This window comes from Aeromonas sp. R10-1 (genome assembly GCF_040908465.1).
Lineage (GTDB): Bacteria > Pseudomonadota > Gammaproteobacteria > Enterobacterales > Aeromonadaceae > Aeromonas > Aeromonas caviae.
Map to the genome: position 1 here is coordinate 1 of NZ_JBFODT010000039.1, position 224,892 is coordinate 224,892.

Here is a 224,892-nt window from a genome sequence, read left to right on the forward strand (position 1 = left end):
ATGACCAAGAACCAGATGCTGATGCAGGCTGGCATGTCCGTGCTGTCCAACTCCAACCAGATGACCGGCATGGTGACTTCCCTGCTGCGTTGATGGTTTGTCGGGCCGCCCCGAGAGGGGCGGCTCTTGTTTGACAACCGCTTGCCGGTTGGAAAGGGCCGAGCCGGTCTTTTCCAACGGGCATGCCACCGAATAAGGGGAGAAAGATGCAAATAGATCCGGCCAGCACGGCGATGCAACTGGTTGCCGTCGAGCGCCAGAACATGGACAAGCTGCTGAAGAAGCAACTGGACAGCGTCAAGGCGCAGCAGAGCGCCATCAGCAGCCTCACCACCAAGCTGTCGAGTTTCCAGACCCTGCTCAAGGATCTGAACAAGGCGAGCAGCCTGCAGGCTCAGAAGGCCACCCTGTCCCAGGAAGGACTCATGACGGTGACGAGCAACGGCAAGGCCAGCTCGGGTCAGTACAGCTTCTTCGTGGAGCAGCTTGCCCAGTCCCATCAGGTCGGCTTGCAGCTTGACAGTGACACGGCACCGCTGCCGGCAGACGGCGTCTTCTCCCTGACGGTCAAGGGCAAGACCCTGGACATCGACCTAGCCTCCCTCCCGACTGGCGCCACCGTCAAGGATCTGGTCTCCCAGATCAACAATGCCAAGGACAACCCGGGGGTGAAGGCGACCCTGGTACGCACCGACGGCAAGGTCAGCATGGTACTGACCAGCAAGGAGAGCGGCGTGGAGAACGCCATCACCCTGGGGTACAGCGGGGATGGTGCCAATGCCCTCGGAGTGGCGATGGCCGGCAAGACGGACATCACCCAGGCGCAAGACGCCAAGCTGCGCATGGGGGGGGATAACCCTCTCACCATCACCTCTGCCAGCAACAAGATAGAGAACGTGGTGGATGGCCTGACGTTCCAGCTGACCAAGGCGCAAAAGGCGGATGACGCTCCGCTGCTGGTCACGGTGGATCAGGACAAGGAGGCGGTTACCGGCTCCCTCAAGAAGTTTGTCGACAGTTACAACGAGCTGGTGGACGAGCTGGCCAAGATGACCTCCAGCGATCCCAAGGCGCCGGGAGCCCTCTCCTCCGACAGCGGGGTACGCAGCCTCAAGAGCGTGATTGCCCGCAGCGTGCGGGAGTTGCCCGATGATCTGACCCTGGGGAGCCTGGGGATCAAGACCGACAAGGCGGGCAAGCTCTCCTTCAACGAGACCGACTTCAACAAGGCGCTGGAGAAGGATCCCGAGCTGCTCGGGAAGGCACTCATGGGCGACGATGGTCTGCTCAAACGGATGAGTAATGCCCTGGACCCCTATACCAAGCGGGACGGTGCACTCAAGGGACGCAAGACAGGTCTTGAAGCGAACGAGAAGCGGGTGAATGAGCGGATGGAGGCGCTGGATCGGCGCATGGATTCCGCGTATAAGCGCTACCTCAATCAGTTCACCACCATGAACCAGATGTTGCAGACCATGGGCGGCTTGTGAGACGGCTAGCCCGTAACACTTTGAATAAGCGAGTTTTTCATGTTTGAACCCCAAGAAGGCTATGACGCCTACCAGTTCGCCGCCACCCAGGCCAAGGCAGCGAGCGCCGATCCGCACCAGCTGGTGCTGATGTTGATGGATGGCCTGCTCGACGAAATAGCCAGGGCCGAGGGCCACATTCTGGCCAGGCAGTACGAGCGCAAGGGGCAGTCCATCAACAAGTGTCTGCAGATCCTGGGAGGGCTCGACAGTGCCCTCGACATGGACAAGGGCGGGGAGCTGGCCAGCAACCTGCACCGTCTGTACGACTACTGCGGCCAGCGGCTGTTCGAGATCAGTGTGGCCAACGATGTCGCGGGCTTTGCAGAGGTGCGTCGCATCCTGCTGGAGCTGAAAGAGGGTTGGGAAGCGATGGCCCGCCATCCCCGTTGATGCGGAAATCCACCTTCCTCATGGGGCAAAGGTCGGAACTAACGTATTGAAATATAATGTTTATATATTTGGCCTGCTCCTTGCTTGCCCGCAAGGTCGTCCTATTTTGAGGCCATCATCATGTCCATGACAGGAGCCGTGCCCCCCGGTGCGGAACGCGAGACCCGTCAGCGCCAGCTCCTGGGGCTCGGGCGTCTTATCTTGCAGCAGGCCCGCGCCGGACAGTGGGATGCGGTGCGGCTGGCGGATCAGCGTCTGGCCCAGCTGGTGGCGCATCTGAACAGCCAGCCTGCATTGTGGCAATCCCTGATGCCGGCCCGGGATCAGGTGCGCCACTGGCATCGGGAAGCCTTCGCGCTCTGTGAGCAGGAAACGGCGCTGCGCAAGCAGGAGTGGGACAGCCTCTCCCGCAAGCGGGAAGGATTGCAGGCCTACGACGAGGCGCAGACATGGGCATGATCCCTCTCCCCGTGGCAGAGACACTGCCCGCTTCTCCATCCGGTGGTTTTACCCGCCTCTCCCGCCAGCCTGACGGGCAGGGGGAAGAGTACCAGCCTCTGGATCTTCCGCAGGAGGCGATGCTTCCTCCGTCCACCGCCCCTTCCGCCCCCGTCGACGAGACGGAGCAGGAGGAGAGCGTCGAAGTGGCTGCGGATGTCGCCGAGCAACTCGCCGCCTTCAACCAGATGCCACCACCTTTTGTCCGACAGGAGGAGGGACGCCTTCCTCCTGTCCGTTTGTCATCGAGTGCCGGCCTTGCTCCCGTCGGTGAGATGCAACCCGCCTCCTCGCCTGTGCTGCGCGCCCTCAGCGGGTTCGAGCGAATGGAAGGGGAGCGGATGCCGGTGCCGCCGGTTTCCGTTGGCAAGGAGAGCCTCCCTCAACCCGCCGGGGATCTGGCCATGCGAATGCTCCAGCCGACTACCCAGGGCGAGCGGCCTGCGACCCGGAGTGCGGCAGTGGTGTTGCCTCTTCCCGGGGAGCCCGCCCCGGAGCGGGAGGCCAGCGTCACCGGATTCAAGGCAATGGCGGGGTTGTCGCCCGCGCTCTCTGCCGCCAGGCCTGCGGAATACCAGTGGGCGCCGGCGCGTCTTGCCGCAAGCGAGGCCCAGTGGGGCCAGCAACTGGTCGATGTGCTCAAAGACAGGGTCGAGCTGCAGGTGAACCATAGCATCAAGCAGGCCCATATCCGCCTCGATCCCCCCGAGCTGGGTCGCCTCGAACTGACCGTGAGGATGGAAGGGGATCGGCTCAACGTGCAGCTCAACGTGACCAACCCGGCGGTGCGTGAAGCCCTGATCCAGTCGATGGAGCGGCTTCGCATGAGTTTGGCTCCCCATCATGCTGGTGGTGTCGAGGTGAACGTGGGCCAGGGGGGAGAGCAGGAGCGGGGGGATCGCTGGCAGCAGGAGAAGATCCTGGCAGGTCGACGACAGTGGCAGGAAGAACAGGACGCATCGGGCAGTGCTGGCCAGGATTGGCTCAACACCCTGGTGTGACATTTCAAGATCTGGCAATAGCGAGAGTGATTTCAAATTATGCGGCGTGTCATGAAGTGGTTGATGGTGATAATGATGGCGCTGTGCCTGCTGGCGGCGCTGGCCTATGGCGCTTATCTCAAGCGGGATACGGTTGCCGTCTGGCTGGGCCTGGCAGAGGCCAAGCCCGAGCTGAGCAAGACGCCGCTGTTCAAACCGATGGAGCGTTTCGTCATCAGCCTGGAGGGGGACAGAGAGCCCCACTATCTGGTGCTGGAGCTGGCGCTGGTCACCCACAATCCCCAGCAACTGGAGACGCTCAACGAGCTGACCCCCCTGATCCGCAATGCCATGGTGCAATATTTCAGCCATCGCTCCCATGAGGCGGTGAAGCAGGAGCTGCAGAACATCTCGGCCCTTCAGACCTCTCTGCTCGGCAAACTGGTGGGAACCCTGGAGGGGTATGGCTACAAGCCCTATCTGGATGAAGTGCTGGTCACCAAGGTCCTGGTGCAGTAGCGAACATGATGGACGCTGGTTGGGATACTCCCTGCGAACTGACCGCCTCCGCTCCCCGCACCGGTGAGCAGGTGATCCTGAGCCGTTATCTGCCTCTGGTGAAGCGGGCAGCCACTCACCTGCGCAGTCAGGTGAGCGCCAGCTTCGATCAGGAGGACATGGAGCAGGTCGGCATGATGGGGCTGCTGGAAGCCTGGCGTCGCTATGGGGGTGAACCGGATGCCCAGTTCGAGAGCTATGCCTTCAAGCGGGTGCGGGGAGCCATGCTGGACGAGCTGCGGCGCCTCGACTGGCGCCCCCGTCAGCTGCGCCAGCAGGTGCACGGTCACAATCAGGTACAGCGGGAGCTGTTCAACCGTCTGGGGCGCAACCCGACCGAGCAGGAACTGGCACAGGCGCTTTCCTGCACCGTCGAGGAGGTGCGCCAGCTCGCCTATGCGAGCCAGGCCGAGGCGTTGCAGAGTCTGGAGGAGTGGCTGGAGAACGGAGGCAGGGCGCCCGCATCCGAGTCTGACGATCAGGATCTGGCCATGACCCTTGGCAAGGTGCTCGGCACCCTGGACAAGCGTGAACAGCTGCTGCTTTCCCTCTATTACCAGCAGGAATTGAACATGAAGGAGATTGCACTGGTGCTCGGGTTGACCGAGTCGCGGGTGTGCCAGCTCCACAAGCAGTGCGTCCTTCAGCTCAAGCAGCGATTGGTCGACTCCATATAGTTATGCCTCTCCCCGCGGGGGGAGTCTTGTTGATTTCTGCGGGAGCATCCATGCAAAAACAGATTGGTCTTGGTGTCATTTTCGTGTGTGTGATCGGCGGCTTCATGATGGCCGGGGGGCGCCCCATCGCCCTGTGGCAGCCTGCCGAACTCATCATCATCATAGGGGCGGCGGTCGGCTCCATGTTCCTTGGCAATTCCAAGGAGGTGATGCATGAAATGTGGCGCCAGATGAAGCTTTGCTTCAAGTCCAACAAGGACGAGAAGGAGATCTATCGCGAACTGCTGACTCTGATGCACCAACTGCTGGAAGAGACCCGCAACAAGGGGATGAAGGCGCTGGACGAGCACGTGGAGAATCCGCAGCAGAGCTCCGTCTTCCTCATGTATCCCCAGGTATCGGAAGATCCGCAACTGCTGGGCTTCATCATCGACAACCTGCGTCTGCTGGGTATGGGCAAGATCACGCCTCATGAGCTCGACACCATACTGGAGCAGGAGATCATGGCCATCGAGGAGGACATGCTCAAGCCCGCCCATGCGCTGCACAAGACCGGGGAGGCCTGCCCCGGCTTCGGGATCCTGGCGGCGGTGATGGGGATCATCATCACCATGCAGCAGCTCGACGGCCCCCTCAGCAACATAGGCGTGCACGTGGCGGCCGCCCTGGTGGGCACCTTCATCGGCATCTTCCTCTGTTATTGCCTGCTGGAGCCCATCAGCAATGCCATGGAGGAGATGGTCAAGCGCCGCATCGGCATGCTGATGTGCATCAAGTCGATCCTGATCGCCCAGCTGCGGGGCAAGACGCCGCTGCTCTCCGTCGATTCCGGCCGCAAGATGCTGGAGCCTGACGTGAAACCCAGCTTCCTCGAACTGGAAGACTGGGTGACCAACAGGGCCATGTGATGCGCAACCACGAGCAGATCGTCATCAAGCGCCAGCAGCGGCGCAGCAGCGCTCCCAAGGGGGGTGGTGCATGGAAGGTGGCCTTCGCCGACTTCACCCTGGCCATGATGGCCTTCTTCATGGTGCTCTGGATCCTGGCCGTCTCCAGCCAGGAGGAGCGTGATGTGGTGGCCAGCCGTCTACGCGACTACAGCATCATGGACAGCGAGGCCAATCCCTTCGATATCCGCAACAGTCCCTATCCGGTGGATCTTGGCGGCAACCCCTCGGTACTGGAGGAGTTGAGTCCCCAGTTCGTGGAGGAGGGGCAGCGTATGCCCAGACACATGGAGCGTGACCGCAGCATCTTTACCGATGGCGCCAAGGGAGGCTATGAGAGCCTGCTGGCGGGCAAGATTGAGGGAGAGAAGCAGATGGCGCAGTTGGCCGGTTTCATCGGGTCCATGGCGGATCAGATGCAGGCCAGAAACAACCTGGAGCTGCAATTGGTGCCCCAGGGTCTGCGGATCCTGATCCGCGACGATGACGAGCGCGAGATGTACAGCCGTGGCAGCGCCCGCATCAGCCCCTATTTCCGCCATCTGCTGATGGCACTGGCTCCTGTCTTTCAGCGAGTGGAGAACCGGGTCATGATCTCGGGCCACACCGACAGCACCCCCTTTGCCGGTGACAACTACAGCAACTGGGAGCTCTCCTCCGATCGCGCCATGATGGCGAGGCGTGTCCTGCTTGCTGGCGGCATGCCCCCCGAGCGGGTGGGTCAGGTGGTCGCCATGTCGGATACCATGCTGGACAACACCGCCGATCCCAAAGGCAGCCAGAACCGCCGCATCGAGTTGCTGGTGATGACGACCCAGGCGGAAAAGAGCCTGGAGCAGCTGTTCAGTGCCCAAACCCAAGCCGCCACCCGGACAGCCAAGGACGCCGTTGCCCATGGAAACCCCTGACGCCGATCTGCCCCCCGTGACACCGTTCAAGGATCCCAGGCGCAAACTGCCGCGCTGGTATCTCCATGACGGGACCACGCCCCTGGAATCCCAGAGTTGCGGCATCGCTGCCCGGCTCATGCTTTCCGGCCTGCTGTTCGACAAGCGCATCGGACGGGCGGTGATCAAGGATATCGGACCGGGTGGGGTCGGTTTCCTCGCCCCCGCCCGTTTTACCTTGCCCGATAACGTCAGTCTGTCGTTGTCACCGCGGATCGTGCTGGCGTGTCATATCACCCATCGCAGGGCCATAGGCCAGTACCTCAGCTTCTACGGCGCGCGATGGGTCGATCCTGACTCGGTGGATCTCGCGCCTGTTCTGAGCCACTGGCGCCACTGTTTCATGGCGCCAGCAGAGGGCGAGCCTGCTCCAATCCCAGTGGATCCGGCAACCGCTCAAGAGTGAGGCCTCCCCGCCCCATGTCCAGTCCCCGTGCAGGCATCAACAGCAGGGGATCGTGCAGGCTTTCCAGGGACACGGCCCGCACCAGCTGCGGGCGTGTCTCTTGATGGCGCGGGGCAGGAGGGGCCTTGCCTCCGCCATAAACGATGGGGCAGTCACTCACCTCCCGGGGATCAGGCAATCGCCAGGCGGGATTCCACCGGCTTGCCTCGTTCATGGCAACCCCCCGTTCCATGGCCCACTCCAGCAATGAGCAGCCCCCCGGCTGCCGCCATACCCGGATATTTTCTCCCGCCTGCCAGGGCGGCAGGACAAACCCGTGCTGCGCCGCTCTGTCCAGCAATTGGGAGAGCGCGAGGAAGCGCGCCACATAGAGGCGCGTTTCGGTAGGCAATTGCAACTCCCACACATTGCGTGTCCCGCCGTTGAGCACTGCCTTCAGTACTCTTCCCTCTCCCGCGTTGTAGGCCGCCAGTGCCAGCAACCAGTCCTGCCCGAAGAATTGATGCAGCCAGCCGAGGTAGGAGAGCGCCGCCTCCGTCGCCAATGGCAGGGAGTAGCGGCCATCGAAGCCGTTTGTCATGGGGACGGAGAAGCGGGCTGCGGTATCCGGCATCAACTGCCAGGGCCCGGCGGCGCCCGCCGAGGAGATCACGTCAAGCCGGTAGCTGCTCTCGATCAGGGGCAGCAGAGCCAGCATGGGTGGGAGTTTTCGCGTCTGAACCTGCTCCGTGACCCAGCGGATCATGGGCTGGGACTCGGCGAGCCTCGTCTGCAGGTGGCTGCGCTGGCGCAGCAGAAAGCGGGTCTGCTCGTTGACCAGCTCGGCACCCGGGCCGACAACGGGGGTAGGAAAACCCGCCTGCCAGTGATAATGATCATAGGAGTAACAAACGGCACTGCTCAGTAGCGAGAGCCCGGGGAGAAGGCGCAGGGATATTTTGGCAACAGCGGACAGAGCCTGGCGGGAAAATGATAAAAACACGATGTATCTCAACAGTTTTTGACAATATCTGTCGACTGTTCATGTGGTATCCAGGACGTGATAAGCATGATAACACGAGTAAAAAAGACCCCAAAGGCGGGCAGGGCGATTCAGAAATTTCTGCTTTATCTGATCCTCGTTAATTTTGGTTTGATGTGGCTCTATATCATGTATGCCGACGAGCTGACATTGGGCGCCAATCTACTGCTGACTTTTCTTCTCATCGTCTATAACCTGCTGCTCTGCCAGCTGGTGGTGCTGCGAGCCCGTCGGATAGGGGATGGCTATATCATCTATCCCGTGGTGGGCGTCAGCATTATCCTGTGCGCCGTCGTGCTGTTCCGTTTCATCATTTCCCCGTGAAATCGATTAATTACGAGGCGCAGTTCGCCGGGATGATTTAATTCCCCCATGAATAACTTGTGGAAAATCAATTCATTTAATCGGTAGTCCCATCACGCTGCGTCAATATGTTCCCCATGCTCGAGATCCTTGCTTGAAAAGCCCCCTGCTCGTCCTTAAACTTCATGGTGGAGAAAAGTGGATCAAAGTGGTTTTATTGGGCATCTAGCCCCCATAACTCACCTTCGGGGACTGCAATTTGTTGCGTGGCGCTCACGCCATCAGCCTGGACAGCAAGGGGCGGTTGGCGATTCCGACCAAATTTCGTGATTGGCTGCGCGACGAATGCGACGGCCAGCTGGTCTGCACCATCGACATCGCCCATCCCTGTCTGCTGCTTTATCCCCTGAATGAATGGGAAGAGGTAGAGCGCAAGCTGAAGACCCTTTCCAGCACCAACCCGGCGGAACGCCGCCTGCAGCGTCTGCTGCTCGGCCACGCGGCCGAATGCGAACTGGATGGCAACGGCCGTCTGCTGCTCAGCCAGCCGCTGCGCAGCCATGCCGGGCTGGACAAGAAAGTCATGCTGGTGGGCCAGCTCAACAAATTCGAGCTGTGGGATGAAGCCCGCTGGCAACAACAGATCAACGACGACATCCTGGGCCTGCCCGAGGACGACTGGGCAAGTTCACCACGACTACAGGATTTTTCTTTATAAATGACCCAAGCCGCTGAACACATCACAGTGCTGTTGCACGAAGCCGTCGAAGGGCTGGCCATCAAGCCGGACGGTATCTACGTCGACGGTACCTTTGGCCGGGGTGGTCACTCTCGTCTCATTCTCCAGCATCTGGGCCCGAACGGCCGTCTGATCGCCATCGACCGGGATCCCCAGGCCATTGCCGAGGCGGCCAAGATCCAGGATCCCCGTTTCGAGATCGTGCACGGTCCCTTCTCCGGCATCACCCGTTATCTGACCGAGCGCGGCCTGCTGGGCAAGGTCGATGGCTTCCTGCTGGATCTCGGTGTCTCCTCCCCCCAGCTTGACGATGCCGAACGTGGCTTCAGCTTCATGAAGGACGGCCCGCTCGACATGAGGATGGATCCCACCTCCGGTCAGAGCGCCGCCGAGTGGCTGGCCCGTGCCGATGTGGACGACATCGCCTGGGTGCTTAAAACCTTCGGTGAGGAGCGCTTCGCCAAGAAGATTGCTCGCGCCATCGTACACGATCGGGTGACCGAGCCCTATGTGCGCACCCGCCAACTGGCGGAGATGATTGCCCGGGTCAACCCGAGCAAGGAGAAGGGCAAGCACGCGGCGACCCGCAGCTTCCAGGCCATCCGCATCTATATCAACAGCGAGCTGGACGAGATCGAAACCGCCCTCAACGGCGCGCTGGACGTGCTGGCTCCTCACGGCCGTCTCTCCGTCATCAGCTTCCACTCTCTGGAAGATCGGCTGGTGAAACATTTCATTCGCAAGCACGAGAAAGGTCCTGAAGTACCCCACGGCATCCCCCTGACTGAAGCCCAGCTTGCCGGTGGTCGCAAGCTGAAATCGATCGGCAAGGCGCTCAAGCCTTCCGACCACGAGGTCAATGAAAACACCCGGTCCCGCAGCTCGGTGCTGCGGGTCGCAGAGCGTCTTGCGGAGTAAACGATGAGCGACGTGCGCGTTCACCTCGCCAGGGAGATCGTTGCGGATCTCTGGCGCCACAAGTTGCAGGTCCTGTTGACCGTCGCCGTGCTGGTCACCGCCTTTGCGGTGATCCTGGTGACCAACATGACCCGGGGTCTGACGGCCAAGCAGAACGATCTGATGGCGGAGGAGGACAGGCTCAACATCGAGTGGCGCCACCTCTTGCTGGAACAGGGCACATTGGCTGAGCACTCCCGGGTGGCGAGTCTGGCCATGGACAAATTGCAGATGGCTCGTCCCCTGGTGACCACTGAAAAGGTAATTACACAACCATGACACGCAAGGCGGCCACCAAGGCTCCGGCAAAGGACAAAGCCAAGGCGAAAGCACCCTCACTCTACCCGTGGCGCTTTCGTACCCTGGTTTTCTTCATCGGCATCGCATTTGCGGGGCTGATCCTGCGGCTGGCCTGGATCCAGGTGATCGATCCGGACAGACTGCGCCAGGAGGGGGACATGCGCTCCCTGCGCACCACCTCCACCCAGGCGGTGCGCGGCATGATCACGGACCGCAATGGCGAACAGTTGGCGGTATCCGTGCCGGTCGAAGCGGTCTGGGCCGATCCCAAGACGGTGCATGAGTCCGGTGCCATCCACAACGAGCGTGCCTGGCTGGCACTCTCCGCCGTGCTCAAGCTCGACATCAACACCCTCAAGCATCGCATCGCCAACCCGAGCAAGCGCTTCGTCTATCTGCAGCGGCAGGTGACGCCTGCGGTGGCCGAGTACATCAAGGGGTTGAAGCTGGGGGGCATCTATCTGCGTCCCGAGGCGCGCCGTTTCTACCCGACCGGCGAGATAAGCTCCCACCTGGTGGGGGTGACCAACATTGATGGCAGCGGCATCGAGGGGATTGAGCGCAGCTACAACGAGTGGCTGACCGCGACCCCTGGCGAGATGCGGGTGCGCAAGGACAGGCAGGGCCGCGTCATCGAGCGACTTGGCCTGGTGAAAGAGGGCAAACACGCCAACGATCTGCAACTGAGCATCGATCAGCGGGTGCAGGCGCTGGCCTATCGCGCCCTCAAACGGGCTACCGACGAGAACAAGGCCACCTCCGGCTCCATGGTGATGCTGGATGTGAAGACCGGCGAGGTGCTCGCCATGGTCAACACCCCCTCCTACAACCCGAACAACCGCGGCCAGTACCAGAGTTTCCGGGTGCGAAACCGGGTGGTGACCGATACCTATGAGCCGGGTTCCACGGTCAAGCCATTGATTTTGCTTAGTGCCTTGCAAGCCGGTGTCACCAGCTGGAAGGACTTCATCCCGGGCGGCCCCCTCTTCATCGGGGCCAAGCAGATCCGTGACGTGAGTATCCACAAGGCGACCAACCTGTACGACATCCTGCGCTACTCCTCCAACATCGGCATGTCGCGCATCGCGCTGCGGATGCCGGCCCAGGAGATGATCAACACCCTGAGCATGGTGGGATTCGGCATGGACACCGGCAGCGGCCTGATGGGGGAGAGCAGCGGCATGCTGCCCCAGCGTCGCCGCTGGTCCGACATCGAGCGAGCTACCCTGTCGTTTGGTTATGGTCTGCGAGTGACCCCGCTGCAGCTGGCCTCCGCCTACGCCACCCTGGCCAACAAGGGCAAGCGGGTTCCGCTCTCCATCATCAAGGTGGCCAAGCCGCCCAAGGGTGAGCAGGTCATCGATCACAACAACGCCGCTGCTATGTTGCAGGCGCTGGAGTACGTGGTCAGCAATGCCATTCCCAAGGCCCAGATCCCCGGTTATCGGGTCGGTGGCAAGAGTGGTACCGCCAAGGTGGCCGTGGCTGGGGGCTATGGCAAGGACTACATGGCCTGGTTTGCCGGTTTCGCGCCGGCCAGCAATCCCCGTTTCGTCATGGTGGTGGTGATCAACGAACCCAAGGGGGATGCCTACTACGGCGGTGCCGTGGCGACCCCGCCCTTTGCGGAGGCCATGGGAGGCGTGTTGCAGCTCTTCAACATCCGTCCCGATGCGATCCCGCCCGAGGTACCCGCCAAGCTTGCCCGCACGGAGGCCAACAATGGCGCACCGCGTACTTGACGGGCATCCGGTTTTTTCCATCGGCCCCGCTGCTGTCGGGGCGTTTTCCATGGCGTGTACGAGCGCCCGCATTCCCGCATTTTCGGAGGCTTCCCATGCCGCCCCGCACACTTGATCAACTGATGAGCCGCTTCGGCATCGATGCACCGGCGCTTTCCCTCACCGATCTCCAGCTCGACAGCCGGCGGGTCGGTCCCGGCTCGCTCTTCGTGGCGATTCGTGGCCATCAGGTGGATGGCAGGCGCTTCATCGAACAGGCGGTGGCTCAGGGAGCGACCGCCGTGCTGTTTGAGGAGGACGGAGAATTCGTCCCTCCGGCGACCCAGATCCCCTGCATCGGCATGAGGGATCTTCCCGCTCGTCTCTCCGAGCTGGCCGGTCATTTCTACGGTCACCCTGCGCAAAAGCTGCAACTGGTGGGCATCACGGGCACCAACGGCAAAAGCACCACGGCCCTGCTGGTGGCCAACTGGCGCACCCTGCTGGGGGGCAAGGCCGGGGTCATGGGCACCATAGGCAACGGTCTGTTCGGCGAGCTCATCGAAGCAGAGAACACCACGGGCAGCGCGGTCCAGGTGCAGGCCAATCTGGCCGCCTTGCAGCAGCAGGGGGCTGATCTGGTGGCGATGGAGGTCTCCAGCCACGGTCTGGTGCAGCATCGCGTGGCGGCCCTGCCGTTTGCCTCGGCAGTCTTCACCAACCTGAGTCGGGATCATCTGGACTATCACGGCACCATGGAGGCCTATGCCGCCGCCAAGGAGGAGCTGCTGAAGCTGGTGGATGAGCCTTGCGCCGTCATCAACGCCGATGACCATCTGGGACGGCAATGGCTGGCGACCTATCCCGGTGCGGTGGCCTTCGGGGTTCATGGTCCGATTGAAAACCATGCCGGACGACAACTGACGGCGCAGGATCCCCATTTCCACCAACAAGGTTTCGATACGCGCATTAACTCCAGCTGGGGGAATGGTGTATTATCCGCCCCCTTGCTCGGCCGCTTCAACGTCAGCAACGTGCTGGGCGCCATGGGCGCCATGCTGGTGCTCGGCTACGACTTCGATGACCTGCTGGCGACGGCCCCCAGACTGCAACCGGTGACCGGTCGCATGGAGTGCTTCGGCGGTGGCGATGCGCCGCTCGCCGTGGTCGATTACGCCCACACCCCGGATGCGCTGGAGAAGGCATTGCAGGCCCTGCGGGTGCACTGTCACGGCCGGCTTTGGTGCCTGGTGGGATGCGGCGGCGACAGGGATCGCGGCAAGCGTCCCATGATGGCTGCCATGGCGGAGCAGCATGCGGACTGCGTGATCCTGACCGACGACAATCCCCGTACCGAGGAGCCGGCCCGGATCATGGCCGACATGGTGGCGGGCCTTCGCGATCCTGGCGCCGTGCAGATCGAGCACGACAGGACCAAGGCAATCCAGTTGGCACTGAGTCAAGCGAGCAAAGAGGACATCATCCTGGTGGCCGGCAAAGGCCACGAGGATTATCAGATCATTGGAACCGACAAGCGGCACTACAGCGATCGGGAAACCGTCGCAGCCGCCTTGCACACATTAATGGAGTCATTCAAATGATGACCCTCAGGCTTGCCGACCTGGCGCAGGTTCTCGATGCCCGTCTGATCGGGGGCGACCATGAGATCACGGCGGTCAGCACCGACACCCGTACCCTGGGCGCGGGGGCGCTGTTCGTGGCCCTGCGCGGCGAGCGTTTCGACGCCCACGATTTCTGCGACCAGGCAGTTGCCGCCGGCGCCAGTGCCCTGCTGGTAGAGCGCGAATTGCCGCTGGCCATTCCACAACTGGTGGTGGGCGACACCCTCAAGGGGCTTGGGCGTCTGGGCAGGCTGGTGCGCGAGCGCATCAATCCGAAAGTGCTCGCCATCACCGGCAGCTGTGGCAAAACCACGGTGAAGGAGATGGCGACGGCCATCCTGCGCTGTGAAGGGGAGGTGCTGGCCACCGCCGGCAACTTCAACAACGAGGTGGGGGTGCCGCTGACCCTGCTGCGCCTCGAGCCGCAACACCAGTTCGCGGTGATGGAGCTGGGAGCCAACCACCCGGGCGAGATCGCCTGGACCACGTCGCTCGCCAGACCCGACGCCGCCATCATCAACAACGTCGCTGCCGCGCACCTGGAAGGCTTTGGCTCCCTGGAAGGGGTGTTCCATGCCAAGAGCGAAATCTTCGAAGGGTTAGGCGAGGGCGGCACCGCCATCGTCAATGCCGACAACGAGTTCTGGCCGAAGTGGCGTGAAAAGGGCATCCAGTGCGCCTTCTCCCTCGAGGATCAGCGTCAGCCGTTCCACGCCCGCGACATCGTGCTCAACGAGCAGGGTTGTGCCGGGTTCGTGATGGTGACGCCCCAGGGAGAGGTGAACCTGACTCTGGCCATTCCGGGTCGCCACAACGTGGCCAACGCCCTGGCTGCTGCCGCCGGGACTCTGGCGCTGGGCGCATCGCTTGCGTCCGTCAAGGCGGGGCTGGAGCAGATGGCGCCGGTCAAGGGCCGTTTCTGCGTACAACGCTGGGGTGGCCTCACCCTGGTGGATGACACCTACAACGCCAGCGTGGAGTCCGTGCTGGCGGGTATCGATGCCCTGACCGCCATGAACGGCTACAAGGTGCTGGTATTCGGTGACATGAAAGAGTTGGGTGAGGAGTCCGCCGCGCAGCATGCCCGGGTCGGACACCACGCCCGTGAGCAGGGCCTCGATGCCGTGCTGACCGTAGGGGAACAGAGTCGCCACACCGCAGATGCCGCGGCTGGCCGACATTTCGCTAACAAGGCGTCGTTGTTTGAAGTGCTTGCGCAAATGATAAAGACACATCAGGAAATTTCGATTCTGGTCAAGGGCGCCCGTGGCTCCCGCATGGAAGATATCGTCGAGATGGTCAAGGGCCATCAGGAGTCAGCCACATGCTAGTCTGGCTGGCGGAACTGCTCACCCCGCACTTCACCTTCTTCAACGTCTTCTCCTACCTGACGTTTCGCGCCATCCTGTCGATCATCACCGGTCTGGTGGTGGCGCTCTGGATGGGGCCGCGCCTCATCCGTCGGCTGCAGATCATGAAGTTCGGCCAGGTGATCCGCAACGACGGTCCCGAATCCCACCTCAGCAAGAAGGGCACCCCGACCATGGGCGGCCTGATGATCATTGCCGCCATCTTCACTTCTGTGCTGCTCTGGTGCCGCCTCGACAACCCCTATGTCTGGCTGGTGCTGTTCGTGCTGGGGGCCTATGGTGCCATCGGCTTTGCCGATGACTATCTCAAGGTGGTGCGCAAGAACACCGATGGCCTCATCGCCCGCTGGAAGTACTTCTGGCAGTCCGCCGTCGCGCTGGGTGTGGCAGTCTTCCTCTACGCCACGGCCACCCACGATGGTCAGACCCAGCTGGTGGTCCCCTTCCTCAAGGATGTGATGCCCCAGCTCGGCCTGATGTTCATCCTGCTGACCTACTTCGTCATCGTCGGTACCTCCAACGCGGTCAACCTGACCGATGGCCTGGATGGCCTCGCCATCATGCCCACCGTGATGGTGGCGGGGGGCTTCGCCCTGATCGCCTGGGCGACCGGCAACGTCAACTTCGCGAACTACCTGCACATTCCCTACGTGCCCTACACTTCCGAGCTGGTGATCGTCTGTACCGCCATCGTGGGCGCGGGCCTGGGTTTCCTCTGGTTCAACACCTACCCGGCCCAGGTCTTCATGGGGGACGTGGGTTCCCTGGCCCTGGGCGGCGCGCTCGGTACCATAGCCGTGCTGGTGCGCCAGGAGTTCCTGCTGGTGATCATGGGGGGCGTCTTCGTGATGGAGACCGTCTCGGTGATCCTGCAGGTCGGATCCTACAAACTGCGCGGCGTGCGGATCTTCCGCATGGCCCCCATCCATCACCACTATGAGAAGAAGGGCTGGCCGGAGCCGCGCGTCATCGTGCGCTTCTGGATCATCACCCTCATGCTGGTGCTGCTTGGCCTCGCCACCCTGAAGGTGAGGTAAGCCATGGTCATCATCATCGGACTCGGCAAAACCGGACTCTCCTGCGTCGATTACTTCCTCGACCGCGGCGTCACGCCGCTGGTGATGGACACCCGTGCCAATCCGCCGGGCAAGGACGAGCTTCCCCCCGAGGTGGAGCTCATCCACGGGCTGGACGCGGAGCGGCTCAAGCAGGCGCACATGATAGTGGCGAGCCCGGGCATCGCCCTGGCGACTCCGGAGTTGAAGGCCGCCGCCGAGTTCGGGGTGCGCATCGTCGGTGACATCGAACTGTTCGTGCGTGAAACCCAGACGCCCGTCATCGCCATCACCGGCTCCAACGGCAAGAGCACGGTCACCACCCTGGTGGGTGAGATGATCGCCGAGGCGGGACTCAAGGTCGGTGTGGGGGGCAATATCGGCACCCCGGCGCTGTCGCTCCTCAAGCAGCCCATGGATCTCTGCGTGCTGGAACTCTCCAGCTTCCAGCTCGAGACCACCTACAGCCTGCGGGCCGCAGCCTCCGTGGTCCTGAACCTCAGTGAAGATCATATGGATCGCTATGCCGGCATGGCGGATTACCGCGCCGCCAAGATGGAGATCCATCAGCACTCCCAGCACATCCTGATCAATCGCGACGATCCCCAGACCCTGCCCGATGTGGGTCAGGTGTGGCAGAGTTTCGGCCTCGACTGCAACGGCTACGGTCGCTGCGAGCTGGAGGGCCGTCACTGGCTGACTTTGCACGGCGAGCCGCTCCTTGCGGTGGACGAGATGAAGATAGTGGGTGCCCACAACCAGGCCAATGCCCTGGCGGCCATGGCCCTGTGCGATGCGGTGGGCATTCCCCGCGAGGCACAACTTGCCGTGCTGCGCCGCTTTGAAGGCCTGCCTCACCGTGCCCGCTTCGTGCGGGAGGTAAATGGGGTGCGCTGGATCAACGACTCCAAGGCCACTAACGTGGGGGCGACCCTGGCCGCCGTGGCCGGGGTGCGTGAAGCGGTCAAGGGCCGCCTGCTGCTGCTGGCCGGTGGCCAGGGCAAGGGGCAGGACTTCGGCCCGGTGCAGGCGCTGCTCGGCAGCCAGATCGATCACATGTACTGCTTTGGTCAGGATGCCGAGGTGCTGCTGGCCCTGGGCGAACAGACCGAGCGGGTTGCCGATCTTGACGCTGCTGTCGCCAAGGCGGCGGTCGATGCCAGGCCCGGTGACTGGGTGCTGCTGGCGCCGGCCTGTGCGAGCCTGGATCAGTTCAAATCCTTTGAAGCGCGCGGCGATCGCTTCACCGAACTGGTGATGGGCTTATGAACGCCCTGCGCGTGGTTGCGGGATTCTTGCAGCGCTGGTTGCTACCGGCGCGCCCCGCCGGTCTCTACGATCGGCAGCTGGTGGTACTGGCTCTCGCCCTGATGGGCGTCGGGCTGGTGATAGTGGCGTCAGCTTCCATTCCTGAGGGGATCGCCATCAACAACGATCCCTTCATGTTCGTGAAGCGCCACGGCATGTTCCTGGTGATGGCGCTGGGTATCTCCTGGTTCGTGTTGCAGGTACCCATGGCACGCTGGCAGCACTACAACGGCCCCATGTTGTTGCTGGCCATCGTGCTGCTGGTGATGGTGTTGTTGGTGGGCCGCAGCGTCAACGGTTCGGTACGCTGGCTGCCGCTTGGCCCCTTCAACTTGCAGCCGGCTGAGTTCGGCAAGCTGGCGCTGTTCGTCTATCTGGCGGGCTATCTGGTGCGCCGCCAGAGCGAGGTGCGCGAACGCTTCATCGGTTTCATGAAACCCATGGCGGTGCTGTTCGTGGTGGCCATCCTGCTGCTGGCCCAGCCGGATCTCGGGTCAGTGGTGGTGATGTTCGTCACCTCCCTCGGGATGCTGTTCCTGGCCGGTGCCCGGCTGGTGCAGTTCATCGGTCTCATCCTGGTGGGGGTGAGCGCCGTGGTGACCCTGATCATCGCGGAGCCCTACCGGATGCGGCGGGTGACCTCCTTCCTCGACCCTTGGGCCGATCCCTTTGGCAGCGGCTATCAGCTGACCCAGTCCCTGATGGCCTTTGGTCGGGGGAGCTGGTTTGGCGAGGGGCTCGGCAACTCCATCCAGAAGATGGAGTACCTGCCGGAGGCCCACACCGACTTCGTGTTCGCCATTCTGGGCGAAGAGCTGGGCTACGTGGGGGTGCTGGGCGCGCTCTTCCTGATTTTTGCGCTGGCGGTGAAGGCGCTCAAGCTGGGTCACCAGGCGCTGGTGGCCGAGCGGCTCTATGAAGGTTATCTGGCCATCGGCATCGGCATCTGGTTCAGCTTCCAGACTTTCGTCAACGTCGGTGCCGCCAGCGGCATGATGCCTACCAAGGGGCTGACCCTGCCGCTGGTCAGTTATGGCGGCTCCAGTCTCATCATCATGATGGTGGCGGTGAGCATGTTGATTCGTATCGATTTCGAGTTGCGCCAGGCGAGTGCCCAGGCGCGCGTGCGGGAGGTTGCGTGAGCAAGACGTTACTGGTGATGGCGGGTGGTACCGGGGGCCATGTGTTCCCCGGCCTGGCCGTCGCCGATCGCCTCAAGGCCCAGGGCTGGATCATCCACTGGCTCGGCACTGCCGACCGGATGGAGGCGGAGCTGGTGCCTGCCCATGGTTATCCCATCTCCTTCATCGACATCCAGGGGGTGCGTGGCAACGGCATCAAGCGTCTGCTCGCGGCGCCCTACCGTGTCATCAAATCCGTGCTGCAGGCCCGCCAGGTGCTCAAGACCATCCAGCCCGATGTGGTGCTGGGCATGGGGGGCTTTGCCTCCGGCCCGGGTGGCGTGGCCGCCTGGCTGTCCGGCATTCCGCTACTGCTTCACGAGCAGAATGCCGCCGCCGGCCTGACCAACAAGCTGCTGGCCCGTATCGCCAGGCGGGTACTGATGGCCTTCCCCGGTGCCTTCGCCCCCAATGCCCGCACCGCCGTGGTGGGCAACCCGGTGCGCCCCGAGGTGGTGGCGCTGCCGGATCCCCAACTGCGTAGCAGCAGCAATCCTCTGCGCCTGCTTGTGGTTGGTGGCAGCCTGGGGGCGCGGGTCCTCAACGAGCAGGTGCCTCCTGCGGTTGCAGCTGCCGGTGTGCCCATCGAGGTGCGTCACCAGTGCGGTAAGGGCAACGGGGAGGCCGTGGCTGCCTCCTATGCCGGACTGGGGGTCGAGGCCGAGGTGAGTGAATTTATCAAGGACATGGCGGATGCCTATGCCTGGGCGGACCTGGTGGTGTGCCGCGCCGGCGCATTGACCGTCTCCGAAGTGGCCGCTGCCGGTGTGGCCGCCATCTTCGTGCCCCTGCCCCATGCGGTGGACGATCACCAGACCCGCAACGCCCTGACCCTGGTCGACGGCGGTGCGGCCGAGTTCCTGCCCCAGTCCGAGCTGACGCCGGCGGCGCTGGCGTCGCGCCTATCCTGGCTCGCCGGGCGCAGGGAAACTCTGTTGAACATGGCCCAGGCCGCGCGCCGGGTCGCCATCATCGATGCTGCCGAACGGGTTGCCGATGAGTGCAAACGGCTCGCCATCGGCTGAGCCAAACGAGATGGAAGGCCAAGATGTGCCGCCAAGGCCCCGCTTCTGTCTTCGAACTGATGAATGTCGCCGAATGAAAATGGCCTGTGGCCGCGAATTGAGAAAGAACTATGACCAAGGTTGAACTGGCAAAACTGCGTACCGTTATCCCCGAAATGCGCCGCGTGCGTCGCATCCACTTCATCGGCATCGGTGGCGCCGGTATGGGCGGTATTGCGGAAGTGCTTGCCAATGAAGGGTATCAGGTGACCGGCTCTGATCTGGCCCGCAACGGGGTGACCGAACGCCTGGCCTCTTTGGGCGCACACATTTTTGTCGGTCACAGTGCCGAGCATGTGGACGGTGCCAGCGTGGTGGTGGTTTCCACCGCCATCAAGCAGGACAACCCCGAGCTGCTGGCTGCCCGCGAGCTGCGTATTCCCGTGGTGCGCCGCGCCGAAATGCTGGCTGAGCTGATGCGCTTCCGTCATGGCATCGCCATCGCCGGGACCCACGGCAAGACCACCACCACCAGTCTGGTGGCGAGCATCTATGCCGAGGCGGATCGCGACCCCACCTTCGTCATCGGCGGTCTGCTCAACAGCGCCGGCACCAATGCCCGCCTGGGCAGCAGCCGTTATCTGATTGCCGAGGCGGACGAGAGCGACGCCTCCTTCCTGCATCTGCAACCCATGGTCTCCATCGTGACCAATATCGAAGCGGATCACATGGACACCTATGGTGGCGATTTCTCCAGGTTGAAGGCCACCTTCATCGATTTCCTGCACAATCTGCCGTTCTACGGCCTGGCCGTGGTGTGCGTGGATGACCCCGTGATCCGCGGCATGCTGCCGGAGATCGCCCGTCCTACCCTCACCTACGGTCTGAGCGATGATGCCGATGTGCAGGTGCTGGACTTCGTGCAGACCAGCAATCGCAGCCGCTTCCGGGTGCGCCGTGCAGGGGCGGGTGAGCTGGAGGTGACCCTGAATCTGCCGGGCATCCACAACGCCCTCAACGCCGCCGCCGCCATCGCGGTGGCAACCGAAGACGGCATCGGCGACGAGGCCATCATCCAGGCACTTTCCAAGTTTGAAGGGGTGGGGCGCCGCTTCCAGCAATATGGCGAGTTTGAAACCGGCCGTGGCAAGGCCATGCTGGTGGACGATTACGGTCATCACCCGAGCGAAGTGAAGGTGACCATCAACGCCGCTCGCGCCGGCTGGCCCGAGAAGCGGCTGGTGATGGTGTTCCAGCCGCACCGCTACAGCCGGACCCGGGATCTCTACGAAGATTTCGCGGATGTGCTTTCCAAGGTGGACGTGCTGGTGATGCTGGAGGTCTATGCCGCCGGTGAGGAGCCCATTCCCGGTGCCGATGGCCGTGCCCTGTGCCGTTCCATCCGCTCCCGCGGCACCCTAGAGCCCATCTTTGTCGCAACGCCGGACGATGTGCCCGCGGTGCTGGCCGACCTGATTGGCGAGGGAGATCTGGTATTGACCCAGGGGGCGGGTAACGTCGGTGCACTGGCCCGTCGTCTCGGCGAGATGAAATTGAGCGTGGATAGCATGAAATCCGGTGCCTGAGGGCCCAATGAGTATTTTGACCGCCAAGCCGAGGCCTATATAATGGCGAACCGGTCTGCAAGTGGCCGGCATGGCGCGTTTTACGGGGATCGATCGGGTGGAGGCAAGGGCACAAGGGCGCACCAAGGGGGGCTTCATCGCCGGGGTGGCATTTTTCATCTTGGTCATGTGGGGGCTCTACCAGACTGCGCTGGATGTTAAAGACTGGCTGACGGATGCCAGTCGGTTGCCCATGAGCGAGCTGTTGCTGCAGGGGCAACACGAATATTTGAAGGCCGATGAATTGCGTGCTGCCGTGCTGGATGGTGCCGAACTTCGCAACTTCTTCGAGCTGGATGTGAACGAATTGCAGGCGCGTCTGAACGCTCTGCCCTGGGTGGCCCAGGTCTCGGTACGAAAGAAGTGGCCGAACAAGATCAAGGTCTATCTCACGGAACAGGATGTGGCTGCTCGCTGGAACGGTAACCGCTTCGTCAACACCAAGGGTGAGGTATTCAGTGCCCCGGACAGGGTGAAGAAGCCCCTGATGCAGTTGTCCGGGCCCGATGATCAGGCCGCCAAGGTGCTGGAAGCCAGCCATCAGTACGAAACGCTGCTGGCGGCCAAGGGATACAAGTTGCTGGGGGTGAATCTGACCCCCCGCCATGCCTGGGAACTGACCCTGGATGGCAACATTCAGCTGTTTGTGGGGCGCTCGGATATCGCGCTTCGTCTGCAGCGGTTTATCGATGCCTTTCCGGTCATCGAGCCCCGTGAGCGGGTTGCTTACGTGGATCTTCGATACGACACCGGGATGGCAGTTGGCTGGAAGAAAAGCGAAGAGAAAGTGAATGACCAACACCGCAGATAGAAATTTGATTGTCGGACTGGATATCGGCACGACCAAGGTGGCGGTACTGGTTGGCGAAGTATTGCCTGATGGCGAACTCAATGTCATCGGCATGGGCAGCCACGCTTCTCGCGGGATGGAGAAGGGCGGGGTCAATGACCTCGACTCCGTGGTCAAGTCCCTGCGCCGCGCGGTGGAAGAGGCCGAGATGATGGCAGACTGCCAGATCAGTTCCGTCTATCTGGGGCTGTCCGGCAAGCACATCGATTGCCGCAACGAGACCGGCATGGTGCCCATCTCCGACGAAGAGGTGACCCAGGAGGATGTGGACAACGTCATCCACACCGCCAAGTCGGTGCGGTTGTCTGACGAGCTCCGGGTGCTGCACGTGCTGCCCCAGGAGTTCGCCATCGACTATCAGGAAGGGATCAAGAACCCGGTCGGCCTCTCCGGCGTGCGGATGGCAGCCAAGGTGCATCTCATCACCTGCCACAACGACATGGCGCGCAACATCGAGAAGTGTGTGGAGAAGGTGGGTCTGCGGGTGGATCAGCTGATCTTCTCCGCCCTGGCCTCCAGCTACGCCGTGCTGACCGAAGACGAGAAGGAGCTGGGTGTCTGCGTGGTGGACATCGGTGGTGGCACCATGGACATGTCGCTCTTTACCGGCGGCGCCCTGCGTCACACCAAGGTGATTCCCTATGCGGGCAGCACGGTGACCAGCGACATCGCCTATGCCTTCGGCACGCCGCCGCTGGATGCGGAGGCGATCAAGGTGCGCTACGGCTGCGCCCTCGGCCGCCTGGTCAGCAAGGAAGACAATATCGAAGTGCCCAGTGTCGGCGGTCGCCCGGCGCGCAGCCTGCAACGGCAGACACTGGCGGAAGTGATTGAACCCCGTTACACCGAGTTGCTCTCCATGGTGAATGACGAGCTGGTGCGGGTGCAGAGCGAATTGAAGGCACAGGGGGTCAAGCATCAGCTGGCCGCCGGTGTGGTCTTGACCGGTGGCGCGGCCCAGATCGAAGGCATTGTGGAGTGCGCAGAGCAGATCTTCCAGAGCCAGGTCCGGGTGGGCGAGCCCATGAATATCCGGGGATTGAGTGACTACGTACAGGCACCGGTGTACTCGACTGCGGTCGGGTTGTTGCAGTACGGCCGCACCAACCAATCCACCGGCAGTAACAAGGAATATGCCGCCAAGGCAAGCGTAGGTGGGCTGGTCAAACGGGTCAGCAACTGGTTGCGTGGCGAGTTCTAAAGATTTTGCTGAGTCAGGCAAATAAAGCGGAGAGACAACATGTTTGAATTTATGGATAGCCACACTGACGAAGCCGTCATCAAGGTGATAGGTGTGGGTGGCGGCGGCGGCAACGCAGTCGAGCACATGGTTCGTCAAAACATTGAGGGTGTCGAGTTCATCACCGTGAACACCGACGCCCAGGCACTGCGCAACTCCAGTGCCAATACCACCTTGCAGATCGGTGGTGGCATCACCAAGGGTCTGGGTGCCGGGGCCAACCCGGAAGTGGGTCGTGACGCCGCCATGGAAGACAGGGAAGCGCTGCGCGAGCTGCTGACCGGTTCCGACATGGTGTTCATCGCTGCCGGCATGGGGGGTGGTACTGGTACAGGTGCTGCCCCGATCGTGGCCGAAGTGGCCCGCGAGATGGGTATCCTGACCGTTGCCGTCGTGACCAAGCCGTTCTCCTTCGAAGGGAAGAAGCGGATGGGCTTCGCCGCTCACGGCATCGAAGAGCTCTCCAAGAACGTCGACTCCCTGATCACCATCCCCAACGATAAGTTGCTGAAGGTGCTGGGTCGCGGCATCTCCCTGCTGGACGCCTTCAAGGCGGCCAACGACGTGCTGCTGGGTGCAGTACAGGGCATCGCCGAGCTGATCACCCGCCCGGGCCTCATCAACGTCGACTTCGCGGACGTGCGTACCGTGATGCGCGAGATGGGTACCGCCATGATGGGTACCGGCTCAGCCTCCGGTGACGACCGTGCCGAAGAAGCGGCCGAGAAGGCCATCTCCAGCCCGCTGCTGGAAGACGTGGATCTGGCCGGTGCCCGTGGCATCCTGGTCAACATCACGGCCGGCATGGACATGACCATCGAAGAGTTCGAGACCGTGGGTAACGCGGTCAAGGCCTTCGCGTCCGAGAACGCCACCGTAGTGGTGGGTACCGTAATCGATCCGGAAATGCACGACGAACTGCGTGTTACCGTAGTAGCGACCGGTATCGGTGCCGAGCGCAAGCCCGACATCACCCTGGTCAAGAACAACATGGTTCAAGAGCGTCCGGCCCGTCAGCCCCTGATCAGCGAAGCCCTGCAGTCTCGCGTGATGGAAGAGGCCCCGGCCAAGGTGGTGAACGCCGAGCCGCAAGCTCGTCGCGAACCGGATTATCTCGATATTCCTGCGTTCCTGCGCAAGCAGGCAGACTAAGCCTCTGATGGCTCTGGTTTGTTTGTTGCTTAAGGATTGTGCTAAGATGGCCCGGCAACGACCATCTGGTCAGGAATTTGAGCTGTTAAAGCGGATACGCCCATGATTAGACAAAGAACCTTGAAAACGAGTGTCCAGGCCACCGGTGTGGGCCTGCATTCGGGCCGGAAAGTCACTATGACGTTCCGTCCGGCGCCTGTTAACACAGGGATCGTTTACTTGCGTACCGATCTGAATCCTGTGGTCGCGCTGCCAGCCAACGCCGATCAGGTGCGTGATACTGTGCTTTGTACCGCTCTGGTGAACGAAGCCGGTGTTCGCGTGTCGACCATCGAACATCTGTCTGCCGCTCTGGCCGGGATGGGGATCGACAACCTCTATGTCGAGGTTGATGCCCCCGAGATCCCGGTAATGGACGGCAGTGCGCATCCGTTCATCTATCTGCTGCAGGAAGTGGGTATTCGTGAACAGAACGCGCCCAAGCAGTTCGTGCGGATCAAGCAGAGCATCCGGGTTGAAGACGGCGACAAGTGGGCGGAATTCCACCCCTATCGCAACGGCTTCAAGATGGATCTCGAGATCGATTTCCAGCATCCGGTGTTTGAAGGCCGCAACCAGCGTTGCGTGCTGGACTTCTCCGGCAGCTCCTTCGTGAAAGAGATCAGCCGTGCCCGTACCTTCGGCTTCATGCGTGACATCGAGTACCTGCGTTCCCAGAACCTGGCACTGGGCGGCAGCCTGGAAAACGCCGTGGTGCTGGATGACTACCGGGTGCTGAACGAAGATGGTCTGCGCTACGAAGACGAGTTCGTGAAGCACAAGATGCTGGATGCCATCGGCGATCTGTACATGTGCAATCGCAGTATCATCGGTGAATTCCGTGCCTACAAGACGGGCCATGCCCTGAACAACAAGCTGCTGCGTGCCCTGCTGGCCCAGCAGGAGGCCTGGGAACTGGTGACCTTCGAGGGTGAGGGCGACAAAGCGCCTATCGCTTACTACGACAACGGTCTGGTTCTGGCCTGATAGCTGTGCAACAGGACGTCGGTCATCTCTCCGCACCGACGTCCTGTCATTTGTTTATTCCATCCTTTAATACCGATTATCTCCCGGTTTTATTGCCCGTGCAGGCCCTTAGCCTCACCTGACCGAGAAGACAGATTTCTATGAGCATTACCCTGATCCTCCACGGTAAGCAGCGCCGCAGGTTGCACTTACCCAAACAACGTCTGGCCTGGGTCGGCGGTATTCTCTTCACTGTATTGGCCTTGGGGGGCGGCTGGCTCTGGCAGAGCTGGCAGCAGAAAATGGAGGCGCTGGAAGTGGCGCTGACCCTGGCGCAGCAGCAAAAATCCACGCAAGGGGCCGATGAAGCCCGCGAACAGCTTGCCATGCTGGCCGCCCAGGTGGGCACCATGCAGGGACAACTTGGTCGCCTCAACGCCCTCGGCGAGCGCCTGACCGAGAAGGCGGACCTCGATCCCGAGGAGTTCAACTTCAAGGAGCTGCCCCCGATGGGCGGCCCTTCCTACGATGCAGACCTGGAAGTCAGCCTGGGTGAACTGCAAGATTCCATGGAACACCTCAGCCGTCAACTCAGCAGCCGCGAAGAACAGCTGTCGGTACTTGAATCCTTCATCATGAACCACCATATCACCGATGCGGGTTTCATCCCCGGCTCACCGGTCAAGCAGGAGCGTGTCTGGATCTCCTCCGGTTTCGGTGGGCGGGTCGATCCGTTCAACGGTCGCGCCAAGATGCACAAAGGGGTGGATTTCCGCGGCAGGCCCGGCACCCCCATCCTGGCGACAGGCAAGGGGATTGTCAGCTGGGCGGGGCGCCATCCGGAGTTTGGCAACATGGTGGAGATTGACCATGGCAATGGTCTGGTCACCCGCTATGCCCACAATTCCAAGTTGCTGGTGGATGTGGGCACCCTGGTCGATGAGGGCCAGAAGATTGCCCTGATGGGGCGAACCGGTCGTGCAACCGGAGTTCATTTGCATTACGAAGTGTTGAAAGATGGTCGTCAGGTCAACCCCGCGCGCTTTCTGAATGCCAGACGGGGTTAGGTTTTTTCTTCAGGTTCCAGTGACGGAACGCTTATATAACCAAAACAGTTGGTACCCATGATTAGCACACTGCTCACCAAGATTATCGGCAGCCGGAACGACAGAACGCTCAAGGCTTTGCGCAAAATTGTAAAACAAATCAATGCGATGGAACCTCAATTCGAGGCACTGTCCGATCAGGAACTGCAGGCGAAGACCGCCGAGTACCGTCAACGTCTGGAGCAGGGCGAAACACTGGAGCAGTTGCTGCCGGAAGCGTTTGCCACCGTCCGTGAAGCCTCCCGCCGTGTGTTCGGCATGCGTCACTTCGACGTCCAGCTGATCGGCGGCATGGTATTGAACTCCAACCGCATTGCCGAAATGAAGACAGGTGAAGGTAAAACCCTGACGGCCACGCTGCCAGCCTACCTGAACGCCCTGACCGGCCGCGGTGTGCACGTCGTGACGGTGAACGACTATCTGGCCAAGCGTGATGCGGAAGCCAACCGCCCGCTGTTCGCCTTCCTCGGCATGACGGTGGACTGCAACGTGCCCGGCATGGATGCGTCCCAGAAGCGCGATGCCTACGCTGCCGACATCACCTACGGTACCAACAACGAATTCGGTTTCGACTACCTGCGCGACAACATGGCATTCTCGCCGGAGCAGCGCGTACAGCGTCCGCTCAACTACGCGCTGGTGGATGAGGTGGATTCGGTGCTCATCGATGAAGCCCGCACCCCGCTCATCATCTCCGGTCCGGCGGAAGACAGCTCCGCCATGTACACCCAGATCAACAAGTTGATCCCGCTGCTGGTCAAGCAGGACAAGGAAGACTCCGAGGAGTACACCGGCGACGGCCACTACACGGTGGACGAGAAGAACCGCCAGGCGCTGCTGACCGAAAACGGCCAGATCTTCGTGGAAGAGCTGCTCAAGAAAGAGGGACTGCTGGCTGAGGATGACTCCCTGTTCTCCGCCACCAATATCAGCCTGCTGCATCACGTCAATGCCGGCCTGCGCGCACACACCCTGTTCGAGCGCAACGTCGACTATATCGTCCAGAAAGACGAGATCGTCATCGTCGACGAGCACACCGGCCGCACCATGCCGGGTCGTCGCTGGTCAGACGGTCTGCACCAGGCGGTCGAGGCGAAGGAAGGGGTCAAGATCCAGAACGAGAACCAGACCCTAGCCTCCATCACCTTCCAGAACTACTTCCGTCTGTACGACAAGCTGGCAGGCATGACCGGTACTGCGGATACCGAAGCCTTTGAATTCCAGCAGATCTATGGCCTGGATACCGTGGTCATTCCGACCAACAAGCCGATGGTGCGCAAAGACATGGGCGATCTCGTCTACCTGACCGCCCAGGAGAAATACGCGGCCATCGTGCAGGACATCCGCGAGTGCGTGAAGCGCGGCCAGCCCGTGCTGGTCGGTACCGTCTCCATCGAGAACTCCGAGCTGCTCTCCGGCATCCTGACCAAGGAAAATATCCCGCACAAGGTACTGAACGCCAAGTTCCATGCCATGGAAGCGGAGATCGTCGCCCAGGCCGGCCAGACCGGCGCCGTCACCATCGCCACCAACATGGCCGGTCGTGGTACCGACATCGTGCTGGGCGGCAACTGGCAGGCGGAGATCGCCCAGCTGGAAAACCCGTCAAGTGAGCAGATTGCCGAGCTGAAAGCGGCCTGGCAGGTGCGTCATGACGAAGTACTGGCGGCCGGTGGCCTGCACATCATCGGTACCGAGCGTCACGAATCCCGCCGTATCGACAACCAGCTGCGCGGCCGTTCCGGTCGTCAGGGTGATCCGGGTTCCTCCCGCTTCTACCTCTCCATGGAAGATACCCTGATGCGGATCTTCGCCTCCGACCGCGTGACCGGCATGATGAAGAAGCTGGGTATGGAAGAGGGCGAGGCCATCGAGCATCCCTGGGTGACCAAGGCCATCGAGAATGCCCAGCGCAAGGTGGAAGGTCGCAACTTCGACATCCGTAAAAACCTGCTCGAGTTCGACGATGTGGCCAACGATCAGCGCAAGGTGGTCTACGAGCAGCGCAACGAACTGCTGGACACAAACGACATCTCCGAGACCATTCACGTCATCCGTGACGACGTCTACGGCGCCATCATCGACGAATACATCCCGCCCCAGTCCCTGGAAGAAATGTGGGACGTGCCGGGTCTGGAAGCGCGTCTGAAGTCCGATTTCGCCCTGGATCTGCCGCTGCAGCAGTGGCTGGCGGAAGACGACAAGCTGTATGAAGAGAAGCTGCGCGAACGCATCCTGGATGAAGCCACCAAGCTCTATGCCCACAAGGAAGAGCTGGTCGGCAAGGAGGTGCTGCGCAACTTCGAGAAGGCGGTGATGCTGCAAACGCTGGATGGTCTGTGGAAGGAGCACCTGGCGGCCATGGATCACCTGCGCCAGGGCATCCATCTGCGCGGCTACGCCCAGAAGAACCCCAAGCAGGAGTACAAGCGCGAATCCTTCGATCTGTTCACCCAGATGCTGGAGACCCTCAAGCGCGACGTGGTCAGCATCCTGAGCCGGGTACAGGTGCAGGAGCGGGATGTGGAGGCGATGGAAGAGCAGCAGCGCCAGCAGGCCGAAGCAGCTCCCCGTACCTATACCCATGCCACGGCCGAAAACCAGCTGGCTGACGAGGATACGGGTGGGGCCGAGGGCCATACCACCTTCGTGCGCGACGAGCAGAAGATCGGGCGCAACGATCCCTGCCCCTGTGGTTCGGGTAAAAAATACAAGCACTGTCACGGTCAGCTGACCTGACACCCTGCCATGATGAATACACCGCCTCCGGGCGGTGTATTCATTTTCGGACCAAGGAGGGGACAATGAGCAGATTGCCGGCGGGATGGGATGGGGAGGCACATGGGCACTGGCTGCAGGAGAGACGCCAGGAGGCGATCCGTTGTGTGCTGAGCAGGCTGAACGCAGAGACGAACAAATCCGTTCCCCTGCAACTGCAGTTTGCCTATTACCTCTTTTTGTCCGGCGATCCCGCCTCGGCGGCACAGGTGCTGACGCTGGCGTACCGGTCCGCGCCCGATAACACTGAGGTGCTGCGCAATCTCTGTGTCTGCCTCTCGCGCTCCGATCAGCATGAGCGGGCCGTGACGCACCTGGCCGAACTGGTGCGGCGCGAGCCGGATGATTATCTGGTCCATGACGGGCTTTGCACTTCCCTTGCCAAGCTAGGACGCCATGAAGAAGCGGCACAAGCGGGAACCCGTGCCCTGACTCTCAAGGATGAGGCCGTCTCGCAGCCTGTCGCGGGGTGGGTGCTGCCGGCAGAGGGGCCGGATGTCTGGCTCGCGGAGCAGGGGGACAAGCAGGCAGTCATCGCCTTCTCCTTGTGGGGAGTACAGCCCCGCTATTTGCGGGGAGCGCTCGACAATGTGCTGGCCGCAGCCTACCTCTATCCCGGTTGGCGGGTGCGCTTCTATGTGGATGGCAGTGTCCCTCAGGGGGTTCTGGCCTGCCTGCAAGAACATGGCGCCGAGATAAAGGTGCAGCCCGATGGCCAATCCCAGCGTCAGCGCCTCTGCTGGCGCTTCCAGGTCGCCAATGATCCCGGCGTGGGGCGCTTTCTTGTGCGCGATGCGGACTCCGTGCTGAATCTGAGGGAGCGGCTGGCGGTCGATGACTGGCTTGCATCGGGGCGCTGGTTCCATATCATGCGTGACTGGTGGAGCCACACCGATCTGGTGCTGGCCGGCATGTGGGGCGGTGTGGCCGGTGTGCTGCCTCCCCTTGCGCCGCTGATGGCGAGCTATCAGCCCAGTACCATGGAAACACCGAACATCGACCAGTGGTTCTTGCGAGACTGTTTATGGCGCTATCTGCGCCAGAGTGCGCGGGTACACGATCGTTGTTTCACTCCGCCCGGTGTGGTGCCCTGGCCGCAGGTTGCGCCGCCGGGCAATGAGCATGTCGGGCAGGATCTCTTCAGGGCCCGGGGGGATCAGCAGGCCATTCGGCTTGCCCCCTGGATCGCCCGTTTGCCGTGTTTACGCTGAGGACAATGATGGAACAGAAGAAACGGATCTGGGTGGCGGTGGGCGTCATCGAGAACGAACGGGGCGATATCTTCATCGCCAAACGCTCAGTCGATCGCCATCAGGGGGATCGCTGGGAGTTTCCCGGTGGCAAGGTGGAGTCGGGGGAGGATCTACTCACCGCGCTGGACAGGGAATTATGGGAAGAGATCGGGATCCGGGTGCAGGATTGCGCCCCCTTCATGGAGCTGCACCACGACTACCCCGACAAGCAGGTCTTGCTGGATATCTGGAAGGTGACCCGCTTCCACGGCGAGCCCTTTGGCAAGGAGGGGCAGGAGTGTCGCTGGGTGCCACTGGCCTCGCTGCACGAATACCGCTTCCCGGATGCCAACGGCCCCATCGTCGCGCGGTTGCAGGCCTCGCTTGCCTGAAAGGGAATCGATACCAACGAAAAAGGGCCTGAGGGCCCTTTTTTGATCGTGAAGTGTTTATTGCCAGGGATCGCCCTGTTCCGGGTCGGGCAGCAGATCCGGGTTGATCTCGCCCGGGATGCGCTTCTGTTCATCCGCCCACTCGCCGAGGTCGATCAGCTGGCAGCGCTTGCTGCAGAAGGGGCGAAACGGGCTCTGCGGACCCCATTCGATCTCGCTCTGACAGGTCGGACACTTTACCTTGGTCACCATGGGGCGCTCCTCAACAACAGGCGAGCTGGAAGGAGACGTCGCCTATCTGCTGTTCCGTCGTCGGCAGGAAGCGCAGGGCGAAGCGGTTCTTGTGGCCGCTCAGGGTCGGATAGCAGGGCTGGGTGCCCGCCAGACGGATACGGATCAGTTCAGCCCCTTCGGCAGTATCCTGGAAGAAGCCGTTGGTGGCCACCTGGTCGCTGAAGTTGCCCGACTCGCGCCACAGGCGCAGCAACAGGGAGATGGCGTTCATCAGCAGGGTGATGTCACTCAGCCATTGCTGCATCTGCTGGTGGCGGGTGACGGCCGGGGTCGCCAGCCAGTGGTGTAGTTGCGGCACATCGAAGGCGCACAGACCACCCGGAATGGAGAAGCGCTGACGAATGGAGCCGAGCAGGCGATCCTCTTTCAGACGGGCGCCGGGGCGCGGGGAGTTCAGCAGGTTGCGGGAGAGCTGGGTACTCTCCTGCTGCATCCGCTGGATCTGCTCGAGATCGACGTCAGGCAGACTGGCCCAGTGGCTCAGGCGTTGGCCGAGGCGCTCCAGATCCTTGATGAGATCGGCACGCAGGTCACCACGCTCCAGCAACTCCTGCAAATCGAACAACCCCTTGAAGAAGGCGATATGTGCCCAGGACTGGTCACTCTCCAGATTGTCGCGGATCTGGGAAAACAGGGACTCCAGACGAAGATAGGTCCGGCTTTTTTCATTGAGGGGAAAATCGTAAATCATGCCTAATCCTGGCCAGCCATAAACCGGCCTAGTGTACTCACAGTTGGTGGGCTTGTTGAGAGGCAAATGCCAGATATGTCTGGTGCAGGGCGAAAATTCGCTGCCAGATGGTCTCACTCGTACCACTCTGGTTGTCCAGGACGTCGTCGGCCATCGCCAGGCGCTCGCTGCGGCTCGCCTGGGACGCCAGTATCGCCTGGGCCTGTTCCCGAGTGACGCCATCGCGGCGGCAGGTACGCTCGATTTGCGTCGCTTCGTCCACATCGATCACCAGTACCCGATCGGCGAGGGAAGTGAGCCTGTTTTCCACCAGCAAGGGGACGACCAGCAGGCAGTAGGGGGAGCGGGTTGCCGCACACTGGCGCAGCATCTCGGTGCGGATGAGGGGATGGAGCAGGGCATTGAGCCACTCCTTGGCCTGCGAATCGGTGAAGATCCGCTCTCGCAGCCGGCGGCGATCGAGCTGGCCATCGGGGGCAACGACATCCGGGCCAAAATGGGCGGCGATGGCAGCCAGAGCAGGGGTGCCGGGCTCCACTACCTCGCGGGCGATGATGTCCGCATCCACCACCTCGATGCCCAGCTCGGCAAAGCGGTTGGCAACCGTGGTCTTGCCGCTGCCGATTCCCCCAGTGATTGCGACTACATACATGGGTCAGAGATCCTTTTGCTAGAGCACGACATCAAGATACCAGCGGGTGATGCTATCGCCCCACAGCAGCGTTATCCAGCCCGCGATGGTGAGATAGGGGCCAAAGGGAATGGGTTTGCCCTGGTGGTGGTTGCGCAGCAGGATGAGACCGATGCCGATGATGGCGCCCGCCAGCGAAGAGAGCAGCAGCACGATGGGCAAGGCTTGCCAGCCCAGCCAGGCGCCCAGCGCCGCCAGCAGTTTGAAATCCCCGTACCCCATCCCTTCCTTGCCGGTCAGCAGCTTGAAGGCCCAGTAGAGGCTCCAGAGCACCAGATAACCCGCCATGGCGCCGACCACCCCATCGGCCAGGGGCACGAAACCGCCCGCCAGATTGAACAGCAGGCCACCCCAGAGCAGGGGCAGGGTGAGCTGATCCGGCAAGAGCATCTTGTCCAGGTCGATGAAGGTCAGTGCGACCAATGTCCAGGTGAGCAGCAGAGCGGCAAGGGTGCCCCAGCCAGGGGCAAGCGCGGCTGCCACCGAGACCGACAGCAGGGCGGTGAGCAGCTCGACCAGGGGATAGCGAGCCGAAATGGGAGCGTGGCAGTTGCGGCAGCGCCCTCTGAGGCATAGCCAGCTCAGCAGGGGAATGTTCTCCAGCGCCCCTATGGGGTGGTCGCAGTGGGGGCAGCGGGAGCGAGGCACCATGAGGTTGTATCGTCCGGTTGCAGGAGGAGTCTCTTCACCGTCACCGAAATAGTCGCTGTATTCGGCATGCCAGGCCCGCTCCATCATGATGGGCAGACGATGGATCACCACGTTCAGGAAGCTGCCCACCATCAGGGAGAAAAGGAAAATCAAGGAGAGATAGAGCCAGGGCAAGCCCTGGGCCAGTTCGATCAAAGGCACCATAGATCAATCGCTTGTGTCGGGAACGGGGATGACAGATGGCCGGGGGAAATGCACCGCCCGGCCCTCCGTCGAGGGGGTCAGTGTATCACAGAGCCCAGCTTGAAGATGGGGAGGTACATGGCCACGACCATGCCGCCGACCAGCACCCCGAGCACCACCATGATGATGGGTTCGAGCAGGCTGGTGAGGCCGTCGACCATGTCGTCCACCTCCTGTTCGAAAATGGCGGCGACCTTGGAGAGCATGTCGTCGATGGCGCCGGATTCCTCACCGATCATCACCATCTGGGTCACCATGTCGGGGAAAAGATCCACGGTGCGCATGGCGACGTTGATCTGCATGCCGGCCACCACCTCGTTGCGAATGGCCATGGTCGCAGTGCGATAGACATAGTTGCCCGATGCTCCGGCCGCCGAGACCAGGGCATCCACCAGCGGGATACCGGCGGAGAAGGTGGTGGAGAGGGTGCGGGCAAAACGGGCCATGGCCGCCTTGTGCAGTATGTTGCCCACCACGGGAATGGTGAGGATGAACTTGTCCGTGTTGTCCCTGACCTTCTGGGATTTTCGCCAGGCCCGCACATAGAGGAAGACGGCGAGAGCAGCGCCGCCAAAGATGGCGTACCACCACTCCTGCATGAAGCGGGAGATGGCGATGACGAACCGGGTAAAGGCGGGCAGCTCGGCACCGAAGCTCTTGAAGATATCCTCGAACTGGGGAATGACGAAGAGCAGCAGGATGGAGGTGACGACGATGGCCACCAGAATGACCATGGACGGATAGAACATGGCCTTCTTGATCTTGGATTTGAGGGCTTCGTTCTTCTCGCGGTAGATGGCGATACGGTCGTAGATGGTCTCCAGGGCACCGGATTGCTCCCCGGCCTCGACCAGGTCGCAATAGAGGTCGTCGAAGTGGCGGGGATGGCGGCGCAACGCCTCCGAGAGCGGGGTGCCCGTTTCCACATCGGCGGCGATCTGGCCGATGAGTTCGCGCACCGCCGCTTTCTCGTGGCCGCGAGCAATGATCTGAAGACTCTGCACCAGAGGCACGCCGGCGGAGAGCATGGTAGTGATCTGGCGGGAGATGACGGCGATGTCCATCGGCTTGATCTTGGCGCCGCCCTTGGAGAAGAGCCCCTGGCTCTGCTTGCTGACCCTGGTGACGTTGACGCCCTGCTTGCGCAGCTCGGCCTTGACGGTGGTGATGCTGTCGGCTTGCAGCTCGCCGGAGACCTTCTGTCCCTTGCGGTTGACGCCGTGCCAGCGGTAGGAGAAGACTTTTTTCGGTGCGTTGCGTTTTTGAGCTAATGTGGCCATCACTGCATCCTGCAATTGGGCGACGGTGGCCGGATGCTGCTGCCTGTCCGGCTCATCTTGGCTTGAAGAAGGTCATCGGGGTGATGGCAGCGGCTTCACCCGGCGAGATGACTCGAGCACTGCGAACTCAGTTGGTGGTGATCCTGTTGATTTCGGCCAGGCTGGTGACGCCAAGACGCGCTTTCTCGAGGCCGGATGTACGCAGGGTGCGCATCCCTTCTTTTTGGGCTATCGCGGCAATCTGCAGCGAGTTGGCTCCCTGCATGATGAGTTTGGCGATGTTGTCGGACATCAGCATGATCTCATAGATGCCGACCCGGCCTCTGTAGCCTCCCGAGCACTCCTTGCATCCCACGGGTTTGAACAGCCGCAAACCGGCGGCCAGTTGCTGCTGGGTGAAGCCCAGCTCCAGCAACTCGGCTTCCGGCACCACTTCCGGCGCCTTGCAGTGATCGCAGAGTTTGCGGGCAAGGCGCTGGGCCATGATGAGGGTGACCGAAGAGGCGATGTTGAAGGCCGGCACCCCCATGTTCATCATCCGGGTGAGCGTTTCTGCCGCTGAGTTGGTGTGCAGGGTGGAGAGCACCAGGTGACCGGTCTGGGCGGCCTTGATAGCAATCTCGGCGGTTTCCAAATCCCGTATCTCCCCCACCATGACGATGTCGGGATCCTGGCGCAGGAAGGAGCGCAGGGCGCTGGCGAAGGTGAGCCCCGCCTTGGGATTGATCTGCACCTGGTTGACGCCGGGCAGGTTTATCTCAACCGGATCTTCGGCGGTGGAGATATTGACCTCGCTGGTATTGAGGATGTTGAGGCCGGTATAGAGTGAGACCGTCTTGCCTGACCCCGTAGGGCCGGTCACCAGGATCATGCCCTGAGGTTTGGAGAGGGCGTGCAGGTATTGCGTCTTCTGCCGGTCGTCAAAGCCGAGTTGATCGATATTGAGTCGGGCGGCCGAGGAGTCCAGCAACCGGATCACGATCTTTTCGCCCCACATGGTGGGCAGGGTGTTGACCCGCATGTCCATGGATCTGTTGCGTGAGATCTTGAGCTTGATGCGGCCATCCTGGGGCAGGCGCCGTTCGGCAATGTCGAGCCGCGCCATCACCTTGAGGCGAGCCGCGAAGCGGTTGGCCAGGTTGACCGGCGGCGTGGCGACTTCGTGCAGTATGCCGTCTACCCGAAAGCGGATCCGGTACTTGGTCTCGTAGGGTTCGAAATGTAGGTCGGAGGCCCCGCGCTTGATGGCATCCATCATGATCTTGTGGATGTATTTGACGATGGGGGCGTCATCGTCCGCGGTGTTGACGCTCTCGTCGAGGCGGGAACTCTCGTCGGAGACCTCGAGTTCGGAGATCTCGGCCTCGTCGATATGATCCATGCCCAGGGTATCCTGCTCGCTCTCCATCAGCTTGCCGATGGCGGCGGTCAGCTTGCTCTCTTCGACCAGCAGGGCTTCCGTATGCAGGCCGAAGCTGAAGCCAAAATCCTCCAGAGCCGACACATTGGTCGGATCGGACATGGCGATATAGAGGGTATGCCCCTGGGTGTAGATGGGCAGGACATGGTGCTTTTCAATCAGCTTTTGATTGAGGTATTTCTGCGGGATCTCGGCGAGATCAAAGGCCGCCAGATCCAGTAGAGGTACCCCATATTCCAGCTCGCAGAAATCGGCGAGGGCTTTGCTGTCGAGGATGTCGTTTTCAATCAGGAAGGTGACAAAGGGCTTGTGCTGCGCCTTGGCCTGGCTCAGATAGCGCTGTGAGTCCGGCTCACTGAGGAGGGAAGAAGCGGCCAGGCTGGTGGCCAGGCCGCTATTGAGGCTAGAGGTCATGTATTAACACATACCTGCTTGTGCACAAGTGCCTTCTGTTCTTGTCCAATTCACCTGCTTGGAGTCTTCAATCGTGCCAGATAGAACAAAGGTTGGGTTAGCAGGATTGAGTCCATCGAAGTCTGTACCACTTTTAACTTGAATATTCACACCTCTGGCGCCACTTGCTGCAGCCAGCGTATCGCCTGCTCCTGAGGAAGTATTAATTCTGTCTGGATTCGAATTGGCAATGGCAGATTCCAAGGCACTGTTTGCCGCATCTATGCACTCAGCGCCAGCCCCTGCTGTGCCTGTGTCAATATCTGCCGGAGCAACATCTAGCCCTTGAGCGCATACCTCGAAGGCAGTTTTGGCTGGCCCTGCGGCAGCGATAACCTCCGAAAACTTCGCTCGAAGTGTATAGGTCTGATACGCCGGCAAGGCGATGGCGGCGAGGATGGCGACGATCGCAACGACGATCATCAATTCGATTAGCGTAAACCCTGACTGTCTTTTCATGTGAAATATCCTTTTTTCCATGTTTCCTGATAAGCACCGGTGGAATGCTATCCACGCTGGTATCTTATCCGAGCGCTTCGGGTTGGCAACAGAGGCGGGGACCTTGTTAGCCACTTTTATGTCATTTAGTGAAATGTGTAGAAAAATCAATGATTAAATGGCTTCCATTGGCACTTGTCATGAGGCGGGAGGGCCCATCTTCACACTCCTTATGTCGTGGGATCCTGCATAAAGAAAAGGCGCCGATGGCGCCTTTTGCAAGTTTCGAGCCCTGTAATATTTTTGGGCACGAGCAACGGATGGGGCTTGCTCAAGCCTCGACAAAGCGCATGGAGAGATCCAGTGCCCGCACATGCTTGGTCAGCGCTCCCACCGAGATGAAGTCGATCCCGGTCGCGGCGTATCCGGCAAGGGTATCGAGGGTGACGTTGCCGGAGACTTCCAGCTTGGCTCTGCCCTGATTGAGGAGAACGGCTTCCTGCATCATGGGGATGTCGAAGTTGTCCAGCATCACGATGTCGGCCCGTGCGGCCAGGGCCTGCTCCAGCTCGGCCAGGGATTCGACCTCGACTTCCACCGGTTTGTCCGGATTGAGACGGCGCGCTTCGCTGATTGCTTCCGCGATGCCACCGCAGGCGAGAATGTGGTTCTCCTTGATGAGGTAGGCATCAAACAGACCGATACGGTGGTTTTTGCCGCCGCCGCAAGTGACCGCATACTTCTGGGCGCTGCGCAGGCCGGGCAGGGTCTTGCGGGTATCGAGGAGGCGGCAGTCAGTGCCTTCCAGCTCGGCCACATAACGGGCGGTCAGGGTGGCGACCCCGGAAAGGGTCTGCACGAAGTTCAGCGCGTTGCGCTCGCCGGTCAGCAGCACGCGGGCGGGGCCATGGAGGCGGAACAGCTCCTGATTGGGGGCAAGGCGTTCACCATCTTGCACTTTCCACTCGACCTTCACTTCGCCACCGAGCTGGGCAAACACCTCGTCGACCCAGGGCTGGCCGCAAAATACGCCCGCCTCGCGGGTGATGACTCGCGCGGTCGAGATGCGATCGGCCGGGATCAGCTGGGCCGTGATGTCGGCGCTGGCATCCGGTTGATCCAGCGCGGTGAGGGCATCGCCCAAGTCTTCGAGAAGTGCGGCGCGCACGGCGCGGCGGATGTCCTGTTGTAACATGCCTTATTCCTGCAAGGGTCTGAGAAGCAATTGCCTGTCTTTCTGGCGCAATTCCAGCCTGCCCAGGGCATTCATGCCCACCAGGATCTCCTCCCCGTCGGCAGCCGGATTGATAAAGACGGACAAATCGTACAGGGTCAGCGGACCCATCGCCAGACTTTCGATCCGGCCGGTTTCGACCTGGATCTCTCCGGCTGCCGTGTTGACACGGCTGCGGCCCGTGGCGACGAGGCCGAGCCGGGCGGCCACCTGGCTCGGTATGGTCACCCGGGTTGCTCCTGTGTCCAGCAGCAGTTGCACCGGTTGGTCGTTGATGGCACCCTCCAGACGATAATGGCCGCTGGCATCGGCCCTGAGCAGCAGATCGCCGCTGGCGGTCACCGACGGTTGTTCACGGCCATGAAAGTAGAGGGTCAGCAGACCCAGCAGCGAGAGCCAGGCGAGCAGCCAGAGACGGCGTGCCATTGGGTGCATAGTGTGTCCCATATCGCGCGAGTGAATGGCTCAGCCTAACATAGCGTTATCCATGAATTCAGAGACTTGTTCCCAGTTTTCCCATCCCGCCAGAGGCACATCGCTTCCATTTGTGAGTCGAGCAGACGATGACACAACCCACAACCCTGTTTTCCATCGATCGAGAAGGATGGTGCGAGCAGGCCCGCAAGGTGCCTTCCCCCCATCACAATGAGAGGCTCAGCCCGGAGGATGTCTCCTTGCTGGTGATACACGGCATCAGCCTGCCCCCCGGGCAGTTTGGTGGCCCCTTTATCGACGATCTGTTTCTGGGGCGGCTCGATCCTGGTGCTCACCCCTATTTCGCCGGTATTCATCAACTGAGGGTCTCGGCCCACTGCCTGATCCGCCGCGATGGGGAACTGGTACAGTACGTGCCTTTTGGCGCCAGGGCATGGCATGCGGGAGTCTCGATCTGGGAGGGGAGGGAGGCGTGCAACGATTTTTCCATCGGGATCGAACTGGAAGGGACCGACGAGCTTCCCTACAGCGACAAGCAATACGAGGTGCTGTCGGACCTCAGCCGGGCGATTGTTCACCGTTATCCCGCCATCACGGCGGACCGTATTGTCGGCCACTGCGACATCGCGCCGGGCCGCAAGACGGATCCGGGTGACAGTTTCGAATGGCCTCGCTATCGGGAAAAGCTTCACTTTGAGTGAAAAATCTAAAAATTATTTTGTGTTTTTAGAATCAATGGCTTGCCTTGTCTGGCAAGCCATTTTTCATGCTGTTGGCCAAATGTTATCGGTGAGCAAGCTCACAAATATTGGTCAGACCATTTTCTATGAGCTATATCATGATTCCGCGTTTTTACCCCCAAAGTGGCAACCGAGCTTCTTGATTCAGATCATCTTTTGGGTGGACTTTTTTCAAGCCCTCTGCTAATTTTCGCCCCAACCATAAAATTGGTAATACCAATTTAACAAAGTAGCCTCATGCCCTATATCAAGATAACTCAGCCCAAGCTGGCCGACGCCATTGTCGCCGAGCTGGAAAGCATGATTCTGGAAGGCAGCCTGCAGCCGGGCCAGAAGTTGCCGCCCGAGCGGGAACTTGCCATCCAGTTTCAGGTGTCGCGCCCTTCCTTGCGCGAAGCCATCCAGCGCCTGGAAGCGAGAGGACTCTTGTATCGTCGTCAGGGCGGTGGCACTTACGTACAAAATGCCCTGAGCAAGGGGATCGCCGACCCTCTGTTCGAACTGCTCAGCACTCACCCGGAAGCCCAGTACGACCTGCTGGAGTTTCGTCACGCGCTGGAAGGCATCTGTGCCTACTATGCGGCGCTGCGGGGCACCGAGGCTGATTTCGAACGGATTCGCCTGGCGCAAGCCGCCATCGAAGAAGCCGGTCAGCAAGGGTCGCTGGTGGTCGAATCGGCCGCCGTGACCCAGTTCTATCTGGCCGTGGCCGAGGCCTCCCACAACGTGGTGCTGCTGCACCTGTTGCGGGCCATGGGCCCCATGCTCGAGCAGAACATTTTACGCAATAACGAAATTTTGAATCGCCGTCCGGGAGTGGTCGCCAAGATCCGTCGCCATCGTGCGAGCCTGATCGAGGCTATCCTGTCGGGGGCTCCGGAGCGGGCCAGGGCTGCTTGTCATGAGCACCTGGCCTTTATCGAGGACACCTTGTTGGATATGCAGAGGGAAGACAGCCGGATCCAGCGATCCATGCGTCGGATCCGTCAGCAGGAAAACTAATCCCACAAGGCTTTCTTAATTGTCGAATGCTTGCGCCCTTCGCCGTGCAATGCCGTGCAATCACAACAACATAGGAACCAGCCATGTCTGATATCCTGAAGAACGATGTGGACCCGATAGAAACGCTGGAGTGGCTTGCCTCTCTGGAATCCCTGCTGCGTGAAGAGGGTCCGCAACGCGCTCAGTTCATCCTTGAACAGTTGGCCGAGAAAGCCCGCGCAAGCGGTGTGGACGTGGCTGCCAAGGCAAACCGCGACTACATCAACACCATCCCGTCCAGCGACGAGCCGGCCTACCCGGGCGACCTGGAAATGGAACGCCGCATTCGCGCCATCATCCGCTGGAACGCCATGATGATCGTGCTGCGCGCCTCCAAGAAAGACCTGGACCTGGGTGGTCACATGTCTTCCTTCGCTTCTTCCGCGACCATCTACGAAGTCTGCTACAACCACTTCTTCCGTGCCCGCAACGAGAAGGACGGTGGCGATCTGGTCTACTTCCAGGGTCACATCTCCCCGGGCATCTACGCCCGTGCATTCGCCGAAGGTCGCCTGACCGAAGAGCAGCTGGACAACTTCCGTCAGGAAGTGGATGGCAAGGGTATCCCTTCCTACCCGCACCCGAAACTGATGCCGGAATTCTGGCAGTTCCCGACCGTTTCCATGGGTCTTGGCCCCATCGCCGCCATCTATCAGGCGCGTTTCCTGAAGTACCTGACCGACCGTGGCATCAAGGATTGCTCCGAGCAGACCGTTTACGCCTTCCTGGGTGACGGCGAGATGGACGAGCCGGAAGCCAAGGGTGCCCTGACTGTTGCCGTGCGTGAAAAGCTCGACAACCTGGTGTTCGTGGTCAACTGCAACCTGCAGCGTCTGGATGGTCCGGTTGTCGGCAACGGCAAGGTCATCAACGAGCTGGAAGGCCTGTTCGCCGGCGCTGGCTGGGACGTGACCAAGGTCATCTGGGGTCGCAAGTGGGATGAGCTGCTGAAGAAAGACACTTCCGGCAAGCTGATCCAGCTGATGAACGAGACCGTGGACGGTGACTACCAGACCATGAAGTCCCGCGACGGTGCCTACGTGCGCGAGCACTTCTTCAACCGTTACCCGGAAACCGCCGCGCTGGTCAAAGACATGACCGACGAGGAGATCTTCGCCCTGAACCGCGGTGGTCACGACCCCCGCAAACTGTTCGCTGCCTTCTCCAAGGCTGCACAGACCAAGGGCAAGCCGACCGTGATCCTGGCCAAGACCATCAAGGGCTATGGCATGGGCGAAGCGGCCGAAGGCAAGAACATCGCTCACCAGGTCAAGAAGATGGATCTGGGCTCCGTGCGTCACCTGCGTGATCGTTTCAACCTGCCGGTCACCGACGAGCAGCTGGAAAACCTGCCGTACCTGAAGATCGAAGAGGGTACCGAAGAGCACAAGTACCTGCACGCCCGCCGTGCCGCACTGAAGGGCTATGTACCGACCCGTCTGCGCGAGAGCACCACCAAGCTGGAAATCCCGGCGCTGGATGCCTTCGGTCCGCTGCTGGGTGAACAGGCGCGCGAAATCTCCACCACCATGGCGTTCGTGCGTTCCCTGAACGTGATGCTGAAAGACAAGTCCATCGGCAAGCGCATCGTCCCGATCCTGGCTGACGAAGCCCGTACCTTCGGTATGGAAGGCCTGTTCCGCCAGATCGGTATCTACAGCCCGCACGGTCAGCAGTACACCCCGCAAGACCGCGACATCGTCTCCTACTACAAGGAAGACAAGCAGGGTCAGGTTCTGCAAGACGGTATCAACGAGCTGGGCGCCATGTCCTCCTGGCTGGCTGCTGCCACCTCTTACAGCACCAACGACTGCCCGATGATCCCGTTCTACATCTACTACTCCATGTTCGGCTTCCAGCGGATCGGCGACATGGCGTGGGCAGCCGGTGACCAGCAAGCCCGTGGCTTCCTGCTGGGCGCGACCTCCGGTCGTACCACTCTTAACGGAGAAGGCTTGCAGCACGAAGATGGTCACAGCCACATCCTGGCCAACACCATCCCGAACTGCATCTCCTACGACCCGTCCTACGCCTATGAAGTGGCGGTGATCGTACAGGACGGCCTGCGCCGCATGTACGGTGAGAACCCGGAAAATGTGTTCTACTACATCACTACCCTGAACGAGAACTATGCCATGCCGGCTATGCCGGAAGGCGCCGAGGAAGGCATCCGCAAGGGTATCTACAAGCTGGAAACCGTGGCCGGCACCAAGGCCAAGGTACAGCTGCTGGGTTGTGGTTCCATCCTGGGTCACGTGCGCACTGCCGCCCAGATCCTGGCAAGCGAATATGGCGTGGGTTCCGACGTGTTCAGCGTCACCTCCTTCAACGAACTGGCTCGTGACGGTCAGGACGCTGATCGCTGGAACATGCTGCACCCGACCGCCGAAGCGCGTGTGCCCTACATCGCTCAGGTACTGGGTTCCGAAGCCACCATCGCCGCGACCGACTACATGAAGTCCTTCGCCGATCAGGTGCGTGCCTTCGTTCCGACCGAGAACTACCGTGTACTGGGTACCGACGGTTACGGCCGCTCCGACAGTCGTGCCAACCTGCGTCGTCACTTCGAAGTGAACGAGTTCTACGTAGTGGTTGCTGCCCTGACCGAACTGGCCAAGCGCGGCGAGGTAGACAAGCAGGTTGTGGCCGAAGCCATCGCCAAGTACGGCATCGATGCCGACAAGGTCAACCCGCTGTACGCGTAAGAGGATTGAGTGTCGCGCCGGGTATCCGGCGCGACCTTGCCTGGGTTTAAACGGATAACGCGGGATGCGCGTGGTGATGCTCAGGCAGCCACGCGGATGCACGCAAGAGGATAAAGCGCAATGTCCAAACAGATTATGGTGCCGGATATCGGTGCCGATGAAGTTGAAGTCACCGAGATCATGGTGGCCGTGGGTGACAAGGTCGAGCTGGACCAGTCCCTGATCGCCGTGGAAGGTGACAAGGCCTCCATGGAAGTCCCGGCCCCCGCCGCCGGTATCGTCAAAGAGATCCTGATCAAGGTGGGCGACAAGGTTGCCACTGGTTCCCAGATCATGGTCTTCGAAGCCGAGGGTGCTGCCGCACCGGCTCCGGTCCAGGCTGCTGCCCCGGTTGCTGCCGCGCCGGCCGCCGCTCCTGCTGCTGCCGCTCGCCAGGACGTCAACGTGCCGGACATCGGTGGTGACGAAGTCGAAGTGACTGAGATCATGGTTGCCGTGGGCGACATGGTTGAAGCCGACCAGTCCATCATCGCCGTGGAAGGTGACAAGGCCTCCATGGAAGTGCCTGCACCGTTCGCCGGTCGCGTGGTCGAGATCAAGGTTGCCGCCGGCGCCAAGGTTTCTACCGGCTCCCTGGTGATGGTCTTCGAAGTGGCGGGCGCAGCCCCGGCCGCTGTTGCCGCGCCGGCTCCTGCTGCTGCCCCCGTGGCTGCCGCTGCTCCGGTTGCCGCCGGTGCCAAGGACGTCAACGTGCCGGACATCGGCGGTGACGAAGTGGAAGTGACCGAAATCATGGTCGCCGTGGGTGACAAGGTTGAAGCCGACCAGTCCCTGATCACCGTGGAAGGCGACAAGGCCTCCATGGAAGTGCCTGCGCCGTTCGCCGGTGTGGTCAAGGAGATCAAGGTGAAGGCGGGTGACAAGGTCTCCACCGGTTCCCTGATCATGGTATTCGAAGTGGCGGGTGCCGCTCCGGCTGCCGTGGCTGCTCCGGCTCCTGCCGCAGCGCCTGTTGCTGCCGCTCCGGCTGCCGCCGCTCCTGCGCCGGTTGCCCAGGCTGCTGCCGCCTCCGATTTCGTCGCCAACGACGCCTATGTCCACGCCTCCCCGGCAGTACGCCGTCTGGCGCGCGAGTTCGGTGTCAACCTGGCCAAGGTGAAAGCCTCCGGTCGCAAGGGTCGCATCGTCAAAGAAGACGTGCAGGCTTACGTGAAGGATGCGGTCAAGCGCGCCGAGTCCGCTCCGGCTGCCGGCACCGGCACTGGCAACGGCATGAGCGTCGTGGCCTGGCCGAAGGTTGATTTCAGCAAGTTCGGCCCTGTCGAAGAGCTGGAACTGACCCGTATCCAGAAGATCTCCGGTCCTGCCCTGCACCGCAACTGGGCCATGATCCCCCACGTCACCCAGTTCGACGAAGCCGATACCACGGAGCTGGAAGCGTTCCGCAAAGAGCAGAACATCCTGGCCGAGAAGCAGAAGCTGGACGTGAAGATCACCCCGCTGGTGTTCATCCTGAAGGCGGCCGCCAAGGCCCTGGAAGCCCATCCGCGCTTCTGCAGCGCCCTGTCCGAAGACGGCAGCAAGCTGATCATGAAGAAGTACATCCACATCGGTGTGGCGGTGGATACCCCCAACGGTCTGGTGGTTCCGGTGGTTCGCGACGTCAACAAGAAGGGCATCCACGAGCTGTCCCGCGATCTGGCCGAGATCTCCAAGAAGGCCCGTGCCGGTAAGCTGACCGCTGCCGACATGCAGGGCGGTTGCTTCACCATCTCCAGCCTGGGTGGCATCGGCGGTACCAGCTTTACCCCGATCGTCAACGCGCCGGAAGTGGCCATCCTGGGCGTCTCCAAGTCCGAGATGAAGCCGAAGTGGAACGGTAAAGAGTTCGTGCCGCGCCTGATGCTGCCGCTGGCTCTGAGCTACGACCACCGCGTCATCGATGGCGCCGACGGTGCCCGCTTCATCACCACCCTGAGTGGTGTGTTGTCCGACATTCGTCGACTGGTCCTGTAAGTGAGAGGGCGGGCCCAGAGCCCGCCCTTTTTGCTTCTCATTTCGTTAACAGGATTGTAAACTTGCCCCGTTTTTTTCACGGCTGCAGCGGCCTTGTTTGGCATAAGACTGTGCTGTCCGGGGATATAAGAACGACAAAGAGGTCATGATGAGTAAAGAAATCAAAACCCAGGTCGTAGTACTGGGTGCTGGCCCTGCCGGTTATTCCGCTGCCTTCCGTGCGGCTGACTTGGGTCTGGATACCATTATCGTCGAGCGTTACTCCACCCTGGGTGGCGTCTGCCTGAACGTGGGTTGCATCCCGTCCAAGGCACTGCTGCACGTCGCCAAAGTCATTGAAGAAGCCAAGGCGCTGGCCGAGCACGGCATCGTCTTCGGTGCCCCGCAGACCGACATCGACAAGGTGCGTCTGTGGAAAGAGAAGGTCATCAACCAGCTGACCGGCGGTCTGGCTGGCATGGCCAAGATGCGTAAAGTCCAGGTCGTGAACGGCTTCGGCAAGTTCACCGGTCCGAACACCCTGGAAGTGGACGGTGCCGACGGCAAAACCACCGTTACCTTCGACAACGCCATCATCGCTGCCGGTTCCCGTCCGGTGAAGCTGCCGTTCATTCCGCATGACGACCCGCGCGTATGGGACTCTACCGATGCGCTGGAGCTGACGACCGTTCCTGGCAAGCTGCTGGTTATCGGTGGCGGCATCATCGGCCTGGAGATGGGTACCGTGTACTCCTCCTTGGGTTCCGAGATCGACGTGGTGGAATTTGCCGACCAGCTGGTACCGGCTGCCGACAAAGACATCGTCAAGATCTACACCAAGCGCGTGGCCAAGAAATTCAACATCATGCTGGAGACCAAGGTCACCGCAGTTGAAGCCCGTGAAGATGGTCTGTACGTCTCCTATGAAGGCAAGCACGCCCCGGCCGAGCCGGTTCGCTACGACAACGTGCTGGTTGCCGTAGGCCGTGTGCCGAACGGCAAGATGCTGGATGCCGAGAAGGCCGGTGTTGCCGTCAACGAGCGCGGTTTCATCGAGGTGGACAAGCAGCTGCGTACCAACGTGGCCCACATCCACGCCATCGGCGACATCGTCGGTCAGCCCATGCTGGCCCACAAGGGTGTACACGAAGGCCACGTGGCGGCCGAAGTCATCGCTGGCAAGAAGCACTACTTCGACCCGAAAGTGATTCCGTCCATCGCCTATACCGAGCCTGAGATGGCCTGGGTGGGTCTGACCGAGAAGGAAGCCAAGCAACAGGGTCTGAACTTCGAAGTCGCCACCTTCCCGTGGGCTGCTTCCGGTCGCGCCATCGCGTCCGACTGCTCCGACGGCATGACCAAGCTGATCTTCGACAAGGAGAGCGGCCGCGTCATCGGTGGTGCCATCGTGGGTACCAACGGCGGTGAACTGCTGGGTGAAATCGGTCTGGCCATCGAGATGGGTGCCGACGCCGAAGACATCGCGCTGACGATCCACGCTCACCCGACTCTGCACGAGTCCGTGGGTCTGGCTGCCGAAGTGTTCGAAGGCTCCATCACCGACCTGCCGAACGCCAAGGCCAAGAAGAAAAAATAATCTTCTGCCCGTTTCATAAGAAAAGCCGCTCCATGGAGCGGCTTTTTGTTGTCTGTCTTTCGGCACCCTGCGGTCAGCAGCGCCCCTTCTTGGCCTGTCCCGGTGGGCAGAAGGTGCCGTAGCCTCCGCGATCCCCATCACTGACCCGGATCCGGGTATCGTCCACGCTCACATCGGCCCCGTGCACCCGCACGGGCCCGCTGCTGCAGGCACTGAGCAGCCCCCCCAGCACTATCATCACGACCAGCTTGCCCATCATACCTCCTCGCGTTTTCCTGATTATGAGGCATGTGGCAGGGCGGTGGGAGACGGTGTATCCCCCGTGCGTCACGGCTTGCCGTGGTCATGAAGAAGGGCGCCGAAGCGCCCTGGTGTGGGTCAGGAAGAGGTGCCGGACGCTCAGAGGCGGAAGTTGCCGACCAGCTTGTCGAGCTCGCCGGAGAGGTGCTGCAGGTTGCGGCTCGACTCGGTCAGGTGATGGGCGATATCGGCGGTCTCCATGGTGAGCTGGTTGATGTCCTCCACGTTGCGGTTGAGTTCGCCCACCACGCTCGACTGCTCTTCGGTGGCGGTGGCGACCTGGATGTTCATGTCGCTGATCTGGGTGATGTGTCCGGTGATCTGGTCGAGGGCGCCGTTGGCCTCGTCGGCCTGGGTCACCACCCGCAGGCTCTGGTTGCGGCCCTGGGCCATGGCGCTGACGGCGCGGGCGCTCTGCTCCTGGAGGCTGTTGATCATACCCTGGATCTCGGCGGTGGAGGCGGCGGAGCGGCTGGCGAGGTTGCGCACCTCGTCGGCCACCACGGCGAAGCCGCGGCCCTGCTCGCCGGCGCGGGCGGCCTCGATGGCGGCGTTGAGGGCCAGCAGGTTGGTCTGCTCCGAGATGCTGCGGATGGTGTCGAGGATGCTGCCGATGGAGTCGGTCTGGCTCGCCAGGGACTCGATGACCCCGGCGACCTGTTCGATTTCACTGGAGAGGCCGACGATGCCGTGACGGGCCTGGGCGACGACCTGGGCCCCCGCATCGGCCTGCTCGTTGGCCTGCTTGGCGACGTCGGCGGCGAGAGACGCATTGCCGGCGATCTCGGTGACGGTGGCCCCCATTTCGTGGATGGCGGTGGCGACCTGGACGGTGCGATCCCGTTGGGCGGTGCAGTTGTGCTGGGTGAGCTGGGCCTTGGCAGCCACCTCGCTGGCGGTGGCGGCTACCTGGCGGGAGTTGCTCGCCACCTGCACGATGGCCCCGTGGATCCGGGTCACGAACTGGTTGAAGCTGTGGGCAATCTCGGCCAGCTCGTCCTTGCCGGTGAGACTGGCGCGGCTGTCGAGGGCGAGGTGGCGGGCCACCTCGCCAATATGGGATTGCAGGAAGGAGACCCGGCGGCGCAGCCCGATGAGGATGAGGGTCGAGACGAGCAGCGAGATGGCGATGGCGATGACGATGATGGCGATCATCTGGGTACGACCGCTGTCATAGCTGTTTTCGCTCAGGTCGTTGCGATGCTGGGCCTGACCTATCAACCCGTCGAGCAGCTCATTGGCGCCCTTGCGCATGACCCCGTAGCTCTGGCTGTAGCGATCCCGGTAGATGGCGCGTGCCTCGTCCATCTTGTTGTCAGAGAGCGCCTGCAACATGGGGGTCAGCTCCTCCCGCTCCACCCGGGTGAATTGATCGAGCAGGGTCTGGGCCTTGGCCCGGGCGTCGGGATCGACCTGGGCCTTGACGGCCTGCTCCATGGCCTGGCGCATCTCGGGAATGTCTTCCTCGCGGGTCTCCTTGACCCGGGTCAGCACCCCCTTTTCGTCGCGCAGGGAGGTGTCCTGCAATAGCATCATGTCGATGCCGACGCGCATGCGCGGGATGCGGGAGGCCACTTCCGCCATGGCCCGCATGGGGGTGGCGGTATTCTGGAACAGCTCTTCGGCCTGCTGCCTGATGTTGTCCATGCTGCGCAGACTGGCGGCGCCAACCAGCAGCAGGGCGAGACAGGGCACGGTGACGGCCAGGATCAGTTGGGTTTTGATGGTGAGGTTGCCTGCCAGCATGTTGACTCCTTGGTGTGTTGCTGTGTTGCTACTGTAGCGGCTTGTCATGACGGTTCGCCGTCATGGGGGTCGGTATTCCCTGTCGACCCGGGGAAAAAAGGGCGCCGCAGCGCCCTTTCATCTTATAACCGGAAGTTGCCGACCAGCTTGTCGAGCTCGCCGGAGAGCTGTTGCAGGCTGCGGCTGGACTCGGTCAACTGGTGGGCGATATCGGCGGTCTCCATGGTGAGCTGGTTGATGTCCTCCACGTTGCGGTTGATCTCCCCGACCACGCTGGACTGCTCTTCGGTGGCGGTGGCGACCTGGATGTTCATGTCGCTGATCTGGGTGATGTGCCCGGTGATCTGGTCGAGGGCGCCGTTGGCCTCGTCGGCCTGGGTCACCACCCGCAGGCTCTGGTTGCGCCCCTGGGCCATGGCGCTGACGGCGCGGGCGCTCTGCTCCTGGAGGCTGTTGATCATGCCCTGGATCTCGGCGGTGGAGGCGGCGGAGCGGCTGGCGAGGTTGCGCACCTCGTCGGCCACCACGGCGAAGCCACGGCCCTGCTCGCCGGCGCGGGCAGCCTCGATGGCGGCGTTGAGGGCCAGCAGGTTGGTCTGCTCCGAGATGCTGCGGATGGTGTCGAGGATGCTGCCGATGGAGTCGGTCTGGCTCGCCAGGGACTCGATGACCCCGGCGACCTGTTCGATTTCACCGGAGAGGCCGACGATGCCGTGACGAGCCTGGGCGACGACCTGGGCCCCCGCATCGGCCTGCTCGTTGGCCTGCTTGGCGACGTCGGCGGCGAGAGACGCATTGCCGGCGATCTCGCTGACGGTGGCTCCCATCTCGTGGATGGCGGTAGCGACCTGGACGGTGCGATCCCGCTGGGCGGTGCAGTTGTGCTGGGTGAGCTGGGCCTTGGCGGCCACCTCGTTGGCGGTGGCGGCGAGCTGGCGGGAGTTGCTCGCCACCTGTTCGATGGAGCCGTGGATCTTGGCGACAAAGTTGTTGAAGCCGGTCGCCACCTGGGCCAGTTCGTCACGGCCATCGACCTTGAGGCGATGGGTGAGGTCGCCATCACCGCTGCCGAGTTCGCGGAACAGGCGGGCCAGTTCGTTGAGGGGGCGGCTCACGGAGCCCGCCAGGAGAACGCCGAGCAGCCCCATGCCGACGGCGATGGCCAGGCTGACCAGCACCATGTGCAGGCGCGCTCTGTCCAGTTCGGCATAAATTTCGGCCTCCGGCACCTGGGCCACCAGATACCAGTCGAGCATGGGGATGTAGCTGCTGGCCAGGATCACGGGCTGGCCGTCCACCTCGGCATGGGTGGCGGCAAAGGGCTGCTTGTTGAGCAGGTTGGTGCTGCTGCCGCTGGCCAGCTGGGTCAAGTTGTCCCGATCGATGCGGGCGGCGTCGGGGTGCAGCTTCACCTTGCCGCTGCCGTCTGTCATGAAGACGAAGCCGCTGTCGCCGATGCGGAAGTTGGCGAGCATGCTGACCATGCTGTCGAGGGATTTGGCGAGGCCAGCGAGGCCGCGTCCGTCGAGTTGCTGGAAGTTGACGAACAGTTTCACCTCGCCGTTGCTCTCCCGAAAGATGCTGAGCATCAGATCCTGGCGGCTCTTGGTGTAGTCATAGAACCAGTTGTCCTGCTCGTGGTTCAGGATGCGCAGAAAACCGTCCTGGTTGTAGTAGGCGGCACTCTGACGATCGGCGAAGGAGGCGGTGACCAGACCATACTGGCTCGTCATGTCCTTGAGCTGGTTGATGAGGATGGACTCCTGCTCCTTGGGCATGCCGCGCTCGACCCAGTCCAGCACGAAGCGGTCGTTGGCAAGCTGTCTGGCGGCATTGGCGACCGAGGTGAGATCCTTTTCGATCTCCTTGCCGATGCGCTGGGTCAGGTTGGGCAGCTCCTGCTCGAACATGCGGTCCTCGATCAGCTGCTGGGCAGAACGCTGGCTGAAATAGCCCACCAGCAGGCAGGAGAGGGCCACGGCGAGGATGACGGTGGCCAGAATTTTCTGTTTCAGTGTCAGGCTTGCGAACATAAGGGTGACTCGGAAGTGTGAACCAGGGTTGAACTCATAATAGCGGCTGATTTGGCGCGCTCTTGAGGCGGTGGGGGCCTTTATTGTCGATTAACGTTTGCGCTCACACCCGGATTGGGCTGGATTGGCGCCCGATTTTGCCGAGACATCGTCGCAAGCGGGGCGACCCCTCGCCAGCACCCCGGCTTGCGGTTAAAGTGCTTGCACTTATAGTAGGCTGCACCTGACTGGCGGCCTGCCCGCTCGACTCGCACCGGATTTATGGACTCTCATATGCGCATCTTTCATCGGGGATGGACCCACCTGCTCGTGCTCCTGCTGGCGACCCTGCCGTTCATGGCGGCGGCCGGAGCCAATGATCCCGCGCCTTCGGCGAGAAACCCGGGGGCAACCAAGATGGAGCGTCCGAGGATCGCCCTGGTACTGAGCGGCGGCGGTGCCAAGGGGTCGGTCCATATCGGGGTGCTCAAGGTGCTGGAGGCAAAGCACATCCCGGTGGACATCATCGTCGGGACCAGCATGGGCTCCTATGTGGCGGGCATGTATGCCATGGGGCTCAGCGCCGAGGAGGTGGAGCGCACGACGCTGGCCATCGACTGGAACAAGGGCTATCAGGACAAGGTGGGGCGCGACGAGCTCTCCCTGCGCAAGAAGCAGCAGACCGAGAAGTACCAGCTGCGCACCGACATCGGGGTCAACGGTGACCAGACCCAGCTGCCGGACGGCTTCTTCCAGGGACAGTCCATGGCCAGCCTGCTGCGCCACGCCACCTCCAACCTGCCGGCGCAAAAGAGCTTCGACAACCTGCCTATCCCCTATCGCGCGGTGGCGACCGACATGGAGACGGTGACCCCCTTCGTGCTGGATCACGGCAGCCTCGCCAAGGCGATGCAGGCCTCCATGTCCATTCCCGGTGCCCTCAAGCCGGTGGACTGGGACGGCCGCATCCTGGCCGATGGTGGCACGGTCAACAACATGCCGGTGGACGTGGCCAAGGCCATGGGGGCCGACGTGGTGATCGCGGTGGACATCAGCGCCAAGCTGCGTACCCGGGAGTCCCTCAAGTCGGGATTGGCCATGATCGATCAGCTCACCACCTACATGACCCAGGTGGGGACCGAAAAGCAGAAGGCGCTGCTCGGCCCCAGGGATATCCTGCTGACCCCCGAGTTCGGCAACATGGGGATCGCCGACTTCGCCCTGATGCCGGAGGGGATCAAGATCGGGGAGGCGGTCGCCAACAGTGCAGCGGCCCGGCTCGATGCGCTCTCTCTCTCGCCCGCCGCCTACGCCGACTATCGCAACGGCAAGCTGAGCCGGCGCGCCGAGCGCAGCGGCCAGCCCGCCTACTACATCGACAAGGTGGAGATCATCAACAAGTCGCGCCTCTCCGACGACACGGTGCGGGCCATGCTGAACGTGCGTCCGGACAAGGTGCAGACCTACGAGAGCCTGGAGGCGGGGATCCGTCGCCTCTACGCCCTGGAGTCGTTCGATCGCATCACCTACGAGGTGGAGGAGCGGGACGGGGAGAACGTGTTGGTGGTGGACGCCAGCGAGAAGAACTGGGGGCCGGGTTATCTCAACTTCCAGCTCGGTTTCTCCGATGACTTCGAGAGCAGCTCCAACTACAACGTCGGCATGTCCTACACCCTGACCAACGTCAACGACTGGGGAGGCGAGTGGCTGACCGAGGCGTCCCTCGGGACCGCCAAGCACCTCAAGACCGACTTCTACACCCCGCTGGAGCCCTCCCAGACCTACTTCGGTGAGACGAGCCTGGCCTACGACAAGACCCAGCGACGGGTCTTCTTCCCGGAAGAGAGCAGGTCCTCGTCCGGGGTCAGCTATCTGGACTCCGAGTACAGCTTCACCAGCGTGGATCTCGCCGTCGGCTGGAATCGCCAGCCCTGGAGTCGCTTCTCCCTTGGGCTGGAGGGCAAGATCGGCAGCGTGGAGATCCAGAACCTCACCAACGCGGATGCCGATGCCTCCGCCTGGGGCCCCTACATCCGCTTCGAGCACGACACTCTCGACAGCCGCTACTTCCCCTATCAGGGGGTCTACTGGGACATCAAGGGTGGCTACTCCTACGTCGATCTCGACCCCGCGGACGCGCCCTCCGAGCAGGCCGAGGGGGTGAATTACCGGCTGGTGATGATCAAGCCCTGGTCCTGGGACAGGCACAGCCTCAACCTGATGCTGGAAGGGGGCGGCTCAAGCTCCCAGGAGACGGTACCGCTGTTCGTGCAGGATCTGGGCGGGCTGTTCCGCATGTCCGGCTTCCAGCATTACCAGTTGAGCGGTCGCTACAGCCTGTTCGGCGGATTGCGCTACATCTACCGGGTGGCGGACAACGACTTCGGTGCCTTCAAGGCGCCCCTGTTCCTCGGGGGCTCCCTCGAGCAAGGGGGGGTCTGGGACAAGGGGGAGGACATCAGCATCGAATCCTCCTATACCTCGGGTTCCCTCTATATGGGGGTGGAGAGTTTCCTCGGTCCCATCTTCCTCGGCTATGGCGTGGCGGAGGGGGGACACGACATGTTCTATCTGCAATTGGGCACTACGTTCCAATAAGGGGGAAATGCTGCCTTTTTGTTAATTCACCTTGAGTGGGCGGCTTGTCACTCTAAAAAAACCTAATGGGTTTATATGGTTATGCTGGTTTGATGAATAACTGCACAGGGTTTGGATTTTAATTAGTCGTTAAAACTTATATAGTGGGGGGCACCCTACGGGTGTCCCGCAAGGACGATCGCCGCGAGCTTGGGCGAACCCCAAAAAAAAGACCAAAGAGGAATTAGTCGTGCTTGAAACATACCGTAAACACGTCGCAGAACGTGCCGCCGAAGGCGTGGTTGCCAAACCTCTGGACGCAGAGCAGGTCGCCGCCCTGGTTGAGCTGATCAAGAATCCGCCCGCCGGCGAACAGGACTTTCTGAAAGAACTGTTGTCCTCCCGCATTCCCCCGGGTGTTGATGAAGCGGCCTATGTGAAAGCCGGCTTCCTCACCGCCGTCGCCAAGGGCGAGGCCCATTCCCCCATCCTGACTGCCGCCGAAGCCGTCGAGCTGCTCGGTACCATGCAGGGTGGTTACAACATTCAGCCGCTGATCGACCTGCTGGACGATGCCACCCTGGCTCCTCTTGCCGCCAAGGGCCTCTCCCACACCCTGCTGATGTTCGACTCCTTCCACGATGTGGAAGAGAAGGCCAAGGCGGGCAATGCCCACGCCAAGCAGGTGCTGCAATCCTGGGCCGACGCCGAGTGGTTCCTGAACCGCCCGGCCCTGGCCGAGAAGATCACCGTCACCGTGTTCAAGGTGACCGGCGAAACCAACACCGACGATCTGTCGCCGGCGCCGGACGCCTGGTCCCGCCCGGACATTCCGCTGCACGCCCTGGCGATGCTGAAAAACGCCCGTCCCGGCATCACCCCGGACAAGGATGGCGTCATCGGCCCCATCAAGACCATCGATTCGCTGAAAGAGCAGGGCTTCCCGCTGGCTTACGTGGGTGACGTGGTCGGTACCGGCTCTTCCCGTAAATCCGCCACCAACTCGGTGCTCTGGTTCATGGGCGACGACATTCCGTTCGTGCCGAACAAGCGTGCCGGCGGCGTCTGCCTCGGCGGCAAGATTGCCCCCATCTTCTTCAACACCATGGAAGATGCCGGCGCCCTGCCCATCGAAGTGGACGTCTCCAAACTGGAGATGGGCGATGTCATCGACATCTTCCCCTATGAGGGCAAGATCACCCGCCACGGTACCGACGAGGTGCTGGCCCGGTTCGAACTGAAGACCGAGGTGCTGATCGACGAAGTGCGCGCCGGTGGCCGCATTCCGCTGATCATCGGCCGCGGTCTGACAGACAAGGCCCGCGAAGCGCTGGGTCTGCCGTTCTCCACCGTGTTCCGTCGTCCGCAGCCTGTCGCCGACACCGGCAAGGGCTTTACCCTGGCCCAGAAGATGGTGGGCAAGGCGTGTGGCGTGAAGGGCATTCGTCCCGGCACCTACTGCGAGCCCAAGATGACCACGGTCGGCTCCCAGGACACCACGGGCCCCATGACCCGCGACGAGCTCAAAGATCTCGCCTGCCTCGGTTTCTCCGCCGATCTGACCATGCAGTCCTTCTGCCACACCGCCGCTTATCCCAAGCCCATCGACGTACAGACTCACCACACCCTGCCGGACTTCATCATGAACCGAGGCGGTGTGAGCTTGCGTCCGGGTGACGGCGTCATCCACTCCTGGCTGAACCGCATGCTGCTGCCGGATACCGTGGGTACCGGTGGTGACTCCCACACCCGTTTCCCCATCGGGATTTCCTTCCCGGCGGGCTCCGGTCTGGTGGCCTTCGCCGCCGCCACCGGCGTGATGCCGCTGGACATGCCGGAATCCGTGCTGGTGCGCTTCAAGGGCGAGCTGCAACCGGGTATCACCCTGCGTGACCTGGTCCATGCCATCCCCTACGCCGCCATCCAGAAAGGGCTGCTGACCGTCGAGAAAGCGGGCAAGAAGAACATCTTCTCCGGCCGCATCCTCGAGATCGAAGGTCTGCCGACCCTGAAGGTGGAGCAGGCGTTCGAGCTGGCGGACGCCAGCGCCGAGCGTTCCGCCGCCGGTTGCACCATCAAGCTGGATAAAGAGCCGATCATCGAGTATCTGAAGTCCAACATCGTGATGCTGAAGTGGATGCTCTCCGAAGGCTACGGCGACGTGCGCACCATTACCCGCCGCATCAAGGGGATGGAAGAGTGGCTGGCCAACCCGGTACTGATGGAAGCGGACAAGGATGCCGAGTACGCCGAAATCATCGAGATCGATCTGGCCACCATCAAGGAGCCGATCCTCTGTGCACCGAACGATCCGGACGACGCCCGTCTGCTGAGCGACGTGGCGGGTGACAAGATCGACGAGGTGTTCATCGGTTCCTGCATGACCAACATCGGCCACTTCCGCGCCGCCGGCAAACTGCTCGAGAAGTACCAGGGCGAGCTGCCGACCCGCATGTGGATCGCCCCCCCCACCAAGATGGACAAGGATCAGCTGACCGAAGAGGGCTACTACGGCATCTTTGGTCGCGTCGGTGCCCGCATCGAAATCCCGGGCTGTTCCCTCTGCATGGGCAACCAGGCGCGGGTAGCGGAAGGGGCCTCTGTGGTCTCCACCTCCACCCGCAACTTCCCGAACCGTCTGGGCAAGGGGGCCAACGTCTATCTGGCCTCTGCGGAGCTGGCTGCGGTTGCCGCCATCATCGGCAAGATCCCGACCGTGGAAGAGTATCTGCAGTATGCCAAGGCGCTGGACGCCACTGCGGCCGACACCTACCGCTACCTGAACTTCAACGAGATCGCCTCCTACACCAAGAAGGCCGATGCGGTGATCCTGCAGCAAGCGGTCTGAGACTCGCCGGTCTGACCACTGAAAATAACAATGCCGCGTCTCGACGCGGCATTTTCCATTTCAGGGGGCTGCGCGATAATGACCCGCCATGCCCAGCAACGGCGTCGTCGATTTGCCTGGTACGCGCGTTGCGCTTTCGTTGTCTGGCCATGATGGCCCCACCGTTTCCTGGTGGGCACTTTTATACCGCGGTACCTGCGAAGCGGGCCCGCGCATTGCGGCGTGGTTGCTATGTTTCTGTTCCGGATTGATCTGGCCCGCATGAAGTGGCGCCTTGGTTGTGCCCTGCTGGTGTTGGCCCTGCCCCTGGTGGTGGGAGGGTGGATGGTGCACGACAGCTACGAGCAGGAGCTGAAAAACGATGCCAGTGCGTCAGCCAGCAAGGCCAGAACCTTGCTGGAGCGCATGCTGGATCAGGCCGAACGGGCCAACCTCGAGATATTGCCGCTGGCCGGTCGACCATGCAGCGACAACCTGTTGCTGCTGCGCAAGCGAGTGGCGCTGGAGCCTTTCCTGCGCTCCATCAATCTGGTGCGACAGGGGATCATCAACTGCACCTCGCTGTTCGGGCCTGCCAGGGAAGTGGATGACGGCTCCCGCTACACGGAGCGCAAGTTGCTGCTGATGAGCGGCAACCTGGTGCGCAAGAATCACCCCTTGCTGGTGGTGCGTCAGGAGCGGGGGCGTGATGCGGCACTGAGTGCCATTGACAGCAGCCAGCTCAGTTTCATGCTTACCCTGAGCAGCGATCCCAGTGAACTGTTCTTGCAGGTGGGGTCCGCCTGGCTCGATGAGTCCGGCCACTTCCAAAGCGATCCGCCGAAACTGCACAGCAAGTTTGCCCTGATACTCGCCTCCCAGCGTTACCCCTTCACCATCCACGCCGGTTATGCTATGCCGATCTACTGGCGTGCCCTGTGGGAGGCTCGCCATCTGCAACTGATCTGGCTGGGAGCCAGTTCGCTGGTGCTCTCACTGCTGGTGTGGTGGCTGCTTGGGCGGCCTGGGGCCCTGACGGACGAGCTGAGACGCGGGCTGCGAGCCAGGGAATTTGTCCCCTATCTGCAACCGCTGATCGCCAGCAAGGGCGGCAAGATGGTGGGAGCAGAGGTACTGATGCGCTGGCAACATGCCACCGAGGGGCTGATCCGCCCCGATCTCTTCATCCCCCAGGCGGAAGAGTCTGGCCTGATCGTGCCCATGACGGTCAACCTGATGAAGACGGTGGCCAAGACACTCCACCCGGTACAGGAGCAGTTGCCCGAGGCGTTTCACATCAGCTTCAACATCAGTGCCATCCACTGCCGGGACCTCTCCCTGGTGGCGGAGTGCCGCGACTTCCTCGGCCACTTCGTGCCGGGACGGGTGGTGCTGGTGCTGGAGCTCACGGAGCGGGAGCTGCTGGTGACCAGCCCGCAGACCCTCTCCCTGTTTCGCCAGCTCGACGAGATGGGGGTGCAGCTCGCCATCGATGACTTTGGCACCGGCCACTCCAGCCTCATCTATCTGCAGCAATTCCACGTGGACTATCTCAAGATCGACCGCTCCTTCATCGGCCGTATCGGGACGGAGTCCCTCTCCGAGCACATCGTGGACAACGTCATCGACCTTGGGGGACGGCTGGGGTTGTCCCTGGTGGCCGAAGGGGTAGAGACGGAGCAGCAGGCCGCCTATCTGAGAGGCAAGGGGGTCCAGTATCTGCAGGGATACCTGTTTGCCCGCCCCATGCCGATACGCCAGTTCTGCCGGGAGCTGACGGCGGGAGAGATACAGGTCGCCGCCGGGCGCACCGCCCAGGGCTAGGCCGCGCCCACCAGGCTGTGCAGCCAGTTCACCAGGATGTCGTGGGGGCTGCCGGGTTCGGGTGGCGCGGGGGCGAGCAGGTGATAGCCGGTGCCGTCGGGGACGAAGCCGAGCGGTGCCACCAGCAGACCGGCCTCGATATCGTCGCACACCTGGCGGTAGGGGCCGATGGCGACTCCCAGCCCGGCGACTGCCGCCTGCAGGCTGAAATAGAAGTGCTCGAAGGTCTGACCCGGCACCTCCTCGTCGGCGGACATGCCTGCGTGCTGCTGCCACTCCAACCAGGCGCCCGGACGGGTCTTGGTGTGCAGACGGGGGGCTGTTGGCCTGAGGGCCTGCACATCCCCCCTGGATTCAAAAAAGTGCGCCACCTTGCCCGGCGGGCAGACAGGGCCGGTCCGCTCCTCGAACAGCAACTGGTTGTAGAGCTCGGCAGGCCAGTGAAAGTCGTTGCGCCGGATGGCGAGATCGATGCCGCTGCCAAAGCTGAGGGCGCCGCCGCCCGCCATCAGGTGTACGTCCAGCTCCGGGTGCAGGGCCTGGAAGGCGGGCCAGCGCGGTATCAGCCAGCGCATCAGGAGGGTGGGTTCGCAGGAGAGCACCAGTGATTGAGGGCGGCTCTGCTGGCGCAGGGCCTGCGCCGTCTGGCGGATGCTGCCCAGCCCCTCTCTGACCGCCTGATAGAACCGTTCACCCGCGTCGGTCAGAAAGACCCGGCGCTGGCGCCGCTCGAACAGCATGACCCCCAGATCCTCCTCGAGCAGTCGTACCGCCCGGCTGATGGCGCCATGGGTGAGGTGCAGTTCGTCGGCGGCGCGGCCGAAATGCTCGGTGCGGGCAGCCACCTCGAAACAGCGCAGGGCGGTGAGGGAGGGAAGTGAGAGGGCTTTTTGTGAGTTTTTTTCACCATTCATGTCAGAAATCATCGTTCGTTATTGGTGTTATTGGCAAATAAAATAGCCGATATCCCCCTCTAATCAGGACTATTTTCATGACCGAACTGTTAGCCGTTGTCGCCATTACTCTCTTTGCCGTCATCAGCCCCGGGCCCGACTTTGCCATGGTGTCGCGCAACAGCCTGCTGCTCTCGCGCCGCACCGGCGTGCTGACGGCGATCGGCATCGCGGCCGGGGTCTGCGTGCACGTGGCCTACACCCTGCTGGGGGTGGGCCTGCTGATCCAGCAATCCCTCTGGCTGTTCAACCTCATCAAGCTGGCAGGGGCCGCCTATCTCATCTTCCTCGGCATCAAGATGCTGCGGGCCAAACCGGCTGCCGATGAAGAGAGCATCTGTCAGCCTGCCCTCTCCAGTCTGGGTGCGCTGCGCACCGGATTTCTGACCAATGTGCTCAATCCCAAGACCACCATCTTCATCGTCAGCCTCTTCATGCAGGTGGTGCAGCCGCAGACGCCGCTGGCGGTCCAGATCGGCTATGGCGCCTTCATCGCGCTGGCGCACGCCCTCTGGTTTGGTGCGGTGGCGCTCTTCTTCTCCACCCCTGCGGTGCGGGACCGACTGCTGGCGGTACGCCACTGGATCGATCGGGTGTTCGGGGGCCTGCTGGTGGGATTCGGCATGTTGCTGGCATTGACCCAGCAGACGCGCTGAGGCGGGGAGGGGGGGCTCCCCCTATCCACCCCCGACTGTAGGGTCTTGTTTTTCATGCCTTGGCAGCCACTTTTCGATAGAATTGGCGCTCATTTTGAAGTCAGATGAGGCGCGGTATGACGGTCAGGTTCCAGGCATTTCACAGCATCAAGGCGATTGGCAATCGGGAGGTGCTGTTCAACTGGTCCAGAACCAACCCCCTCGGCGCCCTTGATCAGGTGTGGCGCCCGACGACCCGTGACGAGCTGCAGCAACTGCTGCGGGAATACCCCGATCGCAAGCTGCGGCTCATCGGCTCCGGCCTCTCTTTCGAACCCATCCACAGTGTCTACGCCGAAGGCAGCCAGGCGCTGCTGGTGGACCTGCACCACCTGCGCGGCCAGCTGGACAAGACTGCCGATACGGTGACCTACCTGGCGGGGACGCCGCTTGATACCGTCTATGCCGACCTCATCGCCATGGATCGCATGCTGCCGGCGTCCCCCGGCGTCATCGGCATCCAGACCCTGGGCGGTGCGCTCAGCACCGGCACCCATGGGCAGGGACTGCACCAGTCCGCCCTGTGCGATGCGGTGGCTGCCCTGACCGTGATGCTGGCGAGCGGCGACATCATCAGGGTGGATCGCACCGATCCGCGCTTCGGCGCCTTCGTGATGGGCATGGGGATGCTCGGCATCCTGCTGGATGTGACCCTCAACACCGTGCCCAACCGCATCATGCGCTGCACCAAGTTCACCACCGACTACCCTTTCCTGCTGGAACACAACGAGCGCCTCAACCGGGAGCACGCCTTCGTGAAGAGCTGGTGGTTCGCCTGGACCGGCGAGAGCCACATCTGGCTGGTGGATCCCGCCTCCGATGACGAGGTGGCCCGCTACCGGGCCGGGGGCAGCGAGCCGCTGGTGCTGGAGGGAGACATGGACGAGCGCATGAACCTGGCGCTCAATGCCACCATAGACGCGACCCTGCAGAAGATGGCCAGAGACACCAAGGACGAGGCCAGGGCAGGCGAGCACTTCGAGACGGTACGCCGCTTCAAGGACGCCTCGGATCTGGTGGGCAACGTCTACCAGATCCTCTGCAAGGGGATCCCTGCTCCCCAGATCAACTGCGAGGTGGCCGTGCCCCTCGAACGCATGGGGGAGGCCCTTGCAATCCTGCAGGCATGGCAGGAGGCGAACCCCGGCGTGCTGCACTACCCCTTCATCCTGCGCTGCACCGGTCCCTCCGTGGCCTGGCTCAGTGCCGCCCATGACAAGTCGGTGTGCTGGATAGGTTTTCTGGTCTATCTGGCGGCGGACGGGACCTTTGTCGGGGGCTCCATGGAGCAGATGCGCGAGTTGCAGCAACTGCTGGTGCCGCTCGGCGGCATTCCCCATTTCGGCAAGCACCTGGCGATGGACCTCTACGACTTCCCTGCCTTGTTGCCGCGCTGGCACGACTTCCTGGCCCTGAAGCGGGAGCTTGACCCCCATGGCCGTTTCGAAAACCGCTGGCTCGGCGACCTGTTCGCCAACCGGTAAGGATCTGACATGACCGATATGCAAGACACTCGCTTACTCATCCTCCTGCCGATCAGAGGGGGGGCAACCCGATGACAGACATGCAAGACACCCGCATCCCCGTGACCCTGCTGACCGGTTTTCTCGGCAGCGGCAAGACCACCTTGCTCAACCACTGGGTCAAGCAGCCCGAGCTCGGGGAGTGCGCCGTGCTCATCAACGAGTTCGGCTCCGTGGGGCTGGATCACCATCTGGTACAGCAGGTGGACGAGCAGGTGGTGCTGCTCGATTCCGGCTGCATCTGCTGCTCGGTGCAGGGCTCCCTGGTGGAGGCGCTGCAGGGGCTTTTCATGAAGGCCATCCAGCGCAAAATCAAACCCTTCAAACGGCTGATCATCGAAACCACTGGTCTGGCCGATCCGGCCCCCGTGCTGTTCACGTTGAGGGAAGAGGGCTTTATCGCCCAGCGCTACCGCTTCGACGGCACCGTCACCGTGGTGGATGTCGGTCATATCGAGCAGCAGCTGGCCGCTCAATATGAGGCAGTCAAACAGGTGGCGCTGGCGGATCTGCTGGTGGTGAGCAAGGGCGATCTGGTGGATGAAGAGACCCTTGCTCGGGTGGAAGCCCAACTGGCGGCCCTCAATCCGGCAGCTCCCATCCAGCGCGTCAGCAATGGGGTGCTCTCACCCGCAGTGCTGGAGAAGCTCGGCGCCTACAACGAGGCGGCGGGGCGCGACGTGCGCCAGTTGCTGGCCTGGCTGCGTACCGAATCCCCGAAACAGGGGCTGGCTTCGCCCATGCAGCCGAAGATGACGCCGTTTGCCGCCAAGGTGGGGACGGCCGCGCCCACCCGCTTCGAGCACGGCAATATCGAAAGTTTCTCCCTGCGCATCGGCGAGCCGCTCAAGCCCTCCCGCCTGCTGGCCGCCATCGATGCGGTGCAGGCGCAATACGGTGATGCCCTGCTGCGTCTCAAGGGGATATTGCAACTGGAGGGGGAGAGCCAGCCCGTGGTGATCCACGGCGTGCACGGCCAGCTCTATCCGTTGCAGGCGCTGGGGGAGTGGCCCGAAGGCAAGGCCCAGTCCCGGCTGGTGTTCATCGTGAAGAGCCAGGACAGGGTAGGCATAGAGCAGTTGTTCCTCTCGACCCTCAAGGCCCCCGAACCCAGCCTGGAAGAGCACCTCAAGGCCATGCTCGGCCAGCCGGATGCCTGATATGCTGATATGACCCGCTCTCGTGCGGGTCTTTTCTTATGTGATGAGGAGAGACAGAACCATGCCTGACAGCTCCCCGATGGTGACGCCCGCCCAGCGCAAATGGCTGCCCTGGCTGACGGCGGTCGGTTTTTTCATGCAGACCCTGGATGGCACCATCCTCAACACCGCCCTGCCCAGCATGGCCGAGGCCCTGGGCGAGAGTCCGCTGCAGATGCAGTCCGTCATCATCGCCTACATGCTGACGGTGGCCCTGCTCATTCCCGCCTCCGGCTGGCTGGCGGACAGATTCGGCACCCGCCGGGTCTATCTGGTCGCCATCCTGCTGTTTACCCTGGGTTCCCTGGCCTGTGCCATCGCCAACACCCTGCCCATGCTGGTGATCGCCCGGGTGTTGCAAGGGGTCGGGGGGGCCTTGCTGATGCCCATCGGGCGTCTGGCGGTGCTGCGGGTCTACAGCAAGCATGAGCTGCTGAGGGTGATGTCGTTCGTCACCATCCCCGGTCTGCTCGGCCCCCTCATCGGCCCGGCCCTGGGGGGCTGGCTGGTGGAGGTGGCGAGCTGGCACTGGGTCTTCCTCATCAACCTGCCGGTGGGCCTGCTCGGCTTCGTGGCGAGCTGGCACTTCATGCCCGACCTTCGCCAGCACACCGCCAGGTTTGACTGGCAGGGGTTTGTGCTGTTCAGTGTCGGCATGGTGCTGGTATCCGTCGGTCTGCAAGGCCTGGGGGAGCACAGCATCTCAACCGGCTGGGCCCTGTTTGCGGTATTGTTCGGTCTGGCCGCCATGGCGAGCTACTGGCTCTATGCCGCCACGGCGGAGCAGCCCCTGTTCAGTCTGGCGCTGTTCAAGACGTCCACCTTCGCCATCGGTATCTGGGGCAATCTGTTTGCCCGCCTCGGCAGCGGCGCCATGCCGTTTCTCACCCCGCTCTTCCTGCAACTGGGGCTCGGCTTCTCCCCGAGCAAGGCGGGGATGACCATGATCCCCACGGTGATCGGCGCCATGCTGACCAAGACGCTGGTGAACAAGCTCATTCCGCGCATCGGTTATCGCCGCATCCTGATCGGCAACACCCTGGCGCTCGGGGCCATGATCGCGAGCTTCTATTTCATCGACAACCAGGTGCCCCACGGCGTACTGCTGGCGTGGCTGGCGGTCTTTGGCGCCATCAACTCCCTGCAATTTTCCGCCATGAACACCCTGACCCTGCAGGATCTCAGCAGCGAGCACGCCAGCAGCGGCAACGGTCTGCTGTCGGTGGTGATGCAGCTCTCCATGAGCCTGGGGGTGGCCATCGCCGCCAGCCTGCTGGGACTCTTCTCCATCGGCCAGCCCGAGGAGAGTGGCCGCTGGCTGGAGGGGTTCCACCTCACCTATCTGTGCATCGGCCTGATGTCCATGCTGGCGGCGCTGATCTTCGCCCAGCTGGCGCGGGAAAAGCGCTGAGTCCCAGGCTCAGGGGGCGGGCAGGTAGCTCACGTCGCAGGGTAATCGGGCCAGCAGTCCGGCCAGGTGGGTGGTCTCCAGCAGGAAAGTCTGCTCGGGGTGGCCCGGCGTCCAGGTAAAGGCGTGGTGATTCATGAGCACGGGATCCACCAGCAGGGGGATGTCGGCGCGGGGCAGGAAGGGGCAGACGGCTCCCGGCAGGCAGCCAATCTCGGTCTGCATCTCGTCAGCGGTGCAGATGGAGGGTTTGGCACCGAGCGCCGCCTTGACCGCCTTGCTGTCGAGCCGGCCGTCCCTGTGGGTCAGCAGCAGGGCGAAGCGACCATCCTTGAATTTGAGGAAAAGGGTCTTGCTGAACTCGGCCTGCCAGCCGAGGCGAGCCTTGACCCGCTCGTCGGTGGCGTAATCGAGGATGGGTTCGTGCTCGAAGCGCTGGTGGGGCAGGTCGGTGAGCAACTGACGGTTGAAGTCGTGAATGGCATCGAGTGGCATGGGGTTCTCCTGTGATGGCGGTCATCCTGCCACTTGCACCGGCGCAGGCCCAATCACCGTTTCTTATCCATCATCAGCGGAGTCATCAACACGGGCACCCGAGGGTGCCCTTGTTGTTCAGTGATGCTGCAATTCGCCCGCTTTCCAGTGGAAGGGAATGGGGTCAAGGCGCTGGGAGGCTTTGTCGTAACCTGCCCACAGCTCACCGATGGTGCGACCATCAATGGGGTGGCGGAATGTGGGAGCCAGCTCCGCCAGCGGCCAGAGCACGAAGGCGTTGGTGAGGATCTCGCCGCGCGGCAGCACCAGCGGCGTCTCGCAGACCAGCTCGCCGTAGAGCAGCAGATCGAGATCCAGGGTGCGCGGGGCGAACTTCTTGGCATCCGGCTCGCGGCCGTGAGCGAACTCCATGGCGCGCAGCCGCTGGCACAGGGTCGCCAGGGGCAGCTCGGTATCGGCACCCACCACCAGGTTGTAGAAGGGGCGGCCGTTGAAGCCCACTGCCTCGCTCTCGAATACCCGGGAGACCTGCAACTCGCCGAATTCGGCGTGCAGGGCATCGAGGCCGGCGCGGATATGGCGTTCCCGATCGATGTTGGATCCCAGACTGATATAGATGCGGGTCATCAGTTGGCGCTCGCAGCCGGCGTGCGATGGCGCAGGATCTCGACCCCGACGCCTGCCGCATTGGGCACGGCACCCGGTTTGGTCAGGGTCACCTTGACCCACTGTACCCGCTCGTCTTCCAGCACCAGGGCGGCGACCTGCTCGGCCATGGTCTCGACCAGCTCCACTATCTTGCCCTGGGCGTGATCACAGATCTTGCGAGAGAGGGTGGCGTAATCCAGCGCCAGATTGATATCGTCGGTTGCGGCGGCTGGGCGGTTGTCAAACCCCATCTCGAGGTCGAAACAGAGCTTCTGGCGAATGCCCTTCTCCCACTCATATACCCCTATGGTGGTCAAAACCTCGAGTCCGCGAATAAACACCTTGTCCATGACAGTACTTCTTCTTTACTCTTGATGGGCTGTGAAAACAGCGCAGGGATGCAGGCCCGGCAAGCAGATTGCCGCTGGCGGCCGGTTTGGGCGACACGCTTTCGGGCAAGCCCGGGCCTGGGAATGTGGCCCGCATCATACCCCATTCATATCGTGGTAAAAACGACCAAGATGACGGCCCTGACGATTTTGATGATTATTCTGGCCTATCTGGGCGGCTCGCTGTCCAGTGCCGTGCTGGTTTCCCGCATCACGGGTCTGCCGGATCCCCGTGACCATGGTTCCCACAACCCGGGGGCGACCAATGTGTTGCGCCTCGGCGGCCGGATGGCGGCGCTGATCGTACTGCTTCTCGACGTGCTCAAGGGGATGGCCCCCGTCTACCTCGCCTGGTATCTGCAGATCAAGCCCGTCTACCTCGGCTTTATCGGGGTGGCCGCCTGTCTGGGCCACATGTACCCCCTCTTCTTCCACTTCCGTGGCGGCAAGGGCGTCGCCACCGCCCTCGGTACCATGCTGCCCATCGGCTTTGCCATGGGGGGCGCCGTCATCACCACCTGGCTGCTGGTGCTGCTGGTGAGCGGCTATTCGTCACTGGCGTCCATCGTGACCGTGTTGCTGACTCCGCTCTTTACCTATCTGCTCAAACCGGAATACACGTTGCCGGTCTCCCTGCTCTCCTGTCTCATCCTGATCCGTCATCACGAGAACATTACCCGCCTGCTCAAGGGGGAGGAGTCCCGCCTCTGGGGGCGCCGAGGAGCGGTCCCGCCAGCAGAAGTGATGAAAATGGATGATGCTGCGCAAAAAAGAGACGAACGAGACGAAAAGTGAAATTTCCCGTTGACCACCTGCCCTAAAATCCGTTTAATAGCGCCCACGCCCAGATAGCTCAGTCGGTAGAGCAGGGGATTGAAAATCCCCGTGTCGGCGGTTCGATTCCGTCTCTGGGCACCATATTTTGGTGCCATGAAATAAAAACGTGTTCATGCACAATGGTTTGAAGTGTGCCGGCTTAGCTCAGTAGGTAGAGCAACTGACTTGTAATCAGTAGGTCACCAGTTCGATTCCGGTAGCCGGCACCATTTGCCCAGATAGCTCAGTCGGTAGAGCAGGGGATTGAAAATCCCCGTGTCGGCGGTTCGATTCCGTCTCTGGGCACCACGAATAATTCCTCCTTAGCTCAGTCGGTAGAGCGACGGACTGTTAATCCGCAGGTCGCTGGTTCGAGCCCAGCAGGAGGAGCCAAATAAAAAGCCCAGCAGCAATGCTGGGCTTTTTCTTTTCCCGTTTTTCCATGTCCCGCTTCCCGCTGTTCGAAAAGCGTCCTGTCCGGTGACAAAGCTGTCGCAGCGCTCCTCTTGAATCTTTCCTCCCAGTGACTTGGCCCGTCTGCCGAGTATGATGGCGTGGTGAGTCCCTATGCTGCGCCCGCCGGATCACCCTGTCGTGATCGGCGCCTGCCGTCACCCCGGCCCGGCAAAACGGGATCGGTTTCTTGAGTGAGGTCATGCATGAATGCAACAGAGCTTTGGCAGCTTTCCCCCGAGCAATTCAACGAGTGGCGGCGTGAGAACGATTATCCCCGTATCTGGGCGCTGCTGGTGGCGTCGCTGCCCCATTTCGACGACTGGATGGCGGAGCAGAAGATAGAAAAAAGCGTGATCTTCCAGATCGGCATCGCCCGCTTCATCAGCTCCCGCTTCATCAGCTCCCGCTGCGTGCTGAGCCTTTGTGTCTACATGAGCGACGACAAGGTCCGCTTGTATGAGAGCGCCTCGAGTGCACTGGAATCCCTGCGCAAGAGCGGCCTCATCCGCTCGGAGACCCGTTTCGAGCCTTACAGCATGTGGCTGGCGGGAAAACATGGCAATGACGAGGTGAAACGGGTGCAAAGCCTGCTTTCGGTCTCGGAGAACAACAAGGGGGAGGCCCAGGTGCTGGGCAAGCATCGTCTGCTCAACATCGGCGGTGTTACCCTCAAAAGCCCCATCATCTCCGGCCGGTTGCTCGATTTTACCTGTCTCGACGAGCTCTCTCTCGATGGGGCCGTCAACAACTCCAAGGTTTATCTGTGGCACTGCTCGGCCAAGGGGGTCAGGGTCAATGGCGGGGTGATCGGGCTCGATCTGTTCGACTCCCTGCTGTGGGACCACAGGGCCTGGGCCAAGAAGCGGGAGCTGGCGCTGGAGGACGGGGTCTTTCAGGACTTCACCATAGAGTGCGAGGAGATCCGCTTCCACTCCTCCCGGGCGGTGCTGAAAAACTTCAGCGTCAGCGCCAAGAACTTCGATGCCACCATGGAGCACACCAACCTGGACAAGGTGGAGGTGGTCTACAACGACAATGGGCGGATCGACCACAACGAGGCGAGCAAACTCTATCGCAATGCCAAGCGTCTCTTCTCCAGCGTGGGTGACACCGTCGACGCCGGCGAGTGCTACTACAAGGAGAAGCTGCACGAGATGAAGTCCCTGGCGAGCCCGCGGGAGCTGTTCCGGGAGCGCTGGTTGCGCAGCGGTCCGATGACGAAGTGCTGGCTCTCCCTGTTGTGCTATCTCAAGTGCGCGGGCAAGTTCATCAGCTTCATCACCTGGGGGTTTGGGGAGCGTCCCATCAGAAGCCTGCTGATGTCGATGGGGGTGATCCTGCTGGCGACCCTGACCTATTTCCTGGCACCGGAGTCTGCAACCCACGGCCATCTGGGGCGCTCCCTCTATTTCAGCATCGTCACCTTCGTGACCCTGGGTTATGGGGACATCTCCCAGACCTCCTCGCCGCTGCAACTGCTGTCGGCCATCGAAGCCTTCTGCGGCATGTTCCTGACCGGTCTCTTCCTCGCGGGTTTTGCCTCGAAAACCAAGCAGTATTGACGGGAGCGCCGACGGCGGGTGCCATCAGTGCCCGCCTCCGGTGCCCTCCTGCTGTCTTCCCATCCCTCCCGGCTGTCCCGGCGACCTTGCTTGACGCAGCGGCGGTGGAGCGACTTTATTTAAAGTCATCGCATGCCATGACAAGCGATGGCGCCACCAGCGCCCGGACATGACGCAATCAGAGGAGAAAGCCCGGTATCGATCCGCCAACCACCCATGTAGAGAAGGAATAACGCTATGATATTGAATCACTTATGGGGATTGTATGCCCATCCCCACACCGAATGGCATACCATAGACGAGCGGCACGACAGCTTCAGAAACAGTCTGACCCACATCCTGCTCGTGGCCCTTATCCCTCCCATCTGCGCCTACTATTCCGCCGTTCACATCGGCTGGAGCATCGGGGTCGGCGATCCCATCACCCTGACCGCCAACAGTGCATTCAAGCTGTCGGTCGCCATGTACGTGACCCTCATCATCGGCGTGCTGGCACTCTCCTATCTGGTGCACTGGATGGGGCATACCTTCGGCTCGGATCCCAGCTACACGACCTCGCTGGAGCTGGCGGCCTACACCTCCACGCCACTCTTCATGGTGGGCCTCTCCGCTTTCTTCCCGCATCTCTGGTTCGTGATGCTCATCGGTTTGGTCGGGCTGACCTATTCCGTCTACCTGCTCTATATCGGCGTGCCCATCCTGATGCACATCACCAAGGAGCAGGGATTCATCTACGCCAGCTCAGTGGTGACGGTCGGCCTGGTGTTGCTGGTCTGCGTGCTGGCTGCCACGGCCATCCTGTGGGGATCCGGCTTCGGTCCCGTCTTCACCCAGTAGCCGTGCGTGCCGACGGCAACGACGACAAGGGCGCCTTGATGGCGCCCTTGTCGTTGATCTCTCGCCTGGTCGGCGTGTCTTTGCCAGACCCGGGAGGGAAGTCGTCTGCGTTGATCAGCGGGGATTGCCGCTGCCGATGCCGAACGGGATGCGATAATCGCTGCTCTGATCGCCGAGGCTGACGGTCAGGTTGCCCTGGGCGCGGCTCGGGATCTGTACCTGTTGGGTACCCATCAGGTTGGCGTGGACGGAGGCTACCAGATCACCGGATTCATCGCGCACCTCCAGCATGGGGTTGGCTTTGCCGGCCATGGCGGCGCTGGCATGCCAGTTCACGAACAGCACACCCGGGGTGGCGTTGAAGTCGGCGGGGACGGAAGCCTGGGCAACACCGGCACTCATCAGGCCTGCAGCGGCCAGCATCTTGATCACGTTTTTCATGTTCATTCACTCTCTTGGTTTTTATGTCATTGGCAAGGCCTGACAGGCCTGCATCAATGCATCCTTGCAAGAGGTCATTCAAATGGTGTGTTGTTTTGTCACGGATGTTTGTCACCCATGTGTATGGGGGACTGCCATGAACGACCAGTTGTTTTGCGGCTTGGCGCTCCTGCCTAAGCGATGTGTGAATATTAAGCGCCTCACCTGGTCATTGTTAGCGAGATAAACTGGCCTACACGTTCAAAAAATATGAATGATGATTTGTGGGGGGCATAGACGGGTTGGGGGGGGGCACCTTTCAGGAGAGAGGTGCATGTCCCAGACCTGACACCGGATTGTCACATCCGGTGCGTACTGTGCGGCTTCATTTTCACACTTGTTCAAGGATGACTATGTTTCGCGTTTCCTCCCTTGCCGCCTGCGTGGCGGCCACCCTGCTGAGCGGCTGCAATTCGGGCAATGACTCCTCCTCGCCCGCCGTCGGCGACTATCAATACAGCACCAAGGCGGTCTATGCCGCCCGTCAGGCAAAGAACAGCTATGAGGTTGCCCCTGAAGGCTTTAGTCCCGTCTTCACCGAGCTGGTCGCACGCCACGGCTCCCGCTCGTTGTCCAGCCCCAAATACGATGTGCTGACCAAGCTGGTGTGGGAGGAGGCCGCGAGACAGGGGGCCTTGACCGAGCTGGGCCAACGGCTCGGCGCAAAGGTGGACGCCGTCACGGCCGCCAACCAGACCCTCGGCTATGGCCTGCTGAGTGCGCTCGGTAAGGAGGAGCACGCCAACCTGGCGACCCGGCTCGCCGAACGGCTGCCCACCCTGCTGACCACTGAATCGACTCCCCTCTGCCTCAAGGTCGAGACATCGGGCAAGGATCGCGCCAACGAAAGCGCCTACTTCTTCATGCAGAGCCTGGCCAAACGGGTCTCTCTGGTGACGGACAGCCCCGACTGTTACGTCAGCCAGGAGAACCCTTCCGAGATCGACAAGGGGCTGCGCAACAAGTTCGAGCTCTACTTCCACAAGACCGAGCCGCAGGGGGAGTACACCCGGTATCTGCCCACCTTCCAGGCCTATCAGGCCTTTGTCGGGGACGAAGACAACGGGGTGGCTCCCGCTCCCGAGCTGACCGAGGCCCTCGATGCGCTCAAGGCCCTGCCCAGGACCCGGGTGATGGCCCGCGAGATGCTCGAGCGTCTCTACAGCAAGGCCTTCGTCGACGAGCTGGCCGCCGGGGTGGATTACGTGGCGGTGAATCCGGAAGACGGCGGCAAGACCCATGTGCGCGACGAGGTGGACGCCGCCCTCATGCTCTACAACCTCTTCATCATCGGCCCGGGGATGATCCGGGAGGCGCAGGCACAAGGCGGGTCCTGGGATCTCGAGCAGTTCATCACTCCAGAGGAGTCTGCCTGGTTCTCCTACCTTTCCGATGCCGAGGACTTCTACGAGAAGGGGCCGAGTCTTGCCAGCCAGAGCGCCACCTACGCCGTGGCCCAGCCCCTGCTTGACGGCCTCTTCAACGAGGTACAGACCCAGGTGGTGGAAGAGGCGGGCGAGCATGTCGCCAAGCTGCGCTTTGCCCATGCGGAGACCCTGATCCCGCTGGCGGCCCTGATGAAGCTGGAAGGGAGTCGCCAGAGCGCCCAGCCCGGCGTGCTGATGAGCCAGGAAAACAACGAATGGCGTGGCGGCTGGGTCTCTCCCTATGCGGCCAACATCCAGTGGGATGTCTACCGCAACGAGGCCGGCCGGGTGCTGGTGAAGATGCTTTACAACGAGAAGGAGCTCGCCTTCAAGGCAGGTTGCGCCCCCATTGCTGTGGGCAGCTTCTTTTATGACTTCGGCGAGCTCAAACGCTGTTACGACTACTCGTCCTGACGCGCTCGTACCATCCCCGGGGCCGGTCATCGCCGGCCCCGATTTTTTTTGGTTCAGGCGGAGCCGGCTTGTCGACGACCCGCCTGCCAGGTGGTGCCCATGGAGGCGGCGATGATGGCGGCTATCCCGAGCCATTGGGACGGGGGCAACTGTTCGCCCAGCCATACCAGTCCCATCAAGGCTCCCATGGCCGGTTCACCGCTGGTGAGAATGCCGTAGCTCTTGAGGGGAAGGCGGCGCAGGGCAAACATCTCGAGAGAGTAGGGGATGGCGCTCGAGAGCAGCCCCACCCCGATGATGGTGAGGATCACGGGGACGGTGAATGACGCCTCGATCGCACCCTCCAGCCCGAAGGGCAATACCAGCAGGGTGCCCACCCACATGCCCAGCGCCGGAGCTTGTGCGCCCAGCAAGGCTCCTGCCCGCTTTCCGGTGAGCATATAGAGCCCCCAGAAGAGGCCAGCCCCGAGAGCCAGTGCGGCACCCAGGGGATCGATGGCCTGCTGTGTTGCCCGCAGGGGCAAGAGCAGCAGCAGCCCGGCGATGGCCAGTATCAGCCAGATGAAGTCCGCCCGGTGGCGTGAGGAGATCAGAGCCACCGTCAGGGGGCCGATGAACTCGATGGCCAGGGCTACGCCGAGGGGAATGCGTGCGATGGCCAGATAGAAGAGCAGGTTCATGGCCCCAAGCGACAGGCCGTAGGGGATGGCGCCCAGCAGGGTGCGTCGGTCGAGGGGGGCACGCCAGATGCGAAACACCAGGGAGAGAAGGAGGGCGGCGCACCCCAGCCGGAACAGGGTCGTGCCTGCGGCTCCCAGCAGGGGAAACAGGGATTTGGCCAAGGAGGCGCCGAGGGTGATCGACAACATGGCGAGCAGGACGGCCAGAAGAGAGGAGAGGGCATTGGGATTGGGTTGCATGGTATTGATACCGAGCAGGACGATGGGCAGTAAAATATATCTGGAGACTTGGGTAAAACCGGTCTAATACTGGCCTTGTGCGATAATTTTTATCTAATGAACCCCATGACCGACAAATTTGATCTGCTCATCCTCGCCGAGCTGCAACAGGATACTCGTTTGCCCACGCCGGAGCTGGCCCACAGGGTCGGTCTTTCCGCCCCAGCCTGCTACCGCCGCGTCCGCGCCTTGCGGGAGTCCGGTCTCATCGAGCGGGAAGTGGCGCTGGTGGCACCGTCCACCATGGGCTGGCCCATCACCATGCTGGTGCTGGTGACCCTGGAGCGGGATCATGGCCACATCGTCGATGAGATGATCGCCAGCCTGCAGCGGGAACCCGAGGTGATGGATCTCTGGTATGTGACGGGGGAGCAGGACTTCGTGCTGCAAGTGGCCGCCAGGGACATGCAAAGTTACGAGCAGTTCACCCGTCGGGTGCTCCATGCCAGGGACCAGGTGCGCAGTTTCAAGACTCTGGTGGTCATGGGACAGCACAAGCGTTGCGGCGCCTTGCTGCCCGGGTAAAGAGGGGGTTGCGCCGAAGCCTTGCCGGCATTGCGGGAGCGCCGTCAGGGAAACGAACAGGGGCAGGTACGGCCTGCCCCTTCTGTGTCAGCCAGGTTCTCCGGGCGCCAGCTCCTCTGCCGTCATGGGGCGCAAGACCCGGCAGGGATTGCCGACCGCCATCACGCCTGCCGGAATGTCTTTGGTGACAACGGACCCCGCCCCGATGACGCTGTTGTCCCCTATGGTGACGCCCGGGCAGATGACGACGCTGCCCCCAATCCAGACGTTGTTGCCGATACGCACCGGCTTGCCGAACTCCACCCCCTTGATGCGCGGCGCTACCGCCACCGGGTGGGTAGCGGTGTAGATCTGCACTCCGGGGGCCAGCAGCACGTTGTCGCCTATGTGTACCTCGCACACATCCAGGATGGTGCAGTTGAAATTGGCGTAGAAATTCTCGCCGACAAAGATGTTGGCGCCATAGTCGCAGAAGAAGGGGGGCGTGATGAAACAGCGTTCTGCGCGGCCACCCAGCAGGCGGGTGAGGCGCTCATCCCAGTCAGGGGCATCGGTTCGCTCCCGGTTCAGTTCTCCCAGCAGGGCGCGGCACTGCTCCCGCGCCGCCCGCAGTTCGGGGTCCCCTGCATCATAGGGCGCTCCCGCGACCATCTTCTGCCACTCGGGGCCACGCACGGCGGGCCGCTGCACTGTCGTTGCGTCAGTCATCATTGCTCCATCAGCCAGATCAGGGATTCGTAAGGGCGCAGCTTGCAGGATTGCGGGCGGGCCGGGCTATCCGGGTAGTTGCCAAGCAGCAGTCGCCCCTCCCCGCTTTGCAGCTCGGCAGGCAAGGCAAACTCCACCGGCTCGCCGTAGAAGTTGCTCACCACCAGCAGGGTCTGATCGTCGGCGCGGCGGGCATAGGCCCAGATCTGCGGGTGCCCGGTCAGCAGCTCCTGATAATCCCCCTGAGTGAAGATGGGGTGCGCCTTGCGAAGGGCGATGAGATCCCGATAGTGCCAGAACACCGAGTGCTGGTCGGCGAGCGCCGCCTCGGCGTTGATCTCGGGGTAGTTGGCGGCTGGCTTGAGCCAGGGCGTCCCGCTGGTGAAACCGGCGTTGGCGGCGGCACTCCACTGCATCGGGGTGCGCGAGTTGTCCCGGGACTTGGCGCCGAGAATGGCGAGGATCTCGGCCTCGCTCATCCCTTCCGCCTGCTTGATGGCGAAGATGTTGCGGCTCTCCACATCCTGATAGTCGTCGATGTGCTGATAGCCGGGGTTGGTCATGCCGATCTCCTCCCCCTGATAGATGTAGGGGGTGCCTTGCAGGCCGTGCAGCGTGCTGGCCAGCATTTTGGCGGCGACCACCCTATGCTCGTCCTCATCGCCGAAACGGGAGACGATGCGCGGCTGATCGTGGTTGCACCAGAAGAGCGCCGACCACCCCTTGCCATGCATACCGCTCTGCCAGTGGTTGAAGATGCGCTTGAGTTCGAGGAAATCGAACGGGGCCTTGGTCCACTTGTCGCCGCCCGGGTAATCCACCTTGAGGTGATGGAAGTTGAACACCATGGAGAGCTCGGAACCATCCAGCGCGCCATAGCGCTGGCAGTGCTCCAGAGAAGTAGAGGACATCTCCCCCACCGTCATGGCCCCCACGGGGGCGAAGACGTCGCGGCTCACATCCTGCAAAAATTCGTGGATGCGCGGCCCGTCGGTGTAGAAGCGGCGGCCATCCCCCACCTCGTCGTCAGGGAATGCCTGATCCTTGGAGATGAGGTTGATGACGTCGAGGCGGAAACCGTCGACCCCTTTCTTCGCCCAAAAATGGATGATCTTCTTCACCTCGGCGCGCACGGCCGGGTTTTCCCAGTTGAGATCCGCCTGCTCGCAGGCAAAGAGGTGCAGGTAGTACTGGCCGGTGGCCGGGTCCAGCTCCCAGGCGCTGCCGCCAAACTTGGATTGCCAGTTGTTGGGCACGCCGCCGTCCACCGGATCTTTCCAGATGTAGTAGTCGCGATAGGGGCTGTTCTTGTCCCCCTGCGCCGACTTGAACCAGGCGTGCTCGGTGGAGGTGTGATTCACCACTATGTCCATCACGATGCGGATGCCGCGATCATGGGCGGCGGCCAGGAGCGCCTCGAAATCGCTCATGGTGCCGTAGGCGGGATCTATGTTGAGGTAATCGGCGATGTCGTAGCCGTTGTCCACCTGGGGGGAGACATAGACCGGGGTCAGCCAGAGGGCATCGACGCCGAGGGTCTTGAGGTAGTCGAGGCGGGCCATGATCCCCTTGAGATCACCGGTGCCACGGGCGCCGGAATCCTGAAAGCTCTTGGGGTAGATCTGGTAAATCACGGCGCTTTGCCACCAGGGTGTCTGTGTCATGGTTGGTTCGCTCATTGGTTGAAACCGGATTAGTTGGAACAGGGCAACGATAAAGGGCGGAGCCAGTGCTCCGCCGAGGTTGTGTGGATCAGGCCGTGGCCAGATCCAGCTTGCCGGCAGCCTGCTGGCGCTTGTAGACCAGCAGGGTCAGCAGGGCGGGGACCACGATGGCCACCAGCATGGCGATGGCGTAGATGCCCCAGTATTGCGGCTGGATGGAGAGGATGCCCGGCAGGCCGCCCACCCCGATGCCGTTGGCCATCACACCGGCGAAGCCGCAGATGAGAGCCGCACAGCTTGAGCCCACCATGGCGCACAACATGGGGAACTTGTACTTGAGGTTGATGCCGTACATGGCCGGCTCGGTCACCCCGAGATAGGCGGAGATGGCGGCCGGGACCGAGATCTCCCGCTCGTTCTCCTTGCGGCTGATCAGGATGATGCCGACGACCGCAGACGCCTGGGCGATGTTGGAGAGGGCGATCAGCGGCCAGATGGGGGTGCCGCCCATGCTCTGCATCAGTTGCAGGTCCACCGCGTTGGTGGTGTGGTGGATGCCGGTGATGACCAGGGGCGCATAGAGGAAGCCGAACAGGGCGGCGCCGATGGGGGCAAACGAACCCGTCATGGCCGCCTTGGCGGCAAAGCCGACGCCGTCACCAATCCAGCGGCCGAACGGACCGATCAGGGCGTGGGCCACGATCACCGCCAGCAGCAGGGAGATGAAGGGCACAATCACCAGGTAGAGATAGGCCGGGATGATGCGCTTGAGGCTGGTCTCCACCCATGCGAGGAAGACACCCGCCAGCAGGGCCGGAATGACCTGGGCCTGATACCCCACCTTCTGGATGACGAAGAGGCCGAAGTCCCACACTTCCGGGGTCTGCTGGCCGATGCCATAGGCGTTCATCAGTTGCGGCGACACCAGCGTGATACCCAGCACGATGCCGAGGATCTCGGAGCCGCCCATCTTCTTCACCGCAGACCAGCAGACACCCACCGGCAGGAAGTGGAAGATGGCTTCACCCAGCAGCCAGAGGAAGGCGTGCACCTGGGCCCAGAACTGGCTGATCTCGGTGAGGGTGCGGGTGCCGTCGTCGAACATCTTGATGTCGCCGATGACGTTGCGAAAGCCCAGGATCAGACCACCGGTGATGATGGCGGGCAGCAGGGGGACGAAGATCTCGGCCAGGTGGGAGATGCCGCGCTCCAGCGGGTTCATGTTGTGGCGGGCGGCCTGTTTGGCGGCCTCCTTGCTGCCACCGCTCACGCCGATCTCCTGGGTGAGCGCCTTGTACCACTGATCCACCTCGTTGCCGATCACCACCTGGAACTGGCCGCCCTGGGTGAAGCTTCCCTTCACCGAAGGGATGGTCTCGATGGCCTTGGGGTCGGCCTTGGCCGGATCGGCCAGCACGAACCTGAGCCGGGTCAGGCAGTGGCTGACAGTGGTGATGTTCTCTTTGCCGCCGATCCGCTCGATCAGCTGCGCCAGATGCTGTGTGTTGACTTTTGACATGAGCCTTCCCTCTGTGACTCCATGAATAATGGTCGTGTCTTTACCGGCTGGCCAAGGACCGCCCGTTTATTGGTATCGTTCCCAATCAGCATGAAGCCAGTGGCTGGTATCGGCAATGGGAACGTTCCCAATTCGTGGCGCTGGTCACAAAAAGCGCAAAACGCCGGGAATGGAGGAAAAGATAGACTACAGGGGCTGACAGGGGGCGATGGTCGCTCTGGGGGGCTGCCCCTCTTCAATCTGGTCGAGCAGCTGTCTGGCGGCCAGGATGCCGGCGTCCTTGTAGCCGAAATCCAGGCTGAGGGTGTTGGCAAAGAGGAAAGTCAGCATGGGATTGCTGCCAAGTCCGCTCACCAGGATGTCGGTGCGCCCCTGCTCCTGCAGGTACTTGGCGGCACCGATGGCCAGGGTGTCGCTGGCACAGACCATGGCCTGGGTGGTGGGGGTGAGCAGCTCGGCCGCGAGCCGATAGCCGCTTTGCAGACCGAGATCCCCGAGGGCGCTGCGGGGCGTGCGCCCCTGTTCCCGACAGTAGTCGAGGTAAGCCTGATGCCGACGCAGCCCGGTGGTGAGATCGCTGCGTTCCACCCCGAGATAGGCGACCTCGGTCAGGCCACGCTCCCCGAGGTGGGCGAGCACGGCGCGCACCGCCCCGTCATCGTCGAAGCAGACCGACGAGAAGCCGGGGCGCTCACGGGCCATCAGCACCAGTTTCTCCCTGAGCGGCGCCATGGCGGCATAGTCCAGATCGTTGAAGGCAAACAGGATGATGCCGTCCACCCCGCGCCGCTCCAGCACCGCCAGGTGCTCGCTCACCTTGGCGGGGGAGAACTTGCTCTCCATCAGCACGGCGTCGTAGCCACGCTGGTAGAGGGTCTCCAGCATGCCGCGCACCGCCTGGTTCTCGGAGCTGGAGTCGAGGCGCGACACCACGATGCCGACCACCTGCTGACTCTGGCTGCGCATGGCCCGCGCCGATTTGCTCGGGACGAAACCGTGCTGGGCGATCACCGATTCAACCCTGGCCCTGGTCTGGGCATTGACCTTGGGATCCTGATTGAGCACCCGGGAGACGGTCGACTTGCCGACCCCGCTGAGGCGAGCGATATCGAGGATGGTCAGTTTCTTTTCCATGGGGGATCCGTGACAGGGGAGGGCGACAACCGGGATGCAGACATTGTTGTGATTAACTCCTGTGAATACAAGCCCATGGCGTTAGAATGCCCTTTCCCAGGCGACTTTCTTCGCCGTTGCACAGGACGCGCATCATGGATCTGTTGGCAAGTCTGCACTTCTCTCTCTCCATCACGGGCCCCATCTGTCTGGTGCTGGTACTCGGCATCTGGCTCAAGCGGCCGGGTCTCTTGCCTGACAGCTTCGTCGAGTCCGCCTCCCGTCTGGTGTTCCAGGTCACCCTGCCAGCTCTCTTGTTCCTGAGCATGGTGCGCACCGATTTTTCCTCCATGCCGAGCCCCTGGCTCATCCTCTACGGCCTGCTCGGCACCCTCGCAGGTTTCCTGGCGCTGGAGGTGCTGGCGGCCCGTTTCATCGGCGAGAAGAAATTGCGGGGCATCTTCGTGCAGGGCAGCTTTCGCGGCAACATGGGGATCATGGGGCTGGCCTATGTGCAAAACGCCTACGGCCCGGAGGGGATAGGGGCCGCCGCCCTGCTGGTGGGCTCCATCACAGTGCTCTACAACATCCTTGCGGTGATCACCCTGACCCGCAGCCTGGGGGGCGGAAAGGGGCTCGCCCCCATACTCAAGGGGATCGTCAAAAATCCCCTCATCATCGCCATTCTGGCGGCCCTGCCCTTCGGTCTGCTCGGCATCGAACTGCCCCAGTTGGTCATCACCACAGGCAACTATTTCGCCAACATGACCCTGCCGCTGGCCCTGCTCTGCACCGGCGCCAGCCTCAACCTCAAGGCCCTGCGCGGCGGCGCCATGCTGACTGGCTGGGCCACGGTCAACCGGTTGTGCTGCATCCCCGTGCTGCTGGTGCTGGGGGCCTGGGCGCTCGGCTTCAGCCCGCAGGCCCTCGGCATCCTGTTTCTCATCAGCTCTACCCCCACCGCCGCCGCCAGCTATGTGATGACCCGCGCCATGGGCGGTGACAGCGCCCTGGCGGCCAACATCATCGCCACCACCACCCTGGGCTCGCTCGTCACCACCAGCCTGGGGGCCGCCCTGATGAACTACCTGGGACTGATGGGGTGATGGGGCGCCGCCATGATGCACGACCCGGGGTTGACGGGATCGGCATTCACCCTTGACCTTGCCGGAGGCGGCAGCTTTAGGCTGATGTCACATCGACAGAGGAGAGAGCCCATGACCATCGAACTCACCGTTACCGGCATGTCCTGCGGCGGTTGCGCTGCCAGCCTGCAAAAGGCCCTGCTGGCCCAGCCGTCAGTTCTCACCGCCACGGTCGACTTTGCCAGCCGCAAGGCCGTCATCGAGAGCGAGCTGAGCAAAGCCGAGTTGATCGCCCTGATCGAGGCGAGAGGCTTTCAGGTAGAGTGAATTATCACTTAATTGGTATAAATCAGACTAATATTCTGTTTACTTCTTTTTATTGGTGAGAATGATCACTTAAATCCCATTTAAAAAGAATAAAAATGCTGCAATTCCCTCATCCAAAAGGATTGCAGCATGACCCTTCCCATTCGCAAGACCCTGATCGCCGCCGTACTCGGCCTGACCCTCTCCCCTATGGCCATGGCGCTGCCCAGCGTGCACATTCTGGCCACCGGCGGCACCATCGCCGGGGCGGGCCAGTCTGCCACCCAGTCCAACTACGAGGCCGGCAAGGTGGCCATCGAGACGCTGATCGCCGCCGTGCCCGAGATGAAAAACGTGGCCGACGTGCAGGGTGAGCAGGTGGTCAAGATCGGCTCCCAGGACATGAACGACGAGGTGTGGCTCACGCTCGCCAAGCGCGTCAACGCGCTGCTGGCCAGGGATGACGTGGACGGCATCGTCATCACCCATGGCACCGACACCATGGAGGAGACCGCCTACTTCCTCAATCTGACCGTCAAGAGCGACAAGCCGGTGGTGCTGGTGGGCGCCATGCGCCCCTCCACCGCCATGAGCGCCGACGGCCCCATGAACCTCTACAACGCCGTGGTGACTGCCTCCGACCCCGCCTCAAAGGGACGTGGCGTCATGGTGGCGATGAACGACACCGTGCTGGATGCCCGCGACGTCACCAAGACAAACACCACAGGAGTGCAGACCTTCGCCTCCCCCAACTTCGGCCCGCTCGGCTACATCCACAACGGCAAGATCGACTACCAGCGCAGCCCGGCCCGTCTGCATACCAGCAAGACCCCGTTCGACGTGAGCAAGCTCGACAAGCTGCCCCAGGTCGGCATCGTCTACAGCTACGCCAACGCCTCGGACCTGCCGGCCAAGGCCCTGGTGGATGCCAAGTTTGACGGCATCGTCAGCGCCGGGGTGGGCAACGGCAACCTCTACCACACCCTGTTCGACACCCTGGCCAAGGCGAGCAAGGACGGCATTCGCGTGGTGCGCTCCGCCCGCGTGCCGACCGGCTCCACCACCCTGGATGCGGAGATCGATGATGCCAAGTACGGCTTCGTCGCCGCCGAGACCCTCAACCCGCAGAAAGCGCGGGTGCTGCTGATGCTCGCCCTGACCCAGAGCAAGGATCCGGCCCAGATCCAGCGCTGGTTCCAGCAGTTCTAAGACCTCGGATCGGTCTGATTGACACTACCCCGTGAGATGAAGGGCAGGATGGGATCCTGCCCTTTCTTGTTGCGCCAGAGGCAGAGGCCGGCCCTCAGCTCATCATCAGCCAGCCGCAGAAACCCAGGTAAACCAGTCCCACCAGAGCGAGCCTGCCCGCCGTCATCCGCTCCCGACTGAACCCCCACCACAGCAGCGTGACCGCCAGCAGCGTCACCAGGGAGGAGGCCATCATGGTGCTGTCCAGCAGCCAGGGAGTGAACAGCAGGCAGAACGCCTTGGGAATGGTGCCCTGGATCATCATGGCGCCGGAGATATTGGCCAGCGCCAGCCGGTGTTTGCCCTGTCGCACCCAGATAAGCACGTTCATCAGCTCGGGCATTTCGGTGGCCACCGGGCTCAGCAGCAGGGCCGCCAGCACCGGAGAGAGACCGAACAGCTCGCCCATGTTCTCCAGCTGGTGAACGAACAGCTGGGCCGCCAGCGCCACCACACCGAGCGCCACCAGGGTTTGCAGCAGCACCTTGCCGAGCGCCGGGATCCTGGCGTGCGGATCCAGCTTGAGGGGGGAGGGCAATTCCGCATCGTGGCTGTCGGTCTGTTTCAGCTCACGTCGCACATAGAGGAGGTACATCAGCACGAACAGGGGGGCCAGCCAGGTTTTACCGGTGAAGGCCACCATGCCAAGCAGCACGGCCAACAGGAAGATGCCGGCAAACCAGGCCTGATCGCGGCCTATCTCCCGCTGCACCTCGCCATTGATGGCTCTGTGCTCCCGGCTCATGCACAGCAGCAGGGTCACGCCGACGGCAGCATAGCCTATGGTAGCCAGCACCAGCGGGCCGCCGAGGGCCGCACCTATGCCTATCTGCTGCTGGGCGGGGGCATCCCCCATCAGCAGGGCGGTCAGGGTGACGATGCATTCGGGCAGGGCCGTGCCGAGGGCAGCCAGCAGAGAACCGGTGGCGCTTTGGGACAGTTTGAAATGATGGCCGGTCCATTCGATGCCGTTGACGAAGTATTCGCAGGCCAGATAGATGGTGACGGCAGAGATCAGAAATAACAGCAGGGTGATCAGCATGATGAGTAACCGCCAGGCGAGCAGAACAACCGATGGACCCGATACGGCTCGCCCGGCTGGCGTGCATATCGAGGCCAAAGGTCTTGCAGGACGATAGGTGCTATCGCCGCCCATGCCATGGATCTGCGGATCCAAGAGTGTTGACATGGGCCCTGCCCGGATTTCGGGCGGGTTGCTACTCCCCAGTGACAGTGCGGGCTTTTTACCAAGTGGCTCTGTGAGGCGCAAGGCCAACAGGAGATGATCCGCGCGACAAGTTGTAAAAGGATGTGACAACCCCCTCGACTCTCCCATCCGGGATCCTGATCTTTTTACGGGGATCCTTGTGCTGGCACAGCGATTGCTACGAGTTGGCTACTGTCCACATTGACTTGGGAAGGGTGAACGATGAAACGGTGGATCCAACATTTTTACCAGCTTAATCGCCTCAACTGGCTGATGGTCTGGCTGCTGCTCTGCTGCAGCATCATCCTGCTGTTTCCGGCCGGATTGATGAAAGGTGCCGTGAGCCAGTGGGCCACGGCTCATGCGGCCTGGCTTGGGGTCGGCATGTTGATCGCCATCTCCTATTTCTGCAGTCAGGGCTTCCTGATCGCCTGGGAGTGGGCCTGTGACGAGTGGCAGTCCCGCCGCCAGCAGGATCAACTGGCCCAGATGATTGGCTTCCTCGACTTCAACGAGAAGGCGGTGCTGCGGGAGTTCGTACTGCAACGGAAAAGCGTCATAAACCTGCCGATCACCGAACCCGCCGTCAAAAACCTGATGGATGCCGGCGTGCTCACCTACGCCTACGGCAAGCCGGCGCGAGAGAAGGAGGACGAGAACCAGATCCGCGCCCTGATGATCGCCTTGCCGGCGCGCCCTCTGCTGACCTACAAGGTTCTGGGACTGTCGCGGGGCAAGATGAGCGACGAGCAGGTGGAGCAGATCATGAATGCCAGGCCCAAATTCGCGCAGAAAAGCCTCCAGCGCTGACCTTCTCCCCCCATGAAAGAAAAGAGCCGGACATCTGTTCCGGCTCTTTGCTGTCTGGCGTTGCTTATTCGGTTCTGGCCTTGAGGTAGCCGGCGTAGTCGGGCACCTGGACGCTGAATGCCTGCTGCATGTGCGGGCTGTCCATGATGAAGTCCGCCGTCGCCTCGTTGGTGGCGACCGGGATGTTCCAGACGGCCGCGAGGCGCAGCAGAGCCTTGACGTCAGGATCGTGGGCGGCGGGATTGAGGGGATCCCAGAAGAAGATCATCACGTCTATCTTCCCTTCGGCGATGAGGGCGCCGAGCTGCTGATCCCCCCCCATGGGGCCGGAGAAGAGGCAGGTAATGGGCAGCTGTGCCTTCTTGCCGAGCAGGGTGCCCGTGGTGCCGGTCGCATAGAGATGGTGGAGCTTGAGCTCCTCCTTGCGGCGCAGCACCCAGTTCAGCAGAGGGGCTTTCATGTTGTCGTGAGCCACCAGGGCAACCCGTTTGTGGGGCGCCATCTCGCGTGCAATCAGTTCCATGGAGGTCGTCCGTAGCAAAATGATGGGAATGGGGTCGTATCCTAATCGAAAGCGGCGCCTGCCGCTGCCCCATGCATCGTAACTGTGATCCCGGAGGTGGTTCAATCCGGCGCCTGCCATCCTGCCATCCTCTGGCCTGCCTTGTCAGCAGCCAGGTTGGCTACCGTATCGTTGGGCAAGATCTCTGCCTCTGTCGCCATGAAAAAACCCGCCTGGGCGGGTTGGGATTGTCTCTTGATGTCATCGCGATTCAGGATGACTCGGCATGGAGCTGGGATTGCTGGTAGTTTTCCAGACCGATACGGGCGATGAGATCGAGCTGGGTTTCCAGCCAGTCCACATGCTCCTCTTCATCTTCCAGGATCTCCTGGAACAGGTCGCGGCTGACGTAGTCCTGCACGGACTCGGCATAGGTGATGGCGACTTTCAGGTCGGGGATGGCGTCCATCTCCAGAGACAAGTCACAGCGCAGCATCTCTTCCACCGTCTCACCGATGCGCAGCTTGCCCAGATCCTGCAAGTTGGGCAGCCCTTCCAGAAACAGCACCCGCTTGACCAGCTCGTCGGCATGTTTCATCTCATCGATGGATTCGTGATACTCCTTGTGCCCCAGCCCCTTGAGGCCCCAGTCATCATAGATGCGGGCATGCAGGAAGTATTGGTTGATGGCAACCAGCTCATTGGCCAGCACCTTGTTGAGGTGGGCAATGATTTTGGGATCTCCTTTCATCGACATTACTCCTCGTTTTCGAGCCTAGGCAACGATCACTAGAGCTTAGTCCAGAAACATGACCATAACGTGATGGGGAAAGTCGTCCCCTGGAGGGCAGAAGGAGAGATGAAGACGAGAAGTCGGCGGTTTTACGCCACTTCGTAATAGAGCGGTTCCTGCTCTGACCCCATCTTGTCGATTTCGGTAGCGATGATCTCCATCGCCATGCGCACACATTTACCACATTGGGCACCGACTTCCAGCGACTGTTTCAACTGTCTGAATTCAGTCTTGCCTGCCTGTACCGCCTTGCGGATCTGGTTATCTGTGATGCCGCGGCACAAACACACGTACATAATCTGGACCTCATGCTGGAATGAGATGAAATCTAAATGAGAATGGTTCGTAGTGCAAAGAACGAATGGTAATAAGATCCCGTGCTTGCCAGTGATTCCACCCTTGGGGAGAATGCCTTCATCAGAGAGGATGCGAACATGTTCAAAAAACTATTCAATGCCCTGTTCAAGGGAGAGATCGCCCAGAGCCCCGAGGTTGAGCCCATCGAATACATGGGCTATCTCATCTATCCCGAGCCCATGGCCGAAGGGGGGCAATACAGGCTGGCCGGTCGCATCACCAGGGAGATCGACGGGCAATTACAGACCCATCGCTTCATCCGCTCCGATCTCTTTGCCAACCCGGCGGATGCCGAGCGCTTCATGGTGCAAAAGGCCCATACCTTCATCGACCAGATGGGGGAGCGCATGTTTGAACCCCGCGTGAAGCCAGACGCCAGCCCAGCTCCATGATGTCAGCCGAGCTGCTCGCCTTGCGCCACGCTATCGCTCATGCCGGCGAGCGGCGTCTGATCTGGCTGGAAGGGGAGGAGGGTGACTGCATCGTTCGTGCCGAATCCTTGCTGTGGGGGGCGGTGTTCTGGCTGGGGCAGGGTCCTGAGCGTCATGCTCCGCAGCCTGCCGCCAAGGCGCTTCAACGGCTCGGTCAGGAGTGCGACACCCTGGTATTCAATGCCTTCAGCGGTTTTCACCCCGATGCATTCGGTGCCTTGGCGGGGACATTGAGGGCTGGGGGGCTCTTGCTTCTGCTGACCCCGCCGCGTGAGGTATGGCCGACCTACCCAGACCCTGATCGTCAGAGGCTGGTCGCCCAGCCAGAGGAGGTCGATCGTGCCGGGCAGGGGTTCATCTCCCGTCTGGTACGGTTGCTGGAAGAAGATCCGGCGCGAGATCTGACGCCTGCCTCTTGTGATATTACCTGGCAGCCTCTCGACGGGGACCGGCCGCTGAGCGCGGATCAGGCCCGTGCGCTGCCCGCCATCCACAATGTGTTGCACGGCCATCGCCGACGCCCCCTGGTGCTGAGCGCCGATCGCGGTCGTGGCAAGAGCGCCGTGCTGGGGCTGGCGAGCGCCGACTTGCTGAGTCGGGATCCGGCCTTGACGATAGCGGTGACGGCCCCTTCCCACGCTACAGTGGCGACACTTTTTGCCCATGCAGAGCGCGCGCTGGCAGAGATGCCTGAGCGGCTGGCCGGTCTGAGCTATGTGTCCCCTGATCGGGTGGCTCAAGGAGACGTGCTGGCGGATCTGTTGCTGGTGGATGAGGCCGCCGCCATCCCGACCCCGCTGCTGGAGGCCATGCTGGCCCGTCACAGTCGCATTGTCTTCGCTACAACGGAGCACGGCTATGAGGGGACGGGGCGCGGCTTTCATCTGCGCTTCAAGAGGGTACTCGATGAGCAAACCCCGGATTGGCAGGAGCTGCACCTGGTGGAGCCCATTCGCTGGAGCCTGAGCGATCCGCTGGAGCCTCTGATCTTCCGGCTCCTTGGTCTGAATGCCGACATATCGGCACCTCATCCCCCGACATCACCGACCTGGCGCCTGGTCGGACAAGATGAGCTGGCCCGTGATGACGCGCTGCTCAATCGGGTGTTCGGCCTGCTCGTGCTGGCTCACTACCAGACCAGCCCCAGTGATCTGCGGTATTTGCTGGAGGGGCCGGATCTCGACATTCATCTGATGGAGCAGGGACAGGAGTTGCTCGGGGTGGCGCTGGTCGCGCGGGAGGGCAATATACCCCCTGATCTGGCGCACGCGATCTGGGCCGGACGAAGGCGCCCTCGTGGACATCTGCTGCCCCAGTCGCTGCTGGCCCACGCCGGTTTCGTGACGGCGGGGGAGCGCTCTTATGCCAGGGTGATGCGCATCGCCATCCATCCTGCCCTTCATCGTCTCGGGCTGGGGTCTTGGTTGCTGGACAAGCTGGTATCACATTATCGGGCATTACGGGTCGATTATCTGGGATCTGCCTTCTCCGCCAGTCCAGATCTGCTGCCATTCTGGCTCAAGGCGGGATTGAAGGTGCTGCGTCTTGGTCTGCAGCGCGATGCGGCCAGCGGCAGTCATGCAGCTTTGCTGCTGATGCCGTTGCAATCGGAATATCACGCCGAGCTGGCGCAATGGCGACAGCGTTTCATGAGCCAGTTGCCGGCCCTGCTGGCGGGTAAACTCAAGAGGCTGGATACCGAACTGGTCTGGCTATCCCTCAGAGGCGGACCTGTCACTCATGTGCCGGATCTGGATGAATTCGAGCATCGGGAACTCGATTGCTTTGCCCACCATCACAAGCCATTCGAATTGTGCCAGGCGACACTGCAACGCTGGCTACTCCGGCGAGTGATGATGCTGGATGCGTTGAGTCAGGATGAACGACGGTTGCTGATCGCCACCATCTGGCAATATGCGCCCTGGTCAGAGCTGGCTGCCCGACAGGGTGTCGCGGGCAAACCCGCCCTGATAAAAGCATTGCGCTCCCTGCTGGCCAGACTGCTGGCTCAGCAAGCACCAGCGGGCTGACCCCGCCTCTGGCACGGCAGAAAACCACGGAGCCCGGGAGGAACCAATGGGCCCTCCGGGTTCTGCACATCGATTCGACTCACCATGGCTGAAGCTCTCTCCGTTCAAGGCGCGGCCACCCCGGGACCCGTTTCTCCCCCTTCCCTGCTCGCGTTTTGCCCATTGCCACTGCTCTGATGAGCCTGGTCAGGGCTGTCTGCATTTTGGTTTTTTTTGAATATGGACTAATACTTGAATGTGAAATGAATTTTAATAAATGCATTATTTTCAGATGGTTAGCGTTGGGCGTATTGAATGCAGGCCATCTTCTCCAACGTGCACAGGGAGTGCAATGTGAGAAACGATGCAGCTCAGGCAGGTGCCGGAATGATGATGTGGTTCATCAGCAGCAGCGCCTTTGCCAATGAGATCCGGTTCAACATGACGCGCGGGGCGACCGCCATCAGCCAGCAGGTCTATGACCTGCACATGACGATTTTCTATATCTGTTGCGTCATCGGTCTGCTCGTCTTCGGCATCATGTTCTGGTCCATCGTGCACCATCGAAAATCGCGCGGTGCCAAAGCCGCCCAGTTTCACGAAAGCACCCGCATCGAGTTGCTGTGGACGGCCATCCCCGTGTTGATACTGATCGCGATGGCGGCACCGGCAACCTCGACCCTGTTGAAGATGGAGGATACCTCCAAGGCCGATCTCACCGTCCTCGTCACGGGCTCGCAATGGAAATGGCATTACAAATACCTCGAGTATCCGGTGGCGTTTTATTCCCTGCTGGCGACCAGCAAACAGCAGATCTCCGGTGATGCCCCCAAGGGCGGCAATTATCTGCTGGAGGTGGATAACCCTCTGGTATTGCCGGTCGGCAAGAAGATCCGTTTCCTGATGACCTCGGACGATGTCATTCACTCCTGGTGGGTTCCCGCCTTCGCCGTGAAAAAAGATGCCAATCCTGGCTACATCAACGAGTCCTGGACCCGGATCGACAAGCCGGGCACCTATCGTGGGCAGTGCGCCGAGCTGTGCGGGAAGGATCACGGTTTCATGCCCGTGGTTGTGGTGGCCAAATCCGCAGAGGAGTTCGAGAAGTGGATTGCCAGAAAGGGAGACGAGCAGGCAACTGCCAAGGCACAGCAACAGGCGCAGGCAGCGGAGACCATGACGTTGCCACAAGCCATGGCGCAGGGGGAGAAAGTCTATCTGGGGCTCTGTGCGGCCTGTCATCAGCCCGCGGGTACCGGATTGCCGGGCATCTTCCCGGCGCTCAATGGCAGCAAGGTGACCACACAGGCGGAGCATCGTGCCCAGCATCTGGACATCGTCCTGCATGGCAAGAGCGGCACGGCGATGCAGCCTTTTGGCAAACAGTTGACGGCGCAGGAACTGGCCGCCGTCATCACCTATGAACGCAATGCCTGGGATAACAAGACCGGCGACCTTGTGCAGCCAGCCGAGGTGCAGTCCCTTCTCAACCCGGCCAATCCGGACAAGGACAAGTGAGGCGTCGGCATGAGTGATGGAATCACGGATACCCCGCACAGCGAACATGTCCACCAGCCAGCGGCCGGTCTGAGGCGCTGGCTCTACACCACCAATCACAAGGACATCGGTACCCTGTATCTGTGCTTTGCTCTCACCATGTTCTTTACCGGTGGCGCCATGGCCATGGTGATCCGGGCAGAACTGTTCCAGCCCGGACTGCAACTGGTGGAACCCCTGTTTTTCAACCAGATGACCACGGTACACGGCCTTATCATGGTCTTTGGTGCCGTCATGCCCGCCTTCACCGGCCTCGCCAACTGGCTGATCCCCATCATGATTGGGGCCCCTGACATGGCGTTGCCCCGCATGAACAACTGGAGCTTCTGGATCCTGCCGTTTGCTTTCCTCATCCTCCTGTCGAGCCTGTTTATGGAGGGAGGCGGCCCCAGTTCTGGCTGGACCTTCTATGCCCCCCTGTCCACCCAGTACAGCGGCAACAGCACGGCCCTGTTCGTCTTTGCCATTCACATCATGGGGATCTCCTCCATCATGGGGGCCATCAACGTCATCGTGACCATCTTCAACCTGCGGGCGCCGGGCATGGGTTGGATGCAGATGCCGCTGTTTGTCTGGACCTGGCTCATCACGGCGTTTCTGCTCATCGCTGTCATGCCGGTGCTGGCGGCTGCGGTGACCATGGTGCTGACGGACAAGTATTTCGGGACCAGTTTCTTCGATGCGGCCGGTGGGGGGGATCCTGTCCTGTTTCAGCACATTTTCTGGTTCTTCGGGCACCCGGAAGTCTACATCATGATATTGCCGGCTTTCGGCATCGTCTCCAGCATCATTCCGACCTTCTCCCGCAAGAAGCTGTTCGGTTATCGCTCCATGGTCTATGCCACCAGCAGCATCGCCTTGTTCTCCTTCATGGTCTGGGCACACCACATGTTCACCACCGGATTGCCCGTGGTGGCGGAGCTGTTCTTCATGTACACCACCATGCTGATCGCTGTGCCGACAGGGGTAAAGGTATTCAACTGGCTTGCCACCATGTGGCGTGGTTCTCTGACATTCGAGACCCCCATGCTGTTTGCCATCGCCTTCATCACTCTGTTCACCATTGGCGGTTTCTCCGGGCTGATGCTGGCCATGACGCCGGCTGATTTTCAGTATCACGACACCTATTTCGTAGTGGCCCATTTCCACTATGTGCTGGTGACCGGTGCCGTCTTCTCGATCCTGGCTGCGGCCTACTACTGGTTGCCGAAATGGACGGGGCACATGTATGACGAGCGGCTCGGCCAATGGCATTTCTGGTGTTCGCTCGTCTCGGTCAATGTGCTGTTTTTCCCCATGCATTTTGTCGGGCTGGCGGGCATGCCTCGCCGCATTCCCGATTACGCCCTGCAATTTGCCGACTTCAACATGCTGATCAGCCTGGGGGGCTTTGCCTTCGGCCTGTCCCAACTGCTGTTTGTCTGGGGTGTGATCAAATGCATCAGAGGCGGAGCCAAGGCGAGCGATCGGGTATGGGAGGGGGCCGAGGGGCTAGAATGGACGCTCTCTTCTCCCCCTCCCTATCACAGTTTCCAGACTCCGCCGAATATCCGGTCGGAAGAGCGTTAGGGAGGTCATATGACCCGAGTCAGTCATGCCTCCTTGCTCAGAAAACTGGCTCTGGTCGTGCTCGTCATGTTTGGTTTTGCCTTTGCGCTGGTGCCGCTTTATGACGTCTTCTGCCGGATCACCGGCCTCAATGGCAAGACGTCTGATCAAGCGGCCAGTACGGAGCGGGCGGTGATCGACAGCAAGCGGAGCATCCAGATCGAGTTTCTTGCTCATGCGGATACCCGGATGCCGTGGGAGTTCAGCGGTGAGACGGCTCGGCTGTCGGTGCGGCCGGGGGAGGTGAAGATGGTCAACTTTCGGGTGTTCAATCCCACGGAGCGGGCCATGGTGGGTCAGGCGGTCCCGTCGGTCTCTCCCGGTCCCGCCGCAGCCTATCTGAAGAAAGTGGAGTGTTTCTGCTTCAATCGCCAGGAGCTGAGGGCAGGGCAGAGCAAGCTGATGCCGCTCAAGTTCTATATCGATCCGGCACTACCGGGCAGCATCAATACCATCACGCTTTCCTACTCGCTCTATGACATCACGGAGTCCGTACCTGCACCGGCACTCGCACAGAGGAAATAACCATGGCCAAGGTGAACCAGACCTATTATGTCCCGGACCAGAGTCGCTGGCCCATCATTGGTGCCATTGCACTGTTTTTCCTGGCGTTGGGGGCGGGACATCTGGTCAATGAAGTGGCGAGTGGGCAGACCGGTTTCGGCCGGTATCTGATGATGGCCGGTGTCGCCCTGCTGGCATTCATGTTGTTTGGCTGGTTCCGTCACATCATCCGGGAGTCCATGACCGGGCTCTACAGCGCCCAGATGGACAGATCCTTCAGGCAGGGCATGGTCTGGTTCATCTTCTCCGAAGTGATGTTCTTTCTGGCTTTTTTCGGAGTGCTGTTCTATGCACGCCAGCTTGCGGTGCCCTGGCTGGATGGTGCGGGCCACAGGGTGATGACGGGCCAGCTGCTGTGGCCGGATTTCACCGCTCACTGGCCCCTGCTCAAGACGCCCGGCGGGGCCACGACCCAGGCCATGCCCTGGCTGGGGATCCCCCTCATCAATACCTTGATCCTGCTCGGCTCCTCCGTGACCCTGCTGTTTGCACACATGAGTCTGGAAAACGGCAGACGCATGCGGCTCAAGGGGATGTTGCTGGCAACTGTGGTGCTCGGGCTGACATTCCTGTGGTTTCAAGGCTATGAGTATCTGCATGCCTATCGGGATCTCGGGCTGCGGCTGGATTCCGGCATCTATGGCAATACCTTCTTCATTCTGACCGGGTTCCATGGACTGCACGTGCTGCTGGGCACCCTTTTCCTGACCATCATCTGGCTGCGAATCATGTTGAGGGATCATTTCACCCCACAGCGTCATTTCGCTTTCCAGGCTGCGGCCTGGTACTGGCACTTCGTCGATGTGGTCTGGCTCTGTCTGTTCGTCTTTGTCTACCTGCTTTGATGCCGTGCTCAGTAGGGGCGCGGGTTGGGCTCCAGCCAGCCCATCGCGAGAGAGAGCAGCAGTATGATGACCACCAGCAGGGAGAAGAAAACGCGCCGGCCCAGAGGTACCGACATCTTTTGCGTATTGCCTGCACTGAGCATCAGCCAGAGGGCGTGAAACAGCTGACTGATGATGAGCAGCAGCATGAGTATCAGAACGACCTTGATCAACATCTTGGGATCCTCCTCGATATGCGCGATTCTGCTGCACGAGACAAGCGACGACCATGGCATCACAGACGCTGGTTCGTCTTGTTGTTCACTCTGGTGGTGACGGCCGGTTTGTGCAAGCTGGCGTTCTGGCAGTGGCAGCGCGGAATGGAAAAAACGGCCTGGCTGGCGCAGATGGCAAAGATGCAGCAGGCCGGGCCAAGGACATTGGCCCAGATCGACTGGCAACACCCGGAGTCACTGGATGGCCAGCTTCTGCAAGGGAAAGCCGAGTGGGTCAGCCCTTATGTCTGGTTGCTGGACAACCAGATCGTCAACGGGGAGGTTGGCTATGACGTGCTCATCCCGGTACGCGCAGAGGGGGGATCCTCACTGTTGCTGGTCAACCTGGGATGGGTGCCCGCACCATCCGACAGGTCGCAATTGCCCAATCCCGCCATCCCCGCCGCAATGACCCTTGAAGGTGTGCTGCGCATGGCTCCCGGCGGCTTCCTGTTGGGACAGAACATAGAACCAGGCCCCTACCCGAACCGGCTGCAATCCATCAGGGTCGAGACCCTGCGACAGGCAATCGGAGCCCCGCTTGCAGACGCCGTGTTGTATCAAAGACGAACCCCATTCCTCTATCACTACCAGCACAATGTCATGCCTCCTGAAAAACACCGGGCCTATGCGGTGCAATGGCTCGGCTTGGCGCTGGTGGTTCTGTCAGGGGGGGTCATGCTGACAAGGAGGTGTTCCCCATGAGCGGATGGCGACGCTGGAGGGTGCCAGCGCTCTTTGCTGCGGTGATCCTGCTGCCTGTGGTGCTGGCGGCTCTGACTCTTCACCAGGGCTGGTATGAACCCGGCACGCGCAGCAAGGGGCACTGGCTGCACCAGGAGATCTACCTGTTACAACCGCTTCCTGCCCATCAGCACCAATGGCGACTGGTCTATCTGGTGGCCCCTCGCTGCGAGGGGCAATGCCGGCAGGTCCCTGTGCTGATGGCGCGCATCCAGGCTGCACTTGGCCGCAACCTGGACAAGCTGGAACTGGTCCAGTTGACGCCACCTCACGAGACAAACAGTGAAATGAGAGAGGGGGATATACTGCTGGTGGACGACCGCGGGCTGGTCATCTTGCGTTACGAGGTGCCCGGCAGCACGACGACCTGGCCGTTGCTTGGCAAGGCGGTACTGTCGGATCTGCAGCAACTGCTCAAGTATCAGCGTGGGGTGCAGTGACGATGCAGCCGACATGGGACTCGCATCTTCTGGCTACTGCACGGTCAACGAGGCGGCATATGAAGATGCACAAGAGGCTGGCCTCCGTGGCCATTGCGCTGGCCGTTCTTGTCATCGGGCTCGGTGCTTATACCCGGTTGACGGATGCCGGGCTGGCCTGCCCCGATTGGCCAGGTTGCTATGGTTCTCTGGCCATTCCCCGAGCCGAGTATGCGGAACTGGCGGCACAGCGCTATCCGGCCAGCCCGCTTGTTCCTCACAAGGCGCGCAGCGAGATGGTGCATCGCTACTTCGCCGGGGTGCTGGGAGGCGTGATTGTGCTCCTGTCCGGCTTGGGCTGGCGTGCAGGCGGCCGACTGCGCCACCTCTCGCTTATCTTGCTGGTGCTGGTTGCGGGCCAGGCGGCGCTGGGTATGTGGACGGTGACCCTGGCCCTGCATCCCCTGGTGGTGACCACTCATCTGCTGGGCGGCTTCGCCATCCTGACCTTGCTTTGGCTCTATCGGGCCGAATTGGCAGGTTTCCCTGTATCCCCGCCCGTACACCAGGGGGTGTCCTGGCTTGGCAGCATGGCCTGTGGCGTGCTGCTGCTGCAGATCGCGCTGGGGGGCTGGACATCGGCGAACTATGCGGCCATGGCGTGTGTGGAGTTTCCCTTGTGCCAGGGCAACTGGCAGGCAGAGCTTAATTGGGCGCAAGCCTTTCATCTCCCTATGGGGCACGCCAGCTATGAGTTCGGCGTGCTGGGCAAGGAGGCGCGCCAGACCATTCACATCGCCCATCGCCTGGGAGCGCTGACCACGGCCTTGCTGGTGGGGGCTTTCGCCCTCGCGCTGCTCTGCCAGCGGACCCCCCTGAGAGGGTTTGGCTGGTTGTTGCTGGGTCTGCTGACCGTGCAGATTGCCTTGGGATTGGCGAACGTCCATCTGGCCCTGCCGTTGGCCAACGCCCTTGCGCACAATCTGGTGGCAGCCCACCTTCTGGTTTGCTGTGTGCTGGCGCGCGGGAGGCTCTCTGTGCCTCATCACGACCCCTTGCGACCCCCTGGGATGGTCAGGAGCCGGACATGAATGGGAGAGGGCGGGCACAGCGCTTTGCCCTCCGTCGGCTGCACGATTATTGTCAGTTGACCAAACCAAAGGTGGTCGCCCTGCTGCTCCTGACCGCCTGGGTGGGCATGCTGCTGGCCGAGCCGACACGCGCCTCTCTGGACGAGATGATACTGGGCCTGGCGGGGATTGGGCTGCTCGCTGCCGGGGCGGCGGCCATGAACCATTCTCTGGATAGCGGCATCGATGCCCGGATGCGCAGAACGCGCTGGCGCCCGGTCGCCACGGGACGGATCACGCCGGGGCAGGCGATGAGTTTCGCGATCTGTCTGGCACTGTCGGGGTTTGTTCTGCTCCATTGGGGCGTAAATCCCCTGACTGCCTGGCTAACCCTGGCCAGCCTGTTCGGCTATGCGGTCGTCTATACCCTGCTGCTGAAGCGGGCCACGCCGCAGAATATCGTCATCGGCGGATTGGCGGGAGCCATGCCACCGCTCTTGGGCTGGACCAGCATCACGGGGCAGCTTTCGGCCGAGCCCTGGCTGCTGGTGATGATCATCTTTACCTGGACGCCGCCCCATTTCTGGTCTTTGGCCATCCACCGGCGCGATGACTATGCCGGTGCCGACATTCCCATGCTGCCCGTCACCCACGGCACCGATTTCACCAAGACAGCCATCCTGCTCTATCTGCTGATCCTGACGCTCGTCTGCCTGCTGCCCTATCTGATCGGCATGTCGGGGCTTGTCTACCTGGTCGGCAGTCTGGGGCTGAACCTTGGATTCTGCTGGCATGGCTGGTTGTTGAAGTACGGGGATCGGCCCGGCCAGGCGATGCGTACCTTCCGTTTCTCCATCTATCACCTGATGCTGCTGTTTGGTCTGCTTATTTTGGATCACCACTGGCTGTGGCGGTTGTCATGACGTTGATGCGGGTCGAGGTCGGGTGAATGGTGACGCTGCGTCGGTGCACAGACGGTGCACAGCAGGGATGCACAGACCTGATGCAAAACAAGATGGCCCCTTGGGGCCATCTTGTTTTCAGGGGGACGGGAGCCTAGAGCTTGACCATGATGTGGCGCGGCACCGTGTAGTCCTCCAGCGCATAGAGGGAGAGATCCTTGCCGTAGCCGGACATCTTCATGCCGCCGTGGGGCATCTCGGAGGTGAGCATGAAGTGGGTGTTGATCCAGGTGCAGCCGTACTGCAGGTGGCTGGCCACCTTGCTGGCAAGGCTCAGATCCTTGGTCCAGACCGAGCTGGCGAGGCCGTAGTCCGAGTCGTTGGCCCACTGCACCACCTGTTCGGCGTCGCTGAAGCGGGTCACCGACACCACCGGGCCGAATACCTCCCGGCGCACAATTTCATCCTCCTGACGGGCATGGGCGAGCAGGGTCGGTTCGAAGAAGAAGCCGTTGCCGGGGCGGATCTTGCCTCCCGCCGTCACCTCCACATGACCGCTGCTCTGGGCCCGCTCCACGAAGCTGGCCACCCGGTTGCGCTGCCGGTCCGAGATGAGCGGCCCCATCTCCACTCCCTCCTCGCGCGGACCGCCCACCTTGATGGAGGCGACCGCCTCGGTCATGGCGGCGACGAACTTGTCGTAGATCTTGCCCTGGGCATAGATGCGGCAAGCGGCTGTGCAATCCTGGCCGGCGTTGTAGAAGCCGAAGGTGCGAATGCCGGCCACCACGGCCTCCAGGTCTGCATCGTCAAAGATGATGACCGGCGCCTTGCCGCCAAGCTCCAGATGGGTGCGCTTCATGGTGCGGGCGGCGCTCTGCAGGATCTTCTGGCCAGTGGCGATGTCACCGGTGAGCGACACCATGCGCACCAGCGGGTGTTCTACCAGCGGCGCCCCCACGCTCTCGCCCCGGCCGCAGACGATGTTGATGACGCCGCGCGGGAACAGCTCGCTGGCGAGCTCCGCCAGGCGCAGGGCGGTGAGCGGGGTCTGCTCGGAGGGCTTGAGCACCACCGTATTGCCGGCGGCGAGCACCGGGGCCATCTTCCAGGCCGCCATCATCAGCGGATAGTTCCAGGGGGCAATGCTGCCCACCACCCCGATGGGGTCGCGGCGGATCATGCTGGTGTGCCCCTCGATGTACTCCCCCGCCAGTGGCCCCTGCAGGCAGCGGGCGGCGCCGGCGAAGAAGCGGAAGCAGTCCACCACCGCCGGCAGCTCGTCATTGAGCACCGCCAGATAGGGCTTGCCGCAGTTGAGGGATTCGAGCGCCGCAAACTCCTCGGCGTGGCGCTCGATGGCATCGGCCAGGCGCAGCAGCAGGGTACTGCGGCTCGCCGGGGTGGTGCGGCTCCACTGGGCGAAGGCGCGCTGGGCGCCGTTCACCGCCCGGTTCACCTGCTCGAACGAGGCTTCTGGCACTGAGGCGAGAAGTTCCCCGGTGGCCGGGTTTAGGATGGGCTCGGCCTGGCCGTCACCGGTGACGAACTGACCGTCGATCAAGAGTTGGGTAGAGAGTTTCATGGTTGCATCCTTGCGCACGCGTTGAGTCGTTATTTGCCACTGCCGGCGACGTCCTGGCCGTCGCGGGTGAGGTAGTAGGCAAGCAGAATGGGAATGGTGGTGAAGGCCACTATGATGAGCGCCACCACGTTGGTGACCGGCCTGTCCCGTGGCCGGATCAGCTCCTGATACATCCAGATCGGCAGCGTGGTCTGCTGGCCGGCGGTGAAGGTGGTGACGATCACCTCGTCAAAGCTGAGCGCGAACGCCAGCATGCCCCCCGCCAGCAGCGCGGTGGCGAGATTGGGCAGGATCACGTAGCGCAGGGTCTGGAAGCCGTCGGCTCCGAGATCCATCGACGCCTCGATGAGGCTCTGGTTGGTACGGCGAAAGCGCGCCAGAGCATTGTTGTAGACCACCACCACGCAGAAGGTGGCGTGACCGATGACGATGGTCCAGAAGCTGAAAGGGATCTCCATCACCCCGTAGGCGGAGCGCAGCGCGATGCCGGTGACGATGCCGGGCAGGGCGATGGGCAGCACCAGCAACAGCGATACCACCTCCTGGCCGAAGAAGCGGCTGCGGGCGATGGCCCCCGCCGCCAGGGTGCCGAGCACCATGGCGGCCAGCGTCGCCAGCCCCGCTACCTCCAGCGATAGCTGGATGGCGCGCCATACGTCGGGGCGGTTGAGGGTCACCTCGAACCACTTGAGGGTGAGCCCGGGCGGTGGGAACTGATAGCTCTTGCTCTCGCTGGTGAAGGCGTAGAGGAAGATGAACAGGATCGGGAAGTGCAGGAACAAGAGGCCGCCGATGGCCGCGTACTTGAGCAGGCCGGAGGGCTGGCTGCCATGGTCCCGTTTCATGGAAGTATTAGAGCGCATCGAAGGCCCCCAGACGTTTCGCGATGGTCAGGTAGATGGCGATGATGAGGATCGGCACCAGCGAGAAGGCAGCGGCGAAGGGCAGGTTGCCCGCCGTGCCCTGCTGCATGTAGACCACCTGACCTATGTACATGGTCGAGTTGCCTATGATGCCGGGGATGATGTAGTCCCCCAGCGTCAGGGAGAAGGTGAAGATGGATCCCGCCACCACACCGGGCAGGGCCAGCGGCAGGATCAGGGTGCGAAAGGTCTGGGCCGGGGTGGCGCCGAGATCGCCGCTCGCTTCCAACAGGGAGCGCGGGATCCGCTCCACCGCCGCCTGGATGGGCAGGATCATGAAGGGCAGCCAGACGTAGACGAACACGATGAAGGTGCCGATGCGTGAGAAGGAGAGCGACGGCCCGCCGATCACCGGCAGGGAGAGGATGGCGTCCAGCAGCCAGTCCAGCCTCAGGGTGTCTGCCAGCCAGCTGATGACCCCCTCCTTGGCCAGGATCAGCTTCCAGGCGTAGACCCGCACCAGATAGCTGGACCAGAGCGGCAGCATGATGCCGACGTAGAACAGGGCCCGGGTCTTGCCGCTGGTGTAGCGCGCCATGTAGTAGGCCACCGGGAAGCCGAGCAGGGCGCAGGCCAGGGTCACCAGCAGCGACATGCCGACGGTACGCAGGATCACGTCCAGGTTCTCCGCCCGCAGCAGGGCGACGAAGTTCTGCAGACCCAGCTCGTGACGGATCTGGCCGCTGAACTCATCCAGCCCGAAGAAGGCGTTGGAGAGCAGCATCAGCAGGGAGCCGACGTAGATGATGCCGAGCCAGAGCAGGGGCGGCCCGAGCAGGATGGCCAGCAGCAGACCGGAGCGGCCGTAGAGCAGGGTGGAGAGGCGCCGCAGCGGCCTGACGCGAACGGAGTCGGTAGCGTGGCTCATGGCAAGGCTCGCACTGTGGGGGGCGCTCATGGTTGAGCTCCCTGGTGGGCGGTGTGCAGACGATGGATCGCCTGCTCCGGCCAGCTGAGGCTGACCCGGGTGCCACGGGGCAGGCGGGCCTGGCCCTCGTTGGGGTGGTTGACGATGAGCTCGAGTTGTTCGCCGAGATCGACCCGGTAGCGCACGAAGGGGCCGAGGTACTCCACTTCGCGCACCTCCCCGGACCAGCCGGGCGTACCGGCCTCGGCGAGGCGGATCCGCTCCGGGCGCACCATCATCTGGCGCTCATCGCCGCACAGGCGGCGGGCCTGCTCTCCCTCGAACAGGTTGACGGTGCCGACGAAGCGGGCGACGAAGGGAGTGGCGGGGGCGTCGTAGATGGTGTCCGGCGCGGCGATCTGCTCGATCTTGCCCTGATTGAAGATGCAGATGCGGTCGCTCATGGAGAGCGCCTCCTGCTGGTCGTGGGTGACGAAGATGAAGGTGATGCCGAGCTGGCGCTGCAAGGCTTTGAGCTCAAGCTGCATCTGCTCGCGCAGCTTGAGATCGAGCGCCCCGAGCGGCTCGTCCAGCAAGAGGATGCGCGGCTGGTTGATCAGCGCTCGGGCGATGGCGATGCGCTGGCGCTGGCCGCCGGAGAGCTGGCCCGGCTTGCGGTTGCCGACGCCGGGCAGGCGCACCAGTTCCAGCATCTCGTCCACCTTGCGGTAACGCTCCGCCTTGGCGACGCCCTTGAGCATCAGGCCATAGCCGATGTTGTCGCGCACATCCATGTTGGGAAACAGGGCGTAGTCCTGAAACACGGTATTGAGGTTGCGATCGTAGGGGGGCACGGTGGAGCAGGGCTCACCAAACAGCCGGATCTCCCCCTCGCTCGGGTATTCGAAGCCCGCAATCATTCGCAGGCAGGTGGTCTTGCCGGAACCGCTCGGCCCCAGCAGGGTGAAAAACTCGCCGGCCGGGATCTGGAAGGAGATGTCATCGACCGCCTTCACCTCGCCATAGTGGCGGCTGACCCGGTCAAATTGTACGGCATTCATGGGGCGTCCTTGTCTGTGTGGGAAGCAGGCCGGACTCCTGTCCGGCCCCATATCGGCATTTACTGAGGCACCTCAGCGACCACCCAGGATGGCGATATAGTCCGAGACCCAGCGGTAGTAGGGCACGCAGGTTCCCTGGCTCTTGCACTGGGAGACAGGGGTACGCCAGAAGTGAACCCGATCGAAGTTGTCGATGCCGTTGGTCTTGCACCCCTCTTTTCCGAGCAGGGCATTGCCTTCGCAGGCGGCCGGCACCACGGGCACGGAGCCGAACCAGGAGGCGAGATCCCCCTGCAGCTTGTTGTTGAGGGAGTGCTCCAGCCACTGATAGGCACAGGTGAGGTTCTTCGCCTCGCTGTGCACCATGCTGGTGTCGGCCCAGCCGGTGACGCCCTCCTTGGGCACCGTCGTGGCGATAGGCTGCTTGTCGGCGATCAGGGTATTGGCCTGGAACGGCCAGGAGCCGGAGGCCACCACCCCCTCGTTCTTGAAGTCGTCGATCTGGACGAAGGCATCGTGCCAGTAGCGTCCCACCAGCTTGCGCTGCTGGCGCAGGAGCTCGAGGGCGGCCTTGTACTGATCCTCGTTCAGCTCGTAGGGATCCTTGATGCCGAGCGCCGGCTGTTGGCTCATCAGATAGAGGGCGGCATCGGCGATGTGGATGGGGCCGTCGAACGCCTGCACCCGCCCCTTGTTGGACTTGCCGTCCGGCAGGGTCTGCTCCTCGAACACCACGTTCCAGGAGTCGGGCGACTTGGGAAACACCTTGGTGTTGTACATCAATATGTTGCCGCCCCACTGGTAGGGCACGCCATAGTGCTTGCCGTCCACCGTGTGCCAGGGGGCATTCTGCAGGCGGGGATCTATCTTGCCGTAGCTCGGGATGAGCGCCAGATTGAGCGCCTGCACCTTGCCACCGGCAATCAGACGCAGGCTGGCGTCGCCGGAGGCGGTCACCAGGTCGAAGCCCCCCTCGTTCATCAGCGCCACCATCTCGTCCGAGGTGGCGGCCGTCTTGACGTTGACCTTGCAGCCGGTCTCTTTCTCGAAGCCGGTGACCCAGTCGTAGTTCTTGTCGGTCTCACCGCGCTCCACATAGCCGGCCCAGGCCACGATGTTGAGCTGGCCTTCCCCCTTGCCGAGGGTGGTGGGGGCTGCCTGGGCCTGGCCTGCCAGCAGCGCCGGGATCAGGGCCAGGGTCAGAGGGGTCAATTTCATCTTGCTCTCCTTGCATGATTGGCAACCGTGGCGGCGCCACAGTAGGCATTAACATCCTGTTAACCAGCCATGAGCGTAGGAGAAGCCGGGAGCAATGAGAATTTCAATTTTTAACGGCTTTGGTATCTGTAAAATCGATATCGAGTGCAGATGAATCTGATTTTTTTGCCGGAGTCACGGCTGTTCAGGCTCAGTCCTAGCGGGGAAGGTGCTGGCGGGCCCGTAGCCGGCTCTGGTCTCTGGCGATGTCGATGAACTCGCGTGCGGCCCAGTCAAGGCGCGAGCCGCGCCGCCACACCAGACCGATGTCGATGGCGGGGATGGGCTCCTTGATGGCGCGGGCCTCGACCCGCTCCTGCTCCAGGGACCAGGGACGGTAGGCAAAGTCCGGCAGCAGGGCGAGCCCGAGCTGGCTCGCCACCAGGCTGCGCACCGCTTCCACCGAGGCGGTACGCAGCACGATGCGCGGCGCGATACCGTAGCGGCGCAGGCCGCCGCCGATGATCTGGTCCAGCTGGTCGGCGGTCAGCGAGATCATGGGCTCCTCGCCGAGCGCCTTGAGGGAGAGGGTCGACTCGGCGCAGAGTGGGTGGTTGGCGGCGAGCCAGACCCGCAGCGGAGAGCGGGTCAGCAACTCGGTATCGAACGCCTCCTGGCGGATGGTGCGGTTGGTCATCAGGATCCCCACGTCCACCTCGCCGTTGACGATCTGGTGTTCGAGATAGGGCTGCTCATCCTCCTTCACCTCGATCTGTACCGCCGGGAAGGCGCGGCGAAAACGGCCGAGCGCCTCCGACAGATAGTAGCCTGCCACTAGCGTGGTTACGCCTATGGTAAGCCGCCCCTGATCCTGCTGGGCCACCGCCTTGAGGGACTGGCCGGCTTCGGTCATGGCGCTTAGGATGCGACGGGCGTGCAGCAGAAACTGGTGACCTTGGGTGGTGAGGCTGACGCCGCGCGGGTTGCGCTCGAACAGGGCGGCGCCGAGCTCGGTCTCCAGCTCGCGGATGGCGCTGGTGACCGCCGACTGGGAGATGTGCAGCTCGGCGGCTACCCGGCTCACCGAGAAGCTGTCGGCCACCGCCACGAAATAGCGGATCTGGCGAAAGGTGAAGTTCATCTGGGCGTCCTGCCACGTGCGATCAAGGTGAGTGCCAGCTTAACCTCGAATCGCACCCAGACAAAAGGCGCCGTGATGGCGCCTTTGTCGTTGTTTTTACGGAAATTAGCGGGTTGTCACCGCCTCTGTGACCGGTACACGGTTCACCCCCTTGCCCAGATAGGCGAGGGTGATGGTCACTATGATGCAGGTGAAGCTGAGCCACATGTAGGGCAGGTAGTCGAGGGTCGCCACCCCCAGTACCCCGGCCATGAAGATGCCGTTGTCGCTCCAGGGCACCATGCCGCAGGTGAGGGTGCCGCCAAACTCGGCGTTGCGGGAGAGGTTCTTGCGCGCCAGCCCCAGTCTGTCGTAGTTCTTGGCCATGATCTTGGGGGTCAGGATCAGCGATACATACATAGCGGAACCGAACACGTTGGCCAAGAAGGCGGTGCCTATGGTGTGGCTGGTCAGGCTGCCGGCGCTGTTGATGCGCTTCTCGAAGGCACTGGCGATGACGGAGAGGATGCCGACCTTCTCCAGCAGACCGCCGAAGCCCAAGCCGAAGATGATGACGGCCACTGAGCCCAGCATGGACTCCATGCCGCCGCGGCCGAGGATGTTGTCGATGAAGTCGACGCCTGAGGTAATGGCAAACGGGCTGTAGGCGGAGTGCATTGCCTTCACCGGATCCATGTCCTGGAAGACGATGGCCCAGACAAGACCCAGCAAGGCGCCGAAGCTTATCACCGGGAAGGCGGGCTTGCGGTTGGCCAACAGGCCCAGCACCAGCACCACGGGCACTATGGCCATGGGGGTGATGTTGAACTGCTTGTCGAGGGCGTCCATCACCAGATTGACCTGCTCCAGGCTGACGTTGCCGGAATACTGCATGCCGACCACGGTGAACAGGGCGGCGGTGATGACGTAGGAGAACAGGCTGATGGGCAGCATCCCCTTGATGTGTTCCATCACGTCGACGTTGGACATGGTCGAGGCCAGCACCACGGAGTCGGAGAGCGGGGAGAGCTTGTCACCGAAGTAGACGCCGGAGAGCACGGCACCGGCTACCAGCGGCGCGGGTACCCCCAGGCTGTGGCCTATACCCATCATGGCGATGCCGGCGGTGGCCGCCGAGCCCCAGGAGGTGCCGGTGGCCAGCGAGGTGAGAGAGCAGATGATCAGGGTCGCCAGCAGGAAGATGGAGGGGTGTATCACCTTGAGGCCGAAGTAGATGATGCTGGGGACTATGCCGCCGGCAATCCAGGTGCCCACCAGGGCACCGACGGAGATCAGTATCAGGATGGCCCCCATCCCCTTGGCGACGCCGTCGACTGCCGCCTGCTCCAGGGATTTGTAATCGTGGCCGAGCTTGATGCCGAGTCCCATGATGACGAACCAGGCGATGAACAGTGCCAGCTGGATTGGCAGATCCAGCACGCTGGTGAAGGAGAAGGCCAGGGCCAGGAAAATGGCCAGGCAGGCAAATACTTGCGACATGCCCGGCAATCGGATGTGGTGTTGTTGGTTTTGCATAGACGCTCCCTAAACTCTTGCTCGCCAAGGTCAGCCCCTCTCGTCCTGCGGATGCGTCGATCCCGAGAGGCTTACCAAAAGAGGGCGCAATCTACCATAAAGCAGAGGTGTAAAATCCCTGCTCATTCGGCAAAACAGCTTTAAAATTTTAAAATCCCACAAAATAGTTGATCTAATCGGCATTTTTCACTGTTCAATCGACACCGTTTGATAGCCGGAGATCCATAGGCAAGTTCGATTGCAGATGGCAACACCAAAGATGATAATGGTTATCATTAATGTTTTTCGGACCAATGCCAATGAACTGGATAGTACGCGCTCTGCTCTTGGCCGCCCTTCTGGCGGTGCTGGTATGGGGTCAGGAGAAGGAATACGGGTTCTGGAGCCTGGGGTTCTTGCTGGCTGCCTGGGTCATGCTGGAACCCAGGCTGAGACCGGTGTTGATCCTGCTGCCGGTTGCGGGAATGACAGGGGTCGTCACTCTGCTCTGGCAGCAGGGCTGGCATTAAGCCTGGCGAGTGGGGACGGCCTGGATCTTGTCGTAGGCCTGGCGCAGGGAGGCGATGACCTTCTTCTCCATCTCGCTGCGTTCGGCATCTGTCGTGAAGTAGATCATGTCGACATCGTGACGGATGTAGTGGGAAGGAAGCTGGTTGAGTGTCAGGCAGCAGAGGTCTGCCAGCTGATAGGGGGTCAATGTTCGAGCCAACCCCTGTTTTTCTATCTCCTTGAGCACCAGATGCTCATAGAAGTTGTGAATATCGGTATCCAGGATCATGGGAAAACCCCCGTGGTGGCGCAGCATCTTCAACAGCATAGCCATGGGGCATGAAAACACAAAAGGCCCGTTACTCTCGTAACGGGCCTTTGCAGAATGATGGTGCGAAGAGAGGGACTCGAACCCTCACATCCGTGGGACACTAACACCTGAAGCTAGCGCGTCTACCAATTCCGCCACCTTCGCACACTGATTTTCTCCAGCTGGTTTTTAAATGCGGTTGGAGCGCATTTTCTGTGTTTTACATGCCAGAAGCATGGTGCGAAGAGAGGGACTCGAACCCTCACACCCGGGGGGCACTAACACCTGAAGCTAGCGCGTCTACCAATTCCGCCACCTTCGCACATCGGGTTATCAGTCTGGATTTACATGCTGTCTGACAAAAGCATGGTGCGAAGAGAGGGACTCGAACCCTCACACCCGGGGGGCACTAACACCTGAAGCTAGCGCGTCTACCAATTCCGCCACCTTCGCACATCGGGTTATCAGTCTGAATTTACATGCCGTCTGATAAGAGCATGTTGCAATATGGTGCGAAGAGAGGGACTCGAACCCTCACATCCGTGGGACACTAACACCTGAAGCTAGCGCGTCTACCAATTCCGCCACCTTCGCATCACTGCGGTGGGGGATTCTATAGAGTTTTGGGGGGGCGTCAACAGCCAAAGGGGACTTTTTTCGCTGTTGACGGATAAAGGCGTGCCAAGGGCACAAAACTTCAGCAATCGGCGTCAGGTGGTGGCCAGCGCATCCTGATACATCTGTTCGTACAGGATGACGGAGTCTGCCCAGTCGAAGCGGGTGTTCATGGCGTGGTGCTGCACACGGGCAAAACGTGCCGGTTCCTGCAGATAATGGAGCAGGCTGCGGCGCATGGCATCGAGCAAGGTGCTGGCAGTGGGATCGTTGAAGCAGAAACCTGTCGCGTGCGTCGGGTCGGCATCCCAGTCCACGACGGTATCTTTCAATCCGCCGACGGCCCGCACCAGGGGCAGGGTGCCATAGGCCAGACTGTACATCTGGTTGAGCCCGCATGGCTCGAACAGAGAAGGCATCAGGAAGAAGTCGGCGCCGGCCTCCACCAGGTGGGCTAGACGGTCGTCATAGGCATTGATGAAGGCAAACTTGTCGGGATGCTGCTGGGCAATGCTTTGCAACTGGGCGGCGAGAGAGGGATCACCGGAGCCCACAATTACCACCTGGACCTGATGCTGTAAGAACTTGTCCAGCGCAGGGATGAGCAGGTGTACTCCTTTCTGCTCGGTCAGTCGACACACCATGCCATAGATGGGGAGGTTGCCGACGGGGAGCCCCGTTTCCTGCTGCAGGATGCGCTTGCAGGTGTGTTTGCCATCCAGGTTGTCGGCATCATAGGTGGCGGGCAACAGGGGATCGAAGGCGGGATCCCAGTCCTGATAGTCACAGCCGTTGAGGATGCCACGCAGGTCCGCTGCCCGCTGCTGGAATACGCTGGCCATGCCGTGAGCGCCCAGGTGCGTCAGCAGCTCGCTGGCGTAGTTGGGGCTGACCGCATTGATCTTGTCTGCGTAGAGCACACCGCACTTGAGCAGATTGATGTGACCATAGTCGTAGTTGATGCGCTGCTCGTAGTCGTGGATTTCCGGCACGGCCCAGAACTGCTGGCGATCGAACACGCCCTGAAAGGCCGCGTTGTGAATGCTGATGACCGACCGGGTGCGCTGGAAGAAGGGGTTGTGGGCATGACGGGTTTTCAGCAGCAGCGGCAGCAGACCGGTGTGCCAGTCGTTGCAGTGGGCGATGTCGGGAGCGAAACCCAGCTGTTCGCACGCATGCAGGGCCGCCGCGGCCAGAAAGGCAAAGCGTTCACCGTTGTCGGGATAGGCCTGGTTGTTCTCGGCATAGAGCTGGGGGCGGTCGAAATAGTGCGGGCAATCGAGCAGATAGACGCAGATCCCGTCCAGTTCCAGCTGATGGATGCGATAGCTGATATCACTGCGATCCTGGGGGGTGGGGAGCCAGCGCGAGGCGAGGAGGGTGGCCTCGTCCCGGCGCTTGATGGTCTTGTAGAAGGGCATAATGATGCGCACATCGTGCCCCTGACGGGCGAGATGCTGCGGCAGGGCCTTGGCCACATCTGCCAGGCCCCCGGTCTTCACCAGCCCCTCAACCTCCGAGGCTACAAACAGGATTTTCAGTGGGTTAATAGCCAACTCTTGCTCCCTTAGGTACCACGACGATACCGCCTTCGGATACGGTAAACCGCTCTCTGTCATGGTCCAGATTCTCACCGATCACGGTGCCGGGTGCAATTTCAACGTTTTTGTCGATGATGGCGCGGCGAATGGAGCAACCTTCGCCGATTTTCACATCCCCCAGCAGCACGGATTCACTGATGTGGCTGCAGGGGCCTACGTTGCAGCGAAATCCCAGTATGGATCGCTGGATCTGGCTGCCCTGAATGAAGCAGCCACCGGAGATCAGGGAGTTGGCGATCTTGACCTTGCAGTCGTCGGTATCGATGAAGGTGGCGGGGGGCAGGGGCGGGTAATGGGTGTGCAGCGGCCACTTGCGATTGTAGAGAGAGAAGGGGGCATCGTCGGCCACCAGGTCCATGTGCGCCTGCCAGTAAGAGTCGAGCGTCCCCACATCGCGCCAGTAGACATTGGGCTTCTCGCCCGGGATCACGTTGGTGCTGTAGTCGTAGACATAGACGGGGGCACGGGGGAACAGGCTGGGAATGATGTCCTTGCCGAAATCGTGACTGGAGTTCTCCTCGGCGGCATCCCGCTTGAGCTCCCGATAGAGGGCCTCTGTCTCGAAGATGTAGTTGCCCATGGAGACCAGGGCCTGGGTGGGGTCGCCGGGGATGTGTTTCGGGTGACGGGGCTTTTCTTCAAAGCCAATCATGCGCCCTTCCTGATCCACCTCGATCACCCCGAAGGCGCTTGCTTCCTCGATGGGCATGCGCAGTGCCGCGACGGTCAGGGCGGCCGCTTTCTGCTTGTGGAAGCTCACCATCTGGCTCACGTCCATCTTGTAGATGTGATCGGAGCCGAAGATGCAGACGTGTTCGGGGTCGGAGATCTCGATGAAGCGCAGGTTCTGGTAAATGGCGTCTGCGGTGCCGTCATACCAGCGTTTGCCCATTCGCATCTGGGCCGGAATGGGGTCGATGAAGCGATCCGTGATGCCGACGATGTTCCAGCCCTTCTTCATGTGCAGATAAAGGGACTGGGACTTGAACTGGGTGAGTACATAGATGCGCAGGAAGTCGGCGTTGACGAAGTTGTTGAGCACGAAGTCGATCAACCGGTAACTGCCGCCAAAGGGCACGGAGGGTTTGCTGCGGGTGGTGGTCAGCGGTTGCAGTCGGGTACCTTCACCGCCTGCCAGTATCATGGTGAGTATGCCTGCCATCGTCGTTCTCTCCCTGAGATCATGATGTTGAAAAGGTTTTCATGTTGCTGCGAAAAAAACACCCCTAAAGGGGTGGTAAACGTTTTCTTGGTACCTTAACAGATCCCGTCTGGCACTCTCTACTTGTTTTATTACAACCGTTGCACTTCTTTAAGCTTTGCTCAGATACACCTTGAATTTGGTATCGCCCGCGATCACCTCGGTCTGTTTGAAGTGCGCATCCAGTATAGGCTGGTATCGCAGGAAGGCATTGGCGACTATGGTCAGGGCGCCATTTGCGGTCAGGTACTCAGGTGCCTTTGCCAGGAAGGTTTCGGTGGCGGCGTAGAAGGTCTTGAGCCCGGCATGGAAGGGGGGATTCGAGACAATCTGTTGGAATGTTTCGGCAATGTCGGAATAGACATCGGAGGCATGGACACGTCCGCTCAGACCGTTGACCGCCAGGGTTCGGCGGCTGGACTCCAGTGCCAGGGCATTGATATCCACCATGGTGACAGCCAGGGCCGGGTTGCGCTTGGCCAGCACGGAACCTATGACGCCGGCGCCGCAGCCAAAGTCGAGCAGCTTGCCCGTCACGGGGGGGAGGCTCGCCAGCAGCATCTGGGTGCCGAGATCCAGGCCGTCTGCACTGAAGACCCCGGGCAGGGCCATGACGGTCAGGGTGGTGTCGCCCGCCTGGCACTCATAGCGACTGAACCAGGCGTCCAGCTCGAAGGGGACGACCGGTTTGTCGAGCGTGCCGTGATAGAGAGAGCAGCGGCGCGCAGAGTCGCGCTTGATCGGTTTCTCGCCATAAGGTGCCAGCAGCTTGTCGGCCCCGTTGATGCCGCCCCGGTTCTCGCCGGCGAGGAACAGGTCGGCCCCGCTTTCGAGCAGCGGCGTCATCATGGCCAGCAGGTATTGCGCCTCGGCCTTGGCCTTGGGCATCAGCAGCAGCAGGGCATCGAATCGGGGGGCGCCACCCAGCTGGTGATCGAACAGGATGGCGTCTCCCAGAACGGCCTGCTGGGTGCGGTAATAGCAGTAATCCGTGGTGAAGACGGTCAGGCTTTGTGCCAGCTCGGCCAGTTGACGAGGATAATCATCCTCCAGGGCACCGCACACCAACAGCCGCTTGCCGACAAAGAGGGCTTGGTTACGTTCCAGCATCTGACTGACGGCACTGACAGGACGGCTCATTGGGTCTCTCCACGCATTTTTGGGCGGCCATTATACATGGCCGCTTTCGCCTTGACATTTATGCCGTGTTCCCGAAATATGCCCAGACGCCTATTTACCCAGAGATGATGCAATGCGGTCATGCGTATCGAAACGAAAGCATAAACACAGCCTGACAATCGGGCCTGCTGGCGTGCGCGCGTAACCTCTCATCCCTGAGACGATTCAAGCCCCGGTAGCGACTCCCGTACCGGGGCTTTTTATTGACCAATCCATCTGTTTAGGAGAAGGAAATCCCATGTTTCAAGGTTCGATAGTTGCCCTGATCACCCCATTTCGACAGGGCCAGCTGGACGAGGCCGCACTGGCTCGCCTGGTGGAGTGGCACATAGAGCAGGGAACCCATGGCATAGTGCCGGTCGGCACGACCGGGGAGAGCCCGACCCTGACCCACGATGAGCATTGCCGCGTGGTGGAGCTGGTGGTCAAGCTGGTGGCCGGGCGCATTCCCGTGATCGCAGGTGCAGGCTCCAACAACCCGGTTGAAGCCATTGAATACACCCGCTATGCCGAGCAGATGGGGGCGGATGCCACCCTGCATGTGGCCGGTTACTACAACCGCCCCAATCAGGAAGGGCTCTACCACCACTTCAAGGCGGTGCACGACGCCACCACCAAACCCATCATCGTCTACAACATTCCGCCCCGCGCCATCGTTGACGTGCAGCCGGCGACCCTGGCCCGTCTGGCCGAGTTGCCGCGCATTGCCGGCGTGAAGGATGCCACCGGTGATCTGGCCCGCCCCTGGGTTGAACGCCAGCTCATCAAGAAGCCGTTTGCCTGGCTCTCCGGTGAAGATGCCACCGCCGTGGCCTACAACATCGGTGGTGGCCAGGGTTGCATCTCGGTGACGGCCAACGTGGCCCCCAAGCTGGTGGCCGAGGTGCAGAACCTGGCGCTGGCCGGTGAGTGGCAAGCTGCCCGCGAATTGCAGGACAAGCTCATTCCGCTGCACCAGGCCATGTTCGCCGAGCCGAGCCCCGCAGGGGCCAAGTATGCGGTCTCTCTGCTGGGTCTGTGCAGCGAAGAGTGCCGTCTGCCGGTGATGCCGCTCTCCGAGGCCACCCGCGAGCGCATCCGCAGTGCCATGCAAGCATTGAATCTGTTGTAAAAACTGGGCTCTGGATCTCGCTTTTGATTGCCCGGTCAATTAATGGCCGGGCTTTGCCGATATACTCGCTTGGATACAACCAAGGATGATTTGGCATGGAAGAATGGGATCCGGAGCACTTCACCAGTTTTGAACATCTCTGTGAAGTGACCTTGTCTGCGGTCAGGGAAAAAACAGAGGCTGAACAGATCTATCTGTGGCTGCGTGCTCCGACGCCCCAGCTCTATCACTATCGCCCGGAACAGGGTCTGCTCTGCCTGAGCGCCGACATCCTCTCTTCCCTCGAATTGCCCATCCTCTTCATCGAACGTTCCCTTGCGCTCGGCCAGTTGCTGGTGGAGCCCATCGCGCCGACCCGTGCCATCTGGGAGCGGGAGAGCGTCGAACCCGAGATCCCGCGCCTGCGCGCCAGCTTCCCCCTCAAGCGTCACAAGGGGCTGGAGGCCGTGGTCTATCTGGAAACCCGCCGTCGTCTCGATCGCCTGCCAAGACGCCAGCAGCAGAGCATCCAGCTGCTCATGCATTATCTCGCCGCCGAGCTCGAGAGTCGGCGACTCGCGGGACAGGTGGATCTGGAGCGGGATCAGCGGCTCCACACCCAGGCAGACCTCGTGCGCAGCCAGGCCCTGCAGGACTCTTTCCTCAGCATGCTGCAGGCGCTGCATCAGGTGGGGGTCAAGCTCTCCCGCTGCGAGAGCGAGGATCGTCTGCTGCACGACGCGGTGGCACTGGCCCGCCAGGAGTTGCAGTTCGATCGCATCGCCATCTTCCTGACTGACAGTGAATTCAAGACCATGCACGGTACCTGGGGTACCAACGAGGCGGGTGAGCTCATCGACGAGCGCCATTTCATCAGCCCCATTCCGGATCACCCCACGGTGCAGGAGGCGCTGCGTCGCAAGGACTATGTCCTGGTGCTGGAGGACACGCCTCTCTATTACGAGAAGCAGGAGGTGGGTCGCGGCTGGAACGCCATGGTGTCGCTCTGGGACGGGAGTACCCCCATCGGCTGGATCGCCGCCGACAACCTGCTCTGGCGGCGCCCCCTCAAGGCGTATCAGAGCGAGATCTTCAAGCAGTATGCCGCCGTTCTCTCCCAGTTGCTGATCCGACAGCGCACCCAGGAGAAGCTTGAGCGCTTCAATCGGGAGCTGGAGCTGAGGGTGCAGGAGCGGACCCGGCAACTGGCCGATACCAACCGGGCGCTGGAGGAGGCCAACCGGCGCCTCTCTCTGCTGTCTCTGGAAGATCCCCTGACTGGCATCGCCAACCGCCGCCAATGGGACATCACCATGGAACGGGAGTGGGAGCGGGCTCGCCGCCATCAGGGGGTGCTGGCGGTGCTGATGATCGATGTGGACGAGTTCAAGTCCTACAACGATCACTTCGGCCACGGCAAGGGGGATCAGTGCCTGCAGCGGGTGGCGGCACTGCTGCAGGACACCGAGCGGCGGCGCACCAACCTGGTGGCCCGCTATGGGGGGGAGGAGTTTGTCATCCTGCTGTGTTCACCGCAGCCGGGAGAGGCGGAGCGGCTGGCGGAGCAGATCCACCACGGCCTTGACGCCTTGCAAATTCCCCATCCGGCCTCCCGGGTGGCTGCGACACTCACCGTCAGCATCGGGTTCAGCTATCTGGTCCCGTCATCGGACAAGGAGTGGCAAACCCTGACCGAGCAGGCGGATCAGGCACTCTATCACGCCAAATCCCAAGGGCGGGCCTGTACCCTGGCCTATCGCTGACACCTGCGTGGGGGCTGCCTCCTGGCATCGCCCTGTATAAATGAGGTGGCAAGCGTTTCTCGCCATCTGGCGCATGGCGATGCGCCCGCGCTCTGGCTAGAATGGGGGCCCATTTTTCACAGACAGATCCTGCACCATGACCCTATCCGGATTTCAAGGCCTGGTTTTCGACCTCGACGGCACTCTGGTGGACTCCATGCCCTTGCACCTGGCCGCCTGGGAGCACACCGCCCGCGAGTTTGGCTTTCGGTTCGACGCCGACTGGTTTTATGAGCTGGGAGGCATGCCCAGCCGCAAGATAGCCCTGCTGGTGGCCGAAGTGCAGCAGATCGCGCTGGATCCCCTGGTGGTGACACGCTGCAAGACCGAACACTATGTCGCCAACCTGCACAAGGCCACCCCCTTCCCGGCCATGCTGGATCTGGTGGAACGCTATCACGGCCGGATCCCCATGGGCATAGGGACAGGCTCCCCCCGTATCAATGCCGAAGCGGTGCTGCGCAACACAGGGCTGGATCGGTATTTCCCCGTGGTGGTTACCGCCGACGACGTGGAGCTGCACAAACCCCATCCAGACACCTTCCTGCTGGTGGCGCGACGCCTGGGTGTCGAGCCCGGTCAATGTCTGGTGTTCGAGGACACGGGCATAGGCGCACAGGCCGGTGAAGCGGCCGGCATGCAGGTTTGCATGGTCAGAGAGGGAAAACCGGTCGGGTTGACCTGCTGAGTGACGAAGACGAGCGGGTCAACAACCGGCTCGGGAGAGAAGCCCCACTCTCATACGGGACAGGCAAAACATGAGAGTGGGGAGCAAATGTCACTGGCTGACGCAGCGACACCATCAGGATGGGCGGGGGCGAGATTTACTGCTCGCTGCCACCACCCTGGTTGTCGTCATAACGGCTGGGGGCGCCATGGGGGCGAGGCGCCATGGAAACCCGTGGCTTGCGGGCTCGCTGGATGCTGACGGCAGGACGGCCGGAGTGCATGGCAATGGTGGAAATCTTGGCCTTGTAGACCAGTTGCTGATTGCCATGGGCATCGGTCAACAGCACGCTGTACTGGTCAAAACCGCTGATGGTCCCCTCCAGCTTGATGCCGCTCACCAGGAAGATGGCGACCTGGCTACGGTTTTTGCGCAACCAGTTGAGGGCAGAATCTTGCCCGTTCCCGAGGGAGAAGGCCTGCTCGATAGTGGAGTAGCTTGGGGATTCAGTTGTCATAAATTATTGTCCCGCGGAAAAAAAGTGGCGTTTGATTGTGCTAAATGGTCACTGCCTTGTCAAAGTCATTCTCACTCCCGGGCAGGATGGATAACGACAGGGCTGGTCGGCAGGGGCCGCTGCTGCAATAATTGGCGGCTCTGGCCCCGTGGCGGGCCTCATGCTGGGGTCTTATCTTGCATCCGGTTTCACACCAACATCCACCCACCTATACCCATGACGCGACCGCCTGCGAAGAGTGTGACCTGCTGGTGCCGGCCACCGAGCTGGCCGTGGGGGAGACGAGCAGTTGTCCGCGCTGCGGCCATACCCTGACTCGTCATCTGCCGGAGCAGGAGCGCAGGCCCATCGCCTATGGCTTTGCGGCCATCATCATGTTCGTGCTCTCCAACGCCTTTACCTTCATGTCGTTCTCGGCCAAGGGGGTGGGGCAGGAGATGACCTTCCTGCAGTGCATCACCACCCTGGTGGATCAAGGCTACCTGTTCCTCGGGGCCGTGCTGAGCATTACCCTGATCGGGTTGCCGCTGGTCTATATCGGTTCCATCATGCTGGTGCTGTGGCGCCTGGACAAGGATCTGCACAGCAAGGCCCTGCGCTCCCTTGGCCGCCTGTTGTGCCGGATCAAGCCCTGGCTGATGGTGGACGTCTTCCTCATCGGGGTGCTCATCTCTCTGGTCAAGCTGATGGGGATGGCCGACATCAAGATGGGGCTGTCGTTCTGGGCCTTCGTTGGCTACACCCTGCTGCTCATCAAGATGATCTCCTCTCTGGATCGGATGTGGCTGTGGCAGCGGCTGTTCGGCCCGACGGCGGCTAGGGAGCTGGATCCCGAGGAGAGCGCCCTGTCGTGCGGTCTGGTGGGCTGTCACATCTGCGGCGCCCTGAACGAGCAAGATGCCCATAGTTGCGTTCGCTGCGGGGATCACCTGCACAGCCGCAAGCCGGGTGGTCTGAACCGCACCTGGGCCCTGCTGATCACCTCGGTGATCCTCTATGTCCCAGCCAACCTGTATCCCATCATGGACACCGTGTTCCTGGGGGATGACAGCCCCTCGACCATCATGGGCGGGGTGGTGCTGCTGTGGGCCATGGGCTCCTACCCCATTGCCGCCGTCATCTTCTTCGCGAGCGTGGTGGTGCCGCTGGTGAAGATCCTGGCGCTGCTGTGGCTCTGCTACGTGGTGCAGCGCGGCCAGGGGACATCTCCCCTCGGCAAGCTAAAACTCTATCGCATGACCGAATTTGTGGGGCGCTGGTCGATGATCGACGTCTTCGTGGTGGCCATCCTGGCCGGTCTCATCCGGCTCGACAATCTGATGACCATCTACCCTGGCCCTGCGGCCGTCGCCTTTGCCGGGGTCGTACTGGTCACCATGGTGGCTGCCATGAGTTTCGATTCCCGCCTGATCTGGGATTTACAACAAGGAGAACGCGAACGTGAGTGAGCGTAAGACAAGGTGGAAACCGGGCTCTGATTTCATGAGTTCGGCTGCCGCTATCTGGATGGTGCCTTTGCTGGCGCTCTTCATCGGCGCCTGGATGCTGTTCCAGCACTGGTATTCACAAGGGCCGAGCTTCACCCTGACGGTGGCGACCGCCGAGGGCATAGTGGCGGGCAAGACGGTGATCCGTTCTCGTGAAGTGGAGGTGGGCCGTATCGAGACGGTGGAGCTCAGCGAGGATTACAGCCATGCCGTGCTCAAGGCTCGCCTGACCAATGCCGCCGCCGGCATGCTCAAGAAAGACAGCCAGTTCTGGGTGGTCAAGCCCAGGGTCGGGCGTGAGGGCGTTTCCGGTCTTGGCACCTTGCTCTCCGGTGCCTATATCGAGCTTTCTCCCGGCAAGAAGGGCAGGGCGCGAAGCGAATACGCCATGCTGGACAGGCCACCCCTGGCATCCCTGGATGCCAAGGGATTGCGGCTCTCCCTGTCCAGCCGGGATGCCAACGCGCTGGGCGCGGGTTCCCCCATCAGCTATCAGGGATTCACCATCGGCCAGGTCGAAGAGGCCAAGTTCCTGCCCGAGAAGAGCGAGATGCAGTACCAGCTGTTCATCAACGCGCCTTATGACGTCCTGGTGAGCAGCAACTCCCGGTTCTGGTTGACGCCCGGCTTCGAGGTCTCCATGAGCAGCGAGGGGATGAAGGTGAAGATGGACTCGCTGGAGAGCCTGATCAACGGCGGCATCACCATGGGGCTGCCTCCCGGCTGGTTGCCAGGGGAACCGGTGAAACAGAACGACGAGTTCGTGCTGTTCAAGGACGAGGAGAGCGTGCTGGCCGGTAGCCTGGATCAGTTCATCGACTATGTCTTCCTGTTCGACAATGATGTGGGCGGGCTGCATCCCGGCGCGGCGGTACAATATCGCGGCATCCGGGTCGGTACCGTCATCTCGGCTCCCTATCTCATCGACGACAAGGGCGTCCAGCTGTTCAAGAGCCGGCAGATCCCGGTGCTGGCGCGGATCGAGGTGCAGCGTCTCTCCCACCGTTATGCCAATGCGGAGAAGGAGCAGTGGCGGGCCCTGTTCAACAAGCAGTTCAAGGAAGGGCTGAGGGCCAGCCTCAAGACCGCCAGCCTGCTGACGGGGGGCAAGGTGATCGATCTGAACTTCTATCCGGATGCGCCAGTCTATCAGCCGCTCAAGATGGCGGGCTATCAGGTCTTCCCGACCGCCCAGGCCGGGCTGGATCAGATCGAGCGCAAGGTGAACCTCATCCTCGACAAGTTCGTCGACATGGACATGGCCACCACCCTCACTCAGGTCAACAGCACCCTGATGACGCTGGACAAGACGCTCAAGCATGTCAGTGCCGTGAGTGCGAATCTGGAGCAGTTTACTGGTCAGCAGTCGACCCAGCAGTTGCCGGCCTCCCTCAACCAGAGCCTCAAGCAGTTGCAGGAGACGTTGCAGACCTATGATGCCGGTTCCCAGACCAATCAGGAACTGCGCCAGTCGGTGCAATCCCTCAACCAGCTGATGAGCGAGTTGCAACCTCTGGTCCATTCACTGAACGAGCAGCCGAGTTCACTGATCTTTGACCGCGCTCGTCCGCGGGATCCCGAGCCCAAGCGAGGAAAATGATGAAAAAACGGATGATGACGCTGGCCTTGCTGGGCCTGCTGGCGGGATGTGGCAGTGCGCCGACGACGCTGCATTACTATTCGCTGGATGCCGACACGGCGCCGTCGAGTGTCACCACGGCGCAGCCGCAGCACCAGTTGGTGCTGCGCCCCGTCGCCCTGTCCGGTCAGCTTGACCGGATGAGCCTGGTCTATCAGCTGGAGGGCAAGGAGCTGCACTTTGCCGAGTACCATCGCTGGGCAGGTTCCCTCGATGCCCAGTTGAACCAGTTGACCCTCAATGGCCTCTCCAGTCGCTTGCCTGGCTGGGTGGTGCGTCAGGACGGGGCCCGCAAGGGGCCTGTCCTGAGCATCTCGGTCGAGCGTTTCCAGGGGCGGCACGACGGCCGCGCCCTGCTTAGCGGTCGCTGGCGCCTGCTGACGGAGGAGGGGGTCGTGTTGAGAGATGTTCCCTTCCAGCAGGAGCGGGTGCTGCCTGCCGATGGGTATGGCGCCCTGGTGAACGAGCTGGGGCAGGGCTGGCAACTGTTGCTCGATCAGATTGCGGCGGATGTGCGCACGCGCAGCTGAGGAAGCATAAAAAAAGACGGGAGGCCATGGCCTCCCGTTTTGTTTGGGGTCGTCGTTATTGCTGTACTTCCGAGACGCCCTGTACCTTGACCTCTACCCGGCGATCCGGGGCCAGGCAGACGATCAGCTCGCGCTTGGATTTGCTGGTGCAGCTGTCGCCGGTGACGGGAGACTGCTTGCCACGCCCTTCCACATTGACCTTGCCGGCAGGCAGGCCCTTGCCAATCAGGTAATCGGCCACGGTCCGGGCACGCTGCTCGGACAACTTCTGGTTGTAGGCCTCGGAACCGATGCGGTCGGTATAGCCGATGACGGTGGCCGACCCGTCTTTGGGCCTGGCCTCTTCAATCTGGCTGTAGAGGGTATCCAGCGCCTGCCCGGCCTGGGGTTTGAGGGTGGCCTTGTTGAAGTCAAACAGCACGTCCGAGCTCAGGGTGAACTGCTTGTCGACCATCACGGGCTCGGGCGCGGGGGCGGGAGCTGCGACCGGCAGAGCCGGTGCAACCTGACCGAAGCGGTAGACGGCGGCCAGGGAGAGCAGGCCGTTGTCCATGCGCAGGCCGGTATCGTCACGGCTGCCATACGGGGTGCTGTACTGGTATTCGAGGCGGGCTGCCCAATCCAGGCTCAGGGCATACTCCGCACCGAGCGCGCCGACGAAGGTGAAGCGGCTGTCGTTTTCCAGCTGATCGCTGTCGGTCCAGCCATAGCCGCCCCCGACACGGCCGTAAAGGTCCAGATTGTCCGCAACCGGGAAGCCCAGTTTCAGCGTGAGCTGGGCCAGCTGGGCTTGCACGGAGTCATTGAAGGCCGCGCCATTGCGGGTGCCGCTGTACTTGAGCTTGCCAAGGTAGTCATAACCGAGTTCGACACCCAGATTCTGGTTGATCTGGTAACCGGCGAACGCACCGGCGCCGACTTCATCGTCGTCTTTGTCGGTGATGGCGATGGCGTTGCTTTCATCGACACCGTAGAAGTTGGACCAACCCAGTTTGGCACCGCCATACCAGGTGTTGTCTTGTCCGGCTGCCTGGGCGTTGGCCGCAAGCAAGCCTGAAACCAGCAAGGTAATCAGTGTTTTGTTCATAGATGCCTCTGCAATCTTGTGTGTGGGGAGCGCGAATTCATGTCGCCTCGCCTCGTGGGTTGGGCCTGTGTTCGACCACAACACGTTTAAACGTAGCTCGCTTTTCTCGATCTACAAGCAACTGATATAAAACATATTGTGATATCCATCTGCATCATAGTGGAGACAGAAGACCGCCGGGGAACCGTGACTCGAATCTGTGATGGGTGTCATATGGGGTTGCTTGCCCTTGTCGGCAAGAGGGCCGGCGAAGCGCCGGCCCTGGCAGGATGGCCTCCGTTATCGAGGGAGGAATTCGTACTCCTGTTCGATGAAGGCGGCAGCCCGCTCGCTCAGGGCGGCGTGTACCACTGTGGTGGGGTGGACCTGGTCCCAGAACATCTTGCCTTCACAGTTCAGCTCGCCCGCACTGCGGCGCGCCATGGGCGTTGCGACGGCCTGAGCCAGCAGGGGGTTGCCGGCGATGGCAAGGCGCTCCTCGGGATTGAAGGGGGCCAGCCGACTGTCGGTGGCGGCGCTGCGGGAGGCAAACGGCTTCCACACATAGCCGCCGCCATAGCAGGCGTGTTCGGTGTCGCTCAGGCCGAAGTTCTGCGGCTCGCGCAGCATCTCGGCGAACTGCTTGTCGATCTCGAACAATTTCACCATGCCGGTGGGGGCCAGCTGGCGTGCCAGGTTCAGCAGCAGCTGGTTGTGGTAGGCGGAGACATGGCTGGCTGCCTCGACCACTTTCTGGCTGCGGGCCGAGGGGTTCTGGCCCAGATCAGGCAGGTTGAACAACAGAATCTGCCTGGCACCGTTCAATACCATGCGGTTGGCCGCATCGCTGATGGCGTCGCGCACCCGCTTGGCATCCTGCTCGGTGTTCCAGCCATAGGCCAGGTAATCGTTGGCACCGACCCAGAGGATCACCAGATCGTCGGGCTTGAAGCCATCCTTTTGCAGGAACTGGGTCACCTCGTAGTCCAGGTTGTTGATGACCTGATACTTGGGATTCCAGGAGATCTTGTTGTAGGCCACGGCAGTGGCGCCCCCTTCCGCCTCGTTGGCGATGGCGAGGCCCGGGAAGTGCTGGTTGAGCTGCTCCAGCCAGACCGGGCCGTTGGAGAAGCGGCCCTGATGGTAGGGCGGGCTGGAGGGGAGGTAACCGCGCATCTTGTCGTACATCTTGCCGGTATCGGAGAGGCTGTCGCCGAACATCACGATGCGGGAGAAGGGGGGACGCGTCTCGGCGGCATGGGCCGTGAGGGCGAAGAGTCCCAATAAACACAAAAGCCATTTGTTCATGTAGCTGTTCTCATGGATGGGGCAGGGCGGGCCTGCGGGCTGTTCCTCGATGGCGGCGGGCTGGGAACCCGCATGGCCAGGTGAAAAGGTATCCACTCGAATACATCATTGCAGCATGCCGTGGCCATTTAATCGCTTGCGATCACATCACTCCTCCCTGAATGGGGAGGCTTCACGTTTGTTTCACGCGCCCCCGGGCAAGATGCCCTCATACCGCAAAGACAGGAGCATGAAATGAACAATGCAAAAGCAATCGCCCTGGTGGCCCTGATGTCCGTCTCTTCCTTCGCCATGGCGGCCTACACCGGCCCCAAGGAGCAGAACAAGGTATCGGTCGCCCAGTTGAAAGGCGTGGCCGATGATCAGTGGGTGACCCTGGAAGGCAAACTGGTCAAACACCTGGGTGGCGAAAACTACCTGTTCCGTGACGACAGCGGCGAGGTGGAAGTGGAGGTGGATGGTGACGTGTGGCGCGGTACCGAGGTGGGCCCTGACGATCTGATCCGCGTGCGCGGCGAGGTGGACCACAGCTGGAACAAGACCGAAGTCGAGGTGGAACACCTGGAGAAGGTGGGGGCAGCGCCCCTGAGCAAGGGTGGCTTCATCGCCAAGTAAGTTTTCAGGCCACAGTAAATGGGAAGGGCGCTCCAGGAGCGCCCTTCTTGCATGCCATCAGCCAGCCCGGCTTGCGACGGTTCGCTTGAACCCCTTCTCGGCCTGATTGACCTTGTAGAGATAGCGGCGAGCCTCTGCCTTGGGATGCTGTTCGGTCAGCACCTGATAGACGGCCTCGGGGGAGAGGCGGTTGATCATGCCGGGGGCCGCCTTGCGATCGTTGGAGAAGGTGTTGAGCACCCCTCCCGCACCACCGTTGTAGGCGGAGATCACCGCATAGCGGCGGGACTGGGGATCCTGGATATCCGCCAGATAGACGGTCTGCAGCAGGTGCAGGTAGGCGGTCCCCACATCGATGTTGTAGGCCGGATTGAACAGATCTTCCCTGGTCGGCTGGCCATCCTTGCCCTTGACCCTCACATAGACATCCCGCCCAGCGGTAGCCGGGATCACCTGCATCAGGCCATAGGCGTTGGCGTGGCTGACCGCATAGGGGTTGAAGCTGCTCTCGGTCTTGATCACCGCGTAGATGAGACTCTCGGCGACCCCGTACTTGCGGGAGGCATCGCGGATGATGCTGGCGTATTTGTAGCCGCGCCTGTCTTCGTGGTTGGCCACCATGGGTATGTCGATGAAGAAGATGTTGCGGATCCCGAGGGTGCGCTTCTTCATCGCGTTGGCGATCAGATAGTCGGCATAACGCTCTGCACGCCAGCTGGAGCGGATCGCTTGTCCCTGGTTGTCCAGCACCTGGCCATAGAGGAAGGGCTCGCCACCTGGCATGATCTCACGGTCGGAATAGAGGTCGACTTCTGCCGGATCGTCCGGGGTCAGCAGGGTTTCGATGATGGCGCGACGCAGGTGGGCACGGGGATCCAGACCCGAGACGGTCTCCACCATGATGTGACCGCTGGAGAAATCGATGTGGGCGCGGCTCTTGTACTGATCCGTGTATTTGACGTAGTCAAACTTGCCCGCGAACAGCGCCTCGCGCCCCCATATCTCGTTCACGTTATGGGAGAGCGCACTGATCATGTGTTCAAAACCGCGCACGTCCTTGCCGTTGACCAGATCATCATCGCCACTCCCGCTGGTCTGGGGTGTGGATGAACAGGCAGAGAGAAACAGCAGGGCGCACAGCAGCCCAAAAAAACGACCCATAAGATCCTCAAACCGGGCGGTGGGGCCGCCCGTCACTGACTGGCCTGAGCCAGGATTGGTGTCACCCTGCGGCATGTCGACGACTCAGGGGGACGCTGGCCCTTTGACTCGATTCCCGCTCACTGGCTGGGAGGGGTGTAGCCGTCGATCTGGACTTCACCCGCGTCGAACAGATAGCTGACCATCTCTTTTTCCAGCAACTGGCGGTGCTCGAGATTCATCATGTTCAGCTTCTTCTCGTTGATCAGCATGACCTGCTTCTTCTGCCACTCGGTCCAGGCTTCCTTGCTGATGTTGTCGAAGATCCGCTTGCCGAGTTCACCGGGGTAGAGTTGGAAATCGAGACCCGGCGCTTCTTTCTTCAGGCGCAGGCAAAATACGGTACGGCTCATGTTGACCTCTGTGGTTGCAAGTCTGGTTGTAAGTCCGGGTAGGCGAGCAGACGGGCCGTGGCCGCCGCCAATCCCACCTCGGCAGGATGGCGTAAGTTATACCAGAGTCGGGTATCCGCTTCCATGAGCAGGGGGGCGGGCGGAACAGCCATTTCGATCAGCAAAGGGCGGATATCGAGGTGGAAGTGGCTGAAAGTGTGACGAAATCCAGCGAGCTCCTGATAGGCGGCATCCTCCAGCCCCAACTCCCGCAGTCGTCCGGTCACCTCGGTGAGGGATTCCACCTGCGGGAAGCAGTAAAGCCCGCCCCAGATCCCTTGCGGCGGACGCTTCTCCAGCAGCAGCTGATCGCCGTGGCGGATGATCAGCATAATGCCGTTGCGTGCCGGAATGCTCTTCTTCGGCTTGCTGTGAGGGTAGGCGGTGGGGTTGCCCTGCGACAGCCCCTGGCAATCGGCCTGCACCGGGCAGCGCTCGCAGGCGGGCTTGCTGCGGGTGCAGACGGTGGCCCCCATGTCCATCATGGCCTGGTTGTACTGGGCCACCCCGACGCGCGGGGTGAGGCGGGTCGCCAGCTCCCAGAGATCGTGCTCGACCTGCTTCTGGCCCGGCCAGCCCGCCAGCGCCAGCCAGCGGGTGAGTACCCGCTTCACGTTGCCATCCAGGATGGCGTGGGGCTGGCCCAGAGAAAGGGAGAGCACGGCCCCGGCGGTGGAGCGACCGATGCCGGGCAGGGCCATCACCTCTTCCAGTTGTTCCGGAAAGAGGCCGCCGTGCAGATCGCGGATCTGCTGGGCAGCCTTGTGCAGGTTGCGCGCGCGCGCGTAGTAGCCAAGCCCGGTCCAGTGATGCAGCACCTCGTCGATGGGGGCGTTGGCCAGGGCCAGCACGTCGGGGAAGCGGGCCATGAACCGCTCGTAATAGGGGATGACAGTGGCAACCTGGGTCTGTTGCAGCATGATCTCGGAGACCCAGACCCGGTAGGGGGTTTTGTCCTGCTGCCAGGGCAGGGTCTTGCGGCCGTGGATCTGGTACCAGTCCAGAATGCGGGTGGCGAAAGTGGTGTTGTCTGAGTGGCTCACAGTGTGCTCATGTTCTGATGATAAGTCCGCCCGCCATCAGGAGGGCGATCCCCGACCCGGCGCATGGCAAAGGTCGAGTGTAGGTTATTGATTAAAAAGGGGAGCTCTCGGGCTCCCTCAGAATGGGCGGTGACCCTCCCGGGGGAGGGCCACCGGATGCCGGCAGATCAGCCGCGCCAGTCTTGCAGCGCCTTGAGGCTGGCATACTGGCCGCCGACCTGCAGGACGATGTAGTCCTGGGCGATGGCTGCCAGGATGACGCCGGAGGCGATTTCATTGCCCTCGCGCCACTCCCGTCCATTGAGCACCACGGCCCGCTTGGCAGGGTCGGAGGAGTAGTTGTGGGCACCATAGGTCAGGGACGGTACCTGCTGTTTCAGGGCCGGGGCCAGGGCGCCGAGGGGGATGGCACTGGTCTGGACCTGAGCTTGGGGCGCACTCTCTTCCACCAGCGGCGTGTTGTTGAGGGCGGCCATTAGCCGTTCTGCCAGACTCTGTCCCCCCTGGTTTGCGGTAGTCGCAGCCGGGGTTGCGGCAGGTCTTGGAGCGACCACTGGCTCCGGCAGGGGGGGCGGCAGCGGCCGGGTGATCATGGGCCTGGGTTCGACCCGCACGAAGGGAGGAGTCACCACTTCCTTCACTTCGACCTGCTGTTCCACGGGTTTGAGGTGATAGAGGTGCCAGCCATAGTTGGCGGCGGCGCCCATCACCAGGGCCAGGGGCACCAGGGCCCACCAGATCCAGCGGCGGTTGGGCTCCTCTTCCTGGCTCACGGGCAGACCCATGAGCGGCATATGGGGGGTGAACTGGGGCTGGTCGGCCCGGCGCAGTGCCTTGAGCAGGGTGGACATCAGGAGGCCTCCTCGACCATGGGATCCGTCTCATCATCCGCCACGCTGTCGAGATCGACCGGCGTGCTGGCTCGCAGGGATTCATCCTCCAGCCTGGGCATGGGTTCGCCGGAGGCCACATTCAGCCGCAGCAGGGTGTTGCTGCCGGCGATGCCGTCCGGGGTCAGTCCCTGCTCGCGCTGGAACTGTTGCAGCTTGTTCTTGAGGGTGGCATCGAAGCGGCTCACCTTGCGATCGGGTTGCTGCATGGCGCGGCTAAGGGCGTTGTCCAGCCACTGCACCTGGGCAGCCCCGGCATTGCTCGCTATCAGGGGCACGTTGCCCCTGGGCATGCGCCAGAGCAGGGTGTAGCTGCCGCCCCAGGCGTCGGAGAGCCACTGCCTGTCCACCTGCCAGCTCTGGTTGCCGATGAGCAGGGAAGCCTTGTCCGCCCCCAGGCTGACCAGGGTGGCGTAATAGAGGCCGCCGGTCTCGTCGGTGAGACTGATGAGGGCCGGGTATTGCAGAGCCTGCAATTGCGTCAGGGAGGCTTCTCCCTCCTGGCAGCGCAGGCCCGCACGGGGGGCATTGTCGCAGGTTGCCTCCTCCAGCTCGGCCTGGTAGCCCCATACCTTGTAGAGATTCTGCATGGCGACGTCCGGCTCCAGCGCCTGATTGATGGCGCGGGTCAGCTGGGCCTGCTGCTCCGGCGTGTCATCCACCTTGACCGGTACCTCGACCTTGACCAGGGGGCGGGCTGGGAAGAATCCAAAGAATTGCCAGCCCCACCAGCCGGTGGCGACCAGCAGGGCGCCCACCAGGGCGACCGTGAGGCCGGATTGCCAGCTCCCCTCGTCGCGAATGCCGCTCACCTCATACGCGGACTGGCTGATGTCCCCGTGCACTATCTTGTGGCTGCCACGGGCGAAGGCGGCGATGAGGGCGCGGTCGCAGATGAGGTTGATGAGGCGGGGAATGCCCCCGGAGAGGCGATGCAGGGTCTGGATGGCCCTGGGGGTGAAGATGGGCTGGACGCAGCCTGCCACCTGCAACCGGAAGCGGACGTAGGCATCCACATCCTGGCGCGACAGCGGCAGCAGGTGATAGCGGGCGGTGATCCGCTGCGCCAGCTGGCGCAGCAGGGGCTGGCGCAGCATCTGTTGCAGCTCGGGCTGGCCGATGAGCACCACCTGCAGCAGTTTCTTCTCGTCTGTCTCCAGATTGGTGAGCAGTCGCAACTGCTCCAGCACGCCGGGCAGCAGGTGCTGGGCTTCATCCACCAGCACCACGCTGCGCTTGCCTGCCGCCAGATTCGCCAGCAGATGATCCCGGATAAGGTCGAACAATTGCTTGAGGCTGGCCTCTTCGCCGTAGGGCAACTGGAATTCGTCGCAGATGGCGGCCAGCAGATCCCGCTCGGTCAGAGAGGGATTGAGGATGTAGGCGATCTCGGTGTCGGCGGGCAATTGCTGCAGCAGACAGCGGGAGACGGTGGTCTTTCCCGTACCCACTTCCCCGGTAAGCAGCACGAAGCCACCACCGTCCTGCAACCCGTAGTTGAGGTGGGCGAGGGCCTCCCCGTGACGCTCGCTCATATAGAGGTATTTGGGGTTGGGCGAGATGGAGAACGGGGGCTCCGACAGACCGAAGAACTGTGTGTACATAAGGATCCATTCCATTGTTATGGGCGGCAGGTTAAAGCCTCCCAAAAGGGATGTCAAAGACCCGGATACCATAAGGGGAGCTGGCTCGAACCACGGGCTGACTCACCCAGGACGATGACGGAAAGCGGCCGCCCGGCCGAGTGATGACGAGCCCGGTGCGGTGGGGGCACATCGTCTCTCTTGGCCAAAAGCGGTATCATCGGGGCAAGTTTATCGAGGGAGAGTGCGCGTGCAGATTTATCTGGTAGGAGGGGCGGTACGGGATCGCCTGTTGGGACTGCCCCAGGGTGACAGGGATCACCTGGTGGTCGGCGCCACGGTGGAGCAGATGCTGGGTCTCGGATTCACCCAAGTGGGCCGAGACTTTCCAGTCTTTCTTCACCCGAAAACCCAGCAGGAGTACGCCCTGGCGCGCACCGAGCGCAAGCAGGGGCAGGGTTACACCGGCTTCGTCTGCCATGCCGCCCCCGAGGTGACGCTGGAGCAGGATCTGCTGCGTCGGGATCTCACCATCAACGCCATCGCCGAAGATGAGGACGGGCAACTGCACGATCCCTACGGCGGCGTGCAGGATCTGGAGGCGCGGTTGCTGCGCCATGTCTCACCGGCCTTTGCCGAAGATCCCCTGCGCATCCTGCGGGTGGCGCGCTTCGCCGCCCGTTTCCATGCCCAGGGGTTCGTGGTGGCCCCCGAGACGCTGGTGCTGATGCGCGAGATGACGGAGGCTGGAGAGCTGGCCCACCTGACCCCGGAGCGGGTCTGGAAGGAGCTGGAAAAAGTGCTGCTGGGGCCGACACCCCAGATCTTCTTCGAGGTGCTGCGCGAATGCGGCGCACTCAAGGCGCTCTTCCCCGAGCTCGATGCCCTGTTCGGTGTGCCGGCCCCTGCCAGATGGCACCCGGAGATCGACACCGGCATCCACACCATGATGGTGCTGGCGCAGGCATGCCGTCTCTCCCCCGAACTGACCGTGCGCTTCGCGTCCCTCTGCCACGACTTTGGCAAGGGGCTGACCCCGCCCGCCTTCTGGCCGAGCCATCATGGCCATGGCCAGAAGGGGTTGCCGCTCATTCGGGATTTTTGCGAGCGCTTTCGGGTGCCGAACGAGTGTCGCGATCTGGCGCTGCTGGTGAGCGACCTGCACACCCATATCCACATTGCCTTCGAGCTCAAGCCCGCGACCCTGCTCAAGGTATTCGACAAGGCCGATGCCTGGCGCAGACCGGAGCGCTTTGCCCAGCTGCTCGATGCCTGTCGCGCCGACTTCCACGGTCGTACCGGCTTCGAAGAGAAGGTCTACAGTCAGCCGGACTATGTCGCTCAGGCCCTGGAGGCGGCGCAGGCTGTGCCGGTCAAGGAGATAGTGGCGGCCGGCTTCAAGGGGGAGGCAATCCGCGAGCAGCTTGCCAAGCGGCGGCTCGATGCCATCAGCCGGGTGCGCGACGAGTGGACCTTCATCGAGGAGTAAACGCCGCAGCCGATCGACGCTCAATCGACGGCGTGATATGGGCGAAGCATAAAAAGCCCGGGTCAATGACCCGGGCTTTTTGTCGTGCGGCGTGGGCTGCTCAGGAGAAGCAGGCCTGCAGCACGTAGAAGATGGCGATGGCCAGGATGGCGCCCGCAGGCAGGGTGATGACCCAGGAGACCACGATGTTGCGCAGCACGCCCAGGTTCAGCGCCGCGATGCCCCGTGCCAGACCGACGCCCATGACGGCACCGACCAGGGTCTGGGTGGTGGAGATGGGCAGACCGGTGCCGGAGGCGATCACCACGGTGGCGGCGGTGGCCAGCTGGGCGGCGAAGCCGCGGCTCGGGGTCAGGTGGGTGATGCCGGTGCCGACGGTCGCCATCACCTTCTCGCCCATGGTGGCCAGACCGATGACGATGCCGATGCCGCCAAGGGGCAGGATCCACCAGGCGATGTGGGAGCTGCCGCCGATCTCGCCGCCGGCCGCCACGATGGAGGCGACTGCAGAGAGCGGACCGATGGCGTTGGCCACGTCGTTGGAGCCATGGGCGAAGGCCATGGCGCAGGCGGTGATGATCATCAGGATGCCGAACACCTTCTCCACGTTGGCGAAGTGCATCTTGCTGTCATCTTTCGGGTTGTACTGCTGGCCGCGGATATAGATCCAGCCGGCAAACGCCACCGCGATGGAGATGGCGACGGAGAGCAGCGCGCCTTCGCCATTGCTCAGGTGCAGACCGACGTGGGTCAGCCCCTTCTTGATGGTGACCAGGCAGATGACCAGCGACGTCAGGAACATGTAGAAGGGGACATAGCGCTTGGCGTTGTCCAGGGGATTGTCCGTGTTGAAGATGAGCTTCTGCACGCTGATGAACATGAAGTAGGCGATGATGCCCGAGATGGCCGGCGTGATGATCCAAGAGCCGACGATGCCGCCAAACTTGTTCCACTGTACCGCTTCCGGACCGATGCTCACCACGGCGAAGCCCACGATGGCGCCGATGATGGAGTGGGTGGTGGAGACGGGCCAGCCGAAATAGGAGGCCAAGATCAGCCATAGACCCGCAGCCAGCAGGGAGGCGATCATGCCGAGCACCAGCAGATCCGGCGTGTCGGCAAAGGCGTTGCTGTCGATGATGCCGCTGCGGATGGTTGCCGTCACTTCGCCACCGGCCAGATAGGCACCGGCAAATTCAAAGATCATGGCGATGATGATCGCCTGACGGATGGTCAGGGACTTGGTGCCGACCGATGTGCCCATGGCGTTGGCGACGTCGTTCGCACCAATGCCCCAGGCCATCAAAAAGCCGAACAAGGCCGCCACGAGCACCAGGGTGGTGCCGTAATTCGCGATAATGTCCATTAGTAGTGTTTACCCAGTCAGTCGATTACGAACGAGCCAGCATCAATTCCAGACGGGCGCCAACGCGCTCTGCCTGATCAGCCAGGTCACCTACCCATTCGAGGATCTTGTAGAGGAACATAACGTCGATCGGATTGTATTTGTGCTCAACGGCTTGCAGCTGTTGGCGCAGTCCGATCTGCATGGTGTCAGTATCGTCCTCGATGAGATCCAGCTGGTGGATCATCTCGGCAACCATTTCAACTTCACGTCCTTTAAAGCCGGTTTCGAGCAGCTCATCGAGTTCTCCGATGGCTTTTTCGGCTTGGGCGGTCGCATCGATACAGCGTTTGAGATAGGCCATGAAATCGGCGCGCATCTCGGTGGGGAATTCCATCTTGCGGCCAAGCATGCGACCGGAAATATCCTTGGCACGGTTGGCAATCTTGTCCTGCTGGGTCAAGAGCTCCAGCAGATCGGTACGGGCGACCGGCAGGAACAGGCCGCGGGGGAGTTTCAAGCGGATTTCGCGCTTGAGGATGTCCGCTTCTTTTTCCAGCTGGGCGATCTGTTGCCGGATCTTCTCGGCATCTTCCCAGCGGTCTTCGGCAACGGCATCAAAGAAGGGAATGAGCTGTTCGCAGCACACGTGAACCTTGACGATATGCTTCTGCAGCGGCTTGATGGGGGACTTGGCAAAAAGACCCAAAATAGTATTTACTGGCATGGCCAAACCTGTGTCGGTGAAAAAACACTCGATACGATTTTATGAGGGGCGCATGGTAACCGAACTGTGCCATCAATAAAACCGTGAATTAATCGTGAACTGTCGCTGGCATTATATCCTCGCGACCCTGAACATGCCCCCCAAAGTTGCCCGCCAGCCCGGAATGACTATGCAAACTGAGATCGAGATAAAGTTTTTCGTCACCAGCAATATTCAAGAATCCCTCTCCAACATTCTGAATTCACTAGAGATTATCTCTTCCAATCAAGCCGCTCTTGGCAACGTCTATTTCGACACGCCCGATCTGGGTTTGCGTGGGCTCGAGATGGGGTTGCGCATTCGTCGCAGCGATGATTTTTCCGAGCAGACCATCAAGTGCCGGGGGCAGGTCGTGGGCGGATTGCACGCCAGACCCGAGTACAACGCCCCGGTGGAGGGCACCGTTCCGACCCTGTCTGCCTTTCCTGCCGATATCTGGCCGAGTCTGGCAGTGCGCGATGAACTCCAGAGCCGTCTGGTGGCCCAGTTCAGCACCGATTTCCTGCGCCGCCACTGGCTGATCGCATTCGGAGATGCCGAGATCGAGCTGGCCTGGGATCAGGGGGAGATTGCCGGTGCCCTGGGGCGTACCGGGATCGACGAGCTGGAGCTGGAGCTGAAATCCGGTGATGCCCGCGCCCTGTTCACCCTGGCGAGCAAGCTGGCGGCGCTGGGAGGATTGCGGCTGGGTGCCCAGTCCAAGGCGCAGCGCGGATACAGGCTGGCTGGGCTTGGCAAGCCACTGGCCGTGCAGCCCCTGCAAAGGATTGAGGGTAAAGGTCAGAAGGCCAGCATTACCCTGGGTATGCAGCAATGGCAGTATCATGAGCAGCTCTGGCTCGAGAGTGACGATGCTGGCGAACAACAACGGGCGCTGCATGCCCTGCTCGAGGGGGTATCCCTGGTTGCCGAGGCGGCAGGCATGCTGACGGTGCCCCCCTCCTGGCTGGCCGACCTGCATGCGCAACAGCGTCTGATGATGCAGGTGGCCGGGGATCGTGCATCACTGCATGCCCTGTTCCACCATGCCGACCTGGTGGGCCTGCAGCTGTCCATCGCGGCCTGGCTGCATCTGGGGGAGTGAATCCTCTGTGGTGCAGAGCGCAAAAAGGTGAGCCCGGGCTCACCTTTTTCATGGCAGTTGCACCTTGAGCGGCGCTATCAGTTCACCACGGCCACGTTGATGGTGCCGTTGCCCTGGGTCATGCGGACCCGGGCGCCAGGCACAAAGGTGGGGCTGGCCTTTTGTACCACCACGATGGATTCGCCGTTCTCTTTCTTGATCTCGAGCTCGACCCCGTCAACCTGGTTGAGTTTGTCCCCTGCCGCCTTGCCGGCCGCCGCACCCGCGATGGCGCCACCGGCCGCCGCGATGTCACTGCCACGACCGCCGCCTATGGTGCTGCCGAGCAGGCCGCCGACCACGGCACCGCCAATGGTGCCGATCAGGGAGTTTTCATCGGCCTGGATCTTGACGGGGCGGGTGGAGAGGATGGTGCCATAGCTGACGGTCTGTACCTGCTTGGCGCGATCCTTGGTGTAGACATCGCCGGAGTAGACGTCGCTGTTGGCACAGCCGGTGATGGCGGTGGTGGCCGCCAGCAGGGTGACGAGAGCAATACGTTTGAACATGATGGGCCTCCTGGGCGGGCATCGGATTAATCTGGTGATGAATTGCACTTTACGCCAACCAGATTGCGCATTAAACCCGCAAAGTGTAACCAATTATGTGGCCGGAAGGCTCCCGTGCCGGTGGTGGATGGTCAAGTCAGGGCTTTTTCCAGCAGCAGGCGATCCTCGCCCGGCCCGAAGTAGCCTCTCTCTTCTGCCAACTGCTGATAACCCAGCCTGAAGTAGAGGCGCTGGGCCGGATTGGCGGGATCAACGGTCAGCCTGACCCGCTCAACTTCCAGTTTCAGCAGTCCCTGCTCCACCTGCAACATCATTTGTTCGGCAAGGCCGAAGCCGCGCGCTTCGGGGCGTACCGCGAGGGAGAGCAGCCATCCCTGCGACCGATTCTGACCAAGCCCCCCCAGGGCATAGCCCATCAGCCGGCCTTCCCGCTCCGCGACGACCAGCAGTTCCGGCCACAGATCCATGGCCTGGCGAAAGAAGAAACCGGGGTAGACATCCTCGCCGAAGACATCGGCATCTATCTGCCAGATGGCGTGCATGTCGGCGTGGGTGGCAAGGCGCAATACGGGGGACGAGTGCATCGGGGCTCCTCTCATCGGGTCTCTGCTGCGGGGCAGCCAAAAAGGAGGCACAGGGTAGAAGGGGCGGGGAGTCGATGCAAGGGGGGCATTTGTGGCATGCCGCAGATAAAGAAACAGGGCCCGCAGGCCCTGTGTCATCAGAGGAGGCTGGTCGCCTGCTCCAGCCAGGCGAGATCCTCGCCCTCCAGCAGCGGGCTCAGACGGCGGTAGACCTCCGCATGGTATTCGTTGATCCAGCGGAACTCCGCCGGACTCAGCAGGCTGCGATCGATGAGGCGGATGTCGAACGGCACATAGGTCAGTCGCTCGAAGCCCAGCATGGCGAGCTCGCCGCGGGCTTCCTGCTCGGTCACCACCACCAGGTTTTCACAGCGGATGCCGAAGGCATCTTCCCGGTAGTAGCCCGGCTCGTTGGAGAGCACCATGCCCGGCTGCAGGGCCACCTGGCTGCCCTTGGGGGCGATGCGCTGCGGGCCTTCGTGCACGCTGAGGAAGTGGCCGACTCCGTGTCCGGTGCCATGGTCGTAGTTGTAACCGGCTTGCCACAGGGGCATGCGGGCCAGCACGTCGAGCTGGATGCCGGCAGTGCCGCGGGGGAAGCGGGCCTGATCCAGGGCAATATGACCCTGCAGTACCCGGGTAAACATGGCTCTGTGCTCGTCGGTTACCTCACCCACCTTGACGGTGCGGGTGATGTCGGTGGTGCCGTCCAGGTACTGGGCGCCGGAGTCCACCAGATAGATGCTGTCCTGGCCGAAGGCGCGCGGGGTACCGTTGGTGTGGCGGTAGTGGCACATGGCGGCGTTGGGGCCGAGTGCCGAGATGGTGTCGAAGCTCGGCTCCACATAGTGCTCCTGCTCGTGGCGGAAGGCTTCCAGCTGGTCTGCCAGGGTGCCTTCGTCCACACCGTCGAACTCGCCGCTGGCGATCAGGCGATCCAGCCAGGCCAGGAAGCGGGTGACGGCAACGCCATCGCGCAGGTGGGCGGCACGCATGCCGGCCAGCTCCACAGGGTTCTTGCACGCCTTGGGCAGCATGGTGGGATCCTGGCCGGCCACCAGAATGGCGCCCGCCTCTTCCATCACGAGCTGGGTCCAGGCGTTGGCGGTGTTGGGGTCGGCCAGCACCTTCTGCTGATCCTCGCCGATGCGCTGCAACACGTCACCCAGCTTGTCGATGGGGTAGACGGAGACATCCTGCCCCACGTGCTGGCTGAAGGCGAAGCAGTCGATCTTGTCGGTATCGACGAAGAAATCCATGGTGGTGTTGGCGTAGAGCACCGCAAAGCCCAGCACCACCGGCAGGCGTTCCACGTCGCGACCACGCAGGTTGAGCAGCCAGTTGATGGGCTCGGCCTGGGTCAGCAGTACCGCATCCAGCCCGCGCTTGCGCAGATCGCTGGCCAGCATTTCGCGCTTGGCCTGGCTGGACTGGCCCGCCAGCTCCTCGCTGTAGAGGATGACAGGGCTCTTGGTCGGAGCGGGACGATCGCTCCAGTGCAGATCGATGGGGTTCTCGTCGATGCGCACCAGCTCGATGCCGTGATCGGCCAGCACGGCGTTGGCGTTCTGATACCAGGCCAGGCTGTGCAGGCGGGCATCGAAACCGACCCGGGAGCCTGAGGGCAACTGCTCCGCCAGCCACTGCACATGGGGGTCTTCATTGAGGTGGAGAAACTCGAACAGCTCGGCCGGCGCCTGCATGCGCGCCTGCACGGTATAACGACCGTCGATGAACAGGGCCGCCCGATGCGCCATGATGATGGCGAGCCCGGCGGAGCCGTTGAAACCCGTGATCCAGTCCAGCCGCTCGGCATAGGCGGGAATGTACTCCCCCAGATGCTCGTCGTCGTGGGGAACGATGAAGGCGTCCAGCTCCAGCGTGGCCAGTGTGGCCCTGACCTGGGCGACGCGGGTTTCAATAATCTCGAAATGGTTCATGTCGTTATTGCCAGCTTGTGGTGATGTGAGTGTTCATTGATGGTGGCCGCTTGCCAGGATCTGTCTGATCGACTGGCCTGCCGCCTCGATGTGTTGCTTGAGCAGTACCACTGCTTCGTGCTTGCGCCGGGCGCGGCACAGTTCAAGGAGTCGGGCGTGCTCCCGCTCGGCCTTGTCCACGCCGCCCTGGGCGAACAGCAGTTCGAAACGCACATAGCGGTCGCAGCTCAGATTGATCTGGGCGATCAGTTCCAGTGCCTGGGGGCGATTGGCTGCCTGGTAGAGGGTGGCGTGAAAGCGGTGATTCAACTCGGCCCAGTGTTCGATCTGGGTGCCAGACTCCAGCGCCAGATCAAACTGGGCGAGGATGGCTTGCGCCTGGGCGAAGGTCTCCTCCGTCATCAGGTCGACGGCGTGGAACAGGGTATCGGCTTCGAGCAGTGCCCGCAAATAAAAGAGCTCCTCGATGGCCGAGGCATCCAGCATGGTCACCACGGCGCCGCGATGGGCCTCGAACTTCACCAGCCCCTGGGCTTCCAGTTGCATCAGGGCTTCCCGTACCGGGATACGGCTCACCGCCAGCTCCTTGGCGATGGCGTCCTGGCGCAGGGGGGCGCCCGCTGCAAACTCGCCACGCAATATCCGGCCGCGGAGGTTCTCCATCACCATCTGGGTTCGGGTCTTGTAAGGTGGGGTCATGCTGGGGTCACGGGCAGGTTGCAAAATTGTATATTGTATAAAGTTTGGCTGAATCTAACGCGCAAGGGCCGTCAAGGCAAGGCTTGGCGGGAGCCATATGCCGCGCATCGGCCAAAAAAATACCGGCCAGCAGGGCTGACCGGTACGGGATTGCGAGACGCGAGGCGCGTTTCTTACAACTGCGGGCCTGCCGCGACCAGGCGTTTGCCTTCGTCGTTGTCGGTGAAGCGCTCGAAGTTCTTGATGAAGCGCCCGGCCAGATCGGCCGCCTTGGCATCCCACTCGGCCTGGTCGGCGTAAGTGTCTCGCGGATCCAGGATGGCGGGGTTGACGCCCGGCAGCTCGGTCGGCACTTCCAGATTGAACACCGGCAGTACCTTGGTCGGCGCCTTCTCGATGGAACCATCCAGGATGGCGTCGATGATGCCACGGGTATCCTTGATGGAGATCCGCTTGCCGGTGCCGTTCCAGCCGGTGTTGACCAGATAGGCTTCAGCCCCTGCCGCTTCCATCCGTTTCACCAGCTCCTGGCCGTACTTGGTCGGGTGCAGGCTGAGGAAAGCCGCGCCGAAGCAGGAGGAGAAGGTCGGGGTCGGCTCTGTGATGCCGCGCTCGGTACCGGCCAGTTTGGCGGTGAAGCCGGACAGGAAGTGGTACTTGGTCTGCTCCTTGGTCAGCTTGGCGACCGGGGGCAGCACACCGAAGGCGTCTGCGGTCAGGAAGATCACCTTGGTGGCGTGACCTGCCTTGGAGACCGGCTTGACGATGTTGTCGATGTGATAGATGGGGTAGGAGACCCGGGTATTCTCGGTGCGGGAACCGTCGTCGAAGTCGATGGTGCCATCGGCGGCCACGGTCACGTTCTCCAGCAGCGCATCGCGGCGGATGGCGTGGTAGATGTCCGGCTCGGCCTCTTCGGAGAGCTTGATGGTCTTGGCGTAGCAGCCCCCTTCGAAGTTGAACACGCCGTGATCATCCCAGCCGTGCTCGTCATCGCCGATCAGCTGACGCTTGGGATCGGTGGAGAGGGTGGTCTTGCCGGTGCCGGAGAGGCCGAAGAAGATGGCCACGTCCCCATCCTTGCCCACGTTGGCGGAGCAGTGCATGGAGGCGATGCCGCGCAGGGGCAGGAAGTAGTTCATCATGGAGAACATGCCCTTCTTCATCTCGCCACCGTACCAGGTGCCGCCGATGAGTTGCATCTTCTCGGTCATGTTGAAGGCGACGAAGTTCTCTGAGTTGAGACCCTGCTCCTTCCAGTTCGGGTTGGTGCACTTGGCACCGTTCATCACCACGAAGTCCGGTTTGAAGGTCTTCAGCTCCTCTTCGCTCGGGCGGATGAACATGTTCTTCACGAAGTGCGCCTGCCAGGCCACCTCGGTGATGATGCGCACCGCCAAGCGGGTGTCCGGGTTGGCGCCGCAGAAGCCGTCCACCACGAACAGACGCTTGCCGGAGAGCTGTTTGGTGACCAGCCCTTTCAGATGTGACCACACTTCCGGTGTAATCGCCTTGTTATCGTTTTTACCCTGGTCAGACCACCATACAGTATCCTGGGTAGTGGCATCTTTGACGATATATTTATCTTTAGGGGAGCGGCCGGTGAAGATGCCGGTGTTGACGTTGACGGCGCCAAGCTCGGTGACGACGCCACGTTCGAAGCCCTCAAGGTCTGAGCGGGTCTCTTCAGCGAAAAGCTGCTCATAGGAGGGGTTGCGAACGATTTCCTGGCTGTTTTTGATACCGTATTGGTCCAGCTTCAGTTGTTGGGCCAGGGTGGGTTCTACCACGATTGTCATTGTATTCTCCTGGGTTCAGAGGTGTGTAGGGTTCTATCTGACGTTCATGCTACCACCTAGGTGGTAGTTTTTAGCGATCGCCATCAAACTTTATAAAATAGGGTATTTTTTTGTTATTTAAGTTAAAGGCGGGTTTTGCCTGCCTTTGATTAGTGTAACTGGTTTGCATCATTACCGGGAGCCCTGCTGAACAGGGTTTCGATGTCTATCCCGTCGAATTCGTAGTGGGCGCCGCAGTAATCGCAGTGCATGTCGATCTTGCCGAGCTCCTGCACCATGGATACCGCTTCCTCCTTGTCTATCTGCAGCAAGGCCCCTTCGCAACGGGCGCGGGAGCAGGTGCAGCGGAACTCGATGGCCTGGGGATCGAACACCCGTACCTTGTCCTGGTGGTAGAGGCGGTAGAGGATCTCTTCCGCGTCCAGACCGAACAACTCTTCGTCCTTGATGGTGGTGGTGAGCTGGACCAGGTGGTCGAAATCTTCGCTGTGATCCTCGCTCTGGGCCGGCAGCTCCTGCAGCAGGATGCCCGCCGCACGGGGCTCGCCCTCGTGGTGGCCGGTGCGGATCCAGAGGCGGGTGGCGAGTTGTTCGGACTGGGCGAAGTAGTGCTCCAGGCAGGCCGCCAGGGTGTCGGCCTCCAGGGCGATGATGCCCTGATAGCGCTCTCCCTGATCGGGGGTGATGGTGATGACCAGATGGCCGTTGCCGATCAGGCTTTGCAGCTTGCCGTCCGTCGGCAGTTCCCCTTCATAGCGTGCCACGCCGCGCAATTGCTGGTTGTTGTCGCCGTTGATGACGGCCAGACGCACCGGACCGTCCCCCTGCAGCTGCACCGTGATGGAGCCTTCGAACTTGAGGGTAGCGGTCAGCAGGCTGGTGGCAACCAGCAGCTCGCCCAGCAGGTGCTGCACCTGTACCGGGTAGTTCTGGGCGTCGATGATGTGGCGGTAGGTACGATCTAGCTGGACCAGCTCCCCACGCACTTCGTACTCTTCGAACAGATAGCGATACAGGAGGTCTTGGTTACTCATCATGGTTTCCTAGGATGTTCTTGGGGAAAAATAAACACATTGTTAAACAGGTGGTTAGGAACTAATTCCTCCACCTGTCGTCATAAAGGGGCCACAGACGCGGATTAGGATTGCTTGACCCGGATAAGCTGGCGTCGCTCCTGCTTGTCAGGTCGGCGCTCCGGGCTTGGGGCAAACTGGCTGTTGAAGCGGCGGGCCTCGCTGTTTTCGGCCCGTTTCTTCAGGCTGGCCTCTGTCTCTTCATAGAGTTGCTGGGCCAGCGGGGCGGATTTGCGCTGCTCGCTCACCTCGAGCACCCGCACCTCCCGCTCGTCCTGGCCTTGCCAGAATCGCACCAGGGCGCCGACCTCGACCGCCTTGCCCGGCTTGGTGCGCTGGCCGTTGTAGTGCACCTTGCCGCCGTCGATCTGATCCCGCGCCAGACTGCGGGTCTTGTAAAAGCGGGCGGCCCACAGCCACTTGTCGAGACGGACCTGAGTGCTGCTTTGTGCTGGATTCGACATGGATCGGCTCCGGGATGGCTGAAAAGGTGCCTGATTATACCAGAGGCGGGCCCCGGGATAGAAACAGGGGGCATCCGGGTGTGACGGAAACTGAATTTTCACCCCTTGGTCCCATCCGGTCGGTTGTCTCTGGGTCCATTGCCGTACACAATAGCCAACCGACTTGGATGCCAGACAATTTTGAGAAAGATGACGCTACCGTTCAGGGATGATTTGTTGACTTCCCTTCTGGCTCGCTGCAAGGCCATGCCACTTTCCCGTTTCAGCCAGCCCCTGTTCTGGCTTCTGCTGCTGTTGCTGGCCCAGCAGTGCGCCGTGCTCACCTGGCGCCTTTACGAACTGGCCCAGCCCGTTCCCCTGACCCCCTGGCAACCCTCGGTCACCTCGGTGCAGGGGAGTGGCGGCGATCGCCTCGATCTTGGCAACCTCAGCCGCCTCTCTCTCTTTGGCAAGGCGCTGCAACCCCAGGCGGACAAGGCGGCAGAGACGGTGGCGGCGGATGCCCCGAAAACCCAGCTCAATGCCCAGCTCAACGGGGTGCTGGCAAGCTCGGATCCCGCCAAGTCCATCGCCATCATCGCCCACAACGGGACACAGAACTCTTACGGCATCGGGGACTACATCGACGGTACCCAGGCCAGGATACGCCAGGTGTTTGCCGATCGGGTCATCATCGCCCGGGACGGCCGTGACGAGACCCTGATGCTGGACGGGGAAGAGTATGGCAAGCCCCTGCCCAAACCGGCCCGCCAGGAGGGGCTCTCCTCCGTGCGCAGTGAACTGCTGGGCAACCCGGGCAAGATCACCGATTACCTCAATATTTCTCCGGTCCGGGTGGACGGTCGCATGACCGGCTATCGCCTCAACCCGGGTCGCAATCCGGAACTGTTCAATCAACTCGGACTGGTCGCCAACGATCTGGCGGTCAGCATCAACGGCCTGGATCTGCGTGACAACGCCCAGGCCATGCAGGCGATGCAGCAGGTGGCGGGCGCCACGGAAATGACCGTCACCGTCGAGCGGCAAGGACAGCTCTACGACGTCTATGTCGGCTTGTCAGAATAATGAATTGGAGTAGCACCAAGAATGACAAATAAAGGGAAGGGCTGGCGTCTGGCCACCATGGCGGCAGCCTTGATGATGGCCGGTTCTGCCTGGGCCACCGAGTATTCCGCCAGTTTCAAGAACGCCGACATCGAGGAGTTCATCAACACGGTCGGCAAGAACCTGAACAAAACCATCATCATAGAGCCATCGGTACGCGGCAAGATCAACGTGCGCAGCTATGACCTGCTCAACGAGGAGCAGTACTACCAGTTCTTCCTGAGCGTGCTCGACGTTTACGGCTTTGCCGTGGTGCCCATGAACAACGGCGTGCTCAAGGTAGTGCGCTCCAAGGATGCCAAGACCTCGGCCATCCCCGTGGTGGATGACACCAACCCCGGCGTGGGTGACGAGATGGTGACCCGGGTCGTGCCGGTGCGCAATGTCTCGGTCCGTGAACTGGCCCCCCTGCTGCGTCAGCTCAACGACAACGCCGGCGGCGGCAACGTGGTCCACTACGAGCCCTCCAACGTGCTGCTCATCACCGGCCGCGCCGCCGTGGTCAACCGCCTGGTGGAGGTGGTTCGCCGGGTGGACAAGGCGGGGGATCAGGACATGGACGTCATCAAGCTCAAATTCGCCTCCGCCGGCGAGATGGTGCGGCTGGTGACCAACCTCAACAAGGATGGCAGCAATCAGGGGGGCAACGCCTCGCTGCTGCTCTCCCCCAAGGTGGTGGCCGACGAGCGCACCAACTCCGTGGTCATCAGCGGCGAGCCCAAGGCCCGTGCCCGCATCATCCAGATGGTGCGCCAGCTCGACCGGGATCTGCAGAGCCAGGGCAACACCCGGGTCTTTTACCTGAAATATGGCAAGGCCAAGGATCTGGTGGACGTCCTCAAGGGGGTCAGCTCCAGCATCGCCGCCGACAAGAAGGGCGGGGCGGCTGCCACGGCCACGGGCGGCGCCAGCATCGGCGGCGGCCAGCTCGCCATCTCCGCCGACGAGACCACCAATGCCCTGGTGATCACCGCCCAGCCGGACGTGATGGCCGAGCTGGAGCAGGTCATCGCCAAGCTCGACATTCGTCGTGCCCAGGTGCTGGTGGAGGCCATCATCGTCGAGATATCGGATGGTGACGGCATGAACCTCGGGGTGCAGTGGGCCAACACCAATGGCGGCGGCACCCAGTTCACCGACACCGGTCTGCCCATCGGCTCCCTGGCCATCGCCGCCAAGGATTACAAAGACAACGGTAACACCGACGGCCTGTCATCCCTGGCGGGCAGCTTCAGCGGCATGGCGGCAGGCTTCTATCACGGAGACTGGGCGGCGCTGGTGACGGCGCTCTCCACCAACAGCAAGAACGACATCCTCTCCACCCCGAGCATCGTCACCATGGACAACAAGGAGGCCTCCTTCAACGTCGGTCAGGAAGTGCCGGTGCAGAGCGGCTCCCAGAGCTCCACCACCAGCGATCAGGTGTTCAACACCATAGAGCGCAAGACGGTGGGGACCAAGCTGGTGGTGACGCCCCAGATCAACGAAGGAGATTCCGTGCTGCTCAACATCGAGCAGGAAGTCTCCAGCGTGGCACAGAAGCAGGCGACCGGGACCGCCAACCTGGGCCCCACCTTCGATACTCGCACCGTGAAGAACGCCGTGCTGGTCAAGAGCGGCGAGACAGTGGTGCTGGGCGGCCTGATGGACGAACAGACCCAGGAGCAGATCTCCAAGGTGCCCCTGCTCGGGGACATTCCGGTGCTGGGTTACCTGTTCCGTTCCTCCAAGACCTCCACCGCCAAGCGCAACCTGATGGTCTTCATCCGCCCGACCATATTGCGTGACGCCAATGTCTACTCCGGGGTCTCCAGCAACAAGTACACCCTGTTCAGGGCCGAACAGCTGAGCCGGGCTGCGGAAGAGGGCTATGCTACCTCGCCGGCTCGCCAGGTGCTGCCCGCCTATGGCCAGGACGTGATGATGTCCCCCGAGGTGCAGCAGCAGATCCAGAGAATGCAGGCCCAGCAGCAGGCGACCGCCACCGGCGTGCGCGCCCAGGTGCAGGAGCAGCCCTTCGTGCAGAGCAAGCCCTGATGGCCGCCTATCAGCTCGATGGCAGCGAGCTGCCGGCTCCCCTGCCGGAACTGCCGTTCGCGTTTGCCCGCAACTTCGGGGCCATCCTGACCGAGCGCCAGGGTGCCCCGGTGCTGCTCTGTCGTCAGGGGATCTCCCCCCAGACCCTGCTGGAGGTGCGGCGGGTGGCGGGCTGTGCCTTCGCGGTGGAGCAGCTTGGCAACGACGAGTTCGAGACGCTCCTGATGGCCCACTATCAGCGTGACTCCTCCGAGGCGCGTCAGCTGATGGAGGATCTCGGCAACGAGATGGACTTCTTTGCCCTGGCCGAAGAGCTGCCCCAGAGCGAGGATCTGCTGGATGCTGACGACGACGCCCCCATCATTCGCCTCATCAATGCCATGTTGAGCGAGGCGATAAAAGAGGAGGCGTCCGACATCCACATCGAGACCTTCGAGCGGGCCCTGGTGATCCGTTTTCGCATCGATGGGGTGCTGCGGGAGATCCTGCGCCCCCATCGCAAACTCGCCTCCCTGCTGGTGTCGCGCATCAAGGTCATGTCGCGCATGGACATCGCCGAGAAGCGGGTGCCCCAGGATGGCCGCATCTCACTGCGCATCGGCGGCCGCGCCGTCGACGTGCGGGTCTCCACCATGCCCTCCAGCTACGGCGAGCGGGTGGTATTGCGACTGCTCGACAAGAACAACGTGCGCCTCGAGCTCAAGCAGCTCGGCATGACGCTGGCCAACCGCAACATCATCAGCGAACTCATTCGCAAGCCCCACGGCATCATCCTGGTGACGGGCCCGACCGGTTCGGGCAAGTCCACCACCCTTTATGCGGCCCTCTCGGAGATCAACTCCCGGGATCGCAACATCCTGACCGTCGAAGACCCCATCGAATATGACCTCGAAGGGGTGGGCCAGACCCAGGTCAACAGCAAGGTGGACATGACCTTCGCCCGGGGCCTGCGCGCCATTCTGCGCCAGGATCCGGATGTGGTGATGGTGGGGGAAATCCGTGACCTCGAGACCGCCCAGATCGCGGTGCAGGCATCCCTCACCGGTCACCTGGTGATGTCGACCCTGCACACCAACACCGCCATCGGCGCCATTACCCGAATGCGGGACATGGGGATTGAGCCCTTCCTGCTCTCCTCGTCGCTCCTGGCGGTACTGGCCCAGCGGCTGGTGCGCACCCTCTGCCCGGATTGCCGCGCACCGCACCCTGTCACCGAGCAGGAGCGTCTGGCCATGGGCATCGAGCTTGCGCCGGATCAGCAGATCTGGCGTCCGGTGGGCTGCGAGCAGTGCAACCACACCGGCTATCGCGGCCGGACCGGCATCCACGAGCTGGTGGTGGTGGACGAGGCGGTGCGCGAGGCGATCCACAGCGCCAGCGGCGAGCTCGCCATCGAGCGGCTGATCCGGGGTCACACCCCCAGCATCCGCCGCGACGGCATCGACAAGGTGCTCAAGGGGCAGACCAGCCTCGAAGAGGTGCTGCGCGTGACCCGGGAAGACTGAGATGGCGGCATTTGAATACAAGGCCCTCGACGGCAAGGGGCGCAACAAGAGCGGCGTGCTGGAAGGGGATTCCGCCCGCCAGGTGCGCCAGTTGCTGCGCGAGCAGGGGCTGACCCCTCTCGAGGTGAACGAGACCACCGAGAAGGCCAAGCGGGAGGCGAACCGCTTCGTGCTGTTTCGCCGTGGCGCCTCCACCGCAGAACTGGCCCTCATCACCCGCCAGCTGGCGACCCTGGTGGGGGCCGGTCTCACCATCGAAGAGGCGCTCAAGGCGGTCGCCGAGCAGTGCGAGAAGGCCCACCTGCGCAGCCTGGTGGCGACGGTGCGCAGCAAGGTGGTGGAGGGGTATTCCCTGGCCGATTCGCTGGGGGCCTTCCCCCATGTGTTCGACCAGCTGTTCCGCTCCATGGTGGCGGCCGGCGAGAAGTCCGGTCACCTGGAGAAGGTGCTCAACCGTCTCGCCGATTACACAGAGCAGCGCCAGCACATGCGCACCAAGCTGCTGCAGGCGATGATCTATCCCATCGTTCTCACCCTGGTGGCGGTGGGGGTCATCTCCATACTGCTCACCGCCGTGGTGCCCAAGGTGGTGGCCCAGTTCGAACACATGGGCCAGCAACTGCCGGGTACCACCCGCTTCCTCATTGGCACCAGCGAGCTGTTGCAGCACTACGGCCTCTGGTTCCTGCTGCTCCTTGGCATTGGCGGCCTGATCTGGCGCTGGTGGCTGACCGACGACAAGCGCCGTCGTCGCTGGCACCAGGTGATACTGCGCCTGCCGGTGATCGGCCGGGTCAGCCGCGGTCTCAACACCGCCCGCTTTGCCCGCACTCTGAGCATCCTCAACGCCAGCGCCGTCCCCCTGCTGGAGGGAATGAAGATCGCCGGCGAAGTGCTCTCCAACGACTATGCCCGCATGCGCATCGGTGAGGCCACCGAGCGGGTGCGGGAGGGGACCAGCCTGCGCAAGTCGCTGGATGAAACCAGAATTTTTCCGCCCATGATGCTGCACATGATCGCCTCGGGCGAGCAGAGCGGCGAGCTCGACAGCATGCTGGAGCGGGCGGCGGACAACCAGGACAGGGAGTTCGAAACCCAGGTGAACATCGCCCTCGGGGTGTTCGAGCCCATGCTGGTGGTCTCCATGGCGGGGGTGGTGCTGTTTATCGTGATGTCGATCCTGCAGCCGATCCTAGAGCTCAACAATATGGTGAATCTGTGAGGGTCGGGTGCCCGAATAGGCTTCGCCATTCGAACCTGCAAATTCAATCGAACGATCGTGGTTTAACAGTTAATCGTTGATGGCTAATGCCATCTCATTTCGTGAGGGAGTCAGTCATGCAAAAGCGTCGTCAATCGGGTTTTACCCTGCTGGAAGTGATGGTGGTCATCGTGATCCTGGGGATCCTGGCCAGCCTGGTGGTGCCCAACCTGATGGGCAACAAGGAGAAGGCGGATCAGCAAAAAGCGGTCTCCGACATAGTGGCGCTGGAAAACGCTCTCGACATGTACAAGCTGGACAACAACCGCTACCCGACCACCGAGCAGGGGCTGGATGCCCTGGTCAACAAGCCGACCGCATCCCCTGAGCCGCGCAGCTACCGTGAAGGGGGCTACATCAAGCGCCTGCCGCAGGATCCCTGGGGCAACCAGTACCAGCTGCTGAGCCCGGGCCAGTTTGGCAAGATCGACATCTTCTCCATGGGGATGGACGGCGAAGCCGGGACCGATGACGACATCGGCAACTGGAACCTGAAGGACTTCCAATAAGTGATTCCGCCGCGTCGTGTTCACTGCGCCACCCCGGGGCTGCCTGAATGAAGGTGGCCTCTTGGGCCAGTCACCAGGCCGGTTTTACCCTGCTGGAAGTGTTGCTGGTGGCCATGCTGATGGGACTGGTGGCGACCGCCGTCACCCTCAGCATGGGGGGGGCCAGGGGGGATCGGGAGCTCGACAAGCAGGCGCGCCGCTTCATGGCGACCCTGCAGCAGGCCCAGGAGTATTCGGTCATGGATGGCAGGCTGCTGGGGCTGCGGGTCGAGGAGAACGGCTGGCAGTTTATGTCCCGGGATCCCAAGGATCGCAAGTGGCGCGCCCTGACCGGTGACAAGTTGCTGGGGCCGGTGACGTTGCCGGAGGGGATGACCCTGGCGGTGGAGCTGGAGGGTTTCAACTGGCGCTCTGCGTCGGACGAACGCCAGGAGCAGGGTCGGGACGAGCGCGAGCGGACACCCCAGATCCTGGTCTTCCCGGGGGGAGAGCTCTCTCCCTTCGTGCTGACCCTGAGCCAGCAGGACGAGGAGCTGCACTATCTGCGCACCGTCAGGGGGGACGAGTTCGGTCGTCTCTCCCTGTTGCAGGATGAAGAGGAAGAAGAGTGAGGAGCGCCAGGCCCGCAGGGGGCGTTCTAGCGCGTCGCACCGCTCTGTCGGGCGGCCCCGCCCGGGGGCGTGGCATGACGCTGCTGGAGGTCATGGTGGCCCTGGCGGTGTTTGCCATCGCCGGGCTGGCGGTGATGAAGACCGCGAGCGAACACCTGGCCGGCCTCAATTATCTGGAGCAGAAGACCCTGGCGACCTGGGTGGTGGAGAATCAGCTGGTGCAGCAGAAGCTCGAAGGCAAGTGGCCGGGAGACAGCTGGGTGGAAGGGGACGAGGAGATGGCCGGGCAGACCTGGTACTGGCGCTATCGCGGCGTCGCCACGGCGGACAGCAACTTCAGGGCGCTGGACATGGAAGTGCGCACCGCGCCCAAGGCCGAGAGCCCGGTGGCCATGATCCGGACCTATCTCAGCCGATGAACATTCATCAACGTGCGTCCATGATCCGGAGCCGGTGTCAGCCGATGATCCAGAGCAACACCCACCCATCGTGCCACCGCGGCTTCACCCTGCTTGAGATGCTGGTGGCCATCGCCATCTTCGCCACCCTGAGCCTGGGGGCCTATCAGGTGCTGCAAGGGGTGCTGACCAGCGACGAGGTGGCCAAGCGCAAGGAGGCCCGTCTCTCGGAGCTTCAGCTCGCCTTCAGCCTGCTGGAGCGGGATGTCACCCAGATGGTGCCGCGCAGCGGTCGCATCGACGGCGAGAACAACAAGGTGCTGCTGGCGGCGTCTCGCTTCGGCCAGCAGAGCGACGACTGGGGCATGGCCTTCATTCGCGGCGGTTGGCTCAATCCGGACGGCATACTGCCGCGCTCCGGCCTGCAACGAGTGGGTTGGCGTCTCAAGGGGCAGACCCTGGAGCGGTTGAGCTACCTCTATCCGGATCCGGCCATTGGCACCGAGCCGCGCATTCAGCCCGTGCTGACCGGCGTGACGGCGCTGCGCCTCTATTTCTACGACAAGGGACAGTGGAAGGAGGAGTGGACCCAGCGCGACCTGCTGCCCTACGGGCTGGCGGTGGAGCTGGAGCTTGAAGACTACGGCACCATCCGTCGCCAGTTCCTGATCGGTGCTGGTGGCCAGAGGGCAGAGAATGGTAACTGATCGTCGTTTTCCCCTGTCCGTCACGGAGGATGACGGCACTATTCGACGTCGCCAGTTCCTGATCGGTGCTGGTGGCCAGCGAGCGGACAATGGCAATTAAGCGCGGCCGGGGCCGATCCCGCACTACACTGGGCCGCCAGGGGGGCATGGCCCTGCTGGTGGTGCTGCTTATCCTCGCGGTGATGGTGATCGTCGCCAGCAACATGAGCGGCCGCCTGCAACTGGAGCTGCGCCGCACCGCCAACCTCACCCTGGGCAAGCAGGCCTGGTGGTATGCCATGTCGGCGGAGGCCCTGGTGATCAAGGTGCTGAACCAGGACTTCAAGGATGACCCGGATCGGGTGAGTCTGGGACAGAACTGGGCGCGGGAGGACGGGGTCTTCCCGGTGGAGGATGGCACTCTCTCGGGCCGGGTGCGGGATCTGCAATCCTGCTTCAACCTCAACAGCCTGAGCGTGCCCCTCAAGGAGGGGGAGAACGGCGACGATCTCGACGCCCAGCCTTACCAGTTCAAGGTGTTCCGGGCCCTGCTCGCCCAGCTCGAGGTGGATGATTACGAAGCGGTACAGCTGACGGACGCCATCCGCGACTGGACCGACAAGGATACCCAGCTGGTCTCGAGCAACGGGGCCGAGGATGCCTACTACGAGGGACTCAATCCTCCCTACCTGGTGGCTAACCAGCGGATGCTGGGCACCGACGAACTGCGGGCAGTGCGCGGGGTGAGCGCCAGCCTGTACGCCCGGTTGGCCCCCTATGTGTGCTCCCTGCCCAATGACAAGCTGGTGGTGAACATCAACACCATCCGGCCGGAGCAGGCGGCCCTGCTGGTGGGGCTCTACCAGGGGAAGATCGGGCTGGACGATGCCAAGCGGGTGCTGACCAGCCGCCCCAAGAAGGGGTGGAAGAACAAGCAGGAGATGACGGAACAGTTGCAGGTTCAGCCGGGTGCCATCACCGGGCTGGATGGCGCCCTGGACATCAAGAGCAGCTTCTTCGAGGCCCGCCTGCTGGCGGAGGTGGGGGAGACCCGCGCCAGGCTTGAGACCGTCTTCCAGCGTGGCAAAGACAACAAGCTGGTGATGCTGCGTCGCCTGAGCGGCGGCGCCGAATAACAAGGGGGCGTGGGGCGGTTTCAGCTGACCTGCGCATCCCCCGATTGGACTGCAACCCATGGCTGTGCGCCCGCCCCCCTGAGGGAAGAGCGGGCATGGCAGGAGAGACATTAGTGAGCGAGAGTCTGGTCATCCGTCTGGGGACCAATGCGCAGCAGCCAGTGCACTGGCTGGTCTGGTCGGCGCAGGAGCAGGAGATCATCGCCTCCGGCATCCTGGCCTCGGCACACGCCCTCGGCGAGCTGCAGGAGCGTGCCGGTGGTCGCCCCGTGGTGACCCTGGTGCCCGGCAGCGATCTTATCTTCCGGCGGGTCAATCTGCCGGGCAAATACAGCCGCCAGAGTGCGGCGGCCCTGCCCTATCTGCTGGAGGAGCAGATCGCCTCAGACGTGGACGATCTGCACCTGGTGGTGCTCGGCCATCAGGGCCGCGAGGTGGATCTGATGGCGGTGGACAAGGGGAAGATGCACTCCTGGCTCGGCTGGCTGGAGCAGGCAGGGCTCAAGACCCTGCACCTGCTGCCCGACGTGCTGGCGCTGCCGCTCGCCGCCGATGGCTGGTCAGCCCTGCAACTGGGGGAGGAGTGGCTGGTCCGCCAGGGCCCCCGTCAGGGCATAGTGGCGGAGGAATCCCTGCTGGCCATGTTGCTGGCAGCGCAGACCGAACCCGTCACCCTTCACTGCCATACTCCCATCCCCGCCATGGCGGCGGGCAACTGGCAGGGGGCTGACCCGGAACTGCCCATGCTGTTGCTGGCGAAAGGGGCGCTGACCTGCCAGGCCAACCTGCTGCAGGGGCCCTATCGTCCCCAGACCGAATACGCCCGCTACTGGTTGCAGTGGCGCAAGGTGGCGGTGCTGGCAGGCGTATTGTTGCTGGTGGCCCTGGTGCAGCGCGGTGTGCATCTGCACCAGCTGACGGAACAGGACAAGGCCCTCAAGGCGGAGATCCGGCAGGTCTACACCCGGATCTTCCCGGGGGAGACGCGTATCGTCAACGTGCGCAGCCAGATGACCCAGCACCTCCAGCAGTTGGGGCAGGCTCCCCAGGATGGCGTCCTGTTGCTCCTGACCGAGCTGGCCCCGGTGTTTGCCGAGGTGCCCGGCCTCAAGCCCGAAGTGCTGCGCTTCGATGCAGCCCGGGGCGAGCTGAGGTTGCAGGTGACGGCCCCCGGCTTCACCGAGATCGAACGTTTCCGCGAGCTGGCGGGCAAGCGCTTCGAGGTGCAGCAGGGTGAGGTGCGAAGCACCGAAGGCAAGGTCGAAGGGGCGCTGGTGCTCAAGGGGAGGTCGTCATGATGGGCAAACTGCAGAGCTGGTGGCGTGGCATCAGTGCCCGCGAGCAGCGGCTGGTGGCGGTGGGGGGCAGCGTGCTGCTCATCGGGCTCTTCTACTGGGCGATCTGGCAGCCGGTGGCAAATCGCATTGCCGAGCGCGAGCGGCAGGTGGTGAACCAGCAGCAGACCCTGGCCTGGCTCAAGGAGAAGGGACAGGAGGTGCTGGCGATGCAGGGGGGACAGGGGCGCCAGATCGATACCGGCGGTACCCTGGACGGTGTGGTGAACCGCACCGCCTTCAATCAGAAGATCAAGATTGCCCGCTTGCAGCCCCAGGGTCAGGAGCTGCAGGTATGGATAGACACGGTGCCGTTCGATGATCTGCTGATCTGGCTTGCGACCCTCTCGGATCAATACGGCGTCCAGGTGCAGATCATCGAGCTGGCCCGCGAGGGGCTGGCCCCCGGGCTGGTCAAGGTCAGACGTTTGCAGTTGAGTCGTTCCCAATGAAGCGAAAAATAGTGATCGCCAGTCTCTTCCTGCTGGCCTATCTCGGTTTCCTGCTGGCCCAGTTGCCTGCATCCCTGGTGGTGCGCCATCTGCCGCTGCCCCCCAATCTGGTGCGGTTGGAGGGGGTGAGCGGCACCCTCTGGAGCGGCCAGGTTGCCCGCCTGCAATACGCCAGCGAGTCGCTGACCCAGCTGCGCTGGGAGCTCAACGGCTGGTCGTTGCTGCGCTTTGCCCCTGAAGTGTCCCTGCGCTTTGGCGAGCGCAGCGGCCTCAACGGGCAGGGGGTGGTGGGTTGGAGCGGCGCCGCCTTTGGCCGCGACATCACCCTCAACGTGCCGGCCCCCTGGCTGCTGGCGCGGGTGCCGATGCAACTGCCCGTGCCAGTGACGGTGGCTGGCCAGCTGCAGCTCAAGCTCGATCAGGTAGCCCAGGGCAACCCCTGGTGCGACAACCTCTACGGCAACCTCTACTGGTACGGGGCCGATGCCGATACCCCGGCCGGCAAGCTGGTGCTGGGGGATCCCGAGATCAAGCTGACCTGCATCGACTCCCGGCTGGTGGCCGAGCTCAAGCAGGGCTCGGAGGCGGTGCAGGTGCAGGGCAAGCTGGAGCTGCAGGCCAATCGCCAGTACCTGTTCCAGGGCACCCTGAAACCCGGGCCCGAACTGCCGGAGCAGATGAAGCAGGGGCTGCCCTTCCTCGGCCAGCCCGATGGTCAGGGGCGCTTCCCGCTGCGCTACCAGGGCCGCATCTGACGACCTTGCTGTCTGATCTGGCAAACATCAACACCACCCCGCCCCGGCGGGGTGGTGTCGTTATGGGGAGGTGCCGGCCGGCGCCGTGATGAGGTGATTGAGGAAGAAGCGGAACAGCTCGGCCCGCGAGCGCAGGTGCAACTTGGCGTAGAGGTGCTTGCGATGATTCTTCACCGTGCCGCTGCCGATGCCGAGCTCCGCGGCAATCGCCTCGGTGTCGAGCCCCTGCAACAGCAATCCCGCCACCTGACGCTCGCGGCGGGTGAGGCTTGCGCCCCCCACGCTGGCGATGGCCCGCTTCACCGTCGCCTTGAGATCGGCACCACCTGGCAGCGCCGGGCTCTGGGCCAGCAGGGCGGCCCCCTCCCGCCAGTGCTGGCGGCACAGCGAATGGACCAGCGGAAACAGCGCCTCCAGCCGGGCCAGCTCGTCACGGCTGAGGGAGCTGCGCTTGTCGAGCCGGCCCAGAAACAGCATCAGGGTGAGGCCGCCGCGCACCGGCAGGATCAGCCCCACCTCCTCCTGCCAGCCGGTGGCCTGATAGAAGTGGTGGCGATACTCGGGGTCGAGTCGCCCCTGCGATACCTGCGCCAGGGTCCAGACCCCGGCCCCCAGACCCTGCTCCAGCGCCTGCATAAAGGGATCCTGGCTGAAGTGGCGGGTGAGGTAGCGATCAAACAGCAGGGCCCGCTGATGGTGCAGGTTGTCGTAGAGGTAGACGGGGCGCTGCCCCACCCCGAGCAGCAGGGCACAGTCGAACGCCACCTGCTGCTGGATGAGGCGCACCATCGCCGCCGGAAAGGCGCTGCCGTGCAGGGCATCGACGACGGCGGTGAGGTTCGTGGTCAGCGAATCTGCGGTGAGGGGTTGGGTCATGGCGATGGCTTCCGGATGGCGGGCTGGCTCCCCGCAATGGTCGTGCGATGGTCACATGATGGCCGGATGCTAGCACGAGAGTGGCAAAACTGTCCCCTAGGGGACATATTCGGTGCGAGCCAGAGCGGCGAGGATGTGGCCTTTTCCCCCTGCTGTTGGAGACCCCATGATCAACCCCCACCTGCTCGATGAGCTGACCCGACGCGGCCTGGTGGCCCAGAATTCCGACCCGGCGGCGCTCGCCTCCCACCTCGCCACCCCGCGCACCGTCTACTGCGGGTTCGATCCCACCGCCGGCAGCCTGCACATCGGCCATCTGGTGCCACTGTTGATGCTGCGCCGCTTCCAGCTGGCGGGTCACACCCCGGTGGCGCTGGTGGGCGGTGCGACCGGCCTTATCGGCGATCCCAGCTTCAAGGCGACCGAGCGCAACCTCAACAGCGCCGAGACGGTGCAGGGCTGGGTGGCCAGCCTGTCGGCCCAGATAAAAGCGCTGCTGCCGGCCAGCGAAGGGCTGGCGGCGCCGCTGCTGGTCAACAACGCCGACTGGATGGGGCAGATGTCCGCCCTCGATTTTCTGCGCGACATCGGCAAGCACTTCTCGGTCAACGCCATGCTGGCCCGCGAATCGGTGCGCCAGCGGCTGGCCCGCCCGGATCAGGGCATCTCCTTCACCGAGTTCTCCTACGCCCTGCTGCAATCCCAGGACTTCGCGGTGCTCAACCAGCGCCTCGGCTGCACCCTGCAGATCGGCGGCAACGATCAGTGGGGCAACATCACCAGCGGCATGGACCTCACCCGCCGCCTCCATCAGGCCCAGGTCTATGGCATGACGCTGCCGCTCATCACCAAGGCGGACGGCACCAAGTTCGGCAAGACCGAAGGGGGCGCTATCTGGCTCGACCCGGCGCTCACCTCGCCCTACGCCTTCTACCAGTTCTGGCTCGGCACCGCGGACGAGGATGTCTACCGCTTCCTGCGCTACTACAGCTTTATGCCGCTGAGCGAGATTGAGGCGCTGGAGGCGGAGGATGCGAAGCGACAGGGACGCAAGCTGGCGCAGCAGGTGCTGGCCGACGAGCTGACCGAGCTGGTGCACGGCAAGGGGGCGCTGGCTGCAGCGCAGCGCATCAGCGAATTGCTGTTCAGTGGCGACGTAGCGCGCCTTGGCGAGAGCGATCTGGCCCAGCTGGCGCAAGATGGCATGCCAAGCTGCCGAATCGAGGGGGAAACAGATCTGGTGACCCTGCTGGTGGAGAGCGGTCTGGCCAACTCCAGGCGGATCGCCCGCGAGCTGCTGGCGGCGGGGGCCGTCAGCGTCAACGGTGCGATCCGCCGGGATGAGCCGCTCACCGCCGACGATCGGCTGTTCGGCCGCTACCTGCTGCTGCGCCGGGGCAAGAAGCAGTACCACCTGGTGATCTGCTCATGAAGGGGTGAGCGCCTCGATGACGTAGTCGAGGAAGTGGCCGACCAGGGCCGACTCGGCCCGGCGCTGGGTATAGAGGGCGTAGAAATGGGCCCCCTTGGGGCGATAGTCCGGCAGCACTTCGCGCACCACCCCCTCGGCCAGCTCGGCCGCCACCAGGTAGCGCGGCAGGCGGGCTATCCCCAGTCCCTGGCGCATCCCCTGGTGAATCGCCTTCTTGCTGCTGAAGGCCAGCTCGCCCGCTACCTCGAGAGGGATCTCGCGCCCCTGGGCAAGCAGGGGCCAGCGCTCGTGGCGGCCGTACTCCTGGCTGCGGGTGATGAGGCTGTGCTGGTGCAGATCTTGCGGTGTGCTGAGGGGCGGGTGGCGGTCGAGGTAGTCGGCGCTGGCGCAGAGCACCAGATCGTCCACCGCGATGGGGCGCGCCAGGTAGGGCTGGGTGCCGAGCTCAGTGCTGCGAAACGCCACGTGCAGGTTGTCGCGCAGCAGGTCGGCCGGGGTATTGCTGAAGTCGGCGATGATCCGCACCTCCGGGTGGTCGGCGCGAAAGCGCAGCAGCACCGGAGTCAGCACCACTTCTCCCCAGAGATCCGGCGCCGTGATGCGCAGCTCCCCGCACAGTGCCGAGCGGCGGCGCTGCAGGCCGTCCAGCAACTGCTCGTGCAGGGCGATCATCTGGTCGGCCTGGCGGTAAGCGAGCTCTCCTGCGTCGGTCAGTTGCACCCGGCGGGTGGTGCGACTCAGGAGCACGCTGCCGAGGCTCTGCTCCAGGTGGCGCAAATCCTTTGACGCCTTGCTCGGGGTGATGCCGAGCTGGGCCGCCGCCGCGGCGAAGGATCCGCAGCGGACGATGGCGACCAGCAGGCGCATCAGGTAGAGGGTGTCGAGCTTGTGGTGACTCATGAGGGGTGGCCTATTGTGTCTTGCTGGGAATGAATGTCTTGCTTGTGTGCCTGATTATATCCTCCTGTCCCGGGTTTAAAGTGGCCGCCATGCCATTGCGATCCCGGGAGAGGACGATGAACAAGACACTGAGCGACAGCTTCCACTTCGAGCGAGCCGGATTGCGGCTCAAGAACCGGGCCGTGCTGGCCCCTTTGACCCACAACATGAGCGGCGCAGGCGGTGATCCCGGCCAGGCCGAGCTCGACTGGCTGGCGCGCTGCGCCCGTGGCGGTTTCGGCCTGCTCATCGCCGCCGCTACCCAGGTGCGGCCCGGCGGGCGCTGCTGGGCGGGGCAGCCTGCCCTGATGACGGACGCCCAGCAGCAGGCCTTCACGGCCCTGGCCGACAGTGCGCGGCAGGCCGGGGCGCTGGCGGTGGTGCAACTGCATCACGGCGGGATGCGGGCTCTGCCCGAGCTGAACGACGGGGCGCCGGTCGGCCCGTGCGCGCTGGCGCCGGACGGGCGTTACCCCCTCGGGGTCAAGGGGCTGAGCGAGGAGGAGATTCTGACGCTCATTGATGCCTTTGTGAGCGCTGCCGAGCGGGCCCATGGCGCCGGCCTGCACGGGGTCGAGCTGCACGCAGCCCACCACTTCCTGCTCTGCAACTTCCTCAACCCCCTGCACAACCGGCGCACCGACCGCTGGGGTGGCAGCCTCGCCAACCGGGCGCGGATCCTGGTGGAGATAGTGCGCGGCATTCGTGCCCGTCTACCCCGGGGTTTCCTGGTCGGGGTGCGTCTCTCCCCCGAGAGCTATGCCCATATCCAGGGCATCGAACTGGCCCATCAGCTGGCGGTGGCGCGCCTGCTGGCGGACGAGGGGATCGACTACCTGCACTTCTCCATGGGGGACAGCTTCAAGGCGGTGGCGGGGGATCCCGACGGCGGCGCCCTGCTGGAGGCGGTAAGGGTCGGGTTGGCCGGGCAGGTGCCGCTCATGGTGGCGGGCAAGATTAGCGACGCAGATTCGGCGGAGCGGGCTCTGGCCGGTGGCGCCGATCTGGTGGCGGTGGGTACGGCGGCCCTTGGCAATCCGGACTGGATGGAACGGGTGAGCCGCGGCCTGCCTCTGCATGCAGCCCCTTTCACGGCGGCGCACCTCACGGAGGTTGGCTTCACCCCAAGCGCCCTCGACTACCTGGCCGGCATGGGGGTGCTGGCCCCGCGCGATGCGGCCTGAGGGCTTTCATGAACGGTATGCGCTCGGCAGGCTGCTGAGCTGATGTGACAAGGCCCTCGTGAAGAGGGCCTTGTGCGTGTCAGGCGCCGAGAGGGAGCAGGTCGGCGTAGTCGTCGAGCGCCGGGAAGTGCTGGAAGGTGAGCAGCGGCATCTGGCTGTCGGGGTGACGGATGCCGAGCTGGTGGGCGATGCCGAACTCGGCCGAGGCGGCCAGGATCCGCTCGCTGTCATCCACGAAGAGGGTGCGGGCCGGGTCGAAGGCCAGCCACTCGGCCAGCGCCTGCCAGCAGTGCTGGCTCTCCTTCGACCACCCGAGCTCATGGGTGCTCACCATCAGATCGAGGTGCTGGGCGAGGCCGAGGCGTGCATCCTTCACCGACAGGCTGGCGGGATGGGCATTGGTGAAGAGCACCACCTGCTTGCCGGCGGCCTTGAGCGCGGCCAGGAAGGGAATGACGTTGGGGCGCCACTGGATCTTCTCCAGGATCTCCTGTTTGAGGGCGCGGATGTCGAGCCCGAGCGTCCGGGTCCAGTAATCCACGCAGTACCAGTCGAGTGTGCCGTTGACCGCATGATAGTGGGTGTCTATCTGCGCCTTCGCCTCGGCCAGCGGCAGGCCGAGTCGCTCGGCGTAGCGCGCCGGCACCAGGGTTTGCCACAGATGGCTGTCAAAATGGAGATCGATCAGCGTGCCATCCATGTCGAGCAACACGGTATCAATCTGGTGCCAGGGCAGGGGAGTCGGCATGGGGCCTCGCGATGTCTGTGGTGATGGGAAAAACGGGGCGCATTATAACGGATTTTTCAGACATCTTTCCCCTCTTTGCCCCGTGGTGTTCGGCAGGGGAGTCGTTTACTCTTGAAACACGATTTTTTAACGAGCAGTCAGCCCCCGATGAGCGATCCCCACAAGCGCAATCCCGTCCACCTCAGTGTCGAGACCATGGCCCATGACAAGAGCAAGCCGGAGATCCTCAAGGCCGAGATCGTGGCCGAGAGCCGGCTGTTCAAGGTGGAGTCCCTTCACCTGAAATTCTCCAACGGCGAGGAGCGGGTCTATGAGCGGATGCGCGGCGGCAACCGGGGTGCCGTCATGGTGGTGCCCCTGTTCGATGCCCACACCCTGCTGCTGGTGCGCGAGTACGCGGCGGGCACCCACTCCTACGAGCTGGGTTTCCCCAAGGGATTGATAGACCCCGGTGAAAATGCCTTCGAGGCGGGCAACCGGGAGCTGATGGAGGAGGCGGGCTTCGGGGCGAGCAGCCTGACCCTGCTCAAGCAGGTGTCGCTGGCGCCGGGGTATTTCTCCAGCCGGATGGACATCTTGCTGGCGCGGGATCTCTACCCCGAGCAGCGGGTCGGTGACGAGCCCGAGCCTCTCGAGGTGATCTCCTGGCCCCTCAACCGGATCGACGAGTTGCTGGCACGACCGGACTTCACCGAGTCGCGCAGCATCAGTGCCCTGCTGCTGGCCAGCAAATGGCTGGCGGAGCAGGGAAATTAGCCCGCAGAGGGTCTGTTTGGCAATCAGAGGCAGAGGTAAGCACCATGCAGGAGTTGTTGGCCTGGATACCCGAGGTCAAGGAGATCGCCCGTGAGGCGGGCAGGATCCTTCACGAGATCTATCGCGGCGGTCAGTTCGAACGCCAGTTGAAGGAGGATGCGACCCCGGTCACCAGTGCCGATCTTGCTGCCGATGCCTACCTCAAACAGGCGCTGGCAGCGCTCACTCCCCATGTCCCCGTGCTGACCGAAGAGGCGGCCGACATCCCCTTCAGCCAGCGTGCGAACTGGCGCCAGTACTGGCTGGTGGACCCGCTGGACGGCACTGGTGAGTTCATCGCAGGCAGCGGCGATTTCGCCACCCTGATCGCCCTGGTGCGGGACAATGTCCCGGTGCTCGGGGTCATCTATGCCCCCGAATCCGATCTGCTCTACTGGGCGGTGCGTGGTCACGGCGCCTTCAAGGAGGCGAACGGCGAGAGCCGTCCCATCAGCGCCATCCATCATGAACACGATCAGCCTGACTCCCTGGTGGTGGCCATCAGCCGCCGCCAGAAACTGGAAAACCTGACCCGTCGCCTCAACCCGGCCATCCACTACGAGCTGATCCCGCTCGGCTCCAGCTCCCTCAAGTCCTGCCTGGTGGCGGAAGGCGTGGCGGATTGCTACGTGCGCCTGGGCCCCACCGGGGAGTGGGATACCGCTGCCGCCCAGTGCATCGTGGAGGCGGCAGGGGGGCGCATCCTCAGCCTGGCGCTGCAACCGCTGAGCTACAACGAGACCGAGTCGCTGGAGAACCCGGACTTCATCGTGATGGGGGACCCGGATCTCGCCTGGGGACGCATTCTGGCCCACTGACGGGTCGACCAGCTCGCAGGGAATGCAATCAGGCGACCACAGGGTCGCCTGATTGCATTGGTGTGATCCACTGGCTGGTTACGGGGATTTTAGGGAGATTCGCTAGTGATGGCGATAACGGCAGTGGATCATCACATCCAATCTGGCTGCACTGGCATAATTTTCAGTTAATTCTGAAAACATGCATTTCATCGAAACAAAAAATCGGCGTGGGTTTTAATTTTGGTTTTATATTCCTAACTTTTGGTTTGTATCAGGATTAATTGAATAATCCGGGGTGAGATTTCCTCCCAATCTCACTGGTGGAACAGGGCTTTGCCAGTGAGATCTGCCAGTCTCCCTTTTTGAGAATTAAATGCTAAAGGAGCACAATGTTTTTAGATTTTAATACTACGTAAAAGTGATTTATCGATGAGTTTATCTGCAGACGTCTCACGGGAGCTGTCCGGTTCCCCCTCCACCATGGCCAGCACCGGCTGGCGTCGCCACGACACCCATTGGGTCATCAGCCTGTTCGGTACCGCCGTCGGCGCCGGCATTCTGTTCCTGCCCATCAACCTGGGTCTGGGGGGGATCTGGCCCCTCATCATCGTCGCCGTGCTGGCCGGTCCCATGACCTTCCTGGCCCACCGCGGGCTGGCGCGTTTCGTGCTCTCGTCGTCGCGCCCCCAGGCCGACTTCACCGAGGTGGCCGAGGAGCATTTCGGCAAGATGGCCGGGCGCCTCATCTCGGCGCTCTATTTCCTCTCCATCTTCCCGATCCTGCTCATCTACGGCGTCGGGCTGACCAACACGGTGGAGAGCTTCATGGTCAACCAGCTCGGCCTGGCCTCCCCGGATCGGGTGATGCTCTCCGGCGTGCTGGTGTTCGCCATGATCGCCGTGATGCTGGCCGGCGAGAAGGCGATGCTGCGGGCCTTCGCCGTCATGGTCTACCCGTTGGCGGCTATCCTGCTGGCCCTCTCCTGCTACCTCATTCCCCAGTGGCAGTGGCCGGAAGTGACCGCCTTTGAAGGCACGAGCTTCCTCAACACCGTCTGGCTGGCGCTGCCGGTCACCGTGTTCGCCTTCAGCCACGCCGCCGCCATCTCGGGCTTTGCCAACGTGCAGCGCCGGGAATACGGGGAGCAGGCCGAAACCAAGAGCGGCCTGATCCTGCGCAACACCACCGTCATGCTGGTGGGCTTCGTGCTCTTCTTCGTCTTCTCCTGCGTGCTGAGCCTCTCCCCGGCCCAGCTGGCCGAGGCCAAGGCCCAGAACGTCTCCGTGCTCTCCTATCTCGCCAACATCACCGACAACCCGGTGATCGTGACCCTGGGGCCGCTCATCGCCTTCATCGCCATCAGCTCCTCCTTCCTCGGCCACTTCCTCGGTGCCCGCGAGAGCCTGAAAAGCCTGATCGCCAAGCCCACCGGCCTGCCGCTGGCGAAGGCGGACAAGCTCGGCATCGCCCTGATGTTCTTCGCCATCTGGGGCGCCGCCATCATCAACCCGGGGATTCTGGGGTTGATGGAGACCCTCTCCGGCCCCGTTATCGCCATGATCCTCTTCATCATGCCGGTGGTGGCCATCTACAAGGTGGAGGCGCTGGCCCGCTTCCGTCACCGCTGGGTCAACGGTTTCATCCTGCTGACCGGTGCCCTGGCGGTCTCGGCCCTGCTGTTCAGCCTGCTGAAATAAGCCAGGCCGTCAGCATCAAACAAGAGAGGCGACCCCGGGGGGCGCCTCTCTTGTTTCTGCTCTCTGGTTGCCTTGCCGTCGTCTCACCCCAGCTTGGCGCCGTTCTCCACCGCCTGCTCGGGGATGGCGATCACCACGGCGCCATCCGGGCGATAGAAGCCGGTCAGCAGAAACTCCGACTGGATGGGGCCTATCTGCTTGGGGGGAAAGTTCACCACGGCGACGATCTGGCGGCCCACCAGATCCTCCGGTCGATAGAGGTCGGTGATCTGGGCGCTGCTCTTGCGCATCCCGAGCTCGGGGCCGAAATCCGCCCACACCTTGTAGGCGGGGCGGCGCGCCTCTGGAAAGGGCTCGACCCGCACCAGGGTGCCCACCCTGAGCTCCACCATCTCGAAATCCTGCCAGCTTATGGTCTGCATCTTGGCTCCTCGTTGCTCATACCTTGCATGAGCCTCAGCATGCCTCGAATGCCCGGTGATTGTCTTCGGCAAAGAGCCGACCGATTACGGCAGGCAGCCGTTTTGCCGGCGCCAGAGGGAAGGGATCAGTCCGGTCTCGGCCAGGAAACGCTCGGCAAAGGCTCCCTGGTTCTGGTAGCCGCAGCGGCTGGCCACCTCGCCTATGGGCAGGGCGGTCTGGGCCAGCAGGGTGCGGGCCAGCGCCATGCGCCGCATCCTGAGGTAGTGGGAGACGCTCGTGCCCACCTGCTGGCGAAAGGCGTGTTTGAACTGACTCAGGCCGAGGCAGGCGATGGCGGCGAGTTCCTCGTTGGTGAGGGGGTCTGCGAGGTGGGCTTCCATATGACGCTGCACCTTGGCGATACGAGGGGCTATACGGGGAGCGGCGGCGAGGCCCATGCCGCGTCCCTCGGTCAGCAGCCCGAGCCACACCTGATCCATGCCGGCCACGTGGCGCCCCTCGGCCACCATGCGGTGCAGGAAGGCGAGGTAGTGGCGCTGGGCCTCATCCAGCTCGACGAAGGGGTGGTCCCCCAGGGCTGCCGGCAGCCAGTGGCTCTCCTGCACCAGAAACACGTGCGCCGGGTCGGCGGCGTAGTCGTGGCAAAGGCCAGGGGCGATGATGCAGGCAAAACCGGGGGCGAGGCGACATCCCCGGCCCTGCACCTCGATCTCGAGGGGACCGACGAGTGGGATCACCAGTTGGGCGTGGTCATGACTGTGGCTCTGCATGTCGCTCTGGTAGTGACGCAGGCTGAAGGGGGAGGCGGCAGATAAGCATGACGCGGCACCGGGCCGCGTCATTGAAAGGGATGCATCGTTTGCCATGGGCAGCCGCATTACTCGGCGTCGAAGTCTTCGATCTCTTTGCCAAGGGCTTCCATGATGGCGCGGGCCTCGGCGGGGACGCTGTCCGGGTGATCCTTGCGCAGGTCGTCGTCACAGGGCAGCGGCTGGCCGGTGAAGGCGTGCAGGAAGGCTTCGCAGAGCAGCTCGCTGTTGGTCGCATGACGCAGGTTGTTCACCTGGCGACGGGTGCGCTCATCGGTCAACACCTTCAGCACCTTGAGCGGGATCGAGACGGTTATCTTCTTGACCTGTTCGCTCTTCTTGCCGTGCTCTGCATAGGGGCTGACGTAGTCGCCGTTCCACTCTGTACCCATGTTCCACCTGTAGTCGTTTGGCCGTGAGCGCGGATTTTAACCCTTAAGGAATTCAATGGCAATCCAACAGCAAAGCCATTTAGACGTCTAGAAGTGTTGACGGCTTTTTTAAGGTGGCGTAGTGTGGTGCACCATGGGCCGGCAGTCCGGCCAGCGAAAATGAGAGCGGGGCTGGACGACCCACGAGGCGGACCGGCTCCGGCAACCCATCAAGGAGAGTGACATGACCCACAAGGCCACCCTGGCGGTACGCACCGGGATTGAGACAGACACGCAGCACGGTGCCGTGGTGCCCCCCATCTACCTCTCCAGCAACTACACCTTTGCCGACTTTGGCGAGCCCCGTCAATACGACTATGCCCGTTCCGGCAACCCGACCCGCACCAATCTGGCGGACGCCCTGGCGGCCCTGGAAGGGGGGGCCGGCGCCGTGGTGACCGGCACCGGCATGGGGGCCGTTCACCTGGTGACCACGGCTCTGCTCAAGGCGGGGGATCTGCTGATCGCCCCCCACGACTGCTACGGCGGTACCTGGCGTCTGTTCGAGTATCTGGCGGCCAAGGGCCACTACCAGGTGCAGTTCGTGGATCAGGGTGACGAGGTGGCGCTGGCCGCCGCGCTGGCCCAGAAACCCGCACTCGTGTGGGTGGAGACCCCCTCCAACCCGCTGCTGCGGGTGGTGGACATCGCCGCCATCGCCGAGGCCTCCCACGGGGTGGGGGCCCAGGTGGTGGTGGACAACACCTTCCTCTCCCCCTTGCTGCAACAGCCCCTGGCCCTTGGTGCCGACGTGGTGGTCCACTCCACCACCAAGTACATCAACGGCCACTCCGACGTGGTCGGGGGTGTGGCGATCGCCAAGGATCAGGCTCTGGCCGACTCCCTGGTGTGGTGGGCCAACTGCCTGGGGCTCACCTCCGGTGCCTTTGACTCCTACCTCACCCTGCGGGGCCTGCGCACCCTGGCCCCGCGCCTGCGCACCCATCAGGAGAACACGGATCGCATCCTCGCCTTCTTGCAGCAGCAGCCGTTGGTCAAGCGGATCTATCACCCCAGCCTGCCGAGCCATCCGGGCCACGACATTGCGCGCCGTCAACAGTCCGGCTTTGGCGCCATGCTAAGTTTTGAGCTCGATTGCAACGAGACGGGGCTGCGCGCCTTCCTCGCGGGACTGCGCCTCTTCTCGGTGGCGGAGTCCCTCGGCGGTGTGGAGAGTCTGGTGGCCCATCCGGCCAGCATGACCCACAGGGCCATGACCCCTGCGGCCCAGCAGGCGGCGGGTATCAGTGCCCAGTTGCTGCGCCTGTCGGTGGGGATCGAACACGGTGAGGATCTGGTGGCCGATCTGGCCCAGGGGTTTGAACAGGCGCAGTTGGCACAACAGGCAGAGCAGGTGAAGTAATGGAACAACAACAAGGAGAGTGTGTGGTGGCAACAGAGGCAGTCTTCAAGCGGCGCCATGTACACAAGTTCGGCGGCAGCAGCCTGGCGGATCCGGTCTGTTATCGCCGGGTCGCCAGCATCGTCGAGCAACAGGTGGGGGGCAACGAGCTGGTGGTGGTCTCCGCCGCGGGCAAGACCACCAACCGGCTGATCCAACTGGTGGAGCTGGCGGAAGCGGGGGATGAGGCCGCAGGCGAAGCCATCACCGCCCTGCACGCCTATCAGCAGAGCCTGATCGACGGCCTGCTGGAAGGGGAGCTTCACCTCGATCTGAGCCAGCAACTGACGGGCGACATGCAGCTGATCGCCAAGACCCTGGAGGGGCAGTTTGACCGCTTCGAGCGCAACGGCCTGCTCGCCTTTGGCGAGGTGTGGTCCGCCCGTCTGCTGGCTGCCCTGCTCACCAGCCGGGGTGAGGCGGCCGCCTGGCTCGATGCTCGCAGCTTCCTGCGCGCAGAAGACGGCGCCCTCATCAAGGTGGATACCGCCCTCTCCAGCGAGCTGCTCAAGGCCCGCCTGGCCGAGCACGCCGGTCGCATCGTGGTGACCGGCTTCATTGCCGCCGACATGGAGGGGCGTTCCCTGCTGCTGGGACGCAACGGCTCCGACTACAGTGCCAGCCTCCTGGCGGCGCTGGCGGACGGGGAGTCCACCACCATCTGGAGCGACGTGGCCGGGGTCTACAGTGCCGACCCGCGCAGGGTGAAAGAGGCGCGTCTGCTGGAGCGCCTGAGCCTGGCCGAGGCCAACGAGCTGGCGCGCCTGGGCTCCTCGGTGCTGCATTCGCGTACCCTGCAGCCGGTGGCCGACAGCCGCCAGCGCCTCACCCTGCGCTGCAGCTACAATCCGGACGAAGGCTGCACCCACATCCTGCGCCGTGCGCCCCGCTCCGGCGGTGCCCGCATCGTCTCCTCGGTGGATCAGATAGCCCTCATCGAGCTCAAGGTGTTGCCGCAGACTGACTTTGAGCAGACAGTGGCGGCCATCGAGGCCCATCTGGCCCGCCATCGCCTCCATCCGCTCACCCTGCAGCGCCAGCCGGATCGGCGGGTCCTGCGTCTGGCCTACACCCTGGAGGTGGCACAAGGGGCCTTCGAGGTGCTCCGTGACTTCCAGTTGCAGGGCAACTTTACCGGCCTCATCCAGAAGGAGGGATTCAGCCTGGTCGCCCTGGTGGGGGCCGGCGTCACCGACAACGCCGAGCAGTGCCACCGCTTCTACCAATTGCTGGCGGATCAGCCTCTGGAGTTCGTGCAGGTGGCCAAAGACGGCCTGAGCCTGGTGGCCGTTCTGCGCCAGATCGTGCTGGAGCCGCTGCTCATTGCTCTGCACAGTGCCCTGTTCAGCCGCCCGACCCGGGTCGGACTGGTGGTGTTCGGCAAGGGCAATATCGGCGGTCACTGGCTGGGGCTCTACGCCCGCGAGAAGGCGCGCCTCGAGCATGAGCTCAATCTGGCGCTCACCCTCTACGGGGTCTTTGACTCCAAGGGCGGGCTGCTGGACGAAGAGGGGCTGGATCCCCTCAAGGTACAGGACAACTTCAATCCCAAGCCGCTCATCTGGCCGGAGCTGCTCTCCCAGCTGGAGCAGCACAGTTTTGACTCCCTGATCGCGCTCGACATGACCGCCAGCGAGACGGTGAGCCGCTACTACCCGGACTTTGCCCAGCTCGGCATCCACATCATCGCCGCCAACAAGTTTGCCGGTGCCGCCGACAGCGAGTTCTACCAGCGTATCAAGCAGACCTGCCGCGACCACCAGGTGCAGTGGCGCTACAACGCCACCGTGGGGGCCGGGCTGCCCATCCAGTCCAGCATCCAGATGCTGCGCCAGAGCGGTGACCGCATCCAGGGGGTCTCCGGCATCTTCTCCGGCACCCTCTCCTGGCTGTTCCAGCAGTATGACGGCTCTCGCCCCTTCTCCGAACTGGTGGACGAGGCGTGGCAACACGGCCTGACCGAGCCGGATCCCCGGGAGGATCTCTCCGGTCAGGATGTGCGCCGCAAGCTGCTCATCCTGGCGCGGGAGGCGGGCTTCGAGCTCGACTCCGCCGACATCGAGCTGGAGAACCTGGTACCGGTGGCCCTGCGCAAGGTGACTGCGGATCAGTTCATGGACAGGCTCAAGGAGCTGGATGACCCTATCCAGACCGCCTTCGAGGGGGCGCGCCGGGTCGGCAAGGTGCTGCGCTATGTCGCCCGATTCGAACACGACGGCAAGGCCCGCGTCGGGCTGGAGGCGCTGGAGCCCCATCACCCGTTTGCCAACCTCTTGCCCTGCGACAACGTGTTCGCCATCGAGAGCGATAGCTATCGCACCAACCCCCTGGTGATCCAGGGGCCGGGAGCGGGCCGGGAAGTGACGGCCGCCGCCATCCAGTACGATCTCTGGCAGATCTGCGCCAGCCTCTGAGGCTGCGTGACACGATGCAATGAGAAGAGGCGCCCCAGGGCGCCTCTTCTGTTATCGGGTGGCGGAGTTACCAGAACAGCCGGCCCAGGAGGGGGGCGAGCAGCACGGTGGCCATGCCGGCGATCATCATCACCATGCTGGAGACCACCCCCTCCTCGTTGCCCATCTGATAGGCCCTGGCTGTCCCGGCCCCGTGGGCCGAGGCACCAAAGCCCGCGCCCTTGCCGAGGCGGCTGCGGATGGCGAGCACGGTGAGCACGCTTTCTCCCACCGCCATGCCGATGACGCCGGTCAGCACCACGAACAGGGCGGTGAGATCGGCGTTGCCACCCACGGAACGGGTCGCCTCCACCGCGAAGGGGGTGGTGATGGATCTCATGGCCATGCTGCGCTGCAACAGCTCGGAGAGGTTGAGCCAGCGGGCCAGCAGCACTGTGCTGCCCACCGCCATCACCACGGACGCCACGACCCCGACCGAGAGGGAGAGCCAGTGGCGGCGCATCAGCTGGCGATTCTCGTAGACGGGCACCGCGAAGGCGACGGTGGCAGGGCCCAGCAGCCAGAGCAGCCAGTGGGATTCGGCCATGTAGTCCCGGTAGGGAATGTGGAACAACATCACCACGGCCACCAGCAGGGTGGGGGCCAGCAGCAGCGGCATCAGGGGCAGGATGCGCTTTTTGCCATAGAGCCACTTGCTGGCGTAGTAGAAGAGCAGGGTCAGGGCGAAGCAGAGCAGGCCGAGCAGGGTGTCAGACATGGCGGCGACTCCGGCGGGCCAGCTTCAGCTCGAGGCGATAGACCCTGTCCACCACCAGCGCCGTGGTGCCGAGCACCAGCACGGTGCTGACGATCAGGACCACCATGATGCGCCACCCCTCCTGCAGCAGCAGCTCCTGATAGTTGACCACGGCCACCACGGCGGGGACGAAGAAGAGCAGCATCTCCGCCAGCAGCCAGCGGGCCCCGGCACTGAACCACTGGGCTTTGACCACTCCGAGCAGGATGCAGACCAGCAGCAGCAACATGCCGGTGAGGTTGGCGGGCAGGGGCAGGTGCAAGGTGCGCACTGCGATGTCGGCCAGCAACCAGATGGCCGCCAGCAGGGCAATTTGGAAGGGGGTTTGCAACCAGCGAAGGCAGAGGGTTTTCATGGCAAGCGTCTTTCTGTGAACCTGCTCACAGTATAGAGAGGGACCAAACCTGCAAAAAATGAATTTAAATTATCAAAATCATGCCAAAGAGGCATGATTTAGCCAGCCATCCCCGTCAAGAGAGCATCATGGATATTCGAGCCCTGCGTTACTTCGTCGAGTTGGTGCGGGAGCAGAGCTTCACCCGCGCCTCCGAGAAGCTGTTCGTCACCCAGCCCACCATCAGCAAAATGATCCGCAACATGGAAGAGGAGCTGGGCCAGCCCCTGCTGAGCCGGGTCGGCCGCCGCTTCACCCTGACCGACAGCGGCCAGGTGCTGTTCAATCGGGCCCAGACCATCCTGGCGGAGATGCAGCAGCTGGAGGCGGAGCTGGCGGATCTGCAGAGCCTGCAATCCGGGCGTCTTGCCCTCGGCATCCCGCCCATGGTGGGCCATGTCTATGCGGATCTCATCCGTACCTATCGCAGCCGCTACCCCGGTGTGGAGCTCTCCATCGTCGAATATGGCGGGCGGCGCATCGAGCAGGCGGTGCTGGCGGGGGAGCTGGATCTCGCCATCACCATGCTGCCGACCAGGGAAGAGGGGGCTCTCTGCGCCCTGGATCTGGACAGTTACCCCATCCGGGTGGTGCTGCCGGACCTGCCCCGCTGGCGCGAGGGGGGCGAGATCCGGCTGGAGGCTCTGCGGGACGAACCCTTCCTGCTCTATACCCAGGCCTTCACCCTGAGCGAGCGGCTGGAGCAGGCCTGCGAGCAAGCCGGGTTCGTGCCCCAGGTGGCGGCCCGCAGCAGCCAGTGGGACTTCCTCACCGCCATGGTGCGAAGCGGCATGGGGGTCGCTTTTCTGCCGGAGCCCATCTGCCGGCGGCTGACGCCGGATGGGCTGGTGTTGCGCCCTCTGGCCCCGGCGCTGAGCTGGCGGCTCGGGGTGATCTGGCCAGGGGATCGCTACCTCTCCCGCACCGCCGAGGCCTGGCTTGCCCTGTGCCGCGAACAGGGCTGAGGGGTGGGTTCTGAGTTACAGGGTCCCCGGTGGAATCATGTCTGCGATGAAGCGGGCATAGGCTGCGGAGTGTCGCACCTCCTCAATCTCGTCCCACACCTGTTGGCTGAGATCGGGGTGGGCCTGATGGAAGGGGTGGGAGAAGATGAGGTAGTAGGGTTTTTCAACCAGGGGAGGGGTGATCCGCTCGAGTGTGGCCTGCAGCTGCGGGTGGGCGGCCAGGGTCCGTTCTGCGACCCCGGTTTGCAGGGCGGCGGCAACGGCGCGCTGCATCGCGACCTTCTTGAGCAGGATCAGTGGCTCCCTGCTGGAGTCATCCACCCTGACACCGCTCTCCTGCAGCTGGGCGACGATGGAGAAACCGGACTGCGCCGCAATGACGCCATGGACGACGAGCTGGCGGCCATCCCAGCGAACCTGTCCGCCTTTTGGCTGGTAGAGGCTGTAGCTCTCGGTGAGCAGGCGCTTGGCGGGATCAGGTGCCCCGTGTCGCATGGGATAGACCCCTATGGTGCGAGCACGCTCTTCGCTGTAGCTCAGCTTGACGGCGGCATCGAGCTGGCCCTGGCTGACGAGGGAGAGGCAGCGTTTCCAGGGAAGGGGGGTGAGAATGATGGGGTGCCCGATCCGGTTTGCCACCTCCTTGAGGTGGAACTGCACTATCCCCTCGCCGGACATCAGCAACCAGGGAGGCGAATCGCTGTTCTCCATGCAGGCACGAATGCTGCCGGGGGCGGCCATGACGCAGGTCGGCAGCAACCAGAGCAGCAGCGCCAGGCAGAGAGTGCGCAAGGGGAGCCTGCCTGACAGGGGAGAACCGGCGAGCCAGTCAGGGAGCGATGCCAAAGTCATCCCTCATCGGGTCATAGAGATAGGAGCGGTAGTCGGTGCTCTCGTCGGGCAACTGCGGGTTGGTCAGCCGGAAGATCTGGCGTGAATCGAGCCGGGCAAAGACCAGGGAAGGCTGGAAATGATGGCGCCAGAGGCGCTGCAGGGAGCCATCTTTCCAGGCCAGTTGCAGGCCGCGCAAAAGGCGCTCGCGCTCCTTACTGTAGGTGGCGTGGCTGTAGAGGGAGTGGATGAGCGGATAGAAGATGGCGACATGGCTATCCACGGTCAGCCCCGGCAGGCCGGGTCTGTGGTTTTTCCACTCGCTCAATATCTCGTTGGCACCACGGCAGAAGAGATCGATCCGGCCACGGGCCACCAGGCGAAACAGTGACTCATAGTTATCCACCTCCTGCACCCTGAAGCCGTTGTAGCGCAGGATGTCGGCATCCCGCCAGCCGGTGCCCACCCCTTGCGTGAACTGCTGCAACTGGGACAGGGTGTGAACCCCGGCCAGGGCCTGGGCACGGGCGCTGCCGACAAAACAGACCCGGTAGCCGAGCACACCCAGATCGATGGGGAAGGGGACCAGGGTGACGCCGGGTTGAGGGATCTCCTGGGGCCAGCTGTCGACGATGAAGAGGGCATTCTTGCCCGGCGTTTGCACTTCGAGCCGCATCCTTGCCTTGTTCATCCTGATGGCGTCGAGCAGTTCATAGTCGCCGTAATCGGGCCGTGTTTTCTCCAGCGCCAGCCGCATTGCCGCCCGGTAATAATTCATGCGGACATCCTGTTGGGTTTCCCCGGTGATCAGGGTGAAGCGGGTGGCCGCCATCGTGAGGGACGGGAGGGAGAGGGCGAGCAAAAGGAGCAGGATTCGATGCATCTTGACCGGGTTCGGCAACGGGATTGTGCCCAGTATAGACGGGCCATACCCGTCGACACAGCGCTATCAGGCTCTGGCAGATCTGACCTCTTGAGAAGGGGGTCATGCGGATTTCATCAAGAGACCCAGGCGACGACATAGCTGACGCAGCGTCTGGTTGTCGAGGCAGCCAAAGCCGAGCAGCCACCCTTCCAGCGTCGGCGGGCCCAGGTAGAACTGGCCCAGATGGCGCAGCCCCAGCCCGCAGGCGTTGGCGGCATCGGTCCAGCGCACCTCTCCACCGGGGGGCAGCAGCACGGCGCACTGCAGGCCGGCACCGCTGTGGATGGGGGTGAGCCCCGGGCAGTGCTCGGCCAGTTCCGCCAGCAGCAGATCCCGTCTGCTCTGGTAGAGGAGGCGGCTCTGGCGCAGGTGGGTGGCGAAGTGCCCGCCCCGGATGAAGTCTGCCGTGACCGCTTGCTGCAACTGGTTGCTGTGGCCGTCGACGGCGGCCCGGGCGCGGCAGAAGGAGTCCATCAGCGGCCTGGGCAGCACCAGGTAGGCGAGGCGCAGCGAGCCGAACAGCACCTTGCTGAAGGTGCCCACATAGATCACCCGCCCCTGGCCGTCGAGCCCCTGCAGGGCGGGCAGGGGACGCTGATCATACTGGTACTCCCCGTCGTAATCGTCCTCCAGGATCCAGGCGCCGTGACGCTCTGCCTCGGCCAGCAGCGCCATGCGGCGGGGCAGGCTCATGGGGACGCCAAGGGGATACTGGTGTGCCGGGGTGCAGTAGATGAGGCGAGGTGCCGGGTGAACCCCATGAGGGTTGAGCCCCTCTTCATCCACCGGCACCGGATGTACCCGGGCACCGGCGCTCTCCATGGCGGTGCGAGCCCCGGGATAACCGGGGTCTTCCACCCAGACGGTGTCACCGGCATCGATGAGCAACTGGGTCGCCAGCAGGATCCCCTGCTGGGAGCTGGTGAGGATCAGGATCTGATCCGGCTCGCACACCACGCCGCGTGACTGCACCAGATAGCTGCTGATGGCGGCGCGAAGTTCCCCAAGCCCCTGGGGATCCCCGTAGTTCATCCAGTCGCTGGCGCGCTGGCGCCACTGTTGCTGCATCAGCCGACCCCAGAGTGCCTGGGGGAAGAGACGGGGATCCGGCTGGCTGGAAGCAAAGGTGGTGCCCACCTCGGGCACGTCGTGACAGGCGCCACCCAGGGCCATCTCCTGGCCGCGACGGGAGAGGCCAGCCGCTGACTGGGGCGGGCGCGGCGCGGGGCGCACCGCCGCCAGGGCGACAAAGCTGCCGGCGCCCACCTTGCGCACCAGATACCCCTCCGCCTCAAGCCGGCCATAGGCCAGTTCCACCGTGCTGCGGGAGATCCCGAGATCCCGGGCCAGGAGACGGCTGGCGGGTAGGCGGCTGTGCAGGGGCAGGTGGCCCGCCAGGATGGCCTCGCGCAGGGTACGCACCAGTTGTTCGTGCAGGGGCAGATCCCCTTGCTGCTGGCTGGCGAAGAGCGTTGGCAGAACGGTCATGGTGTGCTCCCGTTGGCTCGGGGGTTGCACCTCTTTCGAGGCAGGGAGCCTGCCCGCAGGGCATGGCGCGGCAGTGGGGCTGGCGACCGACGGGCAGAGCGGGTGGGGTGGATGGTCATGGTGGCGGCTCGATGAAATTGGTCTGCCCATATTGGCAAAATTGGTCGGCGTGGCAAGGCCATTTTGTCGCTACATTGGTGGTCACAGGGTGGCGCCAGCAGGCGGCACGGATTGGCAACACAAGGAGTCTGCATGTCGGAATACAGTGCCACCATCAGTTGGCAGCGGGGGGAGCATGAGCCCTTCGTCGATCAGCGTTACAGCCGGGCCCATGAGTGGGCGTTTGATGGCGGGGTCAGGGTGCCGGCCTCCTCCTCTCCCCATGTGGTGCCGCTGCCTTACTCGGTGGCGGAACATGTGGACCCGGAAGAGGCGTTTGTGGCGGCCCTGTCCAGTTGCCACATGCTCACCTTCCTCTGGTTGGCGGCGAAGGCGGGCTATCGGGTAGAGAGCTACCGGGACGAAGCGGTCGGCATCATGGCGAAAAACGGACAAGGTCGCCTCGCCATGACCCGGGTCACCCTGCGTCCCAGGGTGATCTTCGGGGGAGAGCAGGAGCCCGCCCTGGCGGATCTGGAGCAGTTGCACCACCAGGCCCATGAGGAGTGCTTCATCGCCAACTCGGTCAACACCGTCGTCACCACAGAGATCGTCATCTAGTCATCAGGAGCGTTCAGGATGAGTCATGTATTGAGCACAGGGGTGGCAGGGGCCGCCGAAGCCAGCGCCTTTTTCGAGGCCCAGCTGAAGTTTCGTACCGATCCGGCGGATCTGGCCGCCGATCTGCTGGCCGGGGCGGCGGGGATCGTGGTCATCGATACCCGCTCCCCCGCACACTATGCCGAGGGGCACATTCCCGGCGCCATCTCCTTCCCCCACAGGACCATGACGGCGTCGACCACGGCGGTACTGGACCGGAACCTGGTGTATGTCTGCTATTGCGACGGCATCGGCTGCAATGGTTCGACCCAGGGGGCCTACAAGCTGGCGTCCCTCGGGTTTGAGGTCAAGGAGCTGATAGGGGGCCTGCACTGGTGGCGTCAGGACGGTTTCGCCGTCGCCACGGGCAGCGAGCCCGGAGTGCTGCTGGAAGGGGGAATTGCCTGTGCCTGTTGAACGTTGCAATGAGGGGGGCTATGCCTCCCTGTCCGGCGCCGCCCTTTTCAACGACTTTGGGCAGCCTCTGGGGCGTGCGCTGCCAGAATGGCGCGGCGCCGAGTTCCCTCCCCACCGCGCACTGCATGGCTGGGGCTGTCGTCTCGAGCCCCTTGATCCCGAGCGCCACCTGGGGGATCTGTGGCAGGCGTTCGGTGCCGACAGCGGGGCCATGTGGACTTACCTGACCAGCGGCCCTTTCGCGGACGAGACCGCCATGGAGGTCTGGCTGCGGGAGGTCGCCACCAAGCGGGATCCCCAGTTCTACGGCATCATCGACGAGGGGAGCGGACGGGCGCTGGGACTGGCGAGCTACCTGCGCATCGATCCCCTGGCGGGCAGCATCGAGGTGGGCTGGCTGCATTTCTCCCCCGCCATGCAGCAGTCACGGCTGGCGACGGCGGCCATGGTGTTGATGATGGCCAATGCCTTTGCTCTGGGATACCGTCGCTACGAGTGGAAGTGCAATGCCCTGAACCTGCCTTCGCGCCAGGCGGCCCTGCGCCTGGGCTTTCACTATGAGGGGACCTTCCGTCAGGCGCGGGTGGACAAGGGACACAACCGGGATACGGCCTGGTTCTCCGTCATCGACAGCGAGTGGCCCGCCCTGAAAGGGTGCTTCGAGCGCTGGCTGGAGGACGGCAACTTCGACCATGCCGGGCGTCAGCGTCGCCAGCTCTCCGAACTGACCGCCGCCTGCCGCTCTGCGGCGTGCTGAGGGCGACAGATCACCCGCGGGGACGGGGCGGTTTCCGGTCGGGTTCCTTGGGCGCTTCGCCCGCAAGGCGCCAGATCCGACATCCAGACGCAAGAGGCGCCAGTCATGGCGCCTCTTTTGTTTGTTCAGTCGTGATGATCGCCGATGGGGGCCGCAATCCAGTTCATCAGCCGGACCATGTCCCCGGGGGCCACGCCGACCGAGAGCCCCCGCTTGCCACCGCTCACCAGGATCTCGTCGAAGGCCATGGCGGAGTCGTCCAGCACGGTGGGCAGCAGCTTCTTCTGGGCCAGGGGACTGATGCCGCCCACCTTGTAGCCGGTCAGCTTTTCGGCTTCCGCCGGCTTCATCATCTCCACCTTCTTGAGCCCGGTTGCCTTGGCGAGCTGCTTGAGGCTGCACATGCCCGAGGAGGGCACGATGGCCACCACCGCCTGCTTGTCGTGATGGGCGAGCAGGGTCTTGAACACCTGCGCCTGGGGCAGACCCAGCTGGGTAGCGGCATGCTTGCCGAAGTCGTCGTGGGCTTCGCACTCGTAGGGGTAGAGCCTGTGGGGGATCTTGAGCTTTTTCAGCAAGTTGATGGCGGGTGTCATGGGGTCTCCTCGAACCGTGGCAAGGCCAGACAGTCTGCGCCCGGGAGCAGGATGTGGCAAGAACCAGTCTTCACACCCAATCGGGGCCTGTGTTAGCGTAACCGGGTGCCGGATCCTATGATTTGGGCACTTGTCCCCGCATTCCAATGCAATGCGCCGGCGATCGAAAGGAATCGTAGCCATGAATACCACAGCACTTTGCGCTCGCGATATCGACGCGATGGATCGATATGAGACCCTCGCCAGGCTGACCGCCCTTGATCGGGCCTATGGCATGGTCGAGTTCGATCTCGATGGTCGCATGGTGTCGGTCAATCCCCTGTTTTGCGACATGCTGGGTTATCCCCCCGAAGCGCTGTTGGGCCAGTCCCATCTCATGCTCTTGCCGCCGGATCTGCAGGCCGAGCATGATCTCTTCTGGCAGAGGGTATTGGGTGGCGAGATCCAGTCGGGGGAGTTTCGCCGGGTCAGGCAAGGTGGCAACCCCCTCTGGCTCCATGCCACCTACATGCCCGTGACCGACGAGGCAGGCATCCTGCTGGGGGTGGTCAAGCTGGCGCACGACATTACCTCGGCTGTGATGGCCAAGCGGCGGGTCGAGCAGCAGAGCCAGCTGTTTGACATCGTGGTGGCCGCTCACCAGAGTTTTCTGCTCGATCGCAATCTCGGCTCCGCCTGCGACACCGTCTTCGAGCGGCTGCTGAGCGTGAGCGAAAGCTCCTATGGTTTCATCGGCATCATCCAGTACGAGGATGGTCGCCCCAGTCTCTATGTCCCCTCCATCTCCAATGTCTCCTGGGATGAGGCGACCCATGCCTGGTATGAGCAGCAGCGCCAGAGCCGGGGCGGGCTCATCTTCAGCAAGCTCGACAACCTGTTTGGGCACGTGGTGACCCACAATACCCTGGTGTGCTGCAACGATCTGCCGAGCCATCCAGCCAGTCGCGGTGTCTCCCCCCGTGGTCATCCACACCTGGAGAGCTTCCTCGGCATTCCCATCCGCCACAAGGGAGAGGCGATCGGCATGATCGCCCTGGCCAACCGCCCGGGTGGCTTTGACGAGACCCATGTCAGCCTGCTCGAGCCCCTCACCACGGCCCTTGGCACCCTTATCCACGCCCGCAACCTGGAGGATGAGCGCAGCCGCATGGAGCGGGTGCTGCGCTTCAACGCCGAGCACGACTTCTTGACCAAGCTGCCCAACCGCAGCAGCTTTTTCCAGCAGGCAAACGTGTTGCTGGATCACGTCCAGCACCATCCCGCCGAAGGGGAGGCCTGCTGCCTGGCCTTGATAGATATCGACTTCTTCAAACAAATCAATGATGTATATGGACATCTTGCCGGAGATGCCGTGCTGGCGTCGCTGGCGGGGCTCCTGATGCAGGCGGTGCGCAGCAAGGATCTGGTGGCGCGATTTGGCGGGGAGGAGTTCATCCTGCTGCTGCGGGGCACGACCCTGGAGGAGGCCCACACCATCATGGAGCGCATCCGTCGCCAGGTGGAGCAGCACACCTTCCTGTACCAGCACCAGGCGATCACCGTCACCATCAGCGTGGGGCTCACGCCCTATCAGATGAGTTACAGGCGCATGGATGACTGGCTTCAGTGCGTGGACCAGCGACTTTACGAGGCAAAACGTCGGGGTCGCAACCAGGTCTCCTGATGAGAGGCTATATCGCGAAATAAAACAGGGCACCATCATGGCGCCCTGTTTGTTGTGGATGTTTTTTTCCCTTAGAGGGGGCTGTTCTGGCGGGAATATCGGGATCCCCGTGCCCGGCAGAGACGAAAAAGGGCGCTGAGGCGCCCTTGTTTGCAACGGTCCGGGATCAGCCGGTGTTGCGCATGCCGGCGGCGATGCCGGCGATGGTGACCATCAGCGCCTGGTCCAGCTCGGGGTGCAGGGTCTCCGGGTGGTTGCGGGAGCGATTGAGCAGCTCGGCCTGCAGCACGTTGAGCGGGTCGGTGTAGGGGTTGCGCAGCTTGATGGACTCCTTGATCCAGGGCTGATCGTCCAGCAGGTCGCCCTGCGGGCGCAGTTTCAGCACCACCTCGATGGAGTCGGCAAGCTCCTGACGCAGCTGCTTGCCGAGTGCCCACAGGTTCTCCGGCACCAGGCGGGTGTCATAGTATTCCGCCAGCCAGAGGTCGGCCTTGAGGAACACCATCTCCAGCATTTCGAGACGGGTGCGGAAGAAGGGCCACTGGCGGCTCATCTCGTCCAGCACGCTCTTCTGGCCGTCGTCGATGGCCTGTTGCAACCCCTTGTGGGCGCCGAGCCAGGCCGGCAGCATCAGCCGGTTCTGGGTCCAGGCGAAGATCCAGGGGATGGCGCGCAGGCTCTCGACACCGCCGTTGGGCTTGCGCTTGGCGGGGCGGGAACCGAGCGGCAGCTTGCCGAGCTCCATCTCCGGGGTGGCAGCACGGAAGTAAGGCACGAAGTCCGGGTGACCGCGCACGATACTGCGGTAGTGATCGCAGGAGACAGACGCCAGCTGCTCCATCACGGCGCGCCAGCTCTCTTTCGGCTTGGGCGGCGGCAGCAGGTTCCCCTCCAGCACGGCGCTGGTGTAGAGGTTCAGGCTCTGAATGGCCACCTTCGGCAGGCCGAACTTGAAGCGGATCATCTCCCCCTGTTCGGTGACCCGCAGGCCGCCGCGCAGGGATCCCGGGGGTTGGGAGAGGATCGCCTGATGGGCGGGGGCGCCGCCACGGCCGACGGTACCGCCGCGGCCATGGAACAGGGTGAGGCGGATGTTGTTGGCTTCAGCCAGCGCCACCAGGGATTCCATGGCTGCGTACTGGGCCCAGCCAGCGGCCATCATGCCCGCATCCTTGGCGGAGTCGGAGTAGCCGATCATCACGTACTGACGGCCCTGGATGTAACCGCGATACCAGTCCACCGACAGCAGGCGTTCCATCACGGCGGTGCCCGCCATCAGGTCTTCCTGGGTCTCGAACAGCGGGGCAACCGGCATGCGGAACTTGCAGCCAGCTTCCTTCAGCAACAGCTGGACCGCCAAGACATCGGACGGGGCACCGGCCATGGAGATGATGTAGATGCCGAACGCATCGGGGTCGTGCTGGGCGATGACGCGACAGGTGTCGATGGTCTCGCGGGTCTCGGCACTGGGATCCCAGTCGCTCGGGATGAGGGGGCGGCGGGAGTTCAGCTCGCGCAGCAGGAAGGCCTGCTTGTCCTCTTCGCTCCACTCGGCGTAGTCGCCCACACCCAGGTAGCGGGTCAGCTCGGAGAAGACCTGGCCGTGACGCTCGCCATCCTGACGGATGTCCAGCTTGACCAGGTGGATGCCGAAGCAGGCCAGCTTGCGCAGCACGTCCAGCAGCATGCCGTCGGCGATGTTGCCCATGCCGCAGGCGTGCAGGGAGTGGTAGCAGAGCTCCAGGGGCTCGCGCAGCTGGGCGGTGCTCTTGACCAGATCCCGGCTCTCGCTCGCCTGGCCCTGTACCTTGGCGGTCAGGTACTCCTGGGTCTCGCGCAGCTGCTCGCGCAGCTCACGCACCAGGGCGCGATAGGGTTCCGGGTTATCACCGACCCGGGCACGCACGGCGTCGGTGCAATCGGCCATGGAGAGCTCGGAGGTAAGCTCCTTGATGTCCTTGTAGAACAGGCTCACCGCCATCCAGCGGCCCAGCTCCAGCACTTCGGCGGTCACCTTGGCGGTGACGAAGGGGTTGCCGTCGCGGTCACCGCCCATCCAGGAGGTGAACTTGACCGGCGCGGCGTCCAGCGGCAGCCGCACACCCAGATGGTGTTGCAGGCGCTCGTCCAGATTGCGCATGAATTCGGGGATGGCCGGCCACAGGCTGTTTTCCACCACGGCGAAGCCCCACTTGGCTTCGTCCACCGGGGTCGGGCGCTGTTCGCGGATCTCGTTGGTGTGCCAGGCCTGGTTGACCAGTTGCTCGATGCGACTCTGGATCTTGTCCCGCTCGCGGGGCAGCAGATCGGAGAGTTCCAGGGCCTCGAGGCAGTCGTTGAGCTGCACGTGCTTGTGGATCAGGGTACGACGGGTCACCTCGGTGGGGTGAGCGGTCAGCACCAGATCTATGTCCAGCTCGCGCACGGCCTGGATGATGGCCTCCTGGGACAGGTTGGAGGCTTTCAGCTTGTCGAACATCTGCTCCAGCGGGTCCGGGGTGCAGACCTGCTCTTCGCAGCGACGGGAGATGGTGTGGAACTGCTCCGCCACGTTCGCCAGGTTGAGGAACTGGCTGAAGGCACGGGCCACGGGCAGCAGTTCGTCATCGGAGAGGGTACGCAGGGTGTCGAGCAGGCGCTCTCTGTCTGCCTCGTTTCCCTTGCGGGAAGACTTGGCCAGTTGGCGAATGGTCTCAATCTTGTCGAGGAAGGCCTGCCCCTGATGATCCTTGATGGATTTACCCAGCAGTTGGCCCAACATGCCTACGTTGGCCCGTAGTGCGGCGTACTTTTCGTTCATTCCACATCCTTATTTTGTTGGTGCCTCCTGACCTTCCAGGCGGGAGGCGACCTCACTTATTGTTGTGCGATTACAACATATGCTCCGTCATCTTAGGGGGACAATCTACCCAGATTGTCTGCGCAAGGTCAAATAACAAGCCGATTCAGAACATGTATTTCCCTCACCTGTCCCAAGGCGCCTGTCATGTAACTTACTTACATCCCTATTTGGCTAGACGCAGAAGCGCCGGATCAGGTGCTGCAGCACCGCCGTGGTCGGTTTGACGAACGACAGATCCAGGTATTCATCGGGCTGGTGGGCCTGGGTGATATGGCCTGGGCCCATCACTATGGTCTCGCAACCCAGCTGCTGGATAAAGGGGGCTTCGGTGCAATAGTTCACGGACTCGGCGGCCCGGCCGCTCGCCTTTTCCGCCTCCCGCACCAGCTCGGAATCATCCTGGCAGGCATAGGCCGGAATGGGTTCGTGCAGGTGCTGCAGGTGCAGGCAGCCGGGCTGGTGGATCTCGATGGGGGAAAGCGCCTCCTTCAGCATGCCCATCAGCTCGTCGGGACCCACCTGCGGGGTGGGACGCATGTCGATGTGCAGCTCGCAGCAGCCGCAGATGCGGTTCGGGCTGTCGCCCCCCTGGATGTAGCCGAGGTTCAGGGTGGGCTGGGGCACGGCGAAGCGGTGATCCGCGTACTTCTCCTTCAGATCCCGCTGCAGCTTGAGCACCTGACCCATGGCCTTGTGCATGATCTCCATGGCATTGACGCCGTTGGCGGGATCCGAACTGTGGCCGCTTCGGCCTGTGATGCGAATGGCTTCCGACATGTGGCCCTTGTGGGCCACCACGGGCACCAGCCCGGTGGGTTCGCCGATCACCGCGTAGTCGGGTTTGAGTTCGGCTGCGGCGGCGATAGCGCGGGCCCCGGCCATGGTGGTCTCTTCATCGGCGGTGGCCAGGATGCGCAGCGGCTTGCTCAGGGTCTTGAGGTCGACCTCCTTGAGCGCTTCCACGATAAAGGCGAAGAAGCCCTTCATGTCGATGGTGCCGAGCCCGTACAGGCGGTTGCCCTCTTCGGTCACCTTGAAGGGATCCTTTGTCCAGGCTCCTTCATCAAAGGGAACCGTATCCGTGTGACCCGCCAGCAGCAGCCCCCCCTCTCCCTGACCATAGGTCGCCACCAGGTTGAACTTGCCCGGCAGATCCGGCAGGGCCGTGACCTCGCACTGGAATCCAAGCTGGCCGAACCAGTCGGCCAGCAGCCGGATCACCGCCTCGTTGCTCTGATCCCAGCGAGTATCCGTGCTGCTGATAGAGGGAATCGCAATAATATTCTTATAAAGTGAAAAAAAATCCAGTTTGGCCATCAGCTCCTCCTTGCGTCCCCGGAGTGTTTCTGTTAGAAAATACAAATGCAAAGTGAGTGCATGAATATTCTGTTCGAGTGCTCATCGACAAGGCCTCTAGTTGTAAGGGAAAGTTAATGTTCTGTCACCTGATCTGTAACCGACGACGCATATCCGCCTGAATTGCCCCTCCGCACTCGTTGCATCAAAGGGGCGATAGCTGACCCCTTGCACCGCAGCACCATGCTGTGAATTTCGAACCCAGACTTGGAATACTCAAACATGCTTAAGACCGTTATCGTCGGTGCCAGTGGCTACGCGGGGGCCGAACTGGCCGCTCTGGTCCAGAACCATCCACAACTCGAGCTGTTCGGCCTCTATGTTTCCGCCGGCAGCCAGGACGCCCACAAGCGCTTCTCTTCCCTGCATCCCCAATGGGTGGGCAAGCTGGATCAGCCGCTGCTTCCCCTGGACGAAGACGGCATGACCCGGATCCTGACCCAGGCCGATCTGGTGGTGCTGGCCACTGCTCACGAGGTGAGTGCGGAACTCGCGCCCAAGTTCCTGGCCAAGGGGTTGCCGGTGTTCGATCTCTCCGGTGCCTTCCGGGTCAACGATCAGCAGTTCTACGCCTCCTTCTACGGCTTCACTCACGAGAATGAGCAGTGGCTGGAGCAGGCCGCCTACGGTCTGGCCGAGTGGAATGCCGATGCCGTCAAGGCCGCCCAGCTGATTGCCGTGCCGGGATGCTACCCGACCGCCTCCCTGTGCGCCCTCAAGCCGCTGCAACAGGCCGGGCTGATTGCTCAGGGATGGCAGCCCATCATCAATGCGGTTTCCGGCGTCTCCGGGGCCGGTCGCAAGGCCGCCATCAACACCAGTTTCTGCGAAGTGAGCCTCAATCCCTACGGCACCTTCAATCACAGGCACCAGCCGGAGATCAGCCACCACCTTGGCAAGGAGGTGCTGTTCCAGCCCCACCTCGGCAACTATGTGCGGGGCATCCTGGCCACCATCTATGTGCAACTGGCGGAAGGGGTGACGCACACCCAGGTGGATCAGGCCTACCTCAAGGCCTACGAAGGCAAGCCGCTGGTACGCCTCACCGGCCAGATGCCCTCCATCCGCGGCGTGGCGAGCACGCCCTACTGCGACATCGCCTGGCAGCAGCAGGGCAACATGCTGGTGGTGGTTTCTGCCATCGACAACCTGCTCAAGGGGGCCGCCTCGCAAGCCATGCAGTGCATAAATATCAAGTTTGGTTTTGAACCGGCCACCGGCCTGATTTAACGCTTTAAGAAAGGATCGAGAAGATGGACAAGCAGACGCTGGTAATCAAGTTGGGTGGTGCCCTGATCGAGAACGACGAGGCCCTGACCGCCCTGTTCGCCACCCTGAAGACCTTCCTGGATGATCAGCACCGTCCTCTGGTGCTGGTGCACGGTGGTGGCTGCCTGGTGGACGACCTGCTCAAGGGGCTGGGCATGACCTCCACCAAGAAGAACGGCCTGCGGGTGACCCCGTTCGAGCAGATCCCCGTGATTGCCGGTGCCCTGGCCGGGACCGCCAACAAGATGATGATGGCCAAGGCTATCTCCACCAGCATTCCTGCTGTGGGTCTGTGCCTCGCCGACGGGGGTCTGTGCCAGGTGACCCAGCTCGATCCGGATCTCGGTGCGGTCGGTGACTGCAAACCGGGCAACCCGGCGCTGGTGGCCGGCATCCTGGGGCAGGGCTTCCTGCCGGTGGTGAGCTCCATCGGCATTACCGCCGACGGACAGATGATGAACGTCAATGCGGATCAGGCGGCCACCGCCATCGCCGAAGCGCTGGGCGCCGATCTGGTGATGCTGTCGGATGTGAGCGGCATTCTGGATGGCAAGGGCAAGCTGGTGCCGCAACTGGACAAGCAGAGCGCGCTGGACCTGATGGAGAAGGGGGTTATCACGGACGGCATGGCCGTCAAGGTGAAAGCCGCCCTGCACGCCGCCGAAACCCTGGGCAAGCCGGTCTGTGTCGCCAGCTGGCGCTACCCGGATCAGCTGCTCAAGCTGCTGGCTGGCGGCGCGGTCGGCACCCAGGTCACCCTCTGATCTCCACCGGGAAAAGGACAATCCGATGCAACATCTTCTGAAAGACAGTGATTTAAGCAAGACCCAGATCGAGGCGCTGCTGGCGCTAGGCAAGGCGGTCAAGGCCGATCCGAAGAAATACAGCCAGGCCCTGGCGGGCAAGAGCGTGGTCACCCTGTTCGAGAAGCCCTCCCTGCGTACCCGGGTCACCTTCGACATCGGCATCGCCAAACTGGGTGGTCACAGCGTCTATCTGGATCAGCAGAACGGGGCGCTCGGCAAGCGGGAGTCGGTGAAGGATTTCGCCAGCAACCTGTCCCGCTGGTGTGACGCCATCGTCGCCCGGGTGTTCGATCACCAGACCCTGGTCGAGCTGGCCGAGTTCGGCTCGGTGCCTGTGGTCAACAGCCTGTGCAACCTCTACCACCCCTGCCAGGGGATGGCGGATTTCATGACCATCAGCGAGCACTACAGCGATCTGTCCAAGGTGAAGCTGGCCTATCTCGGCGATGGCAACAACGTGAGCCACTCCCTGCTGCTGCTGGGGGCGACCCTCGGTACCGATGTGACCCTGGTCTGCCCGAAAGGCCATGGCCCGGATACCCAGATCTTCCTGCAGGCCCAGGCGCTGGCAGCTCAATCTGGCGCGACCATACATATCAGCGATGATGTCGCGGATATCGAAGGCTTTGACGTGGTTTATACCGATACCTGGGTTTCCATGGGTGACAACACACCAATGGAGCAGGTAAAAGATATCTTCATGCCTTATCAGATCAACCAGGCCCTGCTCGATCGGACCGGCATCCAGCACGTGCTGCACTGCCAGCCGGCCCACCGGGAGCTGGAGATCACCTCGGAGGTCATGGACGGCCCAGCCTCCCTCATCATGGATGAGGCAGAAAACCGGATGCATATCCAGAACGCCGTGCTGCTGACCCTGTTCGGACAGGGCCAGAAGTAATCCGGCAACCGACCCGGAATCACCCCTTTTTATCGAATCATCACGGAGAGAAGTAAATGAGCGGAATCAACAAGATCGTACTGGCTTACTCGGGCGGACTGGATACCTCGGCCATCATTCCCTGGCTGAAGGAGCACTATGACGCTGAAATCATCGCCTTCGTCGCCGACGTGGGCCAGGAGCGTGACGATCTGGAAGGGATTGAGCAGAAGGCCATCGCCTCCGGCGCGGTCAAGTGCATCGTCAAGGATCTGCGGGAAGAGTTCGTCAAAGAGTATGTCTACCCGACCCTGAAGACCGGCGCCGTCTATGAAGGCACCTACCTGCTGGGTACCTCCATGGCCCGTCCGGTGATCGCCAAGGCCATGGTCGAGGCTGCCCTGGCGGAAGGGGCCGATGCCATCTCCCACGGTTGCACCGGCAAGGGCAACGACCAGGTGCGGTTCGAAGGGGCGGTAGCTGCTCTGGCGCCCCAGCTGAAAGTGATCGCCCCGTGGCGGTTGTGGGACATGCGCTCCCGGGAAGATCTGCTGGCCTATCTGGAAGCCCGCAACATCCCCTGCAAGGCGACCCTGAAGAAGATCTACAGCCGCGACGCCAACGCCTGGCACATCTCCACCGAGGGTGGCGAGCTGGAGAGCACCTGGAACGAGCCGTCCGAAGCCGTCTGGCAGTGGACAGTCTCTGCAGAGGATGCCCCGAACGAGCCGGAATACGTCAAGCTGACCGTGGCCAAGGGCGAAGTGGTGGCCGTTGACGATCAGCCGCTCAGCCCGCACCAGATCCTGACCACCCTGAACGAGCGTGCCGGCAAGCACGGTGTGGGCCGGATCGACATCACCGAGAACCGGATGGTGGGCATGAAGTCCCGTGGCTGCTACGAGACCCCGGGTGGTACCGTGATGGTTGCCGCACTGCGCGCCGTGGAAGAGCTGGTACTGGACAGACCGACCCGCGCCTGGCGGGAAAAGCTGGGTGCCGAGTTCTCCCACCTGGTGTATGACGGTCGCTGGTTCACCCCGCTGTGCAAGGCCATTGTCGCCTCCGCCAACGCCATCGCCGAGGAGCTCGACGGTGAAGTGGTGCTGAAGATGTACAAGGGTCAGGTCACCGCGGTGCAGAAGAAGTCGCCGAACAGCCTCTACTCCGAAGACTTCGCCACCTTCGGTGCCGACGAAGTGTACGACCAGAGCCATGCCGAAGGCTTCATCCGTCTCTACACCCTGGCCAGCCGGATCCGCGCCATGAAAGAGCAGCATCAAGCCATCGGTGGCGACCATACCCACGGCTAAGCAAGCGCTATCACCCGTTGATACGAGGGGGCATGGCCCCCTCTTTTACAGGCAGAGAGGCCCTTTGCCACCCTCATCGGGTGTGACAAGAGCGGCTGCGCCCTGGCCGCTTCTGTGAGATAACAGGCTCGCAGAAAAACAGGGCAAGATTTCAAGTTCGACGGCGCAAGGCGCCGCCGACAACGCATTCAAGGAGAGCAGTATGGCACTTTGGGGTGGACGCTTCAGTCAGGGAGCCGATAGCAGGTTCAAGCAGTTCAACGATTCGCTGCGGTTCGATTACCGGCTGGCGGAGCAGGATATTCAGGGTTCCATGGCCTGGGCCCGTGCGCTGGTGAAGGTGGGTGTGTTGACCAGCGATGAGCAGGGCAAGCTGCAACAGGCGATGGAGGTGCTGCTCGCCTCGGTGCAGCAGGATCCCCAGCAGATCCTGAGCTCGGACGCCGAAGACATCCACTCCTGGGTCGAGGGCAAGCTCATCGATACCGTCGGCACCCTGGGCAAGAAGCTGCACACCGGCCGCTCGCGCAACGATCAGGTCGCCACCGACCTCAAACTCTGGTGCAAGGCACAGGGTGAACTGCTGCTCGGCTCCATTACCGCCCTGCAACAGGGGTTGGTGGCCTCTGCCCGTGCCAACCAGGCGGCCGTGCTGCCGGGTTACACCCATTTGCAGCGGGCCCAACCGGTCACTTACGCCCACTGGGCCCTGGCCTATGTGGAGATGCTGGAGCGGGATCACTCCCGTCTGCAGGATGCCCTCAAGCGCCTCGACACCAGCCCGCTTGGCTGCGGCGCCCTGGCGGGTACCGCCTATGCCATCGACCGGGAAGCGCTGGCGATCGACATGGGCTTTAGCGGCGCCACCCGCAACAGCCTGGATTCGGTGTCCGACCGGGATCACGTGGTGGAGCTGATGCACGTGGCGTCGCTCTCCATGACCCACCTGTCGCGCTTTGCCGAAGACCTTATCTTCTACAACACAGGTGAAGCCGGTTTTGTGGAGCTCTCCGATGCGGTGACCTCAGGTTCCTCCCTGATGCCGCAGAAGAAGAACCCGGATGCGCTGGAGCTCATTCGTGGCAAGACCGGCCGGGTGGTCGGCGCCCAGATGGGTATGTTGATGAGCCTCAAGGCGTTGCCGCTGGCCTACAACAAGGACATGCAGGAAGACAAAGAGGGGCTGTTCGATGCCCTCGATACCTGGCACGACTGCCTCGACATGGCGGCGCTGGTGCTGATCGATCTGAAGGTCAATGGCGAGCGTACCAAGGCGGCGGCCCAGGGCGGTTATGCCAACGCCACCGAGCTGGCGGACTATCTGGTGGCCAAGGGCATCCCGTTCCGCGAGGCGCACCATATCGTCGGCGAGACCGTGGTCTATGCGATCCAGGTGAAAAAGCCCCTGGAAGAGCTCTCCCTCCCCGAGTTCCAGCGCTTCAGCCCCGTGGTGGGGGAGGATGTCTACCCGAACCTGGAGCTGGAAGCGACCCTGGCCAAGCGGGTCGCCAAAGGTGGCGTCGCCCGCGAGCAGATAGAGGCAGCCCTCACCGCCGCCGAAGCCTGGCTGAGCAAGCGGGCGGGTTAAGCCAACCGGCTTGCCATGGGAATTAGAAGGCAGAACGGCAACCTCAGGGTTGCCGTTTTTTTTATGGGTACGCCTCGGTGCCGTGGGGCGCGTTGACCAAGCGCTGTTCAGCCCCTGTGTCCGGCGCTGGCATGATGTACGGCGTCCGTGAGCAGTCGTTGCAACTGGCTCCTGGCCTCGTCGGTTTCATGGCTGGCGGCGAGTAGCACCACCCCCAGGGTGCCCGGTGAGGGCAGCACGCCGCCGAGGGTGGCGAGACTGGCCGGCATGCCGATGGCGGAACGCACCGTGATCCCGAGCCCGGCCTGTACGGCGGCCCAGATCCCACCCAGGCTCTGGCTGGTGAAGGCGATCCGCCAGGGGATCCCTGCATCGTCGAGGGCGCGGATGGCCCGTGCCCGCATCAGGCAGGGGGCATCGAAGAGCACCAGGGGCAGGGGCTCCCCGCGCGCGAGCAAAGGGGCGGGGTCCCACTCGGGGTGGGCAATCCAGGCCAGTTGCACCACCTCGATGAGGGAAAGATCCTCCCGCTCTCCCTGTGGCTGCCAGGCGAGAGCCATGTCGAGGGTGCCTTCCCTGATCCCCTGCACCAGGGCCCTGTTGCGATCGATGCGGGTCGTCATGCGCAGGGCCGGGTGCTGGCGACAGAGGGGTCCCAGCACGGCGGGGAGCAAAGATTCACCGAAGTCCTCCTGCACCCCGAGCCGGATCTCCCCTTGCAGCAATTCCCCTTTGAGGGCGAGCACGGCTTCGTCATTGAGCTCCAGCAGCCGCTTGGCGTAGCCCAGCAGGCGCTCACCGCTGGCCGTCGGCACCAGGTGACGTCCCTGCTTCATGACCAGATCGGTGCCGCACTGCTGTTCGAGTTTTTTCAACTGGGCGCTGACCGCCGAGGTGGAGCGGCACAGCCGCTGCGCCGCCAGCGCAAAGCTGCCGCACTCCAGCCCCAGCACGTAGCTGCGTAGGGCATCGAGATCCAGGCTAGGGGGAAGGGGTGACATAACTATCCTTATAATCGGGATGATTGGTCTTGAATATTTCGATTTTTTAAATTGTAGCAGTGAGGGAGAGTGGCTTCATCCACCAAGGAGATTGCCATGACACCCGATGTTCCCGATCGCGCCACCCTGGCGCAGCTTGCCCCCCGACTCGCCCGACTGGCGGAAGAGACGCTATTTGGCGATATCTGGCAGCGCCCCACCCTCTCGGCACGCGAGCGCAGCCTGATCACCCTGGCCATCCTGGCGTCACTGGGCCGGGTGCAACAACTGCCCTGGCATATTGCATTCGCCCGGCAAAACGGCCTGTCCCGGGATGAGCTGGAAGAGCTGTTCACCCATCTTGCCTTCTACGCCGGTTTGCCCGCCGCAGTGACGGCCGTGGGTTATCTGCCCCCCCGCGAGGAGGTGACCCCATGCCGCTGACCCGTATCACCCTGTGCGAGGGGATGAGCGACGGACATCTGCAGCAACTCAGCGCCCTCTACCACCAGACCCTGGTGGAGGTGTTCGAGGTGCCGCCGAAGGATAAATTCCAGATCCTCGAGATCTTGCCTGCCAGTGCGCTCATCTATGACCCCCACTACCAGACCGGCCGCCGGGACCAGGGTTTCATCCTCTTCCAGATCCTGGCGGGCAAGGTGCGTAGCACCGCGACCAGGGAGCGGCTTTATGCACGTCTCGCCGAGCGCCTTGAGGCCGAGCTTGGGATCCATCCCGACAACCTCATGGTGGTGATCCAGCAGACCGATGCCGAGGCGTGGAGTTTCGGCCAGGGCCGGATGTTCAGACAGGAGGTGGCCTCATGATCGCCATGCACTACCGATTCACCCTGCCCGCAGACTACGACATGGCGCTGATCGAGCAGCGGATCGCCAGCAATGGCGCCAGACTGGACGGCTTTCCCGGTCTGTTGTTCAAGGCCTATCTCTACAGCCGTCAGGACGATGGGGCCCTGCCGGGGCAGGAGAACCGCTATGCCCCCTTCTATGTGTGGCACAGCGCCGAGGCGATGCACCGATTCCTGGCAAGCGAGGGATTCGCGGCGCTCACCCGGCATTTCGGCTGGCCCCGCATCGAGACCTGGCATCTGCTGCGGTCGCCGGATCCGGCCTCCCTCGACGGGGCTTGCATGGCCAGGCTGCGGCGCACCAAGGTCGCTTCCCACGACCAGCTGGCCGACCTGCACGGCGAGGCCATGGTGAGCGGCTGGGATCTCACCCGATGGGAATGGCTGGAGGCGGATTTGCTCCCGTCCCTCTCATCGCCCTTGCCTGGCGGGGGCGAGATCTACCGTATTGGCTATCTGGCGAAGGGGGGAGGGGTGTAAAGCGGAATTATCTTTGCCATTGATGTTATTTTCCCATTCACTTGGGCTGTGAAAGTGATATTCGAATCGTGAACATAGGGTGTTTTATCGCGCTTGTGGATGATGATGTGGAATTGCGTTCACCTGCTGCAATGAACTGGCTCAGTGGGGGGCACATTCAGGGTGACGGCCCGTGCCGGGCAGGGCATGATCCCGCTGCAATGCGTATGGACGCGTCAACCGGATCAAGGAGTTCCCATGTACCTGCCACCCCATTTCGCCGTTACCGACCCCGAGGCGCTGCACCAGCTGATGCAGGCGCACCCTCTGGGGGCCCTGATCACCTGTGGTGAAGGGGGGTTGGATGCCAACCACCTGCCGTTCGAGTTCGATGGGGCGCAGGGGGCCCACGGTGTGCTGCGGGCCCATGTGGCCCGCAACAACCCGCTTTGGCAGGAGGTGAAAGACGGCGACGAGGTGCTGGTGATCTTCCGCGCCGCCGAGGGTTATATCTCCCCCAGCTGGTATCCGGGCAAGCAGGTTCATCACAAGCAGGTGCCCACCTGGAACTATGCCGTGGTGCACGCCCATGGCCGTATCCGGGTGAGGGACGATGGCCGCTTCGTGCGTCGCTTGCTCGCGACCCTGACCCGTACCCACGAAGCGGGAGAGTCCATTCCCTGGAAGATGGCGGATGCACCGAGAGACTATCTCGAGACCATGGTGCAGGCCGTGGTGGGCATAGAGATCGAGATTGAGCGGCTGGTCGGCAAGTTCAAGCTGGGTCAGAACAAGGAGGCGGCGGATCGCCTGGGAGCGGCCAATGCCCTGCAGGAGCGCGGGCAGAGCGCGCTGGCCGGCGCCATGCTGAGCCCGCCTCCTTCACAGTCCTAGCGTGGCACCCAGGGAGCCGCCCGACAAAAACGGTAACCGCCAGGTTGCCGTTTTTCATGGTTCCACTCCCGCTCACGCGCTGGCATTGAGCAGCTTGCCTACGCCTTCCCCCGGGCCCTGGGGCAGGGTTTGCTTGAAGGTATAGAGCAGCTGATCGAGGTTGAGGTCGCTGTTGCCCAGGGAGCCCTTGAGGGTGTCGAGCTCGCTCTGTAGCGCATCGAGGCGGGTGCTCTGGGTGCCGTCTGCCAACTGGGTGCGGGCGGCATCGATGGCCTGGGGCAGGGGCTGGCCCGAGGATTCCTGGCCCAGGGTCTGCATTAGCGCCCCCATGAAGTGGTTGATTGCGGGGCGGTTCTGCTTGCTGTCAGCCTCCTGGATGCCAAGGCGCTGGAACAGGCTCTGCACCGTGGGGGCAAGCTGCTCTTCCTGCACGGCAGGCTCGGTCTGGGCGGGCGGCGTGCCGTCGCCCAGCAGCTTGCTGCCGAGCTTGATGTCAAGGGAGGCGAGGGGAAGCAGGGTGCCGATGGCGATCATGATGTCACTCTCCGTACGACTGATGTCATGACGGAGCAGGGAACGGGCCAGCTTGGCGAGCATTTAGCCGAAAAATGGCAGGGGATTGATCCTGCTGTAAATTTCGTTTTGCCAGGCAGAGGGCGAGCGGGTGCGAACGGGGGCGGCGGCAAACCCTTGCAGCCCGGGGGCTGGTTGGTTTGCCACCCGGCTTGCCGGATCAGAGATCCTTGAACGGGCGGCGTTTCTCCTCCTCGATGACGATGGCCTCCAGATTGGCGATGCGCTCCTGCAACTCCTTGATGATCATGTCCTGCTTGCCAAGACGGTCGGTAATGCGGGCATCCCCCATCTGGTAGCGGGCGCGCTTGGTTAGATAGCTGAACGACACGCTGATAAAGACGATCAGAACGATACCTGTCCACATGGTCATGAAAGACTCCTTTTTGTCCCAACTCCTATGTTCCATGGTCATTATCGACACCCTAAGCTGCCTTATCAATGAAATACCCGGGATATGAAAATACCGCCCACCGAGAGCAGTATTTGAGAGTCATCAAGATGGCGAATATGCACCAAAGAGAGAGGCAGTTGCCAACGGTAGATCAGTGATCCTGTTCACAGCCTGGTCAGGCTATATGGAGCCGGTCTGAGAAGCTGAGGTAGCCATTGATTTTGACCTTAAGAAGTTTTCTTTCAGGGAAGGATGAGGTAAATACCATAATCCGCTTCCCATTAAGCATCACTTGCAGATCAGATACGTGAAATTTTTGCAATATACTGGTGCTCGGCATTGACAGGTAACGATGCTTGTCTATCAGAGGTGTTGTATCCTGATAGAATTTAAATATGACGATGTTGTTGAGGAAACTGATCTGAAGTCCTTTCGTCAGACGGCGTTCATGTTTATCCAACGCATAATAAGTCAATATGCCATGCTGGCATGTCCCTTTGTATGCCCGCCCATTTTGTTCATCTACACCTTCCACCTTATAATTACAGCCACATCCATTTGCAATGCCGAGCAGAAGTAATGAAATGGAAATCATAGCCAGAGCGGAAAAGGCTTTAGTTAGCTTGATTCTCAATTTAGGACTCCTCAAATGCATGATGTATGAATGATTCGATGTCGAACTCTATAGACATGTTGGAAAAGTGGAAGTCGGGATCGTCGCTTGTACAAACTATTCTGTCTTGCTCGGGCACACAGACGGTGGGTGACGCCTCATACAAATAAGCCGCCAGCATCGATATGATGAATGCGACTGCCGTCGATAACAGAAAAACACGCATGATGCTTCTGATTGATGGCTTGACTTGCCATCTCATAAAATAAGATAGAGCACCAGTTTTTATGTCTACAGTAGTTACCTGACGTTCATCATGGCGCTCGTCATCATGTACCAGCACGATACTTACTTCATTATTGTCTTCATCATTTATAACCTGAGTTGTGTCTACTTGTGCAGGATGAGCAGAAGCAAGATTCATTACATAGCCTAGTCTCGGGATATTTTTTATTTCAATACCGGCTTTTTTCAATGCACTCCTTATATTGCTGATTGCAACAGTCAGTGCACTTGAGCTGACTGGTTTGCCAGACCAGCCTATTGATATGAGTTGTTCTTTCTCTATAACGTTGCCATTATGGGCGAAGAGTGCAGAAACGATTCTTACTTCTGCAATAGATAGCGTTACATCAAAAAGCAAGTCTCCAGCGTGGTCGACAACCATGACGCTGTTGCCGTTGGCTCTCAATTCAAGTTCAGTGGATGAATTCATGTCATTACACCAAATATAGATACATTGCGTTATCTATAGACGCTCATATTTAACATCATGATCACCGACAATTAACTATCGTCAGTCTAACAATCATCAATATGTATGGTTAAGTATATATAGATTCCACCTTACCTGCAGGAGGTAGGAGTGATAATTAGTAACAAATAGTTACAGGGAAATGCCAAGTTGCTAGTAATTCCTATTTATTCCTATTTGCCTACAGAACAGGTGAGGCCTGATGTTAGCATCGCCTCTAATGACAATCCATGGTGCGAGAAAAATTTATCCATCATGCATATTTTATATTTAAAAAGACTTTATATAACCATTTCATATAAATGAAATAAACATGATTTAATACTCGGAGTGATGACATGGGCGCATACACACTATCTCAGCATAATGTGCTTATTATTGATGATGCACAAGCTGTTATCTCTGTAGTGAGAACTATGCTGAGGTCCATGGGTTTCTCTGATAACTGTATTGATTATGTAAAAGAGGGGAAGTCTGCTCTCAATTGTATAAAAACGAAAAAGTATGATGTCATCATATGTGATTATAATCTGGGTGATGGTCTCAATGGTAGACAACTTCTGGAAGAGATGAGGCATGGTCGATTATTGGGGCCTGATAATGTCTTCATCATGATAACCGGGGAATCATCCAAGACTATTGTCCGCTCAATAATAGAGTTGAAGCCGGACGATTATATTCTGAAGCCATTCAGTCAGCAGCAATTACAAAGCAGATTGAAGTATGCGTTGCTTAAAAGGCGTCAGTATCGCGCCCTTTATGAGCTGGACCATCATAATGATGCCGCGGCTGGTATTGCACTATGTGATGATCTGCTCGGTAATGACAATGTTGATCAACTGCTGGTGAGTCAATTCAAAGGCCAGTTTTTACAATCATTACAGCAATATAATGAGGCAAAAAGTCTATATCTGGACCTCTATAATAAGCACACTGATGCCTGGATCAAAATTGAGCTTTGCAATGTGCTTGTCGAGTTGGGTGATTATGATGAAGTTGAATCCATCATGGCGCACATAAGTAATGAAAATGCCATGTCGGCACTCCCTGAGCTGAGTGTGATGAGTAAGCTTGAAATATATAAAAATAATATTCCAGAGGCTATTTCTCATCTCTCGCTGGCCTCCATTCTTGCCCCTGGAAATCCTGATCGAGAGCTGGTAATAGCAAATCTCTGTCTTTCCGAATATGACTACCCCAATGCTGAACGGAGATATTCTCTCTATCAAGCATGCTGCAAAGGTACTTTCAGAGACAATCTGACACCCTCTTTAAATATTGTCAGAGTCATGCTTTTCTCACTAGAGAAAGAAGGCTATGACTCTGCTCGGCTAGACAGTTTAAGAAAAATAGAATCTTTCATTTCTACACTATATGGCTCTGTTTCCGAACCAGATGAAAAGATAAGTGTAGAACTATTATATGTTCACTCTTGCATCCTGCGTGGTGAGTTGGGAAAAGCTATGTTGCTATTCTCTAAAGTGATGAAAGCCGATGTGAACATCGATTTTTATACTCGCTATCACTTATGCAGAATATGTAGTTTGTTGATGTTTGACTCTCTTTACAAGGAAAGTTTTCAGATTGCTTGCGAGATATCTTTAAATAAAGATGATCTGTTGGTATCTAAAAGTTGCATGATAATGCTGCACTCACTGGATGCAAGACATGCCAGCGAGAAACAGCTTTATCAGAGGAAATACGATGCCTCTCTATTATATCGCATGAATCACCCCCAAAAAGAGCTCATGATATTGATCCAGCTTCATCAGATAAATCCATATTTGCATCAGGTTTCGCTCAGAATCATTGAGCTGCTTGGGATGATATGGCCAAGAATGCTGAACAAGATGGAGGTATTAAGTCTCATAGAATCCTGTGACAACACCATCTCGTCCATAATGCCATTCTCACAGCAACAACATAAGAACTATCAAAACATGCTGATGGTCGCCAAGCAACATACAGCAAACAAAAGAGCATAAGCTATGACACTCTCTATTCAAAATAGAAAAATTATACTGCTTATAACATTGTTGCTGATGTTGATCATGTATGTTTATCCCTCGGATAATCCTCACTCAACAACAGTTCTTACGGAAAGTTATGACAAGGCTATGTTGAGTGAACAGATGCTGTTGATGACAGAGATATTTAATACGTTTAGTAGTAAAGTGAATGGTAACTGTGATCCATTGGTGAAGTCAGAACTGTTATCTACAGTGATGGATCATCCTCTGTTGTATAGCTTGACATTTCTCAAGCTCAATCAACCGTATTGTTCATCATATCATCATGATGACTCACATTCTTTGAGCTCCTCCATCCGTATGTCTGATAATAATGTTGACATGGTGCGGAACTATATCAATATTGATGAAGAATTCACAATTCAAGTTGAGATGAAGTCCCTCGCTCACCAGGCTTTGATGCATCAATATTTGTTGGCATTCATGGTCATGCAGCATGATGGAAATGAAAACCTCCATCATCATATCAATGTCAATCAGCACAATGGCCACACAGATTTAGTTAGTCCATATATTTCCATTCAGCTCGGCGAGGACTCCTCCCATAAGACCTTATCTGTAGGTTCAAGAATAGGGTTTTTAATTTTTGCAATGATGGTCAGCATATGCTTTTTCATGCGTGATGGTCAGCATCATATTACTGATCTCTTCAAGAAACATTTGTTGAAGAAAGCTATTGTTAATCATGAATTGAAGCCGTATATGCAGCCGGTCGTTTCATCAATAGATGGTCGAGTTATCGGTGGGGAGATTCTGCTGCGCTGGCTTCATCCCAAGAAAGGTATTGTTTATCCTGTTGATTTTATAGGCATTGCAGAGCGATCAGACCTCATCGTCACGATTACCCGGCAATTGTTTGTACGAGTGAAAGAGGAACTGCTTGAAATCGCCTCCCATTTACCAGCAGGCTTCAAGATTGGTTTTAATATTAGTCCCGGCCATCTGGGAGATCCGCGTCTAGTTCAGGACTGTGTCGAGTTCATTGGCTCGTTCAAGCCGGGGAGCATAGTCATGGTACTGGAAATAACAGAGCGAGAGGCGCTCGTCTATAGTGATAGGCTATATGAAAATATTCTCGCGTTGCGTCAGGCTGGTATCAAACTGGCGATAGATGATTATGGCACTGGCAATTCAACGTTGCTAAGCATTCTAAATATTCCTTTTGATTACATAAAGATAGATAAGAAATTCATTGATCTCGTTGTCACCGAAAAGAGGAGCTTTAATATATTGAAGAATATAATCTCTTTGGCGGAAAGTATCAATGCAAGGACAATTGCAGAGGGTGTTGAGACTGCCGAGCAAGCTAGCTTTCTTGCTTTTCATGGCGTGCACTTTCAGCAAGGCTGGCTGTGGAGCAAGGCCATGCCAATATCTGACATAATATCTTTGTCGAGGCAGCGTTCATGAATTTCAATTTCAAAGCGAGCTATGTTTTTGTCAGTTTTATTATCGCGACAGTGATATCTTCCTGGTTATCCTTTTTATATATAAAGACAATTTTCACCTCTCATGCCAAGTTCAATGTTGATGTGCTCGATGAGCTTTATTTTGATATTTCGTCACTTGATATCAATGCTATCTTATATGACGGTAAAACTAATGATTTTGATGCATATAAAAGCCAAAACTCCTTGTATAAAGAATTGGCAAGAATCAAAGGGAACTATCAGTATTTTGTCTATGACAATTATACTGGAGTGCTAAAGTCGAAGCAGAGTTTGCATATAAATGAGGCGAAATGGATTGCGCCATACGCTATATTATTGAATAGCAAACATGTCAGCAGTATTTACTTGATTACGAATGACTACAAGCTGATTGGAATGACAGAGCAACAATTATCCATTCCAGACCAGCTCCATCAACTGGATAAAGACTTCAAGGAATCTGAATATTGGAGGCATTTTAGTTCATGCTTTGATTCAGATCCAGGCTCCGTCTGTGATATCAATCCTTATGTGACTAACCAGTATACAGATACGTTTTCAAACGATGATGTCATCACATTGCTGTTTCCCTATCAATTAAGTAAAGAGAGTTTTGGGATAATTGGCTTTGATCTGAGGACAAAGATACTTTTCGAAAGCTTCTATGACAGCGAAGATGTTCTAAAACCAACAAAATTCAGGATAAACGATACGAATGGTAGCTGTGAAAATACCATGCTCTGTTTCGGAAAAGAGCTGTCGCTGTTCGATTCGAGACGTTTCAATCTGTTTTGGGAATATGATAGTTTTGATTTTATTCAGGCAATTGTATCAACCCATAGATTTATCTTTACGTTTCAAATTGTATTCATTCTGATGTTGGTTGTTTACATTTTGATCATGTTTTGGGGGGATAGGGAGTCCAGAGATGGATTGACGGGGGTCTATAGCAGAAAAGCCATTCACAGTACAAATGTTCATAAGAAATATTCATATGTGCTGATGATGGATATAGACAATTTTAAGTCAATCAATGATAACCATGGCCATGATATGGGTGACCAAGTATTGGTGGCATTTGTAAATCATCTTAAAAAGCATAGTAGAAAGGATGACATCATATGTCGATGGGGAGGGGAGGAGTTCGTGTTGCTGTATCGGACCGGTGTTGCAGAAAATGACATGCTGGATATTGTCAGACGATTATGGTCTTCCCCCGTTACTATCCCGAGTGTTGAGTTGAATGTCACCTTTTCCGGTGGTTTGGTCAGAATGGGCGACGATATTTCCAACACGGTCAATGCTGCGGACAAGTTGCTTTATCAGGTCAAGCAAAACGGCAAGAACAATGTCATGCAGGCGATCAACGGGGAGCCTACGTTATTGATGGCCAAGCCCCTTTACGGGTCACCGGTTTGCACTGACATCCACGCGGCGTGCAGTGCAGCCCGCTCTGCGAGATGTCTGCAACCAGAGCGAGCGGCTTAGCCGGCGCCCGATCTGCCGCTATACCAAAGGATGGTTTAGAACCTTAACCTGTGACTCTCCTGCTCTCTGCTTGCTCAGATCCCCTGCCAGATCGGCCAGCCGAGCCAGATCCCGAGCAGCAGCAACTGCCCCCAGACGATGGCCCAGAACCGCAGGCGATAGCTCCCTTTCTGGGTCTTGTGGCGCAGCCACTGGCGGGCTACCAGGGCGCCGGGCCAGCCGCCGCACAGCTCAAGCAGATGCAGACGGGCCTCGGGCACGCGCCAGCCACCACGAATGGCCTGGCGCTTGTCCCAGGCGTAGGCAGCCAGGGTCAGCAGGCTCATCAACAGGATCAGGGCCAGCGGCCACCAGTTCGCATCCCGCACCCCGAGCCAGCCGGCCCAACCCAGGGGCAGCAGGGCCAGCACCATCATGACAGCAGCGCCGGATCCCGGGTCTCGTCCGGGCTTAACGTGCGGATCACCCGGGCCGGATTGCCCACCGCCAGGGAGTCCGCCGGGATGTCCCGGGTGACCACGGCGCCAGCCCCTATGATGGAGCGGGGCCCTATGGTGACGCCTGGGCAGATGATGGCTCCGCCGCCAATCCAGCAGTCATCGCCTATCCACACCGGCTTGTTGTAGGCGGTCCAGTTGCGTCGCTCCAGATAGTCCATGGTGTGGGTGGCGGTGTAGATCTGCACGTTGGGGGCCAGCAGCACATGGTTGCCGATGTGCACCTCGCCCACGTCGAGTATGGTGACGTTGAAGTTGAAGAAGGTCTTCTCGCCGATGTGGATGTTGCGGCCGAATTCGCAGGTGAAGGGGGTGCTGATCCAGCAGGAGTCGGGGCAGTGGGCGAAGAGGTCACGGCAGATCTGCTGGCGCAGGGCGTGCTCTCCCGCCGGTGAGGCATTGAGTCGGCTCAGCAGCGCCTGGCCGCGAATGCGGTCGTTCGCTATCTCCTCGCTCTGGCTGTCCAGGGCGCCCCCCGCCAGTACCTTGTCCCAGTCGCTTGCCATGGTCATCTCCTCCTGCTGCAAGAGGGGGCAGTATACGCGACAAGGGGAGGGGGTGTCAGAGTGCCGGGCCCGTCAGGTGATCCCCGTCATCCTGTCACAGGACAAGGGGCAGGATGAGCAGGATGGAGACGAGGTAGGGGAGCAAGACCCGCCGCCCCAGGCTGCGTCCGCCAATCACCAGTGCCAGCACCCCTTTCACCAGGGAGTTGACCAGCCCGGCGAGCAGTATGCCCCTGGCCGCCACCTCCAGGGCCAGCTCCTTCTGGGCGAGCTGGGAGAGGGAGAGGGTGATGGCGTCCACGTCCGTGATGCCGGAGACCAGCGACAGCAGATAGACCCCGGAGTTGCCCACCTTGCTTTGCAGCAGGGTGGCCATGAAGCCGATGAGGGCGAGCAGCAGACCGAACTTGATGGCGGTGGCGAGATCCAGCGGGTTGCGGGTTTCGGGCTGTACCGGGCCGTCCGGCATCTCTTCCCGCTGGCGCCAGAACCAGAAGGCAAAGCCGTAGACGATGGCTGCCAGCAGCAGCAGGGGGACAGCCAGACGCAGCGCCAGCTCTCCGTGGATGATCAGTACCAGTGCCAGCAGCCTGAGCCACATGGTGGCCCCCGCCAGCAGGATGCCGGTGGCCAGCAGCCGCTCCAGCCCTCCCTGCTCCTTGTTGAGGCGGGCAAATTGCAGGGTGAGGGCGGTGGAGGAGGCGAGCCCCGCCAGCATGCTGGTGAGCACCAGCCCGGAGCGGGTGCCGAGCAGGCGCACCGCGAAGTGACCACAGAACGAGATGCCGGCGATCACCACCACCATGAGCCAGATCTTGAAGGGATTGAAGGCATTGAGGGGACCCATCTCGGTATCGGGGAGCACCGGCAGCAGCACCAGGGAGATGAGCAGAAAGCGCAGGGTGGCGTGAAACTCCATTTCGCTCAAGAACAGCATCCCCTGCTGGATCTTGCCCTTGAGCCCCATCAGGAGGGCCGCCAGCACGGCGCAGGCCACCGCCTCGCTCGGGCTCTGCAGCACCGACATCAGCCCCAGCAGGTAGGTTAGCACCATGGCTACCGAGCTGGTGAGGCCGAACTCCCCCTGCCAGCGCTGGGCCAGCCAGACCGAGAGGCCGCACCCCGTCACCACGGTCAGCAGACCGAGCAGGGCCAGCCAGGCGCCCAGGGTGGGCAGCAGCAGGGCGCAGACCCCGCCGAGCAGACCGATGAGGCCATAGGTGCGCATCCCAGCGATGCGCTGGTTGTCTCCGAGCTGGCGCACCTGCCAGCCCCGCTCCAGCCCGATGATGAGCCCGATGGCCAGGGACACCAGGGCGCCGTAGACGGGCTCGGCCTCTATCCACATGGGTTTCTCCTCCCGCTGCCGTTTCAGTGAGGATGGCACAGGGCATCCCGGGGCTGGGGGAGCTGGCTCACAGAGCGGGTGTCCCGCCTGCCGGGGTCTTGCAAACAAAAAAAAGGCGCCACCTGGAGGGGGCGCCTGGAAAGGTCAAACCTTGCGGTTTGCAGACCAACGGAACCAAAGATCACACACTTCACACTCAGCACTGCTGTGGGGGCAGGGCTCAACCCTGCCACTTGCCTCCTTCCACTATCACGTCGTTGGGATCGGTATCGGCGCTAAGCTTGTCGCGCACATACTGGTCGTAGAGTTTGAGCAGGTACTTCTCTTCCCCCAGCTTGGCTAGACGGTCGTTGACCCAGTCACGCAGCTCGATATTGCCCTTCTTCACCGCCGGCGCGATGGGGTCTTCCGAGCCCAGCTTCTCTGGCAGCACCCGATAGCCCGGGTTCTCCTTGGCCCAGCTGAACAGCACCAGGTTGTCCTGGGCATAGGCATCGCCACGGCCCTGGGCCAGCGCCTGCAGGGATTCGGTGTTCTTCTCGAACTTGAGCACCTTCCAGTCCGGGTGGTTGCGGGTCAGCCAGATGTCGGCCGTGGTGCCGGTGGTGACGATAAGCCGCTTGCCGGCCAGATCGTCGAGCTTCTTGGCGTCGCTGCCTTCCGGCACCAGCACCTGCACCGCGACCTTGAGGTTCGGGTTGGTGAAGTCCACCACCTGCCGCCGCTCCGGGGTCACCGTCATGTTGGCGAGGATGAGATCCACCTTGTCGCTCTGCAGGAAGGGGATGCGACTGGCGGGCTCCACCGCCACGAACTCGACCTTGTTCTCGTCCCCCAGCAGATCCTTGGCGAAGCGGCGGCCGAGATCGGTGTCAAAGCCGACGTAGTTGCCCTTCTCGTCCACATAGCCAAACGGCGGCTTGTCGGTGAAGACGCCGACGATGAGCTTGTCCCGCGCCTTGATCTTGGCGAGGGAACCGTCTTCTGCCTGGGCGGCGCCGCTGGCGAGGCCCAGGCCGATGAGGGCGCTAAACAGGACCGAGGTAATTATCTTCATGCTGACTCCTTTCGTTTGCTGACAGTTGTATAAGAAAACTTGGCTAGGAACTGGCGGGCACGCTGGCTCCTGGGATTGTCGAAAAATTGATGGGGGGCGGCCTGCTCCAGGATGTGGCCGCCGTCCATGAAGACGATGCGATCCGCCACCGCCTGGGCGAAGGCCAGCTCGTGGGTGACGATGAGCAGGGTCATGCCACTGCCGGCGAGATCCCGGATCACCTCCAGCACCTCCTGCACCATCTCGGGGTCCAGCGCAGCGGTCACTTCGTCAAACAGCATCACCTGGGGGTTCATGCACAGGGCCCGCACGATGGCGATGCGCTGCTGCTGGCCGCCGGAGAGCTGGCGTGGATAGTCGTGGCGCCGCTCCCACAGGCCGATGCGAGTCAGCAGCTGTTCCGCCTGCAGCAGGGCCTCCTGCCGCTCCCGCTTCTGCACCTGCACAGGGCCGAGCAGCACGTTCTCCAGCACCGTCAGGTTGGGGAAGAGGTGATAGCTCTGGAACACCATGCCGATGCGCTGGCGCAGCCGCTGCCAGTCGGTGCTGGCATCCAGCAACTCTCCGTCGAAGCGAATGTTGCCCCCCTGAATGGGTTCGAGCCCGTTGAGGGTGCGCAGCAAGGTGCTCTTGCCGCAGCCGCTCGGCCCCAGGATGACGATCACTTCCCCCGGGTTCACCGTGAGGCTGACCTCATCCAGTACCCGGTGTTGGCCGAATTGTTTGCTGACAGCATTGAGCTCAAGCAGAGGTGTCATACCGCGTTACCCCATTGTTGCTCCAGCCGGCGCGAGGCGAGCGAGAGCGGATAGCAGACCAGAAAAAAGAACAGGAACAGCAGACCGTAGATGAGCAGCGAGCCATAGGTGCGCTCGATGATCTGCTGGCCCACCTTGATCACCTCCACCACCCCGATCAGCACCGCCAGGGAGCTGGTCTTGATGATGCGGGTGTAGATGTTGATGGTCGGCGGCGTCAGCCGTTGCAACGCCTGGGGCAGCAGCACGTGGCGATAGAGCTGCCGGCGGGAGAGCCCGAGCGCCAGGCCAGCCTCCTGCTGGCCGCGGGCGAGGGATCCCAGGCCGCCGCGCACCACCTCCCCCACCTCACTGGCGCCCCACAGGGCCAGCACCAGCACGGCGCACCAGAAGGCCGGAATATCGAGGCCGAAAAAGATCGGCAACCCGAAGAAGAAGAGATAGAGCCACACCAGCACGGGCACCACCCGAAACAGCTCCAGATAAACCCGCAGTGCTCCCCGAGTCAGCCTTCCCCCTTGCTGGGCCAGCACGCCGTAACCGACCCCGCCCAGGGTGGCGAGCAGGATGGCGAGCAGGGAGATGGCGAGGGTCTGACCCGCGCCCACCGCCAGCAGCGGCAGCGGCAGCGCCTACGTCAGCTGTTAAGTGACTGGACTGGCCATAGTGATCCCTCCCTTCTTGTGTATGGGTGGCGAGTGACGGCAGCTGCAGGAAGATAAGTGCCCACATCGGGATCCTCGCCTGCATCAGCGATTCAGTGACCGAACTGGCCATAGTGATCCCTCCTTTCCTCTGCATGGGTGGCGAGTGACGGCGGCAGCTGGAAAATAGGTGCCTGCATCAGTTGCTCAATGACCGAACTGACCATGTTGCAGCCTCCTTTCAACGACGCGCAGGGCAAGGGAGAGCGGCAGAAAGATCAGCACGCACATCAAGGTCAGCACCGCCAGCATCTCGTAGGTCTTGTAGTAGAGGGCGATGTAGTTCTTGGTGGTGTAGAGGAGCTCGGGCACCGCCACCGCCGAAGCCACCGTGGTCTCTTTGAGCAGAAAGATGAAGTTGGCAAACAGCGCCGGCAGGCTGGCGAGCCAGGCCTGGGGCAGCTGGACGTGGCGCAGCAGCTGCCAACGGGAGAGGCCGATGGCCCGGCCTGCTTCCAGCTGGCTGGGGGGGATTGCCTGAACGCCTGCCCGCAGCGCCTCGGTGAGGTAACCGCCACCGAGGAAGGTCATGGCGATCACCGCCGTGGCAAAGCCGGAGAGCGAGATGCCGAGCGCCGGCAGCCCGAAGTAGAGAAAGAACAGCTGGATCAAGAGCGGCGTGTTGCGGGCCAGCTCCACATAGGCGCGGATCACCCCGTTCAGCCAGGGCTTGTGCAGGCTTTGCAGCGTCACGTTGAGTATCGCCACGGCGAGCGAGGTGAGGATCACGATGGCGCCGAGCTGCAAGGTGACCCAGACCGATTGGCCGAACGCCGGCAGGGTGGTGAGAACAAAGGACCAGTCGAAGCTCATGCCGGGATCCTCCCGTCGCGGCGCAGCCGCTGGGGCACGACCGTGATGGCGTCAGGGTACTTGATGCCGGCGCCGGTGTTGAGCACCACCACCCGCTCGCCCCCCCGTATCCAGCCCGCTTCCCGCAGCTGGCGGGCGGCGGCGAAGGCGGCCGCCCCTTCCGGGCAGACGAAGCTGCCTTCGCGCGCGGCGAGCTGTCGGATCTCGCGCTGGATGGCGCTATCGTCCACCGCGACGGCGCACCCCTCGGTGCGATAGAGGGCGTCCAGCACCAGAAAGTCCCCCAGCGCCTTGGGCACGTTGATGCCGAATGCCAGGGTCTGGGAGTCGGGCCAGAAGCGCGACTCGTGCTCCCCCTGCTGCCAGGCCTGGACGATGGGGGCGCAGCCGCTCGCCTGCACCGCCACCAGGCGCGGCAGCGGTCCCTGCACCCAGCCCAGCTCCTGCAACTCCCGCAGCGCCTTGTAGATGCCGATGAGGCCGACTCCGCCGCCGGTGGGGTAGAGGATCACATCCGGTAGGGTCCAGCCGAGCTGCTCGGCGATTTCAAACCCCATGGTCTTTTTGCCCTCGATGCGATAGGGCTCCTTGAGGGTGGAGGCATCGAACAGCCCCTGCTCGGCCACCGCCTCGGCCACCTGGCGACCGGCGTCGCTGATGAGGCCGTCCACCAGATAGAGGCGGGCACCGGCCAGGGCGCTCTCCAGTCTTGTGATGGCGGGGGCTGCTTGCGGCTGGACTATGGTGCTGCGCAAGCCAGCGCGGGCGCCGTAGAGTGCCCAGGCCGCGCCGGCGTTGCCGTTGGTGGGCATGGCGAAGTGGGTGACACCGAGTTCACGGGCGCGGGAGACGCCGACTGCGGCGCCACGAGCCTTGAAGGAACCGGTGGGGATGATGCTCTCATCCTTCATCCAGAGATCCGGAATGCCGACCTGCTTGCCGAGGCGCGGCAGCGGCAACAGAGGGGTGAAGCCTTCCCCCAGGGTGACCACCTGGGCGGGGTCGCGCACCGGCAGCAGCTCGTGGTAGCGCCACAGGCTGGCGGGGCGCCCCAGCAGGGCGGCCGGGTGCCAGGCCTGCTTCAGGGCCTCGAGGTCGTAGCTGGCCAGCAAGGGGGCGCCGACCGGGCTCAGCTGCTGGGGCTGATCGGCATCCACTATCTCGCCGGTCTTGCTGCAACGCAGATGTGATAGGTAGCTGTACGGCATGCTTTATCCTGAATGGCTCACGTTGGCTGGTGTCTTATTCCATCCTGTGACCCAAGGGCCGGATAACAAACAAAATAAAGCGGCAAACTTAAGCGAAAAAATTCATATGGCTCCCCCGTGTCGGCGGGCCATTCTCTGCCACCGGTCGGGGGGTTGGGCCATCCGGCGCGCTTTGTTAACCTGCCCGCTCACTCAAACCGCAGGGAGCCGCCTCGATGCGAGCCATTGTCAGCCTGCTGGCCCTGTCACTGCTCTGTGCGTGCAGCGGCCAGCCAACCAGAGAGGATGCCATGTCAGGGAATACGCGCCTTCACTACCCCGTCACCCGCCAGGGTGAGCAGGTGGATCACTATTTCGGCCAGGCCGTGGCCGACCCCTATCGCTGGCTGGAGGATGATCGCAGCCCCGAGACGGAGGCCTGGGTCAAGGCCCAGAACCGGGTGACTCAGGGTTACCTGGCGCAGATCCCGTATCGCGCCGCCATCAAGGAGAAGCTGGCCGCCTCCTGGAACTACGCCAAGGAGGGGGCGCCGTTTCGCGAGGGGCGCTACCACTACTTCTTCAAGAACGACGGCCTGCAGAACCAGAACGTGCTGTGGCGCCAGCTGGAGGGCAAGCCGGCGGAGGTGTTCCTCGATCCCAATACCCTCAGCCCCGACGGCACCACGGCGCTGGATCAGCTGAGCTTCTCCCGCGATGGCCGCATCCTAGCCTACTCCTTGTCACTGGCCGGCAGCGACTGGCGCGAGATCCACCTGATGGACGTAGAGAGCAAGCAGCCGCTGGAGGCGCCCCTCAAGGACGTGAAGTTCAGCGGCATCAGCTGGCTCGGCAACGAGGGCTTCTTCTACTCGAGCTACGACAAGCCCGACGGCAGCGAGCTGTCGGCCAAGACCGATCAGCACAAGGTCTATTTCCACCGGCTCGGCACGGCGCAGGAGGATGATCGGCTGGTGTTCGGCGCCATCCCGGCCCAGCACCACCGCTACGTGGGGGCGACCGTCACCGAGGATGACCGCTTCCTGCTCATCTCGGCGGCGAACTCCACCTCCGGCAACCGCCTCTATGTGAAGGATCTGAGCCAAGAGAACGCGCCGCTGCTGACGGTGCAGGGGGATCTGGAGGCGGACGTGAGCCTGGTGGACAACCAGGGCAGCACCCTTTACCTGCTGACCAACCGGGACGCCCCCAACGGTCGGCTGGTGACGGTGGATGCCGCCAACCCGGGCCCGGCGCGCTGGCGGGATCTCATCCCCGAGCGTCAGCAGGTGCTGACAGTGCACAGCGGCAGCGGCTATCTGTTCGCCGAGTACATGGTGGATGCCACCGCCCGGGTCGAGCAGTTCGACTACGAAGGCAAGCGAGTGCGCGAGGTGGCGCTGCCCGGCCTTGGCAGCGTCAGCGGCTTCAACGGCAAGCACGATGATCCCGCCCTCTACTTCGGCTTCGAGCACTATGCCCAGCCGCCGACCCTCTACCGGTTCGAGCCCAAGAGCGGCGCCATCAGCCTCTATCGCGCCTCGGCGGCGCCGTTCAAACCGGAGGATTACGTTTCCGAGCAGCGCTTCTACCAGAGCAAGGACGGCACCCGGGTGCCGCTCATCATCAGCTACCGCAAGGGGCTGAAACTCGATGGCAGCAACCCGACCATCCTCTATGGCTACGGTGGTTTCGACGTGAGCCTGACCCCGAGCTTCAGCGTGTCGGTGGCCAACTGGCTGGATCTGGGGGGCGTCTATGCGGTGGCCAACCTGCGCGGGGGCGGCGAGTACGGCCAGGCCTGGCACCTGGCGGGCACCAGGATGAACAAGCAGAACGTGTTCGACGATTTCATCGCGGCGGCCGAGTACCTCAAGGCCGAAGGCTACACCCGCACCGATCGGCTGGCGATCCGAGGTGGCTCCAACGGCGGTCTGCTGGTGGGGGCGGTCATGACCCAGCGGCCGGATCTGATGCGGGTCGCCCTGCCGGCGGTGGGGGTGCTCGACATGCTGCGCTACCACACCTTCACCGCCGGGGCGGGCTGGGCTTATGACTACGGCACCAGCGCCGACAGCGAGGCGATGTTCGACTACCTGAAGGGCTACTCGCCGCTGCACAACGTCCGGCCCGGGGTCAGCTACCCCTCGACCCTGGTGACCACGGCGGATCACGACGATCGGGTGGTGCCGGCCCACTCCTTCAAGTTTGCCGCCACCCTGCAGGCCGACAATGCCGGCCCCTATCCCCAGCTCATCCGCATCGAGACCAATGCCGGGCACGGGGCGGGCACGCCGGTGGCCAAACTTATCGAGCAGAGTGCGGACATCTATGCCTTCACCCTGTACGAGATGGGCTACAGGGAGCTGCCGCGTCAGCCTTGATCCGGGCGAGACGGGCGCCAGCCATCCACTATCATCAGGGCCCTGCGGGGCCCTTTTTATTGCCGCGCGTTGGAAGAGCTGCGCTGGCTGCACTAGCTGCGACCATCCCTGTCTCGCCGCTGGCCCGTTTTGGCAGACGGGCCCCATCTGTCATCCCCCCGGTGGTATAGTCAGCCACAAGATCCGCATTCAAGGAGTCCATCGTGAAGAAGATCATCTACATCCTGCTGGGGTTGGCGCTGGCGGCCGTGGTGGCCATCGCCGCCCTGGTGTCCCTCATCGATCCCAACCAGTTCAAGCCCCAGCTGGTGGAACAGGTGCGCAAGAGCACCGGCCGCGAGCTGGTGATACAAGGGGATATCGGTTGGCGTTTCTGGCCGAGCCTCGGCCTCTCCCTCGAGAAGGTGGCGCTGCGCAACCCCGCCGGTTTCGCCGAGCCCGACCTGGTGCGATTCGAGCAGGGTGAGGCCTCGGTAGGCTTGCTGCCGCTGCTCTCCCACCGGCTTGAGATCGGCAAGGTGACCCTGAGCGGCGCCCATCTCTTTATCCAGACCAAGGCTGACGGCAGTTCCAACCTGAGCGACCTGCTCAAGGCCTCCGCCGACCCCAAGGAGGAGGCGGCCTCCGAGCCTGCCGCAACGACGCCCCCAGCTGCCAGTGACAAGCAGCCCTGGCAGATCAGCCTGCAAGGCATCGCGCTGGTGGATGCCAGCGCCCTGGTGCGGGACGATCGCAGCGGTACCGTCTCCCGGCTCGACAGGCTGGATCTCGATCTGGGGCAGTTGACCCCGGGGGAGTGGGTACCGGTGACCCTGGCGGCCAAGGGGGCACAGGGGGATCTGGCCTTTGATCTCAAGGGGCAGGCCCAGCTCAAACCGGCCCGGGAGGCCATGAAGAGCGAGCTCAAGGATCTCAATCTCAGCGGCAGCCTGAACCAGCCGGTGCAGCGGCTCGATGCCTTCACCCTCAAGGCCGATCGGCTGGCATTGGGGGAGTGGAGCAGTCTGAGCCTTAGCCTCAGCGGGGCACAGGGGGCGGCGGACAAGCCGACCCTGGCCGGTACGCTGGAGGGGACCCTCAAGGCGCGCCTCGATGAAAACCGGCAACTGCTGGAGATATCGGATGCCGTGCTGGCCGCCAAGCTGAGCGGTGATGCCCTGCCGCGCCCGCAGATGCAGGTGAAGCTGGCGGGTTTTGCCCGCGCGGAGCTCGACAAGCAGAGCGTCGCCCTCAGCAACCTGGTGCTGGGAGCGGACGATGCCCTGCTGAGCGGCAGCGGCGCCGTTCGTCTGGGGGCCGTTCCCAAAGTGGACTTTGACCTCAAGGGGGCCAAGCTCGACCTGGACAGTTGGCTGGGTCAGCCAGCCAGGACGGCGTCCGCTGCGGCCACGTCGGGGGCGGCTGCACCGGCCGGAGCAAAGGATCAGGCTGCGGCACCCGCCGCCCAGGCGCTCTCCACGGCCGAACCGGATCTGACCGCCCTCAAGTCGGTGGACCTGGCTGGCCGCCTGCAACTGGGCAGCCTGCGCCTCAAGGGGCTGGATCTCAGCGCCGTGGATCTGCAACTGGCCCTGGCGGGTGGTCAGCTCACCCTCAAGCAGTTCAGTGCCGGGGTGGCCGGTGGCAAGGTGACCGCCAGCGGCGTGCTCGATGCCCGTCAGCAGCCGGCCCGCTATCAGGTGCACAAGCGGGTGCAAGGGGTCGATGTGCGGCCCCTGCTGCAGACCCTGGCCCAGACCGACCTGCTGGAAGGCAAGGGGGATCTGGAGGTCGAGGCGCAGGGCTCAGGACTCTCCGAGCAGGCGCTGCGCAGCCGGATGCAGGGCAAGGTAAACCTCAAGTTGAGCGATGGCGCCCTGCACGGCATCAACTTGGCGGAGATGATCCGCGAGGCGCGGGCCACCCTGACCGGCAAGGGGGCGGATCAGGTGAAGGAGGTGCGCAAGACCGACTTCAGCGCCCTCACCGCCAGCTTCCAGATTGCCAACGGGATTGCCAGGAGCGATGACATCCAGCTCTTTGCCCCCGCCCTGCGGGTGAAGGGGCAGGGCCAGACGGCCCTGGTGCCGGAGACCCTCGACTTCCTGTTCCTCACCTCCGTGGTGGAGAGCAGCAAGGGGCAGGGGGGCAAGACGGTGGACGAGCTCAAGGACATCACCATACCGGTGCGCATCGGCGGCCACTGGCAGGCGCCGAGCTACAAGCTTGACGTGAAGGCCTTGCTCAGCAACAACAAGGTGCTGGAGGAGAAGGCCCGCAAGGAGGCCGAGCGCGGTCTCAAGAAGCTGCTGGGTGACAAGGCCGACAACGAAGGGGTGAAAGGGGTGGCGGACCAGCTGCTCAAGGGCCTGTTCAAATAGCCACCCTCCCGTTGTTGTCATCAAGAGCCCGCCCCGTGCGGGCTCTTTGCTGTGGTGCCGGGCGTTACGGGACGAGGTGTGGTCGGCAACATGAGGTACTATGCGAAATAGTCTTCGAAACCGGGAACCAGGAGGGTTCATGAACAAACGGGTGCTGATCACCGGCGGCGGCAGAGGTATCGGGGCCGCGACAGCCCGCTATCTGGCGGCGCAGGGTTACCATCTCTGTCTCAACTATCGTCAGGACAGGGCGTCCGCCGAGGGGGTGGTGGCCGAGATCCTGGCCACCCATCCGGTCGAGTGCATCGCGGTGCAGGCCGATGTCAGCGTGGAGGCCGAGGTGGTGCGCCTGTTCGAGGAGATGGACGCGAGGCTCGGCCCCGTCACTCATCTGGTCAACAACGCCGGCAGGTTGCAGCCCCAGATGCGGGTGCTGGAGATGAGCGCAGAGCGCATCAACCAGACCCTGACCACCAATGTCACCAGCTGCTTTCTCTGCTGCCGCGAGGCAGTGCGCCGCATGACGGCAGGGGGCGCCATCGTCAACGTCTCTTCGGCCGCTGCCCGGCTGGGCTCCCCCGGGGAGTACGTGGATTATGCCGCCGCCAAGGGGGCCGTCGACGTGCTGACCAGAGGCTTGTCGCTGGAGCTGGCGGCCCAGGGGATCCGGGTCAACGGGGTGCGTCCGGGTTTCATCTACACCGACATGCATGCCGACGGCGGCGAGCCCGGCCGGGTGGACAGGATCAAGGGGGCCATTCCGCTGCAACGGGGCGGCGAACCCCGTGAGGTGGCGACCGCCATCGCCTGGCTGCTGTCGGACGAGGCCTCCTATGCCACCGGCACCTTTATCGATGTGGCAGGCGGGCGCTAGGTCATCTTCAACAAGCCTCCCGTCAACGAGAAGGGGCGCCATGGCGCCCCTTCTGCTTATTCTCCCAGCAGCTGTTGCCAGACCGCCAGCACATGGCCCCGCTCTCGCGGCAACTGATCGTCCCCCACCTTGCGGGAGATCTCCGAGAGATTGAGGCGATGGCCGAGGTTGCGGATCTCCAGATAGGCCTGCTTGAGCCCCTCTGCCTGCTCCAGTGTGAGTACTCCCGCCATCACGCACTCATCGAAGATGCGCACATTGTCTGACCAGCGGGTGAGGGCGTCCGGCTCACCGCAGGCATGGGCCAGCACCAGGTACTGGGCGATGAACTCGATGTCCACCATGCCGCCGGGGGACTGCTTGAGATCGAACTCTCCCTCTCCCGCCTTGAGCAGGTGATCCCGCATCTTCTGGCGCATCTCCCGCACTTCGCGGGCCAGGGTGGGCAGATCCCGCTCCTTGGCCAGCACGTCGCGGCGAATGCGGGCAAATTCGGCGACCACGGCATCATCGCCATAGATGGGACGGGCTCGCACCAGGGCCTGATGCTCCCAGGTCCAGGCTTCCTGCTGCTGGTACTGCTCATAGGCCGACAGCGATGAGACCAGCAGGCCTGAGTCGCCGGAGGGGCGCAGCCGCATGTCGATCTCGTAGAGGATGCCGGACGGAGTGCGGGTGCTGAACAGATGCAGGATCCGCTGGGCCAGGCGCAGGTAGAACTGGCGGCTGTCGATGGGCTTGCGGCCATCGGTGTAACTGTTGGGGTCGCCGCCGTGCAGGAACACCAGATCGAGATCCGAGCCGTAGCCGAGTTCGATGCCTCCCAGCTTGCCGTAGGCCACCACCGCAAAGCCGCGCTCACCGCTCACCGCCACCTCGGGCGGCACCCCGTAGCGTTCGCTCATCTGGGCCCAGGCCTGATTGACCACCTCCTCGGTGATCGCCTCCGCCAGCCAGGTGAGGTGGTCGCTCACCTTCATCAGCGGCAGGGCACCGGCGATGTCGGCGGCGACGATGCGCAGGAGCTGCACCTGCTTGAACTGGCGCAGCGCCTCCATCTGCTGCTCCACGTCCTCCTCGGGGATGCGCAGCAGGAACTGGCGCAACTGGGGCTTGTACTGATCCAGCGGGGTGGGGTGGTAGAGGTGTTGCGGGTCGAGCAACTCGTCCAGCAGGATGGGGTAGCGGGCCAGCTGCTCGCTCACCAGGTTGCTCTCGTCACACAGGCGTACCAGCTGGCGCAGGGCGGCGGGGTTTTCCGCCAGCAGCTGCAGATAGGCGCTGCGAGTGAAGATGCGAGTCAGCAGGGTGCAGACCCGCTCGAACAGGCGGGCGGGCTCGCGGCTCGCCACCACCAGGCGCAGCAGCTCCGGCATCAGCCAGTCCAGGGCGATGCGCCCCTGGGGCCCTACCTGACGGCGCTTGTACTCCTCCTTGAAACGCAGCAGGGCGGCGCAGAGGGGGGCGGGCTCCACCACTCCCTGCGTGGTCAGCAGTTTTTCCAGCTCGGCGGCATCAAGCTCGGTGCGCCAGAGATCGAGCCAGAGCTGTTCCAGGTGGGCGGGGGCCTCCTTCTCTTCCCCCACCACGGCGACGAACTCCTGATGGACGGCGGCCATCTCCTCATCGAGGTGGGCCATGAAGGCGTCCCAGTCGGTAAAGCCGAGGGTGGCGATGAGCCGCTGGCGATCCCGATCCTCGGTGGGCAGAGTCTGGGTCTGCTGATCGCCGATCTCCTGCAAGATGTTTTCCACCCGGCGCAGGAAGCGATAGGCGGTGAGCAGGCGTTCGCACTGGCTCCCCTCCAGGGCACCCCCCTGGGCGATGGCGGCCAGCGCCTCGGGCAGGTGGCGTACCCGCAGGGCGGGCTCGCGCCCGCCACGGATGAGTTGCAGCGCCTGGGCGATGAACTCCACCTCGCGAATGCCCCCGGCCCCCAGCTTGATGTTGCCCTCCAGTCCCTTGCGGCGCACCTCGGCGGCGATCATCGCCTTCATCTGGCGCAGGCCGTCGATGACGCCGAAGTCGATATAGCGGCGGAACACGAAGGGGCGCAGCAGTTCGGTCAGGGCCATGGCGTGTTCGCACTGGGGGCCCAGCACCCGTGCCTTGACCATGGCGTAGCGCTCCCAGTTGCGGCCGTGATGCTGGTAGTAGTCCTCCATGGCGGCGAAGGAGATGGCGAGCGGCCCCGCATCGCCAAAGGGGCGCAGCCGCATGTCGACCCGGAACACCTGACCATCCTGGGTGGGCTGGTGGAGGGCGTTGATGAGACGCTGCCCCAGCTTGATGAAGAACTGCTGGTTGGCGAGCTCCCGCCGACCGCCAACGGTGTAGCCGTTTTCGGGGAAGGTGAAGATAAGGTCGATGTCCGAGGAGAAGTTGAGCTCGCCGCCGCCGAGCTTGCCCATCCCGAGGATGAGCAGCGGCTGGGGGTTGCCATCGCCGTCCATGGGGGTGCCCAGCTCGCTGCACTGTTTGGCGTAGAGCCAGTCGCGGGCACCACAGATGAGGGCATCCGCCAGCTTGGTGAGATGGATAAAGCTCTCTTCGACCTCGGACTCCCCGAGCAGCTCGCGCCAGGCGATCACCAGCATGCGGCTGCGGCGGAACTGACGCAGGATGCGCTTGAGCGCCTCCTCGTCCGCGACCTCGGCGAGCAGCGCTGCGAGCTCAGGTTCATAGGCGGGCCAGCGCTCGGCCCGGGTCAGTGCGTCCGATGCCAGGGTCTCGGCCAGCAGCCCCGGCTGCTTGATAAGGGAGTCGGCGACAAAGTCGGAGAGGCCGAGCAGGGTCAGCAGGGTCTGGCGGGTGGGCTCGGGCAGTGCGTCATACTGGGGCGCCAGGGCGAGCAGCCGCTGCCAGTGGCGCAGGGCCTGCTCCTGCAACAAGGGAGAGAAGGCGGAGAAAGAGGGAGAGTGCTGGGCCACGGTTGCCATCCTTGTGGTTGACGAGTCTGCAGGGAGAGTGAAATGCCGGCTGCCAATCTAGCACTCCCGGGCGCTGGCGTCACAGCGCCGCTGCCCGGAAGGTGATCCGGCGACGGATCTGGCGATCGGCCGGGCTCAGGGACGCCGGTAGATCTCGGGATCGTAGATTTCCATCAGGCTGCCGGGGCTTCTCGGCGGCACAAAACCGAAGCCGGCGTAGAGGCCGTGGGCATCGGAGGTGACGAGGGAGAGACGGCGCAGCCCTTGCAGCTCCGGGTGGGCGAGGATGGCTGCCACCAGGGCCTTGCTGTGACCGCGCCCGCGATGTTCGGGCAGCACGAAGACGTCGGCGAGATAACCGAAGGTGGCCTTGTCGGTGATGACCCGGGCGAAGGCGACCTGCTGGCCGTCGAGATAGGCTCCGAAGCACAGGGAGTGGTTGATGGCCCGCTGCAGGGTGGCGAGGGGAATGCCGAGGCACCAGTAGGCCTCTTCACTGAGGAAACGGTGAATGAGCGGGACGTCGAGGCGTCCCTTGTCATCGCTTATCTCAAGCGCACGTTCTGTGGTCTGCATCCTGGCTCCTTGCCGTGATGAAAAAAGAAAGGCCCCTAAGGGGGCCTTCCAGTGTACTCAAATCACGACCTCAGGCCAGCCTGAAGGTTTGACGATGGGCGCCAGCATCAGGCCAGCTTGAAGGCCTGGATATGGCTGTCCAGCGTCTGGCTGTGGTGTTCCACCAGTTCGGAGGCATCTTTCAGCTCCCGCAGCACCACGACGGAGCCTTCCACCACCTGTTTGACCTGCTCCAGGTTGGCATTCATCTCCTCGGCGACCGAGCTCTGCTGCTCGGAGGCGGCGGCGATCTGGCGGTTCATGTCGGCCACTCCCTGCACCCGCTGCACTATGGTGTCGAGCTGGGTACCTGCCTGGGTCACCTGCTCCACCCCCTTGTCCGCCTGTTGCACGCTCTCGGCCATCAGGCCGACAGCCTGACGGGCGTTGCCCTGAAGCTGCTCGATCATCTTCTGGATCTCGACGGTGGCCGCCTGGGCACGGTTCGCGAGTTCGCGCACCTCGGAGGCGACCACGGCAAAACCGCGACCCGCCTCACCGGCGCGGGCGGCCTCGATGGCGGCGTTCAGGGCCAGCAGGTTGGTCTGCTCGGAGATGCTGCGGATGGTGTCCACCACGGAGCCGATGCGATCGACCCCGTGCTCCACTTCGTTGACCACGGTGGAGGAGCGCTGGATGTTGCCGGAGAGAGTGTCGATGGTGTTGACGGTAGCCGCCACGCAGCGGCTGCCCTCCTCGGCCAGCTGGCTGGTTTCGGCGGTGGCGTGGGACGCCTGCTCCGCGTGGTTGGCCACTTCTCGAATGGCACCCACCATCTGGCTCATGGCGCTGGCAAGCTGCTCAATCTGGGTGAACTCCTCGTTGATGGCCTCGTTCGCCTCATCCATGCAGAGAGTCACCTGGGAGGCGATCTCGTTGAGCTCCTTGCAGGCGGCACGCTGGGTCCCGAACACCTCCTTGAGGTTCTCCTGGGAGTGGGCCACCGCCTTGGCGATGTCGCCGAACTCGTCCCGGGACTTGAGCAGCACGCTGTGGCTGAGATCCTTGTTGGCGAAACGCTCCAGCAGCCCCACCAGGTAGTGGACCTGCTTGACCATGAGGCGGGAGCCGGTGAGCAGCAGCACCACGAAGACGACCCCCATGAGCGCCGTCTCCACCAGCCCGGTCCAGAGCAGGCGATCGGCGATGGTGTTGGCCATGGCGGCATCAATGCCCTCGCTGAGCAGGGTCGCTTCCAGGTTGCTGGCATCGAACCAGAGTTTGGCCAGCAGCAGCAGGGTGCTGAACACCATGAGCAGCACCACCTTGGGCACCAGTCGGATGTTGCTCATGCGCCTCTCCAGCGGGTTCAACTGCATAATTTTTCTCCTTTCAACGTCCATTATTCCTTTGCCGTCATAGCTATCGGCATTATCTTCCTTTTTATTAATTTGCACCGTGCTTAAAGTTGGAAAATGTATGCGACATCACTTAACTCATTTGCGTACCATGGATCTGCTGATGGGGTTTCTCTCCGTGATTTCGGTCTGCCTGGTGGCTGCTCGCTGGCTGGGGCACGGTGAACTGAGCCCCCAGACTTTGCAGCTCTTTTATGATGTCGACAGTCTGATCTGCTACTTCTTCCTCGCTCACTTCGCCTATGGCTGGGCGCGTGCCTCCGACAGGATGGCCTTCTTCAAGAGCAACTGGTTCTATCTGCCCGGCAGCCTGCCCATGGTGGAGCAACTGCGCTGGGCGCGGCTCATCCAGCTGTGGCGGGTCTACCAGTTGCTCCGGGACAGACCGGATCTGCTGGCCATGTTCCGTCGTGAACGCAACGAAACCACTCTCTCCGGCATTCTCTTCCTCTTCTTCCTGTTGCTGGGGGTCGGCTCCGGCGTCATGTACTGGCTGGAAACGGGGCAACCCGGCAGCCAGATCCAGACTCCTTACGATGCCTTCTGGTGGACGCTGGTGACCCTCTCTACCGTGGGGTACGGGGATCTGGTGCCCAAGACGGAGGAGGGGCGCTTCGTCGCCAGCCTGCTGATCCTCTTTGGAGTGGGGTTGTTTGGCGCCCTCAGCGGCTTCATGGCCAGCCTGTTCGTCCATCCCGGCAAGACCAACGACGACACCGCTGTGTGGCGACGCCAGCAGAGCGAGCAGCAGGCGCAACTGCTCAAAGAGCTCAAGGCCCTGCGCGCCGAGGTGCAGGCGCTGAAACAGAAGTAGGTGCGACGTCTGGAATGGTCGCGTCGTAAACCGGCGGCGCTGCGAGACAGCTCTCACTCGGGGAGATGGCGCTTTTCTTTGCTTGTCCTTTGACCCGCAGGCGGCTTAACATTCGGCCTGCAACCTAATCCAACGAAGAGAATCGATCGACCATGCGCGCCCTTCTCGGGATCCTGATCTGCTTGTGTGCCCAACAGGCACTGGCCGATACCCGCTATGTTTCAGACAACATCTTTACCTATATCCACAACGGTCCGGGTACCCAGTACCGGATCCTCGGCAGCGTCAAGGCCGGTGAGCCGCTGGAGGTCAAGGCGGTGAACCAGGAGGCCGGATTCACCCAGGTGGTGGACGGTCGTGGCCGCGAGGGCTGGATCAAGAACAGCGAGCTGCAGGGGGAGATCAGCCTGCGTGAACGCCTTCCCCAGGTTCAGAAAGAGCTGGACGAAGCCAAGGCCCGTCTGCTGAACCTCAATGGCGACAACGAGAAACGTTTCGCCGAGAAGGATGGCAAGATCGCCGAGCAGAGCAAGGAGATCGCCAGCCTCAAAGCCCGTCTGGACAGCCAGAGCGCCGAGATGAGCAGCCTCAAGGAACAGAACGACGCCTTGACCCAGAGCTATGACAACCGTGAGCACGACATGCAGATGGACTGGTTCATCCGCGGTGGTGCCATGGTGGGGGGCGGCATCCTGCTCGGGATCCTCCTGCCCATGCTCCCGCGCCGTCGCAAGAGCAGCGAGCGCTGGATGAACTGATCGCCCGGGCGGTCAACAGGATGAAAGGTCGCCAGAGGCGGCCTTTTTTCATGGTGTGCCTGGCGAGAAGAGGGCCATGTCGGGGGTCGCCATCGGCCCTTCCCGCTCGTAAGATGAGGCAACCGATCCTGTGCCGCGCGCATTCTCAACAAGAGCCTTCATCATATGTCATCAACTGAACAGGCCTTCTGGTTCGTGCTGGGGGGCGATCACCTCGTCCTGCTGGATGAACAGGGGCGCATTCCACAAGGGCCCCGTGCCGTTTTGCCCACCCATCTGCACACCGCCCCTTTCGAGCGCTTCGACGAGTGGGACGGCCTGCCTTGCCATCTGCTGGATCTGGGGGGCGAGGCGGAGACCGGGGCCATGGCCCCGCTGCGCCAGCTCATGGTGGCGGGGGACGAAGAGGGCTTTCGCCTCGCAGGGCGGGCCTGGCAGCTCGCCACTTTTCGCCGTACCCATCGTTTCTGCGGTGAGTGCGGCGTCCCCATGACCCCGAGGGAAGGGGAGTGGGCCCAGGGGTGTCATCACGGCCATGTCGTCTATCCGCGCATCTCCCCCTGCATCATCGTCGCGGTGCGCAAGGGGCCGGCCATCTTGCTGGCAGCCCACCGCCGTCACTATCAGGCGGATGATCCCATGTATACCGTGCTGGCCGGCTTCGTGGAGGCGGGGGAGAATCTGGAGCAGTGCGTGGCGCGGGAGGTGTTCGAGGAGAGCGGCATCCGGGTGACCAATGTGCGTTACGTGGCGAGCCAGCCCTGGCCCTTCCCCCACAGCCTGATGATGGGCTTCACCGCCGACTACGAGAGCGGCGAGATCCGGGTGCAGGATGACGAACTGGTGGCGGCAGGCTTCTTTGAGGCTGACCGGCTGCCGCGCTTGCCCCCTCATGGCACCATAGCGCGCCGGCTCATTGAACAGTGCCTCGCCGAGGCGCGTTGAGGGAAAACAGGGGCGCTTGTATGCGCCCCCTCACATCTTTGCACTCCTGCGGCGATGTGCGGCGTCAGGGGCGCCCTCAGCCTTGCACAAAGTGGTATCATGTCCGCCATTTTATGCGTGACATGACTCAGGAACTGGGATGAAAGAGCTGAAAAACGATCGATACCTGCGTGCCCTGCTGCGCCAGGAAGTGGACATGACCCCGGTATGGATGATGCGTCAGGCTGGCCGTTATCTGCCGGAATACAAGGCGACCCGCGCCGTTGCGGGGGATTTCATGTCCCTGTGTCGCAACGCCGAGCTGGCCTGTGAAGTCACCTTGCAGCCCCTGCGCCGCTATCCACTCGATGCCGCCATTCTCTTCTCCGACATCCTGACCGTGCCCGATGCCATGGGGCTGGGCCTCTACTTCGAACAGGGGGAAGGCCCGCGCTTCGAGCGCCCGATCACCTCCATGGCCGACGTGCAGGCCCTGCCCATCCCGGATCCGGAAGACGAGCTCGGCTACGTGATGAATGCGGTGCGCACCATCCGCCGCGAGCTCAAGGGCGACGTGCCGCTCATCGGCTTCTCCGGCAGCCCCTGGACCCTGGCCACCTACATGGTGGAGGGGGGCAGCTCCAAGGCCTTCACCAAGATCAAGAAGATGATGTATGCAGAGCCGCAGACCCTGCACCTGCTGCTCGACAAGCTGGCGGACAGCGTGATTAGCTATCTCAACGCCCAGATCAGGGCGGGTGCCCAGGCGGTCATGGTATTCGACACCTGGGGCGGCGTGCTCACCCCGCGCGATTACCGCGACTTCTCCCTGCAGTACATGCACAAGATCGTCGATGGCCTGATCCGTGAACATGAGGGCCGCCGTGTGCCGGTCACCCTGTTCACCAAGAACGGCGGCCAGTGGCTGGAGCAGATCGCCGCCACCGGCTGTGATGCCCTGGGGCTGGACTGGACCACCGACATCGCGGACGCCAAACGCCGGGTCGGCGACAAGGTGGCGCTGCAAGGCAACATGGACCCCTCCATGCTCTACGCCACCCCGGAGCGGATCCGCGAAGAGGTCGCCACCATTCTGGCCGGTTTCGGTCATGGCAACGGTCATGTCTTCAACCTGGGGCACGGCATCCATCAGGATGTGGACCCGGAACATGCCGGCGTGTTCGTCAACGCGGTGCATGAGCTCTCCGCCCGGTACCACGGTCGCTGAGCGCGGCAAACAGCGTGATGAACGGGGCCTGCGGGCCCCGTTTTGCTGTCCGTGACACAGGGGGCTGCATCCTGGTTGCGGCTCGGGTTACACTGCACCCCCATGTTGGCAGTCGTGGCCGGGATGGGGTCGTTGAGGTGCAGGAGGCTGGATGGAGAAGCAGGCGTGGGATTGGGGGATCGACCTTGGCGGGACCAAGTGCGAGTGCGTGGTGCTCGATGGCGACGAGGTGTTGCTGCGCCACCGCATTCCCACTGAACGGCACGGCGGCTACCAGCACATGCTGGGCCAGATCGCCAAACTGGTGGACGAGTGTGCCGCCAAACTCGGTCAGCGTCCTGCACTCATCGGCATGGGGACGCCGGGGGCCCGGGACCCCCAGACCGGGCTGCTGAAAAACAGCAACACCACCGAGTTCAACGGCAAGCCGCTCAAGGAAGATCTGGAGCGCAGGCTGGGCGTCCCCGTGCTCATCGCCAACGACGCCAACTGTTTCGCCCTGGCGGAAACCCACCTGGGGGCGGTGCGCCAGCATCATCCCGATGCAAAAGTGGTGTTCGGCATCATCATGGGCACCGGGGTCGGGGCCGGCATCGTCATCAACGGCCAGATCCTCAACGGTCACCACGGCATCGCCGGGGAGTGGGGGCACAACGTCCTGCTGCCGGAGGGGCCAGAGTGCTACTGCGGCAAGCGCGGCTGCGTCGAAACCCTCATCAGCGGCCCGGCGCTGGAGGCCTGGTACGAGGCCAGGACCAAACGCCGTCTCTCGCTCGCCCAGATTGCTGCGGCCAGTGCCCATGATCATGTCGCCAGGCTCACCATCGACCGGCTGCATCTGCTGTTCGGCCAGGCCCTCGCCAACGTGATCAATATTCTCGATCCGGACGTCATCGTCATCGGTGGCGGCGTGGGCAATGTGCAGAGCCTCTATCGCGCCGGGCGCGAAACGGTATTGCCCTTCCTGTTCAACCCCCGCTTCGCCACCCCCATGGTAGCGCCGGCTCTGGGGGACAGCGCCGGGGTATTCGGTGCCGCACTGCTGGCCCGCGGCGTCTTTCGCGAGGCACTGCTCTCGTGAGTCGCCCCTTCCTCCCATCCCTTTGTCGCAGCTAAGGACACAACGTTTCCATGATCAAGATTGCCATCAACGGCTATGGCCGCATCGGCCGCAACGTGCTGCGGGCCCTCTACGAGAGCGGCCGCGACAAGACCATCAAGATAGTGGCCATCAACGAGCTGGCGGCCCCCGAGGCCATGGTGCACCTGACGCGCTTCGACACCAGCCACGGTCGCTTCCGCTATCCGGTACAACTGGCGGGCAACAGCATGCAGGTGGGGGAGGATCTCATCGCCCTGTTTGCCGAGAAGGATCCGTCCAGGCTGCCCTGGCGGGCGCTGGGGGTGGATGTGGTGCTGGACTGCACCGGGGTGTTCGGCTCCCGGGCCGATGCCGAGCTGCATCTGGGGGCGGGAGCGGGCAAGGTGCTCTTCTCCCATCCGGCGGACGCGGACGTGGACGCCACCATCGTCTACGGGGTCAACCACCAGGTGCTGAACGGGCGGGAGCGGATCGTCTCCAACGCCTCCTGCACCACCAACTGCGTGGTCCCCGTCATCGAAACATTGCATCGAGAATTCGAGATAAATTGTGGTACTATTACGACAATTCATTCGGCCATGCACGATCAGCAAGTCATCGATGCCTATCACGGCGACTTGCGCAGAACCCGGGCAGCCAGCCAGTCCATCATCCCGGTGGACACCAAGCTGGCAAAGGGGTTGGAACGTATCCTTCCCCACTTTGCCGGCAAGTTCGAGGCGATCGCGGTACGGGTACCGACCATCAATGTAACCGCCATGGATCTGAGCATTACTGTTCGTAAAAAAGTGACAGTTAGTGACGTAAATCAAGCCCTGCAACGGGCATCCAGAGGTACATTACACGGTATTCTGGACTACACGGAAGAGCCACTGGTCTCCGTAGACTTTAATCATGATGCACACTCCTGCATCATTGATGGTACCCAGACCCGGGTCAGCGATGCCAACCTCGTCAAGATGTTGATGTGGTGCGATAACGAATGGGGCTTCGCCAACCGCATGCTGGATACCACCCGGGCCATGATGGCCGCAGGCTGAAAGTCTGCACCGGGCGCAAGGTTACTGTTTTTTTAACATTACCTGAAAATATATAGAGGACTGAATATGTCTGTTATCAAGATGACCGACCTGGATCTGGCGGGCAAACGCGTTCTGATCCGTGCTGACCTGAACGTGCCGGTAAAAGACGGCAAGGTCACTTCCGATGCACGTATCGTTGCGACTCTGCCGACCATCAAGCTGGCTCTGGAAAAGGGCGCCAAGCTGATGATCACCTCCCACCTGGGTCGTCCGACCGAGGGTGAATACAACGAAGAATTCTCCCTGGCTCCGGTTGTCAACTATCTGAAAGACGCACTGTCCTGCCCGGTTCGTCTGGCCAAAGACTACCTGGATGGCGTAGACGTCGCCGCCGGTGAGCTGGTTGTGCTGGAAAACTGCCGCTTCAACAAAGGCGAGAAGAAGAACACCGAAGAGCTGGCCAAAAAATACGCCGCCCTGTGTGACGTCTTTGTAATGGATGCGTTCGGTACTGCTCACCGCGCCGAAGGTTCTACCTACGGTGTGGCCCAGTTCGCGCCGGTTGCCTGTGCAGGCCCCCTGCTGGCCGGTGAACTGGAAGCCCTGGGCAAAGCCATGCTGAAGCCCGAGCGCCCCATGGTTGCCATCGTGGGCGGCTCCAAGGTCTCCACCAAGCTGACCGTACTCGAATCCCTCTCCAAGATTGCTGACCAGCTGGTGGTCGGTGGTGGCATCGCCAACACCTTCATCGCTGCTGCCGGTCACAACGTCGGCAAGTCCCTGTGCGAGCACGACCTGATCGACACCGCCAAGAAACTGGCTGCCGAAACCAACATTCCGGTGACCACCGACGTGGTTGTGGGTGCCGAGTTCTCCGAATCCACCCCGGCCACCATCAAGTCCGTGTCCGACGTGACTGACGGCGACATGATCTTCGACATCGGTCCGGATTCCGCCAAGGCCCTGGCCGACATCATCATGAACGCCAAGACCATCCTGTGGAACGGCCCGGTCGGCGTGTTCGAGTTCGACCAGTTCGCTGAAGGCACCAAGGTGATCGCCGAAGCCATCGCCGCTTCCCCGGCCTTCTCCATCGCTGGCGGTGGTGACACCCTGGCTGCCATCGACAAGTTCGGCATCGCCGACAAGGTCTCCTACATCTCCACCGGCGGCGGCGCCTTCCTGGAGTTCGTAGAAGGCAAGGTACTGCCGGCTGTCGCGATTCTCGAAGAGCGCGCCAAAGCCTAATTGACCCGGGACGGGGGGCAAAAGCCTCCCGTTTCGTTTATCATGTGGCCGCTGTGCCGGTTCATGATGAACCCCCCACTTTTTATTAACGGCATACGAGACAGGACGATTAAACATGTCTAAGAAAATTTTCGACTTCGTAAAACCCGGCGTGATCACTGGTGATGACGTTCAGAAAGTGTTCGCCATCGCCAAGGAAAACGGCTTCGCTCTGCCGGCCGTCAACTGCGTCGGTACCGACTCCGTGAACGCCGTGCTGGAAGCTGCTGCCAAGGTCAAAGCCCCGGTTATCGTACAGTTCTCCAACGGTGGTGCCGTGTTCACCGCCGGCAAGGGTCTGAAGCTGGAAGGCCAGCAAGCTGCCATCCTGGGTGCCATCTCCGGTGCCAAGCACGTGCACGCCGTTGCCGAAGCCTACGGTGTTCCCGTGATCCTGCACACCGACCACGCCGCCAAGAAGCTGCTGCCGTGGATCGACGGTCTGCTGGACGCGGGCGAGAAGCACTTTGCCGAAACCGGCAAGCCGCTGTTCTCCTCCCACATGCTGGATCTGTCCGAAGAGTCTCTGGAAGAGAACATCGACATCTGCTGCGAGTACCTGACCCGCATGGCCAAGATGAACATGACTCTGGAGCTGGAACTGGGCTGCACCGGCGGTGAAGAAGACGGCGTGGACAACAGCCACCTGGACCAATCCTCCCTGTACACCCAGCCGGAAGACGTGGCCTACGCCTACGAGCGTCTGTCCAAGATCAGCCCGCGCTTCACCATCGCTGCCTCCTTCGGCAACGTGCACGGTGTGTACAAGCCGGGTAACGTCAAGCTGACTCCGAAGATCCTGGACAACTCCCAGAAGTACGTCTCCGAGAAGTTCGGTCTGCCTGCCAAGTCCCTGGACTTCGTGTTCCACGGTGGCTCCGGCTCTACCCTGGAAGAGATCCGCGAATCCATCTCCTACGGTGTGGTGAAGATGAACATCGACACCGACACCCAGTGGGCGACCTGGGAAGGCGTGCTGAACTTCTACAAGTCCAACGAAGCCTACCTGCAAGGCCAGCTGGGCAACCCGGAAGGTGCCGACAAGCCGAACAAGAAGTTCTACGATCCGCGCGTATGGCTGCGTGCCGGTCAGACTGCCATGATCGCGCGTCTGGAGAAGGCCTTCTCCGACCTGAACGCCATCGACGTACTGTAATTCGCAGCACCTTGATTGCATGAAAAGGCGCCCTTCGGGGCGCCTTTTGCATTTCTGTGATCCTGACGGGCTGGATTGGGGATGGGGGGCTGGGTATTATCGATGACACCCGTTTAATTTAGTAAACGAATGCAACCAGGCAGGATGCTGAGCATGCAGACAGGAAGACAGGGACATCAGGAACACACGGCCTCCTATTACGCGGCCACTCGCAACGACCATCGGCAGTGGCCCGAGCTCAGTGGTGAGCTGGATGCGGACGTCTGCGTTATCGGTGGCGGTTTCACCGGCCTCAACACCGCCATCAACCTGGCCGATGCCGGTTACAAGGTGGTGTTGCTGGAGGCCAACCGCATCGGCTGGGGAGCGTCGGGGCGCAACGGCGGCCAGCTGATCCGCGGCATCGGCCACGATACCAGCCAGTTTGCCCGCTGGATTGGCGAGGCGGGCGTGCGGGAGCTGGATCTGATGGGGATCGAAGCGGTGCAGCTGGTGCGCGAGCGGGTCGAGCGTTTCAATATCGAGTGCGATCTCACCTGGGGCTATTGCGATCTCGCCACCAAGGCGCGCCACCTGAAGGGGTTCGAGGAGGATGCCGAGCACTTGGCGAGCCTGGGTTACCGGCACGCACTGAAAATGGTGGCGCGGGAGGAGATGCACACCGTGGTCGGGTCGGATCGCTATATCGGCGGGATGATCGACATGGGTTCCGGTCACCTGCATCCTCTCAACCTGGCCCTCGGCGAAGCGCGTGCGGCAGCCAGTCTCGGGGTCTCCCTGTTCGAACACTCAAGGGTGACCCACATCGATTACGGCGAGCGGGTCGAGGTGACCACGGCCCACGGCCGGGTCAGCGCGGACTACCTGGTGATCGGCTGCAACGCTTATCTGGGCGACCTCCAGCCCGATCTCGGGGGCAAGGTGCTGCCGGCGGGTTCCTACATTCTCGCCACCCAGGTGCTGGAGAAGCGCCTGCGCCAGCGCTTGCTGCCACAGAACATGGCGGTGTGCGATCAGAACGTGGCCCTCGACTACTACCGCCTCTCCGCCGATGGTCGCCTGCTGTTCGGCGGTGCCTGCAACTACTCGGGCCGTGACCCCCGCGATATCAAGGCCTTCATGCTGCCCAAGCTGCTGCGGGTCTTCCCCGAGCTCGCGGGTACCGCCATCGAGTTCCAGTGGGGGGGCATGATAGGCATAGGCGCCAACCGGCTGCCCCAGATAGGCCGCCTCGAGCAGCATCCCAACGTCTTCTATGCCCAGGCCTATTCGGGCCATGGCCTCAATGCCACCCACATGGCGGGCAAGCTGGTGGCGGAGGCGATCAAGGGGGAGAGCCGGGGCTTCGATCTCTTCAGCCGCGTCCCCCACATGACTTTCCCGGGTGGCCCGGCGTTGCGCTCTCCGCTGCTGGCGCTCGGGATGCTCTGGTATCGGCTGAAGGATCTGCTCTAGGGGGAGGGGGGCTCGGGATTATCCCTGCTGCGTCGCGTCTGGCTCGGCCAGGCGCCAGCCCTGCTCCGTCTTCATCATCCAGACCTGGGTCTCCTGCGCCAGGGCCTGGCCTGCCTCGAAGTCGCCATATTTGCGCTCGAGCTCCATCAGCCCCATCTCCTGCTGGAAGGGGCCGACCCTGTCATAGACGAGATCCTCGTCGTGCAGCACCTGCAACTGATCCAGTCCCTGCTTGAAGTGGAGCTGGTAGCTCACCTTGACCAGATAGACCCCCTCCATCCGCTCCTCCTTGCCGAGGATGGTGAAGTCGCTGATATCGAACAGGTTGGCATCCGTTTCGGCCAGCAACTTGGCGGTGACCTGGCTCTGGATGGTCTCTTCACCGGGACCTGCGTTGCAGCCATAAAGCCAGAGGGCCAGCAGGGGGATGAACCACTTTTTCATCAAAACTCCGGACGAACGAGACGGGAAAGGGCAAATTCTGCCACGGCGTCGGTCATATACAAGGGATTGCCGGAAAAATGGCGGTCAAACCGGGGGCCCACACGGTTGCACGGGCCACCCGGTATCAGCGCAGCTTGTCCAGCTGGCCGAGAAATTCGACAGGCCCCATGAAGCCGGTCACCCGCTGGCCGTTCACCTCGTTGCCATCGCGATCGAAGAAGATGAGGGTCGGCAATCCCAGCACGTTGAGGCCGTTGAGCAGATCCACATCGGCGTCGTCGTTGGCGGTGACGTCCGCCTGCAGCAGCACCATCTCGCTGAAGCGCGCCTGCACATCGGGGTCGCTGAAGGTCTTGTGCTCGAACTCCTTGCAGGCCACGCACCAGTCGGCGTAGAGGTCCAGCAACACCGGCTTGCCGCGGGCGGCGGCAAGCTGCACCTTGAGATCGTCCAGGGTCTTGATGCGAATGAAGCGGGGGGCCTGGGTCTGGGCGGCGGCATTGGCCCCCTCGGGTGTCAGCAGCAGATCCTTGCCCACCACCACCAGACCCATCATTGCCAGCAGCAGGACGAAGCCGCCGAGGCTCTTGCCCACCGAATGGGCGCGATGCTGGTTGTGGTGATAGAGATAACCGCACAGCACCAGCCCCCAGCCGAGCCAGAGCAGGGTGGACATCTGGTCGCTCAGGAGCCTTGAGAGTAGCAGGATGGGTACCGCCAGCAGCGCAAAACCGAAGAGTTGCTTGATCACATCCATCCAGGCGCCGGCCCTGGGCAGCAGCTTGCCGCCAGAGGTGCCGAGCAAGAGCAGCGGCAGCCCCATGCCCAGGGAGAGGGCATAGAGGGCCGCACCGCCGAGCCAGAGGTCGCCACTCTGGGCCACGTAGATAAGGGCCCCGGAGAGCGGCGCCGTGGTGCAGGGGGAGCAGACCAGTCCCGAGATCATGCCCATGATGGCAACGCCGGCCACGGATCCGCCCTGCTGGCGGTTGGAGAAGCCCGAGAGACGGGTTTGCAGGCTGCTCGGCAGTTGCAGTGTGTAGAGCCCGAACATGGAGAGGGCGAGCAGCACGAACATCACCGAGAGGCCGATGAGCACATAGGGGTGCTGAAGGGCCGCCTGGAATTGCAGGCCCGCCGAGGCGACGACGAGCCCGAGCAGGGTATAGGTGACCGCCATCCCCTGCACATAGACGAAGGAGAGCAGGAAGGCGCGACGGGTGGAGAGGCGATGCCCGGCCCCGGCGATGATCCCGGTCAGGATGGGATACATGGGGAAGACGCAGGGGGTGAAGGCGAGGCCGAGACCCAGGGCGAAGAAGGCGGCGACGCTGATCCAGAACCCCTGGCTGCCAAGGGCGGCCGCCAGCCTGTCCTGCTGGCTGCCCGGCACGTCGGTGCCCTGAAGGCTGGCCGCCGCTTCCGCCTGGGCGGGGGCGGCGAGGGGCTCGACGACGATCCGCTTGTCGGTCGGTGGGTAGCAGAGTCCCTCGGTACAGCCCTGGTAACTCAGGGTGAGGCTGGCCGCGTCCCCGACCCGGGTCAGTGCCACGGGGATCTGCACCTCCTGGTAATAGACCCGGCTCTTGCCGAAGAAGTCATCCTCGTGCTCGGTGCCGGCGGGCAGGACGGGCTCGTCGAAGGCGAGGTTCTCTCCCTTCACACGGATACTGTGGCGATAGAGGTAGTAGCCGTCGGCGATGCGTATCCGGAGCAGCAGCCGATCACCCTGTTGTTCGCTCTCGAGGGCGAAGGCCTGATCCACCTTGAGGAATCTGGGCTGGGTCTCGATGCCGAGGCTGCCGAGCAGATCCTGGCTGCTGGCCCGGGCGGGGGCCGTCGTCAGGACGCAGAGCAGGCCCAGCAGCATCAGCAGGAAGGAGAGGGGGCGAGAGGCGGTCATGAGGTCTCCTGTGTCAACCAGTCGAGATAGGCAGGGTGGCCCTGGCTTGCCGGAAGCGCCAGGATCTCCGGTACCTCGTAGGGATGGTGGGCGAGAATGCACTGGCGCAGGGGTTCGAACAGCGCGGCCCGACTCTTGATGACGAGCTGGATCTCCCGGGTTCGCTCCGTCTTGCCCTGCCAGCGATAGACGGAGGTGACCCCGGGCAGCTGGTTGATGCAGGCGGCGAGGCGCTGGTCGAGCAGCTGCTCGCAGAGGCGGTCTGCACTGGTCTCGTCGGGGCAGGTGCAGAGCACCAGAATGGCGTCGGTCATAGGGATGGACGGTCTCGGCAACGGGGCGCACGGGCCCCCTGGATCAGCCGTTACTATACCGGGCCGGGGGGCAAATAGCACCCGGCCCCCCGCACCCGGAATAAGTCATGCGCCCGAGATGGACGCTGTGAAAAGGACAGGGCAGAATGAGCGTGCTTGTTCCAATTCTACGTAAGGAAATGTATGACCCAACAGAATGAGCAGCAGAGAAACCGCATGTTGAGCCTGTTGCGTGAAGGGGAGCGCCGCATGCTGGTGCAACTGGCCGGTCTGCTGCGTACCAGTGTCGACGAGATCAATGCGGAGCTGGAAAAAGAGGAGCTGTTGTCGGCGTTGGAGCAACCCATCACGGTGGAGTACCTCAACGGCGTGGTGCAGCATCATCTGTTCGAGCGCCTGCACAAGGGGGACATGGTGGCGGCCCAGCGCATGCTGAACCAGTACCAGAGCGACCTCGAAGCCATGATGCGCCAGGAAGCCAGGCAGGACGACACCCCGCCGGAAGAGGTCAAGGCCCAGGCCTGACCCCGCGAGGCCCTCTTCAGCACCATCATGCCATCGCATGATGGTGCCTCGCCCTTACCCCTCGAATCGCTTATCCCAGCGCCTTCTGCACCTGTCCCATGGGAATGGGGAACACCTTGTCGTAGCTCCAGTTGTAGACGAAGGCATAGACCAGGTAGAAGAGCACGAAGCCCATATCCAGCACCAGCGCCTCCAGCAGGCCGATGTCAAGCCACCAGGACATCACCGGCAGGGCCACGATCAGCAGGCCCCCCTCGAACCCCAGGGTATGCAGCACCCGCTGCCACAGCGCCTTGTGGGTGTGGCCCTGATAGCGCAGCAGCAGCTTGTCCACCCCGATGTTGTAGACATAGTTCCAGACGGTGGCGACCACCGAGAAGAACAGGGCCAGGGGGCCCATGTGGTTGAGCCCGACGCCGGTCACCCAGCTGGCCAGCGGAGCGGCGATCAGCAGGCCAATCAATTCGAAGCCGATGGCGTGGCGCAGGCGGTCACGGGTCGTACGCATGGTCTGTCTCTCTCTTTGGTCAGGGAATGGCGGCAATGTATCGCCAAAACCGGATAGATTCACGTTGGTATCTATCGCTAAAATAGATAGATGTGACGACACAACAGCACGGCGGAGCAGGCTCATGACCCCTTCACTGGAACACTTCAAGGCATTGCTGGCGACGGCCGAGACCGGGTCGTTCTCGGCGGCGGCGCGCAGGCTGGGCAAGGCCCAGTCGGTGGTGAGTGCCGCCATCGCCAACCTGGAGATCGATCTCGGCCTTGCGTTGTTCGATCGCAGCGGCCGCTATCCCGTGCTGACCGAGGCGGGTGCCCGCATCTGTCAGGAGGCGGGGGTGCTGCTGGCCCAGAGCGAGCGACTGCAGGCCATCGCCGGCGAACTGGCCAACGGCGTCGAGTCGCGCCTCACCCTGGCCATCGACGATGACTCCCACCTGCCCTGGCTTGGTTCCCTGCTGGAGGAGTTCGCCAGCCGTTACCCGGCGGTGGAGCTGGAGCTGCTGTTCCCGCTGATGGAGGACGTGACCGAGCTGCTCAAGAGCGGCCGTGCCCAGCTCGGCATCAGCTATCAGAAGGCGCACCCCGAGCGGGAGCTGGTCTCCCGCTCCCTGGGGACGGTCACCATGCCCCTGGTGGTCTCTCCGGATCACCCCCTGGCCCACAAGACGCCGTTGAAGGAGAGCGACCTGCAAGGGGCTCGCCAGTTGATGGTGACCGGACGGCGGGAGGGGACGGAGCGCCATCGCTTCCGCCTCTCGGCGCAAGTGTGGTGGGTGGAGGGGGATCTCGGGATCCTGGAGCTGGTGAAACTGGGGCTGGGATGGGCGGCGGTGCCCGAGTTTCTGCTGCACCGGCCCCTGGCGCGGGGGGAGCTGGTGGTGCTCAAGCCGGACTTCATCGCCGAGGCGGAACTGGCGCTGGAGTTGCAGTGGTATCGCGCCCGCCCGCTCGGGCAGGCGGGGCGCTGGCTGCAGGAGGCACTGCTGGCGCGGGTGCCTCGCTAGGGGGATTCAGTCGATCAACGCATAGGGCAGGGGTTGCAAACCGAGGCTGGAGCCCTCTTCCAGCTTGAGGCGGAAACGGGCGTCGGCCTCGGTGTCCTTGGGCAGCACGGCGGTGAGCCACACCTGACCCTGCTGCTGCCAGACGTTGAGCACCAGACCGCTGCGGCGCCAGTTGTCACCGAGCTGGATCTCCAGGGTGTCACCGCTGGCTACCTGCGTTGCGGCAGTGCCGCTCAGCACGAAGAGGGCGCGGTTGTTGGCGCCGCGATACTTGGCGCGAGCCACCGTCTCCTGCCCCATGTAGCAGCCCTTGTTGAAGCTGATGCCATCAAGGGCTTGCAGGTTCAGCATCTGGGGGATGTATTCCCCCTGATGGACCGCTTCCAGATGGGGGAGACCGGCTTTGATTTCCAGCCCCCACCAGAGTCCTTCGTCGCCCACCGGCAGGTTCAGGGCCAGCGGGGATGCGCTCGCCAGCAGCCAGCGGTCCGCCTCCACCCTGACTGCCATGCCGCCCTCCACTAGGCCGGTGCCGGTCAGCGCGAAGTGTTGTGCCATCCAGTCGTCTGTCCCCTGACCGGCCAGTCCGGCCAGGCTGCCCTGAAACTCGCCGATCTCGACCTTGGCAAAGATCGCAAACTTCTTGAGCTCCGGCAGTTGGCGGGCCAGCACCGAGGGCTTGGTCAGCATCAGCAGGCTGTCTTCCAGGCAGAGCAGGCGAAAATCGCTCCACAGCTTGCCCTTGGGATCGCAGTGGCCGCCGAGGGTGCTCTGGCCCGGTTGCAGGGCGTTGACGTCGCAGGTGACCTGACCTTGCAGATACTTGGCGCGATCCGGGCCGCCGAGGCGGGTGATGGCCAGGTTGGTCAGGGAAAACAGGGTCGGCTCGGCAGGAAGAAGAGGGGTCGGCAGGCTCACGATGGGATTCCAGAGACAGAAAGTATGTGACCTGCATGGTAAAGACGTAAGGAATGTTTGTCAGCCGGAAAATCCTGCTGCTACCATTCCCCGGTCTTTGTAAGGAGAGTTCCATGTTGAACCCAAGTGAGAAGTCCCGCCTGAAGTGGGCCTGCCGTCGCGGCATGCTCGAGCTGGATGTGATCTTTATGCCCTTCTTTGAGCACGAGTTCGATGGCCTCGGCGAGGCCGAACAGCGCACCTTCATCCGCCTGCTGGAGTGCGAGGATCCCGAGCTGTTCCGCTGGTGCATGGGTCACGGTGTGCCCGAGGATCCCGCTTTTGCCGCCATGATCCCCCTGATCCTCGAGCGCAACCAGGCCCGTCACGACAGCCTGCGCTGAGCCCGACTCGCG

212 protein-coding genes, 8 tRNA genes, 2 pseudogenes and 1 riboswitch are annotated in these 224,892 nt (G+C 62.1%); of the genes and pseudogenes, 127 read left to right on the forward strand and 95 right to left on the reverse strand.

Going from position 1 to position 224,892, the window contains the following annotated elements; genetic code table 11:
* The 10 genes from AB5Y93_RS19505 to AB5Y93_RS19550 all read left to right on the forward strand — a co-directional run.
* On the forward strand, positions 1–93 hold a 93-nt coding region (locus AB5Y93_RS19505), incomplete at its 5' end, for a flagellin (RefSeq protein WP_368228896.1).
* A 113-nt stretch (positions 94–206) separates the two neighbouring features.
* On the forward strand, positions 207–1,490 hold the full coding sequence (gene lafB, locus AB5Y93_RS19510; RefSeq protein WP_214005220.1) for a lateral flagellar capping protein LafB: 1,284 nt from the start codon (positions 207–209) through the stop codon (positions 1,488–1,490).
* Positions 1,491–1,529: 39 nt separating this feature from the next.
* Positions 1,530–1,922 (forward strand): lateral flagellar export chaperone LafC, encoded by a 393-nt coding sequence (gene lafC / locus AB5Y93_RS19515; RefSeq protein ID WP_041211804.1) that lies wholly within the window; start codon positions 1,530–1,532, stop codon positions 1,920–1,922.
* Positions 1,923–2,042: 120 nt separating this feature from the next.
* The gene (locus AB5Y93_RS19520; protein ID WP_041214009.1) at positions 2,043–2,381 is read left to right on the forward strand and encodes a hypothetical protein; all 339 of its coding nucleotides are present in this window, start codon (positions 2,043–2,045) and stop codon (positions 2,379–2,381) included.
* Complete coding sequence (locus AB5Y93_RS19525) at positions 2,372–3,421, forward strand: flagellar hook-length control protein FliK (protein ID WP_368230209.1); 1,050 nt, start codon at positions 2,372–2,374, stop codon at positions 3,419–3,421. Before AB5Y93_RS19520 ends, AB5Y93_RS19525 begins: the two co-directional genes overlap by 10 nt.
* A gap of 39 nt (positions 3,422–3,460) precedes the next feature.
* Positions 3,461–3,919, forward strand: coding sequence for a lateral flagellar basal body-associated protein LafF (lafF, locus tag AB5Y93_RS19530; protein ID WP_041211801.1), 459 nt, complete (start codon positions 3,461–3,463; stop codon positions 3,917–3,919).
* Between the two features lie 5 nt (positions 3,920–3,924).
* Positions 3,925–4,635 carry a lateral flagellar system RNA polymerase sigma factor LafS gene (lafS, locus tag AB5Y93_RS19535; protein ID WP_045522170.1) on the forward strand — a complete coding sequence of 237 codons (711 nt, stop codon included), beginning with the start codon at positions 3,925–3,927 and terminating at the stop codon, positions 4,633–4,635.
* Positions 4,636–4,685: 50 nt separating this feature from the next.
* Positions 4,686–5,543 carry a lateral flagellar motor stator protein LafT gene (lafT, locus tag AB5Y93_RS19540; RefSeq protein WP_041211799.1) on the forward strand — a complete coding sequence of 286 codons (858 nt, stop codon included), beginning with the start codon at positions 4,686–4,688 and terminating at the stop codon, positions 5,541–5,543.
* Complete coding sequence (lafU, locus tag AB5Y93_RS19545) at positions 5,543–6,490, forward strand: lateral flagellar motor protein LafU (RefSeq protein ID WP_045522169.1); 948 nt, start codon at positions 5,543–5,545, stop codon at positions 6,488–6,490. Before lafT ends, lafU begins: the two co-directional genes overlap by 1 nt.
* Entirely contained in the window at positions 6,477–6,935 is a 459-nt protein-coding gene (locus AB5Y93_RS19550; RefSeq protein ID WP_324046096.1) for a hypothetical protein, read from the forward strand. Before lafU ends, AB5Y93_RS19550 begins: the two co-directional genes overlap by 14 nt.
* On the opposite strand, the gene AB5Y93_RS19555 is transcribed toward AB5Y93_RS19550, so the two are convergent.
* On the reverse strand, positions 6,871–7,728 hold the full coding sequence (locus AB5Y93_RS19555) for a lytic transglycosylase domain-containing protein (RefSeq protein ID WP_104453214.1): 858 nt from the start codon (positions 7,726–7,728) through the stop codon (positions 6,871–6,873). The two genes, AB5Y93_RS19550 and AB5Y93_RS19555, sit on opposite strands and share 65 nt — an antisense overlap.
* A gap of 255 nt (positions 7,729–7,983) precedes the next feature.
* Between AB5Y93_RS19555 and AB5Y93_RS19560 the strand changes: the two genes are divergently transcribed.
* The 20 genes from AB5Y93_RS19560 (at position 7,984) to mutT (ending at position 30,896) form a co-directional block, all read left to right on the forward strand.
* Complete coding sequence (locus AB5Y93_RS19560; protein WP_368230211.1) at positions 7,984–8,280, forward strand: hypothetical protein; 297 nt, start codon at positions 7,984–7,986, stop codon at positions 8,278–8,280.
* A gap of 238 nt (positions 8,281–8,518) precedes the next feature.
* Positions 8,519–8,977, forward strand: coding sequence for a division/cell wall cluster transcriptional repressor MraZ (mraZ, locus tag AB5Y93_RS19565; RefSeq protein WP_039040489.1), 459 nt, complete (start codon positions 8,519–8,521; stop codon positions 8,975–8,977).
* On the forward strand, positions 8,978–9,916 hold the full coding sequence (gene rsmH / locus AB5Y93_RS19570) for a 16S rRNA (cytosine(1402)-N(4))-methyltransferase RsmH (RefSeq protein ID WP_042015088.1): 939 nt from the start codon (positions 8,978–8,980) through the stop codon (positions 9,914–9,916).
* A gap of 3 nt (positions 9,917–9,919) precedes the next feature.
* Entirely contained in the window at positions 9,920–10,234 is a 315-nt protein-coding gene (gene ftsL, locus AB5Y93_RS19575; RefSeq protein WP_010675842.1) for a cell division protein FtsL, read from the forward strand.
* Entirely contained in the window at positions 10,231–11,997 is a 1,767-nt protein-coding gene (locus AB5Y93_RS19580) for a penicillin-binding transpeptidase domain-containing protein (RefSeq protein WP_368230213.1), read from the forward strand. Before ftsL ends, AB5Y93_RS19580 begins: the two co-directional genes overlap by 4 nt.
* A 95-nt stretch (positions 11,998–12,092) precedes the next feature.
* Positions 12,093–13,577: a UDP-N-acetylmuramoyl-L-alanyl-D-glutamate--2,6-diaminopimelate ligase gene (murE, locus tag AB5Y93_RS19585; RefSeq protein WP_182721734.1), complete on the forward strand. Its 1,485-nt coding sequence runs from the start codon at positions 12,093–12,095 to the stop codon at positions 13,575–13,577.
* Positions 13,574–14,929: a UDP-N-acetylmuramoyl-tripeptide--D-alanyl-D-alanine ligase gene (gene murF, locus AB5Y93_RS19590; protein WP_368230215.1), complete on the forward strand. Its 1,356-nt coding sequence runs from the start codon at positions 13,574–13,576 to the stop codon at positions 14,927–14,929. Before murE ends, murF begins: the two co-directional genes overlap by 4 nt.
* Complete coding sequence (mraY, locus tag AB5Y93_RS19595) at positions 14,923–16,005, forward strand: phospho-N-acetylmuramoyl-pentapeptide-transferase (protein WP_010675838.1); 1,083 nt, start codon at positions 14,923–14,925, stop codon at positions 16,003–16,005. Before murF ends, mraY begins: the two co-directional genes overlap by 7 nt.
* 3 nt (positions 16,006–16,008) lie before the next feature.
* Complete coding sequence (gene murD / locus AB5Y93_RS19600) at positions 16,009–17,292, forward strand: UDP-N-acetylmuramoyl-L-alanine--D-glutamate ligase (protein ID WP_041211794.1); 1,284 nt, start codon at positions 16,009–16,011, stop codon at positions 17,290–17,292.
* On the forward strand, positions 17,289–18,473 hold the full coding sequence (gene ftsW / locus AB5Y93_RS19605; protein WP_010675836.1) for a cell division protein FtsW: 1,185 nt from the start codon (positions 17,289–17,291) through the stop codon (positions 18,471–18,473). The genes murD and ftsW overlap by 4 nt, the downstream gene beginning before the upstream one ends.
* Positions 18,470–19,537 carry an undecaprenyldiphospho-muramoylpentapeptide beta-N-acetylglucosaminyltransferase gene (gene murG / locus AB5Y93_RS19610; RefSeq protein ID WP_368230217.1) on the forward strand — a complete coding sequence of 356 codons (1,068 nt, stop codon included), beginning with the start codon at positions 18,470–18,472 and terminating at the stop codon, positions 19,535–19,537. Before ftsW ends, murG begins: the two co-directional genes overlap by 4 nt.
* Positions 19,538–19,647: 110 nt before the next feature.
* Positions 19,648–21,102 (forward strand): UDP-N-acetylmuramate--L-alanine ligase, encoded by a 1,455-nt coding sequence (gene murC / locus AB5Y93_RS19615; RefSeq protein ID WP_041211792.1) that lies wholly within the window; start codon positions 19,648–19,650, stop codon positions 21,100–21,102.
* 97 nt (positions 21,103–21,199) lie between these two features.
* Complete coding sequence (locus tag AB5Y93_RS19620) at positions 21,200–21,952, forward strand: cell division protein FtsQ/DivIB (protein WP_029314839.1); 753 nt, start codon at positions 21,200–21,202, stop codon at positions 21,950–21,952.
* A complete protein-coding gene (gene ftsA / locus AB5Y93_RS19625; RefSeq protein ID WP_010675832.1) occupies positions 21,933–23,192 on the forward strand; it encodes a cell division protein FtsA in 1,260 nt (419 codons plus the stop codon). Before AB5Y93_RS19620 ends, ftsA begins: the two co-directional genes overlap by 20 nt.
* 39 nt (positions 23,193–23,231) lie before the next feature.
* Positions 23,232–24,383 (forward strand): cell division protein FtsZ, encoded by a 1,152-nt coding sequence (gene ftsZ / locus AB5Y93_RS19630; RefSeq protein ID WP_005305686.1) that lies wholly within the window; start codon positions 23,232–23,234, stop codon positions 24,381–24,383.
* Between the two features lie 102 nt (positions 24,384–24,485).
* Entirely contained in the window at positions 24,486–25,409 is a 924-nt protein-coding gene (gene lpxC / locus AB5Y93_RS19635) for a UDP-3-O-acyl-N-acetylglucosamine deacetylase (protein ID WP_010675831.1), read from the forward strand.
* A gap of 140 nt (positions 25,410–25,549) precedes the next feature.
* Positions 25,550–26,455 carry a M23 family metallopeptidase gene (locus AB5Y93_RS19640; RefSeq protein ID WP_039040495.1) on the forward strand — a complete coding sequence of 302 codons (906 nt, stop codon included), beginning with the start codon at positions 25,550–25,552 and terminating at the stop codon, positions 26,453–26,455.
* A 57-nt stretch (positions 26,456–26,512) separates the two neighbouring features.
* Entirely contained in the window at positions 26,513–29,233 is a 2,721-nt protein-coding gene (secA, locus tag AB5Y93_RS19645) for a preprotein translocase subunit SecA (protein WP_041211791.1), read from the forward strand.
* A gap of 65 nt (positions 29,234–29,298) precedes the next feature.
* Positions 29,299–30,483: a tetratricopeptide repeat protein gene (locus AB5Y93_RS19650; protein ID WP_368230219.1), complete on the forward strand. Its 1,185-nt coding sequence runs from the start codon at positions 29,299–29,301 to the stop codon at positions 30,481–30,483.
* 8 nt (positions 30,484–30,491) lie between these two features.
* A complete protein-coding gene (gene mutT / locus AB5Y93_RS19655) occupies positions 30,492–30,896 on the forward strand; it encodes an 8-oxo-dGTP diphosphatase MutT (RefSeq protein ID WP_368230221.1) in 405 nt (134 codons plus the stop codon).
* Between the two features lie 57 nt (positions 30,897–30,953).
* On the opposite strand, the gene yacG is transcribed toward mutT, so the two are convergent.
* The 9 genes from yacG to AB5Y93_RS19700 form a co-directional block, all read right to left on the reverse strand.
* Positions 30,954–31,148 carry a DNA gyrase inhibitor YacG gene (gene yacG, locus AB5Y93_RS19660; RefSeq protein WP_039040499.1) on the reverse strand — a complete coding sequence of 65 codons (195 nt, stop codon included), beginning with the start codon at positions 31,146–31,148 and terminating at the stop codon, positions 30,954–30,956.
* A gap of 10 nt (positions 31,149–31,158) precedes the next feature.
* A complete protein-coding gene (zapD, locus tag AB5Y93_RS19665) occupies positions 31,159–31,881 on the reverse strand; it encodes a cell division protein ZapD (protein ID WP_010675825.1) in 723 nt (240 codons plus the stop codon).
* Between the two features lie 37 nt (positions 31,882–31,918).
* Complete coding sequence (gene coaE / locus AB5Y93_RS19670) at positions 31,919–32,533, reverse strand: dephospho-CoA kinase (protein WP_052814464.1); 615 nt, start codon at positions 32,531–32,533, stop codon at positions 31,919–31,921.
* Positions 32,534–32,551: 18 nt separating this feature from the next.
* Entirely contained in the window at positions 32,552–33,427 is an 876-nt protein-coding gene (locus AB5Y93_RS19675) for an A24 family peptidase (protein WP_368230223.1), read from the reverse strand.
* 77 nt (positions 33,428–33,504) lie between these two features.
* Positions 33,505–34,746, reverse strand: a complete 1,242-nt coding sequence (locus AB5Y93_RS19680; RefSeq protein ID WP_010675822.1) for a type II secretion system F family protein — start codon at positions 34,744–34,746, stop codon at positions 33,505–33,507.
* 127 nt (positions 34,747–34,873) lie between these two features.
* Positions 34,874–36,580, reverse strand: coding sequence for a PilB family type IVa pilus assembly ATPase TapB (tapB, locus tag AB5Y93_RS19685; RefSeq protein ID WP_263308363.1), 1,707 nt, complete (start codon positions 36,578–36,580; stop codon positions 34,874–34,876).
* Between the two features lie 3 nt (positions 36,581–36,583).
* A complete protein-coding gene (tapA, locus tag AB5Y93_RS19690; protein WP_319856116.1) occupies positions 36,584–37,078 on the reverse strand; it encodes a type IVa pilus major pilin TapA in 495 nt (164 codons plus the stop codon).
* Between the two features lie 310 nt (positions 37,079–37,388).
* Complete coding sequence (gene nadC, locus AB5Y93_RS19695; protein WP_368230226.1) at positions 37,389–38,252, reverse strand: carboxylating nicotinate-nucleotide diphosphorylase; 864 nt, start codon at positions 38,250–38,252, stop codon at positions 37,389–37,391.
* A gap of 3 nt (positions 38,253–38,255) precedes the next feature.
* Positions 38,256–38,726, reverse strand: a complete 471-nt coding sequence (locus AB5Y93_RS19700; RefSeq protein WP_042015101.1) for a TIGR02281 family clan AA aspartic protease — start codon at positions 38,724–38,726, stop codon at positions 38,256–38,258.
* A 128-nt stretch (positions 38,727–38,854) separates the two neighbouring features.
* Between AB5Y93_RS19700 and ampD the strand changes: the two genes are divergently transcribed.
* The 5 genes from ampD (at position 38,855) to lpdA (ending at position 46,804) form a co-directional block, all read left to right on the forward strand.
* The gene (gene ampD, locus AB5Y93_RS19705) at positions 38,855–39,427 is read left to right on the forward strand and encodes a 1,6-anhydro-N-acetylmuramyl-L-alanine amidase AmpD (protein ID WP_053288099.1); all 573 of its coding nucleotides are present in this window, start codon (positions 38,855–38,857) and stop codon (positions 39,425–39,427) included.
* Positions 39,428–39,703: 276 nt separating this feature from the next.
* The gene (pdhR, locus tag AB5Y93_RS19710) at positions 39,704–40,468 is read left to right on the forward strand and encodes a pyruvate dehydrogenase complex transcriptional repressor PdhR (protein ID WP_010675815.1); all 765 of its coding nucleotides are present in this window, start codon (positions 39,704–39,706) and stop codon (positions 40,466–40,468) included.
* Between the two features lie 83 nt (positions 40,469–40,551).
* Complete coding sequence (gene aceE, locus AB5Y93_RS19715) at positions 40,552–43,212, forward strand: pyruvate dehydrogenase (acetyl-transferring), homodimeric type (protein WP_039040509.1); 2,661 nt, start codon at positions 40,552–40,554, stop codon at positions 43,210–43,212.
* 120 nt (positions 43,213–43,332) lie between these two features.
* Positions 43,333–45,228, forward strand: a complete 1,896-nt coding sequence (gene aceF, locus AB5Y93_RS19720) for a pyruvate dehydrogenase complex dihydrolipoyllysine-residue acetyltransferase (RefSeq protein WP_368230228.1) — start codon at positions 43,333–43,335, stop codon at positions 45,226–45,228.
* A 148-nt stretch (positions 45,229–45,376) separates the two neighbouring features.
* A complete protein-coding gene (gene lpdA / locus AB5Y93_RS19725) occupies positions 45,377–46,804 on the forward strand; it encodes a dihydrolipoyl dehydrogenase (RefSeq protein ID WP_368230230.1) in 1,428 nt (475 codons plus the stop codon).
* A gap of 73 nt (positions 46,805–46,877) precedes the next feature.
* On the opposite strand, the gene AB5Y93_RS19730 is transcribed toward lpdA, so the two are convergent.
* The 3 genes from AB5Y93_RS19730 to AB5Y93_RS19740 all read right to left on the reverse strand — a co-directional run bounded on the left by AB5Y93_RS19730 (position 46,878) and on the right by AB5Y93_RS19740 (position 50,883).
* A complete protein-coding gene (locus AB5Y93_RS19730; RefSeq protein WP_017779057.1) occupies positions 46,878–47,060 on the reverse strand; it encodes a hypothetical protein in 183 nt (60 codons plus the stop codon).
* 143 nt (positions 47,061–47,203) lie between these two features.
* Positions 47,204–48,850 (reverse strand): methyl-accepting chemotaxis protein, encoded by a 1,647-nt coding sequence (locus AB5Y93_RS19735; RefSeq protein WP_319893099.1) that lies wholly within the window; start codon positions 48,848–48,850, stop codon positions 47,204–47,206.
* A gap of 122 nt (positions 48,851–48,972) precedes the next feature.
* Complete coding sequence (locus AB5Y93_RS19740) at positions 48,973–50,883, reverse strand: methyl-accepting chemotaxis protein (protein WP_368230232.1); 1,911 nt, start codon at positions 50,881–50,883, stop codon at positions 48,973–48,975.
* Positions 50,884–51,156: 273 nt separating this feature from the next.
* Between AB5Y93_RS19740 and AB5Y93_RS19745 the strand changes: the two genes are divergently transcribed.
* The 3 genes from AB5Y93_RS19745 (at position 51,157) to AB5Y93_RS19755 (ending at position 58,090) form a co-directional block, all read left to right on the forward strand.
* Positions 51,157–53,460, forward strand: a complete 2,304-nt coding sequence (locus AB5Y93_RS19745) for a patatin-like phospholipase family protein (RefSeq protein ID WP_368230234.1) — start codon at positions 51,157–51,159, stop codon at positions 53,458–53,460.
* A 229-nt stretch (positions 53,461–53,689) separates the two neighbouring features.
* A complete protein-coding gene (acnB, locus tag AB5Y93_RS19750; RefSeq protein ID WP_223953948.1) occupies positions 53,690–56,287 on the forward strand; it encodes a bifunctional aconitate hydratase 2/2-methylisocitrate dehydratase in 2,598 nt (865 codons plus the stop codon).
* A gap of 231 nt (positions 56,288–56,518) precedes the next feature.
* On the forward strand, positions 56,519–58,090 hold the full coding sequence (locus AB5Y93_RS19755) for an EAL domain-containing protein (protein ID WP_368230236.1): 1,572 nt from the start codon (positions 56,519–56,521) through the stop codon (positions 58,088–58,090).
* Here AB5Y93_RS19755 and AB5Y93_RS19760 read toward each other — a convergent pair.
* Positions 58,087–59,004, reverse strand: a complete 918-nt coding sequence (locus AB5Y93_RS19760; protein WP_048208547.1) for a LysR family transcriptional regulator — start codon at positions 59,002–59,004, stop codon at positions 58,087–58,089. The genes AB5Y93_RS19755 and AB5Y93_RS19760 overlap by 4 nt on opposite strands.
* A gap of 77 nt (positions 59,005–59,081) precedes the next feature.
* On the opposite strand from AB5Y93_RS19760, the gene AB5Y93_RS19765 reads away from it, so the two are divergent.
* The 4 genes from AB5Y93_RS19765 to mdtD all read left to right on the forward strand — a co-directional run bounded on the left by AB5Y93_RS19765 (position 59,082) and on the right by mdtD (position 63,871).
* Positions 59,082–59,699, forward strand: a complete 618-nt coding sequence (locus tag AB5Y93_RS19765) for a LysE family transporter (protein ID WP_010675804.1) — start codon at positions 59,082–59,084, stop codon at positions 59,697–59,699.
* A 116-nt stretch (positions 59,700–59,815) separates the two neighbouring features.
* Entirely contained in the window at positions 59,816–61,222 is a 1,407-nt protein-coding gene (locus AB5Y93_RS19770; protein WP_183148977.1) for a D-arabinono-1,4-lactone oxidase, read from the forward strand.
* A 71-nt stretch (positions 61,223–61,293) separates the two neighbouring features.
* Positions 61,294–62,421 carry a GTP-binding protein gene (locus AB5Y93_RS19775; protein WP_368230238.1) on the forward strand — a complete coding sequence of 376 codons (1,128 nt, stop codon included), beginning with the start codon at positions 61,294–61,296 and terminating at the stop codon, positions 62,419–62,421.
* A gap of 22 nt (positions 62,422–62,443) precedes the next feature.
* Positions 62,444–63,871 (forward strand): multidrug transporter subunit MdtD, encoded by a 1,428-nt coding sequence (mdtD, locus tag AB5Y93_RS19780; protein ID WP_368230240.1) that lies wholly within the window; start codon positions 62,444–62,446, stop codon positions 63,869–63,871.
* 9 nt (positions 63,872–63,880) lie between these two features.
* Here the strand turns inward: mdtD and AB5Y93_RS19785 are convergent, their stop codons facing one another.
* The 3 genes from AB5Y93_RS19785 to folB form a co-directional block, all read right to left on the reverse strand.
* A complete protein-coding gene (locus AB5Y93_RS19785) occupies positions 63,881–64,363 on the reverse strand; it encodes a YbaK/EbsC family protein (RefSeq protein WP_042864868.1) in 483 nt (160 codons plus the stop codon).
* 117 nt (positions 64,364–64,480) lie between these two features.
* Positions 64,481–64,990, reverse strand: coding sequence for a 2-amino-4-hydroxy-6-hydroxymethyldihydropteridine diphosphokinase (gene folK / locus AB5Y93_RS19790; protein WP_042865424.1), 510 nt, complete (start codon positions 64,988–64,990; stop codon positions 64,481–64,483).
* On the reverse strand, positions 64,990–65,361 hold the full coding sequence (folB, locus tag AB5Y93_RS19795; RefSeq protein WP_010675798.1) for a dihydroneopterin aldolase: 372 nt from the start codon (positions 65,359–65,361) through the stop codon (positions 64,990–64,992). The genes folK and folB overlap by 1 nt, the downstream gene beginning before the upstream one ends.
* A gap of 171 nt (positions 65,362–65,532) precedes the next feature.
* Here folB and plsY point away from each other — a divergent pair, with 171 nt between their 5' ends.
* From plsY to AB5Y93_RS19830, 7 genes are all read left to right on the forward strand, one after another.
* Positions 65,533–66,195 (forward strand): glycerol-3-phosphate 1-O-acyltransferase PlsY, encoded by a 663-nt coding sequence (plsY, locus tag AB5Y93_RS19800; protein ID WP_029314836.1) that lies wholly within the window; start codon positions 65,533–65,535, stop codon positions 66,193–66,195.
* 47 nt (positions 66,196–66,242) lie between these two features.
* Positions 66,243–66,318, forward strand: a tRNA-Phe gene (locus AB5Y93_RS19805).
* Between the two features lie 52 nt (positions 66,319–66,370).
* Positions 66,371–66,446 (forward strand) — tRNA-Thr (locus AB5Y93_RS19810).
* Between the two features lie 3 nt (positions 66,447–66,449).
* Positions 66,450–66,525, forward strand: a tRNA-Phe gene (locus AB5Y93_RS19815).
* Positions 66,526–66,533: 8 nt separating this feature from the next.
* A tRNA-Asn gene (locus tag AB5Y93_RS19820) sits at positions 66,534–66,609 on the forward strand.
* Between the two features lie 266 nt (positions 66,610–66,875).
* Positions 66,876–68,234 (forward strand): potassium channel family protein, encoded by a 1,359-nt coding sequence (locus tag AB5Y93_RS19825; protein ID WP_368230242.1) that lies wholly within the window; start codon positions 66,876–66,878, stop codon positions 68,232–68,234.
* Positions 68,235–68,471: 237 nt separating this feature from the next.
* A complete protein-coding gene (locus AB5Y93_RS19830) occupies positions 68,472–69,071 on the forward strand; it encodes a Yip1 family protein (protein WP_069651966.1) in 600 nt (199 codons plus the stop codon).
* Positions 69,072–69,185: 114 nt separating this feature from the next.
* On the opposite strand, the gene AB5Y93_RS19835 is transcribed toward AB5Y93_RS19830, so the two are convergent.
* Positions 69,186–69,518, reverse strand: a complete 333-nt coding sequence (locus AB5Y93_RS19835) for a hypothetical protein (protein WP_368230244.1) — start codon at positions 69,516–69,518, stop codon at positions 69,186–69,188.
* Positions 69,519–69,898: 380 nt separating this feature from the next.
* Here AB5Y93_RS19835 and AB5Y93_RS19840 point away from each other — a divergent pair, with 380 nt between their 5' ends.
* The gene (locus tag AB5Y93_RS19840) at positions 69,899–71,392 is read left to right on the forward strand and encodes a histidine-type phosphatase (protein WP_368230246.1); all 1,494 of its coding nucleotides are present in this window, start codon (positions 69,899–69,901) and stop codon (positions 71,390–71,392) included.
* A 53-nt stretch (positions 71,393–71,445) separates the two neighbouring features.
* Here the strand turns inward: AB5Y93_RS19840 and AB5Y93_RS19845 are convergent, their stop codons facing one another.
* Positions 71,446–72,312: a DMT family transporter gene (locus tag AB5Y93_RS19845; protein ID WP_368230248.1), complete on the reverse strand. Its 867-nt coding sequence runs from the start codon at positions 72,310–72,312 to the stop codon at positions 71,446–71,448.
* Between the two features lie 105 nt (positions 72,313–72,417).
* Here AB5Y93_RS19845 and AB5Y93_RS19850 point away from each other — a divergent pair, with 105 nt between their 5' ends.
* Positions 72,418–72,876 carry an Lrp/AsnC family transcriptional regulator gene (locus tag AB5Y93_RS19850; RefSeq protein WP_368230249.1) on the forward strand — a complete coding sequence of 153 codons (459 nt, stop codon included), beginning with the start codon at positions 72,418–72,420 and terminating at the stop codon, positions 72,874–72,876.
* A gap of 87 nt (positions 72,877–72,963) precedes the next feature.
* Here AB5Y93_RS19850 and AB5Y93_RS19855 read toward each other — a convergent pair whose 3' ends face one another.
* The 4 genes from AB5Y93_RS19855 to treR all read right to left on the reverse strand — a co-directional run bounded on the left by AB5Y93_RS19855 (position 72,964) and on the right by treR (position 77,901).
* A complete protein-coding gene (locus AB5Y93_RS19855) occupies positions 72,964–73,584 on the reverse strand; it encodes a sugar O-acetyltransferase (protein WP_368230251.1) in 621 nt (206 codons plus the stop codon).
* On the reverse strand, positions 73,584–75,248 hold the full coding sequence (treC, locus tag AB5Y93_RS19860) for an alpha,alpha-phosphotrehalase (RefSeq protein WP_368230253.1): 1,665 nt from the start codon (positions 75,246–75,248) through the stop codon (positions 73,584–73,586). The genes AB5Y93_RS19855 and treC overlap by 1 nt, the downstream gene beginning before the upstream one ends.
* Positions 75,249–75,336: 88 nt before the next feature.
* A complete protein-coding gene (gene treB / locus AB5Y93_RS19865; RefSeq protein ID WP_324041130.1) occupies positions 75,337–76,767 on the reverse strand; it encodes a PTS trehalose transporter subunit IIBC in 1,431 nt (476 codons plus the stop codon).
* 186 nt (positions 76,768–76,953) lie between these two features.
* Complete coding sequence (gene treR / locus AB5Y93_RS19870) at positions 76,954–77,901, reverse strand: trehalose operon repressor TreR (protein WP_041211765.1); 948 nt, start codon at positions 77,899–77,901, stop codon at positions 76,954–76,956.
* Between the two features lie 134 nt (positions 77,902–78,035).
* On the opposite strand from treR, the gene AB5Y93_RS19875 reads away from it, so the two are divergent.
* The 3 genes from AB5Y93_RS19875 (at position 78,036) to ansB (ending at position 80,480) form a co-directional block, all read left to right on the forward strand.
* On the forward strand, positions 78,036–78,986 hold the full coding sequence (locus AB5Y93_RS19875; protein WP_368230255.1) for an AEC family transporter: 951 nt from the start codon (positions 78,036–78,038) through the stop codon (positions 78,984–78,986).
* A 111-nt stretch (positions 78,987–79,097) separates the two neighbouring features.
* Positions 79,098–79,292, forward strand: a complete 195-nt coding sequence (locus tag AB5Y93_RS19880; RefSeq protein WP_279976404.1) for a heavy metal-associated domain-containing protein — start codon at positions 79,098–79,100, stop codon at positions 79,290–79,292.
* 129 nt (positions 79,293–79,421) lie between these two features.
* Positions 79,422–80,480 (forward strand): L-asparaginase 2, encoded by a 1,059-nt coding sequence (gene ansB, locus AB5Y93_RS19885; RefSeq protein ID WP_010675782.1) that lies wholly within the window; start codon positions 79,422–79,424, stop codon positions 80,478–80,480.
* 94 nt (positions 80,481–80,574) lie between these two features.
* On the opposite strand, the gene AB5Y93_RS19890 is transcribed toward ansB, so the two are convergent.
* The gene (locus tag AB5Y93_RS19890) at positions 80,575–81,561 is read right to left on the reverse strand and encodes a sodium:calcium antiporter (RefSeq protein ID WP_324041129.1); all 987 of its coding nucleotides are present in this window, start codon (positions 81,559–81,561) and stop codon (positions 80,575–80,577) included.
* Between the two features lie 89 nt (positions 81,562–81,650).
* Positions 81,651–81,757: riboswitch (yybP-ykoY riboswitch) on the reverse strand.
* Between the two features lie 191 nt (positions 81,758–81,948).
* Between AB5Y93_RS19890 and AB5Y93_RS19895 the strand changes: the two genes are divergently transcribed.
* Positions 81,949–82,536 carry a superinfection exclusion B family protein gene (locus AB5Y93_RS19895; protein WP_041213974.1) on the forward strand — a complete coding sequence of 196 codons (588 nt, stop codon included), beginning with the start codon at positions 81,949–81,951 and terminating at the stop codon, positions 82,534–82,536.
* A 64-nt stretch (positions 82,537–82,600) separates the two neighbouring features.
* On the opposite strand, the gene AB5Y93_RS19900 is transcribed toward AB5Y93_RS19895, so the two are convergent.
* The 3 genes from AB5Y93_RS19900 to AB5Y93_RS19910 all read right to left on the reverse strand — a co-directional run bounded on the left by AB5Y93_RS19900 (position 82,601) and on the right by AB5Y93_RS19910 (position 84,127).
* Entirely contained in the window at positions 82,601–83,059 is a 459-nt protein-coding gene (locus AB5Y93_RS19900) for a methylglyoxal synthase (protein WP_041211864.1), read from the reverse strand.
* A gap of 250 nt (positions 83,060–83,309) precedes the next feature.
* Positions 83,310–83,789, reverse strand: coding sequence for a bacterioferritin (gene bfr / locus AB5Y93_RS19905; RefSeq protein ID WP_010675778.1), 480 nt, complete (start codon positions 83,787–83,789; stop codon positions 83,310–83,312).
* Positions 83,790–83,920: 131 nt separating this feature from the next.
* Positions 83,921–84,127 carry a bacterioferritin-associated ferredoxin gene (locus AB5Y93_RS19910; protein WP_164882654.1) on the reverse strand — a complete coding sequence of 69 codons (207 nt, stop codon included), beginning with the start codon at positions 84,125–84,127 and terminating at the stop codon, positions 83,921–83,923.
* Positions 84,128–84,265: 138 nt separating this feature from the next.
* Here AB5Y93_RS19910 and AB5Y93_RS19915 point away from each other — a divergent pair, with 138 nt between their 5' ends.
* From AB5Y93_RS19915 to AB5Y93_RS19940, 6 genes are all read left to right on the forward strand, one after another.
* On the forward strand, positions 84,266–84,580 hold the full coding sequence (locus AB5Y93_RS19915; RefSeq protein WP_041211748.1) for an HlyU family transcriptional regulator: 315 nt from the start codon (positions 84,266–84,268) through the stop codon (positions 84,578–84,580).
* Positions 84,577–86,649 carry a tRNA(Met) cytidine acetyltransferase TmcA gene (locus AB5Y93_RS19920; protein WP_368230258.1) on the forward strand — a complete coding sequence of 691 codons (2,073 nt, stop codon included), beginning with the start codon at positions 84,577–84,579 and terminating at the stop codon, positions 86,647–86,649. The genes AB5Y93_RS19915 and AB5Y93_RS19920 overlap by 4 nt, the downstream gene beginning before the upstream one ends.
* A 366-nt stretch (positions 86,650–87,015) precedes the next feature.
* Positions 87,016–88,146 carry a cytochrome c oxidase subunit II gene (coxB, locus tag AB5Y93_RS19925; protein WP_368230260.1) on the forward strand — a complete coding sequence of 377 codons (1,131 nt, stop codon included), beginning with the start codon at positions 87,016–87,018 and terminating at the stop codon, positions 88,144–88,146.
* A 9-nt stretch (positions 88,147–88,155) separates the two neighbouring features.
* Entirely contained in the window at positions 88,156–89,754 is a 1,599-nt protein-coding gene (ctaD, locus tag AB5Y93_RS19930; RefSeq protein WP_368230262.1) for a cytochrome c oxidase subunit I, read from the forward strand.
* A 9-nt stretch (positions 89,755–89,763) separates the two neighbouring features.
* Positions 89,764–90,318: a cytochrome c oxidase assembly protein gene (locus AB5Y93_RS19935; protein WP_368230264.1), complete on the forward strand. Its 555-nt coding sequence runs from the start codon at positions 89,764–89,766 to the stop codon at positions 90,316–90,318.
* Positions 90,319–90,320: 2 nt separating this feature from the next.
* A complete protein-coding gene (locus tag AB5Y93_RS19940; RefSeq protein WP_128312924.1) occupies positions 90,321–91,202 on the forward strand; it encodes a cytochrome c oxidase subunit 3 in 882 nt (293 codons plus the stop codon).
* Positions 91,203–91,210: 8 nt separating this feature from the next.
* On the opposite strand, the gene AB5Y93_RS19945 is transcribed toward AB5Y93_RS19940, so the two are convergent.
* On the reverse strand, positions 91,211–91,417 hold the full coding sequence (locus tag AB5Y93_RS19945) for a DUF2909 family protein (protein ID WP_368230266.1): 207 nt from the start codon (positions 91,415–91,417) through the stop codon (positions 91,211–91,213).
* Between the two features lie 18 nt (positions 91,418–91,435).
* Here AB5Y93_RS19945 and AB5Y93_RS19950 point away from each other — a divergent pair, with 18 nt between their 5' ends.
* Genes AB5Y93_RS19950 through cyoE form a run of 4 tightly spaced genes read left to right on the forward strand, consistent with a single transcriptional unit; the run spans position 91,436 to position 94,612 of the window.
* The gene (locus tag AB5Y93_RS19950; protein WP_368230268.1) at positions 91,436–92,161 is read left to right on the forward strand and encodes an SURF1 family protein; all 726 of its coding nucleotides are present in this window, start codon (positions 91,436–91,438) and stop codon (positions 92,159–92,161) included.
* On the forward strand, positions 92,158–92,640 hold the full coding sequence (locus AB5Y93_RS19955; protein ID WP_134996931.1) for a hypothetical protein: 483 nt from the start codon (positions 92,158–92,160) through the stop codon (positions 92,638–92,640). Before AB5Y93_RS19950 ends, AB5Y93_RS19955 begins: the two co-directional genes overlap by 4 nt.
* Before the next feature lie 59 nt (positions 92,641–92,699).
* Positions 92,700–93,710 carry a heme A synthase gene (locus tag AB5Y93_RS19960; RefSeq protein WP_368230270.1) on the forward strand — a complete coding sequence of 337 codons (1,011 nt, stop codon included), beginning with the start codon at positions 92,700–92,702 and terminating at the stop codon, positions 93,708–93,710.
* Entirely contained in the window at positions 93,707–94,612 is a 906-nt protein-coding gene (cyoE, locus tag AB5Y93_RS19965; RefSeq protein WP_202044657.1) for a heme o synthase, read from the forward strand. The genes AB5Y93_RS19960 and cyoE overlap by 4 nt, the downstream gene beginning before the upstream one ends.
* Before the next feature lie 133 nt (positions 94,613–94,745).
* Here the strand turns inward: cyoE and AB5Y93_RS19970 are convergent, their stop codons facing one another.
* The 7 genes from AB5Y93_RS19970 to nhaC form a co-directional block, all read right to left on the reverse strand.
* On the reverse strand, positions 94,746–96,176 hold the full coding sequence (locus AB5Y93_RS19970) for a gamma-aminobutyraldehyde dehydrogenase (RefSeq protein ID WP_368230272.1): 1,431 nt from the start codon (positions 96,174–96,176) through the stop codon (positions 94,746–94,748).
* Positions 96,177–96,205: 29 nt separating this feature from the next.
* Positions 96,206–97,021, reverse strand: a complete 816-nt coding sequence (locus AB5Y93_RS19975; protein ID WP_019840685.1) for an ABC transporter permease — start codon at positions 97,019–97,021, stop codon at positions 96,206–96,208.
* A gap of 7 nt (positions 97,022–97,028) precedes the next feature.
* Positions 97,029–97,997 carry an ABC transporter permease gene (locus tag AB5Y93_RS19980; protein WP_368230274.1) on the reverse strand — a complete coding sequence of 323 codons (969 nt, stop codon included), beginning with the start codon at positions 97,995–97,997 and terminating at the stop codon, positions 97,029–97,031.
* A complete protein-coding gene (locus AB5Y93_RS19985) occupies positions 97,994–99,007 on the reverse strand; it encodes an ABC transporter ATP-binding protein (protein WP_017766454.1) in 1,014 nt (337 codons plus the stop codon). Before AB5Y93_RS19985 ends, AB5Y93_RS19980 begins: the two co-directional genes overlap by 4 nt.
* A 72-nt stretch (positions 99,008–99,079) precedes the next feature.
* Positions 99,080–100,225, reverse strand: coding sequence for an ABC transporter substrate-binding protein (locus AB5Y93_RS19990; RefSeq protein WP_368230276.1), 1,146 nt, complete (start codon positions 100,223–100,225; stop codon positions 99,080–99,082).
* Between the two features lie 196 nt (positions 100,226–100,421).
* The gene (locus AB5Y93_RS19995) at positions 100,422–101,345 is read right to left on the reverse strand and encodes a LysR family transcriptional regulator (RefSeq protein ID WP_368230278.1); all 924 of its coding nucleotides are present in this window, start codon (positions 101,343–101,345) and stop codon (positions 100,422–100,424) included.
* Positions 101,346–101,450: 105 nt separating this feature from the next.
* The gene (gene nhaC / locus AB5Y93_RS20000; RefSeq protein WP_103243757.1) at positions 101,451–102,860 is read right to left on the reverse strand and encodes a Na+/H+ antiporter NhaC; all 1,410 of its coding nucleotides are present in this window, start codon (positions 102,858–102,860) and stop codon (positions 101,451–101,453) included.
* Positions 102,861–103,159: 299 nt separating this feature from the next.
* Here nhaC and AB5Y93_RS20005 point away from each other — a divergent pair, with 299 nt between their 5' ends.
* Positions 103,160–103,369 carry a hypothetical protein gene (locus AB5Y93_RS20005; protein WP_045522094.1) on the forward strand — a complete coding sequence of 70 codons (210 nt, stop codon included), beginning with the start codon at positions 103,160–103,162 and terminating at the stop codon, positions 103,367–103,369.
* On the opposite strand, the gene AB5Y93_RS20010 is transcribed toward AB5Y93_RS20005, so the two are convergent.
* From AB5Y93_RS20010 to rsmC, 8 genes and pseudogenes are all read right to left on the reverse strand, one after another.
* Positions 103,366–103,638, reverse strand: coding sequence for a late competence development ComFB family protein (locus AB5Y93_RS20010; protein ID WP_029314828.1), 273 nt, complete (start codon positions 103,636–103,638; stop codon positions 103,366–103,368). The two genes, AB5Y93_RS20005 and AB5Y93_RS20010, sit on opposite strands and share 4 nt — an antisense overlap.
* Before the next feature lie 100 nt (positions 103,639–103,738).
* A tRNA-Leu gene (locus AB5Y93_RS20015) sits at positions 103,739–103,824 on the reverse strand.
* 71 nt (positions 103,825–103,895) lie between these two features.
* A tRNA-Leu gene (locus AB5Y93_RS20020) sits at positions 103,896–103,981 on the reverse strand.
* A gap of 45 nt (positions 103,982–104,026) precedes the next feature.
* Positions 104,027–104,112 (reverse strand) — tRNA-Leu (locus tag AB5Y93_RS20025).
* A 55-nt stretch (positions 104,113–104,167) separates the two neighbouring features.
* Positions 104,168–104,253 (reverse strand) — tRNA-Leu (locus tag AB5Y93_RS20030).
* A 116-nt stretch (positions 104,254–104,369) separates the two neighbouring features.
* Complete coding sequence (gene glgA / locus AB5Y93_RS20035) at positions 104,370–105,830, reverse strand: glycogen synthase GlgA (protein ID WP_368230280.1); 1,461 nt, start codon at positions 105,828–105,830, stop codon at positions 104,370–104,372.
* Positions 105,820–107,040: pseudogene (gene glgC / locus AB5Y93_RS20040) on the reverse strand (glucose-1-phosphate adenylyltransferase); the annotation flags it as partial. The pseudogene glgC and the gene glgA, both read right to left, overlap by 11 nt.
* Positions 107,041–107,187: 147 nt before the next feature.
* Positions 107,188–108,216 (reverse strand): 16S rRNA (guanine(1207)-N(2))-methyltransferase RsmC, encoded by a 1,029-nt coding sequence (gene rsmC / locus AB5Y93_RS20045; RefSeq protein WP_253583523.1) that lies wholly within the window; start codon positions 108,214–108,216, stop codon positions 107,188–107,190.
* A 277-nt stretch (positions 108,217–108,493) separates the two neighbouring features.
* Here rsmC and dapA point away from each other — a divergent pair, with 277 nt between their 5' ends.
* The 3 genes from dapA (at position 108,494) to AB5Y93_RS20060 (ending at position 111,835) form a co-directional block, all read left to right on the forward strand.
* The gene (gene dapA, locus AB5Y93_RS20050) at positions 108,494–109,366 is read left to right on the forward strand and encodes a 4-hydroxy-tetrahydrodipicolinate synthase (RefSeq protein WP_039040606.1); all 873 of its coding nucleotides are present in this window, start codon (positions 108,494–108,496) and stop codon (positions 109,364–109,366) included.
* Between the two features lie 95 nt (positions 109,367–109,461).
* Entirely contained in the window at positions 109,462–111,108 is a 1,647-nt protein-coding gene (locus tag AB5Y93_RS20055; protein ID WP_041211732.1) for a diguanylate cyclase, read from the forward strand.
* Between the two features lie 136 nt (positions 111,109–111,244).
* Positions 111,245–111,835, forward strand: a complete 591-nt coding sequence (locus AB5Y93_RS20060; RefSeq protein WP_043152842.1) for an HAD family phosphatase — start codon at positions 111,245–111,247, stop codon at positions 111,833–111,835.
* A 136-nt stretch (positions 111,836–111,971) separates the two neighbouring features.
* Here AB5Y93_RS20060 and hfq read toward each other — a convergent pair whose 3' ends face one another.
* Positions 111,972–112,331, reverse strand: coding sequence for an RNA chaperone Hfq (gene hfq / locus AB5Y93_RS20065; protein ID WP_039040603.1), 360 nt, complete (start codon positions 112,329–112,331; stop codon positions 111,972–111,974).
* Positions 112,332–112,507: 176 nt separating this feature from the next.
* On the opposite strand from hfq, the gene AB5Y93_RS20070 reads away from it, so the two are divergent.
* The 3 genes from AB5Y93_RS20070 to AB5Y93_RS20080 are packed head-to-tail and all read left to right on the forward strand — an operon-like array spanning position 112,508 to position 115,987.
* A complete protein-coding gene (locus AB5Y93_RS20070; protein WP_043152840.1) occupies positions 112,508–113,779 on the forward strand; it encodes a paraquat-inducible protein A in 1,272 nt (423 codons plus the stop codon).
* A complete protein-coding gene (gene pqiB / locus AB5Y93_RS20075; protein WP_069651939.1) occupies positions 113,772–115,418 on the forward strand; it encodes an intermembrane transport protein PqiB in 1,647 nt (548 codons plus the stop codon). The genes AB5Y93_RS20070 and pqiB overlap by 8 nt, the downstream gene beginning before the upstream one ends.
* Positions 115,418–115,987, forward strand: a complete 570-nt coding sequence (locus tag AB5Y93_RS20080) for a membrane integrity-associated transporter subunit PqiC (protein WP_043152838.1) — start codon at positions 115,418–115,420, stop codon at positions 115,985–115,987. Before pqiB ends, AB5Y93_RS20080 begins: the two co-directional genes overlap by 1 nt.
* A gap of 55 nt (positions 115,988–116,042) precedes the next feature.
* Here the strand turns inward: AB5Y93_RS20080 and ompA are convergent, their stop codons facing one another.
* Positions 116,043–117,074, reverse strand: coding sequence for a porin OmpA (gene ompA, locus AB5Y93_RS20085; protein ID WP_010675746.1), 1,032 nt, complete (start codon positions 117,072–117,074; stop codon positions 116,043–116,045).
* 279 nt (positions 117,075–117,353) lie between these two features.
* The gene (locus AB5Y93_RS20090) at positions 117,354–118,361 is read right to left on the reverse strand and encodes an SGNH/GDSL hydrolase family protein (protein WP_286701298.1); all 1,008 of its coding nucleotides are present in this window, start codon (positions 118,359–118,361) and stop codon (positions 117,354–117,356) included.
* A gap of 234 nt (positions 118,362–118,595) precedes the next feature.
* Between AB5Y93_RS20090 and AB5Y93_RS20095 the strand changes: the two genes are divergently transcribed.
* The gene (locus AB5Y93_RS20095) at positions 118,596–118,976 is read left to right on the forward strand and encodes a YgiW/YdeI family stress tolerance OB fold protein (RefSeq protein WP_368230283.1); all 381 of its coding nucleotides are present in this window, start codon (positions 118,596–118,598) and stop codon (positions 118,974–118,976) included.
* Between the two features lie 57 nt (positions 118,977–119,033).
* On the opposite strand, the gene mltC is transcribed toward AB5Y93_RS20095, so the two are convergent.
* The 5 genes from mltC to AB5Y93_RS20120 form a co-directional block, all read right to left on the reverse strand.
* Positions 119,034–120,137: a membrane-bound lytic murein transglycosylase MltC gene (gene mltC / locus AB5Y93_RS20100; protein WP_010675743.1), complete on the reverse strand. Its 1,104-nt coding sequence runs from the start codon at positions 120,135–120,137 to the stop codon at positions 119,034–119,036.
* 119 nt (positions 120,138–120,256) lie between these two features.
* Positions 120,257–120,529, reverse strand: coding sequence for an oxidative damage protection protein (locus AB5Y93_RS20105; RefSeq protein WP_010675742.1), 273 nt, complete (start codon positions 120,527–120,529; stop codon positions 120,257–120,259).
* Positions 120,526–121,611 carry an A/G-specific adenine glycosylase gene (gene mutY, locus AB5Y93_RS20110; protein ID WP_042014850.1) on the reverse strand — a complete coding sequence of 362 codons (1,086 nt, stop codon included), beginning with the start codon at positions 121,609–121,611 and terminating at the stop codon, positions 120,526–120,528. Before mutY ends, AB5Y93_RS20105 begins: the two co-directional genes overlap by 4 nt.
* Positions 121,612–121,778: 167 nt before the next feature.
* Positions 121,779–122,462: a GspB family T2SS assembly factor variant ExeB gene (exeB, locus tag AB5Y93_RS20115; RefSeq protein WP_368230285.1), complete on the reverse strand. Its 684-nt coding sequence runs from the start codon at positions 122,460–122,462 to the stop codon at positions 121,779–121,781.
* Entirely contained in the window at positions 122,462–124,105 is a 1,644-nt protein-coding gene (locus tag AB5Y93_RS20120; protein WP_069784273.1) for an ExeA family protein, read from the reverse strand. Before AB5Y93_RS20120 ends, exeB begins: the two co-directional genes overlap by 1 nt.
* Positions 124,106–124,334: 229 nt before the next feature.
* Between AB5Y93_RS20120 and AB5Y93_RS20125 the strand changes: the two genes are divergently transcribed.
* Positions 124,335–125,573, forward strand: coding sequence for a multifunctional CCA addition/repair protein (locus AB5Y93_RS20125; protein ID WP_368230287.1), 1,239 nt, complete (start codon positions 124,335–124,337; stop codon positions 125,571–125,573).
* 100 nt (positions 125,574–125,673) lie between these two features.
* Here AB5Y93_RS20125 and AB5Y93_RS20130 read toward each other — a convergent pair whose 3' ends face one another.
* Both AB5Y93_RS20130 and AB5Y93_RS20135 read right to left on the reverse strand, forming a co-directional pair.
* Positions 125,674–126,939, reverse strand: a complete 1,266-nt coding sequence (locus AB5Y93_RS20130) for an inorganic phosphate transporter (RefSeq protein WP_069784272.1) — start codon at positions 126,937–126,939, stop codon at positions 125,674–125,676.
* Positions 126,940–126,964: 25 nt separating this feature from the next.
* Positions 126,965–127,645 carry a TIGR00153 family protein gene (locus AB5Y93_RS20135; RefSeq protein ID WP_010675736.1) on the reverse strand — a complete coding sequence of 227 codons (681 nt, stop codon included), beginning with the start codon at positions 127,643–127,645 and terminating at the stop codon, positions 126,965–126,967.
* A 169-nt stretch (positions 127,646–127,814) separates the two neighbouring features.
* Here AB5Y93_RS20135 and AB5Y93_RS20140 point away from each other — a divergent pair, with 169 nt between their 5' ends.
* Positions 127,815–128,768 carry an inorganic triphosphatase gene (locus AB5Y93_RS20140; RefSeq protein ID WP_368230289.1) on the forward strand — a complete coding sequence of 318 codons (954 nt, stop codon included), beginning with the start codon at positions 127,815–127,817 and terminating at the stop codon, positions 128,766–128,768.
* A 77-nt stretch (positions 128,769–128,845) separates the two neighbouring features.
* Here the strand turns inward: AB5Y93_RS20140 and AB5Y93_RS20145 are convergent, their stop codons facing one another.
* From AB5Y93_RS20145 to hslR, 7 genes are all read right to left on the reverse strand, one after another.
* Positions 128,846–129,316, reverse strand: a complete 471-nt coding sequence (locus AB5Y93_RS20145) for a glycine zipper 2TM domain-containing protein (RefSeq protein WP_010675734.1) — start codon at positions 129,314–129,316, stop codon at positions 128,846–128,848.
* A 131-nt stretch (positions 129,317–129,447) separates the two neighbouring features.
* Entirely contained in the window at positions 129,448–129,900 is a 453-nt protein-coding gene (locus tag AB5Y93_RS20150) for a GNAT family N-acetyltransferase (protein WP_368230291.1), read from the reverse strand.
* A 137-nt stretch (positions 129,901–130,037) separates the two neighbouring features.
* Positions 130,038–131,840, reverse strand: a complete 1,803-nt coding sequence (locus AB5Y93_RS20155) for an aminopeptidase P family protein (protein WP_368230293.1) — start codon at positions 131,838–131,840, stop codon at positions 130,038–130,040.
* Positions 131,841–131,873: 33 nt separating this feature from the next.
* Positions 131,874–132,539 carry a GntR family transcriptional regulator gene (locus AB5Y93_RS20160; RefSeq protein WP_029314822.1) on the reverse strand — a complete coding sequence of 222 codons (666 nt, stop codon included), beginning with the start codon at positions 132,537–132,539 and terminating at the stop codon, positions 131,874–131,876.
* Positions 132,540–132,712: 173 nt separating this feature from the next.
* Positions 132,713–134,338: a phosphoenolpyruvate carboxykinase (ATP) gene (pckA, locus tag AB5Y93_RS20165; RefSeq protein WP_010675730.1), complete on the reverse strand. Its 1,626-nt coding sequence runs from the start codon at positions 134,336–134,338 to the stop codon at positions 132,713–132,715.
* Between the two features lie 149 nt (positions 134,339–134,487).
* Positions 134,488–135,372, reverse strand: coding sequence for an Hsp33 family molecular chaperone HslO (gene hslO / locus AB5Y93_RS20170; protein WP_010675729.1), 885 nt, complete (start codon positions 135,370–135,372; stop codon positions 134,488–134,490).
* Between the two features lie 104 nt (positions 135,373–135,476).
* Positions 135,477–135,875, reverse strand: coding sequence for a ribosome-associated heat shock protein Hsp15 (gene hslR / locus AB5Y93_RS20175; RefSeq protein WP_010675728.1), 399 nt, complete (start codon positions 135,873–135,875; stop codon positions 135,477–135,479).
* 213 nt (positions 135,876–136,088) lie between these two features.
* On the opposite strand from hslR, the gene exeC reads away from it, so the two are divergent.
* The 13 genes and pseudogenes from exeC to exeN all read left to right on the forward strand — a co-directional run bounded on the left by exeC (position 136,089) and on the right by exeN (position 147,663).
* Positions 136,089–136,940 (forward strand): GspC family type II secretion system variant ExeC, encoded by an 852-nt coding sequence (gene exeC, locus AB5Y93_RS20180; RefSeq protein ID WP_273545668.1) that lies wholly within the window; start codon positions 136,089–136,091, stop codon positions 136,938–136,940.
* A gap of 21 nt (positions 136,941–136,961) precedes the next feature.
* Positions 136,962–139,016 (forward strand): GspD family T2SS secretin variant ExeD, encoded by a 2,055-nt coding sequence (gene exeD, locus AB5Y93_RS20185; RefSeq protein WP_368230295.1) that lies wholly within the window; start codon positions 136,962–136,964, stop codon positions 139,014–139,016.
* Positions 139,016–140,521 (forward strand): GspE family T2SS ATPase variant ExeE, encoded by a 1,506-nt coding sequence (exeE, locus tag AB5Y93_RS20190; protein WP_041211720.1) that lies wholly within the window; start codon positions 139,016–139,018, stop codon positions 140,519–140,521. Before exeD ends, exeE begins: the two co-directional genes overlap by 1 nt.
* Before the next feature lies 1 nt (position 140,522).
* Positions 140,523–141,743: a GspF family T2SS innner membrane protein variant ExeF gene (gene exeF, locus AB5Y93_RS20195; RefSeq protein ID WP_039040588.1), complete on the forward strand. Its 1,221-nt coding sequence runs from the start codon at positions 140,523–140,525 to the stop codon at positions 141,741–141,743.
* A 116-nt stretch (positions 141,744–141,859) separates the two neighbouring features.
* Positions 141,860–142,291: a GspG family T2SS major pseudopilin variant ExeG gene (gene exeG / locus AB5Y93_RS20200; RefSeq protein WP_010675723.1), complete on the forward strand. Its 432-nt coding sequence runs from the start codon at positions 141,860–141,862 to the stop codon at positions 142,289–142,291.
* A gap of 47 nt (positions 142,292–142,338) precedes the next feature.
* Positions 142,339–142,902 carry a GspH family T2SS minor pseudopilin variant ExeH gene (gene exeH / locus AB5Y93_RS20205; RefSeq protein ID WP_368230297.1) on the forward strand — a complete coding sequence of 188 codons (564 nt, stop codon included), beginning with the start codon at positions 142,339–142,341 and terminating at the stop codon, positions 142,900–142,902.
* Between the two features lie 74 nt (positions 142,903–142,976).
* Positions 142,977–143,321 carry a GspI family T2SS minor pseudopilin variant ExeI gene (exeI, locus tag AB5Y93_RS20210; protein WP_039040586.1) on the forward strand — a complete coding sequence of 115 codons (345 nt, stop codon included), beginning with the start codon at positions 142,977–142,979 and terminating at the stop codon, positions 143,319–143,321.
* Positions 143,322–143,365: 44 nt separating this feature from the next.
* Entirely contained in the window at positions 143,366–144,007 is a 642-nt protein-coding gene (gene exeJ, locus AB5Y93_RS20215) for a GspJ family T2SS minor pseudopilin variant ExeJ (RefSeq protein ID WP_045522074.1), read from the forward strand.
* A 25-nt stretch (positions 144,008–144,032) separates the two neighbouring features.
* Positions 144,033–144,107, forward strand: a pseudogene (locus AB5Y93_RS20220) (type II secretion system protein GspJ); the annotation flags it as partial.
* A complete protein-coding gene (gene exeK, locus AB5Y93_RS20225; RefSeq protein ID WP_041213947.1) occupies positions 144,097–145,122 on the forward strand; it encodes a GspK family T2SS minor pseudopilin variant ExeK in 1,026 nt (341 codons plus the stop codon). The pseudogene AB5Y93_RS20220 and the gene exeK, both read left to right, overlap by 11 nt.
* Before the next feature lie 113 nt (positions 145,123–145,235).
* On the forward strand, positions 145,236–146,420 hold the full coding sequence (gene exeL, locus AB5Y93_RS20230) for a GspL family type II secretion system protein ExeL (protein ID WP_081999394.1): 1,185 nt from the start codon (positions 145,236–145,238) through the stop codon (positions 146,418–146,420).
* Positions 146,417–146,908: a GspM family type II secretion system protein ExeM gene (gene exeM, locus AB5Y93_RS20235; protein WP_368230299.1), complete on the forward strand. Its 492-nt coding sequence runs from the start codon at positions 146,417–146,419 to the stop codon at positions 146,906–146,908. Before exeL ends, exeM begins: the two co-directional genes overlap by 4 nt.
* A complete protein-coding gene (gene exeN / locus AB5Y93_RS20240; protein WP_368230301.1) occupies positions 146,905–147,663 on the forward strand; it encodes a GspN family type II secretion system protein ExeN in 759 nt (252 codons plus the stop codon). The genes exeM and exeN overlap by 4 nt, the downstream gene beginning before the upstream one ends.
* Positions 147,664–147,723: 60 nt before the next feature.
* On the opposite strand, the gene AB5Y93_RS20245 is transcribed toward exeN, so the two are convergent.
* Positions 147,724–148,539: a LuxR C-terminal-related transcriptional regulator gene (locus AB5Y93_RS20245; RefSeq protein WP_368230303.1), complete on the reverse strand. Its 816-nt coding sequence runs from the start codon at positions 148,537–148,539 to the stop codon at positions 147,724–147,726.
* A 166-nt stretch (positions 148,540–148,705) separates the two neighbouring features.
* On the opposite strand from AB5Y93_RS20245, the gene tyrS reads away from it, so the two are divergent.
* Positions 148,706–149,971 (forward strand): tyrosine--tRNA ligase, encoded by a 1,266-nt coding sequence (gene tyrS, locus AB5Y93_RS20250; protein ID WP_368230305.1) that lies wholly within the window; start codon positions 148,706–148,708, stop codon positions 149,969–149,971.
* Here tyrS and AB5Y93_RS20255 read toward each other — a convergent pair.
* Positions 149,966–150,871 carry a LysR family transcriptional regulator gene (locus AB5Y93_RS20255; protein ID WP_042864913.1) on the reverse strand — a complete coding sequence of 302 codons (906 nt, stop codon included), beginning with the start codon at positions 150,869–150,871 and terminating at the stop codon, positions 149,966–149,968. The genes tyrS and AB5Y93_RS20255 overlap by 6 nt on opposite strands.
* Before the next feature lie 116 nt (positions 150,872–150,987).
* Here AB5Y93_RS20255 and AB5Y93_RS20260 point away from each other — a divergent pair, with 116 nt between their 5' ends.
* Positions 150,988–152,094: an NADH:flavin oxidoreductase gene (locus AB5Y93_RS20260; protein ID WP_368230307.1), complete on the forward strand. Its 1,107-nt coding sequence runs from the start codon at positions 150,988–150,990 to the stop codon at positions 152,092–152,094.
* Between the two features lie 79 nt (positions 152,095–152,173).
* Here AB5Y93_RS20260 and yrfG read toward each other — a convergent pair whose 3' ends face one another.
* Entirely contained in the window at positions 152,174–152,842 is a 669-nt protein-coding gene (gene yrfG, locus AB5Y93_RS20265; protein ID WP_368230308.1) for a GMP/IMP nucleotidase, read from the reverse strand.
* A 147-nt stretch (positions 152,843–152,989) separates the two neighbouring features.
* On the opposite strand from yrfG, the gene nudE reads away from it, so the two are divergent.
* From nudE to AB5Y93_RS20280, 3 genes are all read left to right on the forward strand, one after another.
* Positions 152,990–153,598, forward strand: coding sequence for an ADP compounds hydrolase NudE (gene nudE / locus AB5Y93_RS20270; protein WP_368230310.1), 609 nt, complete (start codon positions 152,990–152,992; stop codon positions 153,596–153,598).
* Between the two features lie 44 nt (positions 153,599–153,642).
* Positions 153,643–154,455, forward strand: a complete 813-nt coding sequence (gene cysQ / locus AB5Y93_RS20275; protein WP_010675709.1) for a 3'(2'),5'-bisphosphate nucleotidase CysQ — start codon at positions 153,643–153,645, stop codon at positions 154,453–154,455.
* 411 nt (positions 154,456–154,866) lie between these two features.
* Positions 154,867–156,135 (forward strand): aromatic amino acid transport family protein, encoded by a 1,269-nt coding sequence (locus AB5Y93_RS20280; RefSeq protein ID WP_029314815.1) that lies wholly within the window; start codon positions 154,867–154,869, stop codon positions 156,133–156,135.
* A gap of 83 nt (positions 156,136–156,218) precedes the next feature.
* Here the strand turns inward: AB5Y93_RS20280 and AB5Y93_RS20285 are convergent, their stop codons facing one another.
* The 3 genes from AB5Y93_RS20285 to metJ all read right to left on the reverse strand — a co-directional run bounded on the left by AB5Y93_RS20285 (position 156,219) and on the right by metJ (position 157,759).
* On the reverse strand, positions 156,219–156,557 hold the full coding sequence (locus tag AB5Y93_RS20285) for a tRNA-binding protein (RefSeq protein ID WP_104452248.1): 339 nt from the start codon (positions 156,555–156,557) through the stop codon (positions 156,219–156,221).
* 84 nt (positions 156,558–156,641) lie between these two features.
* Complete coding sequence (locus tag AB5Y93_RS20290; protein WP_368230394.1) at positions 156,642–157,400, reverse strand: helix-turn-helix domain-containing protein; 759 nt, start codon at positions 157,398–157,400, stop codon at positions 156,642–156,644.
* A 35-nt stretch (positions 157,401–157,435) separates the two neighbouring features.
* On the reverse strand, positions 157,436–157,759 hold the full coding sequence (gene metJ, locus AB5Y93_RS20295; RefSeq protein ID WP_005327165.1) for a met regulon transcriptional regulator MetJ: 324 nt from the start codon (positions 157,757–157,759) through the stop codon (positions 157,436–157,438).
* Positions 157,760–157,982: 223 nt separating this feature from the next.
* On the opposite strand from metJ, the gene metB reads away from it, so the two are divergent.
* Entirely contained in the window at positions 157,983–159,161 is a 1,179-nt protein-coding gene (gene metB, locus AB5Y93_RS20300; protein ID WP_010675705.1) for a cystathionine gamma-synthase, read from the forward strand.
* On the forward strand, positions 159,161–161,614 hold the full coding sequence (locus AB5Y93_RS20305; RefSeq protein WP_368230312.1) for a bifunctional aspartate kinase/homoserine dehydrogenase II: 2,454 nt from the start codon (positions 159,161–159,163) through the stop codon (positions 161,612–161,614). Before metB ends, AB5Y93_RS20305 begins: the two co-directional genes overlap by 1 nt.
* Before the next feature lie 67 nt (positions 161,615–161,681).
* On the opposite strand, the gene AB5Y93_RS20310 is transcribed toward AB5Y93_RS20305, so the two are convergent.
* Both AB5Y93_RS20310 and AB5Y93_RS20315 read right to left on the reverse strand, forming a co-directional pair.
* Positions 161,682–162,371: an LrgB family protein gene (locus AB5Y93_RS20310; protein WP_010675703.1), complete on the reverse strand. Its 690-nt coding sequence runs from the start codon at positions 162,369–162,371 to the stop codon at positions 161,682–161,684.
* Positions 162,364–162,765, reverse strand: a complete 402-nt coding sequence (locus AB5Y93_RS20315) for a CidA/LrgA family protein (protein WP_039040574.1) — start codon at positions 162,763–162,765, stop codon at positions 162,364–162,366. The genes AB5Y93_RS20310 and AB5Y93_RS20315 overlap by 8 nt, the downstream gene beginning before the upstream one ends.
* Before the next feature lie 128 nt (positions 162,766–162,893).
* Here AB5Y93_RS20315 and AB5Y93_RS20320 point away from each other — a divergent pair, with 128 nt between their 5' ends.
* Entirely contained in the window at positions 162,894–163,769 is an 876-nt protein-coding gene (locus AB5Y93_RS20320) for a LysR family transcriptional regulator (RefSeq protein WP_039040573.1), read from the forward strand.
* A gap of 15 nt (positions 163,770–163,784) precedes the next feature.
* Here the strand turns inward: AB5Y93_RS20320 and AB5Y93_RS20325 are convergent, their stop codons facing one another.
* The 3 genes from AB5Y93_RS20325 to AB5Y93_RS20335 form a co-directional block, all read right to left on the reverse strand.
* On the reverse strand, positions 163,785–164,615 hold the full coding sequence (locus AB5Y93_RS20325) for a transporter substrate-binding domain-containing protein (RefSeq protein ID WP_368230313.1): 831 nt from the start codon (positions 164,613–164,615) through the stop codon (positions 163,785–163,787).
* Entirely contained in the window at positions 164,599–165,432 is an 834-nt protein-coding gene (locus AB5Y93_RS20330) for a hypothetical protein (protein WP_368230396.1), read from the reverse strand. The genes AB5Y93_RS20325 and AB5Y93_RS20330 overlap by 17 nt, the downstream gene beginning before the upstream one ends.
* A gap of 153 nt (positions 165,433–165,585) precedes the next feature.
* A complete protein-coding gene (locus tag AB5Y93_RS20335; RefSeq protein ID WP_324046464.1) occupies positions 165,586–167,013 on the reverse strand; it encodes a PLP-dependent aminotransferase family protein in 1,428 nt (475 codons plus the stop codon).
* 252 nt (positions 167,014–167,265) lie between these two features.
* On the opposite strand from AB5Y93_RS20335, the gene AB5Y93_RS20340 reads away from it, so the two are divergent.
* Genes AB5Y93_RS20340 through AB5Y93_RS20350 form a run of 3 tightly spaced genes read left to right on the forward strand, consistent with a single transcriptional unit; the run spans position 167,266 to position 168,946 of the window.
* On the forward strand, positions 167,266–167,733 hold the full coding sequence (locus AB5Y93_RS20340; protein WP_010675697.1) for an OsmC family protein: 468 nt from the start codon (positions 167,266–167,268) through the stop codon (positions 167,731–167,733).
* Positions 167,734–167,751: 18 nt separating this feature from the next.
* Positions 167,752–168,189 carry a rhodanese-like domain-containing protein gene (locus tag AB5Y93_RS20345; RefSeq protein ID WP_042878345.1) on the forward strand — a complete coding sequence of 146 codons (438 nt, stop codon included), beginning with the start codon at positions 167,752–167,754 and terminating at the stop codon, positions 168,187–168,189.
* Positions 168,179–168,946, forward strand: a complete 768-nt coding sequence (locus AB5Y93_RS20350) for a GNAT family N-acetyltransferase (RefSeq protein ID WP_368230315.1) — start codon at positions 168,179–168,181, stop codon at positions 168,944–168,946. Before AB5Y93_RS20345 ends, AB5Y93_RS20350 begins: the two co-directional genes overlap by 11 nt.
* A gap of 125 nt (positions 168,947–169,071) precedes the next feature.
* Here AB5Y93_RS20350 and ybaK read toward each other — a convergent pair whose 3' ends face one another.
* A complete protein-coding gene (gene ybaK, locus AB5Y93_RS20355; protein ID WP_043152781.1) occupies positions 169,072–169,542 on the reverse strand; it encodes a Cys-tRNA(Pro) deacylase in 471 nt (156 codons plus the stop codon).
* A 181-nt stretch (positions 169,543–169,723) separates the two neighbouring features.
* Here ybaK and AB5Y93_RS20360 point away from each other — a divergent pair, with 181 nt between their 5' ends.
* Positions 169,724–171,205 carry a diguanylate cyclase gene (locus tag AB5Y93_RS20360; protein WP_368230317.1) on the forward strand — a complete coding sequence of 494 codons (1,482 nt, stop codon included), beginning with the start codon at positions 169,724–169,726 and terminating at the stop codon, positions 171,203–171,205.
* A 166-nt stretch (positions 171,206–171,371) separates the two neighbouring features.
* On the opposite strand, the gene ppc is transcribed toward AB5Y93_RS20360, so the two are convergent.
* Together ppc and argE are read right to left on the reverse strand one after the other, a co-directional pair.
* The gene (ppc, locus tag AB5Y93_RS20365; protein WP_010675692.1) at positions 171,372–174,005 is read right to left on the reverse strand and encodes a phosphoenolpyruvate carboxylase; all 2,634 of its coding nucleotides are present in this window, start codon (positions 174,003–174,005) and stop codon (positions 171,372–171,374) included.
* A 213-nt stretch (positions 174,006–174,218) separates the two neighbouring features.
* A complete protein-coding gene (argE, locus tag AB5Y93_RS20370; RefSeq protein WP_052815516.1) occupies positions 174,219–175,364 on the reverse strand; it encodes an acetylornithine deacetylase in 1,146 nt (381 codons plus the stop codon).
* A gap of 261 nt (positions 175,365–175,625) precedes the next feature.
* Here argE and argC point away from each other — a divergent pair, with 261 nt between their 5' ends.
* From argC to argH, 5 genes are all read left to right on the forward strand, one after another.
* Positions 175,626–176,633: an N-acetyl-gamma-glutamyl-phosphate reductase gene (gene argC / locus AB5Y93_RS20375; protein ID WP_201890329.1), complete on the forward strand. Its 1,008-nt coding sequence runs from the start codon at positions 175,626–175,628 to the stop codon at positions 176,631–176,633.
* 23 nt (positions 176,634–176,656) lie between these two features.
* On the forward strand, positions 176,657–177,436 hold the full coding sequence (gene argB, locus AB5Y93_RS20380) for an acetylglutamate kinase (protein ID WP_045522048.1): 780 nt from the start codon (positions 176,657–176,659) through the stop codon (positions 177,434–177,436).
* Between the two features lie 25 nt (positions 177,437–177,461).
* Positions 177,462–178,379, forward strand: coding sequence for an ornithine carbamoyltransferase (locus AB5Y93_RS20385; RefSeq protein ID WP_368230320.1), 918 nt, complete (start codon positions 177,462–177,464; stop codon positions 178,377–178,379).
* A gap of 56 nt (positions 178,380–178,435) precedes the next feature.
* Positions 178,436–179,671 carry an argininosuccinate synthase gene (locus AB5Y93_RS20390; protein ID WP_010675687.1) on the forward strand — a complete coding sequence of 412 codons (1,236 nt, stop codon included), beginning with the start codon at positions 178,436–178,438 and terminating at the stop codon, positions 179,669–179,671.
* A gap of 202 nt (positions 179,672–179,873) precedes the next feature.
* Positions 179,874–181,259, forward strand: a complete 1,386-nt coding sequence (gene argH, locus AB5Y93_RS20395; protein WP_368230321.1) for an argininosuccinate lyase — start codon at positions 179,874–179,876, stop codon at positions 181,257–181,259.
* A gap of 107 nt (positions 181,260–181,366) precedes the next feature.
* Here the strand turns inward: argH and AB5Y93_RS20400 are convergent, their stop codons facing one another.
* Complete coding sequence (locus AB5Y93_RS20400) at positions 181,367–182,260, reverse strand: LysR substrate-binding domain-containing protein (protein WP_368230323.1); 894 nt, start codon at positions 182,258–182,260, stop codon at positions 181,367–181,369.
* A 96-nt stretch (positions 182,261–182,356) separates the two neighbouring features.
* Here AB5Y93_RS20400 and AB5Y93_RS20405 point away from each other — a divergent pair, with 96 nt between their 5' ends.
* The 4 genes from AB5Y93_RS20405 to AB5Y93_RS20420 all read left to right on the forward strand — a co-directional run bounded on the left by AB5Y93_RS20405 (position 182,357) and on the right by AB5Y93_RS20420 (position 184,460).
* The gene (locus AB5Y93_RS20405; protein ID WP_010675684.1) at positions 182,357–182,683 is read left to right on the forward strand and encodes a carboxymuconolactone decarboxylase family protein; all 327 of its coding nucleotides are present in this window, start codon (positions 182,357–182,359) and stop codon (positions 182,681–182,683) included.
* Complete coding sequence (locus AB5Y93_RS20410; protein ID WP_043154858.1) at positions 182,674–183,066, forward strand: tautomerase family protein; 393 nt, start codon at positions 182,674–182,676, stop codon at positions 183,064–183,066. The genes AB5Y93_RS20405 and AB5Y93_RS20410 overlap by 10 nt, the downstream gene beginning before the upstream one ends.
* On the forward strand, positions 183,063–183,587 hold the full coding sequence (locus AB5Y93_RS20415) for a DUF4865 family protein (RefSeq protein ID WP_319873561.1): 525 nt from the start codon (positions 183,063–183,065) through the stop codon (positions 183,585–183,587). The genes AB5Y93_RS20410 and AB5Y93_RS20415 overlap by 4 nt, the downstream gene beginning before the upstream one ends.
* A gap of 237 nt (positions 183,588–183,824) precedes the next feature.
* Positions 183,825–184,460, forward strand: coding sequence for an FMN-binding negative transcriptional regulator (locus tag AB5Y93_RS20420; protein ID WP_368230325.1), 636 nt, complete (start codon positions 183,825–183,827; stop codon positions 184,458–184,460).
* Positions 184,461–184,532: 72 nt separating this feature from the next.
* On the opposite strand, the gene AB5Y93_RS20425 is transcribed toward AB5Y93_RS20420, so the two are convergent.
* The 4 genes from AB5Y93_RS20425 to AB5Y93_RS20440 all read right to left on the reverse strand — a co-directional run bounded on the left by AB5Y93_RS20425 (position 184,533) and on the right by AB5Y93_RS20440 (position 186,755).
* Positions 184,533–184,994, reverse strand: coding sequence for a hypothetical protein (locus AB5Y93_RS20425; protein ID WP_368230327.1), 462 nt, complete (start codon positions 184,992–184,994; stop codon positions 184,533–184,535).
* Between the two features lie 199 nt (positions 184,995–185,193).
* Positions 185,194–185,406, reverse strand: coding sequence for a hypothetical protein (locus AB5Y93_RS20430; protein WP_043154852.1), 213 nt, complete (start codon positions 185,404–185,406; stop codon positions 185,194–185,196).
* 196 nt (positions 185,407–185,602) lie between these two features.
* Positions 185,603–186,061: a hypothetical protein gene (locus AB5Y93_RS20435; RefSeq protein WP_151027957.1), complete on the reverse strand. Its 459-nt coding sequence runs from the start codon at positions 186,059–186,061 to the stop codon at positions 185,603–185,605.
* A gap of 1 nt (position 186,062) precedes the next feature.
* Positions 186,063–186,755: a transcriptional regulator gene (locus AB5Y93_RS20440; protein WP_368230329.1), complete on the reverse strand. Its 693-nt coding sequence runs from the start codon at positions 186,753–186,755 to the stop codon at positions 186,063–186,065.
* A gap of 377 nt (positions 186,756–187,132) precedes the next feature.
* Between AB5Y93_RS20440 and AB5Y93_RS20445 the strand changes: the two genes are divergently transcribed.
* From AB5Y93_RS20445 to AB5Y93_RS20455, 3 genes are read left to right on the forward strand one after another with little or no spacing between them, the layout of a single operon-like run.
* Positions 187,133–188,779 carry a response regulator gene (locus tag AB5Y93_RS20445; protein WP_368230331.1) on the forward strand — a complete coding sequence of 549 codons (1,647 nt, stop codon included), beginning with the start codon at positions 187,133–187,135 and terminating at the stop codon, positions 188,777–188,779.
* Positions 188,780–188,782: 3 nt separating this feature from the next.
* The gene (locus tag AB5Y93_RS20450) at positions 188,783–190,234 is read left to right on the forward strand and encodes an EAL domain-containing protein (protein WP_368230333.1); all 1,452 of its coding nucleotides are present in this window, start codon (positions 188,783–188,785) and stop codon (positions 190,232–190,234) included.
* Positions 190,231–191,742: a GGDEF domain-containing protein gene (locus AB5Y93_RS20455; protein WP_368230335.1), complete on the forward strand. Its 1,512-nt coding sequence runs from the start codon at positions 190,231–190,233 to the stop codon at positions 191,740–191,742. Before AB5Y93_RS20450 ends, AB5Y93_RS20455 begins: the two co-directional genes overlap by 4 nt.
* Before the next feature lie 74 nt (positions 191,743–191,816).
* On the opposite strand, the gene AB5Y93_RS20460 is transcribed toward AB5Y93_RS20455, so the two are convergent.
* From AB5Y93_RS20460 to AB5Y93_RS20495, 8 genes are all read right to left on the reverse strand, one after another.
* Positions 191,817–192,158 carry a DUF1294 domain-containing protein gene (locus AB5Y93_RS20460; protein WP_045522034.1) on the reverse strand — a complete coding sequence of 114 codons (342 nt, stop codon included), beginning with the start codon at positions 192,156–192,158 and terminating at the stop codon, positions 191,817–191,819.
* Complete coding sequence (locus tag AB5Y93_RS20465; RefSeq protein ID WP_368230337.1) at positions 192,155–192,745, reverse strand: sugar O-acetyltransferase; 591 nt, start codon at positions 192,743–192,745, stop codon at positions 192,155–192,157. The genes AB5Y93_RS20460 and AB5Y93_RS20465 overlap by 4 nt, the downstream gene beginning before the upstream one ends.
* A gap of 94 nt (positions 192,746–192,839) precedes the next feature.
* Positions 192,840–194,093 (reverse strand): MgtC/SapB family protein, encoded by a 1,254-nt coding sequence (locus AB5Y93_RS20470; protein WP_128313080.1) that lies wholly within the window; start codon positions 194,091–194,093, stop codon positions 192,840–192,842.
* A gap of 220 nt (positions 194,094–194,313) precedes the next feature.
* Complete coding sequence (locus tag AB5Y93_RS20475) at positions 194,314–195,150, reverse strand: transporter substrate-binding domain-containing protein (protein WP_039040560.1); 837 nt, start codon at positions 195,148–195,150, stop codon at positions 194,314–194,316.
* The gene (locus AB5Y93_RS20480) at positions 195,147–195,908 is read right to left on the reverse strand and encodes an amino acid ABC transporter ATP-binding protein (protein WP_368230339.1); all 762 of its coding nucleotides are present in this window, start codon (positions 195,906–195,908) and stop codon (positions 195,147–195,149) included. Before AB5Y93_RS20480 ends, AB5Y93_RS20475 begins: the two co-directional genes overlap by 4 nt.
* Positions 195,905–196,537, reverse strand: coding sequence for an amino acid ABC transporter permease (locus AB5Y93_RS20485; protein WP_368230398.1), 633 nt, complete (start codon positions 196,535–196,537; stop codon positions 195,905–195,907). The genes AB5Y93_RS20480 and AB5Y93_RS20485 overlap by 4 nt, the downstream gene beginning before the upstream one ends.
* Positions 196,538–196,759: 222 nt before the next feature.
* Positions 196,760–197,425 carry an amino acid ABC transporter permease gene (locus AB5Y93_RS20490; RefSeq protein ID WP_194760338.1) on the reverse strand — a complete coding sequence of 222 codons (666 nt, stop codon included), beginning with the start codon at positions 197,423–197,425 and terminating at the stop codon, positions 196,760–196,762.
* The gene (locus AB5Y93_RS20495; RefSeq protein WP_368230341.1) at positions 197,422–198,633 is read right to left on the reverse strand and encodes a threonine synthase; all 1,212 of its coding nucleotides are present in this window, start codon (positions 198,631–198,633) and stop codon (positions 197,422–197,424) included. Before AB5Y93_RS20495 ends, AB5Y93_RS20490 begins: the two co-directional genes overlap by 4 nt.
* Positions 198,634–198,848: 215 nt before the next feature.
* Between AB5Y93_RS20495 and AB5Y93_RS20500 the strand changes: the two genes are divergently transcribed.
* From AB5Y93_RS20500 to AB5Y93_RS20510, 3 genes are all read left to right on the forward strand, one after another.
* Entirely contained in the window at positions 198,849–200,996 is a 2,148-nt protein-coding gene (locus tag AB5Y93_RS20500; RefSeq protein WP_368230342.1) for a prolyl oligopeptidase family protein, read from the forward strand.
* Positions 200,997–201,199: 203 nt separating this feature from the next.
* Complete coding sequence (locus tag AB5Y93_RS20505; protein ID WP_368230344.1) at positions 201,200–203,356, forward strand: AsmA family protein; 2,157 nt, start codon at positions 201,200–201,202, stop codon at positions 203,354–203,356.
* Between the two features lie 139 nt (positions 203,357–203,495).
* Positions 203,496–204,230: an SDR family oxidoreductase gene (locus AB5Y93_RS20510; protein ID WP_368230346.1), complete on the forward strand. Its 735-nt coding sequence runs from the start codon at positions 203,496–203,498 to the stop codon at positions 204,228–204,230.
* Positions 204,231–204,286: 56 nt separating this feature from the next.
* Here AB5Y93_RS20510 and glnE read toward each other — a convergent pair whose 3' ends face one another.
* The 3 genes from glnE to AB5Y93_RS20525 all read right to left on the reverse strand — a co-directional run bounded on the left by glnE (position 204,287) and on the right by AB5Y93_RS20525 (position 209,094).
* Complete coding sequence (glnE, locus tag AB5Y93_RS20515) at positions 204,287–207,160, reverse strand: bifunctional [glutamate--ammonia ligase]-adenylyl-L-tyrosine phosphorylase/[glutamate--ammonia-ligase] adenylyltransferase (RefSeq protein ID WP_069784243.1); 2,874 nt, start codon at positions 207,158–207,160, stop codon at positions 204,287–204,289.
* A gap of 135 nt (positions 207,161–207,295) precedes the next feature.
* Complete coding sequence (locus AB5Y93_RS20520; RefSeq protein ID WP_368230348.1) at positions 207,296–207,736, reverse strand: GNAT family N-acetyltransferase; 441 nt, start codon at positions 207,734–207,736, stop codon at positions 207,296–207,298.
* Between the two features lie 107 nt (positions 207,737–207,843).
* Positions 207,844–209,094, reverse strand: a complete 1,251-nt coding sequence (locus AB5Y93_RS20525; RefSeq protein WP_010675666.1) for a methyl-accepting chemotaxis protein — start codon at positions 209,092–209,094, stop codon at positions 207,844–207,846.
* A gap of 100 nt (positions 209,095–209,194) precedes the next feature.
* Here AB5Y93_RS20525 and AB5Y93_RS20530 point away from each other — a divergent pair, with 100 nt between their 5' ends.
* From AB5Y93_RS20530 to AB5Y93_RS20570, 9 genes are all read left to right on the forward strand, one after another.
* Positions 209,195–209,947 (forward strand): potassium channel family protein, encoded by a 753-nt coding sequence (locus tag AB5Y93_RS20530; protein ID WP_029314808.1) that lies wholly within the window; start codon positions 209,195–209,197, stop codon positions 209,945–209,947.
* Between the two features lie 152 nt (positions 209,948–210,099).
* On the forward strand, positions 210,100–210,705 hold the full coding sequence (locus AB5Y93_RS20535; protein WP_010675664.1) for a TIGR04211 family SH3 domain-containing protein: 606 nt from the start codon (positions 210,100–210,102) through the stop codon (positions 210,703–210,705).
* 165 nt (positions 210,706–210,870) lie between these two features.
* Complete coding sequence (gene nudC, locus AB5Y93_RS20540; RefSeq protein WP_368230350.1) at positions 210,871–211,650, forward strand: NAD(+) diphosphatase; 780 nt, start codon at positions 210,871–210,873, stop codon at positions 211,648–211,650.
* A gap of 139 nt (positions 211,651–211,789) precedes the next feature.
* Positions 211,790–212,857 carry a uroporphyrinogen decarboxylase gene (hemE, locus tag AB5Y93_RS20545; RefSeq protein ID WP_043154833.1) on the forward strand — a complete coding sequence of 356 codons (1,068 nt, stop codon included), beginning with the start codon at positions 211,790–211,792 and terminating at the stop codon, positions 212,855–212,857.
* Between the two features lie 151 nt (positions 212,858–213,008).
* Entirely contained in the window at positions 213,009–213,938 is a 930-nt protein-coding gene (locus AB5Y93_RS20550; protein WP_368230352.1) for an ROK family protein, read from the forward strand.
* A gap of 50 nt (positions 213,939–213,988) precedes the next feature.
* Positions 213,989–214,999: an erythrose-4-phosphate dehydrogenase gene (epd, locus tag AB5Y93_RS20555; RefSeq protein ID WP_368230354.1), complete on the forward strand. Its 1,011-nt coding sequence runs from the start codon at positions 213,989–213,991 to the stop codon at positions 214,997–214,999.
* 66 nt (positions 215,000–215,065) lie between these two features.
* Entirely contained in the window at positions 215,066–216,229 is a 1,164-nt protein-coding gene (locus tag AB5Y93_RS20560) for a phosphoglycerate kinase (RefSeq protein WP_052815671.1), read from the forward strand.
* Positions 216,230–216,344: 115 nt separating this feature from the next.
* On the forward strand, positions 216,345–217,424 hold the full coding sequence (gene fbaA / locus AB5Y93_RS20565; protein WP_045522008.1) for a class II fructose-bisphosphate aldolase: 1,080 nt from the start codon (positions 216,345–216,347) through the stop codon (positions 217,422–217,424).
* 153 nt (positions 217,425–217,577) lie between these two features.
* Positions 217,578–218,879 (forward strand): FAD-binding oxidoreductase, encoded by a 1,302-nt coding sequence (locus AB5Y93_RS20570; protein ID WP_041213912.1) that lies wholly within the window; start codon positions 217,578–217,580, stop codon positions 218,877–218,879.
* Positions 218,880–218,897: 18 nt separating this feature from the next.
* Here AB5Y93_RS20570 and AB5Y93_RS20575 read toward each other — a convergent pair whose 3' ends face one another.
* The 3 genes from AB5Y93_RS20575 to cutA all read right to left on the reverse strand — a co-directional run bounded on the left by AB5Y93_RS20575 (position 218,898) and on the right by cutA (position 221,540).
* Positions 218,898–219,323, reverse strand: a complete 426-nt coding sequence (locus AB5Y93_RS20575) for a hypothetical protein (RefSeq protein WP_368230355.1) — start codon at positions 219,321–219,323, stop codon at positions 218,898–218,900.
* A gap of 124 nt (positions 219,324–219,447) precedes the next feature.
* Positions 219,448–221,226, reverse strand: a complete 1,779-nt coding sequence (locus AB5Y93_RS20580; protein WP_368230357.1) for a protein-disulfide reductase DsbD — start codon at positions 221,224–221,226, stop codon at positions 219,448–219,450.
* Positions 221,223–221,540 (reverse strand): divalent-cation tolerance protein CutA, encoded by a 318-nt coding sequence (cutA, locus tag AB5Y93_RS20585; protein WP_010675653.1) that lies wholly within the window; start codon positions 221,538–221,540, stop codon positions 221,223–221,225. The genes AB5Y93_RS20580 and cutA overlap by 4 nt, the downstream gene beginning before the upstream one ends.
* A 183-nt stretch (positions 221,541–221,723) precedes the next feature.
* Between cutA and AB5Y93_RS20590 the strand changes: the two genes are divergently transcribed.
* Positions 221,724–222,065 carry a hypothetical protein gene (locus AB5Y93_RS20590; protein ID WP_162726114.1) on the forward strand — a complete coding sequence of 114 codons (342 nt, stop codon included), beginning with the start codon at positions 221,724–221,726 and terminating at the stop codon, positions 222,063–222,065.
* A 70-nt stretch (positions 222,066–222,135) separates the two neighbouring features.
* Here AB5Y93_RS20590 and AB5Y93_RS20595 read toward each other — a convergent pair whose 3' ends face one another.
* The gene (locus tag AB5Y93_RS20595) at positions 222,136–222,573 is read right to left on the reverse strand and encodes a PACE efflux transporter (protein WP_039040541.1); all 438 of its coding nucleotides are present in this window, start codon (positions 222,571–222,573) and stop codon (positions 222,136–222,138) included.
* 124 nt (positions 222,574–222,697) lie between these two features.
* On the opposite strand from AB5Y93_RS20595, the gene AB5Y93_RS20600 reads away from it, so the two are divergent.
* The gene (locus tag AB5Y93_RS20600) at positions 222,698–223,579 is read left to right on the forward strand and encodes a LysR family transcriptional regulator (protein ID WP_010675650.1); all 882 of its coding nucleotides are present in this window, start codon (positions 222,698–222,700) and stop codon (positions 223,577–223,579) included.
* Positions 223,580–223,585: 6 nt separating this feature from the next.
* Here the strand turns inward: AB5Y93_RS20600 and ygfZ are convergent, their stop codons facing one another.
* Positions 223,586–224,497 (reverse strand): tRNA-modifying protein YgfZ, encoded by a 912-nt coding sequence (gene ygfZ / locus AB5Y93_RS20605; RefSeq protein ID WP_069651891.1) that lies wholly within the window; start codon positions 224,495–224,497, stop codon positions 223,586–223,588.
* A gap of 113 nt (positions 224,498–224,610) precedes the next feature.
* Here ygfZ and AB5Y93_RS20610 point away from each other — a divergent pair, with 113 nt between their 5' ends.
* Positions 224,611–224,880, forward strand: a complete 270-nt coding sequence (locus tag AB5Y93_RS20610) for a succinate dehydrogenase assembly factor 2 (protein WP_010675648.1) — start codon at positions 224,611–224,613, stop codon at positions 224,878–224,880.
* The last annotated feature ends 12 nt before the right edge of the window (positions 224,881–224,892 follow it).

Excerpts from the sequence above, each read along its gene's own strand:
- AB5Y93_RS20360 (WP_368230317.1), top strand. The coding sequence starts at position 169,724 with ATGAATACCACAGCACTTTGCGCTCGCGATATCGACGCGATGGATCGA.
- coaE (WP_052814464.1), bottom strand. The coding sequence starts at position 32,533 with ATGTATGTAGTCGCAATCACTGGGGGAATCGGCAGCGGCAAGACCACG.
- AB5Y93_RS19525 (WP_368230209.1), top strand. The coding sequence starts at position 2,372 with ATGGGCATGATCCCTCTCCCCGTGGCAGAGACACTGCCCGCTTCTCCA.
- AB5Y93_RS20390 (WP_010675687.1), top strand. The coding sequence starts at position 178,436 with ATGAGCGGAATCAACAAGATCGTACTGGCTTACTCGGGCGGACTGGAT.
- AB5Y93_RS20310 (WP_010675703.1), bottom strand. The coding sequence starts at position 162,371 with ATGTCTGACACCCTGCTCGGCCTGCTCTGCTTCGCCCTGACCCTGCTC.
- AB5Y93_RS20095 (WP_368230283.1), top strand. The coding sequence starts at position 118,596 with ATGAACAATGCAAAAGCAATCGCCCTGGTGGCCCTGATGTCCGTCTCT.
- AB5Y93_RS20140 (WP_368230289.1), top strand. The coding sequence starts at position 127,815 with ATGCAAACTGAGATCGAGATAAAGTTTTTCGTCACCAGCAATATTCAA.
- AB5Y93_RS20120 (WP_069784273.1), bottom strand. The coding sequence starts at position 124,105 with ATGTACACACAGTTCTTCGGTCTGTCGGAGCCCCCGTTCTCCATCTCG.
- nhaC (WP_103243757.1), bottom strand. The coding sequence starts at position 102,860 with ATGCAAAACCAACAACACCACATCCGATTGCCGGGCATGTCGCAAGTA.
- cutA (WP_010675653.1), bottom strand. The coding sequence starts at position 221,540 with ATGACCGACGCCATTCTGGTGCTCTGCACCTGCCCCGACGAGACCAGT.
- AB5Y93_RS19880 (WP_279976404.1), top strand. The coding sequence starts at position 79,098 with ATGACCATCGAACTCACCGTTACCGGCATGTCCTGCGGCGGTTGCGCT.
- exeN (WP_368230301.1), top strand. The coding sequence starts at position 146,905 with ATGAAGCGAAAAATAGTGATCGCCAGTCTCTTCCTGCTGGCCTATCTC.
- murD (WP_041211794.1), top strand. The coding sequence starts at position 16,009 with ATGGTCATCATCATCGGACTCGGCAAAACCGGACTCTCCTGCGTCGAT.
- exeD (WP_368230295.1), top strand. The coding sequence starts at position 136,962 with ATGACAAATAAAGGGAAGGGCTGGCGTCTGGCCACCATGGCGGCAGCC.
- AB5Y93_RS20245 (WP_368230303.1), bottom strand. The coding sequence starts at position 148,539 with ATGACCCAACCCCTCACCGCAGATTCGCTGACCACGAACCTCACCGCC.
- AB5Y93_RS20425 (WP_368230327.1), bottom strand. The coding sequence starts at position 184,994 with ATGATCGCCATCGGCACCCTGCTTCCCCTCGCCTCCCTTGACATCAAG.
- lafU (WP_045522169.1), top strand. The coding sequence starts at position 5,543 with ATGCGCAACCACGAGCAGATCGTCATCAAGCGCCAGCAGCGGCGCAGC.
- AB5Y93_RS19955 (WP_134996931.1), top strand. The coding sequence starts at position 92,158 with ATGAGCGGATGGCGACGCTGGAGGGTGCCAGCGCTCTTTGCTGCGGTG.
- lpdA (WP_368230230.1), top strand. The coding sequence starts at position 45,377 with ATGAGTAAAGAAATCAAAACCCAGGTCGTAGTACTGGGTGCTGGCCCT.
- argH (WP_368230321.1), top strand. The coding sequence starts at position 179,874 with ATGGCACTTTGGGGTGGACGCTTCAGTCAGGGAGCCGATAGCAGGTTC.
- AB5Y93_RS20330 (WP_368230396.1), bottom strand. The coding sequence starts at position 165,432 with ATGGCGGCCACCCGCTTCACCCTGATCACCGGGGAAACCCAACAGGAT.
- AB5Y93_RS20090 (WP_286701298.1), bottom strand. The coding sequence starts at position 118,361 with ATGAACAAATGGCTTTTGTGTTTATTGGGACTCTTCGCCCTCACGGCC.
- AB5Y93_RS20340 (WP_010675697.1), top strand. The coding sequence starts at position 167,266 with ATGTCGGAATACAGTGCCACCATCAGTTGGCAGCGGGGGGAGCATGAG.
- lafT (WP_041211799.1), top strand. The coding sequence starts at position 4,686 with ATGCAAAAACAGATTGGTCTTGGTGTCATTTTCGTGTGTGTGATCGGC.
- ompA (WP_010675746.1), bottom strand. The coding sequence starts at position 117,074 with ATGAACAAAACACTGATTACCTTGCTGGTTTCAGGCTTGCTTGCGGCC.
- AB5Y93_RS20405 (WP_010675684.1), top strand. The coding sequence starts at position 182,357 with ATGACACCCGATGTTCCCGATCGCGCCACCCTGGCGCAGCTTGCCCCC.
- AB5Y93_RS19945 (WP_368230266.1), bottom strand. The coding sequence starts at position 91,417 with ATGTTGATCAAGGTCGTTCTGATACTCATGCTGCTGCTCATCATCAGT.
- AB5Y93_RS19735 (WP_319893099.1), bottom strand. The coding sequence starts at position 48,850 with ATGCTGGCAGGCAACCTCACCATCAAAACCCAACTGATCCTGGCCGTC.
- AB5Y93_RS19700 (WP_042015101.1), bottom strand. The coding sequence starts at position 38,726 with ATGCACCCAATGGCACGCCGTCTCTGGCTGCTCGCCTGGCTCTCGCTG.
- hemE (WP_043154833.1), top strand. The coding sequence starts at position 211,790 with ATGAAAGAGCTGAAAAACGATCGATACCTGCGTGCCCTGCTGCGCCAG.
- AB5Y93_RS20335 (WP_324046464.1), bottom strand. The coding sequence starts at position 167,013 with ATGACCGTTCTGCCAACGCTCTTCGCCAGCCAGCAGCAAGGGGATCTG.
- AB5Y93_RS19775 (WP_368230238.1), top strand. The coding sequence starts at position 61,294 with ATGACAGACATGCAAGACACCCGCATCCCCGTGACCCTGCTGACCGGT.
- AB5Y93_RS20430 (WP_043154852.1), bottom strand. The coding sequence starts at position 185,406 with ATGACCATGTGGACAGGTATCGTTCTGATCGTCTTTATCAGCGTGTCG.
- argE (WP_052815516.1), bottom strand. The coding sequence starts at position 175,364 with ATGGCCAAACTGGATTTTTTTTCACTTTATAAGAATATTATTGCGATT.
- AB5Y93_RS20280 (WP_029314815.1), top strand. The coding sequence starts at position 154,867 with ATGAGTTTATCTGCAGACGTCTCACGGGAGCTGTCCGGTTCCCCCTCC.
- AB5Y93_RS20385 (WP_368230320.1), top strand. The coding sequence starts at position 177,462 with ATGCAACATCTTCTGAAAGACAGTGATTTAAGCAAGACCCAGATCGAG.
- treR (WP_041211765.1), bottom strand. The coding sequence starts at position 77,901 with ATGGAAAAGAAACTGACCATCCTCGATATCGCTCGCCTCAGCGGGGTC.
- ftsZ (WP_005305686.1), top strand. The coding sequence starts at position 23,232 with ATGTTTGAATTTATGGATAGCCACACTGACGAAGCCGTCATCAAGGTG.
- AB5Y93_RS20105 (WP_010675742.1), bottom strand. The coding sequence starts at position 120,529 with ATGAGCCGTACCGTATTTTGCCTGCGCCTGAAGAAAGAAGCGCCGGGT.
- AB5Y93_RS19680 (WP_010675822.1), bottom strand. The coding sequence starts at position 34,746 with ATGGCCACATTAGCTCAAAAACGCAACGCACCGAAAAAAGTCTTCTCC.
- AB5Y93_RS19895 (WP_041213974.1), top strand. The coding sequence starts at position 81,949 with ATGAAACGGTGGATCCAACATTTTTACCAGCTTAATCGCCTCAACTGG.
- AB5Y93_RS19520 (WP_041214009.1), top strand. The coding sequence starts at position 2,043 with ATGTCCATGACAGGAGCCGTGCCCCCCGGTGCGGAACGCGAGACCCGT.
- AB5Y93_RS20410 (WP_043154858.1), top strand. The coding sequence starts at position 182,674 with ATGCCGCTGACCCGTATCACCCTGTGCGAGGGGATGAGCGACGGACAT.
- AB5Y93_RS20260 (WP_368230307.1), top strand. The coding sequence starts at position 150,988 with ATGAACAAGACACTGAGCGACAGCTTCCACTTCGAGCGAGCCGGATTG.
- AB5Y93_RS20580 (WP_368230357.1), bottom strand. The coding sequence starts at position 221,226 with ATGACCGCCTCTCGCCCCCTCTCCTTCCTGCTGATGCTGCTGGGCCTG.
- ppc (WP_010675692.1), bottom strand. The coding sequence starts at position 174,005 with ATGAACGAAAAGTACGCCGCACTACGGGCCAACGTAGGCATGTTGGGC.
- AB5Y93_RS19985 (WP_017766454.1), bottom strand. The coding sequence starts at position 99,007 with ATGAATGCCGTACAATTTGACCGGGTCAGCCGCCACTATGGCGAGGTG.
- AB5Y93_RS20530 (WP_029314808.1), top strand. The coding sequence starts at position 209,195 with ATGCGACATCACTTAACTCATTTGCGTACCATGGATCTGCTGATGGGG.
- AB5Y93_RS20560 (WP_052815671.1), top strand. The coding sequence starts at position 215,066 with ATGTCTGTTATCAAGATGACCGACCTGGATCTGGCGGGCAAACGCGTT.
- AB5Y93_RS20320 (WP_039040573.1), top strand. The coding sequence starts at position 162,894 with ATGGATATTCGAGCCCTGCGTTACTTCGTCGAGTTGGTGCGGGAGCAG.
- AB5Y93_RS19990 (WP_368230276.1), bottom strand. The coding sequence starts at position 100,225 with ATGAAATTGACCCCTCTGACCCTGGCCCTGATCCCGGCGCTGCTGGCA.
- AB5Y93_RS19875 (WP_368230255.1), top strand. The coding sequence starts at position 78,036 with ATGGATCTGTTGGCAAGTCTGCACTTCTCTCTCTCCATCACGGGCCCC.
- dapA (WP_039040606.1), top strand. The coding sequence starts at position 108,494 with ATGTTTCAAGGTTCGATAGTTGCCCTGATCACCCCATTTCGACAGGGC.
- AB5Y93_RS20445 (WP_368230331.1), top strand. The coding sequence starts at position 187,133 with ATGGGCGCATACACACTATCTCAGCATAATGTGCTTATTATTGATGAT.
- AB5Y93_RS20345 (WP_042878345.1), top strand. The coding sequence starts at position 167,752 with ATGAGTCATGTATTGAGCACAGGGGTGGCAGGGGCCGCCGAAGCCAGC.
- AB5Y93_RS19730 (WP_017779057.1), bottom strand. The coding sequence starts at position 47,060 with ATGGGCAAGCTGGTCGTGATGATAGTGCTGGGGGGGCTGCTCAGTGCC.
- rsmH (WP_042015088.1), top strand. The coding sequence starts at position 8,978 with ATGACCCAAGCCGCTGAACACATCACAGTGCTGTTGCACGAAGCCGTC.
- AB5Y93_RS19760 (WP_048208547.1), bottom strand. The coding sequence starts at position 59,004 with ATGAATGGTGAAAAAAACTCACAAAAAGCCCTCTCACTTCCCTCCCTC.
- AB5Y93_RS19850 (WP_368230249.1), top strand. The coding sequence starts at position 72,418 with ATGACCGACAAATTTGATCTGCTCATCCTCGCCGAGCTGCAACAGGAT.
- AB5Y93_RS19940 (WP_128312924.1), top strand. The coding sequence starts at position 90,321 with ATGGCCAAGGTGAACCAGACCTATTATGTCCCGGACCAGAGTCGCTGG.
- ampD (WP_053288099.1), top strand. The coding sequence starts at position 38,855 with ATGACACAACCCACAACCCTGTTTTCCATCGATCGAGAAGGATGGTGC.
- AB5Y93_RS20255 (WP_042864913.1), bottom strand. The coding sequence starts at position 150,871 with ATGAGTCACCACAAGCTCGACACCCTCTACCTGATGCGCCTGCTGGTC.
- tapA (WP_319856116.1), bottom strand. The coding sequence starts at position 37,078 with ATGAAAAGACAGTCAGGGTTTACGCTAATCGAATTGATGATCGTCGTT.
- AB5Y93_RS19920 (WP_368230258.1), top strand. The coding sequence starts at position 84,577 with ATGATGTCAGCCGAGCTGCTCGCCTTGCGCCACGCTATCGCTCATGCC.
- murE (WP_182721734.1), top strand. The coding sequence starts at position 12,093 with ATGCCGCCCCGCACACTTGATCAACTGATGAGCCGCTTCGGCATCGAT.
- AB5Y93_RS19770 (WP_183148977.1), top strand. The coding sequence starts at position 59,816 with ATGACGGTCAGGTTCCAGGCATTTCACAGCATCAAGGCGATTGGCAAT.
- lafF (WP_041211801.1), top strand. The coding sequence starts at position 3,461 with ATGCGGCGTGTCATGAAGTGGTTGATGGTGATAATGATGGCGCTGTGC.
- cysQ (WP_010675709.1), top strand. The coding sequence starts at position 153,643 with ATGCAGGAGTTGTTGGCCTGGATACCCGAGGTCAAGGAGATCGCCCGT.
- ansB (WP_010675782.1), top strand. The coding sequence starts at position 79,422 with ATGACCCTTCCCATTCGCAAGACCCTGATCGCCGCCGTACTCGGCCTG.
- AB5Y93_RS19995 (WP_368230278.1), bottom strand. The coding sequence starts at position 101,345 with ATGAACTTCACCTTTCGCCAGATCCGCTATTTCGTGGCGGTGGCCGAC.
- folB (WP_010675798.1), bottom strand. The coding sequence starts at position 65,361 with ATGGACAAGGTGTTTATTCGCGGACTCGAGGTTTTGACCACCATAGGG.
- AB5Y93_RS19755 (WP_368230236.1), top strand. The coding sequence starts at position 56,519 with ATGTTTCTGTTCCGGATTGATCTGGCCCGCATGAAGTGGCGCCTTGGT.
- AB5Y93_RS20150 (WP_368230291.1), bottom strand. The coding sequence starts at position 129,900 with ATGCACTCGTCCCCCGTATTGCGCCTTGCCACCCACGCCGACATGCAC.
- mutT (WP_368230221.1), top strand. The coding sequence starts at position 30,492 with ATGGAACAGAAGAAACGGATCTGGGTGGCGGTGGGCGTCATCGAGAAC.
- plsY (WP_029314836.1), top strand. The coding sequence starts at position 65,533 with ATGACGGCCCTGACGATTTTGATGATTATTCTGGCCTATCTGGGCGGC.
- AB5Y93_RS20315 (WP_039040574.1), bottom strand. The coding sequence starts at position 162,765 with ATGAAAACCCTCTGCCTTCGCTGGTTGCAAACCCCCTTCCAAATTGCC.
- hslO (WP_010675729.1), bottom strand. The coding sequence starts at position 135,372 with ATGAGTAACCAAGACCTCCTGTATCGCTATCTGTTCGAAGAGTACGAA.
- hfq (WP_039040603.1), bottom strand. The coding sequence starts at position 112,331 with ATGACAACTGAATCCCCAAGCTACTCCACTATCGAGCAGGCCTTCTCC.
- AB5Y93_RS20450 (WP_368230333.1), top strand. The coding sequence starts at position 188,783 with ATGACACTCTCTATTCAAAATAGAAAAATTATACTGCTTATAACATTG.
- nudE (WP_368230310.1), top strand. The coding sequence starts at position 152,990 with ATGAGCGATCCCCACAAGCGCAATCCCGTCCACCTCAGTGTCGAGACC.
- exeK (WP_041213947.1), top strand. The coding sequence starts at position 144,097 with ATGGCAATTAAGCGCGGCCGGGGCCGATCCCGCACTACACTGGGCCGC.
- treB (WP_324041130.1), bottom strand. The coding sequence starts at position 76,767 with ATGTCAAAAGTCAACACACAGCATCTGGCGCAGCTGATCGAGCGGATC.
- AB5Y93_RS20420 (WP_368230325.1), top strand. The coding sequence starts at position 183,825 with ATGTACCTGCCACCCCATTTCGCCGTTACCGACCCCGAGGCGCTGCAC.
- murC (WP_041211792.1), top strand. The coding sequence starts at position 19,648 with ATGACCAAGGTTGAACTGGCAAAACTGCGTACCGTTATCCCCGAAATG.
- coxB (WP_368230260.1), top strand. The coding sequence starts at position 87,016 with ATGATGATGTGGTTCATCAGCAGCAGCGCCTTTGCCAATGAGATCCGG.
- AB5Y93_RS20575 (WP_368230355.1), bottom strand. The coding sequence starts at position 219,323 with ATGAAAAAGTGGTTCATCCCCCTGCTGGCCCTCTGGCTTTATGGCTGC.
- AB5Y93_RS20590 (WP_162726114.1), top strand. The coding sequence starts at position 221,724 with ATGACCCAACAGAATGAGCAGCAGAGAAACCGCATGTTGAGCCTGTTG.
- AB5Y93_RS20470 (WP_128313080.1), bottom strand. The coding sequence starts at position 194,093 with ATGTGGATAGAGGCCGAGCCCGTCTACGGCGCCCTGGTGTCCCTGGCC.
- nadC (WP_368230226.1), bottom strand. The coding sequence starts at position 38,252 with ATGTTACAACAGGACATCCGCCGCGCCGTGCGCGCCGCACTTCTCGAA.
- AB5Y93_RS20495 (WP_368230341.1), bottom strand. The coding sequence starts at position 198,633 with ATGCCGTACAGCTACCTATCACATCTGCGTTGCAGCAAGACCGGCGAG.
- AB5Y93_RS20145 (WP_010675734.1), bottom strand. The coding sequence starts at position 129,316 with ATGTTCAAACGTATTGCTCTCGTCACCCTGCTGGCGGCCACCACCGCC.
- AB5Y93_RS20480 (WP_368230339.1), bottom strand. The coding sequence starts at position 195,908 with ATGACACCTCTGCTTGAGCTCAATGCTGTCAGCAAACAATTCGGCCAA.
- AB5Y93_RS20600 (WP_010675650.1), top strand. The coding sequence starts at position 222,698 with ATGACCCCTTCACTGGAACACTTCAAGGCATTGCTGGCGACGGCCGAG.
- AB5Y93_RS20285 (WP_104452248.1), bottom strand. The coding sequence starts at position 156,557 with ATGCAGACCATAAGCTGGCAGGATTTCGAGATGGTGGAGCTCAGGGTG.
- treC (WP_368230253.1), bottom strand. The coding sequence starts at position 75,248 with ATGACACAGACACCCTGGTGGCAAAGCGCCGTGATTTACCAGATCTAC.
- yrfG (WP_368230308.1), bottom strand. The coding sequence starts at position 152,842 with ATGCCGACTCCCCTGCCCTGGCACCAGATTGATACCGTGTTGCTCGAC.
- AB5Y93_RS20290 (WP_368230394.1), bottom strand. The coding sequence starts at position 157,400 with ATGACGCGGCCCGGTGCCGCGTCATGCTTATCTGCCGCCTCCCCCTTC.
- AB5Y93_RS20500 (WP_368230342.1), top strand. The coding sequence starts at position 198,849 with ATGCGAGCCATTGTCAGCCTGCTGGCCCTGTCACTGCTCTGTGCGTGC.
- AB5Y93_RS20160 (WP_029314822.1), bottom strand. The coding sequence starts at position 132,539 with ATGACCCCACCTTACAAGACCCGAACCCAGATGGTGATGGAGAACCTC.
- pdhR (WP_010675815.1), top strand. The coding sequence starts at position 39,704 with ATGCCCTATATCAAGATAACTCAGCCCAAGCTGGCCGACGCCATTGTC.
- AB5Y93_RS19835 (WP_368230244.1), bottom strand. The coding sequence starts at position 69,518 with ATGAACATGAAAAACGTGATCAAGATGCTGGCCGCTGCAGGCCTGATG.
- ftsL (WP_010675842.1), top strand. The coding sequence starts at position 9,920 with ATGAGCGACGTGCGCGTTCACCTCGCCAGGGAGATCGTTGCGGATCTC.
- mltC (WP_010675743.1), bottom strand. The coding sequence starts at position 120,137 with ATGGGTCGTTTTTTTGGGCTGCTGTGCGCCCTGCTGTTTCTCTCTGCC.
- secA (WP_041211791.1), top strand. The coding sequence starts at position 26,513 with ATGATTAGCACACTGCTCACCAAGATTATCGGCAGCCGGAACGACAGA.
- hslR (WP_010675728.1), bottom strand. The coding sequence starts at position 135,875 with ATGTCGAATCCAGCACAAAGCAGCACTCAGGTCCGTCTCGACAAGTGG.
- AB5Y93_RS20460 (WP_045522034.1), bottom strand. The coding sequence starts at position 192,158 with ATGATGGTGCTGGCCCTGCTGCCCCTGGGTTGGGCCGGCTGGCTCGGG.
- AB5Y93_RS20400 (WP_368230323.1), bottom strand. The coding sequence starts at position 182,260 with ATGTCACCCCTTCCCCCTAGCCTGGATCTCGATGCCCTACGCAGCTAC.
- AB5Y93_RS19855 (WP_368230251.1), bottom strand. The coding sequence starts at position 73,584 with ATGACTGACGCAACGACAGTGCAGCGGCCCGCCGTGCGTGGCCCCGAG.
- AB5Y93_RS19560 (WP_368230211.1), top strand. The coding sequence starts at position 7,984 with ATGATAACACGAGTAAAAAAGACCCCAAAGGCGGGCAGGGCGATTCAG.
- exeM (WP_368230299.1), top strand. The coding sequence starts at position 146,417 with ATGATGGGCAAACTGCAGAGCTGGTGGCGTGGCATCAGTGCCCGCGAG.
- AB5Y93_RS20455 (WP_368230335.1), top strand. The coding sequence starts at position 190,231 with ATGAATTTCAATTTCAAAGCGAGCTATGTTTTTGTCAGTTTTATTATC.
- zapD (WP_010675825.1), bottom strand. The coding sequence starts at position 31,881 with ATGATTTACGATTTTCCCCTCAATGAAAAAAGCCGGACCTATCTTCGT.
- AB5Y93_RS20465 (WP_368230337.1), bottom strand. The coding sequence starts at position 192,745 with ATGGCAAGCGACTGGGACAAGGTACTGGCGGGGGGCGCCCTGGACAGC.
- AB5Y93_RS20155 (WP_368230293.1), bottom strand. The coding sequence starts at position 131,840 with ATGAACCATTTCGAGATTATTGAAACCCGCGTCGCCCAGGTCAGGGCC.
- argC (WP_201890329.1), top strand. The coding sequence starts at position 175,626 with ATGCTTAAGACCGTTATCGTCGGTGCCAGTGGCTACGCGGGGGCCGAA.
- mraY (WP_010675838.1), top strand. The coding sequence starts at position 14,923 with ATGCTAGTCTGGCTGGCGGAACTGCTCACCCCGCACTTCACCTTCTTC.
- AB5Y93_RS20440 (WP_368230329.1), bottom strand. The coding sequence starts at position 186,755 with ATGAATTCATCCACTGAACTTGAATTGAGAGCCAACGGCAACAGCGTC.
- AB5Y93_RS19675 (WP_368230223.1), bottom strand. The coding sequence starts at position 33,427 with ATGGTGCCTTTGATCGAACTGGCCCAGGGCTTGCCCTGGCTCTATCTC.
- exeG (WP_010675723.1), top strand. The coding sequence starts at position 141,860 with ATGCAAAAGCGTCGTCAATCGGGTTTTACCCTGCTGGAAGTGATGGTG.
- AB5Y93_RS20130 (WP_069784272.1), bottom strand. The coding sequence starts at position 126,939 with ATGGACATTATCGCGAATTACGGCACCACCCTGGTGCTCGTGGCGGCC.
- lpxC (WP_010675831.1), top strand. The coding sequence starts at position 24,486 with ATGATTAGACAAAGAACCTTGAAAACGAGTGTCCAGGCCACCGGTGTG.
- AB5Y93_RS19640 (WP_039040495.1), top strand. The coding sequence starts at position 25,550 with ATGAGCATTACCCTGATCCTCCACGGTAAGCAGCGCCGCAGGTTGCAC.
- folK (WP_042865424.1), bottom strand. The coding sequence starts at position 64,990 with ATGACCCGCATCTATATCAGTCTGGGATCCAACATCGATCGGGAACGC.
- ftsA (WP_010675832.1), top strand. The coding sequence starts at position 21,933 with ATGACCAACACCGCAGATAGAAATTTGATTGTCGGACTGGATATCGGC.
- AB5Y93_RS19765 (WP_010675804.1), top strand. The coding sequence starts at position 59,082 with ATGACCGAACTGTTAGCCGTTGTCGCCATTACTCTCTTTGCCGTCATC.
- bfr (WP_010675778.1), bottom strand. The coding sequence starts at position 83,789 with ATGAAAGGAGATCCCAAAATCATTGCCCACCTCAACAAGGTGCTGGCC.
- exeJ (WP_045522074.1), top strand. The coding sequence starts at position 143,366 with ATGATCCAGAGCAACACCCACCCATCGTGCCACCGCGGCTTCACCCTG.
- AB5Y93_RS19910 (WP_164882654.1), bottom strand. The coding sequence starts at position 84,127 with ATGTACGTGTGTTTGTGCCGCGGCATCACAGATAACCAGATCCGCAAG.
- AB5Y93_RS19890 (WP_324041129.1), bottom strand. The coding sequence starts at position 81,561 with ATGCTGATCACCCTGCTGTTATTTCTGATCTCTGCCGTCACCATCTAT.
- yacG (WP_039040499.1), bottom strand. The coding sequence starts at position 31,148 with ATGGTGACCAAGGTAAAGTGTCCGACCTGTCAGAGCGAGATCGAATGG.
- AB5Y93_RS20490 (WP_194760338.1), bottom strand. The coding sequence starts at position 197,425 with ATGAGCTTCGACTGGTCCTTTGTTCTCACCACCCTGCCGGCGTTCGGC.
- AB5Y93_RS20610 (WP_010675648.1), top strand. The coding sequence starts at position 224,611 with ATGTTGAACCCAAGTGAGAAGTCCCGCCTGAAGTGGGCCTGCCGTCGC.
- exeB (WP_368230285.1), bottom strand. The coding sequence starts at position 122,462 with ATGTCCACCCTGCTCAAGGCACTGCGCCGGGCCGACCAGCCCCAGTTC.
- AB5Y93_RS19830 (WP_069651966.1), top strand. The coding sequence starts at position 68,472 with ATGATATTGAATCACTTATGGGGATTGTATGCCCATCCCCACACCGAA.
- lafB (WP_214005220.1), top strand. The coding sequence starts at position 207 with ATGCAAATAGATCCGGCCAGCACGGCGATGCAACTGGTTGCCGTCGAG.
- AB5Y93_RS19980 (WP_368230274.1), bottom strand. The coding sequence starts at position 97,997 with ATGAGCGCCCCCCACAGTGCGAGCCTTGCCATGAGCCACGCTACCGAC.
- exeF (WP_039040588.1), top strand. The coding sequence starts at position 140,523 with ATGGCGGCATTTGAATACAAGGCCCTCGACGGCAAGGGGCGCAACAAG.
- AB5Y93_RS20525 (WP_010675666.1), bottom strand. The coding sequence starts at position 209,094 with ATGCAGTTGAACCCGCTGGAGAGGCGCATGAGCAACATCCGACTGGTG.
- ftsW (WP_010675836.1), top strand. The coding sequence starts at position 17,289 with ATGAACGCCCTGCGCGTGGTTGCGGGATTCTTGCAGCGCTGGTTGCTA.
- epd (WP_368230354.1), top strand. The coding sequence starts at position 213,989 with ATGATCAAGATTGCCATCAACGGCTATGGCCGCATCGGCCGCAACGTG.
- metJ (WP_005327165.1), bottom strand. The coding sequence starts at position 157,759 with ATGGGTACAGAGTGGAACGGCGACTACGTCAGCCCCTATGCAGAGCAC.
- AB5Y93_RS19975 (WP_019840685.1), bottom strand. The coding sequence starts at position 97,021 with ATGAAACGGGACCATGGCAGCCAGCCCTCCGGCCTGCTCAAGTACGCG.
- metB (WP_010675705.1), top strand. The coding sequence starts at position 157,983 with ATGACCCACAAGGCCACCCTGGCGGTACGCACCGGGATTGAGACAGAC.
- AB5Y93_RS20475 (WP_039040560.1), bottom strand. The coding sequence starts at position 195,150 with ATGAAGATAATTACCTCGGTCCTGTTTAGCGCCCTCATCGGCCTGGGC.
- argB (WP_045522048.1), top strand. The coding sequence starts at position 176,657 with ATGGACAAGCAGACGCTGGTAATCAAGTTGGGTGGTGCCCTGATCGAG.
- AB5Y93_RS20135 (WP_010675736.1), bottom strand. The coding sequence starts at position 127,645 with ATGCCAGTAAATACTATTTTGGGTCTTTTTGCCAAGTCCCCCATCAAG.
- AB5Y93_RS19950 (WP_368230268.1), top strand. The coding sequence starts at position 91,436 with ATGCGCGATTCTGCTGCACGAGACAAGCGACGACCATGGCATCACAGA.
- lafC (WP_041211804.1), top strand. The coding sequence starts at position 1,530 with ATGTTTGAACCCCAAGAAGGCTATGACGCCTACCAGTTCGCCGCCACC.
- AB5Y93_RS19650 (WP_368230219.1), top strand. The coding sequence starts at position 29,299 with ATGAGCAGATTGCCGGCGGGATGGGATGGGGAGGCACATGGGCACTGG.
- AB5Y93_RS19915 (WP_041211748.1), top strand. The coding sequence starts at position 84,266 with ATGTTCAAAAAACTATTCAATGCCCTGTTCAAGGGAGAGATCGCCCAG.
- nudC (WP_368230350.1), top strand. The coding sequence starts at position 210,871 with ATGTCATCAACTGAACAGGCCTTCTGGTTCGTGCTGGGGGGCGATCAC.
- tyrS (WP_368230305.1), top strand. The coding sequence starts at position 148,706 with ATGATCAACCCCCACCTGCTCGATGAGCTGACCCGACGCGGCCTGGTG.
- AB5Y93_RS20010 (WP_029314828.1), bottom strand. The coding sequence starts at position 103,638 with ATGATCCTGGATACCGATATTCACAACTTCTATGAGCATCTGGTGCTC.
- AB5Y93_RS19960 (WP_368230270.1), top strand. The coding sequence starts at position 92,700 with ATGAAGATGCACAAGAGGCTGGCCTCCGTGGCCATTGCGCTGGCCGTT.
- AB5Y93_RS20005 (WP_045522094.1), top strand. The coding sequence starts at position 103,160 with ATGAACTGGATAGTACGCGCTCTGCTCTTGGCCGCCCTTCTGGCGGTG.
- aceF (WP_368230228.1), top strand. The coding sequence starts at position 43,333 with ATGTCCAAACAGATTATGGTGCCGGATATCGGTGCCGATGAAGTTGAA.
- AB5Y93_RS20520 (WP_368230348.1), bottom strand. The coding sequence starts at position 207,736 with ATGCAGACCACAGAACGTGCGCTTGAGATAAGCGATGACAAGGGACGC.
- AB5Y93_RS20305 (WP_368230312.1), top strand. The coding sequence starts at position 159,161 with ATGGAACAACAACAAGGAGAGTGTGTGGTGGCAACAGAGGCAGTCTTC.
- pckA (WP_010675730.1), bottom strand. The coding sequence starts at position 134,338 with ATGACAATCGTGGTAGAACCCACCCTGGCCCAACAACTGAAGCTGGAC.
- exeH (WP_368230297.1), top strand. The coding sequence starts at position 142,339 with ATGAAGGTGGCCTCTTGGGCCAGTCACCAGGCCGGTTTTACCCTGCTG.
- murF (WP_368230215.1), top strand. The coding sequence starts at position 13,574 with ATGATGACCCTCAGGCTTGCCGACCTGGCGCAGGTTCTCGATGCCCGT.
- AB5Y93_RS20080 (WP_043152838.1), top strand. The coding sequence starts at position 115,418 with ATGAAAAAACGGATGATGACGCTGGCCTTGCTGGGCCTGCTGGCGGGA.
- AB5Y93_RS20595 (WP_039040541.1), bottom strand. The coding sequence starts at position 222,573 with ATGCGTACGACCCGTGACCGCCTGCGCCACGCCATCGGCTTCGAATTG.
- AB5Y93_RS19935 (WP_368230264.1), top strand. The coding sequence starts at position 89,764 with ATGACCCGAGTCAGTCATGCCTCCTTGCTCAGAAAACTGGCTCTGGTC.
- AB5Y93_RS20060 (WP_043152842.1), top strand. The coding sequence starts at position 111,245 with ATGACCCTATCCGGATTTCAAGGCCTGGTTTTCGACCTCGACGGCACT.
- AB5Y93_RS19745 (WP_368230234.1), top strand. The coding sequence starts at position 51,157 with ATGCGCATCTTTCATCGGGGATGGACCCACCTGCTCGTGCTCCTGCTG.
- AB5Y93_RS20550 (WP_368230352.1), top strand. The coding sequence starts at position 213,009 with ATGGAGAAGCAGGCGTGGGATTGGGGGATCGACCTTGGCGGGACCAAG.
- ctaD (WP_368230262.1), top strand. The coding sequence starts at position 88,156 with ATGAGTGATGGAATCACGGATACCCCGCACAGCGAACATGTCCACCAG.
- AB5Y93_RS20415 (WP_319873561.1), top strand. The coding sequence starts at position 183,063 with ATGATCGCCATGCACTACCGATTCACCCTGCCCGCAGACTACGACATG.
- aceE (WP_039040509.1), top strand. The coding sequence starts at position 40,552 with ATGTCTGATATCCTGAAGAACGATGTGGACCCGATAGAAACGCTGGAG.
- tapB (WP_263308363.1), bottom strand. The coding sequence starts at position 36,580 with ATGACCTCTAGCCTCAATAGCGGCCTGGCCACCAGCCTGGCCGCTTCT.
- AB5Y93_RS19970 (WP_368230272.1), bottom strand. The coding sequence starts at position 96,176 with ATGAAACTCTCTACCCAACTCTTGATCGACGGTCAGTTCGTCACCGGT.
- ybaK (WP_043152781.1), bottom strand. The coding sequence starts at position 169,542 with ATGACACCCGCCATCAACTTGCTGAAAAAGCTCAAGATCCCCCACAGG.
- AB5Y93_RS19845 (WP_368230248.1), bottom strand. The coding sequence starts at position 72,312 with ATGCAACCCAATCCCAATGCCCTCTCCTCTCTTCTGGCCGTCCTGCTC.
- rsmC (WP_253583523.1), bottom strand. The coding sequence starts at position 108,216 with ATGAGCCGTCCTGTCAGTGCCGTCAGTCAGATGCTGGAACGTAACCAA.
- AB5Y93_RS19580 (WP_368230213.1), top strand. The coding sequence starts at position 10,231 with ATGACACGCAAGGCGGCCACCAAGGCTCCGGCAAAGGACAAAGCCAAG.
- exeE (WP_041211720.1), top strand. The coding sequence starts at position 139,016 with ATGGCCGCCTATCAGCTCGATGGCAGCGAGCTGCCGGCTCCCCTGCCG.
- cyoE (WP_202044657.1), top strand. The coding sequence starts at position 93,707 with ATGAATGGGAGAGGGCGGGCACAGCGCTTTGCCCTCCGTCGGCTGCAC.
- AB5Y93_RS20535 (WP_010675664.1), top strand. The coding sequence starts at position 210,100 with ATGCGCGCCCTTCTCGGGATCCTGATCTGCTTGTGTGCCCAACAGGCA.
- lafS (WP_045522170.1), top strand. The coding sequence starts at position 3,925 with ATGATGGACGCTGGTTGGGATACTCCCTGCGAACTGACCGCCTCCGCT.
- AB5Y93_RS20570 (WP_041213912.1), top strand. The coding sequence starts at position 217,578 with ATGCAGACAGGAAGACAGGGACATCAGGAACACACGGCCTCCTATTAC.
- AB5Y93_RS20510 (WP_368230346.1), top strand. The coding sequence starts at position 203,496 with ATGAACAAACGGGTGCTGATCACCGGCGGCGGCAGAGGTATCGGGGCC.
- AB5Y93_RS19840 (WP_368230246.1), top strand. The coding sequence starts at position 69,899 with ATGACTATGTTTCGCGTTTCCTCCCTTGCCGCCTGCGTGGCGGCCACC.
- exeI (WP_039040586.1), top strand. The coding sequence starts at position 142,977 with ATGACGCTGCTGGAGGTCATGGTGGCCCTGGCGGTGTTTGCCATCGCC.
- AB5Y93_RS19550 (WP_324046096.1), top strand. The coding sequence starts at position 6,477 with ATGGAAACCCCTGACGCCGATCTGCCCCCCGTGACACCGTTCAAGGAT.
- AB5Y93_RS19825 (WP_368230242.1), top strand. The coding sequence starts at position 66,876 with ATGAATGCAACAGAGCTTTGGCAGCTTTCCCCCGAGCAATTCAACGAG.
- AB5Y93_RS19785 (WP_042864868.1), bottom strand. The coding sequence starts at position 64,363 with ATGCCACTCGATGCCATTCACGACTTCAACCGTCAGTTGCTCACCGAC.
- fbaA (WP_045522008.1), top strand. The coding sequence starts at position 216,345 with ATGTCTAAGAAAATTTTCGACTTCGTAAAACCCGGCGTGATCACTGGT.
- AB5Y93_RS19740 (WP_368230232.1), bottom strand. The coding sequence starts at position 50,883 with ATGTTCGCAAGCCTGACACTGAAACAGAAAATTCTGGCCACCGTCATC.
- AB5Y93_RS20055 (WP_041211732.1), top strand. The coding sequence starts at position 109,462 with ATGGAAGAATGGGATCCGGAGCACTTCACCAGTTTTGAACATCTCTGT.
- AB5Y93_RS19900 (WP_041211864.1), bottom strand. The coding sequence starts at position 83,059 with ATGGAACTGATTGCACGCGAGATGGCGCCCCACAAACGGGTTGCCCTG.